General features: G+C 38.8%; 223 protein-coding genes, 6 tRNA genes, 5 pseudogenes and 1 riboswitch (2 of these 235 only partly in view). Of the genes and pseudogenes, 112 read left to right on the top strand and 122 right to left on the bottom strand.

Features of this window, described 5'->3' with window-relative positions:
• The 7 genes from uvrC to purA form a co-directional block, all read left to right on the top strand.
• Positions 1-1771, top strand: partial view of an excinuclease ABC subunit UvrC gene (gene uvrC, locus PTQ27_RS01440; RefSeq protein WP_273748383.1) — the 3' portion only. It extends 62 nt beyond the left edge of the window; 1771 of the gene's 1833 nt are visible here — the last part of the coding sequence; its start codon lies off the left edge, out of view; its stop codon occupies positions 1769-1771.
• A gap of 79 nt (positions 1772-1850) precedes the next feature.
• On the top strand, positions 1851-2471 hold the full coding sequence (locus PTQ27_RS01435) for a glutathione S-transferase (RefSeq protein WP_273748384.1): 621 nt from the start codon (positions 1851-1853) through the stop codon (positions 2469-2471).
• Between the two features lie 123 nt (positions 2472-2594).
• Positions 2595-3905, top strand: a complete 1311-nt coding sequence (locus PTQ27_RS01430) for a nucleobase:cation symporter-2 family protein (RefSeq protein WP_273748385.1) — start codon at positions 2595-2597, stop codon at positions 3903-3905.
• A gap of 126 nt (positions 3906-4031) precedes the next feature.
• Positions 4032-4361: a thioredoxin gene (trxA, locus tag PTQ27_RS01425; protein ID WP_273748386.1), complete on the top strand. Its 330-nt coding sequence runs from the start codon at positions 4032-4034 to the stop codon at positions 4359-4361.
• A gap of 174 nt (positions 4362-4535) precedes the next feature.
• Entirely contained in the window at positions 4536-5774 is a 1239-nt protein-coding gene (gene hflK, locus PTQ27_RS01420) for an FtsH protease activity modulator HflK (RefSeq protein ID WP_273748387.1), read from the top strand.
• A 2-nt stretch (positions 5775-5776) separates the two neighbouring features.
• Positions 5777-6664 (top strand): protease modulator HflC, encoded by an 888-nt coding sequence (gene hflC / locus PTQ27_RS01415; RefSeq protein ID WP_273748388.1) that lies wholly within the window; start codon positions 5777-5779, stop codon positions 6662-6664.
• Positions 6665-6838: 174 nt separating this feature from the next.
• Positions 6839-8137 (top strand): adenylosuccinate synthase, encoded by a 1299-nt coding sequence (gene purA, locus PTQ27_RS01410; RefSeq protein WP_273748389.1) that lies wholly within the window; start codon positions 6839-6841, stop codon positions 8135-8137.
• Positions 8138-8205: 68 nt separating this feature from the next.
• On the opposite strand, the gene hemA is transcribed toward purA, so the two are convergent.
• Positions 8206-9513: a glutamyl-tRNA reductase gene (hemA, locus tag PTQ27_RS01405; protein ID WP_273748390.1), complete on the bottom strand. Its 1308-nt coding sequence runs from the start codon at positions 9511-9513 to the stop codon at positions 8206-8208.
• Between the two features lie 266 nt (positions 9514-9779).
• Between hemA and relA the strand changes: the two genes are divergently transcribed.
• From relA to PTQ27_RS01390, 3 genes are all read left to right on the top strand, one after another.
• Entirely contained in the window at positions 9780-11981 is a 2202-nt protein-coding gene (relA, locus tag PTQ27_RS01400; RefSeq protein WP_273748391.1) for a GTP diphosphokinase, read from the top strand.
• A 76-nt stretch (positions 11982-12057) separates the two neighbouring features.
• The gene (ispC, locus tag PTQ27_RS01395) at positions 12058-13248 is read left to right on the top strand and encodes a 1-deoxy-D-xylulose-5-phosphate reductoisomerase (protein ID WP_273748392.1); all 1191 of its coding nucleotides are present in this window, start codon (positions 12058-12060) and stop codon (positions 13246-13248) included.
• Between the two features lie 199 nt (positions 13249-13447).
• A complete protein-coding gene (locus PTQ27_RS01390) occupies positions 13448-14839 on the top strand; it encodes a DASS family sodium-coupled anion symporter (RefSeq protein ID WP_273748393.1) in 1392 nt (463 codons plus the stop codon).
• 67 nt (positions 14840-14906) lie between these two features.
• Here PTQ27_RS01390 and PTQ27_RS01385 read toward each other — a convergent pair whose 3' ends face one another.
• Positions 14907-16046: a 5-methyltetrahydropteroyltriglutamate--homocysteine S-methyltransferase gene (locus PTQ27_RS01385; RefSeq protein WP_273748394.1), complete on the bottom strand. Its 1140-nt coding sequence runs from the start codon at positions 16044-16046 to the stop codon at positions 14907-14909.
• A gap of 184 nt (positions 16047-16230) precedes the next feature.
• Positions 16231-18801 carry an ATP-dependent chaperone ClpB gene (gene clpB / locus PTQ27_RS01380; RefSeq protein ID WP_273748395.1) on the bottom strand — a complete coding sequence of 857 codons (2571 nt, stop codon included), beginning with the start codon at positions 18799-18801 and terminating at the stop codon, positions 16231-16233.
• 265 nt (positions 18802-19066) lie between these two features.
• Between clpB and PTQ27_RS01375 the strand changes: the two genes are divergently transcribed.
• Positions 19067-19720 carry an OmpW/AlkL family protein gene (locus tag PTQ27_RS01375; RefSeq protein WP_273748396.1) on the top strand — a complete coding sequence of 218 codons (654 nt, stop codon included), beginning with the start codon at positions 19067-19069 and terminating at the stop codon, positions 19718-19720.
• Between the two features lie 61 nt (positions 19721-19781).
• Here the strand turns inward: PTQ27_RS01375 and murP are convergent, their stop codons facing one another.
• Together murP and PTQ27_RS01365 are read right to left on the bottom strand one after the other, a co-directional pair.
• Complete coding sequence (gene murP / locus PTQ27_RS01370) at positions 19782-21215, bottom strand: PTS N-acetylmuramic acid transporter subunit IIBC (RefSeq protein ID WP_273748397.1); 1434 nt, start codon at positions 21213-21215, stop codon at positions 19782-19784.
• Between the two features lie 99 nt (positions 21216-21314).
• A complete protein-coding gene (locus PTQ27_RS01365) occupies positions 21315-22808 on the bottom strand; it encodes a PTS transporter subunit EIIC (RefSeq protein ID WP_273748398.1) in 1494 nt (497 codons plus the stop codon).
• 188 nt (positions 22809-22996) lie between these two features.
• Between PTQ27_RS01365 and ilvD the strand changes: the two genes are divergently transcribed.
• Complete coding sequence (gene ilvD / locus PTQ27_RS01360) at positions 22997-24832, top strand: dihydroxy-acid dehydratase (protein ID WP_273748399.1); 1836 nt, start codon at positions 22997-22999, stop codon at positions 24830-24832.
• A gap of 58 nt (positions 24833-24890) precedes the next feature.
• Here ilvD and PTQ27_RS01355 read toward each other — a convergent pair whose 3' ends face one another.
• Both PTQ27_RS01355 and PTQ27_RS01350 read right to left on the bottom strand, forming a co-directional pair.
• Positions 24891-26180 carry an MFS transporter gene (locus PTQ27_RS01355; protein WP_273748400.1) on the bottom strand — a complete coding sequence of 430 codons (1290 nt, stop codon included), beginning with the start codon at positions 26178-26180 and terminating at the stop codon, positions 24891-24893.
• Positions 26181-26298: 118 nt separating this feature from the next.
• The gene (locus PTQ27_RS01350; protein WP_273748401.1) at positions 26299-27054 is read right to left on the bottom strand and encodes an alpha/beta hydrolase family protein; all 756 of its coding nucleotides are present in this window, start codon (positions 27052-27054) and stop codon (positions 26299-26301) included.
• 175 nt (positions 27055-27229) lie between these two features.
• Here PTQ27_RS01350 and PTQ27_RS01345 point away from each other — a divergent pair, with 175 nt between their 5' ends.
• From PTQ27_RS01345 to PTQ27_RS01335, 3 genes are all read left to right on the top strand, one after another.
• On the top strand, positions 27230-28093 hold the full coding sequence (locus tag PTQ27_RS01345; protein WP_273748402.1) for an EamA family transporter: 864 nt from the start codon (positions 27230-27232) through the stop codon (positions 28091-28093).
• A 120-nt stretch (positions 28094-28213) separates the two neighbouring features.
• Positions 28214-29776 (top strand): subtype B tannase, encoded by a 1563-nt coding sequence (locus tag PTQ27_RS01340; protein WP_273748403.1) that lies wholly within the window; start codon positions 28214-28216, stop codon positions 29774-29776.
• Positions 29777-29828: 52 nt separating this feature from the next.
• Complete coding sequence (locus PTQ27_RS01335; protein WP_273748404.1) at positions 29829-31670, top strand: ATP-binding protein; 1842 nt, start codon at positions 29829-29831, stop codon at positions 31668-31670.
• Between the two features lie 872 nt (positions 31671-32542).
• Here the strand turns inward: PTQ27_RS01335 and PTQ27_RS01330 are convergent.
• The 28 genes from PTQ27_RS01330 to PTQ27_RS01195 all read right to left on the bottom strand — a co-directional run bounded on the left by PTQ27_RS01330 (position 32543) and on the right by PTQ27_RS01195 (position 52915).
• On the bottom strand, positions 32543-34291 hold the full coding sequence (locus PTQ27_RS01330) for a DUF5906 domain-containing protein (protein ID WP_273748405.1): 1749 nt from the start codon (positions 34289-34291) through the stop codon (positions 32543-32545).
• Entirely contained in the window at positions 34284-34493 is a 210-nt protein-coding gene (locus PTQ27_RS01325; RefSeq protein WP_273748406.1) for a hypothetical protein, read from the bottom strand. The genes PTQ27_RS01330 and PTQ27_RS01325 overlap by 8 nt, the downstream gene beginning before the upstream one ends.
• A complete protein-coding gene (locus PTQ27_RS01320) occupies positions 34486-34746 on the bottom strand; it encodes a hypothetical protein (RefSeq protein ID WP_273748407.1) in 261 nt (86 codons plus the stop codon). The genes PTQ27_RS01325 and PTQ27_RS01320 overlap by 8 nt, the downstream gene beginning before the upstream one ends.
• Positions 34739-35329 carry an ash family protein gene (locus PTQ27_RS01315; RefSeq protein ID WP_273748408.1) on the bottom strand — a complete coding sequence of 197 codons (591 nt, stop codon included), beginning with the start codon at positions 35327-35329 and terminating at the stop codon, positions 34739-34741. Before PTQ27_RS01315 ends, PTQ27_RS01320 begins: the two co-directional genes overlap by 8 nt.
• Before the next feature lie 140 nt (positions 35330-35469).
• Positions 35470-35748: a terminase small subunit gene (locus PTQ27_RS01310; protein ID WP_273748409.1), complete on the bottom strand. Its 279-nt coding sequence runs from the start codon at positions 35746-35748 to the stop codon at positions 35470-35472.
• Between the two features lie 46 nt (positions 35749-35794).
• A complete protein-coding gene (locus PTQ27_RS01305) occupies positions 35795-36130 on the bottom strand; it encodes a PM1773 family protein (RefSeq protein ID WP_273748410.1) in 336 nt (111 codons plus the stop codon).
• A 22-nt stretch (positions 36131-36152) separates the two neighbouring features.
• A complete protein-coding gene (locus PTQ27_RS01300) occupies positions 36153-36446 on the bottom strand; it encodes a hypothetical protein (RefSeq protein WP_273748411.1) in 294 nt (97 codons plus the stop codon).
• Positions 36443-36868 (bottom strand): hypothetical protein, encoded by a 426-nt coding sequence (locus PTQ27_RS01295; protein WP_273748412.1) that lies wholly within the window; start codon positions 36866-36868, stop codon positions 36443-36445. The genes PTQ27_RS01300 and PTQ27_RS01295 overlap by 4 nt, the downstream gene beginning before the upstream one ends.
• Before the next feature lie 176 nt (positions 36869-37044).
• Positions 37045-37788: an antA/AntB antirepressor family protein gene (locus PTQ27_RS01290; protein ID WP_273748413.1), complete on the bottom strand. Its 744-nt coding sequence runs from the start codon at positions 37786-37788 to the stop codon at positions 37045-37047.
• 10 nt (positions 37789-37798) lie between these two features.
• Positions 37799-37987, bottom strand: a complete 189-nt coding sequence (locus PTQ27_RS01285; protein ID WP_273748414.1) for a helix-turn-helix transcriptional regulator — start codon at positions 37985-37987, stop codon at positions 37799-37801.
• Positions 37988-38160: 173 nt separating this feature from the next.
• A complete protein-coding gene (locus PTQ27_RS01280; RefSeq protein WP_273748415.1) occupies positions 38161-38988 on the bottom strand; it encodes a hypothetical protein in 828 nt (275 codons plus the stop codon).
• Positions 38989-39509: 521 nt separating this feature from the next.
• Positions 39510-40727 (bottom strand): tyrosine-type recombinase/integrase, encoded by a 1218-nt coding sequence (locus PTQ27_RS01275; RefSeq protein ID WP_273748416.1) that lies wholly within the window; start codon positions 40725-40727, stop codon positions 39510-39512.
• A 909-nt stretch (positions 40728-41636) separates the two neighbouring features.
• Entirely contained in the window at positions 41637-43835 is a 2199-nt protein-coding gene (locus tag PTQ27_RS01270; protein WP_273748417.1) for a DUF927 domain-containing protein, read from the bottom strand.
• 68 nt (positions 43836-43903) lie between these two features.
• Complete coding sequence (locus PTQ27_RS01265; protein ID WP_273748418.1) at positions 43904-44119, bottom strand: hypothetical protein; 216 nt, start codon at positions 44117-44119, stop codon at positions 43904-43906.
• Positions 44113-44793 carry a hypothetical protein gene (locus PTQ27_RS01260; protein WP_273748419.1) on the bottom strand — a complete coding sequence of 227 codons (681 nt, stop codon included), beginning with the start codon at positions 44791-44793 and terminating at the stop codon, positions 44113-44115. Before PTQ27_RS01260 ends, PTQ27_RS01265 begins: the two co-directional genes overlap by 7 nt.
• Positions 44786-44950, bottom strand: a complete 165-nt coding sequence (locus tag PTQ27_RS01255) for a hypothetical protein (RefSeq protein ID WP_273748420.1) — start codon at positions 44948-44950, stop codon at positions 44786-44788. The genes PTQ27_RS01260 and PTQ27_RS01255 overlap by 8 nt, the downstream gene beginning before the upstream one ends.
• Positions 44943-45533, bottom strand: a complete 591-nt coding sequence (locus PTQ27_RS01250) for a host cell division inhibitor Icd-like protein (RefSeq protein ID WP_273748421.1) — start codon at positions 45531-45533, stop codon at positions 44943-44945. Before PTQ27_RS01250 ends, PTQ27_RS01255 begins: the two co-directional genes overlap by 8 nt.
• A gap of 95 nt (positions 45534-45628) precedes the next feature.
• Complete coding sequence (locus PTQ27_RS01245) at positions 45629-46009, bottom strand: DnaJ-like cysteine-rich domain-containing protein (RefSeq protein ID WP_273748422.1); 381 nt, start codon at positions 46007-46009, stop codon at positions 45629-45631.
• A 3-nt stretch (positions 46010-46012) separates the two neighbouring features.
• The gene (locus PTQ27_RS01240; protein ID WP_273748423.1) at positions 46013-46213 is read right to left on the bottom strand and encodes a helix-turn-helix transcriptional regulator; all 201 of its coding nucleotides are present in this window, start codon (positions 46211-46213) and stop codon (positions 46013-46015) included.
• 134 nt (positions 46214-46347) lie between these two features.
• Entirely contained in the window at positions 46348-47232 is an 885-nt protein-coding gene (locus PTQ27_RS01235; RefSeq protein ID WP_273748424.1) for a hypothetical protein, read from the bottom strand.
• 115 nt (positions 47233-47347) lie between these two features.
• Positions 47348-47542 carry a hypothetical protein gene (locus PTQ27_RS01230; RefSeq protein ID WP_273748425.1) on the bottom strand — a complete coding sequence of 65 codons (195 nt, stop codon included), beginning with the start codon at positions 47540-47542 and terminating at the stop codon, positions 47348-47350.
• The gene (locus tag PTQ27_RS01225) at positions 47539-48486 is read right to left on the bottom strand and encodes a P2 family phage major capsid protein (RefSeq protein ID WP_273748426.1); all 948 of its coding nucleotides are present in this window, start codon (positions 48484-48486) and stop codon (positions 47539-47541) included. Before PTQ27_RS01225 ends, PTQ27_RS01230 begins: the two co-directional genes overlap by 4 nt.
• Positions 48487-48496: 10 nt before the next feature.
• Complete coding sequence (locus PTQ27_RS01220) at positions 48497-49156, bottom strand: hypothetical protein (RefSeq protein WP_273748427.1); 660 nt, start codon at positions 49154-49156, stop codon at positions 48497-48499.
• Between the two features lie 9 nt (positions 49157-49165).
• Positions 49166-49372 carry a helix-turn-helix transcriptional regulator gene (locus PTQ27_RS01215; protein WP_273748428.1) on the bottom strand — a complete coding sequence of 69 codons (207 nt, stop codon included), beginning with the start codon at positions 49370-49372 and terminating at the stop codon, positions 49166-49168.
• 817 nt (positions 49373-50189) lie between these two features.
• Positions 50190-51404 (bottom strand): tyrosine-type recombinase/integrase, encoded by a 1215-nt coding sequence (locus PTQ27_RS01210; RefSeq protein WP_273748429.1) that lies wholly within the window; start codon positions 51402-51404, stop codon positions 50190-50192.
• Between the two features lie 190 nt (positions 51405-51594).
• Positions 51595-51670: transfer RNA gene (locus PTQ27_RS01205), tRNA-Ile, on the bottom strand.
• 86 nt (positions 51671-51756) lie between these two features.
• Complete coding sequence (pgeF, locus tag PTQ27_RS01200) at positions 51757-52494, bottom strand: peptidoglycan editing factor PgeF (protein ID WP_273748430.1); 738 nt, start codon at positions 52492-52494, stop codon at positions 51757-51759.
• A 31-nt stretch (positions 52495-52525) separates the two neighbouring features.
• Positions 52526-52915 (bottom strand): RidA family protein, encoded by a 390-nt coding sequence (locus tag PTQ27_RS01195; RefSeq protein WP_273748431.1) that lies wholly within the window; start codon positions 52913-52915, stop codon positions 52526-52528.
• 81 nt (positions 52916-52996) lie between these two features.
• On the opposite strand from PTQ27_RS01195, the gene yejK reads away from it, so the two are divergent.
• The 3 genes from yejK to gdhA all read left to right on the top strand — a co-directional run bounded on the left by yejK (position 52997) and on the right by gdhA (position 55953).
• Positions 52997-53998 carry a nucleoid-associated protein YejK gene (gene yejK / locus PTQ27_RS01190; protein WP_273748432.1) on the top strand — a complete coding sequence of 334 codons (1002 nt, stop codon included), beginning with the start codon at positions 52997-52999 and terminating at the stop codon, positions 53996-53998.
• Between the two features lie 69 nt (positions 53999-54067).
• Positions 54068-54418: an outer membrane protein assembly factor BamE gene (gene bamE / locus PTQ27_RS01185; RefSeq protein WP_273748433.1), complete on the top strand. Its 351-nt coding sequence runs from the start codon at positions 54068-54070 to the stop codon at positions 54416-54418.
• A 194-nt stretch (positions 54419-54612) separates the two neighbouring features.
• On the top strand, positions 54613-55953 hold the full coding sequence (gdhA, locus tag PTQ27_RS01180) for an NADP-specific glutamate dehydrogenase (RefSeq protein WP_273748434.1): 1341 nt from the start codon (positions 54613-54615) through the stop codon (positions 55951-55953).
• Between the two features lie 60 nt (positions 55954-56013).
• Here the strand turns inward: gdhA and PTQ27_RS01175 are convergent, their stop codons facing one another.
• Both PTQ27_RS01175 and PTQ27_RS01170 read right to left on the bottom strand, forming a co-directional pair.
• The gene (locus tag PTQ27_RS01175; protein WP_273748435.1) at positions 56014-56568 is read right to left on the bottom strand and encodes a methylated-DNA--[protein]-cysteine S-methyltransferase; all 555 of its coding nucleotides are present in this window, start codon (positions 56566-56568) and stop codon (positions 56014-56016) included.
• 65 nt (positions 56569-56633) lie between these two features.
• A complete protein-coding gene (locus PTQ27_RS01170) occupies positions 56634-58115 on the bottom strand; it encodes an outer membrane protein transport protein (protein ID WP_273748436.1) in 1482 nt (493 codons plus the stop codon).
• 359 nt (positions 58116-58474) lie between these two features.
• On the opposite strand from PTQ27_RS01170, the gene iscR reads away from it, so the two are divergent.
• The 11 genes from iscR to PTQ27_RS01115 all read left to right on the top strand — a co-directional run bounded on the left by iscR (position 58475) and on the right by PTQ27_RS01115 (position 66307).
• Positions 58475-58927 (top strand): Fe-S cluster assembly transcriptional regulator IscR, encoded by a 453-nt coding sequence (gene iscR, locus PTQ27_RS01165; protein ID WP_273748437.1) that lies wholly within the window; start codon positions 58475-58477, stop codon positions 58925-58927.
• Positions 58928-58979: 52 nt separating this feature from the next.
• Complete coding sequence (locus PTQ27_RS01160) at positions 58980-60200, top strand: IscS subfamily cysteine desulfurase (RefSeq protein WP_273748438.1); 1221 nt, start codon at positions 58980-58982, stop codon at positions 60198-60200.
• Between the two features lie 115 nt (positions 60201-60315).
• Positions 60316-60699 (top strand): Fe-S cluster assembly scaffold IscU, encoded by a 384-nt coding sequence (gene iscU, locus PTQ27_RS01155; protein WP_273748439.1) that lies wholly within the window; start codon positions 60316-60318, stop codon positions 60697-60699.
• 171 nt (positions 60700-60870) lie between these two features.
• Entirely contained in the window at positions 60871-61194 is a 324-nt protein-coding gene (gene iscA, locus PTQ27_RS01150; RefSeq protein ID WP_273748440.1) for an iron-sulfur cluster assembly protein IscA, read from the top strand.
• A gap of 9 nt (positions 61195-61203) precedes the next feature.
• On the top strand, positions 61204-61725 hold the full coding sequence (gene hscB / locus PTQ27_RS01145; protein WP_273748441.1) for a Fe-S protein assembly co-chaperone HscB: 522 nt from the start codon (positions 61204-61206) through the stop codon (positions 61723-61725).
• 33 nt (positions 61726-61758) lie between these two features.
• A complete protein-coding gene (locus PTQ27_RS01140) occupies positions 61759-62391 on the top strand; it encodes a DUF2625 family protein (protein WP_273748442.1) in 633 nt (210 codons plus the stop codon).
• A 52-nt stretch (positions 62392-62443) separates the two neighbouring features.
• On the top strand, positions 62444-64297 hold the full coding sequence (hscA, locus tag PTQ27_RS01135) for a Fe-S protein assembly chaperone HscA (RefSeq protein ID WP_273748443.1): 1854 nt from the start codon (positions 62444-62446) through the stop codon (positions 64295-64297).
• 9 nt (positions 64298-64306) lie between these two features.
• Positions 64307-64672: an Imm51 family immunity protein gene (locus tag PTQ27_RS01130; RefSeq protein WP_273748444.1), complete on the top strand. Its 366-nt coding sequence runs from the start codon at positions 64307-64309 to the stop codon at positions 64670-64672.
• Between the two features lie 17 nt (positions 64673-64689).
• Positions 64690-65031, top strand: a complete 342-nt coding sequence (fdx, locus tag PTQ27_RS01125; RefSeq protein ID WP_273748445.1) for an ISC system 2Fe-2S type ferredoxin — start codon at positions 64690-64692, stop codon at positions 65029-65031.
• Positions 65031-65225: a Fe-S cluster assembly protein IscX gene (iscX, locus tag PTQ27_RS01120; protein ID WP_006248391.1), complete on the top strand. Its 195-nt coding sequence runs from the start codon at positions 65031-65033 to the stop codon at positions 65223-65225. Before fdx ends, iscX begins: the two co-directional genes overlap by 1 nt.
• Before the next feature lie 146 nt (positions 65226-65371).
• Positions 65372-66307, top strand: coding sequence for an SLAC1 family transporter (locus PTQ27_RS01115; RefSeq protein WP_273748446.1), 936 nt, complete (start codon positions 65372-65374; stop codon positions 66305-66307).
• A gap of 48 nt (positions 66308-66355) precedes the next feature.
• Here PTQ27_RS01115 and PTQ27_RS01110 read toward each other — a convergent pair whose 3' ends face one another.
• The 8 genes from PTQ27_RS01110 to proB all read right to left on the bottom strand — a co-directional run bounded on the left by PTQ27_RS01110 (position 66356) and on the right by proB (position 78457).
• A complete protein-coding gene (locus PTQ27_RS01110; RefSeq protein ID WP_273748447.1) occupies positions 66356-69082 on the bottom strand; it encodes a TonB-dependent receptor in 2727 nt (908 codons plus the stop codon).
• Positions 69083-69326: 244 nt separating this feature from the next.
• Positions 69327-72533 (bottom strand): carbamoyl-phosphate synthase large subunit, encoded by a 3207-nt coding sequence (gene carB / locus PTQ27_RS01105; RefSeq protein WP_273748448.1) that lies wholly within the window; start codon positions 72531-72533, stop codon positions 69327-69329.
• 291 nt (positions 72534-72824) lie between these two features.
• Positions 72825-73130: a GIY-YIG nuclease family protein gene (locus PTQ27_RS01100; RefSeq protein ID WP_273748449.1), complete on the bottom strand. Its 306-nt coding sequence runs from the start codon at positions 73128-73130 to the stop codon at positions 72825-72827.
• A 155-nt stretch (positions 73131-73285) separates the two neighbouring features.
• Positions 73286-74443: a glutamine-hydrolyzing carbamoyl-phosphate synthase small subunit gene (gene carA, locus PTQ27_RS01095; RefSeq protein WP_273748450.1), complete on the bottom strand. Its 1158-nt coding sequence runs from the start codon at positions 74441-74443 to the stop codon at positions 73286-73288.
• 208 nt (positions 74444-74651) lie between these two features.
• Positions 74652-75902 (bottom strand): multifunctional CCA addition/repair protein, encoded by a 1251-nt coding sequence (locus PTQ27_RS01090; RefSeq protein ID WP_273748451.1) that lies wholly within the window; start codon positions 75900-75902, stop codon positions 74652-74654.
• A gap of 64 nt (positions 75903-75966) precedes the next feature.
• Positions 75967-76599 (bottom strand): endonuclease III, encoded by a 633-nt coding sequence (nth, locus tag PTQ27_RS01085; protein WP_273748452.1) that lies wholly within the window; start codon positions 76597-76599, stop codon positions 75967-75969.
• A gap of 2 nt (positions 76600-76601) precedes the next feature.
• The gene (locus tag PTQ27_RS01080; RefSeq protein ID WP_273748453.1) at positions 76602-77366 is read right to left on the bottom strand and encodes a TSUP family transporter; all 765 of its coding nucleotides are present in this window, start codon (positions 77364-77366) and stop codon (positions 76602-76604) included.
• Positions 77366-78457: a glutamate 5-kinase gene (gene proB / locus PTQ27_RS01075; RefSeq protein WP_273748454.1), complete on the bottom strand. Its 1092-nt coding sequence runs from the start codon at positions 78455-78457 to the stop codon at positions 77366-77368. The genes PTQ27_RS01080 and proB overlap by 1 nt, the downstream gene beginning before the upstream one ends.
• A gap of 114 nt (positions 78458-78571) precedes the next feature.
• Between proB and folA the strand changes: the two genes are divergently transcribed.
• Both folA and PTQ27_RS01065 read left to right on the top strand, forming a co-directional pair.
• The gene (gene folA / locus PTQ27_RS01070) at positions 78572-79060 is read left to right on the top strand and encodes a type 3 dihydrofolate reductase (RefSeq protein ID WP_273748455.1); all 489 of its coding nucleotides are present in this window, start codon (positions 78572-78574) and stop codon (positions 79058-79060) included.
• A gap of 127 nt (positions 79061-79187) precedes the next feature.
• Positions 79188-79421 (top strand): YgjV family protein, encoded by a 234-nt coding sequence (locus tag PTQ27_RS01065; RefSeq protein ID WP_273748456.1) that lies wholly within the window; start codon positions 79188-79190, stop codon positions 79419-79421.
• Between the two features lie 47 nt (positions 79422-79468).
• On the opposite strand, the gene radA is transcribed toward PTQ27_RS01065, so the two are convergent.
• On the bottom strand, positions 79469-80848 hold the full coding sequence (gene radA / locus PTQ27_RS01060; RefSeq protein WP_273748457.1) for a DNA repair protein RadA: 1380 nt from the start codon (positions 80846-80848) through the stop codon (positions 79469-79471).
• A gap of 181 nt (positions 80849-81029) precedes the next feature.
• Between radA and ppdD the strand changes: the two genes are divergently transcribed.
• Genes ppdD through yacG form a run of 7 tightly spaced genes read left to right on the top strand, consistent with a single transcriptional unit; the run spans position 81030 to position 85763 of the window.
• A complete protein-coding gene (gene ppdD, locus PTQ27_RS01055) occupies positions 81030-81488 on the top strand; it encodes a prepilin peptidase-dependent pilin (RefSeq protein WP_273748458.1) in 459 nt (152 codons plus the stop codon).
• A gap of 18 nt (positions 81489-81506) precedes the next feature.
• A complete protein-coding gene (locus PTQ27_RS01050; RefSeq protein ID WP_273748459.1) occupies positions 81507-82901 on the top strand; it encodes a GspE/PulE family protein in 1395 nt (464 codons plus the stop codon).
• Entirely contained in the window at positions 82894-84090 is a 1197-nt protein-coding gene (locus PTQ27_RS01045) for a type II secretion system F family protein (protein ID WP_273748460.1), read from the top strand. The genes PTQ27_RS01050 and PTQ27_RS01045 overlap by 8 nt, the downstream gene beginning before the upstream one ends.
• A 2-nt stretch (positions 84091-84092) precedes the next feature.
• Positions 84093-84746, top strand: a complete 654-nt coding sequence (locus PTQ27_RS01040; RefSeq protein WP_273748461.1) for a prepilin peptidase — start codon at positions 84093-84095, stop codon at positions 84744-84746.
• A 34-nt stretch (positions 84747-84780) separates the two neighbouring features.
• Complete coding sequence (locus PTQ27_RS01035; RefSeq protein WP_273748462.1) at positions 84781-84948, top strand: hypothetical protein; 168 nt, start codon at positions 84781-84783, stop codon at positions 84946-84948.
• A gap of 8 nt (positions 84949-84956) precedes the next feature.
• A complete protein-coding gene (gene coaE / locus PTQ27_RS01030) occupies positions 84957-85568 on the top strand; it encodes a dephospho-CoA kinase (protein WP_273748463.1) in 612 nt (203 codons plus the stop codon).
• A gap of 9 nt (positions 85569-85577) precedes the next feature.
• The gene (yacG, locus tag PTQ27_RS01025) at positions 85578-85763 is read left to right on the top strand and encodes a DNA gyrase inhibitor YacG (RefSeq protein ID WP_273748464.1); all 186 of its coding nucleotides are present in this window, start codon (positions 85578-85580) and stop codon (positions 85761-85763) included.
• Here the strand turns inward: yacG and holA are convergent.
• From holA to gap, 5 genes are all read right to left on the bottom strand, one after another.
• Positions 85760-86785: a DNA polymerase III subunit delta gene (gene holA / locus PTQ27_RS01020; protein WP_273748465.1), complete on the bottom strand. Its 1026-nt coding sequence runs from the start codon at positions 86783-86785 to the stop codon at positions 85760-85762. The two genes, yacG and holA, sit on opposite strands and share 4 nt — an antisense overlap.
• A gap of 97 nt (positions 86786-86882) precedes the next feature.
• On the bottom strand, positions 86883-87377 hold the full coding sequence (locus tag PTQ27_RS01015; protein WP_273748466.1) for an LPS-assembly lipoprotein LptE: 495 nt from the start codon (positions 87375-87377) through the stop codon (positions 86883-86885).
• Positions 87378-87429: 52 nt separating this feature from the next.
• Positions 87430-90015, bottom strand: coding sequence for a leucine--tRNA ligase (gene leuS / locus PTQ27_RS01010; RefSeq protein ID WP_273748467.1), 2586 nt, complete (start codon positions 90013-90015; stop codon positions 87430-87432).
• A gap of 216 nt (positions 90016-90231) precedes the next feature.
• Positions 90232-91635: an asparagine--tRNA ligase gene (gene asnS, locus PTQ27_RS01005; protein ID WP_273748468.1), complete on the bottom strand. Its 1404-nt coding sequence runs from the start codon at positions 91633-91635 to the stop codon at positions 90232-90234.
• A gap of 549 nt (positions 91636-92184) precedes the next feature.
• Complete coding sequence (gene gap, locus PTQ27_RS01000; protein ID WP_273748469.1) at positions 92185-93204, bottom strand: type I glyceraldehyde-3-phosphate dehydrogenase; 1020 nt, start codon at positions 93202-93204, stop codon at positions 92185-92187.
• 223 nt (positions 93205-93427) lie between these two features.
• On the opposite strand from gap, the gene msrB reads away from it, so the two are divergent.
• Complete coding sequence (msrB, locus tag PTQ27_RS00995; protein WP_273748470.1) at positions 93428-93823, top strand: peptide-methionine (R)-S-oxide reductase MsrB; 396 nt, start codon at positions 93428-93430, stop codon at positions 93821-93823.
• Between the two features lie 77 nt (positions 93824-93900).
• Here the strand turns inward: msrB and leuB are convergent, their stop codons facing one another.
• Positions 93901-94983, bottom strand: a complete 1083-nt coding sequence (gene leuB / locus PTQ27_RS00990) for a 3-isopropylmalate dehydrogenase (protein WP_273748471.1) — start codon at positions 94981-94983, stop codon at positions 93901-93903.
• Between the two features lie 121 nt (positions 94984-95104).
• Between leuB and PTQ27_RS00985 the strand changes: the two genes are divergently transcribed.
• Positions 95105-95338 carry a YceK/YidQ family lipoprotein gene (locus tag PTQ27_RS00985; protein WP_273748472.1) on the top strand — a complete coding sequence of 78 codons (234 nt, stop codon included), beginning with the start codon at positions 95105-95107 and terminating at the stop codon, positions 95336-95338.
• 141 nt (positions 95339-95479) lie between these two features.
• Complete coding sequence (locus PTQ27_RS00980; protein ID WP_273748473.1) at positions 95480-96538, top strand: NAD(P)-dependent alcohol dehydrogenase; 1059 nt, start codon at positions 95480-95482, stop codon at positions 96536-96538.
• A gap of 46 nt (positions 96539-96584) precedes the next feature.
• Here PTQ27_RS00980 and PTQ27_RS00975 read toward each other — a convergent pair whose 3' ends face one another.
• The 4 genes and pseudogenes from PTQ27_RS00975 to PTQ27_RS00960 all read right to left on the bottom strand — a co-directional run bounded on the left by PTQ27_RS00975 (position 96585) and on the right by PTQ27_RS00960 (position 103719).
• Entirely contained in the window at positions 96585-99737 is a 3153-nt protein-coding gene (locus tag PTQ27_RS00975) for a type I restriction endonuclease subunit R (RefSeq protein ID WP_273748474.1), read from the bottom strand.
• A gap of 2 nt (positions 99738-99739) precedes the next feature.
• Positions 99740-100771, bottom strand: a complete 1032-nt coding sequence (locus PTQ27_RS00970) for an SIR2 family protein (RefSeq protein ID WP_273748475.1) — start codon at positions 100769-100771, stop codon at positions 99740-99742.
• Positions 100764-102089 carry a restriction endonuclease subunit S gene (locus tag PTQ27_RS00965; RefSeq protein WP_273748476.1) on the bottom strand — a complete coding sequence of 442 codons (1326 nt, stop codon included), beginning with the start codon at positions 102087-102089 and terminating at the stop codon, positions 100764-100766. Before PTQ27_RS00965 ends, PTQ27_RS00970 begins: the two co-directional genes overlap by 8 nt.
• Positions 102082-103719: pseudogene (locus PTQ27_RS00960) on the bottom strand (class I SAM-dependent DNA methyltransferase). Before PTQ27_RS00960 ends, PTQ27_RS00965 begins: the two are co-directional and overlap by 8 nt.
• Positions 103720-103923: 204 nt before the next feature.
• Between PTQ27_RS00960 and PTQ27_RS00955 the strand changes: the two are divergent.
• Positions 103924-105051 carry an MBL fold metallo-hydrolase gene (locus PTQ27_RS00955; protein ID WP_273748477.1) on the top strand — a complete coding sequence of 376 codons (1128 nt, stop codon included), beginning with the start codon at positions 103924-103926 and terminating at the stop codon, positions 105049-105051.
• Positions 105052-105071: 20 nt separating this feature from the next.
• On the top strand, positions 105072-105899 hold the full coding sequence (gene fghA / locus PTQ27_RS00950; RefSeq protein ID WP_273748478.1) for an S-formylglutathione hydrolase: 828 nt from the start codon (positions 105072-105074) through the stop codon (positions 105897-105899).
• A 73-nt stretch (positions 105900-105972) separates the two neighbouring features.
• Here fghA and PTQ27_RS00945 read toward each other — a convergent pair whose 3' ends face one another.
• Complete coding sequence (locus tag PTQ27_RS00945) at positions 105973-106656, bottom strand: 2,3-diphosphoglycerate-dependent phosphoglycerate mutase (RefSeq protein WP_273748479.1); 684 nt, start codon at positions 106654-106656, stop codon at positions 105973-105975.
• Between the two features lie 216 nt (positions 106657-106872).
• Here PTQ27_RS00945 and PTQ27_RS00940 point away from each other — a divergent pair, with 216 nt between their 5' ends.
• The 5 genes from PTQ27_RS00940 to serC all read left to right on the top strand — a co-directional run bounded on the left by PTQ27_RS00940 (position 106873) and on the right by serC (position 115979).
• Positions 106873-107976, top strand: a complete 1104-nt coding sequence (locus tag PTQ27_RS00940) for a peptidoglycan DD-metalloendopeptidase family protein (RefSeq protein ID WP_434802816.1) — start codon at positions 106873-106875, stop codon at positions 107974-107976.
• A complete protein-coding gene (locus tag PTQ27_RS00935) occupies positions 107977-108819 on the top strand; it encodes a divergent polysaccharide deacetylase family protein (RefSeq protein WP_273748480.1) in 843 nt (280 codons plus the stop codon).
• A 14-nt stretch (positions 108820-108833) separates the two neighbouring features.
• Positions 108834-110666: an autotransporter assembly complex protein TamA gene (gene tamA, locus PTQ27_RS00930; RefSeq protein WP_273748481.1), complete on the top strand. Its 1833-nt coding sequence runs from the start codon at positions 108834-108836 to the stop codon at positions 110664-110666.
• A gap of 79 nt (positions 110667-110745) precedes the next feature.
• Positions 110746-114855 carry an autotransporter assembly complex protein TamB gene (gene tamB / locus PTQ27_RS00925; protein ID WP_273749042.1) on the top strand — a complete coding sequence of 1370 codons (4110 nt, stop codon included), beginning with the start codon at positions 110746-110748 and terminating at the stop codon, positions 114853-114855.
• Between the two features lie 41 nt (positions 114856-114896).
• Positions 114897-115979 (top strand): 3-phosphoserine/phosphohydroxythreonine transaminase, encoded by a 1083-nt coding sequence (serC, locus tag PTQ27_RS00920; protein ID WP_273748482.1) that lies wholly within the window; start codon positions 114897-114899, stop codon positions 115977-115979.
• 40 nt (positions 115980-116019) lie between these two features.
• Here the strand turns inward: serC and PTQ27_RS00915 are convergent, their stop codons facing one another.
• Positions 116020-116997 carry a calcium/sodium antiporter gene (locus tag PTQ27_RS00915; protein WP_273748483.1) on the bottom strand — a complete coding sequence of 326 codons (978 nt, stop codon included), beginning with the start codon at positions 116995-116997 and terminating at the stop codon, positions 116020-116022.
• A gap of 125 nt (positions 116998-117122) precedes the next feature.
• Between PTQ27_RS00915 and glnD the strand changes: the two genes are divergently transcribed.
• Entirely contained in the window at positions 117123-119687 is a 2565-nt protein-coding gene (glnD, locus tag PTQ27_RS00910) for a bifunctional uridylyltransferase/uridylyl-removing protein GlnD (RefSeq protein ID WP_273748484.1), read from the top strand.
• Between the two features lie 48 nt (positions 119688-119735).
• Here glnD and PTQ27_RS00905 read toward each other — a convergent pair whose 3' ends face one another.
• On the bottom strand, positions 119736-120134 hold the full coding sequence (locus tag PTQ27_RS00905) for a Z-ring associated ZapG family protein (RefSeq protein ID WP_273748485.1): 399 nt from the start codon (positions 120132-120134) through the stop codon (positions 119736-119738).
• 293 nt (positions 120135-120427) lie between these two features.
• On the opposite strand from PTQ27_RS00905, the gene rplM reads away from it, so the two are divergent.
• The 8 genes and pseudogenes from rplM (at position 120428) to aroA (ending at position 128327) form a co-directional block, all read left to right on the top strand.
• The gene (gene rplM, locus PTQ27_RS00900) at positions 120428-120856 is read left to right on the top strand and encodes a 50S ribosomal protein L13 (protein WP_273748486.1); all 429 of its coding nucleotides are present in this window, start codon (positions 120428-120430) and stop codon (positions 120854-120856) included.
• 15 nt (positions 120857-120871) lie between these two features.
• On the top strand, positions 120872-121267 hold the full coding sequence (gene rpsI / locus PTQ27_RS00895; protein WP_273748487.1) for a 30S ribosomal protein S9: 396 nt from the start codon (positions 120872-120874) through the stop codon (positions 121265-121267).
• 204 nt (positions 121268-121471) lie between these two features.
• Positions 121472-122112 (top strand): annotated as a pseudogene (locus PTQ27_RS00890) (N-6 DNA methylase); the annotation flags it as partial.
• Entirely contained in the window at positions 122108-122935 is an 828-nt protein-coding gene (locus PTQ27_RS00885; RefSeq protein WP_273748488.1) for a restriction endonuclease subunit S, read from the top strand. The pseudogene PTQ27_RS00890 and the gene PTQ27_RS00885, both read left to right, overlap by 5 nt.
• A 109-nt stretch (positions 122936-123044) precedes the next feature.
• Positions 123045-123671, top strand: coding sequence for a 23S rRNA (uridine(2552)-2'-O)-methyltransferase RlmE (rlmE, locus tag PTQ27_RS00880; RefSeq protein ID WP_273748489.1), 627 nt, complete (start codon positions 123045-123047; stop codon positions 123669-123671).
• Positions 123672-123788: 117 nt separating this feature from the next.
• On the top strand, positions 123789-125735 hold the full coding sequence (gene ftsH, locus PTQ27_RS00875; protein WP_273748490.1) for an ATP-dependent zinc metalloprotease FtsH: 1947 nt from the start codon (positions 123789-123791) through the stop codon (positions 125733-125735).
• Positions 125736-125927: 192 nt separating this feature from the next.
• On the top strand, positions 125928-127022 hold the full coding sequence (hisC, locus tag PTQ27_RS00870) for a histidinol-phosphate transaminase (RefSeq protein WP_273748491.1): 1095 nt from the start codon (positions 125928-125930) through the stop codon (positions 127020-127022).
• Between the two features lie 9 nt (positions 127023-127031).
• The gene (gene aroA / locus PTQ27_RS00865) at positions 127032-128327 is read left to right on the top strand and encodes a 3-phosphoshikimate 1-carboxyvinyltransferase (protein WP_273748492.1); all 1296 of its coding nucleotides are present in this window, start codon (positions 127032-127034) and stop codon (positions 128325-128327) included.
• Positions 128328-128366: 39 nt separating this feature from the next.
• On the opposite strand, the gene PTQ27_RS00860 is transcribed toward aroA, so the two are convergent.
• From PTQ27_RS00860 to PTQ27_RS00830, 7 genes are all read right to left on the bottom strand, one after another.
• Positions 128367-128978: a TIGR04211 family SH3 domain-containing protein gene (locus tag PTQ27_RS00860; RefSeq protein ID WP_273748493.1), complete on the bottom strand. Its 612-nt coding sequence runs from the start codon at positions 128976-128978 to the stop codon at positions 128367-128369.
• Positions 128979-129034: 56 nt separating this feature from the next.
• Positions 129035-130303, bottom strand: coding sequence for an inorganic phosphate transporter (locus PTQ27_RS00855; protein WP_273748494.1), 1269 nt, complete (start codon positions 130301-130303; stop codon positions 129035-129037).
• 11 nt (positions 130304-130314) lie between these two features.
• Positions 130315-130995 carry a TIGR00153 family protein gene (locus tag PTQ27_RS00850; protein WP_273748495.1) on the bottom strand — a complete coding sequence of 227 codons (681 nt, stop codon included), beginning with the start codon at positions 130993-130995 and terminating at the stop codon, positions 130315-130317.
• Positions 130996-131185: 190 nt separating this feature from the next.
• Complete coding sequence (locus tag PTQ27_RS00845) at positions 131186-131944, bottom strand: iron ABC transporter ATP-binding protein (RefSeq protein WP_273748496.1); 759 nt, start codon at positions 131942-131944, stop codon at positions 131186-131188.
• A 3-nt stretch (positions 131945-131947) separates the two neighbouring features.
• On the bottom strand, positions 131948-132832 hold the full coding sequence (locus tag PTQ27_RS00840) for an iron chelate uptake ABC transporter family permease subunit (protein WP_273748497.1): 885 nt from the start codon (positions 132830-132832) through the stop codon (positions 131948-131950).
• Positions 132833-132884: 52 nt separating this feature from the next.
• Positions 132885-133853, bottom strand: a complete 969-nt coding sequence (locus tag PTQ27_RS00835) for an ABC transporter permease (protein WP_273748498.1) — start codon at positions 133851-133853, stop codon at positions 132885-132887.
• An 89-nt stretch (positions 133854-133942) separates the two neighbouring features.
• Positions 133943-134848 (bottom strand): siderophore ABC transporter substrate-binding protein, encoded by a 906-nt coding sequence (locus PTQ27_RS00830; protein WP_273748499.1) that lies wholly within the window; start codon positions 134846-134848, stop codon positions 133943-133945.
• 178 nt (positions 134849-135026) lie between these two features.
• On the opposite strand from PTQ27_RS00830, the gene PTQ27_RS00825 reads away from it, so the two are divergent.
• From PTQ27_RS00825 to nrdR, 3 genes are read left to right on the top strand one after another with little or no spacing between them, the layout of a single operon-like run.
• A complete protein-coding gene (locus PTQ27_RS00825; RefSeq protein WP_273748500.1) occupies positions 135027-136490 on the top strand; it encodes a replicative DNA helicase in 1464 nt (487 codons plus the stop codon).
• On the top strand, positions 136474-136776 hold the full coding sequence (locus PTQ27_RS00820) for a YcgL domain-containing protein (protein WP_434802812.1): 303 nt from the start codon (positions 136474-136476) through the stop codon (positions 136774-136776). Before PTQ27_RS00825 ends, PTQ27_RS00820 begins: the two co-directional genes overlap by 17 nt.
• Positions 136776-137225 (top strand): transcriptional regulator NrdR, encoded by a 450-nt coding sequence (gene nrdR, locus PTQ27_RS00815; RefSeq protein WP_273748502.1) that lies wholly within the window; start codon positions 136776-136778, stop codon positions 137223-137225. Before PTQ27_RS00820 ends, nrdR begins: the two co-directional genes overlap by 1 nt.
• A 151-nt stretch (positions 137226-137376) precedes the next feature.
• Here nrdR and PTQ27_RS00810 read toward each other — a convergent pair.
• The 28 genes and pseudogenes from PTQ27_RS00810 to PTQ27_RS00670 all read right to left on the bottom strand — a co-directional run bounded on the left by PTQ27_RS00810 (position 137377) and on the right by PTQ27_RS00670 (position 159826).
• A tRNA-OTHER gene (locus PTQ27_RS00810) sits at positions 137377-137447 on the bottom strand.
• Positions 137448-137562: 115 nt separating this feature from the next.
• Positions 137563-137811, bottom strand: a complete 249-nt coding sequence (locus tag PTQ27_RS00805) for a hypothetical protein (protein WP_273748503.1) — start codon at positions 137809-137811, stop codon at positions 137563-137565.
• A 3-nt stretch (positions 137812-137814) separates the two neighbouring features.
• The gene (locus PTQ27_RS00800; protein ID WP_273748504.1) at positions 137815-138591 is read right to left on the bottom strand and encodes a hypothetical protein; all 777 of its coding nucleotides are present in this window, start codon (positions 138589-138591) and stop codon (positions 137815-137817) included.
• A gap of 14 nt (positions 138592-138605) precedes the next feature.
• Positions 138606-140081 (bottom strand): sialate O-acetylesterase, encoded by a 1476-nt coding sequence (locus tag PTQ27_RS00795; RefSeq protein WP_273748505.1) that lies wholly within the window; start codon positions 140079-140081, stop codon positions 138606-138608.
• Positions 140066-140566: a hypothetical protein gene (locus PTQ27_RS00790; protein ID WP_273748506.1), complete on the bottom strand. Its 501-nt coding sequence runs from the start codon at positions 140564-140566 to the stop codon at positions 140066-140068. The genes PTQ27_RS00795 and PTQ27_RS00790 overlap by 16 nt, the downstream gene beginning before the upstream one ends.
• Before the next feature lie 41 nt (positions 140567-140607).
• Positions 140608-142650 (bottom strand): phage tail protein, encoded by a 2043-nt coding sequence (locus tag PTQ27_RS00785; RefSeq protein ID WP_273748507.1) that lies wholly within the window; start codon positions 142648-142650, stop codon positions 140608-140610.
• Between the two features lies 1 nt (position 142651).
• A pseudogene (locus PTQ27_RS11555) lies at positions 142652-143059 on the bottom strand (DUF6950 family protein).
• The gene (locus PTQ27_RS00770; protein ID WP_273748510.1) at positions 143059-143613 is read right to left on the bottom strand and encodes a hypothetical protein; all 555 of its coding nucleotides are present in this window, start codon (positions 143611-143613) and stop codon (positions 143059-143061) included. Before PTQ27_RS00770 ends, PTQ27_RS11555 begins: the two are co-directional and overlap by 1 nt.
• Positions 143613-144353, bottom strand: a complete 741-nt coding sequence (locus tag PTQ27_RS00765; RefSeq protein ID WP_273748511.1) for a hypothetical protein — start codon at positions 144351-144353, stop codon at positions 143613-143615. Before PTQ27_RS00765 ends, PTQ27_RS00770 begins: the two co-directional genes overlap by 1 nt.
• Positions 144353-147964: a phage tail tape measure protein gene (locus tag PTQ27_RS00760; RefSeq protein WP_273748512.1), complete on the bottom strand. Its 3612-nt coding sequence runs from the start codon at positions 147962-147964 to the stop codon at positions 144353-144355. The genes PTQ27_RS00765 and PTQ27_RS00760 overlap by 1 nt, the downstream gene beginning before the upstream one ends.
• A 55-nt stretch (positions 147965-148019) precedes the next feature.
• A complete protein-coding gene (locus PTQ27_RS00755) occupies positions 148020-148247 on the bottom strand; it encodes a hypothetical protein (protein ID WP_273748513.1) in 228 nt (75 codons plus the stop codon).
• A gap of 62 nt (positions 148248-148309) precedes the next feature.
• The gene (locus PTQ27_RS00750; protein WP_273748514.1) at positions 148310-148540 is read right to left on the bottom strand and encodes a phage tail assembly protein T; all 231 of its coding nucleotides are present in this window, start codon (positions 148538-148540) and stop codon (positions 148310-148312) included.
• Between the two features lie 44 nt (positions 148541-148584).
• Entirely contained in the window at positions 148585-148992 is a 408-nt protein-coding gene (locus PTQ27_RS00745) for a hypothetical protein (RefSeq protein WP_273748515.1), read from the bottom strand.
• 83 nt (positions 148993-149075) lie between these two features.
• A complete protein-coding gene (locus PTQ27_RS00740) occupies positions 149076-149717 on the bottom strand; it encodes a phage tail protein (RefSeq protein ID WP_273748516.1) in 642 nt (213 codons plus the stop codon).
• A 27-nt stretch (positions 149718-149744) separates the two neighbouring features.
• A complete protein-coding gene (gene gpU, locus PTQ27_RS00735; protein ID WP_273748517.1) occupies positions 149745-150140 on the bottom strand; it encodes a phage tail terminator protein in 396 nt (131 codons plus the stop codon).
• Positions 150137-150661 carry a phage tail protein gene (locus tag PTQ27_RS00730; protein ID WP_273748518.1) on the bottom strand — a complete coding sequence of 175 codons (525 nt, stop codon included), beginning with the start codon at positions 150659-150661 and terminating at the stop codon, positions 150137-150139. The genes gpU and PTQ27_RS00730 overlap by 4 nt, the downstream gene beginning before the upstream one ends.
• Before the next feature lie 3 nt (positions 150662-150664).
• A complete protein-coding gene (locus tag PTQ27_RS00725; RefSeq protein ID WP_273748519.1) occupies positions 150665-150967 on the bottom strand; it encodes a phage tail protein in 303 nt (100 codons plus the stop codon).
• Positions 150960-151283 (bottom strand): DUF2190 family protein, encoded by a 324-nt coding sequence (locus PTQ27_RS00720; protein ID WP_273748520.1) that lies wholly within the window; start codon positions 151281-151283, stop codon positions 150960-150962. The genes PTQ27_RS00725 and PTQ27_RS00720 overlap by 8 nt, the downstream gene beginning before the upstream one ends.
• A 67-nt stretch (positions 151284-151350) precedes the next feature.
• Positions 151351-153375, bottom strand: coding sequence for a ClpP-like prohead protease/major capsid protein fusion protein (locus tag PTQ27_RS00715; RefSeq protein WP_273748521.1), 2025 nt, complete (start codon positions 153373-153375; stop codon positions 151351-151353).
• Positions 153311-154831, bottom strand: coding sequence for a phage portal protein (locus tag PTQ27_RS00710; protein ID WP_273748522.1), 1521 nt, complete (start codon positions 154829-154831; stop codon positions 153311-153313). Before PTQ27_RS00710 ends, PTQ27_RS00715 begins: the two co-directional genes overlap by 65 nt.
• Positions 154831-155055: a hypothetical protein gene (locus PTQ27_RS00705; RefSeq protein WP_273748523.1), complete on the bottom strand. Its 225-nt coding sequence runs from the start codon at positions 155053-155055 to the stop codon at positions 154831-154833. The genes PTQ27_RS00710 and PTQ27_RS00705 overlap by 1 nt, the downstream gene beginning before the upstream one ends.
• Complete coding sequence (locus tag PTQ27_RS00700) at positions 155052-157163, bottom strand: phage terminase large subunit family protein (RefSeq protein WP_273748524.1); 2112 nt, start codon at positions 157161-157163, stop codon at positions 155052-155054. Before PTQ27_RS00700 ends, PTQ27_RS00705 begins: the two co-directional genes overlap by 4 nt.
• Entirely contained in the window at positions 157163-157642 is a 480-nt protein-coding gene (locus tag PTQ27_RS00695; RefSeq protein WP_273748525.1) for a DUF1441 family protein, read from the bottom strand. The genes PTQ27_RS00700 and PTQ27_RS00695 overlap by 1 nt, the downstream gene beginning before the upstream one ends.
• A gap of 147 nt (positions 157643-157789) precedes the next feature.
• The gene (locus PTQ27_RS00690) at positions 157790-158188 is read right to left on the bottom strand and encodes a hypothetical protein (RefSeq protein ID WP_273748526.1); all 399 of its coding nucleotides are present in this window, start codon (positions 158186-158188) and stop codon (positions 157790-157792) included.
• A gap of 141 nt (positions 158189-158329) precedes the next feature.
• Positions 158330-158563 (bottom strand): Rz1-like lysis system protein LysC, encoded by a 234-nt coding sequence (gene lysC, locus PTQ27_RS11550; RefSeq protein WP_434802811.1) that lies wholly within the window; start codon positions 158561-158563, stop codon positions 158330-158332.
• Entirely contained in the window at positions 158508-158858 is a 351-nt protein-coding gene (locus PTQ27_RS00680; RefSeq protein WP_273748528.1) for a DUF2570 family protein, read from the bottom strand. Before PTQ27_RS00680 ends, lysC (PTQ27_RS11550) begins: the two co-directional genes overlap by 56 nt.
• Positions 158859-159452 carry a glycoside hydrolase family 19 protein gene (locus PTQ27_RS00675; RefSeq protein ID WP_273748529.1) on the bottom strand — a complete coding sequence of 198 codons (594 nt, stop codon included), beginning with the start codon at positions 159450-159452 and terminating at the stop codon, positions 158859-158861.
• A gap of 14 nt (positions 159453-159466) precedes the next feature.
• On the bottom strand, positions 159467-159826 hold the full coding sequence (locus PTQ27_RS00670) for a phage holin, lambda family (protein WP_273748530.1): 360 nt from the start codon (positions 159824-159826) through the stop codon (positions 159467-159469).
• Between the two features lie 436 nt (positions 159827-160262).
• Between PTQ27_RS00670 and PTQ27_RS00665 the strand changes: the two genes are divergently transcribed.
• The gene (locus tag PTQ27_RS00665; protein ID WP_273748531.1) at positions 160263-160457 is read left to right on the top strand and encodes a hypothetical protein; all 195 of its coding nucleotides are present in this window, start codon (positions 160263-160265) and stop codon (positions 160455-160457) included.
• On the opposite strand, the gene PTQ27_RS00660 is transcribed toward PTQ27_RS00665, so the two are convergent.
• From PTQ27_RS00660 to PTQ27_RS00605, 12 genes are all read right to left on the bottom strand, one after another.
• Entirely contained in the window at positions 160425-160790 is a 366-nt protein-coding gene (locus PTQ27_RS00660) for an antiterminator Q family protein (protein WP_273748532.1), read from the bottom strand. The genes PTQ27_RS00665 and PTQ27_RS00660 overlap by 33 nt on opposite strands.
• On the bottom strand, positions 160784-161104 hold the full coding sequence (locus PTQ27_RS00655; protein ID WP_273748533.1) for a RusA family crossover junction endodeoxyribonuclease: 321 nt from the start codon (positions 161102-161104) through the stop codon (positions 160784-160786). The genes PTQ27_RS00660 and PTQ27_RS00655 overlap by 7 nt, the downstream gene beginning before the upstream one ends.
• Before the next feature lie 38 nt (positions 161105-161142).
• Positions 161143-161427: a DUF1364 domain-containing protein gene (locus PTQ27_RS00650; protein ID WP_273748534.1), complete on the bottom strand. Its 285-nt coding sequence runs from the start codon at positions 161425-161427 to the stop codon at positions 161143-161145.
• An 81-nt stretch (positions 161428-161508) separates the two neighbouring features.
• Complete coding sequence (locus PTQ27_RS00645) at positions 161509-161646, bottom strand: hypothetical protein (protein ID WP_273748535.1); 138 nt, start codon at positions 161644-161646, stop codon at positions 161509-161511.
• 53 nt (positions 161647-161699) lie between these two features.
• Entirely contained in the window at positions 161700-161909 is a 210-nt protein-coding gene (locus PTQ27_RS00640) for a hypothetical protein (protein WP_273748536.1), read from the bottom strand.
• A gap of 48 nt (positions 161910-161957) precedes the next feature.
• The gene (locus tag PTQ27_RS00635) at positions 161958-162410 is read right to left on the bottom strand and encodes a DUF1367 family protein (RefSeq protein WP_273748537.1); all 453 of its coding nucleotides are present in this window, start codon (positions 162408-162410) and stop codon (positions 161958-161960) included.
• Positions 162411-162669: 259 nt separating this feature from the next.
• Positions 162670-163200, bottom strand: coding sequence for a DNA N-6-adenine-methyltransferase (locus tag PTQ27_RS00630; RefSeq protein ID WP_273748539.1), 531 nt, complete (start codon positions 163198-163200; stop codon positions 162670-162672).
• The gene (locus PTQ27_RS00625; RefSeq protein ID WP_273748540.1) at positions 163197-163844 is read right to left on the bottom strand and encodes a replication protein P; all 648 of its coding nucleotides are present in this window, start codon (positions 163842-163844) and stop codon (positions 163197-163199) included. The genes PTQ27_RS00630 and PTQ27_RS00625 overlap by 4 nt, the downstream gene beginning before the upstream one ends.
• Positions 163844-163996 carry a hypothetical protein gene (locus tag PTQ27_RS00620; RefSeq protein ID WP_273748541.1) on the bottom strand — a complete coding sequence of 51 codons (153 nt, stop codon included), beginning with the start codon at positions 163994-163996 and terminating at the stop codon, positions 163844-163846. Before PTQ27_RS00620 ends, PTQ27_RS00625 begins: the two co-directional genes overlap by 1 nt.
• Positions 163947-164645 (bottom strand): phage replication initiator YdaU family protein, encoded by a 699-nt coding sequence (locus PTQ27_RS00615; protein ID WP_273748542.1) that lies wholly within the window; start codon positions 164643-164645, stop codon positions 163947-163949. Before PTQ27_RS00615 ends, PTQ27_RS00620 begins: the two co-directional genes overlap by 50 nt.
• Entirely contained in the window at positions 164642-164884 is a 243-nt protein-coding gene (locus PTQ27_RS00610) for a helix-turn-helix domain-containing protein (protein ID WP_273748543.1), read from the bottom strand. The genes PTQ27_RS00615 and PTQ27_RS00610 overlap by 4 nt, the downstream gene beginning before the upstream one ends.
• Before the next feature lie 46 nt (positions 164885-164930).
• The gene (locus PTQ27_RS00605) at positions 164931-165119 is read right to left on the bottom strand and encodes a Cro/CI family transcriptional regulator (protein ID WP_273748544.1); all 189 of its coding nucleotides are present in this window, start codon (positions 165117-165119) and stop codon (positions 164931-164933) included.
• A gap of 125 nt (positions 165120-165244) precedes the next feature.
• On the opposite strand from PTQ27_RS00605, the gene PTQ27_RS00600 reads away from it, so the two are divergent.
• Positions 165245-165901, top strand: a complete 657-nt coding sequence (locus tag PTQ27_RS00600) for a LexA family protein (RefSeq protein WP_273748545.1) — start codon at positions 165245-165247, stop codon at positions 165899-165901.
• Between the two features lie 84 nt (positions 165902-165985).
• Complete coding sequence (locus PTQ27_RS00595) at positions 165986-166813, top strand: DUF7946 domain-containing protein (RefSeq protein ID WP_273748546.1); 828 nt, start codon at positions 165986-165988, stop codon at positions 166811-166813.
• A gap of 210 nt (positions 166814-167023) precedes the next feature.
• Here the strand turns inward: PTQ27_RS00595 and PTQ27_RS00590 are convergent, their stop codons facing one another.
• The gene (locus PTQ27_RS00590; RefSeq protein ID WP_273748547.1) at positions 167024-167620 is read right to left on the bottom strand and encodes a type VI secretion system-associated protein TagO; all 597 of its coding nucleotides are present in this window, start codon (positions 167618-167620) and stop codon (positions 167024-167026) included.
• Positions 167621-168207: 587 nt separating this feature from the next.
• Here PTQ27_RS00590 and PTQ27_RS00585 point away from each other — a divergent pair.
• Positions 168208-168438: a hypothetical protein gene (locus PTQ27_RS00585; protein ID WP_273748548.1), complete on the top strand. Its 231-nt coding sequence runs from the start codon at positions 168208-168210 to the stop codon at positions 168436-168438.
• Here PTQ27_RS00585 and PTQ27_RS00580 read toward each other — a convergent pair.
• Positions 168407-168628 (bottom strand): hypothetical protein, encoded by a 222-nt coding sequence (locus PTQ27_RS00580; RefSeq protein ID WP_273748549.1) that lies wholly within the window; start codon positions 168626-168628, stop codon positions 168407-168409. The genes PTQ27_RS00585 and PTQ27_RS00580 overlap by 32 nt on opposite strands.
• A gap of 186 nt (positions 168629-168814) precedes the next feature.
• Here PTQ27_RS00580 and PTQ27_RS00575 point away from each other — a divergent pair, with 186 nt between their 5' ends.
• The 7 genes from PTQ27_RS00575 (at position 168815) to PTQ27_RS00545 (ending at position 172746) form a co-directional block, all read left to right on the top strand.
• Positions 168815-169000, top strand: a complete 186-nt coding sequence (locus PTQ27_RS00575) for a hypothetical protein (protein WP_273748550.1) — start codon at positions 168815-168817, stop codon at positions 168998-169000.
• Complete coding sequence (locus tag PTQ27_RS00570) at positions 168984-169181, top strand: hypothetical protein (protein ID WP_273748551.1); 198 nt, start codon at positions 168984-168986, stop codon at positions 169179-169181. The genes PTQ27_RS00575 and PTQ27_RS00570 overlap by 17 nt, the downstream gene beginning before the upstream one ends.
• 116 nt (positions 169182-169297) lie before the next feature.
• Positions 169298-169942, top strand: a complete 645-nt coding sequence (locus tag PTQ27_RS00565) for a ribonuclease H-like domain-containing protein (protein WP_273749043.1) — start codon at positions 169298-169300, stop codon at positions 169940-169942.
• A 5-nt stretch (positions 169943-169947) separates the two neighbouring features.
• Positions 169948-170841: an ATP-binding protein gene (locus tag PTQ27_RS00560; RefSeq protein WP_273748552.1), complete on the top strand. Its 894-nt coding sequence runs from the start codon at positions 169948-169950 to the stop codon at positions 170839-170841.
• A gap of 2 nt (positions 170842-170843) precedes the next feature.
• On the top strand, positions 170844-171302 hold the full coding sequence (gene ssb, locus PTQ27_RS00555; protein ID WP_273748553.1) for a single-stranded DNA-binding protein: 459 nt from the start codon (positions 170844-170846) through the stop codon (positions 171300-171302).
• 59 nt (positions 171303-171361) lie between these two features.
• Positions 171362-172189: an AP2/ERF family transcription factor gene (locus PTQ27_RS00550; protein WP_273748554.1), complete on the top strand. Its 828-nt coding sequence runs from the start codon at positions 171362-171364 to the stop codon at positions 172187-172189.
• A gap of 134 nt (positions 172190-172323) precedes the next feature.
• A complete protein-coding gene (locus tag PTQ27_RS00545; protein WP_273748555.1) occupies positions 172324-172746 on the top strand; it encodes a DUF6378 domain-containing protein in 423 nt (140 codons plus the stop codon).
• A gap of 80 nt (positions 172747-172826) precedes the next feature.
• Here the strand turns inward: PTQ27_RS00545 and cspE are convergent, their stop codons facing one another.
• Together cspE and PTQ27_RS00535 are read right to left on the bottom strand one after the other, a co-directional pair.
• On the bottom strand, positions 172827-173036 hold the full coding sequence (gene cspE, locus PTQ27_RS00540) for a transcription antiterminator/RNA stability regulator CspE (RefSeq protein ID WP_116631448.1): 210 nt from the start codon (positions 173034-173036) through the stop codon (positions 172827-172829).
• A gap of 339 nt (positions 173037-173375) precedes the next feature.
• Positions 173376-174074 carry a VIT1/CCC1 transporter family protein gene (locus PTQ27_RS00535; RefSeq protein ID WP_273748556.1) on the bottom strand — a complete coding sequence of 233 codons (699 nt, stop codon included), beginning with the start codon at positions 174072-174074 and terminating at the stop codon, positions 173376-173378.
• Between the two features lie 483 nt (positions 174075-174557).
• Between PTQ27_RS00535 and PTQ27_RS00530 the strand changes: the two genes are divergently transcribed.
• The 3 genes from PTQ27_RS00530 to PTQ27_RS00520 all read left to right on the top strand — a co-directional run bounded on the left by PTQ27_RS00530 (position 174558) and on the right by PTQ27_RS00520 (position 176782).
• The gene (locus PTQ27_RS00530) at positions 174558-175247 is read left to right on the top strand and encodes a P22AR C-terminal domain-containing protein (RefSeq protein WP_273748557.1); all 690 of its coding nucleotides are present in this window, start codon (positions 174558-174560) and stop codon (positions 175245-175247) included.
• A gap of 252 nt (positions 175248-175499) precedes the next feature.
• Positions 175500-175823 carry a helix-turn-helix domain-containing protein gene (locus tag PTQ27_RS00525; RefSeq protein WP_273748558.1) on the top strand — a complete coding sequence of 108 codons (324 nt, stop codon included), beginning with the start codon at positions 175500-175502 and terminating at the stop codon, positions 175821-175823.
• The gene (locus PTQ27_RS00520) at positions 175727-176782 is read left to right on the top strand and encodes a tyrosine-type recombinase/integrase (RefSeq protein ID WP_273748559.1); all 1056 of its coding nucleotides are present in this window, start codon (positions 175727-175729) and stop codon (positions 176780-176782) included. Before PTQ27_RS00525 ends, PTQ27_RS00520 begins: the two co-directional genes overlap by 97 nt.
• Before the next feature lie 31 nt (positions 176783-176813).
• Here the strand turns inward: PTQ27_RS00520 and PTQ27_RS00515 are convergent.
• Positions 176814-176890: transfer RNA gene (locus PTQ27_RS00515), tRNA-Arg, on the bottom strand.
• A gap of 24 nt (positions 176891-176914) precedes the next feature.
• A tRNA-Pro gene (locus PTQ27_RS00510) sits at positions 176915-176991 on the bottom strand.
• Positions 176992-177158: 167 nt separating this feature from the next.
• On the opposite strand from PTQ27_RS00510, the gene folD reads away from it, so the two are divergent.
• On the top strand, positions 177159-178019 hold the full coding sequence (gene folD, locus PTQ27_RS00505) for a bifunctional methylenetetrahydrofolate dehydrogenase/methenyltetrahydrofolate cyclohydrolase FolD (RefSeq protein WP_273748560.1): 861 nt from the start codon (positions 177159-177161) through the stop codon (positions 178017-178019).
• A gap of 114 nt (positions 178020-178133) precedes the next feature.
• Positions 178134-179585 (top strand): tRNA uracil 4-sulfurtransferase ThiI, encoded by a 1452-nt coding sequence (gene thiI, locus PTQ27_RS00500; protein ID WP_273748561.1) that lies wholly within the window; start codon positions 178134-178136, stop codon positions 179583-179585.
• Positions 179586-179874: 289 nt separating this feature from the next.
• On the opposite strand, the gene PTQ27_RS00495 is transcribed toward thiI, so the two are convergent.
• On the bottom strand, positions 179875-181815 hold the full coding sequence (locus PTQ27_RS00495; RefSeq protein ID WP_273748562.1) for an ABC transporter ATP-binding protein: 1941 nt from the start codon (positions 181813-181815) through the stop codon (positions 179875-179877).
• A gap of 280 nt (positions 181816-182095) precedes the next feature.
• On the opposite strand from PTQ27_RS00495, the gene rhlB reads away from it, so the two are divergent.
• From rhlB to tsf, 5 genes are all read left to right on the top strand, one after another.
• Positions 182096-183325 (top strand): ATP-dependent RNA helicase RhlB, encoded by a 1230-nt coding sequence (rhlB, locus tag PTQ27_RS00490; RefSeq protein WP_273748563.1) that lies wholly within the window; start codon positions 182096-182098, stop codon positions 183323-183325.
• A 70-nt stretch (positions 183326-183395) separates the two neighbouring features.
• Positions 183396-183701, top strand: a complete 306-nt coding sequence (locus PTQ27_RS00485; protein ID WP_273748564.1) for a hypothetical protein — start codon at positions 183396-183398, stop codon at positions 183699-183701.
• 34 nt (positions 183702-183735) lie between these two features.
• Positions 183736-185226: a helicase HerA-like C-terminal domain-containing protein gene (locus tag PTQ27_RS00480; protein WP_273748565.1), complete on the top strand. Its 1491-nt coding sequence runs from the start codon at positions 183736-183738 to the stop codon at positions 185224-185226.
• Between the two features lie 330 nt (positions 185227-185556).
• Entirely contained in the window at positions 185557-186276 is a 720-nt protein-coding gene (gene rpsB / locus PTQ27_RS00475) for a 30S ribosomal protein S2 (RefSeq protein ID WP_273748566.1), read from the top strand.
• 113 nt (positions 186277-186389) lie between these two features.
• Positions 186390-187241: a translation elongation factor Ts gene (gene tsf / locus PTQ27_RS00470; protein ID WP_273748567.1), complete on the top strand. Its 852-nt coding sequence runs from the start codon at positions 186390-186392 to the stop codon at positions 187239-187241.
• 69 nt (positions 187242-187310) lie between these two features.
• Here the strand turns inward: tsf and PTQ27_RS00465 are convergent, their stop codons facing one another.
• Positions 187311-187664 carry a VanZ family protein gene (locus PTQ27_RS00465; protein ID WP_273748568.1) on the bottom strand — a complete coding sequence of 118 codons (354 nt, stop codon included), beginning with the start codon at positions 187662-187664 and terminating at the stop codon, positions 187311-187313.
• A gap of 92 nt (positions 187665-187756) precedes the next feature.
• Positions 187757-189109, bottom strand: coding sequence for a lysine-sensitive aspartokinase 3 (lysC, locus tag PTQ27_RS00460; RefSeq protein WP_273748569.1), 1353 nt, complete (start codon positions 189107-189109; stop codon positions 187757-187759).
• A gap of 95 nt (positions 189110-189204) precedes the next feature.
• A riboswitch (Lysine riboswitch) is annotated at positions 189205-189391 on the bottom strand.
• A gap of 271 nt (positions 189392-189662) precedes the next feature.
• Between lysC (PTQ27_RS00460) and nagE the strand changes: the two genes are divergently transcribed.
• On the top strand, positions 189663-191114 hold the full coding sequence (gene nagE, locus PTQ27_RS00455) for an N-acetylglucosamine-specific PTS transporter subunit IIBC (RefSeq protein WP_273748570.1): 1452 nt from the start codon (positions 189663-189665) through the stop codon (positions 191112-191114).
• A 58-nt stretch (positions 191115-191172) separates the two neighbouring features.
• On the opposite strand, the gene PTQ27_RS00450 is transcribed toward nagE, so the two are convergent.
• Positions 191173-191502: a DUF496 family protein gene (locus PTQ27_RS00450; RefSeq protein WP_273748571.1), complete on the bottom strand. Its 330-nt coding sequence runs from the start codon at positions 191500-191502 to the stop codon at positions 191173-191175.
• 206 nt (positions 191503-191708) lie between these two features.
• On the opposite strand from PTQ27_RS00450, the gene ppx reads away from it, so the two are divergent.
• Positions 191709-193217 carry an exopolyphosphatase gene (gene ppx, locus PTQ27_RS00445; protein ID WP_273748572.1) on the top strand — a complete coding sequence of 503 codons (1509 nt, stop codon included), beginning with the start codon at positions 191709-191711 and terminating at the stop codon, positions 193215-193217.
• A 51-nt stretch (positions 193218-193268) separates the two neighbouring features.
• Here the strand turns inward: ppx and ispA are convergent, their stop codons facing one another.
• Together ispA and xseB are read right to left on the bottom strand one after the other, a co-directional pair.
• The gene (gene ispA, locus PTQ27_RS00440) at positions 193269-194162 is read right to left on the bottom strand and encodes a (2E,6E)-farnesyl diphosphate synthase (RefSeq protein ID WP_273748573.1); all 894 of its coding nucleotides are present in this window, start codon (positions 194160-194162) and stop codon (positions 193269-193271) included.
• Positions 194163-194166: 4 nt separating this feature from the next.
• A complete protein-coding gene (gene xseB / locus PTQ27_RS00435; RefSeq protein ID WP_273748574.1) occupies positions 194167-194397 on the bottom strand; it encodes an exodeoxyribonuclease VII small subunit in 231 nt (76 codons plus the stop codon).
• Between the two features lie 125 nt (positions 194398-194522).
• Between xseB and PTQ27_RS00430 the strand changes: the two genes are divergently transcribed.
• The 9 genes from PTQ27_RS00430 to gyrB all read left to right on the top strand — a co-directional run bounded on the left by PTQ27_RS00430 (position 194523) and on the right by gyrB (position 207237).
• Positions 194523-195311 (top strand): MOSC domain-containing protein, encoded by a 789-nt coding sequence (locus PTQ27_RS00430; protein ID WP_273748575.1) that lies wholly within the window; start codon positions 194523-194525, stop codon positions 195309-195311.
• 31 nt (positions 195312-195342) lie between these two features.
• Positions 195343-197289 (top strand): LTA synthase family protein, encoded by a 1947-nt coding sequence (locus tag PTQ27_RS00425; RefSeq protein ID WP_273748576.1) that lies wholly within the window; start codon positions 195343-195345, stop codon positions 197287-197289.
• A 122-nt stretch (positions 197290-197411) separates the two neighbouring features.
• On the top strand, positions 197412-199178 hold the full coding sequence (gene cydD / locus PTQ27_RS00420; RefSeq protein ID WP_273748577.1) for a heme ABC transporter permease/ATP-binding protein CydD: 1767 nt from the start codon (positions 197412-197414) through the stop codon (positions 199176-199178).
• Positions 199178-200845 (top strand): heme ABC transporter ATP-binding protein/permease CydC, encoded by a 1668-nt coding sequence (gene cydC / locus PTQ27_RS00415; RefSeq protein ID WP_273748578.1) that lies wholly within the window; start codon positions 199178-199180, stop codon positions 200843-200845. The genes cydD and cydC overlap by 1 nt, the downstream gene beginning before the upstream one ends.
• 61 nt (positions 200846-200906) lie before the next feature.
• The gene (hflD, locus tag PTQ27_RS00410) at positions 200907-201536 is read left to right on the top strand and encodes a high frequency lysogenization protein HflD (protein WP_273748579.1); all 630 of its coding nucleotides are present in this window, start codon (positions 200907-200909) and stop codon (positions 201534-201536) included.
• A 33-nt stretch (positions 201537-201569) separates the two neighbouring features.
• Complete coding sequence (purB, locus tag PTQ27_RS00405; RefSeq protein WP_273748580.1) at positions 201570-202937, top strand: adenylosuccinate lyase; 1368 nt, start codon at positions 201570-201572, stop codon at positions 202935-202937.
• A 68-nt stretch (positions 202938-203005) separates the two neighbouring features.
• Complete coding sequence (locus tag PTQ27_RS00400; protein ID WP_273748581.1) at positions 203006-203767, top strand: DeoR/GlpR family transcriptional regulator; 762 nt, start codon at positions 203006-203008, stop codon at positions 203765-203767.
• On the top strand, positions 203760-204635 hold the full coding sequence (gene ubiA, locus PTQ27_RS00395) for a 4-hydroxybenzoate octaprenyltransferase (RefSeq protein ID WP_273748582.1): 876 nt from the start codon (positions 203760-203762) through the stop codon (positions 204633-204635). The genes PTQ27_RS00400 and ubiA overlap by 8 nt, the downstream gene beginning before the upstream one ends.
• A gap of 169 nt (positions 204636-204804) precedes the next feature.
• A complete protein-coding gene (gene gyrB, locus PTQ27_RS00390; RefSeq protein ID WP_273748583.1) occupies positions 204805-207237 on the top strand; it encodes a DNA topoisomerase (ATP-hydrolyzing) subunit B in 2433 nt (810 codons plus the stop codon).
• A gap of 77 nt (positions 207238-207314) precedes the next feature.
• Here the strand turns inward: gyrB and PTQ27_RS00385 are convergent, their stop codons facing one another.
• Positions 207315-207764 carry a DUF5358 family protein gene (locus PTQ27_RS00385; protein WP_273748584.1) on the bottom strand — a complete coding sequence of 150 codons (450 nt, stop codon included), beginning with the start codon at positions 207762-207764 and terminating at the stop codon, positions 207315-207317.
• An 18-nt stretch (positions 207765-207782) separates the two neighbouring features.
• The gene (gene mltA, locus PTQ27_RS00380; RefSeq protein ID WP_273748585.1) at positions 207783-208889 is read right to left on the bottom strand and encodes a murein transglycosylase A; all 1107 of its coding nucleotides are present in this window, start codon (positions 208887-208889) and stop codon (positions 207783-207785) included.
• A gap of 213 nt (positions 208890-209102) precedes the next feature.
• Here mltA and PTQ27_RS00375 point away from each other — a divergent pair.
• From PTQ27_RS00375 to PTQ27_RS00330, 10 genes are all read left to right on the top strand, one after another.
• Positions 209103-209179, top strand: a tRNA-Met gene (locus PTQ27_RS00375).
• A 139-nt stretch (positions 209180-209318) separates the two neighbouring features.
• Positions 209319-210779, top strand: coding sequence for an exodeoxyribonuclease VII large subunit (gene xseA, locus PTQ27_RS00370; RefSeq protein ID WP_273748586.1), 1461 nt, complete (start codon positions 209319-209321; stop codon positions 210777-210779).
• Between the two features lie 278 nt (positions 210780-211057).
• A tRNA-Leu gene (locus PTQ27_RS00365) sits at positions 211058-211143 on the top strand.
• 303 nt (positions 211144-211446) lie between these two features.
• Positions 211447-212544, top strand: a complete 1098-nt coding sequence (locus tag PTQ27_RS00360; protein ID WP_273748587.1) for an SMP-30/gluconolactonase/LRE family protein — start codon at positions 211447-211449, stop codon at positions 212542-212544.
• A gap of 275 nt (positions 212545-212819) precedes the next feature.
• Complete coding sequence (locus tag PTQ27_RS00355) at positions 212820-213752, top strand: alpha/beta hydrolase (protein WP_273748588.1); 933 nt, start codon at positions 212820-212822, stop codon at positions 213750-213752.
• Complete coding sequence (locus PTQ27_RS00350) at positions 213728-214105, top strand: NAD(P)-binding domain-containing protein (protein WP_273748589.1); 378 nt, start codon at positions 213728-213730, stop codon at positions 214103-214105. The genes PTQ27_RS00355 and PTQ27_RS00350 overlap by 25 nt, the downstream gene beginning before the upstream one ends.
• 12 nt (positions 214106-214117) lie before the next feature.
• Positions 214118-214510, top strand: a complete 393-nt coding sequence (locus tag PTQ27_RS00345) for an NADPH-dependent F420 reductase (RefSeq protein WP_273748590.1) — start codon at positions 214118-214120, stop codon at positions 214508-214510.
• A 276-nt stretch (positions 214511-214786) separates the two neighbouring features.
• Positions 214787-217060 (top strand): excinuclease ABC subunit UvrA, encoded by a 2274-nt coding sequence (locus PTQ27_RS00340; RefSeq protein ID WP_273748591.1) that lies wholly within the window; start codon positions 214787-214789, stop codon positions 217058-217060.
• 114 nt (positions 217061-217174) lie between these two features.
• Positions 217175-217450: a hypothetical protein gene (locus PTQ27_RS00335; RefSeq protein ID WP_273748592.1), complete on the top strand. Its 276-nt coding sequence runs from the start codon at positions 217175-217177 to the stop codon at positions 217448-217450.
• A gap of 194 nt (positions 217451-217644) precedes the next feature.
• The gene (locus PTQ27_RS00330) at positions 217645-218640 is read left to right on the top strand and encodes a zinc-dependent alcohol dehydrogenase family protein (protein WP_273748593.1); all 996 of its coding nucleotides are present in this window, start codon (positions 217645-217647) and stop codon (positions 218638-218640) included.
• A 70-nt stretch (positions 218641-218710) separates the two neighbouring features.
• Here the strand turns inward: PTQ27_RS00330 and PTQ27_RS00325 are convergent, their stop codons facing one another.
• The gene (locus tag PTQ27_RS00325) at positions 218711-219049 is read right to left on the bottom strand and encodes a winged helix-turn-helix transcriptional regulator (protein ID WP_273748594.1); all 339 of its coding nucleotides are present in this window, start codon (positions 219047-219049) and stop codon (positions 218711-218713) included.
• Positions 219050-219162: 113 nt separating this feature from the next.
• Between PTQ27_RS00325 and PTQ27_RS00320 the strand changes: the two genes are divergently transcribed.
• The 3 genes and pseudogenes from PTQ27_RS00320 to PTQ27_RS00310 all read left to right on the top strand — a co-directional run bounded on the left by PTQ27_RS00320 (position 219163) and on the right by PTQ27_RS00310 (position 222030).
• Complete coding sequence (locus PTQ27_RS00320; RefSeq protein ID WP_273748595.1) at positions 219163-219846, top strand: DsbA family oxidoreductase; 684 nt, start codon at positions 219163-219165, stop codon at positions 219844-219846.
• A 10-nt stretch (positions 219847-219856) separates the two neighbouring features.
• Entirely contained in the window at positions 219857-220528 is a 672-nt protein-coding gene (locus tag PTQ27_RS00315; protein ID WP_273748596.1) for an alpha/beta hydrolase, read from the top strand.
• Between the two features lie 143 nt (positions 220529-220671).
• A pseudogene (locus PTQ27_RS00310) lies at positions 220672-222030 on the top strand (NtaA/DmoA family FMN-dependent monooxygenase).
• Between the two features lie 71 nt (positions 222031-222101).
• Here PTQ27_RS00310 and PTQ27_RS00305 read toward each other — a convergent pair.
• Positions 222102-222995: a LysR family transcriptional regulator gene (locus tag PTQ27_RS00305; protein WP_273748597.1), complete on the bottom strand. Its 894-nt coding sequence runs from the start codon at positions 222993-222995 to the stop codon at positions 222102-222104.
• An 88-nt stretch (positions 222996-223083) separates the two neighbouring features.
• On the opposite strand from PTQ27_RS00305, the gene PTQ27_RS00300 reads away from it, so the two are divergent.
• From PTQ27_RS00300 to PTQ27_RS00270, 7 genes and pseudogenes are all read left to right on the top strand, one after another.
• Positions 223084-224145, top strand: a complete 1062-nt coding sequence (locus PTQ27_RS00300) for an NADH:flavin oxidoreductase/NADH oxidase (protein ID WP_273748598.1) — start codon at positions 223084-223086, stop codon at positions 224143-224145.
• A 12-nt stretch (positions 224146-224157) separates the two neighbouring features.
• Positions 224158-224817, top strand: coding sequence for an NAD(P)H-dependent oxidoreductase (locus tag PTQ27_RS00295; protein WP_273748599.1), 660 nt, complete (start codon positions 224158-224160; stop codon positions 224815-224817).
• 190 nt (positions 224818-225007) lie between these two features.
• A complete protein-coding gene (gene recJ / locus PTQ27_RS00290) occupies positions 225008-226729 on the top strand; it encodes a single-stranded-DNA-specific exonuclease RecJ (protein WP_273748600.1) in 1722 nt (573 codons plus the stop codon).
• Positions 226730-226842: 113 nt separating this feature from the next.
• Positions 226843-227691: an OmpA family protein gene (locus PTQ27_RS00285; RefSeq protein ID WP_273748601.1), complete on the top strand. Its 849-nt coding sequence runs from the start codon at positions 226843-226845 to the stop codon at positions 227689-227691.
• A 96-nt stretch (positions 227692-227787) separates the two neighbouring features.
• A complete protein-coding gene (locus PTQ27_RS00280; RefSeq protein WP_273748602.1) occupies positions 227788-228606 on the top strand; it encodes a pyridoxal phosphatase in 819 nt (272 codons plus the stop codon).
• 4 nt (positions 228607-228610) lie between these two features.
• Positions 228611-230302 carry a nitrate/nitrite two-component system sensor histidine kinase NarQ gene (narQ, locus tag PTQ27_RS00275; protein WP_273748603.1) on the top strand — a complete coding sequence of 564 codons (1692 nt, stop codon included), beginning with the start codon at positions 228611-228613 and terminating at the stop codon, positions 230300-230302.
• Between the two features lie 45 nt (positions 230303-230347).
• Positions 230348-230686, top strand: a pseudogene (locus PTQ27_RS00270) (GNAT family N-acetyltransferase) (it continues 181 nt past the right edge of the window).

The following is a 230686-nucleotide window of genomic DNA, read 5'->3' as shown; positions in this document are numbered from 1 at the left end:
CGATAACAAAGGAGCGATTATTTACGTCGGTAAAGCGAAAGATTTGAAAAAACGCTTATCTAGCTATTTCCGTAGCCAACTTTCCAGCAAAAAAACCGAAGCATTGGTTGCGAATATTGCCAATATTGAAACCACTATTACCCATTCCGAAACAGAAGCCCTGTTACTTGAACATAATTATATTAAGGAAAATCAGCCAAAATATAATGTACTGTTGAGAGATGATAAATCTTACCCCTATATCTTACTGACTAAACATCAGCACCCTCGCTTAAGTGCTTTTCGGGGCAGTAAAAAAATTGCTGGCGAATATTTTGGGCCTTACCCTAATGTGAGTGCGGTGCGAGAAACCTTGAATCTGCTGCAAAAAATTTTCCCGATTCGCCAATGTGAAGATAGCTATTACAAAAACCGTTCCCGCCCTTGCTTGCAATACCAAATAGGGCGTTGCCTTGCCCCTTGTGTAGAGGGCTACTATTCCCAATCAGAATATGATCAGCAGGTCAATTTAGTTCGCCTTTTTTTGCAAGGAAAAGATCAGCAAGTAGTGGAATATTTGGTGCAAAAAATGGAAAAGGCGGCGGAAGATCTGGATTTTGAAGGGGCAGCTCGTTTTCGTGATCAAATTCAATCCGTTCGTGCGGTGCAAGAAAAGCAGTTTGTTTCTAATGAACGTTTAGATGATTTGGATATTCTTTCTATCGCCTATCAGCACGGCATTGCCTGCGTGCATATTCTTTTTGTTCGCCAAGGTAAGGTGTTAGGCAATCGTTCTTATTTCCCGAAAGTGCCGAATAATACCGATTTAACGGAGCTTGCCGATACCTTTGTCGGTCAGTTTTATTTACAGATGAATCAACACCGCACAATGCCGAATCAAATTGTGATCGACCATAAACTTAGTGAGGCGGAATCGCTAAGCGAGGTATTAAGTGAACAGGCAGGGCATAAAGTAACGATTTTAGATAAAGCGACCAGAGGGGAAAAACATCGCTATTTATCTTTAGCCAAAACCAATGCGATGGCAGCTTTAACCTTGCAATTAAAGCAGGATTCTCGTATTCAAAGCCGTTATCAAGCCTTGAGAGAAACGCTTAAAATGGCGGAAATTAAGCGAATGGAATGCTTTGATATTAGCCATACAATGGGCGATCAAACTGTTGCTTCTTGCGTGGTATTTGATGAAAACGGGCCGCTGAAATCTGATTATCGTCGTTTTAATATTGAAGGGATAACAGGGGGCGATGATTATGCTGCAATGGAGCAAGTGTTACTTAAACGCTATAACCGAGAGTTAGAGCCTGAAAAAATCCCTGATATTATTTTTATAGATGGCGGAAAAGGGCAGCTAAACCGGGCTTTAAATACCTTTGAATCCCTTAACGTCAGTTGGGATAAAGGCAAACCATTGCTGATTGGCGTGGCAAAAGGTGTGGAGCGTAAAGCAGGGCTAGAAACTTTAATTATCAGTAAATGGGATAAAGAAATCCATTTACCGCCAGACAGTCTTGCTCTGCACTTAATTCAGCATATTCGAGATGAATCGCATAATCACGCTATTCAAGGACATCGCAAAAAACGGCAAAAAGCCTTTACTGAAAGCGGTTTGGAGTCTATTGCAGGTGTAGGGGCAAAACGTCGCCAAGCATTACTTAAATATTTAGGCGGAATGCAAGGGGTAAAATCAGCAACGCTGGAAGAAATAGAATCTGTTCCCGGTATTTCTAAAGCCCTTGCAGAAGTGATTTTTGATACTTTAAATAATAGTTAAAAAAACAAGCGGTTGTTTTTTTGCAAAATTTTGCAAGAAAACGACCGCTATATGATTGAAATAAAAATGGGAGAACAGTATGAAACTTTGGTACTCAACCACTAGCCCTTTTGCCCGTAAAGCAATGGTAGTAATTAAACATCATCAATTAGAAGAAAAAATTGAAATGTTGCGTATAACAGCGTCAATGGATCCAAATTCGCCTCATAATAAGGATAATCCGCTTGGACGGATTCCTGCTTTACAACGTAATTGTGGACGCTGGCTTTTTGGCAGTCTTTTAATTAGTGAATATTTAGATCAAAAAGGCAACAACACTCCATTACTTCCTAAAGAAGGAAAAGCTCGTTGGAATATTCTTGCCTTACATAATTTAGCCGACGGCATTATGGAAAATACAATGCATACCTTATTGCAAGAGAGAATGCTCCGCCCTGAAAATGAATGGTGGTTAAGTCGCCACGAGCAATTAATGGCACGTAATATCAACTCATTTAATCAGTTAGAAGAAGCATTAAAAGAATTTGGAACAGAGTTGAATTTAGGCACTCTTAACGCTGTTGCTTTAATTGATTGGTGGACATTCCGTTTAGACAAATTAGGGTACGATCTTGCAAAAAATCAGCCCAATTTAACCGCTTGGGCGGAAGAAATGAATGCGAAATATCCTATTTTGAGAGAAACAATGCCTAAAGTATAAGCACTATATTTTATATAATTTTAAAATAAGCAAACACTACGCAATCGTTTGCTTATTTTTACTTAAGTCCGTATAATTCGCCTCAATTTTTATTTTATTATCATTTTTAAGTTTGAGGAACTTATGCAAAAATTGCTTTACCCTGTCGATTCCAAACCGCCTTTTGGGCTAACTTTACTGCTTGCCGCTCAGCATTTATTAGCAGCTCTTGGGGGCATTATTGCTGTTCCATTAGTTATTGGTAATGTATTACAACTGCCAACGGCAGACACTATTGTTTTAGTAAATGCGGCTCTTTTAGTTTCAGGTATTGTAACTATTATTCAGTGCCAAGGTATTGGGCCTATAGGCTTACGTTTGCCAAGTGTAATGGGAACGAGTTTTACCTTTGTGGCGGCAGCTCTTGCGATTGGTTTTAGTGAGCACGGTGTTGCGGGCATTATGGGAGCATCATTAGTGGGTTCGCTTGTGATGATTATCGGCAGTTTCTTTATGCCCTATGTGCGTAAACTTTTCCCACCGGTGGTAACAGGTGTAGTGGTTATGATGATCGGTTTAAGCTTAATTCCTGTTGCGGTGGACTGGTTTGCAGGTGGTCAGAGAGGTGATGCCCATTATGCCGATCCAGCTAATCTTGCAATGGCAACCTTCGTATTAGTATTAGTGGTTATTCTAGTGCAATGGGGGAAAGGGATTTTCTCAGCAGCAGCTATCGTAATTGGTATGATGGTCGGCTATGTGGTGGCATTAGCGTTAGGCTGGATTAATTTTGAAAATGTAAAAGCGGCCGATGCAATCGCTATTCCTCAACCTTTACATTTTGGTTTGGCTTTCCCAATTTCAGGTATTATTGGAATGAGTATTGCTTATCTTGTGACGATTGTAGAGTCAAGTGGTAATTTTTTAGCTTTAGGCAATGCGACTCAAACAGAAATCACTGGTAAACACTTGCGTGGCGGTGTGTTATGTGATGGTTTAGGTTCAGCCTTTGCGGCGATTATGTCCACCACACCATTCTCATCTTTCGCTCAAAATATCGGGGTAATTTCACTCACAGGGGTTGCAAGTCGTTATGTCGTTACGGTTATGGGGGGATTGCTTGTGTTAGCGGGCATTTTCCCTTGGTTAGGGGCATTAATTGTGTCTATTCCAACCCCTGTATTAGGTGGTGCGGGCTTAATGATGTTTGCGATGATTATTGCAGCAGGTATCCAAATGTTAGATAAAGTTGAACGTTCTAAACGTAATGGCTTAATTATTGCAATTTCGATTGGTTGTGGTTTAGCTGTTACGACTCGCCCAGAATTATTAGATAAATTACCAGCATTTGTGAAAGAAGTTTTTGGATCAGGCATTACCGTTGGTTCACTCTTCGCACTTATTTTAAATTTAATCTTGCCACAAGAATCGGACAAAGAAGGCAGCCACGAATAGTGATTGATGTAATTGGTAAATCTTTCTTGAAATTTACTTAATTAATCACTATCTTAATTGGCAACTGAATGCCTTAACTTGTCAGTTAGGGCATTTCTTTTTTCGTTTAAATTTAAGGACAATTTTATGAGCAATGTTATTCATACAACAGACGCAACATTTGAACAAGATGTTTTAAAATCAGATGTGCCTGTATTATTAGATTTTTGGGCACCTTGGTGTGGCCCTTGCCGTATGATCGGCCCTGTGCTTGATGATTTATCAGTAGATCCACAATTTGAAGGTAAAGTAAAAATTGCCAAAATGAACGTAGATGAAAACCCAACTGTGCCAACGCAATTTGGTGTACGTAGTATTCCATTTTTACTTTTATTCAAAAATGGTGAAGTAGTTGCACAACAAGTTGGTGCAATTCCACACGCACAAATGGCGGCATTTATTCAACAGGCACTATAATTTTTTGTAGGGTAAAATGGGGTGAATTTATCACCCTATTTTTTTGTAAAAAAATAATAAAAAAAGACCGCTTATTTAGCCAATAAACCTAGTCAAACGATTGGCAAATAGGTACAATCTCTAACTTGCATTTTATTGATTAGAATGTATTAGTCGATTTTTTTGGAGATATTTATGTCGTGGAATGAATCAGGTAATCAGCAAGACCCTTGGGGTAAGCCTGGTCAAAAAAGACCGGAACAAAAGCCTGAACAGCAAGACCCGCAAGGTCAAGGTTCTCAACAAGAGCCAACTAATAATCAACGAAATGAACAACAACCCCCAGATCTAGAGGCTGTATTTAATAGCTTATTGAAAAAAATGGGTGGTGGAAATGGATCTAATAATGGATCGAACAATCAAAACAATGCGAGTTTTGGCAAATTTTTACCGATTATTTTAGGACTTGCCGCAGTTGTTTGGGCAGGTTCTGGTTTCTATACCGTACAAGAAGCGGAGCGTGGAGTTGTTACTCGTCTTGGTAAATTAGATAGTATTGTATTACCTGGTTTAAACTGGAAACCAACTTTTATTGATTCTGTACAACGTGTGAATGTAGAACGTGTTTCTGAATTAAATACTAGCGGTTCAATGCTAACCCAAGATGAAAATATGGTACAGGTTGAAATGACCGTTCAGTACCGAGTAGAAGACCCTGCTAAATATCTATTTAATGTAAACAGCCCAGATGATAGCCTAAAACAAGCGACAGATAGTGCTTTACGTTATGTTATCGGCCATATGACGATGGATGAAATTCTAACAACAGGGCGTGCGACAGTACGTGAAAGAACCTGGAGTACATTGCGTGATATTATCAAAACTTACGATATGGGGTTATTGGTAACGGACGTAAACTTCCAATATGCTCGTCCGCCAGAAGATGTAAAAGCAGCATTTGATGATGCAATTAAAGCACAAGAAGACGAACAACGCTTAATTCGTGAAGCAGAAGCTTACGCAAGAGGAGAAGAGCCGATTGCTCGTGGTCAAGCTCAGCGTACTATTGAACAAGCAGAAGCTTATAAAGAAGCGGTAGTATTAAATGCAAAAGGGGAAGTGGATCGTTTAAGCAAACTTTTACCTGAGTATAAAGCATCACCAGAATTAACTCGTGAGCGTTTATATATTCAAACAATGGAAAAAGTGATGAAAAACACACCGAAAGTGGTAATGGATTCAGAGGGTAGTAACTTAAATGTGCTGCCTTTTGATAAATTAATGAATAATTCATCACAAGTGAACGTGAATCAAAATGCAGCACCTGCAAAAACAGTAGTGCAACAGCAACAAGGTGTTCAGCCGAATGTACAACAGGTTCAGCCACAAACTACGGAGCCTCAGCAGGAACCAACACGTAGAGGGAGATTTTAATAATGCGTAAATTACTATTGCCTGTAATTGCAGTGATTGCATTTATTGTTCTTCAATCTCTGACTATTGTGAATGAAGGTGAGCGTGGCATTATGCTACGTTTTAATAAAGTACATCGTGACAGTGATCAAAAAGTGGTGGTATATGAGCCAGGAATTCATTTTAAAGTACCATTTATTGATAACTTAAAAGTGTTAAGTGCTCGTATTCAAACGTTAGATGGTCAAGAAGATCGCTTTGTTACGGTGGAGAAGAAGGACTTACTTGTTGATTCTTATGTGAAATGGCGAATCAGCGATTTTGGTCAATTCTATACCTCAACAGGTGGCGATTACCAAAAAGCTGCAGATTTGTTACGTCGTAAAGTAAGTGACCGTCTGCGTTCAGAAATTGGTTCTCGTACCATTAAAGATATTGTTTCCGGTTCTCGTGGTGAATTAATGGCGGGGGCCCAAAAAGCATTAAATGCCGGGGAAGATGGTACAGAACGTTTAGGGATGGAAGTAGTTGATGTTCGTGTAAAACAGATCAACCTTCCAAATGAAGTTTCATCTTCTATTTACCAACGTATGCGTGCAGAACGTGATGCGGTTGCTCGTGAACACCGCTCACAAGGTAACGAAAAAGCTGAGATTATTCGTGCTGAAGTAGATAAGAAAGTTGTACTGATTTTGGCAAATGCAAATAGAACCGCACAAGAATTACGAGGTGAGGGCGATGCACAAGCTGCAAAACTTTATGCAGATGCCTTTGGTAATGAGCCGGAATTTTATAGCTTTGTGCGTAGCTTAAAAGCTTATGAAGATAGTTTTGCTGAAGGTCAAAATAATATGATGTTATTAAAACCAAATAGCGAATTCTTACGCTTTATGCAAGCACCTACAAAATAACTGTATCTAATAAAACCCGATCTTGTATCGGGTTTTTGATTTTCTATTTATTAAACTTGTTGCAAGCGGGTATTCTTTTTTAAAATTTTGCAAAAGAGTTTAAAAAATTGACCGCTTGTAATATGAGTCTATAATGAGTTGTGATTATTAATTTGAACTAAAGAGGCATTTCCTATGGGTAAAAGTGTTGCTATTCTTGGTGCTCAATGGGGCGACGAGGGTAAAGGTAAAATTGTTGATTTATTAACGGATCGTGTGAAATATGTGGTGCGTTATCAAGGCGGACATAATGCGGGCCATACCTTAATTATTAATGGTGAAAAAACCGTTCTTCGTCTTATTCCATCAGGTATTTTACGTGATAATGTAACTTGCTTAATTGGTAACGGTGTTGTGCTTTCGCCAGAGGCATTAATGAAAGAGATGGGCGAGTTAGAAGAGCGTGGCATTAATGTGCGTGAACGCTTAAAAATTTCTGAAGCTTGCCCATTAATCTTACCTTATCACGTTGCTATGGATCACGCTCGTGAAGCTGCTTTAGGTAAAAATAAAATCGGAACTACAGGTCGTGGTATTGGGCCGGCTTATGAAGATAAAGTTGCTCGTCGTGGTTTACGTGTAAGTGATTTATTCGACAAAGAACACTTTGCTGCAAAATTAAAAGATATTTTAGACTACTATAACTTCCAATTAGTGAATTATTACAAAGTGGAAGCGGTAGATTACCAAAAAACATTAGATGATGTTTTTGCTGTAGCTGATGTAATTACTGGTATGGTGGCAGATGTTACCACTTTATTACACGAAGCTCGTGAAAATGGCGACAATATCTTATTTGAAGGTGCTCAAGGCACGATGTTAGATATTGACCACGGTACTTACCCATTTGTAACCAGCTCAAACACAACTGCAGGTGGTGTGGCAACAGGTTCAGGTTATGGTCCTCGTCACTTAGACTATGTGTTAGGTATTATCAAAGCTTACTGCACTCGTGTAGGAAGTGGCCCATTCACAACAGAATTATTTGATGAAGTTGGAGCAGAAATTGCTCGTAAAGGTAACGAATTTGGTGCGGTAACTGGTCGTCCACGTCGTTGTGGTTGGTTTGATGCAGTAGCCGTTCGCCGTGCAGTACAAATTAACTCTATTTCAGGCTTCTGTATGACGAAATTAGATGTTTTAGATGGCTTTGAAGAGTTAAAAATCTGTACCGCTTATAAAATGCCTGATGGCAGAATTGTGGAATATGCACCACTTGCAGCAAAAGATTGGGAAGGTGTTGAGCCAATTTATGAAACAATGCCTGGCTGGTCGGAAAATACTTTCCGTGTAACAAAACGTGAAGAATTACCACAAGCAGCCTTAGATTACATTAAACGCATTGAAGAGTTAGTTGGTGTGCCAGTTGATATTCTTTCAACAGGCCCAGATCGTGTAGAAACAATGATTTTACGTGATCCGTTCGCAGCCTAAAAACTTAAGCCATTTAGCTTCTCAAGCTAAATGGCTTTTCTTTATTTATTAAGTTAGATAAAAGAAGCTTAAGAATCTAATTTCAATGCTTTAGAAAAACTCTGCAAGCCAGTTGAATTACCGCTTTTTGCCATAGATTGCAATGCTTGGGTTGGTGCGTGTAGTAACTGATTAGTTAATTTATAGCTTAATTCATTCAGCACTTTTTCACTTTCTTGACCTTGCTGAATCGCTTGTAATGCTTTTTCCAATAATTCTTGGCGGATTTGTTCTGCATCTTGACGGTAGCGTTTAATTAAATCGCTAGATTGCTGTTGTTTTAACCATTCAAAAAAGGCTTTGCTTTCCTCTTTGACAATTTCTGTCGCTTGTTTTGCAGCTTCTTCACGTTGTGCCATATTGCGTTGAATGATATTTTGTAGATCATCTACACTATAGGCATAAACTCCGTCTAATTCGCCAGCTTTTTCATCAATATCACGAGGAACCGCAATATCAATTAAGAGTAGTGGGGCAAACTGACGTTGTTTTTGAGCAATTTGTACCATCTCTTTGCTAATCAACATATCAGGACTGCCTGTTGAGCTAATGACCACATCAGCTTGATTTAAGCCTAATTGCAATGCACTCAGTGATAAAATTTGCATTGGGGTATCTAGTTTTTCCGCCAGCATTTCAGCTCGAATATGGGTACGGTTTGCCACCATAATATTTTTCGCCCCGTGCTGAATAAGATAACGAGCCACTAACTCAATGGTTTCTCCTGCTCCAACTAGCAAGAAACGCAACTTGCCAAAATTATCAAAAATTTGACGAGCTAAACCACAAGCAGCATAAGCAACTGAAACGGCTTGACTACCAATTTCTGTTTCTGAACGGACACGTTTTGCGGTTGCAAAGGTACGTTGGAATAAACGAGAAAGCTTAGTGGACATTGCCCCTTGGTGTTGCTGATAAAATTCCTCACTGTATTGGTAAGCTTGTTTAACTTGACCAAGAATTTGCGGTTCGCCCAAAATTAAAGAGTCTAACCCACTTGCCACTTTCATTAAGTGGTTTGCAGCGTCCATATTTTGTTTGAAATATAAGCATTCACGTAGTTCATTTTCATCAAGCTGATGAATATTGGCAAACCATTGGAAACATTTCTCCCGCCATTGAATATTTTCGGGATTATCTTCTTGAGGGGAGATATTCGGCTGGTGGAAATAAAGCTCTGTGCGGTTACAAGTGGAAAGTATAACAACGCTTTCAGCTAAGCCATCTTGCTGAATTTGTTCAAGGGCAAGTTCACGTTTGTTATCAACAAACGCAACTTTCTCCCTTAAACCTACAGAGGCTGTTTTATGATTGATACCTAAAGCTAAAATTGTCATTATTACCCACAAGCATAAAATGCGATTAAAATAAAAAACTGAAGCATTTTAATCAAGAGAGCGGACCTGTGCAAATGATTGTGCTGATAGGTTTGATTTATCACAAGGTAACTACCTCATAATGAGTAAATTTAAATCAAGTGTGAAGTGAAACTTATATAAAAAGTAAGCTTTTTTTTAAATTCCACGTATAATTGAACTTCATTTTGAGTCGGTTGCATCGCCGCAAGCGGTGTTATTTTCATAAAGTTTTACAAGGAGGCTTAATGGTAGCAATTCGTTATTCTCACCAACTTGATTCAAATAATTTTGAGTTATCGAGCTGGAGTACGAGTTTAAATATGTCGCCTGTGACTTTTGAACGCATTCAATACGCTTGGAACTATGCACAAGAACAACTCGATACAGACTATAGTTTAATGTGGTACGGCATTGAAATGGTGGAAGTTTTACACGGTTTAAATATGGATGATGATAGCCTTGTAGCCGCTTTACTGTTTCCGCTAGTTAAGCACAATATTATCGATCTTGTTCAATTAAAAGACGATTTTAGTAACCAAATCAAAAACTTGGTCAAAGGTGTACTCGAAATGGAGAATATTCGCCAATTAAGTGCGAATAATGCCTCTGATCTACAAATCGATAATATCCGCCGTATGTTGCTAGCAATGGTGGACGATTTCCGTTGTGTAGTCATTAAACTTGCCGAACGAATTGCTTATTTACGTGATGGTCATCACCATTCTGAAGAAGATACTGTATTAGCCGCCAAAGAGTGTTCGCATATTTATGCACCTCTGGCAAACCGCTTGGGTATTGGGCAACTTAAATGGGAGCTAGAAGATTATTGCTTCCGCATTTTACATCCAGTTTCTTACACTCAAATTGCAAAATTTGAGCTTGCCGAACGTCGTTTAGATCGAGAGCGTTATATTGCAAATTTCGTGGCAGATTTAACCGCTTGTTTAACGCCGGAAATTGAAAACGTGCAGATTTATGGTCGCCCGAAACATATCTACAGTATTTGGAAAAAAATGCAGAAAAAACGCTTGAAGTTCAATCAGCTTTTTGATATTCGAGCCGTTAGGGTCATTGTGCCGACACTGGAAGATTGCTACACCGCATTAGGGATTATCCATACCAAATATACTCATTTACCAGAGCATTTTGATGATTATATCGCTAATCCAAAACCAAATGGCTATCAATCAATTCATACGGTTGTTTTAGGTGAAGGTGATAAAACCATCGAAGTGCAAATTCGTACCCAAAAAATGCACGATGATGCAGAGCTTGGTGTGGCAGCTCACTGGAAATATAAAGAAGGGGCAACCGCAGGACGTTCAGGCTATGAAGAAAAAATTGTTTGGCTACGTAAATTACTTGAATGGCAAAATGATATTGCTGATTCGGGCGATGTGGTGGCTGAAATGCGAACACAAGTTTTTGATGATCGTGTTTATGTCTTTACCCCAAGAGGCGAGGTAATCGACTTACCACAAAAAGCCACCCCACTTGATTTTGCCTATGCGATTCATAGTGAAATCGGGCACCGTTGTATTGGGGCAAAAGTGGCTGGGCGAATTGTGCCATTCACTTACCATTTACAAATGGGCGATCAAGTTGAGATCATCACTCAAAAACAACCTAACCCAAGCCGAGATTGGTTAAACCCGAATGCAGGCTTTGTGAACACGGGCAAGGCTCGTTCAAAAATTATTGCCTGGTTTAAAAAATTAGACCGAGAAAAACATATTCCAATCGGTAAAGAAGCCTTAGAAGAAGAAATGGCAAAATATGGTTTTACCCTAAAACAAATTGAAGAATATGCTTTACCACGTTATAACCTAAAACAGTTTGATGATCTTTATGCCGGTATTGGCGGTGGCGATATTCGTTTGCACCAGCTAATGCACTATTTGCAATCAAAACTGATTAAGCCAACAGCTGAACAAGAAGATGAAGCAGTACTTAAGCAGGTTAATAAAAATATCAATAATCAAGCTAAACCAAGCAAAGGTTATGTGATTGTTGAAGGTGTGGGGAATTTGATGCACTCCATTGCCCGTTGTTGCCAACCGATACCGGGCGATGAAATTGTCGGCTATATTACCCAAGGGCGAGGCATCTCCATTCATCGTGCTGATTGTGAGCAATTATTTGAGCTACAAAGTATAAACCCTGAACGTGTTGTTGATGCCGACTGGGGAGAAGGCTATTCCGCAGGTTTAAGTCTGACTATTCGAGTGATTGCCAATGACCGCAATGGTTTATTGCGAGATGTCAGTGCGATTATGGCAAACGAAAAAGTGAACGTGCTTGGCGTTTCAAGCCGAACTGATGTCAAACGTAGTCTTGCTACCATTGATATGGAAATTCAGCTTAATAACGTTGAAATATTAAGTAAATTATTGGCTCGTATTGCACAATTAGATGATGTGATTGAGGCTAAACGTCTTGCAAGTTAAGTAACAAGCGGTCATTTTTAGGTAGTAAATTGCAAATAAAAAATGACCGCTTGCCAATTTTTAAAGAGAATAAATAATGAAAAAATTAGTGATTTTAGGTTCAACAGGTTCTATTGGTAAAAGCACTTTATCTGTTGTTGAACAAAATAAAACCGAATATGAAGTCTTTGCCTTAGTTGGCGGTAAAAATGTAGCCTTGATGCTAGAGCAATGCGAAAAATATCAACCAAAATTTGCCGCCCTTGATGATGAAAATGCCGCTCAACAGTTAAAATCCGCCCTTCTTAAACGAGGGGTAAAAACGGAGGTATTAGCAGGGCAGAAAGCAATTTGTGAACTTTCTGCACATTCAGAAGTGGATATGGTAATGGCGGCAATCGTTGGAGCGGCTGGCTTGTTACCCACACTTTCTGCGGTAAAAGCCGGTAAAAAAGTTTTATTGGCAAATAAAGAATCGTTAGTCACTTGTGGACAGATTTTTATTGATGAAGCTCGAAAATCAGGGGCGAAATTATTACCTGTTGATAGCGAACATAATGCGATTTTCCAATCTCTTCCGCCAGAAGCCCAGCAAAAAGTCGGTTTTTGTCCGCTTTCTGAATTAGGGGTAAGCAAAATTATTTTAACCGGCTCGGGTGGCCCTTTCCGCACCAAACCGCTTTCAGAATTTGATGCGATTACTCCAGCTCAAGCAGTTGCTCACCCAAATTGGTCAATGGGCAAAAAAATCTCGGTGGATTCTGCCACAATGATGAACAAAGGCTTGGAATACATTGAGGCTCGCTGGTTATTTAATGCTTCTGAAGATGAAATGGAAATTATTATTCATCCGCAGTCAATTATTCATTCAATGGTACGTTATATTGACGGTTCGGTTATTGCCCAAATGGGGAATCCGGATATGTGTACCCCGATTGCACATACAATGGCATATCCAAACCGTATTAACGCAGGTGTGCCGCCGTTAGATTTCTTTAAATTAAAAGAATTGACCTTTATTGAGCCGGATTTCGCTCGTTACCCAAACTTAAAATTAGCGATTGATGCTTTTGCCGAAGGGCAATACGCAACCACTGCAATGAATGCGGCGAATGAAATTGCAGTAGAAGCTTTCTTAAATGAACAAATTCGCTTTACCGATATTGTGAATGTAAACCGAACTGTCGTTGAAAACATCGCACCTATCCAAGTGCGAGAAATTGCCGATGTATTGCATATCGACAAACTTGCCAGAGAATTAGCAAAACAAGCCGTTATGCAACTTTAATCATAAAACATATTGCGAAAGATAAAAATCCACCTCTTTATAGCAGGTGGATTTTTTGTTTAAAAGTCAGTATTCCTTAATCATTTCTACCTAGATTTTGATTTATCTCATAAATTTTCTATATTTTTTGAATGGGGTGTTAAATATTAGTTAATATAATAAATTAATTATCGTTAAATGAAGTTTATAAGGATGTTAAATGACGAATTCTCCAGCCTTAAATAAAATTAGAAAAGATAGGCGTGATATGGCTATTTTCTTAGTGGATGTAGCACTTTTCTTTGCTTTATTAAAATGGCTTCCTTTTGAGCCAGAGCCAACTAAAGGTTTGGCATTACTTGCTTTTGTAGCAGTATTATGGCTAACAGAAGCAGTACACGTTACAGTAACTGCACTATTTGTACCTGTTTTAGCAATAGGGCTTGGATTAGTTACTTCAAAAGAAGCGTTAATTGCTTTTGCTGATCCGACTATCTTCTTGTTTTTTGGAGGGTTTGCTCTAGCAACTGCATTACATATTCAAAAATTAGATAAAATGATTGCCAACAAAATTATGGCATTAGCAAATGGAAAACTATTTGTTGCAGTGTTGTATTTATTTATTGTAACCGCTTTTTTATCAATGTGGATGAGTAATACTGCAACTGCAGCAATGATGTTACCACTTGCTTTAGGTATTTTAAGCAAAATGGATAAAGTGTCAGAACATAATACCTATACTTTTGTGCTACTTGGAATTGCCTATAGTGCTGGTATTGGTGGAATGGGGACATTAGTAGGTAGCCCTCCTAATGCGATTGTAGCTTCACAGCTACATCTGAGTTTTTCACAGTGGCTAATGTATGGCTTACCAATGATGCTATTATTGCTACCACTAGTGATTTTTATCTTATATTTAAACTTTAAACCTAAATTTAAAGGCGAATTTCAGTTTGAATTTGAACAAATAGGCTTGAATAAAAACCGTATTATTACGCTGATCATTTTTATATTCATTGCCTGTTGTTGGATTTTAGGTGGGAAGCTTAACCCTCTCTTATCTCAGTTTTTAGGATTAAAAACAAATATTGGCAGTTTCGATAGTATTATTGCACTTGCGGCATCATTACTACTTTGTGTTACGAAAGTAGTTAGTTGGAAACAAATTCAAGAAGGAACTGAGTGGGGTGTTCTATTCTTATTTGGCGGAGGTTTAACATTAAGTGCAGTGTTAAGCCATACGGGGGCAAGTCGCATTATGGCAGAGGGGATTGTCGCTCTTATTGAAGGAAAGCATTACTTTATTATCTGCTTAATTATTGCAGCGTTTATTGTGGTATTAACAGAATTTACCTCAAATACGGCGAGTGCAGCATTGCTTGTGCCAATTTTTATCTCTATTGCCGAAGCCTTGAATATGAACCCTCTTGGTTTTGCACTAATTATCGGTTTAGGTGCATCTTGTGCTTTTATGTTACCTGTAGGCACACCGCCAAATGCGATTATTTATGGAACAGGGCTTATTCGACAACGAGATATGCTGAAATCTTATAAAATGGATTTATTATGTATGCTAATAATTGCAACAGCAGGTTATTTGTTCTGGTTGTAGCAATGTAAATATAAAAATAGCCGAGCATTCAAAACTCGGCTATTTTTTATGAGTTATAAAGAGTTGATTAACCCCATACTTCCTCAGCAATTTCTTTAATTAAATCTAATTTTGCCCATTGTGCTTCTTCCGTTAAGATATTGCCTTCTTCTGTTGAGGCAAAACCGCACTGTGGTGATAAGCAAAGTTGATTAATCGGCACAATTTTTGCAGCTTCTTGAATACGAGCAATAATTGCATTTTTATCTTCTAAATCACCAAATTTAGAGGTAATTAAACCTAATACAACTTGCTGATCTTTAATATAACGTAGTGGCTCAAAACCGCCTGCACGTTCAGTATCATATTCTAAGAAGAAACCATCAACACGGCATTTACCAAATAATACTTCAGCAACAGGTGCATAACTGCCTTCTGAGAACCAAGATGAGCGGAAGTTACCACGGCAGATATGCATAGTAATAGACATATCAGCTGGTTTAGCATCGACAATACGATTTAATAATGCCACATATTTTTCTGCTAACTCATCTAAGTTAAAACCACGAGCCTCAAACTCTTTACGTTTATCTGCGGCACAGAATTGCCCCCAGCTTGTATCATCTAATTGCAGGTTACGTAAGCCCATTTCATAGAACTTATTCATTGCTTTGATATAAGCATTAGCAATATCATCATATAATTTTTGCTCGTCTTGATATTGCGGAAGAGGTTGATAATCTTCAGCACGCACACAGCAAATAATGTGTAACATATTTGGAGCTGGGATAGTGAATTTTGTTGGGTAATCGCCCGCTGCTTCTTTTAAAATTCGGTAAGCATCAACAAATGAGTGATTATCAGAGAAATCAATATTGCCCACAATTTTCACGGTTTGACCTTTTGGTTTATGTCCTGTGAAATTTACGTTAAAGATTTCAGTTTCTTGCCAATCCATACCATCTAATTCAGCTAAGAAATCTAAATGCCACCAAGCACGGCTAAATTCACCGTCAGATACAGCGTGTAAACCGTGCTTTTTTTGTAATTCAACTAATTTTTTAACTTCTTGACGAGTAACTTCCCGTAACTGTTCACGGCTGATTTTTTGTTGATTAAAATCTTCTCTTGCTTGCTTTAACGCATCAGTACGTAAAAAACTTCCCACCACATCATTGCGGTATGGTGCTTGGTTACGTGTAGTTGCTTCTGGAAATAACTGGCTCATTGAACACTCCTATTCAGTTTTATTATCAAAGTTTGATTTATCATAACAAAAACAGATAAAAAAAGCCCTTCATTAGATTATGAAAAATAATGAAGGGCAATATGAAAATTTTTACTACAAGCGGTTATTTTTGCTTTATTTTTTGCAAATGCAAAATTTTACAAAAATTTGACCGCTTGTAAGCTTATTGAATAGCAACAATACGATCGTTTTGATAATCTATTGTTACCGCTTTATTCGGTAGCAATTTACCACTTAAAATTTGCTGAGCAAGTGGGTTTTCTAGCTCTTGTTGGATTGCACGTTTAAGTGGGCGAGCCCCAAATAATGGGTCAAAGCCGGCTTTACCAATATGATCAAGTGCCGTATCTGTTACTGTTAATTCATAGCCACGTTCCGCTAAACGTTTGATTAAGCGTTGTAACTGAATTAAGGCAATCGAGCGAATATGTTCTTGACCAAGCGGGTGGAAGACCACAGTTTCATCAATACGGTTGATAAATTCTGGGCGGAAGTGTTGCCCCACCACAGACATTACCACCTCTTTCATTCCTGCGTAATCTAATTCAGGGTTTTCTTGAATCAGATGCGAGCCTAAGTTTGAGGTCATAATTACTACCGTATTACGGAAATCAACCGTTCTGCCTTGCCCATCGGTTAAACGCCCGTCGTCTAACACTTGCAATAGAATGTTAAACACATCAGGGTGGGCTTTTTCTACTTCATCTAATAACACCACAGAGTATGGGCGGCGGCGAACAGCCTCGGTTAAATAACCACCTTCTTCATAACCTACATAACCAGGAGGGGCGCCGACTAAGCGAGAAACACTGTGTTTTTCCATAAATTCCGACATATCAATGCGAACCATCGCATCTTCATCGTCAAATAAGAAATTTGCCAAGGTTTTACTTAATTCGGTTTTACCTACCCCTGTTGGGCCTAAGAATAAGAATGAACCAATCGGTTTATTCGGATCTGAAAGCCCAGCACGGCTACGGCGAATCGCATTGGCTACAGCCTCTACAGCCTCATTTTGCCCGATAACACGGCTATGTAGCACCTCTTCCATACGCAGCAGTTTTTCTTTTTCGCCTTCCATCATTTTCGCTACCGGAATGCCTGTTGCTTTTGAAAGCACTTCGGCAATTTCTTCTTCGGTTACTTTGGTGCGAAGTAAGTGGTTTTCGCCACCTTCCTCTTCACGTTTCACGGCATCTGCCAGCTCTTTTTCCAACTGTGGAATTTTGCCGTATTGTAATTCTGACATTTTCTCTAAATTACTTTCACGGCGAGCCTGATCCATTTCAATACGTGCATTTTCTAATTCTGTCTTAATATGTTGTGTGCCTAAAAGTGCCGATTTTTCCGCTTTCCACACTTCTTCTAATTCAGAATATTCACGCTCTTTCGCCGCCATTTCTTCATCTAATTTAGCTAAACGTTGGCGGCTTGCCTCATCTTCCTCTTTTTGCAACGCTTGACGTTCTAGTTTTAACTGAATAATACGACGTTCAAGTTTGTCTAACGGCTCGGGTTTTGAGTCGATTTCCATACGTAGGCTTGATGCTGCCTCATCAATTAAATCAATCGCTTTATCGGGTAATTGGCGATCAGAAATATAACGATGCGAAAGCGTTGCAGCAGCTACAATCGCAGGGTCTGTAATTTGCACGTGATGATGAATTTCATAACGCTCTTTTAACCCACGTAAAATCGCAATAGTGTCTTCGACCGTTGGTTCATCAACCAATACTTTTTGGAAACGACGCTCAAGAGCTGCATCTTTTTCAATATATTGACGATATTCATCAAGAGTTGTTGCCCCAACACAGTGCAATTCGCCACGGGCAAGACTTGGTTTTAATAGGTTGCCGGCGTCCATTGCACCGTCTGTTTTACCTGCCCCTACCATTGTGTGAATTTCATCAATAAAGAGAATAACTTGCCCTTCTTCTTTGGCTAATTCATTCAATACCGCTTTTAAGCGTTCTTCAAATTCTCCACGGTATTTTGCCCCTGCAATTAAGGCTCCCATATCAAGAGAGAGTACACGTTTATTTTTTAAACCTTCAGGCACTTCGCCATTGACAATTCGTTGTGCTAAACCTTCTACAATCGCAGTTTTACCTACACCCGGTTCCCCAATTAGCACAGGGTTGTTTTTTGTACGGCGTTGTAGCACCTGCACGGCACGGCGAATTTCTTCATCTCGCCCAATAACAGGGTCTAATTTTCCTGCTTTGGCACGCTCAGTTAAATCAATGGTATATTTTTGTAATGCTTGTCTGGTTTCTTCTGCATTTTGTGTGTTCACGGTGTCTCCTCCTCGAATTTGGCTGATTGCATTCGTAATGTTTTCTTTTGTTAAGCCAAATTTTTTCAATAATTTACCTAAATCGCCGCTATCTTCTACTGCTGCGAGTACAAACAATTCTGATGAAATAAAGCTATCGCCAAATTGTTGTGCTAGTTTGTCCGATTGGTTTAATAACCGAATTAACTGTTGCGAAATTTGAGTATTGCCACCTTGTACTTGTGGCAAGCGGTCTAAATTGTCTTGTAATTCACGAATAAAAGTTGGCACATTTACATTCAATGTTGTTAATAACGGGGCAACAGAGCCACCTTCTTGTTTTAACAAAGCATAAAGTAAGTGAGCTGGTTCGATATAGGCGTTATCTTTACCAACAGCAAGTGATTGCGATTCTGCTAATGCTTCTTGCAGTTTAGTAGTCATTTTTTCAAAATTCATATCTGCTCCAAAATCTGTTTAAATTAATCGAGATTGGGTAGTTATGGTAAATACCTCAACCCTCAACATAGTCATAAATAGTGCTTGTCAAGATATTTTCAAGTGAAAATGTGAAAAAGATCACAAAAATATATTAAATAACTCTTATTGGGTAATTTAATGTTAAAAATTTGATAAATATCAATTAAATTTTATTTCAATTCATTTACACTCCACTAAAGTTTACCTCGTTATGGGTATTCTAATTATTTTTGAGGATATGAATATGAAAAAAACAACATTAGCAATTATGTTAAGTGGTGCATTATTAGCTGGATCTGCAATGGCTCATCAAGCTGGTGATGTAATGTTCCGTGCAGGTGCCGTTCACGTTAAAGCCAATTCAAGTTCTACAACTAAAACCGCAGTTGATGTAGATTTGAAAGTGAAAAACAATACGCAATTAGGTTTAACGGCAACCTATATGTTAGCGGATAATGTAGGTATTGAGTTATTAGGTGCAACACCGTTCTCTCATAAAATTAACGCAAATGTACCAGCATTAGGAGCGGACTCGGATCTAGGGCGAGTAGTAAGTTTAAAACAATTACCACCAAGCCTTTATGCTCAATACTACTTCTTTGAACCAACGGCAAAAGTTAAACCTTATATTGGTGCTGGTTTAAACTACACTCGTTTTTATCATGCGAAATCTGTTGATTCGAAAGTAACAGATTTAAGTGTGAAAAAACACTCATTTGGACCAGTTGCTAATTTAGGGGTAGATGTAAAATTAACCGATAATATCTATTTCAATGCTGCAGCTTGGTACACACGTATTAAAACAACAGCGAAGTTCAAAGCATTGGATTTAGATCACGAAGTAAAAGTAAAACTTGATCCAGTGGTTTTATTTGCAGGCTTCGGGGTTAAATTTTAATTAATCTATACTTAAAAAAGCGTGTTAAATTCAAAGTTTAACACGCTTTTTTATGCTTTAATTAGCTTAAATCGACATCTTTTACGGCAAAGAAATAGGTTGTGATAAAGCCTACCACATAAGCTGTAGCTGTTCCGCAGAGGTAAATTGCAATTGCTGGGAAAATTCCGCTATTTGAGGTCATTAATGGAATTGCGAGTAAGCCAGAAGGCCCGAATACCGTATTTAATCCCATTGGGAAACCTAAATAAGCAATTAAGCCAATCACAAAACCGCCTGCTGCACCACCGATACAAGCCGTAATAAAAGGTTTCACTCTAGGTAAAGTTACCCCATAAATTAGAGGTTCTCCCACACCTAAAAAACCGGGGATAATTGCACCTTTGATTTGGTTGCGTAATGCTGAGCCTTTATTGGCTTTTACATAAAGGGCGATAGCCGCTCCCACTTGCCCCGCACCAGCCATTGCAAGAATAGGGAAAAGAGCATTGAAGCCTTGAGTTTCAACAAGAGCGAAATAAACAGGCACAAACCCTTGATGAATCCCAAACATTACAGCAATTAAGAATAACCCTGCTAATACCGCACTACCTAATGGATTACCGTTTAAATGCGAGAACAGCCAAGACATTCCATCAAATAATACAACGCCAATAGGCATAATAATTAAGAAAGTAAATACCCCCATAATGAGTAATGTTAAGGTGGAGGTTAGCACCATATCTAAATTATCAGGAATGAATTTGCGAACAAGTTGCTCGACTTTTGCACCGACTATAGCCGCAATCAGCACACCGATAATATTGCCTCTCGGATCAATTTCTAAGCCAAAAAATGTACCCATTCCAGAATAAATGCCTGCTTTAGCATCAGGGTTGTAACCTAAAATAAATAATGAGGCGAGAATTGCACCATTTACACCACTGCCGCCAAAGGCTTTTGCTGCGTTATAACCAATTAAAATACTTAAAAAGCTGAAAAGCCCTTTACTGAATACTTTCATATAATTGACAAGTTCTACAAGTATCGTATTTGGCGTTTCATTTCCCGTAATAAAAAGTTGTTGAAATAAGGTAGCAAAGCCAAGTAATAAACCAGCTGCAATAAAGCCTGGTATTAAAGGTGTGAATATAGTGGCAAATTTTGTTAAGAATTGCTGTATGGAGTTAGTTTGTTTAGCTTTTAATTGCTGTTTATTCTGTTTTGCAACTGTGGCTAAATCTTCCGATAGTGTTGGAGCATCTTTAAGAATTTGATTCATTAATTCTGCCGCTTTTGCCGCTTTGCCGGGTCCTAAAATAATTTGTAGCTGATCTTCTGCCTCAACAACGCCCAATACACCTGTAGTTGCTTTAATAGCATTGATATTTGCTATATGAGGATCTTGTAACGAAACCCGCAAACGAGTCATACAATTACCTGCTCGTATAATATTTGAAGAACCTCCTAAGTGTTGTAATAATTCACTAATTGTTTGTTTATTAATGGCTGACATAATAACCCCCTTAGTAAATTGAGTTTTATGCAAGCGGTCTGTTTTTTCGTAAAATTTGCAAAAATTTCCCTAAAACCGACCGCTTGTTTTAATCAAATGTTAGTCTTCTTTTCCTAAAATTTGATTCACTTCGCTTTTATAAAGTACGGCTTTAGCTCCGAATACGGCTTGTACGCCACCGCCGACTTCTAAAACATCAATCGCCCCTAATGCTTTTAAGCGAGCTTTATTTACCGCTTTGACATCTTTTACCGAAACACGTAATCGGGTAATGCAGGCATCTACATTTTCAATGTTTTCCGCATTGCCTAATGCTGAAATAATGTGATGAGCCGTTTCAGTTAAAGAGCTGGTTTCTTGCTCTACAACTTCTTCGGTTTCTTCTGCTCTTCCCGGTGTCATCACGTTGAATTTTTTAATTAGGAATAAGAACGAGAAGTAGTAAAGTGCTGCCCAAGGTAAGCCGACAAGCACAACACGTATCCAGTTTGTGTTTTCATTGCCTTGTAAGATACCGAAGAGTAAGAAATCTATAAATCCGCCAGAGAAAGTATTACCGATAGAGATATTCAGTAAATCTGCAATAAAGAATGAGACACCATCTAAGAAAGCGTGGAAGACATAAAGCCACGGTGCAACGAATAAGAACATAAATTCAATCGGCTCGGTAATGCCTGTGATAAATGATGTTAAAGCTGCCCCAAGGAATAAACCGCCAATCGCTCTACGGCGAACTTTTGGTACTGCGTGATACATTGCTAAACAAGCAGCGGGTAAGCCAAACATCATCGTATCAAAACGGCCGGCAAAGAAGCGAGTACCTTCAGTAAATAAGCCTTGGTGTGTTGGGGCTGCTAATTGAGCAAAGAATATTTTTTGTGCCCCAATAATTGTTTCGCCATTTACCACCTCGGTTCCGCCTAGTTCGGTGTACCAGAAAAGCGGGTAGATCATATGGTGTAAACCAACTGCACCGCTTAAACGCATTAAGAAGCCGTAGAAGAAGGTGCCGATTTCGCCCATTGAGCTAATCCCTTCGCCAGCAGACACTAACCAGTTTTGGAATGTTGGCCAAATTAAGAAGAATACCGCCCCAACAAAAATAGCGGCAAAAGCTGTAACAATCGGTACAAAGCGGGAGCCACCAAAGAAACCTAAAATTTGTGGCAGTTGAATATTATGGTATTTATTATGTAGTTTTACCGTAATTAAGCCCATAACTAATGAACCGATAACACCCGTATCAATTCCTTTAGTTTCAGGTGAGAAAAGAGGAATCAGGGCCGCTATTGTGCCTGTCATAATTAAATAACCAACCACCGCAGCTAAGGCTGCAACGCCTTTATCTCGTTTTGCTAGCCCAATGCCTAAACCAATACAGAGTAATAAAGCCAAATTGCCAAAAACGACAGAACCTGCCGCCGACATAATTTGGAAAATACCTTGCAAGGTTGGGTTATCTAAAATAGGGTAGGCTTGAACGGTTGCTTTATTTGATAATGCACCGCCTATCCCAAGTAGTAAACCTGCGGCAGGCAGAATAGCAATCGGCAACATAAAAGCTTTGCCGACTTGTTGAAGTTGCTTAAACATAATATTCTCCTTTAATTTATATTAATAATGAAAGCATACTGAAATTTATAGTTTTTCGATGTGATATAACTCACATTTTAGTAAATTTTTTCTTAAATTTGACCGCTTGTAAAAAAATTACCGATCGCTTTAAAATTCAAGTAGAATGGTTAAATTTAGCAAACACAACAAAAAACTTGGAGAAGATTATGCCTATTTTACGTTCAGCGACTTCAACACAAGGTCGTAATATGGCGGGGGCTCGTGCACTATGGCGTGCAACCGGAATGAAAGAAAACGACTTCGGTAAACCGATTATTGCGGTAGTGAACTCATTTACCCAATTCGTACCGGGACACGTCCATTTAAAAGATATGGGGCAACTGGTTGCTGCTGAAATTGAAAAAGCAGGCGGTGTAGCAAAAGAATTTAATACCATTGCGGTGGATGACGGTATCGCAATGGGGCACGGTGGTATGCTTTATTCTCTACCGAGCCGTGATTTAATTGCCGACAGCGTAGAGTATATGGTAAATGCTCACTGTGCAGATGCAATGGTTTGTATTTCAAACTGTGACAAAATTACCCCAGGAATGTTAATGGCAGCACTTCGCTTAAATATTCCAACTATTTTTGTTTCCGGTGGCCCGATGGAAGCGGGAAAAACTAAACTTTCCGACCAGCTTATTAAGCTAGACCTTGTTGATGCAATGGTACAAAGTGCAGATAAAAATGTTTCTGATGCAGATGTGGATGCAATTGAGCGTTCAGCGTGCCCAACTTGTGGTTCTTGCTCGGGAATGTTTACTGCTAACTCAATGAACTGCTTAACTGAAGCACTTGGCTTAAGCTTACCGGGCAATGGTTCTTGCCTTGCAACTCACGCAGACCGTAAACAGCTTTTCTTAAAAGCAGGTCGCCAAATTGTTGAGCTATGCAAAAAACATTATGAACAAGATGATTATTCTGTGTTACCGCGTTCAATCGCAACAAAAGATGCATTTGATAACGCAATGAGCCTTGATATTGCAATGGGCGGATCAACCAATACTGTATTACACCTACTTGCGGCTGCTCAAGAAGCAGAAGTCGATTTTACGATGGCAGATATTGACCGTTTATCTCGCAAAGTCCCTTGTTTAAGCAAAGTTGCACCAAATACCAATAAATACCATATGGAAGATGTACACCGTGCAGGTGGTATTATGGCAATTTTAGGTGAATTAGACCGTGCAGGACTTCTAAATAATCAAACCCGTACGGTATTAGGCACAAGCCTAGCAGAGCAAATTGCTAAATATGACATCGTATTAACGAAAGACGAAGAGATTCATAACTTCTTCCGTGCAGGGCCAGCTGGTATTCGCACCACACAAGCATTCTCACAAGATTGTCGTTGGGATAGTGTGGACGATGACCGTGAAAATGGTTGTATCCGTTCTAAACAATATGCTTATAGCCAAGATGGTGGCTTAGCAATGTTATCGGGTAATATTGCTTTAGACGGCTGTATTGTAAAAACGGCAGGTGTGGACGAAAGCATCTTAAAATTCACTGGTAAAGCCATTGTATTTGAAAGCCAAGAAGATGCTGTAGCAGGGATTTTAGGCGGTAAAGTGCAAGCTGGTCACGTTGTAGTAATTCGTTACGAAGGCCCTAAAGGTGGCCCAGGTATGCAAGAAATGCTTTATCCAACCAGCTACTTAAAATCAATGGGCTTAGGTAAAGCCTGTGCATTATTAACTGACGGACGTTTTTCAGGCGGTACATCAGGTCTTTCAATCGGACACGTTTCACCAGAAGCTGCCGCAGGCGGTTTAATCGGTGTAGTACAAGATGGTGATACGATTGAAATCGACATTCCAAATCGTAAAATCGAATTAGTCGTTCCAGAAGCCGAGCTTGTACAACGCCGAGCAGAACAAGATGCTAAAGGCTGGAAACCTGCAAACCGCCAACGTGAAGTTTCTTTTGCTTTAAAAGTGTTTGGGCACTTTGCAACATCAGCAGATAAAGGTGCGGTGAGAGATAAGTCTCTATTATAATTTAAGCAAAAATAAAGCCTCAATGTTTAATATTGAGGCTTTTTTGAACTTAATTAAATTACTTTTTCTGTTTCAGAAAATGCACTGTTATTGCAGCTATTAATAACACCACGGCTGCACCTAGGTAAAGTTCGTTTTTCTTCCAGCCGGCATCTAATAAAATACCTGCAAGTGTTGGAGAAACAATAGAACCTAATCGACCAACACCGATTGCAGTGCCCACACCTGTGCTACGGAAATCAGAGGCATAAAGGGTTGGGTTGATAGTATATAAGCCTGTAATACAGCCGTTAATTAATCCACCAACAATAATTGCTAACACAATCGCTAAACCAAGGCTACCTGAGAATACAAAAGCAACTACTGCGGTTGCAGAGAGAATACTGAAGGCTTGTAAAATGTGTTTGGCTGCCCAACGGCTCACTAAAAAGCCGAAAATAAGAGAACCGATTGTGCCACCAACAGAAATTGCCATACCAACAGTTTGGCTTTGTGCTTTGGGCATACCTGCTTCTTCTAATAATGCTGGTGTCCAAGAGCTAATAAAGTAGAATGATGCCGAAATTGCAATAAATGCTACCCAAATTAATAGCGTATTACGGCGATATTCGGGTTCAAATAAGCGGCTGATTGCAACTTTATGCTGGCTTTTTCTTTCAACTTCTGGTAATTCCCAGCCATTACCTAAGCCTAATTTTTCTGCAATTTGATTTAAGCGAGCTTTTGCATTAGCAGGACGTTTTGAAATTAAAAACTCAACTGATTCTGGTAATACGAAAAAAAGTAAGACAAATACCGCACCAGTAATGATTGCCCCAACTAAAAATACGGCTCGCCAGCCATAAATATCTTGTAGTAATACGGCAGACATACCGCCTAACATTGCGCCAATACCAAAACCGGATGCATAGATAGCAATGGCTAAACCACGCCATTTTTGGCTTGAATATTCACTAACAAGCACATTTGTACCAGTTAAAATAGCCGCAACACCTAAACCTGTAAGCACACGATATAAGCCAATTTCAAAGGCAGAACCCGCAAAATAGGTTAGTAGCATACCAAGTGTTGATAAGCCTGTACCAATTAAAAGTAGCGGACGACGACCAAATTTATCGGCAAGAGGCGAAAGAAATAGAGAGCCGATAGCCATACCGAATAATCCTGCGCTCATTAAGCTACCAATTTCGGCACCGTCTAAATTTAGTTCTTGGCGAATACTTTTGGCTGTAAAGGCAAGGGCCATTAAATCAAAACCATCAAGCATATTGAGTAAAACGGTAAGTCCAACGACTGTCCATTGAAATGAGGTCATTTTGTTGTGAGCAATTTTTTGACGAATATCCATAAGTCCCTCTAAATGTATAGTAAGTTATAGTGTTATAGAGTGAACTATATGGATTTCAATGATTGGAATCAAACTCAAAATTTACATAAAATTTATGAAAAAAATTCATAAATGTTGACTAGTTAGCTAAAAAAGTAACAATTTTTCCTATAGCAATATCCATTAATTTAGGGTTGGAAAAAGCGTGATCTGCCCCTTCGATAGCAAGTAGCTCAATAACGTTATTTTCCGCAAATTGTTGTGATGTTTGTAATGAAACCATCTCATCTTCTGTACCGTGCAAAATCAATATTTGATCAGCATAGTCTAGGTAATCATTTTGTGTAATATCATTTTGAGCCAGTTCATCAAAAAAGCTTTTATTGATTTTCATTTGGCGGTCAAAGCCAACTAAAACATCCTTCCCTTTCTCTAATTTATGACGTTCTTCCTCAGACAAACGGTTCATCAAGGAGTGATAAATTTTAATGGCAGGCGCACGCAAGGCGATTTTTTGGAAAGGGTTATGTTGTTCAGAAATATATTTAAGTACTAAATAGCCGCCAAAACTGGTGCCGTAAGCAGAGAGAGTTTTGGCATTGAGCGTATTGTGGGCATAATCAATCACAATTTGCAGATAAGTTAAACATTCTGCAACAGAGAGTTTTTTACGAGCGTCAGTGCCGTGGCAGGGGAAATCAAAGGCAAGTGCAGCAGACTTTTTATATTTTGATGTCAAACGTTCACCAAATTTTGTGTTGGATTTTAAATCTTTAGACGAGCCAAAACCGTGCAGAATGAGTACGACATTCTCAATATTATTCAAATCTTTTTCATAAAACAGTTTGCAACGAACGCTTAAACCTTGTGCATTAATATCAACTAATTTTTCCATTTTTAGCATACACCGAAAACAAATAATGAATGTAGTTTAGCATTTTTACGATACAAGTGGTCGGATCTCTCTTGTTTTTTGCAAATTTACAGAAAAATTTAACCGCTTGCTACTAGCGAAATGAATAACATCTTTATAGAATGTGCGTTCCATTTTTAAAAGGAGAAAATGAAAAATGTTACAACTTGTGTTAGCTATTTTATGTAGCGTAACAGTTGGTGTGCTGATTAAATTCGCACGCCAAAAAGGCATCAGAATCGATCAGAGTATTGCCGTAAACTATATCATCACAACGACTTTGACTTTTCTACTACTCAAGCCCGATTTTCAAGGGCAATCTATAACAGAGATTGTGGCGAATAATCCGTCTTCCTATATTTTTGTTATTTTAAGCATTACATTACCGACAATCTTCTTAGTACAAGCGAAAGCATTAGAGTTTGCAGGCATTATTAGAACCGATGCGGCACAGCGTTTATCGCTTTTCCTTCCTATTTTAGCGGCATTTACCATTTTTGGTGAGCAAGTTACCAATAATAAATTACTAGCACTTGCTTTGGCTTTTATTGCCCTAGGCTGTTTGCTATGGAAAGGCAATCAAGGTATGGAGAAAGGCGGTAAAATCGCTATTATTAGCCTTGCTCTTGTTTGGGTTGGCTACGGTGTGAATGATATTTTATTTAAACAGATGGCAAAAACGGGATCAGCTTTCCCAGTAACACTTGCGATTGCCTTTATTGGTGCAGGTTGCTTTATGTTTATCTACTTATTATTAAAACGTACACAATGGCACGTACCGAGTGTTTTAACTGGTTTATTATTGGGCGTTTTAAATTTCGGTAATATTTTATTTTACATCCAAGCTCACCAAGCAATGAAAGATGATCCAACTCTTGTTTTCACAGGGATGAACTTAGGGGTTATCTGTTTAGGTACTTTTATTGGGGCATTCTTCTTTAAAGAGAAAATTCATAAAGTGAATTATTTAGGTGTTGCCATTGCGATTATTGCGATAATTTGCTTGTTCTACTGGCGTTAATTTTATTTTATGGGCGAACATAATGTTCGCCCTAATTTTTATGCGAAAATAGTGTAAAATGTTGAATAAATTTAACCGCTTGCCAGTCTTATAAACACAATATTAATTTAGAGACAATCAATGAAACTTAACGCATTATCTACCATTGTCGCATTGGCCTTTACAGCTAATAGTGCTTTTGCTACACCGCCTGAAAAAACAGTAGAAGAACCCATTCCTTTTTTTAATAAAACCGAATCAGGCTATGATTTAGAATTTAAAGATCAGAACTACCGCTTAATTGAAACAGAAGTAAATGGCGAAAAAATTCAATTTAGAGCTTTTGAACGCATTGTTTATGTGCAGAACCCGGTTGATCCTGATTATCAAACTATTAATGTTTATGTGCCAGAAGCCTATTATAACAATGGAGAAATAAACGGTTATAAAGCAGAAACGGCACCGATTTTCTTCCCTAATTCGGTAGGTGGCTATATGCCAGCAAAAGCGGCAAGTTATGACAAAAAAAGACGTGATGGTTCGCCAAATGCTATTTTAGTTGCACTGTCTAAAGGTTATGTCGTGGCAAGTGTTGGGGCAAGAGGGCGTACATTGCAAAAAGAAGGGAAATACATTGGTAAAGCACCGGCTGTGATTGTCGATTTAAAATCAGCAGTGCGTTATCTACACGCAAATGATGAAAATATGCCAGGCGATGCAAATAAAATTATCTCTAATGGCACCAGTGCAGGTGGGGCTATTTCTGCATTATTGGGTGCATCTGCCGATCATTTTGATTATGAGCCTTATTTCAAAGAAATCGGTGCGTTAAAGGCAAGTGATAAGATTTTTGCGGTTTCTGCTTACTGCCCAATTACTAACCTAGAGAAAGCAGATATTGCTTATGAATGGGAATTCAATGGATTGAATGAATATAGCCGTATTGATATGAATAGACTAAATGCACAAAGTTATAATGATCGTTCATCGCCAATGCCAAAAATTGAGGGGGTATTGAGTGAAACAGAAATCAAACTTTCTAACAAATTGGCTGCTAAATTCCCTACTTATTTAAATAGTTTAAATTTAATAGATGAAAATGGTGAAAAATTAACACTCGATCCTCAAGGCAATGGCTCATTTAAAGATTATTTAGTGAATGTAGTAAAACGAGGAGCAAATCAAGCCTATAGCCAATTACCTGCAGAAAGTGAAGAGAAAAAAAGCTTTCAAGAGATAAATTGGTTATCTTTTGAAAATGATAAAATCACAGATTTAGATTGGTTTGGTTATATTTTTTCAGCAAAACGAATGAAATCGCCTACGGCATTTGATGCTTTATCTGCAAATTCAGGTGAAAATAGTTTGTTTGGATCTGAAACAGAAAACAACCGCCATTTCACCTTATTTTCAATGGAGAATTCCACTAATAAAGCGATTCAGTTAGCTTCTCCACAAATAGTGAAACAGATGAATGCGATGCATTATTTAGATAACCCAAATGCAGCAGAGCATTGGCGTATTCGAGTAGGATCTGCAGATAGAGATACCTCACACGCTATTTCTGCGATTCTTGCCGTTAAATTACAAATGACAGGTAAAAATGTAAATTATGAAATACCTTGGGGAATACCACACGCAGGCGATTATGATTTAGATGAGCTTTTTCAATGGGCTGATGAAATCGTAAAAGGTAAAAAATAGAGTAAAATAAAGCAGATCGATTGATCTGCTTTTTGTCTTTTTATGAGGTTTTATGCAAGTTAAAAAATTTAGTCAAAAATATGTAAGTTGGGTGCTAAGATTAGGACGTTTAAAAGCGTCAATTCTAGGCTTTTTTGTGGTTTCTATTTCTGCTATTTTGATTCAAAGTGGATTAACTTATCTATTTATTGGGCGGGTTGTTGTTAGTGATATTTTACGCTCTATTGCTTTTGGTTTAACCTCCGCTCCTTTTGTATTATATTTTTTCACCCTGTTAGTCGAAAAGTTAGAACGATCTCGCTTAAGATTAGAAAAAGTCGTTCAAGACTTGGAAGAGCTACGAGAACAAGATGCTTATCTTAATGCCAAATTAGAAAAAAATAATCGAGATAAAACTATTCTAATGGCAACCATTAGCCACGAATTACGTACACCACTCAATGGTATTATTGGGTTGAGTCAAATTTTGCTAGATGACGAACCAAATGAAAAACAGTACGAATATTTAAAAACCATTAATATGAGTGCGACTGCCTTAGGGCATATATTTGGCGATATTATCGATTTAGAAAAAATTGACAGTAGCCGAATTGAACTATTTAGAAAAGAAGTTGAATTTCAACAACTGATTAATGATATTGCTAACTTTGGGCATTTTATGGCGGGCGAGAAAAATATCCATTTTGAATTGAAATACCCACCAAATTTACCAAAATATATTTATATTGACCACGCACGTCTTAATCAGATCTTATGGAATTTAATGAGTAATGCCGTTAAATTTACTCCAACAAGCGGTCAGATTTTGTTAGAAATTTGCCAATTAGGGAAGGAGCAATATAGTTTTAGTATTACCGATTCGGGTATTGGAATTCCTGAAAAAGATCAACGCAAAATTTTTGATATGTTCTACCAAGCTGAAAATTCAAAAGAGAAAAAGGCTCAGGGTAGTGGAATTGGATTATCAGTTTCAAAACGTATTGCCAAATTAATGGGTGGCGATCTCGTGGTTGAAAGCCAAGAAAATCAAGGTTCAACCTTTACTTTAACGGTTCAAGCAGAATGTACGGAAACTAAGCCTACGCTCGATCTTCAAAAACACGCATTAAAAGTGCTATTAGTAGAAGATATTGAAATGAATGTGGTCGTTGCTCGAGCAATGCTAGAAAAAATCGGTTGTGATGTTGATGTAGCAATGAGTGGAGAGGAAACCTTCCAGCTTTTTGCTAAAAATAGTTATGACTTGATTTTATTAGATATTCAACTTCCTGATATTAGTGGCTTTGAGATTGCTCAAACGCTACGACATCGATATGAAAATGAAGAGATTGATTATTTGCCATTACTTATTGCTTTAACTGCAAATGTGATTCAAACCAAAGCAGACTATCAAGCTCAAGGAATGGATGATGTATTACGTAAACCGCTCTCTTTAGAGGAGCTGGCAACCTGTTTAAATTATTATTTTGACAGCGGATTTATGCAAGATAATGATGAAAAACAATCGCTTGTAGAGCAAAATACTACCTTATGTTATAACATTCAGATCTTAAATGAATTAATTGATGTAATGGGTAAAGAATCGGTATTAAAAAATATGGACTTATTTGCTCAGCTAATGCCAACTTATACTGAAAATCTACAAAAATACCTTAATGAGTGGGAGCTGACAGGTTCTGCTGAAAAGCGTAAACAAACCGCAGAAGAAGCTCATAAAATAAAAGGTGCATTAGCTTCTGTTGGCTTACATCAATTACAAGAAATTGCCCAATTAGCTCAATCAGATAACTTAGCAGAGTGGGAGAATCAGGTTAAAGATTGGACACAAACAATTATTTCTCGCTGGCAAGGGGATTTAGAATTGGCAAAAGAATTTGTTGCGAGAACAAGTTAAATCTTTAGTAAAGATATTTTATGTCTGTAGAAGATCAAGCCTAATCTTAATCTGCATTTTAAACGTTGGACTAAATAACCAACTAATTAAAGTGCAGATTTTTTTATGATTAGCCCTTAATTGTTCAAATAACAAGATCTAAAAAATGATAAAACTATTCACTCTCGTTTTTACAGCTGAGAACATTCAGAGTATTCTTGCTTTAATTCTAATTTTTTTGTTATAGGTTTAACTATTTAAAAAGAGCTACAAGCCTTGTAATATAAGACTCTATGATCCCTATTTTTCCCCATTTTCAAAATAGGGGTCATTTTAGGGATCATAAACGCTAAGATGCAATGCAACTAAAAGAGACAATAAGGGACTATAAAAGAACATAAGTTCTTGTTTTTATAGTAAATTTGAGACAATGTAAGACAATATGCAATGCTTAAATGGTCCCCTGCCGAGTTTGAATTGATCGCCGAAAGCCTTGATATTACTGAAAAGCTTTATCAGGAAGTGTCAATCGTACCCTTAAATATACCCTTAAAATGAAAAGTCACCCCTATTTTTGATTATTATTTATACAAATATCCGTGATGTTTGGCATTCTGTATTTCAGAGAAATTTTGCGTGTACTAAACTTTAATGAAATAGTTTTGAAAAAAATATCACTTTTATCACTTAAAAAGCGTTTGAGGATTGTGCCACAAGGCTTGAAGGCAAGTGATATTTAAGTGAAGTAAGTGATAAATGGTGTTTTTAAGTGATATTTTGAGGTTTAAAGACAATAAAAAAGCCGTCAATCTTTCAATCAACGGCTAATTTAGGTTTGTTTTGGTACAAAAAAGCCTAGCGTATTTCATCTAGGCTTTGAGTTTGGCGGTAGTCTATCCGTCTTGCCATTCGTTCATCGTTGCGTGATAGTTCTTAAAGAATACATTTAGCATTTTATTACCATCTCTTATACCCTCTACAATTTGAGCATTCTCGCCACTTGCTTTTAATGCTTCGGCAAACGCTCGCTTAAAGTGCTGAACACCTAGTGGTCTTTGTCCGATACAATCACAATAAAATAAATAGGCTTTATATAGGGCTTTGCTTTCGCTTAATGGTGTTCTAGCAGACCCCCATCGCATTTCTAATTTGCGGTTGTTGTCGATTTTAAAGTGTGAGGCAAAGCTAATTAAATGATTGCTGTCTCGTTGCATTTCTACCGCCTCGCCTTGCTGTTGATGTAATAGTAATACCTCTTTCGCCTGTTCAGGGGTTTGAAATGTAGTAAGCAGCTTTTTCACTATGCCGTAAATTTCGCCTTTTACCTTTTCAATAAAATCATCATCTCTTACGTCATCAGGAATTTTACGTCCAAAGTAAAAGGTTATTTTTCGTCTTAAGTGTCCGCTGTTTTGATTGCCATTTCTGCCGTCTGTAAAGGTTATAACGTTGTTTGTAGCATACATAAAGATAATTTTAGGGTAGTAGTCCACACCTTGTTTATAAAGCATTCTAACGCCAACTGCCTCGCCTCCTGTTGCTCGCTTTAAGCCGTCCGCATTTCCGCAGTAGTAAGGCTGTTCAGGCGATAATACTAACGACTTTCCAATAATTTTCGCTAGTTCCGTTTGCTCGTCAAATCCTGCTATATCTAAAATAGTGGTATTGCCTCGCCCGTTGATAACTTTTGCGATTTCGCCAAAGATTGATTTACCTGCTCCCGCCACACCTACAACTTCAAAATAGAATTGCCATTTATGGCGGTTGGTTAATACCGCATATAAAGCCCCTAGTAATGCGGTCTTTTTCAGTTTATTACCATTTGAGGCAAAGTCTAGCCATTGATTAAAATGCGGTGTATCGGTGCTTTCGGTGTGTAGTTCAAAGTCTTCTATCTCTCTTAAGTAGTCATCTTTTGTAATGGCGGTAAATTCGCCTGTTAGCTTGTTTAGTTTGCCATTTTGAAAGCCGATAAAATCAGGTGTGCCATCAGGCATTTGCGGAATTTTACGCTCAACCAATTTAGCAAGGCTAACTATTTTTCTATCTGAAAAATCAACCTCTATGCCCTCAAAAAATGCCATAATCAACCGTTCTAAATCTTCACTCCCTAACGCTTGCCAGTAAATGCCGTTGTATGCGTAGTTTGTGCCTAGATTGGTGTCTCTAGCCAGTTGCGGTTGCCATTCTAAAAACGCATATAAAAGTTCTTTCTGTGTTGGGTTATCCGATAGCTCTATTTCAGCTCCTCCGCCATTCTCTGCGATTTCTTTGCGTAGTCGTGCGATATAACGGCTAGTATTCTCCTCAAGCTGTAATGCTTCATCATAGAAAGCTACAGTATCAGCCGTTGAATGTTTGGCGAGGTTTTGACAAATAGACTGCTTGTTATTTTCCGTTAGCTCTCCAGCTCGATAGATTGATATAGTGCCGACATCTACCGCCAACTTTAAGCGGTCGATTTCTTGAAGTTGCTTATCGCCTAAAATAATAGGCTGATAATCTGATTCCGCTTTCGTCCATTCAAGTACGGTTTGCTGTTTGGTTTTATCCCACGCTGTCGAACCAGCAATAATATAAGCCTCGTAGGGTTTGCCTTTGGGTTGCTTGCTAACATTCGGGGCATTTTTGAGTCTAGTCATTTTGCCCCCCTTGTGAGTTGAATGTTAAATCCTCCATTTCACATAAAGCAGAATATAAAATGCCGTGAATACCTTCTAACGCTACAGATATATCTACACCGTCCATATCTTGAAGACGTGATTTCATCATCGCATTAAGTAAGCAAGTCGCCTGCCAGCATTTACTAATACCTTGATTGAATTGTTTTTGCTGATTAGTCATTTTCCACCTCCAATGATAAATAAACACCTTTTCTATTTTCTTGAGCTACTTTTAAGAAATGTTGAGCGGCTAAAATGGCGGTTTTAATTGTCTTTGTACTGGTAAAGAACTCGTCAGATTCGTTCCCCTCATTGTTTACATCATCATTCTGAATAAGGGTTAGAATGGCTTGAGCATAGGAAATAGACAAATCAATTTTACCCGCTTGTTCTTGGGTTAAAGCGATATGAGTTGGTGCTTTAGATTTACGCATATTGCACCCCCATTACGTTAGAAGTAGATACAATCGGATTGCGTAAACGTGCGATTAAAAGCGGTTTAGAATTGAATTTAACTTTTGATAATGCTTCGGCTTTGTTATTAGCTCGTACGGTAATTTTTAAGCGTTGTGAGCCTAGTAAGAGGAATTTGTAGATCATTGCTGATAGCTCCGTGTTTAATCTTTTAGGGGCTACCGCTAAACTTTCGAGGGTTTGGGCGGTAACGTGTAACGGGCTCGAAAACTGCGATACACGGAACACAGCAAAGGGCGAACCTTTCCCGCTACACGCTACCATTGATAGAAATGGGGTGTGTCCAAATTTGGGCAGACCACTTTCTTTAGGTGTGCGTGAGCTACGAACAAAAAAAGCACGGTTTAATGGCGTGCTACTGTTCGCCGTGTATAAATTATTCGAGTTTCGAGGCTCGGCAGTCGATTTTGCGACTACGGAGAGAGAATAGCCTAAAAGGGTTAAATCTGTAAACGCTTTTGTGTGAGAAATATTTTCAAGTTCATCTAATTTATGATGAATTGAATTGCTAAATGGTTTAAAATCTATAGCGTTTGGTTTCATATTTGTTCCTTATCCCTAGCTGTATATGGCTGGGGATTTTTATTTACTGTTTCGGTAAAGGTTTCCCTTTTTGGGTAATATTTCTTACCTGTTTTGGGTAATGTTGTCGGAAAAAAGTTGGGTTTTATAGGGGATCGTTTTTAATCTCTCTCACCCTCTAACCATTCCGCCACTAGTGAACCTCGCCTAAATCTTGGCAATGGTTTACCCTGTGCTTTACGCTCTATAATCAGCTCTTTCACTCGGGCAAATACTCGATAATCGTTCATCATACCGCTTGCCCTTGCTCGCATTGAATGCGGTTTCATTGTGCCTGTATTCACAGATTTATAAGCCTGTAAAATATTGCCCGTTTCAACGTAAGCGTGTGAAAAAGCCTCTTGCTTGGCGGTTAGTATTTCAGTTCGTACTCTTGGCATTTGGTTTACTCCTATATGAAGTTATAAGGGGTTATATAGCCATATACTACACATCAAAACGGCTTAAAATATGCTGTACTTGTTCTGCAGTAATGGCGGTTTCTCCACGTAAAGCAGATTTGGCATTTAGGTATTTGATAACCTTTTCGGCTGTATGGCGGTCGGGTAGTTGATAGCGGTAGTATTGCCCCTCGCCATTCTCGGTTTTTTCCCATTGTCGATTAAATTTAATGCCTAGTAGTTTCTCTGCAGTGTTGATATAGTTTCGCCCGCTTGTAAAGTTAAGATTGAATACGCCCTCCCGTTCGCTAAATCCCTCTGGATTGAGAATTAAATAACATAATGCTTTTTCTTCGTTGGTTTGTTTAAGTGTTGATGTCATATTTTAAATTTCCTCTAATTTATTATTTGAATTTCTTCATTCTCTCCGCCACTTTTAGCAGCTTATTGAGTTGTTTCTTTAATATGCCTAACGTAATTAAATCTGTTTCGGTTGGCATTTCTTCGCATTCCCGTTCTAGCTTTGCTATTCGATTTCCTAGCGTGATTAAAAGCTCTGGTAATGGGTAAGGCTCATTATCTGAAAAGAGGCTTAAAAACGTGAATAGAGGTGTTTCTATGCCTTTGTCGTTTTCTAGGTAATGCTTAATGGCTAACCGCATTAAAACGGGGTTTTTCTTGGCGGTAATGCACCTCATTTTTTCCCCTCTGTTGCAACTCGTTCTACTTCTTGGATAATGCTTTCAAATTGGCGGATTAGATAACGGCTTGAATGAATGGCTTGCTTAATCTCGACTTCACTCACATCATCAAGCGGTTGGTTTTTTCTGATTTTTTGTAAAATCTTCACACCTGCCGCCAATCGTGCGGCTAACGACTTACATTCTTTTGCGGTGTGTAGTTTGTGATGAAAACAATCGGGAAAATTGTTTTTACAGTTCTCTACACTATCCGCCAGTATTTTGAATTGTCGTGTTATTTGCGGATAAGGAACGATAGAAAGCGTTTTAGCATTTAGGGCTATAGTTGCTTTACTTTCGCCTTTATCTTCGCTCTGCGTGCGATTTATGGCGGTTTCTGTGCCTTTACGCTGTTTTAATTGTGTGATTGGGTTAGTCATTTGATTTGTTCCTTTTTATGGACTACAAGAATTAGCTAGTAAGCCGTTTAGTTGTGGTCATAAGACCATAGCTAGGTAGGCTCAAAATTGAACCCATCTGCTGCGATGCCACAACGGTTAAATAATCCGAAAAATTTTGGCGGTGTTTACCGACTTGTCTGTGGACATAACATAACTTACGGTAAGGTTACGGTAATGCTTGTTTCTAGCAGTCTGTGAGCAAGGGCGGTAAGCTGTTTTTTACGAGTGGAATAATCAACATCTAGCTCAAGCAATGCAGTATTCGTTTTCTCTAGCTCTGTAAGTAGTGATAGTTGTTCATCATTGAAATAATCCCTTACCTTTCCTTGTATGCCGTTAGCTTGTTTCCATTGCTTAATACTTCCGCCAATAACAAGGCTATTCAGTAGATTTTCTTCATTGATGAAGTATTTTGGTTGTGGTTGTTTACCTTGTCGGAACAAGTGCTTTTCTAGGGCTTTTTTCATTACGTGGTTGTAGTCAATGCTTGCTAGTCGTTCTTTCGTTTTCTGTAGGTTATTGCGATAAACATTCGGGGCATACTTCTTCAATGCTTTTTCAGCGTTGATGAAATGCTGGCGGATTGCTTGCCCGATTTCGTTTTTCTCCATTAAGCAAATATGCTTTGCGGTGTCGATTGAGAGAAAATAATCATTAGTCTTTTGCGGTCTTGCCATTGGGGAAAGCTCATTATTTGCGTTCCCCAGTTTTGGGGAGCTCAAATTCTGAACAACAATAAAATCTTGCTCCTCGATAAAATTCGCTCCGTTTAGACGGGATTTAATCCACGTTGAAAAATCTCTCCCCACTTGTAAGGCTTGATGTAGGTTTCGGGCATTTACCCCGTTAAATTTCCCTGTTTCCGTGATTTGTAGAATGTCGGTTAGTGTATTTCTCATTGTTTCCCCCTTATGCGTTGATGTACTCTTGAATATCAGCTAACCGCCAACGAGTAGAACGACCGCATTTCTTGGGTTGTGGAAATATTCCCTCCTTAACGTATTTATAAATCGTAGTAACTGAAAAGCCTGTTAATGCTCTAACATCTTGAACATCTAAAAGCTGTTTTTGGGGTAGGGTAGGGGTTTGCTGTTCCATAATCTTAAATCTCCGTTTGAATTATTACGTTTTTGAACGGGGTTATTGTGTTGGAACGTGTAGGAAACTTCATCGCAACCGAAAAAGATTTCTTTGTTGCGAAAATAATTGATTGATTTAATAAGAGTATTGAGAAATAAAAAGCCCCTATTGAATTTTTGGGGCGTTAGTAGTTAGTTGGATTTTAGTTTTTTGTTGGCGGTTAAAAAGTATTCTTCTATCATTCTTTTCTCTAAACCGTTAGCTTTTTCATCTCTGTTTTGCCGGTATAAAAGAATTTCATCAATGATATCCCCTTGTGTCCATTTCTTATTTTTTGATTTTGTTGCTCGTAACATTTCAGCAATCAAATAAAGGGCATTATCTAAAGATAATTTACTAGGTTCATCTTCTTCTAAACTATCTAAAAATTCATTGATATGCTCTGTCTGAATAACAAAGAAAGCACCCTCAATATCGGCAATTCCAGCACAAGGATAATCAAAACTATCTATTTCCCTTGTTGCTAAATCGCAAAAATTTTTATATAGCCTACTTTGCCTTTCTATTACCGTTCCATTGCTAGATAATACATAAAAGCCATTTAATTGAATTACATCAACGGCTGGTAAATCATTTTCTAGTTTCATCATAAATTCTAGATCTAGTTTTTCATTTCCAATAAGTTTTAACTCATATACTCCAGCTTCGAAATAGTAGATTTCAGACAAAATTTTAATATATTCTGTTTCACTGCATTTTTCATATTCACATAATTTAAATGGCTTGCCGTCTAGCCCGATAACTTCTGTGTATTGATTTGCCTTTTCTACGTCTGTTGTTACATCACAATTTTTTCCTTTCCAATCGTGAGGAAAGTTTACTGATATTCTCAATACCTTATCAATAGCAAGCTGTAACACATCAGCTGCAGTAACTTCATCTTCTAACTCTGTGGAAAGTCGTTTGGCGGTTTCTTCAAGCGTAAGCCATTTTTTTAATTTAAATAGTTTCTTTGCCATAAACGCCCCTTTGCGTTGCCCTTTACTGTGAGAACGTGGAAAGAGAAATAAAGGGCTTTCTCCTTTCGTTTTGGTAGCTACTCCGCCACTATCCACGTTAATTTGGATAAATCCGCATAGATACGAATGAATTTGTATATCTGCATTCTGCCAATTATTCAAATAAATTACAAATAATAAACTGTGTTTTATTACAGTAAATGAAATGGCGGTTTCTATTTGGATAAGCAGGGTTTAACACTCCTTTTTTATAGTGTCCGCAAAATCTGCATTTTCTCCCCCTATTTGTCTAAATTAAGTGATATTTAAGTGATAAAAGTGATATTCAAGTGATGTTTTTTTTGAAATATCACTTGATTTCAAGCCTTGATATATAAGGCTTTATCCTCTTTTAAGTGATAAAAGTGATTTTTTTCTAAAAGTTTGGCTGTAAAAAATAAATATATAAGAACGGTAATAAAAAAAGCCGTCAATCTTTCAATCAACGGCGTTATAAGTAGTCATATTTAGCAGCAAATTTGTTAAATACCAGTAGAGCAGCTTTCTATATAATCCGCCCATTGCTGCATCACATCTACACGCCGCTCTAAATAATCAGAACGGTTATAAGCCTTTCGGGTTTGGTCTTTGATAGTGTGAGCTAAACAAGCCTCTACTACATCATAATTGAGTAACAGCTCATTCAAATACGTTGAGGCAATAGACCGCATACCGTGAGATGTCAGAATGCCCGTATAACCTAATAAACCTATGGCTCTGTTGGCGGTTTGGCTGTTCATTGGTTGGTTAGGTTTCTTTTCGCTTTGAAAAACAAATGGGCTATGCCCTGTGATTTTTCGCATTCTTTCCAAAATTTCGACCGCTTGCCGTGAAAGGGGGATGATATGGAGGCGTTTCATCTTCATTCTTTCGGCTGGAATAGTCCACGTTTTCGCATCTAAATCAATTTCGCTCCATCGTGTTCCGCTTGCCTCTCGTGGGCGTGTCATTGTTAATAGCTGCCACTTAATCAACATCTTGGTTTGAAATGATAGGTCATAATCACGCAAGGCGACAAAAAATTGCAGCAGCTCTTTTGGGTGTATCGTTGGGTGATGTTTAGATTTGGCAACGCTAAAATTAGAGCCTACATTTTGGCATTTATTAAACTCGATAATATCCGCATTTACCGCAAAATTCATTACTTCATTAAGCAGTCTAACAGCTCGTTTAAGGGTATCACTCAAGCCTTTTTCTTTGGCAGGCTCTAAAGCACTAATAACAAGCTTTGGTGTGATGTTTGAAATAGGGTAGTCAGCAAGGCGTGGGAAAAGATATTTTTCAATAATTCCCCAATTCTTTTTGAGTGTTAAGGCTTGAATTTCCCCATTTTTTACACGGCTTTCACCCTTATCACGCCATTTAAGGGATACTTTATAAAAGGTATTTTCAGTTTCTGCCAGCATTTCAGCTTCTAATCTTTGGCGGTGTTCAAGTGGATCGATATTTTCCACCAGCAATGCTCGATATTCTTCCCTAATCGCTCTTGCTTGAGCTAAAGTGGTTTCGGGATAACTCCCTATACCTAAATCGCTCTCTTTACCTGTAATAGGCTTTTTATACCTAAACCGCCATAATTTAGAGCCGTTTTTCTTAACCAACAAAAATAGACCCTTACCATCCATTAGTTTGTAGTCTTTGGTTTGAGCTTTAGCGTTTTTGATTTGAGTATTGTTTAATTCGGTAGTAACTCTAGCCATAAAAATTTACCTAAAATCACATTGAGGTTTTTATCAAATAATATGGGTTTTAAGGGTATAAGTTCCGTACCCTTTTATGTTATACCCTTAAATGTACCCCTAAAATAAGGGGATGTAAACGAATGAATCCGAAAGAATATGAATGAAGAAATAAATTAAAAGCTAGTTATGTTTAGGATTATCAAGGGTTTTGCGTAAGATTACGAAAGAAAAAATAAGAGTGGATAATTCAGTTCCCTGCCGCATCTGAATTCACTTGTAACTTATTGATTTATAAGGATATAAAAAAGGCTTTCGTAAAATAGGGATCATTTTAGGGATCATATCAAATAAAGCCCTTTATTTTCGTTTATAAAGTAGTCTATTTTTATGCAGCTAGGGTAGTTTGTCTTTCTTGGTTGCATTCGTCTCATTATCAACAATTTTCCCATCTTTCAGCAAGGTGGGATTTTTTTCACGCTTTTGGGAAATTTGTATTTAAAACTACTGTATAAAATATTCTAATTTTTTACTTTTTTATATATATGTTCAAAAATACTGACCTCGTTGACCTCACTACTAAAAACAGGTTTTCAAGCCTTGATAAACAAGACTTTAACTGAGGTCAAAACTATTGACCTCAAGCTGACCTCACTACCCTTATTTTTTGACCTCAGAAAAAAATGATTTTTTTAATTTGACCTCAAAATAGGATTTTTTGACCTCAAAAATGATATTTTTGACCTCATTTTTAAGTTTTTGACCTCACTAATTTTCTATACTTTCCTTTATTTATAAGGCTTTAAGGCTATTTATATATAAATTGAGGTCAATGAGGTCAAAAAAAATTTAATCCTCTATAAAATTTAAATAATAAAGGCTAAAAAATAGCCGTTTTATACAGTGTATAAAACGGCTTTATATTTATGTTTAGGCTACTTGAAAAACTAAATAAGCGTATGATTGAGTCGGGTCTATGCCTCTTGGTATTTTCTTTTGATAGCTTCTAGGGTTATGCTCAAGTTCTGAATCTAAATAGCCTGCTTCGGATAATGCTCTGAATGCAACTTCTTTTGCTCTACCTCTGATTACCTCTTTAAACGTACCAGCGTAGATATAAAAATGCTCATTTTTATATTTACCTCCTTTTTTTGATAACTCCTTATGTTCAGCTGGGATTTTATAGCCTGCAATGGTTCGTGTAGGTGTTCGTTTTGTTGAATAGTCATTTGAGCTGATTTCTATAAAATCAGTGTGTCTTGCTTGCTGTAACCAGTCACTAAAGGCTTCTATGATATTGGTTTCTTCTTTGCTTTTTGTACCAAAGACTGCAATCCAGCTATTAAAGCTTTTTATTATTGCTTCTCTATTTTCTTCTTCGCTAAATCCTGTTAGGTTTCTAGCTAATTGTAAGGCGGTTTCTAATACAGTAAAGCTAGTTACTACTCTTTGTACTTGTCCGCTAGCTTCCTCTGGTGTCCTTTCTACCCATTGTTTTTTACAATCCTTGAATGTTTGAATAACTTGCTCTTTATTCTGAATAATGAAATTTATCCATTCACGTCCTAAAACGCCATAATTATTCATTGCTGAATCGTTTAAATGATCAGCGTGCTCTTTTCCATTTTTGAAATGATGAAGGTTTTTCGCTTCAACTATCGGAATATTTAATAGTCTGACTAATTGCCCTGCTTTTATTTGCGTTTTTGGGTTGTGTTTTTGGATAAAACTTTCTAAATCACTTTCGCCAGTTGAGAGTGCGGTAAGTTTCCAACGAGCGGTCTTTTGGTTACCGCCTGTTTTTTTTCCTCTGTCTCTACCTGTTTCATTAAAAAGAATGTAAGCAGCATTTTCTACATTTTCATAGTTTGCAGCCTGTCCGATTTCGTCCAGTGTTAAAAAATTATCGTTTCGGTTTTGGGCATTATTCATAATTGCTACATTTGTTTGATCCCATTTTTTATTCAATAAAAGGGGGTTTCCCCATATGCTATTCGCAATATTTAAAGAGGTGGTTTTACCTTTACTTGAATCATCATATAGGTGTACTCCAAAAGATTGAATATTAAGAATCCGTAAAAGGGGGCTAGCTAATGCGGTGGCTATAGCTAAAATTAAGCAGTGGTTCCCCTTTAAATATTGCCCTATTTCAGTTTGCCAACTCTCTAGCGTGCCTTTTGTACTATATGGATCCTCTCCATCATTATTTTTTAAAAAGAAAATCGGCTGTTCTATTTGTCCGATCATCTCCCCATTTGGTAATAAATAACCGTTGTTTTCCTCTTTCCATCCTGCTGTATCGGTTACTTTCCATTTTGTTGAGTGATTTCCACTATGGTGAAAATAATCGGCTAAATCGCTGGCATGCGTTTTTCGGGTAATTTTGAATCCATATCTTTCCATCATTTCCCATCCTGCATTTTTACCAAAAATAGGGAGAGGAATAGCCTCAGTGTGAGGTTTATTTGTTAACGGGTGGTTCCATTCAAAAATATAAAATGCTTCCTTGCTCTCGTTGTATCCTTCGCCTCTAAGCGTTAAAGGCTCACAAGTCCATTTTATTTTCTCTGAAATTACATCGCCATCTTTGTCTAATTTAGGAATAATATAGTAAATTCCTTTAATGCCGTTGACTTCCATTTCTTGAAAATAAGGCTCTTTTGGTTGTTGATTAGCCTCATTCTTCATTTGAAAATCAGCAATAATAGTTTTTACTGCCTCATCATTATCAGTTCGGATTTTCTCTATATAATGGCTCATATTTTCATTATTTTGTAATGCACAATCATATAAAACAGTGGTTTTTACGTTGGGGCTATTGCGTGCAATAGCGGTGCAAATTAGCGTTTTATGGTCTTCGGTTAATTCGCCTAGTTGAATAAGGCTTAATTGATTGCATTGGTTTGATGCGGGTGTTAATCGAACATTGGGTAATAGCCCTAGTTCTTTTTTGCCTACAAATACGGGCTTGTAATTAGGTTCTACTCGCATTGCTTCCATGGCAAGTTTTATGCCTGCTTCATTATAAGGTTCTGCTTCTGTGCCAACAAAAGCAATGATTTCATCAAATTTTCCTGCAGTTTGGGCTTTGGCATTACGGGCATATTGTGGTTTTTGATTTGGGTTCATTTTTTACTCTCGTCAATCGGTCTTTTATTGATGAACGGGCGGTAAATTCCGCCCGTTGTGATGTGATTTTATCGCTGTTTTCTGCGTGCCAGTTTTTGGCGTTTACGAGCTTGTTTTATGGCTTTATTAGCCTTTTTTCGTCTTTGTTGTGCGATAAATTCGGCATAGGTTGGAATATGTAAATTTTCCATTTCTTGCTGAATTTCTGAAAATGTTTCAGGGTCAGTATCTGCAAAAAATTCAATCTCTGTGCCATCTGGTAATTTAATGCGGTGTGTTAGCATAAATCCCCCTCATCAAAAATAATGTTTTCTAATTGGCTAAACTGTTCTGAAATATGCCTGTTATAGGCTTTATGCAATTCTATTAGCGTTTCTATTCCTGCGTTTAGTTCTAGCCCATCATTTGCCCTTTCTCTGATACAGTTATAAATAAATGGGATTTGCTCCGCTATTTGTAGATTGACTGAAAAATAGAAAGCGGCTTCTTGTTTATTTATTTCTAGGCTTTCGGCTTTTGAATTGGTTAAAAGCGTTTCTAAACCAGCTAAAGTCGTTAGCGGTGTTTTAGGGATTCTGCTTAAGTTTTCCGCCTTTTTTAGCTGATCTTTCAGTCGTGCGATTTGCTTTAGCTGTTCGTCTTGTTTATTGATTAAATCATCAAAATTTATGCCTAATTTTGAATAGTCTTTAAATTGTTGTTCAAGCTGCCTATTTTCTCTGATGGATTGCTCTTGCTTTTCAAAGTAACTATAAATTTTTTGGACTTCTTTAAAAAATGCCTCTTTTTCCGCTTCTGTGCCGTTGTTTTGTTCTAAGGCTTGCAAGCTCTCGGCAGTTTCTAAGAATGTATGATAGAAATTTAACGGTTTATCTCTTTCTATTTCGCTGAATCTGAACAAATTATCAATAATTTCTTGCCAGTTTCTTTGCGTAGTTTGTGCTGTTGTATTATTCATTTTCGCCCCCTTGTTCGTAGTCCATTAATAAAGCCAGAATAAATCGTTGTGCTGTGTTAAGTTCTGCTATGGCTTTGAACTCTTCATCATTGTCTAAAGCCTCTTCAGCTTGAACCATAAAATAGCGGATTTGTTCAATATCGGAATAATTAAGCATAAATCCCTCCTTTTGCTGTGCAAGCGGTTGGTTTTAGGCGAATTTTTGCAATAGGGTGGGCGAGTAGTAAGCGATAATCGGCGGAAAGCTGAAAACGGGCGTTTTGCTCGTTGTTTGCGATCACTCTTACAATTTCTTCTTGATAAATTTCGGAAGTGCGGTTTACGCACAAAAAGGAATAAGCAAAGGTATTCATTGCTGATAGCTCCGTTTGTTGATTTTTAGGGTCTATCGCTTCACTTTGCAGGGTGATTTGGCGATAGCGTGCAACGAGCTGCAAAACTGTTTCAAACGGAAAACAGCAAAGGGCGAAACCTTTCCCGCTACACGCTACCATAGAGGAACACGCCATTTTTAGGCGTTCTTTAGGTGTGCGTGAGCTACGAACAAAAAAAGCACGGTTTAAAGGCGTGCAACTGTTCGCCGTTTGAATATTCGAGTTTGCAGTCTCGGCTCTTGATTTTGCAAAAGCGTGGTTAGCATAAGGCGAACGATTGAAGGTTGTCAATAACAACGTGAAATTTTTTTGAAGTATAGCAGAATTTAAGTTATACTGTTTTTGATTTGGAAATAATTCTTTCATAAATCTTTTTACTCTCTATATTTAGTAAATAATTTTTGGTCATTCGTTAGGTTAGCTTGCTTTTCAGCGTGGAAAGCAAGCTTTTTTATACCTGTTCAATGTGTTTTAGAAAGGCTTGCTCGTAGTGCTACCCGTTCCGCTGGGGTTACTTTTTCGGGTGGTAATGCTTTCGGACCTGGTGCAAATAAATCTTGCTGTGAGCCTCTTAACTCTCTCAAGCGTTGAGCATTGTCTTTCCCTTGAATTTTGCCCTCTTTGATTAGCTCGTTTTCGGGTTTATCCCACTTGCTTGCATCTTCACAATCGATATAAACCGCTCGCTTAATATTGATGAGTTGCCCCACAAACTGGGCTTTAAGTTGCCCGCAATTTGGGCAATTTACTTGAGCTTGTACGCTTAATAACGTGGGGCGTTCGCTTTTTCTAATACGAGCAGAGCCACCACAAAAAGGGCATTTTATTTCTAATCCTGCCATAAATTAGTTTTTCTCCTGTGATTGCGGTTTGTCTAGAAAAGCCTTGATTTCGCTAAACTTCCAGCGGCTAGCATTGCCAATTTTGGTCGGTTTAGGGAAAATCCCTTGCTTAATTTGCCTATAAATTGTGGAACGGTTGAGCTTCAGCATTTCGCATACATCTCGGGCGGTTAAATAGGAATAGTCAGAAAAGTTAGATTGCATAAATCCCCCTTGTGATTGTTATTGCATAATCTTTGAATTGTCGTCTTTTAGTTGCATTGTCGGGGGAAAGTTTGAGGGATTTTATTTTGGAGGGTTTGGAAATTTCCAAAGTAGATTTGGAAATTTCCAATATTTTAGGCTTTTGAATACCAATTACTAAGAGTTACATAGGATGGGAATTTGAAATTTTTATCGGTTTCTATATTGGGGTTTTCTCGTCTAAATCTTTCAATTTTCTTTCCTAATTCTCCTGTATTAAGGGCATTTTTCGCTTCTTGCGGCGTGTCTATGCCATAATCCATATAAAGTAAGGCTCTAATAAAGTTGATTTGGTTTTCTTGTATGGTTTTAGAAAATTGCTTAAATTTATGTTCTGTTTTTTCTTGTTCTTCTTTGTAAGTATCAGATAAAACTTTTAGATATTTTTCAATCTCTCCACTAAAGAATAGTGATAAATCTTTTTCTAAAATGTAAAGATTATCTATTGAAACATTTAATTCTTCAGACGAGTCAAATTCAAACGGAGTTATTAATATTAATAAGCATTCATTTTTTGAATAATCCAATGGTGGCTTGAAATACTCTTTAAAATAATTTAAATCTAATCCTCGGTTTAGTATTCTTTCGATTTCTATATTTCCTTTTCTTTTAAAGTTTGCAGCTATAGCTATAAATCCATCAATTTGATCGCTATTATCTAATAGAATATTGTCAGCATTTTCTTCTATATTGTATTTAATCGTGCAGTATTCATCTTCTGTATCAATAATTTTATATCCCTCATCTTCATCATTAAATGGAAAGAAATGGGGGCAAGCATACTTTAATTTTACATTCCCTATAGTGCAAACATTTTTAATAGAACTATAATTTACGGTTGTATAAATTATAATTTTGCCTATTTGCCAATAATGTAATAAATCTTCTATTCCTAATTCCACCCCAGTTAGTTGCTTAATTCTTTTGGTTGCTTGTTCTAGCGTGTACCACTTTCTAGGTGGTAATTTATATTCATTCATTTTTTACTCTCTTTGATTTGGTTATTGTTTTTTATCAATGATAGCAATAATTTCAACGGGTGCAAGCGGTCGTTTTTAGTCGATAAAATGCAAAAAAGCCCTTTCGGGCTTTGGGTTAGTCATCTAAAAAATCTATAAATGCTCCTCGGCATTCGGGGCTTTCTTGCGGTTGGGGTTCGCCCTGTGCTGTAAAAATGCGATAGGCTTCTAACTCGTCAATTTCACTATCATTCAATAGATTTAGAATGAAATTGAGCTTATCGGCAAAGGGCATTTTCTCGGCTTGCTGAATATAATTCTCTAGGCTCATTCTTCGATTATTTCGATATTTTCAATCAAGCAACAAGCATTAAAATCTTCTACAATGTAGTCAATATTCAGAGAATAGAACGTCTGTACGCTGTCTTTTCGTGGTTCGTCAATCACTCTTCGGCGAATATTGTTTAAATGAACATATAGCGAAAGATTATCAAGCCTTGTAATTAAGATTGCATTGCTTGGAAAGTAAGGAATACTCACCGCTTTTAGTCCGCCTTTGGTCTTTTGGCATAGGGTAAGTAAATCGGCTAGGTTTTCGCTTAAATCAGTATGCTCAAACTGTATGATTTCTTCGCCAATAATATTACGTCCACAAATTGCGATCATATCTCCGCCTGTTGAATAAGCTGGGCTGATTTTGCTTAATCCTTGCTTAATTAGGGAGTTGATGTTCTTGAATGTTTGCCCTTCGCCTACGCTTGCCCCGTTGATTACCGCTTGCGGTTTCCCTTCTCGGATTTTCTGTAACCAGCCTTTTTTCACGTCTTGAGCCAGTGGGTTTAACTGTGGGTTTGAAGTGCTTGTACGGCTCACGCCTTGCCAGCCTAGCATTAAAAGCCCTCTTAATAGGTTATCATCGAGTAAGTGATTTAAACGTTCTTCCAGGCTGTTTTCAAGGTTGTAAGCGTCCATTTTTTCATAGCGAATATAGCTATCAATATTGACTTGCTCACAATCGTATTTTTGAGCTGGTGCAAGGGCGTGTTTAGGGCTACGTTCAGCTACATCTGTGTTTGTTGTGCCAGCAATCGGGGTAAATAATCCGATTGCTTCGCCTTGTGGATAGCGTGTTTGCACAAGGTTCAGCAATTTAAAAAGGCGGTTTTGTTTTAAGCGGTTAAGTAGTTTTGTTTGTTCTGCTGGGTTGTCATCAAATAAAACGATATTCCCTTGTGTATCTAATTTTAAAGCATTTGCAAAAGTAACTAAGCTCATTGTTTTTTCCTTACATTTCGTTAATTAAAGCAGATAAGCCTTTTGGCTTTTCCATTCGGTCTTCTTTTTGTTTGGCTAGGGGCGATTTGGGTGTAAAGCCCGTAAGCGTTGAAGAATAAAGTTTATATTCTTCTGAAATGTTGCCCTCTTTAGGCATTGCAGATTTAAATTTCTCTACTAAATGATGAAGAATTAAATCGCTTTGCGTGGCATTGCCTGTATATTGGGTTGGGTTTATCGTTCCGCTATGTTCTAAACAAGCCCATATTTCTGCTAATTTAGCTTGGTTTTCTTCCATAATTTCAGAAAATAGCTGTTCGGCTTGTTCAATAAAAATATGGCTTCTTATTCTTTTTGCTTCAGCTTGGATAGAAAACATTTCTTCTTTCTCATCATAAAGTTTATTTTCTAAGTCCACTAAAATAGCTTGGTAATATTCAATGCGTGCATCTAAACCGCTATTTTTATTTTTCAGCTCTACATATTCATCGGCGGAAAGTGTACCGACTTCGGCAAGTTTTTCTTTTTGGCGTGCGACAAATTCCGCTTTTTCATTTTTTAATGCTTCAAGAATATTCTTCGCTTTGTCTAACTCGGTTTGAATAGCTAAAACGGCTTTTTCTTGTTCGTGGAATTTGGCTTTTTGTTCATTAAATTTTTCAAGTTGCATAATTTGCCCTTACTGGTTGCGGTGTTGTTCAATTTTGCTGTTCATCCATTGCTGGATTTCACTTTCTAGCCATACTTTGCTATTTGCCCCAATACTGATACTTTCGGGAAAATCGCCTACTTTCATTTTGCGGTATATCTGCGTTTCTGAAAGAGTAGTTACGGCTGATACTTCATCAATTTTCATAAATCGCTGTTTCTGTGCGGTGTTCTCCATTTGTTTTTTTCTCCGTAAAAATTGCTCTGGCGTGCCTGTGCCTGCCAACGACTGACAGAATAAATGATTACCGTTTTTTTGCTATTTGTTCGGGGTGTGAAAGTGTGTTTAACATTTTGGGGCTTGTTTTATGTGAAATTGAGCATCTTCAAGCGGTCGTTTTTTACTGATTTTTGGCAAAATTTCAGTAGTTCTTACATTGCTCATTCATTGAATTTTGAGAAAAGGCGGTTTTGCGTGCGTAAAATTGCGTTTTTGTGCGTAAATTTGCGTAATAAAAATGGATATTTTGAGCTACTTTCACGCTATATAGGCTAAGGCTAGGGGGATTTTTGCATTTGCGTTCAATTCGCCATTTTTAGTTTGTGCGGGTGTGGTGGGGGATACGGCTCGCATTGAGGGCATAGCAGCCAGCAAGCGATTAATTAAAAATTTTGGTTTTAGTAAAATAAAACGAGTATAAGAAAAGCGGTCATTGACCGCTTATTGAAATTTGCTTTTGAAAAGGCTGAATAACAAATTAATAGGATAAGTTAATAAACTCAATACAATAAAAAGTATAGGAAGGATGCACAAAGCTGATATTAATAGAAATATAGTACCAGCAATTAATGCTCCGAAAAATGAGACAGTAAGGCTACTATCTCCCTTTAAAAAATAAGTAAAAAAGCCGAAAAACGAACAAATACCATAGAAAATATAAAACGGTAAATAATATCGTGATAGATAATCCATTTTAAAGCCTCCCAATATTTATTGAGTTTCATAATATGAACAACGCTTTATAAATTCAAGGAATTCTTTTACTTTTAGCCTTTTAACCTCTATTACATTGCTCTACAAAATCAGCCCATTCTTGCATAATCTCCCGTCTTCGGTCTAACCATCTTTTGCGGTGGTATGCACTCATTACGGTGTCTTTGTTTGTATGCGATAAACAAGCCTCTACAACCAGGGGCTCGGTTGTAAAGCGTTCGTGTAAATAAGTGCTGGCAACACTTCTTAAACCGTGAGCAACTAAAATGCCTTTGTATTTACCACTGTTTAAACGTTTGATTGCATTATTCACACTTTGGCTATTTGTCGGTTTATTTCTATTGGTTCTACTTGGGAAAATATGCTTACAATGCCCGCTATATTTTTTCATTTCCTCTAAAATTGCTAAGGCTTGTTTCGTTAAGGGAACAGAATGCGGATTTTTACCGCCTTTCATTCGTTCAGCCGGAATAGTCAGCGTTTTAGTTTCCCAATCAATATCGCTCCATTCTACAGCAGCAGCTTCAAACGGCCTAAGGATATTAAGAAGTTGCCATTCAACTAATAATTTTATTTGTGGTGTTCTGTTCGATTTCTGCAAGTCTTGCAAAAATTCAGCTAAATCTTCAGGCATTATAGCGGGTTGATGCGTTGTACTTACTGTTTTAAATGCTTTTTTTATTACGCTAATAGGATTAAAAGCAATTCGTCCGCATAAAACTGCATAATCTAAAATTTCTATTAAATTCCCTGCAATTCTATGTAATGTGTCAGGCATTATTCGCTCTAAATCAGTTAAGCGGTTAATCGTATCTGTTAAGGTAAAATCTTCTAGCGTATATCCATCAAAACGGGGGAATAAATGGTTCTCTAATCTCTGCAAGCATTTTTCCATTGTTTTAGGCTTGCATTTACCTTTTGATAGTTTCCAATCAGCCCATTTATGAGCAAAAGATTTTATAGTTTCCTGCTTTTGTTCCAGTTCCTTTTGTTGCTGGGCTAGATAATCAAAAGGGTCTAAGCCTTGCCTTACAATAGCGTTTAACTCGTCCCTTTTTTTCCTTGCATCAGCTAAGCTCATTTGCGGATAGCTTCCGATTCTATTTTTTGTGCTTCGCTTGCCTGTTTTCGGGTTGATATAGCTATAAATCCATACTTTTGCCTTTTTCTGTGCAAGGATAAATAGCCCGTTACTATCTGCGATAGGTTTTGAATTTGGGGAATATTTGAGGTTTTTAATAAAAATATCAGAAATAGTTTTTTTAGTTACAGTCATTTCGTCTAAGCCTTGTAATATATGGGTTTATAAGACTTTATGATCCCTATTTTTCCCCATTTTCAAAATAGGGATCATAAACGCTAAGATGCAATGCAACTAAAAGAGACAATAAGGGACTATAAAAGAACATAAGTTCTTGTTTTTATAGTAAATTTGAGACAATGTAAGACAATATGCAATTCTTAAATGGTCCCCCCTGCCGGACTTGAACCAGCGACCAAGCGATTATGAGTCGCCTGCTCTAACCACTGAGCTAAGGGGGGATAGAGATGAGTGGTTGCGATTATAGAGAAAAACCGAGTATTCGTCTAGTCAATTGCGATTACTCGGCTAATTATTAGTCGTAATATTATTCAGACCGCCAAATCAATGTTGCCATTCGTCCTGTTTGCTTATCTCTACGATAAGAGAAAAAACGTTCTTTTTCAGTATAAGTGCAATATTCTCCGCCTGAGATATTAACAATACCTAGCTTATTTAAGCGTTGTTTTGCAATTTGGTAAAGATTGCCTAAAAATTTACCGCTTGCAGAGCTGTCTTTAACAAAGGCATCTTTAGCTTGAGCATCAAAAGCACAGAATTGCTCAATCACTTCACTCCCTACCTGAAAAGCAGTTGGACCAATAGCAGGTCCTAGCCAAGCGGAAATTTGTGAAGGTTCGCATTCAAATTCCGCAACAGTTGCCTCTAACACACCATCGCATAGCCCACGCCAACCTGCGTGAGCAGCCGCGATTTCTTTACCATCTTGGCTGACGAATAATACCGGTAAACAGTCTGCTGTCATTACCAAGCAAACTTGATTAGGTTGATTGGTATAAACGGCATCTGCTTCAGGTACTACACCTTCATACGGAAGACGAATAACTTTTGTACTGTGAGTCTGTGTTAAAAATAGCGGTGCTTGTGGCAGATGAAAATTTTCCACTAATAATTCACGGTTTGTTGCTACAAATTCAGGGTTGTCATTTACGTGATCACCTAAATTAAAGCTATCAAAAGGAGGTTGGCTAACGCCCCCTGTTCTTACGGTCGTAAAAGCGTGAATATGTGGCGGTATATTCCAGTTTGGGCTGATTTTTTCCATTTGCAAAATATTTCCAAAAAATAACCGCTTGTTATTTACGTACTGCAATGGCTTCAATTTCTAAGCCAACATCTTTTGGTAAACGAGCGACTTCTACACAAGAACGAGCAGGGAATGAAGGGTGATTGTGTTCACGGAAGAAAGCTTCATATTCGGCATTCACAGTGGCAAAATCATTAAGGTCTTTAACAAAAACTGTTGTTTTGACAATATCGCCCACTGTTAAGCCTGCTTGCTCAAGAATAGCTTTTACATTATTCAGTGATTGCCGAGTTTGTTTCACAATATCTGTTGGTATTTCACCTGTTTGTGGATTTACCGGAATTTGCCCCGAGGTAAGCACCATATTACCTAAATCAACAGCTTGTACATATGGGCCGATTGCTGCTGGGGCATTTTCTGTATGAATAACTTTTGTCATCTTCTGTTCCTTTTCAATGAAAAATAAGTGAATTAATGATAATATCTTTTCTTATTATTTGGAATAAAGAGAATAGAATAAATGAGTATAAATGTTTCCGAAATCGTCTTACACCAATTACATAAAACAGAAGGTGAGAGCCCAGAATTAAACACTATTTTGCGTGAAAACTTATTGGATATTTCTGCAGAAGTGGATCAAATGATGTTGCAGTTACATCAAGCTTATCAAACAAAGGCAAAGGCTTATGGTATTTTTAAAGCTGAATCTGTTTTTGCCCAGCAACTGAATCGATTATTAGAAGAAGAGACTGATTTTCTGCCTTTTAGCCATAGCTGTGCCAAAATGTTGGCTTCTGAATTAATTAAATATCCGTTTGCTGAAGGTGGAACATTTATTCTTTGTCGTTATACTTTTTTAGCAACCGACTATTTGTTTATTGCTTTAATTGACAGTCGTAATTCAATGTTGGTAGATGACCAGCTAGAAGTAAAACGCACACAATATTTGGAAATTTCTCAATATGATATTGCGTGCCGTATCAATTTAACGGAGTTACAAATCAATTCGCAGTCAAACCGTTATTTAACCTTTGTGAAAGGCAGAGTAGGGCGAAGAATTGCTGATTTCTTTATGGATTTTTTAAGTGCGGAAGAAGGCTTTAATCCACAAGTACAAAACCAAACTTTATTGCAAGCAGTAAGTGATTATTGCGAACAAGGCGAATTATCGGCCCCACAAACCAGAGAAGTGAAAAAACAGGTTTTTGACTATTGTAAAGGTCAGATGAGTCAAGGAGAGGAGATTGCATTAAATGAAGTCTCGCAAGTAATGCCAATACTAAATGAAATGGAATTTGCTCAATTTACTCAAAATGAAGACTATGGATTAGAAGAGAATATTCCTCCGATGCGTAGCACCTTAAAAGCCCTAACAAAATATTCGGGTTCGGGCAAAGGGGTTACAATTAGTTTTAATGCGGAATTACTAGGCGAACGTTTAATTTGGGATGAACTAAATGATAGTTTAACAATCAAAGGATTACCGGCAAATTTACGTGATCAGCTTGAGCGTAATAAATAATGGAAAATTTTTATTAGTTTAGGTATTATTCTTACCATTACATTTTGTATCGTTAAAAGGTCAATATATATGAAAATGAAATCTCTTTTCGCAGCGATATTAGTCGCAATGAGTGTAACATCTTGCTCAACAGTTAAAAAAGTGGTTTATCGAATTGATGTGCCGCAAGGAAATTATTTAGAGCAAGAAAACATTGATCTATTACGTGTGGGAATGACACCAGAACAAGTCGAATATGTACTCGGCACCCCGATGCTAAAAAATATTTTTGAAACGCACCGTTGGGATTATGTGTTCATTAAACGTGAAGGGTATAATGAGCCAGAACAACGTAATGTATTTGTTTATTTTGATGCAAATGGTTTAGTTAGCAAAATTGATGATAGTAATGCAAACAATGAAATAAATCTTGAAAATTAATCATTAATTAACCTAGAAACCCACCTTTTAAAGTAAGGTGGGTTTCTTTTTTTTGTGTAAAAAATCGACATTTAAACTAAATTTTTCTTATTTTAATGATAAATTTTTCTAATATGCCTTTTCAATTTTATTAATGCTTGCTAGACTTATCTCAACTTAAATACACAACATCAAAATAAAATCAGGAGTCAGTAATGAGCGATTTAAACGCCCTTTTCCAAAAAATCAAACAACGTGATCCAAACCAAGCACCATTCCATCAAGCAGTTGAAGAAGTATTCGGCAGTCTTGCTCCATTTTTAGCGAAAAACCCAAAATATACGCAACAAGGTTTATTAGAACGTATTGTTGAGCCTGAGCGTGTAATTAGCTTTCGTGTAACGTGGGTAGATGATAAAGGCAACGTACAAGTAAATCGTGGCTACCGTGTTCAAATGAACTCTGCTATCGGCCCATACAAAGGTGGTATTCGTTTCCACCCAACTGTAGATTTAGGTGTATTAAAATTCTTAGCCTTTGAGCAAGTATTTAAAAATGCGTTAACAACATTGCCAATGGGTGGTGGTAAAGGTGGTTCTGATTTTGATCCTAAAGGGAAATCAGATGCGGAAGTAATGCGTTTTTGCCAAGCGTTTATGAGTGAATTATATCGTCATATTGGTGCAGATACCGATGTGCCAGCAGGCGATATTGGTGTTGGCGGCCGTGAAATCGGTTATATGTTTGGTCAATATAAAAAATTAAGTAATGAGTTTACTTCTGTATTAACTGGTAAAAGTTTAACTTGGGGCGGTAGTTTAATTCGCCCGGAAGCAACAGGTTATGGTGCAGTTTATTTTGCAGAATCTATGTTAGCCACTAAAGGCGAGTCTTTAGAAGGAAAACGTGTTGTTGTTTCAGGTTCTGGTAACGTAGCACAATACGCTTCAGAAAAAGTACTTCAAAAAGGTGGTAAAGTATTAACAGTTTCAGATTCTAACGGCTACGTATTATTCTCTGATTCAGGTATGACAGAAGAGCAATTACAAGCATTGTTAGAGCTTAAAAATGTACGTCGTGAGCGTTTATCTGTTTATGCTAAAGAGCAAGGTTTACAGTACTTTGAAGGTCAAAAACCTTGGGGTGTTGCTTGTGATATCGCATTACCTTGTGCAACTCAAAATGAGTTAGATACAGAAGATGCAAAAGAGCTAGTAAAAAATGGCTGTGTATGCGTAGCGGAAGGTGCAAATATGCCAACTACTTTAGGTGGTGTTGAAGTGTTTATCGGTGCAAAAATTCTTTATGCACCGGGCAAAGCTGCAAATGCGGGTGGTGTTGCAACTTCAGGTTTAGAGATGAGCCAAAATGCGATTCGCTTATCTTGGACTCGTGAAGAGGTGGATCAACGTTTATTCAACATTATGAAAGCAATTCACGAAAACTGTGTTGAAAATGGTACCGAAGCAGATGGCTTCGTAAACTATGTAAATGGTGCTAATATTGCAGGCTTCAAAAAAGTGGCAAATGCAATGCTAGAACAAGGTATTGTGTAATTAGCTAAATAAAAACATAAAGAGAAGCCTGAGTGATTTTTATCACTCAGGCTTGTTTTTTTACCATTTCTTTATTTTAGGCTTAACAAATTCAATGCCTTTATCTTGATATTCAATGCCTTCAAGCTGTAATAAATAGCGTTTATTTGGTAATCCACCACCAAAACCAGTTAAGGCTTGATTTTTACCTAATACTCTATGACAAGGCACTAAAATCGAGATCGGATTACGACCAACCGCACCGCCTACTGCTCGCATAGCACTTGGTTTGCCAAGCTGTTTGGCAATCTCGCCATAAGTCGTTGTTTTGCCATAAGGGATTTGACGTAAGATTTTCCAAACAGATTGTTGAAATGCAGTACCTTCTGGTGCTAGAAAATCTAAATGCTCAAAGGCAAGTTTTTCACCTGCAAAATAGCGGTCTAAAATTTCTTTTGTTTTGCAAAAAATTTCAAAAACTTGACCGCTTGTATTTGTTGCTTTTATAAAATTTTCTAATGATGTAGTTTGCTGCTCTTGCCCTAATTCAATATAAATTAAGCCCTTTTGCTTGGCTAATAAAAGTAATTGACCTAATGGGCTTTGGTAAAAATCGTAGTAAATTGGCGATTTCATTTTAAATTCCAATAAAAAAGACGTGTAAGTTAAGTTTACACGTCTTTGTTAGTTAATTCATTAAATTAGAATTTATAATTAACATTTAAACCGTAAAGGTTAGCTCTTGCTCTGCTTTTAAAAGTAGCCAGATTATCTTCATTAAAGGTTAATTTACTTCCACGTAAGTGAGAATAACCAATATCAACAGATAGGTTTGGAGTTGCTCTTACTGTTGCACCTAAAGAGTACCAGGTACGGTCAGTATCTGGAATTGAAATAGATGGATTTCTTACACTTGCACTTTCATCGTAGGCAATACCTGTGCGTAGAGTAAGCATTTCATTTAAATCATAAGATAAACCAAATGCGATACGTTGAGAGTCATTAAAGTTCTCTACTTTATGGAATAATAAGTTATCATTTTGACCGTAAGCATCTAAACTCTTGAAGCTACTCCAATTTGTGCGTTTGTAGCTATATTGAGCAGCTAATTTTTCAGTGAGTTTATGATAGCCTGAAACTTCCCAATAGGCTGGTAAACGCAATGTTAATGAACCATCGATTTCAGCACCGCCTGTTGTAGTGTTTACTACGTTTGGAATAGCAACTGCTACGGTATTTGAGTATTTTCCTTTAAATTTCAGGTTAATAGCAGAATGGTAGCTAATACCTAAGCGATTATTTTCATTGATTTCATAAAGTAAGCCAGCGTTCCAACCAAATCCCCATTTATCGCCTTTTAATTTATGAATTGTCGTATCTGTGTTGATCGAGGCTATGCCATTTACTAATAGTTGTAATTGATTAGATGTTGTAATAGTTTGAGATAAGCCATTAGCTTGTAAAAGTCCATTAACTTGAGTAAGTAATGCTGTTTTTTGTGTCTCAAGTGATGTATTTCCAGCTGCGATAGCTGTTTCTAGGTTTTTGAGATTTTGAATTGCATTATCAATTAAATCTTGATTGTTTGCTAATGCCTGTTTTGCTTCACTAAAGCGAGCCGCAATAGCACCTAAATAACGCTCTAATTCCGCTTTTGCATGAACAGCATTAATACCTGCACCAATACTAAATCCATATCCAAGATTGTAAGCACCGCTTAAATTTACATTTACAGCACTTAAATCAGTACGACCACCGAAGAAACCCGCACTATAGTTTGGGCTAAATTCAGATTTTAAGCCGTAATTTACATTTACACCGCCACCAATCGAAAAACGATCGTTAATTGGTGAAACAACATATAAATTTGGAATAATTGCATTTGGGACAATATTTTTATGTGATGCGTCACTACCAGTTGAATTTAATTTACCTTCAATGTTGATATCTGCATCTACAAAAATACCCCCAACAGACACTTCAGTTTGTTTAAATAAAGTCATTAATGCTGGGTTAGTGGCAACAACAGATGCATTATCTGCAACCGCAGCATTACCCGCATAAGCCATACCTAAGCCTGATGTTGAAACTTCAGCTAATTGGAAAGCTGCAGAATAAGCACCTGCTGAGGTTAATGTAACTAATGATGCAAGTAAGGTTTTTGAAAATTTATTCATATTCATAGGAAATCTCTTAAAATATTTAATTAAGATTGATAGTTGTAATTAGATATAAAAAATAGTTATTAAAAATATAACGGGCTGATTGTACGGAGCGAAATACACTCTATCAATTAAATTTTGTAAAAAAAACATCTGTTCCGATCAGTTAGCGAATAAATTGCGTAAATTCTCAGCGTGTTTTGACTTTTTTTGGCGTTTTTATGAAATTTTTCGTATAATTAGTGCTTATAGTTTTGTCATTTTTAATATATAAAACCTTTCACACTAATTAGTGTAAATGCTTGACTAAATTAGTGGGGTATATCAAAATTTAGCAACTTTTCCAGAACAAATTCTGGATAAAATCAACGGGGATATTTATGAAACTTACCTCAAAAGGTCGTTATGCTGTTACCGCTATTTTAGATATTGCTTTACACGGCAAATTAGAACCTGTGAGTTTGGCCGATATTTCAGATCGTCAAGCTATTTCTCTTTCCTATCTAGAGCAATTATTTGCACAGCTTCGTCGAGATGGTATTGTACAAAGTGTTAGAGGCCCGGGTGGTGGCTATCAATTAGGTAAAAAACCAGAAGATATTAGCGTAGGAATGATTATTTCAGCGGTAAACGAAAACATTGATGTAACCAGATGTAAAGGTAGTGGTAATTGTCGTAAAGATTCTCAATGTTTAACACACTCTTTGTGGGAGCGATTAGAGGATCAAATTGAGAAGTTTTTAGGCACAATTTCAGTTGCAGATTTAGCCGCTGAACATTCTGATCACGATTGTGAAAAAGAACATTGTCACGAACATCCTCATCACCACTAATTGCAAATTTTTTATTAAAAATAACCGCTTGGTTATTTAATCAGGAGTAACAATGAAATTACCAATTTATTTGGATTATGCTGCAACAACACCAATGGATGAGCGTGTTGCAAAAAAAATGATGGAATATATGACCAAAGATGGAATCTTTGGTAACCCTGCTTCTCGTTCTCACAAATTTGGTTGGGAAGCTGAAGAAGCGGTAGATGTTGCACGTAATCAAATCGCTGATCTTATTGGTGCAGATAGCCGTGAAATCGTATTTACATCGGGTGCGACAGAGTCAGACAACCTAGCAATTAAAGGTGCGGCACATTTCTACCAAACTAAAGGTAAACATATTATTACGGTTAAAACTGAGCATAAGGCTGTATTAGATACTTGCCGTCAGTTAGAACGTGAAGGTTTTGAAGTTACTTACTTAGACCCAGAAGAAGATGGCTTATTAGATTTAGCTAAATTAGAAGCAGCCATCCGTCCAGATACTATTTTAATTTCTGTAATGCACGTAAATAATGAAATGGGTGTCATCCAAGACATTAAAGCAATTGGTGAAATCTGCCGTGCGAAGAAAATTATTTTCCACGTAGATGCAACACAATCTGTGGGTAAAATCCCTGTGAATGTGCAAGAGTTAAAAGTGGATTTAATGTCATTCTCTAGCCACAAATTATACGGGCCTAAAGGTATCGGTGGTTTATATGTATGCCGTAAGCCTCGTGTACGTTTAGAAGCAATTATTCACGGTGGTGGTCACGAGCGTGGTATGCGTTCAGGTACATTACCTGTTCACCAAATTGTCGGTATGGGCGAAGCTTATCGTATTGCAAAAGAAGAGATGGCAACTGAAATGCCTCGCTTAAAAGCACTTCGTGATCGTTTATATAATGGCTTTAAAGATATTGAAGAAGTTTATGTAAATGGTTCAATGGAAGAAGGAAAGCGTGTAGATTCAAACTTAAACATTAGCTTTAACTTTGTTGAAGGTGAATCTTTAATGATGGCACTACGTGATATCGCAGTTTCATCTGGTTCAGCTTGTACCTCTGCAAGTTTAGAGCCTTCTTACGTATTACGTGCAATCGGCCGTGATGATGAATTAGCACATAGTTCAATTCGTTTCACTGTTGGTCGTTGGACAACTGAAGAAGAAATTGATCACACTATCGAAATCGTGAAAAAAGCGATTGTGAAATTACGTGAACTTTCTCCACTTTGGGAAATGTTTAAAGAAGGTGTAGATTTATCAAAAATTGAGTGGAATCACCACTAATTTGTGTGGGCGAATGTAATTCGCCCACACAAAACAGGATATGGCGTATTTACGTCAAAAATGAAAATTTAATGTAGGGGCGAATTATATTCGCCCAATACTCGAGGAATACAAAATGGCATATAGTGAAAAAGTAATCGACCATTACGAAAACCCACGTAACGTAGGGACTTTTGATAAAGAAGCTACAGATATTGGTACAGGTATGGTAGGAGCACCAGCTTGTGGCGATATTTTACGTTTACAAATTAAAGTAAATGATGACGGTATTATTGAGGATGCACGTTTTAAAGCATATGGTTGTGGTTCTGCAATCGCATCAAGCTCTTTAATTACTGAATGGGTAAAAGGTAAATCTTTAGATGAAGCGGGTGCAATTAAAAACAGCGACATCGCAGAAGAATTAGAATTACCACCGGTGAAAGTTCACTGTTCAATCTTGGCGGAAGATGCAATCAAAGCAGCGATTGCAGATTACAAAGAGAAAAACGGTAAATAATATAATCCAAACTTAAAGATTAAGGTGGGACTAATGTCCCACCATTTACATTTTTAGGTAAGTGAACTTCAAATAAAAACAACAAGCGGTCTAATTTTTCAAAAAATTTTCATTTAAAATAAGTATTTTTAGTGTAAGATTTTCTTGATTTAACAAATTAAAGGATAAATTATGGCAATAACATTAACAGAAGTAGCAGCAGATCGAGTTCGCACATTCCTTGAAAACCGTGGTAAAGGAATTGGTTTACGTTTAGGTGTTAAAACGTCAGGATGCTCAGGATTAGCTTATGTGCTTGAATTCGTTGATGTGTTAAATGAAGATGATCACGTATTTGAACAATTTGGGGTAAAAATCATTGTTGATGAAAAAAGCCTTGCTTACCTAGACGGTACCCAATTAGATTTTGTAAAAGAAGGCTTAAACGAAGGTTTTAAATATACCAACCCAAATGTGAAAAATGAATGTGGGTGTGGTGAAAGTTTTAATGTGTAAGGAAAGATAATGAATAATCCATTTACACTATTTGATCTCCCAGTTCAATTCCAAATCGATAACGCTCAGCTTTCAGAGCGTTATCTTGCATTACAAAAACAACTTCACCCTGATAACTTTGCCCATACTTCAAATGCTGAACAGCTTGCAGCGGTGCAAAAATCAGCAGATGTGAATGAAGCGTTAAATATCCTTAAAGATCCGATTTTACGAGCTGAAGCTATTATTGAAATTCACACAGGTGAATCTAAAAACCTTGAAGAAAAAAGTATGCGAGATGTTGAGTTTTTAATGCAACAACTTGAATGGCACGAGAAACTTGAGACAATAGAGCATCGTCAAGATGAAACTGAATTAACTGCTTTTTTAAAACAGATAAAAACAGAACAAAAAGCCGTACTTGAACAGCTTGAAAGCCAATTAAATGAACAAAAGTGGCAACAAGCAAATGCCTTAACGGATCGTTTACGCTATTTCAAAAAATTAATTATTCAAATTGAAAAAGTGGAAGAAAAGTTTTTTGATATGTAATACAAGCGGTTATTTTTTAAGGAAATTTTGCAAATGAAAAGTTTAGAAGAATTAGTAGATAAACAATCTGCTTGGTTGATTTTAAGAGATTGGTTTACACAAGCGACAAATCATTACGAAATTTTAGCAAGTTATCCTGAAGATGCTGGAAGTTGCTTGGTCGGTATGCAACTTTCTACCCGTTCTCCGCTTGGGGCAATAGCCTATGAAACGGGCGGTGTTTTTATTGATCACGGCTGGTTGCGTCTTTTAGGCTCGGGCAATGAAAAGTTACCACGTGGTCTATTTGATTGGAATTTTGGCAAAACCTTTAAACAATCTGGCGAGCAACCAAGCCACTTATTAATTGCAGATGATGCAATCGGTGGTTATTTTGCGATTAACGCTGGTGGGATTGGTTCAGAAATCGGTAAAGTTTATTATCACCACCCTAAAAATAAAAACTGGGAAAATACCAATTTAACGTATTCAGAATTTTTAGGTTGGGCATTGGCTGGTGATTTAGATAATTTTTATAAAGATTTACGTTGGGATAGCTGGCAAGCGGATATTGCAAAATTACAAGGACATCAAATTTTAGATATTAATAGCAAAATTGCCGTGCCAATCGAACGCCACTACCAAGGCGAATTTGCACCTGAAAATATGGGATATTCGGTGGCTTAAAGTTTAATTTCTTCCAAATGGAAGAGGATATATTTAGAGAGATAAAAATATAATGGCATTACTTCAAATTGCTGAACCCGGTCAAACAGCCGCTCCACATCAACATAGATTAGCGGTAGGAATTGACTTAGGGACAACAAATTCATTAGTTGCAACTGTACGTAGCGGGCAAGCACAAGTTTTATTAGATGCACAAGAACGTGCATTAGTACCCTCAGTGGTGCATTATGCAGAAAATCAAAAAATTGTAGGTGTAGAGGCTTTTGCGAAAGCATCTCTCGATCCGAAAAATACGGTAATTTCTGCAAAAAGACTAATCGGTCGCTCATTAAAAGATGTAGAGCAGCGTTATAGCAATTTGCCTTATCAATTTAGTGCAACAGAAAATGGTTTGCCATTAATTCAAACAGCACAGGGTAGTAAAAGCCCAGTTGAAGTTTCAGCTGATATTTTAAGCCATTTAGCACAATTTGCGGAACAACGTTTAGCTGGCGAATTATCGGGCGTTGTGATTACCGTACCGGCTTATTTTGACGATGCACAACGTCAAAGTACGAAAGATGCCGCTCGTTTAGCAGGCTTGAATGTTTTACGTTTATTAAATGAACCGACAGCGGCTGCGATTGCTTATGGCTTAGACAGCGGTCAAGAAGGTGTTATTGCTGTTTATGACTTAGGTGGCGGTACTTTTGACTTATCTATCTTACGCTTACGTAAAGGCATATTTGAAGTGCTTGCAACCGCAGGCGATACAGCTTTAGGTGGTGATGACTTTGACCATTTATTAGCAGATTGGATTGCAGAACAAGCAAATCATCAACCCAAAACGGCAGGTGAGCAGCGTGAATTATTAACTCTTGCTACTCAAACAAAAGTCGCTCTTTCGCAAGCGGTCGAAATTGAGATAAATTTTGCAAATTGGACAGGTACAGTTAGCCGTTTGCAATTTAATGAACTAATTCAACCGCTTGTAAAACGTTCTCTAATGACTTGTCGCCGAGCATTAAAAGATGCAGGGGTAGAATCGGAAGAAGTGCGTGAAGTAGTAATGGTTGGTGGTTCAACCCGAGTACCATTTGTGCGTGAACAAGTCGGGGAGTTTTTTGGAAAAACACCATTAACATCAATCGACCCAGATAAAGTAGTAGCGATTGGTGCTGCAGTGCAAGCAGATATTTTAGTGGGTAATAAGCCAGACTCTGATATGCTTTTATTAGACGTTGTGCCGCTATCCCTTGGTATTGAAACAATGGGCGGATTAGTAGAGAAAATTATTCCACGTAATACCACGATTCCTGTTGCTCGTGCGCAAGAATTTACCACCGCAAAAGATGGGCAAACCGCAATGACGGTTCACGTATTACAAGGTGAGCGTGAATTAGTGGAAGATTGTCGTTCTCTTGGACGTTTTACTCTACGTGGTATTCCTCCAATGGTAGCCGGTGCGGCGACTATTCGCGTTACCTACCAAGTTGATGCAGATGGTTTATTAAATGTAACCGCTATGGAAAAATCAACTAACGTTCAGGCTTCTATCCAAATTAAGCCTTCTTATGGTTTAACTGATGAAGAAGTTACGAAGATGATTAAATCTTCAATGGCAAATGCCCAAGAAGATATGCAGGCTCGTCAATTAGCAGAGCAAAGAGTAGAAGCTGATCGTGTTATTGATACAGTAATCTCTGCTTTACAAGAAGACGGTGCAGAAGTACTTAGCGTTGATGAATTTAAAGTGATCGAGGCCGAAATAGCTAAATTAATTGAACTGAAAAAAGGTGCTGATCGCACTGCGATTCAGCAAGGCATTAAAGATTTAGATATTGCGACTCAAGAGTTTGCCGCTCGCCGAATGAATTTATCAATTCAAAAAGCGTTAGCAGGTAAAAAAATGGATGAATTAGTATAAGGAGAAATAATGTCTGATTATGTAAAAACAGAACTCTCTGAAAAATTCAGAACCCTTTCTATAGAGCTTGATTTAGAAGATAACCGTCTGTTTGAATTAGGCGAGAGAATTAATGCTGAATATGAACCAGCCTATATGAACGGCTATAACTGGGCTGCATTTTTACGTGCTTATTTAAGTGTTTATCGTCCGAGCCTATTAGAGTTATTAGAAGAAGATCCGGAAGCAGGATGTTATTATGCGACTTATCCGCTTTCGGAAAAAAATAAAGAAAAAATCCGAGAATTGAAAAATATTATTGTCTATTTAGTGGAACACGAAGAAGAAATTTTAAATTTCATCGGCGAACATTTAGACAATATTGAATGGGATTAAATCAAAAGGAACTTAAAATGCCAAAAATTGTATTTCTTCCACACGAAGAGTTTTGTCCAGAAGGTATGGTAGTTGAAGCTAAACCGGGCGATAATTTATTAGAAGTCGCACACGATGCGGGTGTTGAAATTCATCACGCTTGTGATTGTTCTTGTGCTTGTACGACTTGCCACGTTGTTATTCGTGAAGGTTTTGATTCTTTAAATGACACATCGGATCAAGAAGAAGATATGCTGGATAAAGCTTGGGGTTTAGAGATGGACAGCCGTTTAAGTTGCCAATGCGTTGTTGGTGATGAAGACTTAGTTGTTGAAATTCCAAAATATAACTTAAACCACGCAAATGAGGCTGCACACTAATGAAATGGACTGATACGCGAATGATCGCAGAAAATCTGTATGATATGAACCCAGATTTAGACCCAACCACTGTTCGTTTTACTGATATGCATAAATGGATTTGTGAAATGGAAGATTTCGACGATGATCCAGAAGCATCAAACGAACATATTCTTGAAGCCATTTTAACAATCTGGTTAGAAGAGTACGAATAAACCGCAAAAACCTAAAGTGAAAGCTTTGGGTTTTTATTTTTTATAGCGACAAGCGGTTAGAAATTGTAAAATATTTACAATATTAATTTCCTCAAGTGTCAAAGCCTAAAGTAGCTCTGAGAACGAATTACAAATAATTTATTCCTATGAATTCATCAAAAAACTTTCCAATCACAACAGGTTTCTTTGCTATGCCATTAGGGCTAGGGGCTTTAAGTCTATCTTGGTTAAATGCAGAGAAAATTTATATTTATGCCCAACAAATTGGTAATGCAATAGGCTTAGTTTCTATTATTCTCTGGGCAACTTTAATTGGCTGTTATATTTATCGGGCTATTTTTTATTTTGAGCAGATTAAAGCGGAATTCCTTCATCCTGTACAGTGTTCTCTATTTTCTCTCGTTACAATGACAACGATGATAACAGGCGATATTTTGTACTTATGGGATATATCATTGGGTCAGCCATTGATTTTTCTAGGGGTAATTGTACATTTAATTTTTCTCATTCTAGTAATTGGTCGTTTATGGAATGGAACACAGTTTTTGCCAGATACGTTACACCCAGTACACTACCTACCTCCTATAGCCGCTTGCTTTACAATGGCAAGCTCATTTGGTCTAATAGGCTTAAATGATATTGGGTCTCTCTTTTTCGGCATCGGTATTCTTTCTTGGTTGGCTCACGAGCCTATAATGCTACAACGAATGAGACTAAGCCCTTTATTTCCTATTGCTCGTCCATCATTAGGTATTGTACTTGCTCCCTCTTTTGTTGGTTCGGCAGCTTATCTCGTCATTGGTGGGGAAGTTGATTTGTTTGTAAAAATGCTATGGGGATATGGGTTTGTTCAACTTTGTTTTGTATTACGGAATTTTAATTGGATTATAGAAAATGGATTTTCAATGAGTTTTTGGGCATTCTCATTTGGATTAGCCGCAATGGCACGAGGTGCGGTAGAAATTTATAAATTTGAGCCTTTATCAATGCTTGGGTTCGGAGCATTTATATTTGCTAACTTAGGCATTAGCTTATTAATTCTATTTAGCCTAAGATTATTAATTAATAAAAGAACTGAATGAAGGAGTGAAAAATAAGTGCGAGCCAAAATAGCTCGCACTTTTGTTTTATTAGAATTTCATATTAACCGCAAAGGTAAAATTACGTCCCATTTGTGGTACATAAGGTAAGAATGAATTGTGAATATAAACTTTTTCATTTAAGAGATTATCAGCTCTTAGTGAAAGAGTATAGTCAATCCCTTTAATCACTCGATTATAATCAATTCCCACATTTAGTAAGTTATACCCTTTCGTCACATTTTCAGTAATATAACGAGGTTGCATTTTTTGTGTATTGTCTGGATGATAGTAATAGATTGGTTTATCATTATCATCAAGTGTTAAGTTGCCATTTTCATCTCTCATTGCAGGTTTTATTGCAATAGTTGAAGTAGAAATTCTATCTTGTTTAAAGATACGACTATATTCTAAATTGACTAACCAATGCTCGCCAATCGCCCCTTGGTAACGAAACCCTAAACGCATAGGCGGTAATCTTGGAGAAATAGTCGATTTCCGTTCTAAGACATCATAATCTTCTTCACCTGGTGTTAATGTCCCATTTTTATAAACATTGATCGTTGTTGCACATTCATTGTCAGGGTTTATTGCTCCCCATTGCTCAGGGCTTTTATTACTACAAACCATTGAGCTTTCATCATCATAATACCCCTCTTCATCAACTGGCATCTCTTTGGTATCTTCATCAAAATACATCCATTTTGTATTTGAGGCGATAAGTTTACCTTTTACAGGCGATAGATTACCAATTTTGCCTCTTACTACATCACCAAAGAAGGTAATTTGATGATTATCTCCAACTGGGAATATTAGTTCGCCTTCTAAACCATAAAATTTTGCGGTAGTTTGGTTATAACGGCGGATATATAAATTCCCTTTTTTAGCAATATTTTCATTGAAGATATAGTTATCAAATTTACTATAATAGGCACTGGTTTTATAACCAAAATTCTCCCCATTATAGGCAAGCCCTAATTCGATATTATCTGATTTTTCTTTCTTCAAATCTTTGTTACCGTATTCAAAAGAGTTGGTCGCAAGATGCTTACCACTGTAATAAAGTTCCATTGGTGCCGGTAAACGTTCATTATGAGAATAAATCAAGTTAAGTTGATGGTTTTTAGCAAAATCCCATAAAAATGAAGTTGAATAGGATAATGCACTTTCTTTATAAGGTGTAAGGTCTGGGTGGCGAGGTGTTCTTGCCACAATAGCAGCACCTTCCTTATAACGTTCGAGTTTTTCTGCTAATAACTCGTGATTATAATCAATAGGTGTTTTTTGTCTTTCATAACGAATTGCACCTTCAAAAGTCACATTATTCTTTTTCAGCTTTTCAAGGGCAAATAAGCTGAAGTTTTTATTTGTATGTGGCACAAGTAGATTACGAGGATCCGCCCCTTTTGTGTTTCCATAGCTTGGTAGGTATGGTGTTAATGCACTTGATTTTTGGGTTTGGTATTGCCCACCGAACACACCTTTTAACTCGGCATTCCAAAATGAAATTGGCGAGTGGTAAAATTCAAGACGGCTATTAAAACCTTTATTTTTAAAAATAGCAGCTGCGTGTCCATAATCTCCTTGGGCCGTAAAACCTTCTTCAATTCCCGTTCTACGTTCAGGGTTACCAGGATCTTTTTCATCGTGGTAGTAATCAGCATAAGTAAGGCTGAGTTTTGCTTTTTCTAACCAAGATGTCGGATTATTGAGTTCACCTCGTAAATCATAGCGAGACATTTTCATATCTACCCAAGGCCCAGAATGGTTATGATTATGTTCAAAACCAAAAGGCTGATCGTGGCTATGTCCGTGATCTTCGCCGTGTTCAGTTAGACGACAACCATCAAAATGTGGGGTATCAACAATATCTTCATCATCCATTAAATGAGGGTAGGCATTCAGATAATAACGTCCTGCAACTGCCCGTTCAGGGTTATCAATCGCACTAATAAAATGTGCAGTACAGCTATCATAATTGTGGTTGTGTCCTGGTATTCCGTATTTATCTTTACGTTTACTATAAGAAGCTCCGATAAAACCTTTATCACCGATATAAGATAACCCGAAAGTACCAACCGTTGATTTATTATTACTATCAGGCAAGTAATTTAATACTTTATCTGACTTAAATTCTGGCACTTTATAATCATCGGCATTACGTTTTAGCCCTTCAATACGAGCCACAATATTATCGGTTAAGGCTAAGCTCACTCCAGAAGTAACAACTTTTTCTTTACTGCCCGTGTTATAGCGAATTAATGCTTCACCCTCGATTTTTTCTGTCAATAACCCCATAGGCATTTGGTTTGGAATACGGGCATCAACCACATTCACAACCCCAGCAGGTGAGGCGGTACTATATAATAGCGTGCTGGCACCTCTTACGAGTTCAACCTTATTAGCTAGTAGCGTATCTGTTGCAACAACGTGGTCTGGAGAAAGATTAGACATATCAATAACATCAGTACCATTTTGTAAGATTTTAACTCGTACACCATCTTGCCCACGAATAATTGGCTTACTTGCCCCACCACCAAATGGATTAGAGTGAACACCTAACTCGCCAGCTAAAGCATTGCCGAGTGTTGCAGATCGAGTTTTTAACTTCTCTTTATTTACAACATTGTCACTAATATTCGATTTTTGTTTCAAAATTGAATCAGCCAGCCCATCTTGAGCATTAACATTAATTTCATTGAGCTCAACTGTTTCCTCCGCCCAAGTAGGTAAGCTAAACAATGCAACTAAAGATAAGGTGATTGCATTCTTTTTCATTATGTCTCCTTTTATAAAAATAATTCTTGTTTTTAAAGGAGGCAATTATAACGCTAAATAACCATAAAAAAAAAGTGGATAAATTAAATATATTTATCTGATTACAGATTTATTTTTGTAAAAATAAAGAAAGAGAGGCATTTAAACCGGCAGGTTTGGTAATTTTAATGGGGCTGACATAGCCTCCGAAAAGAAAGGCATATCCTCCGATATGCCTTTCTTTTCTCTACTTAAACCCCAAGACTTAACCTAAATCTTGGTGCAGTTCCTGTACGGAATACACATCAAATTCGTTGATATGTTTCACACCGACGGAAACGGCATCTGCACCGGCAATGGTGGTGTAAACCGGGACACGTTGTTGTAGGGCAGTGCGACGGATTGAGTGACTATCAGCAATCACTTCTGGATCACCACTTACCGTATTGATTACTATCGCAATCTCATCGTTTTTAATTGCATCGACAATGTGCGGCCTGCCTTCACGCACTTTGTTGATCGTCTGCACGCCAATGCCGTTTTCACGCAGGAATTTCGCCGTGCCGAATGTGGCACATAAGCCGTAACCTTCGGCTTGGAAACGTTTCGCCACGTCAAGCAGGGCGGTTTTGTGTTCGTCCATTACCGACATAAACACTTTGCCCACTTTCGGAATACGTTCGCCTGCCCCTAGCTGGGCTTTGAAGAACGCTTCGGCAAAGGTTTCGCCCACACCCATTACTTCCCCTGTCGAACGCATTTCCGGCCCTAACACCGTATCTACGCCCGGGAATTTAATGAATGGGAAAACCGCCTCTTTCACAAAATATTTTTCAGGAATAACTTCGTTTAACGCATTCTGTTCTTTAAGCGAGATACCCGCCATCACACGGGCGGCGATTTTCGCTAATGGGCGTCCTGTGGCTTTGCTCACATAAGGCACGGTACGGCTGGCACGTGGATTGACTTCCAACACATACACCACATCGTTTTGCACCGCAAACTGCACGTTCATCAAGCCTTTTACCCCTAATGCGAACGCCATTTCTTTGGTTTGGCGGCGGATTTCGTCTTGAATTTCTTGGCTTAATGAATAGGGCGGTAATGAGCAGGCACTATCGCCGCTGTGAATACCGGCTTGCTCAACGTGTTGCATAATACCGCCAATCACCACATCTTCACCGTCGCAGATACAGTCCACATCGACTTCAATTGCATTGTTTAAGAAGTGGTCAAGCAAGATTGGGCTGTCGTTGGAAACCGATACCGCCTCACGCATATATTTGTTCAATTCTTCATCGTTATAGACGATCTGCATCGCACGTCCGCCCAATACATAAGACGGACGCACCACCAACGGATAGCCGACTTCATTAGCTAAGGCAACCGCCTCTTGGGCGTTGCGTGCGGTGCGGTTTGCCGGTTGTTTTAAGTTGAGATCGTGCAAGATTTTTTGGAAACGCTCACGGTCTTCCGCCGCATCAATGCTGTCCGCCGATGTACCGATAATGTTTACCCCGTTGTCGTGCAACGCATTCGCCAATTTCAACGGTGTTTGACCGCCATAATGCACAATCACGCCCCACGGCTGTTCGACACGGATCACTTCCAACACGTCTTCCAACGTTAATGGCTCAAAATACAAGCGGTCGGACGTATCAAAATCGGTAGAAACGGTCTCTGGGTTGCAGTTCACCATAATGGTTTCAAAACCGCTTTCACGCAACGCTAGGGCAGCGTGGACACAGCAGTAGTCAAATTCAATCCCTTGTCCGATACGGTTTGGCCCACCGCCTAAGATCATCACTTTTTTGCGGTCGGACGGGTTCGCCTCACACTCTTCTTCGTAGGTCGAATAGAGATAAGCAGTATCGGAAGCAAATTCCGCCGCACAGGTATCTACCCGTTTATACACCGGCAAGACGTTTAAGCTATGGCGATAATCACGCACCGCTTTTTCGCTGACTTTGGTCAGCTGGGCAATGCGTTTGTCAGAGAACCCTTTGCGTTTTAAACGGCGAATTTCCGCACCGTCTAAATCGCTTAATGATTTTTTCTCTAAGGCTAACTCTTCTTGGACTAAATCTTGGATTTGGATTAAGAACCACGGATCGATTTTGGAATAGTGATGCACTTCTTCCAAACTAAATCCGGCACCGAATGCGTCCGCCACATACAGAATACGGTTCGGGCCTGGGTTGGCAAGTTCACGACGGATTTTTTCCGGCTCTTCCGATAACAGGTTAAAACCGCAAATACCGGTTTCTAAGCCACGCAACGCTTTTTGTAAGCTCTCTTGGAATGTTCTTCCCATCGCCATCACTTCGCCCACCGATTTCATTTGAGTGGTTAAGCGGTCGTCTGCGTTGGCAAATTTCTCAAAGGCAAAGCGTGGAATTTTCGTGACTACATAGTCTAAGGTCGGCTCAAATGAGGCTGGGATTAAACCGCCGGTAATGTCGTTACGCAGTTCGTTTAAGGTATAGCCCACCGCCAATTTCGCCGCCACTTTGGCAATCGGGAAACCGGTCGCTTTACTTGCTAAGGCGGAAGAACGGCTGACACGAGGGTTCATTTCGATCACGATCATTTCGCCATTTTCAGGGTTGATCGCAAACTGTACGTTTGAACCGCCAGTATCTACCCCGATCTCACGTAATACCGCCAAAGAGGCGTTACGCATAATTTGGTATTCACGGTCGGTCAAGGTTTGAGCTGGTGCAACGGTAATGGAGTCGCCGGTATGCACGCCCATCGGATCGAAGTTTTCAATCGAACAGATGATAATGCAGTTGTCCGCTTTATCACGTACTACTTCCATTTCGTACTCTTTCCAGCCGAGTACCGACTGTTCAATCAACAATTCGTGGGTTGGCGAGGCTTCAAAACCACGCTCACAAATCGCCATAAATTCATCACGGTTATAAGCGATACCACCGCCTGAACCGCCCATTGTGAAAGACGGACGAATTAGGGTCGGAAAGCCGACTTGCTCTTGTGCCGATAACGCCTCTTCAAAGCTATGGCAAACAAAGGATTTCGGCGTATTTAAGCCGATTTTTTCCATTGCTTCTTTAAAACGTCCACGGTCTTCGGCTTTATCGATAGCATCTTCTGTCGCCCCGATAAGTTCGACATTATATTTTTTCAGTATGCCATTTTTAGAGAGAGCTAAGGCACAATTTAACGCAGTTTGCCCACCCATTGTCGGCAAAATCGCATCTGGACGCTCTTTTTCAATGATTTTCGCTACCGTTTGCCACTCAATCGGCTCAATGTAGGTAACGTCCGCCATATTCGGGTCGGTCATAATGGTTGCTGGGTTGGAATTAACCAGCACCACTTTATACCCCTCTTCACGCAACGCCTTACACGCCTGTGCACCGGAGTAGTCAAATTCACACGCCTGCCCAATCACAATCGGGCCTGCACCAATAATCAGGATCGTTTTTATATCTGTACGTTTTGGCATTTTTATTTTCTCTATGTAACTGATTTATATTTAACTGTTAATAAAGCCATCTCTGAGACGGTTGATGAACACGCTGAGACGATTGCTGAACCTGTCGAAGCAGATGATTGCTGAACACGCTGAGACGGTTGCTGAGCTTGTCGAAGCAGATGATTGCTGAACACGCTGAGACGGTTGCTGAGCTTGTCGAAGCAGATGATTGCTGAACACGCTGAGACGGTTGCTGAGCTTGTCGAAGCAGATGATTGCTGAACACGCTGAGACGGTTGCTGAGCTTGTCGAAGCATAGTCTCAGCAATTATCCTTCCCCCCATCATTCCCTTTAGATTTTGATAATTCAGGTAACATTTCATATCTATTAGAAATTAAGGCTTCTTTTTTAGCTCTACTCCAGCCTTGAACTTGCTTTTCTCTGTAAAAAGCAAGATCTATTCGTTCAAATTCTTCACAATAAACTAATTCAACAGGTAAGCGTTTTTGTGTATATTGGGCACCTTTACCTGATTGATGCTCATACAATCGAACTTCCAAATTCTTTGTACTTCCTGTGTAATAGCTACCATCAGAGCATTTTAAGATGTACATCCAACCTTTCATTTTTTAACCTTGTTGTGTTGAGACGATGCTTCGACAAGCTCAGCAACCGTCTCAGAGACTCAGCAACCGTCTGCTTCGACAAGCTTAGCAACCGGCCCAAGAAGACCTAACGGTCTCAGTATAAAAGCGTAATCAACGGCTCTTTACTTTTTCAATTATTTTCTGTTTCTCATATCCGCAATAAAACGGTCGAATAAATAGGCGACATCGTGTGGGCCTGGGCTGGCTTCTGGGTGACCTTGGAACGAAAACGCTGGGCGGTCGGTTAATTCTATCCCTTGTACGGTGCCGTCAAATAAAGAGCGGTGAGTGATACATACGTTTTCTGGCAGGCTTGCTTCGTCCACTTCAAAACCGTGGTTTTGGCTGGTAATCAACACTTTTTGACTGTCTAAATCTTGCACTGGGTGGTTTGCTCCGTGATGCCCGAATACCATTTTTTTGGTTTTACCGCCGGCTGCCAAGCCTAACAGTTGATGCCCTAAGCAAATGCCGAAAACAGGGATTTTGGTTTCAAGAATTTTTTGGATTGCGGTAATGGCATAATCACAAGGCTCAGGATCGCCCGGGCCATTAGAGAGAAATATACCGTCCGGATTCAATGCCAATACTTCATCAGCCGACGTTTTTGCCGGTACAACCGTAATGCGACAGCCACGTTCGGCAAGCATACGCAAAATGTTGGTTTTTACGCCGTAATCATAGGCAACAATGTTAAATTCCGGATTTTCGATTTGGTTAAACGGCTTGCCATTGTTGGTAACTGGTAAATGCCATTCACCCTCATTCCATTGGTAGGCTTGGGCACAAGTTACTTCTTGAGCTAAGTCTTTGCCTGCCATTGATCCGAAACTGTTTGCAAAATTTTTCGCTTTTTCGACCGCTTGCTCAACACTTTCATTTTCGGCTAATACATAAATACAACCCGCCTGAGCCCCTTTTTCACGTAAAAGACGGGTTAAACGGCGGGTATCAATATCCGCAATAGCGACAATTTTGTGTGAAACTAAGTAATCAGAAAGAGAGGAATTAGCACGGAAATTGCTATGAAGAAGAGGAAGATCTCGAATAATAAGCCCTGCGGCACAGATATTGTTGGATTCTACGTCTTCGTTATTTGTTCCAGTATTTCCAATATGTGGATAAGTTAAGGTAACGATTTGTTTGGTGTAGGAGGGATCGGTTAAGATTTCCTGATAGCCGGTCATTGCGGTATTAAATACCACTTCGCCGATAGTATGTCCTTGATAACCAATGGATTTTCCTTGAAAGGTTGATCCATCAGCAAGAACTAAAATTGCAGATTGAGACATTATTTACTCCTAAAAATGAATTGGGGTTGGTACTTACAAGTCGCCATTAACCTATACTAGAAGTAGGCGATAAATTCTAATACGGCAATCGTTTGCGTGCAACCAATATTTATAAAATACAACATATTGATTATTTATTCAATATTTTTGCATATAAATTCATTTTTAAGCATAAAAAATATACTTTTCCAAGGTGGTATATCAATCCTTAGCTTTTAGGTAAGGATAAAATCTGTTTTATTTCTTTAATTGCTTTCACTCTACGCTTATTAAGCTCTTCTCGAATCGCCTGTTTTTCAAAACCATCGGCAATTACTTGCTGAACATCAATTTCGATAGCGGCTTGGTAATAAGCTTTGGCTAATTCAGGTTGGGGATAATCTCTTTCCTCAAAACCTTTTCTGCCTCTTGCATCGGCTTCACAAGCAAGTAAGAAATCAAAAAAGCGTTTTGGTTTACGCCAAACATCAAGAGTATTAAATAATTTAATCACGGTTTCCGGGCGAAGCTCTGCCATTTTATGGCAATGGGTGTGATATTCAGCAACCAAAATCGCAAAATCTTTAACGTCTGTCGGGGCTTTTAAGCGATTAGCCAACTCACGAGTAGGTTTTATTCCTTTAACTTCGTGACCATAGTGATGGGGCAAAATATCTGTTGGAGTTAAGCCTTTTCCTAAGTCGTGGCAGAGAGCCGCAAAAAGTAAAGCGGTCGGATTTTCTGCTTTTTTTGCAAGTTTTTTGGCTTGTTCAATGACCATTAATGTATGAATGCCCGAATCAATTTCAGGGTGATGTTGAGCAGGTTGTGGCACACCGAATAAGCGATCTACTTCAGGAAAAAGCACCTTTAATGCACCGACTAAACGCAGAATATGGAAATAAATTTGCGGATTATCCGTTTCAAACGCTTTTTGTGTTTCGAGCCAAACACGTTCGCTGGTTAAGTTTTCAAGCTCGCCACTTTTAGTTATTTCTCGCATTAGCTTGAGAGTTTCAGGGGCAACTTTAAAGCCAAAAGCGTGAAAACGTGCGGCAAAACGAGCCACTCGCAGTACCCGTAGCGGATCTTCACTAAACGCAGGGGAAATATGACGGAGAACACGGTTTTTAAGATCGTCTGCACCCTTATAAGGGTCGTGCAATTTGCCTTGTTCATCTAGGGCGATTGCGTTAATGGTTAAATCACGGCGGATTAAATCTTGCTCAAGGGTAACAGTAGGCGAAAAATCGCAAATAAAGCCATTGTAGCCACTGCCATTTTTGCGTTCTTGGCGGGCGAGGGCATATTCTTCTTTCGTTCTCGGGTGAAGAAAGACAGGGAAATCCGCCCCAACTTGTTGAAAGCCTTGCGAAATTAACATTTCAGGTGTGGCACCAACTACTAAAAAATCTCTATCTTTAACAGGCAAGCCGAGTAGTTGATCTCGCACTGCACCGCCGACTAAATATATTTCCATTTGCAAAAAATTCCTAAAAAATAACTGCTTGAACCCTTTCTCTGTTTGGAGTGGTAAAAGTGTTTTAATCCGTTTTTTCTTTAAATTCGCATAAATCTTCAATAATGCAGGAACCACAACGGGGCTTACGAGCAATACAAGTATAGCGACCGTGTAAAATCAGCCAATGATGCACATCTACCTTAAATTCATCCGGCACTACTTTGAGTAATTTTTTCTCTACCTCAACCACATTTTTACCGGGGGCAAAATTAGTACGGTTAGAAACACGGAAGATATGAGTATCCACCGCAATAGTTGGGTGCCCGAATGCAGTATTCATTACCACATTAGCGGTTTTTCTGCCAACACCAGCAAGGGCTTCAAGGGCATCTCTGTCTTCTGGTACTTCGCCGTTGTGCTTTTCGATTAAATCACGGCAGGTTTTAATAATATTTTCCGCCTTGCTGTTATATAAACCAATGGTTTTAATATATTCTTTGAGTCCGTCTAACCCTAAATCCAAAATCGCTTGTGGGGTATTGGCAACAGGAAATAGTTTGTCTGTCGCTTTATTAACGCCCTTATCTGTTGCTTGAGCAGAAAGGATTACCGCAATCAGTAATTCAAACGGATTGCGGTAATTTAATTCGGTTGTAGGGTGCGGGTTCTCATTACGTAAGCGAGTGAGAATTTCAACACGTTTTGCTTTATTCATTTTTAATTAAAAATTCCTTGTTCATAGAGCATTTTGGCAACCATAATAAAAGACATTGTGACTAGCATTGGGCGAACCAATTTTTTGCCTTTAGTCATTACCATTTTAGCCCCTAATGTGCCACCAATAAATTGCCCAACCATCATAATTAAGCCGACTTTCCAAATAATTGCACCGCCAAGGGCAAAAAAGATTAACGAAGCAAAATTTGAGGCAAAGTTTAATATTTTTGCGTGGGCAACGGCTTTCGGTAAATTAAATCCAAGCAGTAAAATAAAGGCTACGGTAATAAATGAACCGGTGCCGGGTCCGAACATACCGTCATAAAAACCCAGTGCGACAGAAGCGGTAAAGGCAAACATCGGAAAGCTAATGCGTTGTCTACGGTCTTCATCGCCAACAGTGGGGCTAAATAAAAAATATAAGCCGATAATTAACACTAAAAAGGGTAGTAGCGTTTTTAAAAATTCCACATCAATGCTTTGCACAAAGATTGTCCCTGCGGCAGAGCCGATAAAGGTCATTATGACAAGCAGGGCGATCTCTTTTAGATTAACCGCTTTTTTACGAATAAAATAAAGTGATGAAGAAAAAGAGCCTCCACAGGCTTGTAATTTATTCGTGCCTAATGCCATTGCAGGGGGAATGCCAACCGACATTAAAGCTGGAATTGTGAGTAACCCACCTCCGCCAGCCATTGCATCAATAAAGCCTGCAAGCACTGCAACAGCAAATAAAATGGCTAAAATATCAGCTCCAAGTTCCATTAATACACCACCATTTCATCACTGTGAACGGCAACAGAGCCAAATTCATAACCTAACAAGGTTTCAATTTCTTTTGATTTTTTGCCCTTAATGCGAACCAAAGCCTCGCTACTGTAACGAGCAATTCCTAGAGCTAATGCTTTACCTTCTTGATTGAAAATTTTTACAACTTCTCCACGGGTAAATTCCCCTTTAATTTCAGATACGCCAACCGGCAATAATGATTTGTGCTGAAGAAGTGCTTTTTCTGCCCCTAAATCGACCACGATTTCGCCCACTTGAGGTGCTGCGAATAACCAACGTTTTCTGCCTTCCAAGCGGTCAGATTGCACTAAAAATTTACTACCGATTGCTTTGCCATTGGCTAAATCAACCAATACATTCGGGCGAGAACCTGAGGCAATAATGGTTTCCACACCTGAACGGGTGGCAATATCAGCAGCAGTTATTTTGGTACTCATTCCCCCTGTGCCTAGCCCTGTTGAACTACCACCTGCAATTTGGCGAATTTCCGGTGTGATTTTTTCCACCACAGAAAGTAATTCTGCATTAGGATTAGAACGCGGATCAGCACTAAATAGACCTTCTTGATCAGTTAATAAATAAAGTTGATCGGCTTGGGCAAGAATCGCTACTAGAGCGGATAAATTGTCGTTATCGCCAACCTTAAATTCTTCGGTAGCAACTGCATCATTTTCATTGATAACGGGAATGATTTTTTGAGCCAGTAGAGCATCAAGGGTATCACGAGCATTTAAAAAACGTTCACGATCGTCCAGATCCGCTCGGGTTAATAGCATCTGCCCGATGTGAATATCATAAATATCAAATAGATTCTCCCATACCCTAATCAGCTGGCTTTGCCCAACTGCCGCAAGCATCTGTTTTGAGGCTAAGGTTTTAGGCAGTTCAGGATGCCCTAAATAATCTCGCCCAGCTGCAGCAGCCCCTGAGGTAACAACAATAACTTTATGGTTTTTATGCAGTTCGGCAATCTGTTTGACTAACTCTAGCATATAAGGGCGGCTTAAACTTTTTGTGCCGTGTGTGAGAGTGCTTGTTCCAAATTTAATGACGATAGTTTTTGACATAAATTGATTCGCTTTAATCTAAAAATAATGTTGTCAAAATTATCATTTTTAAGGTTTAAAATCACGTTTAATTTGAGATAAAATCAAACTAAAAGATATAAAAAAGGAAACTTGATGGAAATTAGTATTGTTGTTGCCAGAACAAAGAATAAAGTAATTGGTAAAGATAACCAAATGCCGTGGCATTTACCTGTGGATTTAGCGTGGTTCCGCCAAAATACGGTTGGAAAACCGGTGATTATGGGGCGGAAAACCTATGAATCTATTGGCAGGCTATTACCAAAACGGCCGAATATTATTCTTTCTCGCTCAGGTTTTGAGATTGAAGGGGCATATTCAGCAAGATCGCTAGAACAAGCGGTCGAATTAGCGAAAAATTTTGCAAATACCGATGAAATAATGATTATTGGCGGTGGAGAACTTTTTAAACAAGTGATTCCAAAGGCAGATAAACTCTATTTAACCGAAATTCAAGCCGAGATTGAAGGGGATACTTTCTTTGAATTCGATGAAGAAAACTGGCAACTAAGTGAAGAAAAATGGTCAGAAATTGATGAAAACAACCCCTATCGTTGCCGTTTTATGATTTTAAAACGCCGTTAATGTTTAATTTATAAGCAATCAAAAATAAAAATGTGAACGCAAACCTTTGCTATTTCTAGGGCTAGATACAAATAAAAAAAGAATATTTAAAATAGAGAAAGTTAATTTTTTTATTTAAGGAGACCCTATGGATTACGTAGAGATTTTAGGTTATGTGGCAATGATTTTGGTGGCTTGTTCTTTTTTATTAAAAGATGTAATTAAACTACGTTTAGTCAATTCACTCGGTTGTGCCTGCTTTGTGGTTTACGGCTTATTGATTGGCTCTTTCCCTGTAACTGGGTTAAATACGTTAGTGGTTTGTATTAACCTTTATTATATTTTTAAAGGAAATAAGCCAGAAGCAGTGGCTCATTCATAATCTTTTAAAAGAACCTAGTACGTGGATAACGCACTAGGTTTTTTTATTTATAGATTATAAAGAATATCTAACGCATCACTTAATTTTTTTACCGTAAATACTTCCATTCCTTTAATCGGCTTTTTCGGTGCGTTACCGTGCGGAATAATTGCTCGTTTAAAGCCGTGTTTTGCTGCTTCACTAATACGCTCTTGCCCGCTAGTAACGGGGCGAATTTCGCCAGCTAACCCCACCTCGCCGAAAACCACTAAATCTTGTGGTAACGGGCGGTTTCTAAAGCTTGAAATTAGGGCTAAGATCAAGGCGAGATCGGCACTGGTTTCGGTTACTTTTACTCCACCAACCACATTCACAAATACATCTTGATCCGACATTTGTAGCCCACCGTGGCGGTGTAAAACGGCAAGTAAAAGCGATAAGCGGTTATGATCTAAACCTACTGCCACACGGCGAGGATTTGCGAGCATTGAGTGATCGACTAGGGCTTGAATCTCAACCAATAATGGACGAGTTCCTTCCCAAAGTACCATTACTGAGCTACCTGGTGTTTGTTCTTCACTACGGCTTAGGAATATGGCGGAAGGGTTTTTAACTTCACGCAATCCTTGTTCCGTCATTGCAAACACCCCTAATTCATTTACCGCACCAAAACGGTTTTTTTGGCTACGAAGAGTTCTAAAACGAGAATCCGATTCGCCCTCTAATAGTAATGAAGCATCAATAGCGTGTTCTAGCACTTTCGGGCCGGCTAATGTACCATCTTTAGTAACGTGACCGACCATAATAATCGCCACTTGGCGAGTTTTAGCGTAACGGGTTAAAAATGAGGCACATTCACGAACTTGAGAAACACTGCCTGGGGAAGATTGAATATCTGATAAATGCATAACCTGAATAGAGTCGATTACCATTATTTTAGGTTTTTCTTGGTCGGCAATATTACAGATATGCTCAACAGAAGTTTCGGATAGCATTTTTAAATTGTCAGTCGGTAATCCTAAACGGTTAGCACGCATTGCAACTTGTTGGAGCGATTCTTCGCCCGTAACATAAAGGGTTGGAATATGCTGTGCCAAACCACACATCACTTGCAGTAATAGGGTACTTTTCCCTGCCCCAGGGTGTCCACCAATTAAAATGGCGGAACCAGGAACTACACCACCACCAAGTACACGATCTAACTCATTAAAACCACTGCTAAAACGAGGCACTTCTTGCAAGCTAATATCAGAAAGTGTTTGCACTTTACCGGAAGTTTCGCCGGCATAACCACTAAAGCGGTCGGATTTTGTTGATTCTTTGCTAGAAATTAGCCGTACTTCACTAATGGTATTCCACGCTTTACATTCTCGGCATTGCCCCATCCAGCGTGAATATTCCGCACCACAATCATTACACACATAAGCAGTTTTCGGTGCTTTTGCCATTTTTTACCCTCAATATTTCATTTTGCGAAAATTCTAACAAAAAACTGTATGGATAAACAGAGGAAAATATTATTTTTTCGATCTGCGTCGAAAAATAAGTTTTTGCTTATCGCACAAGGTTTAAAAAATTTGCACACTATATTTGCCTATTTTTGAGGCACTTTTAAAATAAGGAATAAATATGCAAAAAATAATGTTTTTTCGACCGCTTCATAAAGCCTTTACCTTAATTGAATTGATGATTGTAATTGCGATTATTGCAATTTTGGCAACCATTGCGATTCCATCTTATAACTCCTATACCCAAAAAGCAGCGTTGTCTGAACTGTTGCAGGCTTCTGCCTCTTATAAATCGGATGTGGAACTCTGTATTTATAGCAGTAATGGTGTTGATAATTGTTCTGGAGGGACAAATGGTATTCAGGCAAATAAAACCGCAGGCAATGAAACGAAATATTTAAATACGGTAACGGTAACTAGCGGAGCAATTACGGTAACAGGTAAAGGTTCCCTTGAGAATTACAGTTATACTTTAACTCCGAAATTTGAAAAGGATACCTCTACAATCGGTTGGGTAACAACTTGTACTGGAGTAGATACAAGCTTGTTTCCAGCAAACTTCTGTTCAGCAACTAACTAAAAGTTCAGAGGAAACCCAATGCAATATTCAGTTACCGAGTTAAGTAGCCAACAACTTTTTGAAATTTCGGAACAACAATGGCAAAAGAATTGTGATGAAAAACATATTTTATTGCGATATTTGGCTGTACCGCTTAAAGAAAATGAAGAACGTTTATGGCTAGCGATTGATGATATGCAAAATCTCAATGCTTGTGAGATTTTCGCCTTTATCGCTCATAAGCAAATTGAGCCGGTATTGGTTTCCTCCGATGAATTAAAATTTTTGCTTAATGCACTTTCGCCAGAACAAAATAGTATCCATACCGAAATTTATGAAGAAAACGGAGCTTATCAGACGATAAATGATGCGGAGCATTTAGATAAAAATGATCCGATTATTCAGATTTTAGAAAACCTGTTTAAATTCTGTTTACAGAAAAATGCCTCAGATATTCATATCGAACCTCAAAAAGCGAATTTGTCAATTAGGCTAAGAATTGATGGGGTATTACATCTCTATAAAACCTTACCCCAGAGCCTTACAAGTCGCATTATTTCTCGCATTAAATTGCTGGCAAAATTGGATATTAGCGAAACTCGCTTACCACAAGATGGGCAGTTCCATTTTAAAACAATGCTTGCTGAAACATTAGATTTTCGGGTTTCAACATTACCTACTCATTTGGGCGAAAAAATTGTACTTAGACTGCAAAAAAATAAACCGACCAACTTTGATTTTCTGGATTTAGGCTTTAACGTAAACCAAAAAGAAAAGTTGATAGATGCTTTAAAACAACCACAAGGCTTAATTTTAGTAACAGGTCCAACAGGGAGTGGCAAAAGTATTACCTTATATAGTGCATTAAGCTATTTAAACAGTAGCGAAAAGCACATTTTAACGGCGGAAGACCCCGTTGAAATTGAGATCGGGGGCATTATTCAAACCCAAGTAAACCGAGGAATCAATTTAGATTTTAGCCAACTGTTACGCACTTTTTTACGGCAAGATCCTGACATTATTATGCTAGGCGAAATTCGAGATGAAGAGAGTGCCGAAATTGCTTTACGAGCAGCTCAAACAGGGCATTTAGTGCTTTCAACCTTGCATACCAATAATGCTCCCTCTGCCATTGAGCGACTTTTGCAATTAGGCATAAAAGAGTATGAGTTGAAAAATTCGTTACTTTTAGTGATTGCCCAACGGTTATTACGTCGATTGTGTGAAAAATGCGGTGGCAAAGGTTGTGAGCATTGTTACCAAGGTTACAAAGGCAGAATCGGGATCTATCAGCTATTTAGCCGATCTGCAAAAAGTTTTGAAAAAACGACCGCTTGCTTAGACTTTGAAACTTTAGCAGAAAGTGCAAAAGAAAAATTGGAGGAAGGAAAAACCGGTCAAGCTGAAATTTTAAGGGTATTGGGCAATGGTTAAAATTTATGAATACCACTGGCAGGCTTTAGATCGCTTTCAACAAAAACGGAAAGGCAAACAGTTAGCCAAAAGCCGTGAAGAATTTGAGCATTCCTTATTGGCGAAAGGCTATCAACAAATAAAAATTAGTCGAAATTTTGTTTTGCCCCAAAATCCGAAAACAGATGAAATCAACCAATTTTTATCCCAATTTGCTTTGTTGGTAAATTCCGCTATTCCACTGAAGCAAGCCTTTTCGATGATTTTGCAAAATTGCCGAAACATCAAACTTTATCAATGGTTAAGCGAGCTGATTAGCTTGATTGAAAGTGGTTACTCTTTTTCGCAATCGCTTGAAAAATTAAATCGTTATATTGCCAATCAAGAAATCCAACTGATTAAAATGGGCGAGCAAAGTGGCAGGCTTGGCATTATTCTAACTAATCTTGCCGAAAGCCGCATCAAGTCAGAAAAGTTGGCGAAAAAAGTGAAGAAGATTCTATTTTACCCTGTGATTGTGTTGGTAATTTCGCTTTCCCTTTCCTTAGGTTTATTGATTTTTATCGTCCCGCAATTTGCAGAGCTTTATGGTTCAAAAGAGAAAACCTTGCCTTTAATTACTGAAATTTTATTTTCACTCTCTCAATTTTTACAAGAGCAGGGGAGTACCTTGCTTATTGTGTTGTTACAAGCGGTTATTTTTCTGGTGATTTTTGCAAAAAAGACAAACTGGGTTACAAAGTTAAAAGTGAGAATATTAAGTTGGCTTCCTGTTTTTAACCGAATTTTAGCTCAATCTCGAATTGTCTTTTTTAGCCAAAATATCGCCTTAATGCTCAACGCCCATATTCGGCTAGATGTGGCGTTAAACGCTTTCTTATCTGAAAAAAGTAATGACCCGATTTTACAAAAAGAGATCCAATTTATGCTGGGTTTACTGCAAAAAGGTTATAAGTTTTCAGAAGGTATAAATCCAACGATTTTTGGCACAGAAGTGGTGCAGATGATTGATATTGGCGAACAAAGCGGAAACCTTGCCAAAATGTGCGAGCATATCAGCGAGATGTATCAGCAAAAACTAGATTACCAAATCGATATTCTCTCTCAATTATTAGAACCGATGCTAATGTTGCTGATGGGTATCATTGTCGGCACTATTATTGTTGGATTATATTTACCGATTTTTGATATGGGCTCACTAATGGAGTAGCAATGTTTGTACTAATTTCTATTGCTTTGGCATTTTGGTTTAAGTCGGAAATACCGAATTTTGCTCACCGCACCAATCAGCAAATTTACCAAGAGTATCATTCTTTAACTGCGAGTGAATTATCCAAATCTGCCTTTTTAGCACAATCACGCTTACAACCTAAACAGAGTAAATGGGCTAACCTGTTTTTTCTCTGCTTTCCTGCCATCGCCATATTTTCTGAAAGTGTAGGCATTGGGCTGATTTTTATTATTCTCTGTTATTTATCGGTATTAGATTATTGTTATTACCTAACGGATATTCGCTATATCGCCTTGATATTCTTGCTTGTTTTATGGGAGAACTTAAATAGTTTTCATAATGAAACTCTGTTACTCATTATTTTATTTTGCGTTGGAATCGGCGGAATTTCTCAATTTATCTTTAAAAAAGAAACCTTTGGCTCGGGCGATATGTTGTTGTTAATTGCCCTATCGCCTCTTTTTACAGTCGAAAAAATGCTACTGTTCGTTTTAGCTGCAAGTTTACTCGGCATTGGTTATTACCTGATTTATTGGCTTATTCAAAAACAAAAACTCGAAAAATTACCTTTTATTCCTTTTATTAGTGTGGCTATGTTAATTATAGTTATGCTTGAAAGGGGAAAGATTAGTTAATAAAATTAATATATTTTAATTTTGAGGAAAAAATATGCCGAAATTAACAACATTAGATGAACTGATTGCAAGTTTACCGCAAGAACAACAAGATAAGATTCATAAACTGTCAGAGCAGTTAATTTCTGAAATAGATTTAAAAAATATTGAATCTGAAGTGGGGCTTGCAGAGAAATTAGGTGTATTTGATATTGTAAATTAAGGATATTTATGGCTTATGTAATAGGCTTAACCGGCGGTATTGGCAGCGGTAAAACAACTATTGCCAATCTATTTGCGGAATTAGGTATGCCGGTTATTGATGCGGATATTGTCGCTCGCCAAGTGGTTGAAAAAGGCTCCCCATTATTGGAAAAAATTGCAGAACATTTTGGCTCACAAATTCTAACTTCTGAACAAGAACTAAACCGCACAGCATTACGCCAAATTGTTTTTAACAATGAAAGTGAAAAAATGTGGCTGAATAACTTACTTCATCCTGCGATTAGAGAAGAAATGTTAAAGCAGTTATCACAAGTTAAAGCTCCTTATGTTATCTGGGTTGTACCGCTTCTTATTGAGAATAAATTAACAGAATTTTGCGACCGTATTTTAGTGGTAGATGTGTTACCTGAAATTCAGCTAGAAAGAGCGAGCAAGCGAGATAAAAGCAAAATCGAAACCATTAAAAACATTATGGCTGCCCAAGTAAGCCGAGAAGAACGTTTAAGCTATGCAGATGATATTATTGAAAACAATCTCCCTCTTAAACAAGGTTTAGTAAACATTCAGAATCAGGTTAGAATGCTACATAAACAATATTTAGTATTAGCAGAAAAATAAAGGAAAGAAATGTCAGAAACTATCGTAAATTGCCCAACTTGTGAGAAAGAAGTGGTGTGGAGCAAAGAGAGTAAATATCGCCCGTTTTGTAGTGAGCGTTGTCAGCTGATTGATTTAGGCGATTGGGCGGCAGAAAAGCATACTATTGCCAGTGTGGAAGATGAAGTTTTTAGCAATGATTTAGAACAGTATTAAGCAAAGTTTGCGGAGAAACGTTCAAGCTCTTGCCAGACATCATCACTAAATTCTTGTTTAATTTTACGCTCTAATTCAGCGAGTTGCTGGATAAGGGCGTAAAGTTTTTTATAGCTAAGTCGCTGTACGACTTGGCTGTAAAACGGTCTGCGGTTTTGCCAGATTTTCAAGCGGTCAAATTCCGTGCGTAAATTACCAATAAATAATGGTTGGTTACTTGAAAGTAGAGATGTTGGGCTGCGGGTGATTTCAAGTAAAGTAACCAATTCTTTTTGCACAATTCTCAATAAAACTACCGCTTGCACATCTTCATTTTTCAGATGATGTAAAATGCGAATAGCTCGGGCAGTTTTCCCCTCAAATAAGGCATCAATCCATTGAAAAGGAGTAAATTGAGCTGAGTGTTCTACTACTTCTTTGGCTCGGGTAAGTGTGATATTGCCATCGGTAAAACGGAGCTGGAGCAGTTGCAACGCTTGTTTAAGAGCGAGTAAATTGCCTTCATAGCTATAGCAAAGTAATTGGTTTGCTTCCGGCTCAATTTGTAATTGCATTGCTTTAGCACGGTTGTTAAGCCATTGCGGTAGCTTGCTAATTTCAGGTGTTTGGCAGTTGATTTGCACAAGCTGAGGTTCAATTTGGTTAAACCAAGCCTGTTTTTCCACTGCTTTAGTAAATTTTGGCAAATGCAGTACAAAGAGTAAATCTGAATGGCTTAAGGCGAGAAGTTCTGCTAGATTTTTAAATTGTGCAGTAGTTGGGGAGTCCGGCAGATTTAGAATAATAATTTGGCGAGCAAAAAACAGCCCCATAGATTGAGCCGATTCAAACAGTTCTTCCCAGTTTGTGTCATTTTTCACATCAATTTCTTGCTTTTCATCAAAACCATTTAGGCGAGCCGTTTGGTTGATACTATCTTTAGCTTCATTCACTAATAAAAGATCGTTACCCGTTAATAAGTAAAAGGGCTGTAATCCTTTTTCTAACGAAAATTGAACTGCTTCAGGGAAGATTTTTTGCATATAGTGATTCTTCTAATATAAAGGAACCCCTCTTTAGTAAAGAGGGGCTAGGGGAGATTTAATGCCCCCAATAATTATTCCAAAGAGAGACTATTTTTTACTTAACTTGTGAAAGCTCTTTGTTTAAGCCTGCCATTTTTATAATTAGCTGGCGAGCAGCTTGTTCATACATATCTTTCATAATCATCTCTTTTTCTGCAGATTTTGCCAGTGCTGCACGAGAATCATCAAAGAATGTACGGTGTACAGAAACAGTTAGCGGATATTGCCCTTTATTCGGAATATCTGCAATAGCTTCTACATCTAAAGTTAAGATTTTTTCTGCCTCACGAGCCTGTTTAAATACAGATACAACTCTATTACTGCTTGATGTGGAAACTAAGCGTAATTTAGCTACATTATCTGCACGTGGAACCAATTTTACATCACTTAATTTAAGCTGATTACGTAAAATTCGAGACATTTCACTGTGTTGGTCTGCACTTTCAAATGTTAGCGTTCTGAGTGATTCAGGTAACACTTCATTATTTTTGAAATGCCAACCGCAAGCACTAAGAGCGAAAACAAAAAGTAGAGAGAATTTTTTTAACATTAGCGTTTCCTTATATTCCCCCTCTTTAATTAAAGAGGGGGTAGGGGGAGATTTAAGCTTTAACTACAAAGTTTAACATTTTAAATGGAATGTAGATTTCTTTTACGATTTGCTGACCGTCTAAGAATTTGGCTACATTGGCATCGGCTTTGGCTGCTGCTTTGACTTCATCTTCTGATAAGGTTGCTGGCACTGTTACTTTACCACGCACTTTACCGTTTACTTGCACTACAACTAGCTTTTCATCTTCAACCATTGCGGTTTCATCAGCCTCTACCCAAGGGGCGAAGTCGATAGTCTGTTCATTACCAAGAGCTTGCCATAATTCAAAGCAGATATGCGGAGTGATTGGGTAAAGCATACGTACTACTGCACTTAATGCTTCTGCCATTACCGCACGGTCTTGTTCGCTTTCAAGCGGTGCTTTCGTTAATTTATTCATTAACTCCATCACGGCTGCGATTGCGGTATTGAACGTTTGACGACGACCAATATCATCACTCACTTTCGCAATAGTTTTATGCACATCGCGGCGAAGTTCTTTTTGTGCTTTATTCAATGCGGCAACATCTAATGCAGTTGTTGCTGGGTTTTGTGCGTAGGCATAAACTAAATTCCACACACGGCCTAAGAAACGTTTTGCCCCTTCAACACCAGACTCCTGCCATTCAAGGGTCATTTCTGCAGGGGAGGCAAACATCATAAATAGACGAACCGTATCCGCACCGTATTTTTCTACCATTTCCTGTGGGTCGATACCGTTGTTTTTCGATTTCGACATTTTGGTCATACCGCTGTGAACAAGCTCACGGCCTTCAGGATCTGTCGCTTTAATAATGCGACCTTTTTCATCACGCTCAAGGGTTACGTCTGTCGGGCTAACCCAAATACGCTCGTTAGTCGGGCTGGTGTAGTAGAACGCATCAGCCAGTACCATACCTTGACATAACAATTTCGTTGCAGGTTCATCAGAGGTTAAGATGCCAGCATCACGTAATAATTTATGGAAGAAACGGAAGTAAAGTAAGTGCATTGTTGCGTGTTCAATACCACCGATATACTGATCCACCGGCAACCAGTAATTTGCTTCATCGGAATCTAACATTCCGTCAGCAAAGTTTGGTGTGGTATAACGAGCGTAATACCAAGAGGATTCCATAAATGTATCAAATGTATCGGTTTCACGCAGAGCTGGTTTGCCATTGTAAGTGGTTTTCGCCCATTCCGGATCTGCTTTAATTGGGCTTTTTACTCCGTCCATTACGACATCTTCCGGCAGAATAACCGGTAAATCTTTTAATGGCACAGTGACTACTTCGCCATCTTCAGTCGTCATCATCGGAATTGGGGCTCCCCAATAACGTTGGCGAGAAACACCCCAGTCACGCAAGCGGAAATTCACTTGACGTTTGCCCACATTCATTGCTTCTAATTTATCGGCAATGGCATTGAATGCAGCATCAAACTCTAAGCCGTCAAATTCTGCTGAGTTTACTAATTTACCGTGTTCGGTATAAGCGGCTTTTGAGAAATCCCATTCTGAACCGTCAAGCGGTTGAATTACAGGGTTAATTTGCAAATCGTATTTTTGAGCGAATTCAAAATCACGCTCATCGTGCGCAGGCACTGCCATTACCGCACCCGTACCGTAGTGCATTAACACAAAGTTCGCTACCCAAACTGGCACTTCTTTGCCTGTTAATGGGTGAATAGCAAATAAGCCTGTCGCTATTCCTTTTTTCTCCATTGTGGCAAGTTCTGCTTCTGCCACTTTGGTGTTTTTTGCTTCACGGATAAACTCAGCAAGTTCAGGGTTATTTTCTGCCGCTAATTCTGCTAATGGGTGAGCCGCTGCAACCGCTACATAGCTTACGCCAAAGAAAGTATCCGGACGGGTGGTGTAAACAGGTAATGTTGCGTTAGAACCTGCAATTTTAAAGGTAATTTCAACCCCTTCAGAACGACCGATCCAGTTGCGTTGCATCGTTTTTACTTGATCCGGCCATTGCGGTAAATCATCTAAGCAGTTTAATAATTCTTCTGCATAGTCAGTAATTTTGATAAACCATTGTGGGATTTCACGCTGTTCTACAGGCGTATCACAACGCCAGCAACAACCTTCGTGAACTTGCTCGTTTGCAAGCACGGTTTCATCGTTCGGGCACCAGTTTACGGTTGAAGTCTTTTTATACACTAAACCTTTGTTATAAAGTTCAGTAAAGAACCATTGTTCCCATTTGTAATATTCCGGACGGCAAGTTGTTACTTCACGATCCCAATCGTAAGAAAAGCCCAACATTTTAAGCTGACCTTTCATATATTCGATGTTTTCGTAAGTCCATTTTGCCGGAGCAGTATTATTTTTTACCGCAGCCCCTTCCGCCGGCAAGCCGAATGCGTCCCAGCCCATCGGTTGTAATACATTTTTACCAATCATACGTTGGTAGCGTGAAACTACATCGCCAATGGTGTAGTTACGCACGTGCCCCATATGCAGTTTGCCTGATGGGTAAGGCAACATTGAAAGACAATAATATTTTTCTTTAGATGTATCTTTGATTGCTTTGAAAACTTTATTTTCTGCCCAATAGTGCTGAACCTTTGGTTCAATCTCACTTGGGTTATATTGCTGTTGCATAAATTTTAACCTTAAATTTCATTGAAAAAATTGGTGAAATCATACCGCAAAAACGTATTTTTTTGAATGGTAAGCGGTCGAATTTACAAGGTTTTTTGCAAATTTTTATGAAAAGGATGTTAAGAAATAAATTAGTGTACAATTAGTAGTAAGAGAGGGGGTATATTCAAACCTCTAGAAAGCTCTAGAGGTTTGATGATACTTCGTTTTTACAAATTAGAAATTCGCATTGCGTGGTGCACGTGGGAATGGAATTACATCACGAATGTTTTGTAAGCCTGTTACGTACACGATTAAACGCTCAAAGCCTAAGCCAAAGCCAGAGTGCGGTACAGTACCGTATTTACGTAAGTCACGATACCACCAGTAATCTTCTGGGTTTAAGCCCATTTCAACCATACGAGCATCTAACACATCTAAACGCTCTTCACGTTGTGAACCACCGATGATCTCGCCGATTCCTGGGGCTAAAACGTCCATTGCAGCAACAGTTTTGCCGTCTTCATTTAAACGCATATAGAATGCTTTAATATCTTTCGGGTAGTTTTTCACAACAACTGGTGATTTGAAGTGTTCTTCAGCTAAGAAGCGTTCGTGTTCAGATGAAAGATCGATCCCCCAAGATACTGGGAATTCAAACTCTTTGCCTGATTTTAATAAAATCTCAATCGCATCGGTGTAATCTACTTGTGCAAATGGCGAATTGATAAAGTTTTCTAGGCGAGTAATGGCATCTTTATCAACGTGTTTTGCGAAGAATTGCATATCATCTTTACGCTCTTCAAGTACCGCACGGAAAACGTATTTCAACATATCTTCCGCTAATTTTGCATTATCGTTTAAATCTGCAAAGGCAACTTCAGGTTCCATCATCCAGAATTCGGCTAAATGGCGAGTAGTATTGGAATTTTCTGCACGGAATGTCGGGCCGAAAGTATAAACTTTGCTTAATGCACAAGCGTAAGTTTCTGCATTTAACTGACCAGATACGGTTAAGAAAGATTCTTTGCCAAAGAAGTCTTGGTTGAAATCGACTTTGCCACTTTCAGTACGAGGTAAGTTTTCTAAATCAAGCGTTGAAACACGGAACATCTCACCCGCACCTTCGGTGTCAGAAGCTGTAATAAGTGGAGTAGCAACCCAATAGAAACCTTGTTCGTGGAAGAAACGATGAATAGCTTGTGCTAAACAATGGCGAACACGGGCAACCGCACCGATTAAGTTTGTGCGAGGACGTAGGTGTGCAACTTCACGTAAATATTCAATAGAATGACGTTTTGCCGCCATTGGGTAAGTATCTGGATCTTCTACCCAACCAACAACTTCAACTTTGCTTGCTTGTAATTCAATAGCTTGACCTTCAGCTGGCGATTCCACTACTTTACCTGTTACTACAACAGAACAGCCTGTTGTTAAGCGTAAAACTTCATCTTGGTAATTTGCGACATCATTATTTACGATAGCTTGGATAGGATCAAAACACGAACCGTCATAGACAGCTAAAAAAGATAAACCTGCTTTTGAATCACGGCGGGTACGAACCCAACCACGAACTGCAACTTCTTCACCTACGGCAACTTTACCAGATAGGATTTCCGAAACTGTTGGAAACTTAGACATTTAATACCTCAAATTTTTCTTGTAAGCTTTTAAGAAAATAAACGTTCAATATTCTACAAGAAAATAACTAGAAATATAATAAATTTACGGAATTATTTAAAAAATAGTTGGTCAATATAAACATTGCAACAGTAAATCTTAATGTGCTTAGAACCTTCAAAAATTTTTTTAATTTTTTAATGAACTTTCGTTCATTTAGACAGTCTGAGTATATGTAACAAGATTTACGCAAGTTTTTTTCATATTTCCTTAGGTAAGACCTCCGCCCCTTTTCGCTGTTTTTGATTAGGGGCTTTTTTTTATCCTCTAGTTACTTTTCTTTAATATTTTCAATTAGTTATATTTTGTATTAACAAATAGTAGTTGAGTTTTTATTGGCCGTTATTTGTTTAAAAAAGAAAGATATAATATAAATTACGCCTAATTCACGCCTAAATTACGATAAATTTATAGCTTAAGAGAAAAACTACTTTTAAGTAAAAGAAAAAGGATTGAATCTAATAGTAAGATTCAATCCTTTAAAAATCAAAATAAAGTTTGAGGTTCTAATTAACCTTTATAGTTGTAAACGTGAGCAACTAAATCTAAAACTTTGTTTGAATAACCAACTTCGTTGTCGTACCAAGATACTAATTTAACGAATGTATCTGTTAATGCGATACCTGCAGCTGCATCAAATACAGAAGTTTCAGTTGCACCGTTGAAGTCTGTTGAAACTACAGCATCTTCTGTGTAACCTAAAACACCTTTTAATTCGCCGTTGAATGTTTTACCTTCAGCAGCGTCTTTGATAGCTTGTTTGATTTCTTCGTAAGTTGCTGGTTTTTCTAAATTAACAGTTAAATCAACAACAGATACGTTTGGTGTAGGAACACGGAATGCCATACCTGTTAATTTACCGTTTAATGCAGGTAATACTTTACCTACAGCTTTTGCAGCACCTGTTGATGAAGGGATGATGTTTTGTGAAGCACCACGACCACCACGCCAGTCTTTAGCTGATGGACCATCTACAGTTTTTTGAGTTGCAGTTGTTGCGTGAACTGTAGTCATTAAACCTTCTTTGATACCGAAAGTTTCGTGAACAACACGAGCTAATGGAGCTAAACAGTTTGTAGTACAAGAAGCGTTAGAAACGATGTCTTGACCTGCGTAAGCATTGAAGTTTACACCATTAACGAACATAGGAGTTGCATCTTTAGATGGGCCTGTTAAAACAACTTTTTTCGCACCTGCAGTGATGTGTTTGCGAGCAGTTGCATCGTCTAAGAATAAACCAGTTGCTTCAACTGCGATATCAACACCGATTTCATCCCATTTTAAGTTAGCTGGATCACGCTCAGCAGTTACACGGATTGCTTTACCGTTTACTACTAATTGACCATCTTTAACTTCAACAGTACCATTGAAACGGCCGTGAGTTGAATCGTATTTTAACATATACGCCATATAATCAACATCGATTAAGTCGTTGATACCTACTACTTCGATATCATCACGTTGTTGAGCTGCACGGAAAACGATACGACCGATACGACCGAAGCCGTTAATACCAATTTTAATTGCCATAGATTTTTCTACCTATATTAAAGTTAAACAAAATTTGTTCTTTATGTACATAATTAAAGATGTGACAATTATAACACATCTTTTTAGCTTACTGACAAGTCAAAAGAACGCTCTCAATATAACAGATATATTTTTTGTGATCTATGTCAAATTTTTAAATTTATAACGATTTTTGAGTAAAAAGCAGATACAATATTTTTGCTTTATGTGAGGAGAATAACCAATGATTAAACCTATTCAGGCATTAACAGACCAACAAGTTGATATTTTGATAAATCACGGTACTGAGCGTCCATTTACCGGTAAGCTTTTAAATGAAAACAGAGTGGGGACTTATCGTTGTGCGAGATGCCATAATGAATTATTCCGTTCAGATACTAAATTTGATGCAGGTTGTGGATGGCCAAGTTTTTATGAAACCATCTCGGAAACAGCTTTACGTTATTTAGATGATTATAGTTTAGGAATGCATCGTGTAGAAATTCGTTGTGGAAATTGCGATTCACATATGGGACACGTTTTTAATGATGGCCCCGCTCCAACAGGTTTACGCTTTTGTTTAAATTCCGTTGCATTGAATTTTAAATGGGATGAAACAGGCGAAGAAATTGATGGATAATCATTAAAATAAAACAAGCGGTTAAATAAAGAGGAAAATTTGCAAAAAATTTTCTAAATTTAACCGCTTGTTCGTTATTAAGCTAAAATATTTTTCGCAATCACATCACCCATTTCAGAAGTTGAAACAGGGGTGTTTTCATCTGCTAGATCTGCGGTGCGATAACCTTCTGCTAAGGCTTTTTGAATTGCTGCTTCAATCGTATCTGCCGCTTCGCCTAAATTGAAACTATAACGTAACATCATTGCAGCTGATAAGATCTGTGCAATCGGGTTTGCAATATTTTTACCTGCGATATCGGGTGCTGATCCACCTGCTGGCTCATATAAGCCGAAGCCTTTTTCGTTTAAGCTTGCAGAAGGCAACATCCCCATTGAACCTGTAATCATTGCTGCTTCATCTGAAATAATATCGCCAAAAATATTTGAACATAATAAAACATCAAAAGATTCTGGAGCTTTGATTAATTGCATAGTCGCATTATCAATATACATATGCTCTAAAGTTACTTCTGGGAATTCTTTTGCAACTTCTGTTACTGTTTCTCGCCATAAAATTGAGCTTTGTAATACATTTGCTTTATCAATAGAGGTTACGTGCTTTTTGCGTTTCATTGCCGATTCAAAAGCAACGCGTGCAATACGTTCAATTTCATATTTGTAATACACTTCTGTGTCAAATGCTCGGGTTTGAGCACCTTCACCATCTCGGCCTTTTGGCTGCCCAAAGTAAATACCGCCTGTTAATTCTCGTACAACTACCATATCAAAACCTTTTGCTGCGATATCTGCACGCAGTGGACAGAATTTTTCTAAGCCTTGATAAAGTGCCGCAGGGCGTAAGTTACAGAATAAAGAGAAATGTTTACGTAATGGTAATAATGAACCACGCTCTGGCTGTTCATCTGGCGGTAAATTTGTCCATTTAGGGCCACCAACCGAGCCAAAAAGAATCGCATCAGCTTCTTCACAACCTTTTAAAGTGTTTTCAGGTAATGCTTTGCCTTGAGCATCAATGGCCGCACCACCGATATTGTATTCATTAAAATTTAGTTTAAAGCCGAATTTTTGTTGAGTTGCTTCAAGCACTTTAATAGCTTGTGCCATTACTTCTGGGCCAATGCCATCTCCGGCTAACACTGCGATGTTGTAAGTTTGCATATAAAATCCTCTTAAAATAATAACTTATATGATTCTTTTACATTTTGCCTCAAAATTCCCTTTTTTAAAATGAAATTTTCAGGAAATAACGTAAAATAACAGAGTTTTTTGGGAGATTTTTATGCGATTTGGTTTTTATAGAATATTAGTAATGCTCTATATCTGTTTGAATTTAAGTGCTTGTGGAACAATGATAAGTCTAGTTGAGAAAGATTATAGCGTATATGCAGGGGTAACTAAAAATTTTTATGCAATACAAGAAGGGGGCATAATTGCTGTTCTTGCAGTAATTGATTTACCTCTTAGTTTTGTATTAGACACATTAATGTTACCTGTAACTTTAAGCCACGAATAATGCTATATTCTGATCTACTACCTTTATTTAGCTAAAGAATTATTATTTTAAATAATACCTACATATCATAATTATCAATTTTTCATAATAACTTAAACCTCTTATTATATTGATATAGTTGGTTATTTAGGAAAATATATTATGACTTATCCTGTAAAATCCTACGCAGCATTTAGTGCTACTACACCTCTTGCTCCACACCATTTCGAACGTCGTGAGTTACGTGAAGATGATGTGTTAATCGATATTCTTTATTGCGGTGTATGCCATTCTGATTTGCATACTGCTCGCAATGACTGGGGTTGGACCCATACTTACCCGATTGTACCGGGGCACGAAATTATTGGTCGTGTAACTAAAGTGGGTGCTAATGCTAAGAAATTCAAAATCGGCGATTTAGTCGGTGTTGGTTGTATGGTGGATTCTTGCCGTACCTGCTCACCTTGCCAACACGGTTTAGAGCAGTATTGCGAACACGGCAACACCGGCACTTACGGCAGCCTTGATCGTCATGATGGCACATTAACCCAAGGCGGTTATAGTACAGAGGTCGTGGTGAGCGAAGATTTTGTGCTGAAAGTATCGGAAAAATTGGATACCAAAGCCGTTGCACCATTACTGTGTGCTGGGATCACAACTTATTCGCCACTTCGCCACTGGAATGTAAAAGCTGGCTCAAAAGTGGGCGTTATCGGCTTAGGCGGACTAGGGCATATGGCAGTTAAACTTGCCAAAGCTATGGGGGCAGAAGTGACTTTATTTACACGTTCTGTCGGTAAATCTGATGATGCTTTCCGCTTGGGGGCAAGTAAAGTGGTGCTTTCAACCGATGAAGAACAAATGAAAGCGGTCGCAAATACCTTTGATGTAATTATAGACACCGTGCCTTATACTCACGATTTAAAACCGTACATCCCAACATTAGCATTAAATGGTACTTTAGTTTTAGTTGGCTTAGTTGGCGAGCTTGAGCAAACTATTAACACTGTACCGATGATTACAGGTCGCCGTAGTATTGCTGCCTCGGTGATTGGTGGCATTACTGAAACACAAGAAATGCTGGATTTCTGTGCCGAGCATAACATTGTGCCAGATGTAGAAATGATCGATATGCAAGACATCAACACCGCCTACGAGCGTATGCAAAAATCTGATGTGAAATATCGATTTGTGATTGATATGGCGAGTCTGAAAGCTTAAAAAGCAATAACAAGGCCCCACTTGTTTATAAGCAAGTGGGGCCTTGTTATGCAGCCACCAAATCCTCCGCAATCGCCTCCGCCTGCTGAATCACAAACTCAATCGCCTCTGCTTGCAAATCAGGCGGATATTTATAGCTTCTTAAAGCAATCCGAATCAGCGTCCGCATTTTGGCACGCACCGAATCTTTGTATTGCCAATCAATCGTTACCGATTTACGCAATTTGTCGGTGATGTCTTTGGCAAGTTTCATCAGCACCTCATCGCCCATTTCTCGTACCGCACTTTCGTTACGAACAAGGGCATCATAAAACGCCATTTCGGCAGGATTTAAGCCCAACTCTTCGCCCCGTTTTTGGCGTGCCTCAAACTCTTTGGCAAGGGAGATAAGCTCTTCGATGATTTCAAGTACCGATAAATTATGATTGTGGTATTGGTTCATCGCCTCTTTTAGGCGTTCTTCAAATTCCTTTTTGGTGGCAAGATTGACACCGCCTTTTTCTTTGAGTTCAGACGATAAAAACCGCTCCATCGCCAACAGCCATAAATCTTTGGTTGGGCTATTTTTAATGCTTTCTAAGAACTCATCAGACATCAGATTGATGTTGGGGCGGTCTTTTTTGAGTAAATCAAACAAATCTACCACGCCGTCTGAACTCACCGCTTTATTCATCAATAAGGCGAGTTGGAGTAGGCGGTCGTTGTCGCCTGTAGGCGTGCGTGTGGTGGTGCTGTTTTTGATGATGGTGGCTCGCACCGCATCATAAAACGCCAATTCCTGCTTATACGGCTCAACGTCTTTTAACGCACCGCACAAAGAAAAGCCTTTTTGGGCAAATCGCACCGCCTGCAAAAAAGCGTTTTTGCGTGGGGTTTTGTCTTGTTTGTCCGTATCATTATTTGGATTGACACGGTCTAACGCCAAAATGTGGTTGGCAGATGTCAAAATGGCGGTGAGCAGTTTTGGCGGTTCGGTGATTTTTAAAATCGCATTCACATCAACCGTTTTGCCGTCCACAGGTGTGGCAAATTGCCCACGAATGACCGTGATGTATTCCACCAGTTTATCCACCACCGCCCCAATGTCTCGCACTTGCTGGGTTTTACCGCTGGCGTTGGTGTACTGTTTGATTGCCTTTTCTAGCTCGTCAGTCAAGCCAACATAATCCACAATCAAACCACCATTTTCTGTGCTTTTGTTGCGAAACACACGGTTTACCCTTGCAATCGCCTGCATCAGATTATGACCGCTCATCGGCTTGTCTATGTACATTGTGTTACAGCACGGAGCATCAAAGCCTGTCAGCCACATATCACGCACAATCACGATTTTGAGCGGGTCGTCTGGGTCTTTAAAGCGTTTTTCTAGGGTCTTTTTGTCTTGGTTGTGGCGTTGCCACTCGGCAGGGTCGCTTGCTGTGCTGGTCATCACGATTTTTACCGCCCCTTTTTGCACATCGTCAGAATGCCAATCAGGACGCAAGGCGATGAGTTTGTCATACAATTTGACGCAAATCTCACGGCTCATCACCACAACCATCGCCTTGCCGTCTTGTTGCTCGGTGCGTTTTTCATAGTGGCTCACGATGTCTTCTGCCATTTGTTGTAAGCGACTGTCCACGCCGTGCAATTTTTCACGCAAGCGAAAGGTTGGGCTGTCTTCATCAAGCAACGCTTCGGCTTCTTGCACCGCATTGGCGAACTCGCTACTTTCGCCCAAGCTGATTTGGCGTGGCTCATAAATAATCGGCACGGTCGCACCGTCCGCCACTGCATCTTCAAAATCATAAATCGACACATATTTACCAAAGACTTCCTGCGTGTCCTTATCATCTAAGGCAATGGGCGTGCCAGTAAAGCCGATAAAAGACGCATTAGGCAAAGCACTTCTTAAATGCTTGGCATAGCCTTCTTTATATTGCCCTTTGTGGTCGATTTTTTGTTTAAAGCCGTATTGGGAGCGGTGGGCTTCATCGGTGATGACGATGATATTTTCTCGCTCGTTTAGGGTAGGGTGGGCAAGCTCACCGTCCAACAAGCCAAATTTTTGAATGGTGGTAAAAATCACCCCGCCTGCCGAACGGCTCGCCAATGCTTGACGCAGTTCGTCTCGTCCGTCTGCCTGAATGGGTGTTTGTTTGAGCAAATCTTTACCGCCACAAAAAGTCGCATACAGCTGACCGTCCAAATCGTTGCGGTCGGTAACGATAACAAGCGTTGGGTTTTTCAGCTCGGCACGGCTTAACACTTTGCCTGCATAAAACAGCATTGATAACGACTTGCCAGAGCCTTGCGTATGCCAAAACACGCCCACCTTGCGGTCGCCATTTTTGGCGGTGGCGTGCAAAGTGCAATCCACCGCTTCATTCACGCCATAAAACTGATGATACGCCCCAATCTTTTTAATCACACGGTTTTTGCTGTCTTTTTCATACACCACAAAATTTTGCACATAATCAAGCAAATCCTTAGGGGTCATTATCCCTGTGGTGAGACCTTCTAGTTCATTTTCAAAGGCAATCTGTCGGCTTTGGTCTTTTTCATCAATCACACGCCAAGGGGTAAAACGGTTAAAATCCGCCGTCAATGAGCCAATGCGAGCCACCACACCGTCTGAAATCACAAGGGCTTGATTAAACACGAACAAATCGCCAATTTCATCTTTATAAGTCTGCAACTGGGCGTATGCCTTGCCAATGTCGGCATTTTCTTTGAATGGATTTTTGAGTTCAAACACCACGAGCGGTAAGCCGTTTACATAGCCAATCACATCAGGAATCCGCTTGCCCTTGGTACCGTGAATGTCTAGCTGATTGACCACGCAAAAATCATTATTGGACGGTGTTTGAAAATCAATCAATCGCACCACGTCCGCCCGTTCTTCGCCGTCTTGTTGATAGGTGATTGACACGCCATTTTTTAGCCAGTCGTACGCCTGACGGTTACGTTCGGCAAGGTCGCCATTGTCGCTACGGCACACCAACCGCACCACGTTTTCAATTTCGTTGGCGGGTAGGTTGGGGTTGAGTTTGGCGATTGTCTGTGCCAATAGGGGCTTAAAAATCACATCAGATGTACGCTCTCGCCATTCGTGGGTATTGCCTGCCAAAATGGTTTTGCCGTACACATACCGCCAACCCAAAGATTGCAGGGTGTCGATGGCGTTTTGCTCGATGGTGTTTTCGTTGATGGTGAGCATACTTATCTGCCTTCTATTAATAACTCTAACAACGATTCTATGCATTCATCGTGATCATCGTTGTACCAAATAGGAAATATATTTGCTTTTGCCAGTTCTTGTTGTCTTGCTATTCTTTCTGAATCTGACATTTCCCCGACTGATAAAAAAGCATAATGCCTAGCTAAATTATCACTACCTTTTTCACAAACTATTTCTTGTAAAGTCTTAATTGTTCTATCGGTAGATAGACTACAACCTAAGAACAAAATAGATTTTGAAAATAATTGGGAAATGCAATTTGAAATTGTATTATTTTCACCATAATGTCTATTGTATTCGTTGGTTGTTAAAATCCTTTTGTTTCTGCTGGTATGTGAGCCATGCAGTTGCAAAAGAATCCTTTGACCAGAACTTAATAAACGAGGGAATTCTGTCGCATCAAGCCCTATGAGATAATGTGCAAAGCTACTTCCATTATTTTCATAGATTATTTTTAACAAACAATCATAATTTGTTGTAACAATAGATGTGTTTGGGAAAAATTCAGGCATTCTCTGAATAACACCATCAATATCATCTATATTAAAATTATTACCATAGGTATTATCTAATTGTTCTTGTAGATAAGTGGAAGAATCATCATCTAGCATTTGTGCTGCTTCTTCAAATTCGCCATTGTTTAGCAACTGGATAAAGGCATAAAAACTTGTTAAAGTTTCTTTTTGGACATTCTCCAAAAAGGTTCTCCAAGCGGGCAAACCAGTGGGTATTGATAGTCCTGCACCGATAAAAGGAATAATTTGATTTTGTTTAAAAATACTTTTTAATTTATTAAAACGAACTTTATTATTATAAAGTTCTAATAACTCTTCTCCTTTTTCTAACTTTCTTGATTTGTAATCATTTAACCATTCATTAAAAACATCATCGTATGCTGGTTTATCTAAGGTTGATAAAATCTGATCTCTTTCGAATTGAATACCTCTGATATCAATAATGCCTTCATCATTAAGCTCATTGATAAATTTTCTTTCTAAGTATGAGTTACTCATTTAGTAGCTCCCCACTTAATAATTTTGGCAAGAGTTCATCTCGGATTTTGACTAATTTTCTATTTTCTTCTCTGAGAAAATCAATTTTTTGATGAAACGAACTGACAATATTAGAGAAATGCTGGCATAAAACTTCATCATCAGGAACAATAATTTCTTTAATAATAAATTCCATATAATGCCGTCTGTATTCTTGAAATTTTTGCTTGTCTTTTATTGCCCAATAAACCCAATAAGTTGGCAAATTAAGACCTTTTAAAGCGATAACATTTTGATAAATTGAAAAAGGCTTGGTTGAAATTTGTGTAATACAGGTATGGTCGCCAAATATAAAAATGGGTTCTTTTAAGGTTGCTTTTTGACTTGGATTTTCATCAGTATATCCCATCAAAATATTTGCACCTTGTTCAAAAACAGGCGTTTCTCCAGTATCAGAAATATGTTCTTTTTTGAGTTTTTGTGAATTTTTTAATCTTTCTACAACTTCCCCAATCTTTTTAACTTCCCACCCCTTCGGCACTTCGCCAAATTCTGCATTTTCCACCAATTCACAAGGGAAATGCTCCGCCAATTGCCATAATTCATCATAATCTTGGGGATTGTCGGCTTGCAGTTGGGCAAGTTCATCAAGCGATTTTCCGCTAATCACGCCCATTGCTGATAAATTAGCGTCCGCCATACTACAGCCATTTGCCAAACAATCGGCTTTGGCACGCACAGGGTCAAAATCCACAAACCAGCTTTTAAAAATCGCTTGGGCGATTTGTTCTAGGGTTTGGTTGGTTTGTTGGTTTAGGTGGATTTTTTGGGATAATGAATCTAATATCTTTATGATTTTTAATTGTGTATCAATAGATGGAATGTTAATTTCCAATGACTTTAATCCAACTATAGTTAAGGCTTTTTGTGTTGAACCTATACTAATTTTTTCAATTTGTTTTTTGCCAACATTTGAGGAAATCCAATAAAATAAAAATTTAGAATTCAATTTATTGCTAAAATTTCTAAACCAAGTTAGATTTCCATCTTTAAAGTAGAATTTATCCGTATTCTTAACTAGATAAGGAATTCCCAGCGTTCCAACAGATGTAAGTAACATATCCCCTTGTTCGGGAGTGCCAAATTTATTTCTTATTTCTATATACTTTTCTTTAGAGATAAATAACTCAGTACTTATGCTGTTACCTTTATTTAATTCAATTATTTCTTTTGACCTAAAAAAAGAAATGCCAGAAGGTGTATAATCTGAACGCATAATCCGTTTACTTGATGTAATTTCAACCAATTCCCCCAACTTATAAACTTTCCAATCACTCATACCCCAACCCCTTTAAATTCGCCTGAATTTGTGCTTGTAATGCTTGCCCTTGTTGAAATTGCTCATTTAATAAAGCGGTTAAATTTTGCATTTTTTCAGCAAAAGGCACGCCGTCATCTTCGGTTTCTTCTGCTCCCACATATCGCCCTGCGGTGAGTACAAAATCATTGTTGGCGATTTCGTCCAGACTTGCCGAATAGCAAAAGGCAGGGATATTTTGGTAGTCTTGCTCTTTTTGCCAGTTGTGGTAGGTGGTGGCGATTTTGGCGATGTCATCGGCAGTAAAATCACGCAAGACACGGTCTTTCATATAGCCGATGTTGCGTGCGTCTATAAATAGCACTTCGCCTTTTTTGGCTTTGGCTTTATTCAAAATCCAAATACAGGCAGGGATTTGGGTGTTAGTAAATAGCTGATTGGGCAGGGCAATCATACATTCCACAAGGTCGGCTTGGACGATGTTTTGGCGGATTGTCCCTTCGTTATTGGTTTGGCTAGACATTGAGCCGTTGGCGAGCAATAACGCCATTTTACCTTTGGGCGATAGGTGGTAGAGCATATGTTGTAACCACGCAAAGTTGGCGTTGCCTTGTGGGGGCGTGCCGTATGCCCAGCGTGGGTCGCTTGCCAGACTTTCGCTCCACCATTCTTTCATATTAAAGGGCGGATTTGCCATCACCACGTCCATTTTTTTATCAATGTGCAAAGGATTGACGAGCGTGTCTTCGGGCTTGTCGCCAAAATCAAAAGGAATGCCACGAATCGCCATATTCATCACGGCAAGTTTGCGAGTGGTGGGGTTGGATTCTTGCCCATAAACGGAGATGGCGTTGCGGTTGCCTGCGTGGGCTTGGATAAAGCGGTCGGCTTGCACAAAGAATCCGCCACTACCCATTGCGGGGTCGTAAATCCGCCCTGAATAGGGTTCAAGCATTTCTACAATGAGCGTTACGATGGATTTTGGCGTGAAATATTGACCGCCTTTTTTGCCTTCAGCTAGGGCAAACTGCCCCAAAAAGTACTCATAAACGTGTCCTAAGATGTCTTTGGCTTGCAAATGCACAGGTTCGCCGTTGTACATTGGGCGGGTAAAATCGGTGCGTGAGAATAAGTCAATCAAGCCACGGAGCATTTCATCAGGCACGCCAAAAGTGGCAATGCGTTGCAATACGCCTTTGAGTTTGGGGTTTTCTTGTTCGATGGCTTCAAAGGCGTCATCAATCAGACGGCTGACACCTTTAAACGTACCGCCCCAAGGCAGATTGTCGCCAATGTTTAATTTACTGACTTCTTTTAGGTTGTCCTAGCGGGCTTGGGTAGGCACCCAAAAGATGTTTTCGGCGGTGTAATAATCCCGTTCTTCTAGTTCGGCAGACAGGATTTGTTCAAATTCGCTTGGCTCAAACAGAGATGGGTCAAGATAAATATCACTCTCGGGGTTGGCGATATTGGCTTTTAATTTGCCTTGAAAATCGGTGAACGTGTCGGAGATGTATTTTAAAAAGATAAAACCGAGAACGATGTGTTTATAGTTGGCAGCATCTAGGTTTTTGCGTAGGGTGTCGGCGGCTTTCCATAGGCTTTGGTCAAGTTCGTTTAGAAAGGCTTGGTTGTTGGTGTTGGGCATCATAATATTCCTTATGAACAATTGGTTTGATTATAGCATTTTAGGAATTATTTTAGAAAGAAGACCTTTTAAGTTATCATGAAAAATGATACCCACCCATAACCATTCTCAATTTCCCTTAATATCTAAAACCTTGTATAATATCCTTTTCAAACAAAACCATTAGGACAGCTCATTCCCTAATGGTTTATTTTATTTGCCAAACCGATGAAACCGACTGTTAAATACCCCATTTTAAAACACCTTCTAAAACTTACCCTTGCCATCTTTGGCATACTCACCCTTATCATCACTGTTTTAGGTATAATGCTCTATCACAATTTGGGTGATTTGCCTGATGAAAGCCGTTTTGCTCATTTGCCTTATTATCAAAATGGGCAATTTGTGAACCTTTATACCGATGATTTACCCTATTACCCCGAAAAAGCCACAGGGCAAGGCGGTTTTGTACGTTATGACGGTTATACCCCAAATGGGCGGTTGCCGATGGTGAATTTACATAAAAGTGATTTTGGTCAGCCTGAGAACTTTGCTTATTATTGGCTAGGACACGCCTCTGCGATTTTGGAGTTGGACGGTCAGCGGTTTTTGATCGATCCGGTGTTTGACAACGCCAATCCGCTCAATTTGCCGTTAATCGCACCCCGTTTTCAGGAAGCACCGATAGGTCGCAAAGATCTGCCACAGATTGATGTTGTGCTGATTTCCCACGATCACTATGATCATTTAGAAGCAACTACCATTCGCTATTTGGCGGATAAGGCAAAGCGTTTTATTGCCCCGCTGGGCGTGGGGGCAAGGCTACAATCGTGGGGCGTGTCGCCTGATAAAATCACCGAGTTAGGCTGGGGTGATAACACGATGATCGGCACAATTCAACTCACCGCCGAACCCACTCAGCACTATTCATCACGCTGGACGAATGACCGCAACAAAACGCTATGGGCGTCTTTTGTGTTTGAAGGATCTAAACGGCTGTATTGGAGTGGCGATACCGGTTATGCCCCACATTTTGCTGACATTGGTAAAAAATATGGTGAATTTGACCTTGCTTTTATGGAGATTGACGCTGCCAACGCAGGTTGGCCTAAAACCCATATGTTTGCTCATCAATCAGTACAAGCAAGCCTTGATTTGAATGCTAAAAAGATGGTTCCTATCCATTGGGGTGTATTTAGTTTAGGGCGTAATCCTTGGTATGAATCTATTGATAATGCAGTAAAAAGTGCAAATGAACATAATCTTGCAATTGATATTCTCAAAATGGGCGAAAAATACCAAGATGGCTTTGAAAATAATGCTTGGTGGCAAGATGAGGCATTAAGACAAAAGTAAATATTTGATAGGATAAATTTATGCAACAACTTGAAAACTACCGCTGTTTCAATGGTGAACAGCAAGTTTGGCAACATTCATCAGCAACGCTAAATTGCGAAATGAAATTCGCCATTTATCTGCCCGACACCATCAAAACGCAAAAATTGCCTGTGCTTTATTGGCTTTCAGGCTTAACTTGTACCGAGCAGAATTTCATTACTAAATCAGGCTTTCAGCGCTATGCCGATGAGCATAATCTGATTGTGGTTGCCCCTGATACTAGCCCTCGTGGAGAAAATGTAGCGAATGACGATGCCTATGATTTAGGGCAAGGTGCGGGGTTTTATCTGAATGCAACCCAATCCCCTTGGGCGGAACATTACCAAATATATGATTATATTGTGGATGAATTGCCGAAACTCATTCACGCCCATTTCCCAACCAATGGCAAGCAGTCGATTTTCGGGCATTCAATGGGCGGACACGGTGCATTAACCATTGCTTTTAAAAATCCCGAGCAATATCAAAGCATTTCTGCTTTTGCTCCGATTGTTGCCCCAACCCAAGTACCTTGGGGGCAAAAAGCCTTTTTTGCCTATTTAGGTGAAAATCAGACCGCTTGGCAAGATTACGACAGTGTGGCTTTGTTAGAAAAATATCGTCCAAACTTGCCGATTTTAATCGACCAGGGGAGTAAAGACAGCTTTTTGGAAGAGCAGTTAAAACCTGAAATTTTCTGTCAAACAGCAGATAAACTTGGTATAGCTTATCAATTCAATTTGCGAGAAGGCTATGATCACAGTTACTATTTCATCAGTAGTTTTATTGGCGAGCATATAGCTTTCCACTCACAATATTTGAAATAGCTAGTGAAAAGGCTCAAAACCTTAAATAGAGTTTTGAGCCTTTTTATATCAGTATAGGTATATTTAAAGTGAATTATAAATAACGTTTGCTGATTACTTTTAAATTGTCATCTAGTTCATACACTAAAGGCTGACCTGTTGGGATTTCTAAATCCATAATGTCAGCGTCTGAAATGCCTTCAATGTGTTTTGCTAAAGCACGTAATGAGTTACCGTGTGCAGTAACTAAAACACGTTTACCAGAGATTAATGCAGGGGCAATTTGATCTTCCCAGAACGGTAATACACGCTCTAAAGTGATTTTTAAGTTTTCTGCATTAGGAATTAAATCTTTTGGTAAGTTAGCATAACGACGGTCTTTATGTGCAGAGTTTGGATCTTGCGGATCTAAATCTGGAGGAGAAATATCATAAGAACGACGCCAAATGTGAACTTGCTCATCACCATATTTTTCAGCGGTTTCTTTTTTATCTAAACCTTGTAAAGCACCGTAGTGACGTTCGTTTAAACGCCAGTTTTTTACTTGTGGAATCCATAATTGGTCAGACTCTTCTAACACGATATTACAAGTTTTAATTGCACGAGTTAAAACAGATGTGAATGCAATATCAAACTCAAAGCCAGCTTCTTTTAATTTCTGACCTGCTGATTTTGCTTCTTCAATACCACGTTCTGTTAAATTAACATCACGCCAGCCTGTAAATAAATTTTTAGCATTCCATTCACTGAAACCGTGGCGGATAAATACTAATTGCATAATGACTCCTTAAGTTATGAGTTAAATTGAGGGATTTGAAATTATGCTATTTATAGCAAAATTCTACCTATTTTTAAATAGATAGTTAAATTCTTTCATTAAAAAGCTGATCTTAAGCAAATAACCGATTAGAATATAAGCTTATTGATGTTTTGAATAAAAGGTATATTGGTGAAACAACGTAATTCTTATTATTGGGCTTTATTATTAGGCGGTGTGCTTGGCATTTCTTCTGTGCCTTTTTCATATGCAAATAATTTAAATCAAATTCAGCAGAAAATTCAGCAACAAACATCAAAGATTAATGAGCAAAAACAAAAGCGTTCAGCTCTGCAAGCAACCTTAAAAACCCAAGAAATTGAGATGGGTAAGGTGCTTGATAGATTGCAAAAAACAGAAATGTCTTTAAGCGAGATCCGTCAAACAATTAAGAGAACAGAATCAGATATTGCTCGTCTTGAAAAACAAGAAAAGCAACAAAAAGAGAAATTAAAAGAGCAGTTAGATTCCGCTTATCGTTCCGGTGTGAATCCTTCGGTTTTAGAACGACTAATGTCTGAAAAAGCAAAAAATTCAGAAAGAATGACCGCTTATTACGAGCATATGAATAATATTCGAATTGACGCAATTCACGAAATTCGTAAAACACAAGCAGATTTAAGTGCCAGACGTGACGAATTAAAATCTCAGCAACAAAATCAACAGTCGCAATTAAATGAGCAAAAAAAGCAAGAAAGAGATTTAAAGAAAGTACAAAGCCAACGTGAAAGTACGTTACGTTCTATTGATAAAACCCTAGAAAAAGATGAAAGCCGTTTAGAGAATTTGCGTAATAACGAAATTGCTCTAAGGCAACAGCTTGAGAAAGCACAAAGAGAGGCTGCTCAGGCACAAAAACGTGAACAACAAGCTGCAAAATCAAGTCAGTCTAAAACCACAAAAGTGGATAATACACCGATTAGGGCTGGGCGATATACTATGCCAGTTTCGGGTAATGTGATTACCAAGTTTGGGAATAATTGGCACGGTGTAGTAATTGCTGCACCTGCTGGCACATCTGTAAAAGCGATGGCAAGTGGGCGGGTTATTATGTCTCAATGGTTAGCTGGTTATGGGCAGATGGTGGCGATCGATCACGGTAATGGCGATATTTCACTTTATGGTTATAATCAATCAATTTCTGTAAGCAAAGGAAGCCGAGTGAAAGGCGGACAAGTGATTGCAAAAGTTGGTAATTCAGGGGGGCAAAGTCGTCCTGCACTTTATTTCGGGGTAACTAGAAAAGGTACGCCAATAAACCCATTAACGTTGGTAAAATAGATGGTAAAAAAGATATGTAAGCGGTTATTTTTATTGATATTTTTGCAAATTTTTCTTCTTTTTTCACCGCTTGTTTATGCAGGAAAATTAGCAATCGTGATTGATGATATTGGGTATAAGGTAAAAGATGATAATGATATTTTTGCTTTGCCTAAAGAGGTAAGTGTTGCCATTATTCCTGTTGCACCTTATGCCAAAACGAGAGCAGCAGAAGCGTATTCACAAAAGCGAGATATACTGATTCACTTACCTATGGAGCCTAAATCAAAACAACCGATTGAAGCAGGTGGCATTAAAATAGGTGATAATGAAGAAAAAATTAGGAAACTTATTGAGGTCGCTCGTGGTCAAGTACCTTATGCGATAGGTTTGAATAACCATATGGGGAGTGGGGCAACATCAGATAGTTTCACAATGCTAAATTTAATGAAAGTATTGAAAGAAAACGGCCTCTTCTTTTTAGATAGTAAAACGATAGGTAGTAGTGTTGCTGCTAAAACGGCTCGTCAGCTAGGGGTTAATGCATTAGAACGTAATATTTTTTTAGATGATAGTGATAGACTTGAGGATGTTCAGCGACAATTTGCTTCAGCTATCACTTATGCACGAAGAAATGGGGTTGCTATTGTTATTGGTCACCCACGAAAAAATACTATTAGTGTGCTAAAACAACAATTAGCCCAACTCCCCAAAGATATAGAATTAGTCGGCATAGGTGCTTTATGGCGAAATGAAAAAGTGGTGCCAGAAAAACCATTTATTATGCTATTTGAGCAAGAACCAGCCCTAACCTCTGTACCACCTTATGAGAGCATTCCGCTTTTGCGTGGTATTCCAAAATAATAAAAAGGTCATCAATGAATACAAAACTGCATTTTTTAACGTTATGTTGTTTATCTGCCTTTGCCACTATGGCTCAAGCCGAAGAAACGAGTCGCCTTAGTGATGTTGATGGCGATAAAATAGCAGATTTAGAGCAAAAATTAACAGAGGAACCAGAAGAAGATAAGGTGGAGCCACTTGTTGATTTAGAAATAAAGGGTATTGATGATAAAGACGCTCAGAAAAATGTCAATTTATACTTAGCTCAACTTTCAAACGATTATGCAGATGGCTCAGAACGCCATAAATACCTTGTTGAAACAACGGCTGATAAAGCGTTAAGAGCATTAGGTTATTACAATACGCAATATCAATTTGTTCAACTTCCTCGCTCGGGCAAGAAGCCTTTGCTCGTATTAAATGCCCAGTTAGATAAAGAAACCGTAAAAATAGACGAAACGGATATTGTTTTACACGGCGATGCTAACTCGGATGAAACCTTTATACAGTTAGTTGAAAAAGCCCCTAAAAAAGGTTCTCGCCTTAACCATAAAACCTATGAAAATTTCAAAAGTGATATTGAAAGCATCGCATTTAGTAAAGGGTATTTTGATGGTACTTGGTTATATCATCGTTTAGAAGTTTATCCTTCCGATCATAAAGCGGATTGGCGGTTAGGCTACGATAGTGGCAGTCGTTATCACTATGGTGAAATTGGTTTTGATGGTAATCAAATTAAAGACGAATACTTACGTAATATATTAAAAATTGAATCTGGTGAACCTTATGTTGCAAATGATCTTTCTGTTTTGACTCAAGATTATTTATCAAGCAACTGGTTTTCTTCGGTAATGGTTGAGCCTCATTTAAATGAACAAGAAAAGCTAGTTGATCTAAATGTATTATTTCAACCAAAAAAGAAAAATGAGGTAGAAATCGGGCTTGGTTTTGAAACTGATGTTGGGCCTCGCTTGCAGTTAAATTGGAAAAAACCGTGGTTAAATGAACGAGGACACAGTATTGAGAGTAGAACCTATGTTTCTAAGCCCGAGCAGACGTTTGAATTTGGCTACAATATTCCGTTAAGACAAAATCCGCTACATTATTATTATCAAATTTCAGGTACGCTTGAAAATGAAGATCAAAATGATACAAAATCAACGGCGGCAACATTAGCTTTTCAACGCTTTTGGACCAGAGAAACCGGTTGGTCATTTTCGGCAGGGGTAAGGGCTCGTTATGATTCTTTTACTCAAGCAAATGATCGATATAAAACATTATTAATTTACCCTACCGCATCCTTAAACCGAACCCGAACAGATGGAAAACCTTATCCATTATGGGGGGATTCTCAAAAGCTTACCGTAAATTGGGGGGGTAAAGCGGTTGGATCAGATGTAAATTTTTATAGCTATAAAGTGTCTAGTTCTTGGGCAAGAACTTACTTTGATAACCACCGTTTTTATTTAAGAGCGGAACTCGGGTATATCAAAGCAAGTCAATTTGAGCGAATTCCTCCTTCTTTACGTTATTTTGCTGGTGGTGATATGAGCGTTCGAGGCTTTGGTTATAAAGATATTTCGCCTCGTAATCCTGAAAATGGGAAACGAGTCGGTGGCTCGCATTTAGCAACAGGTACAGTAGAATACCAATATCAAGTTTATCCTGATTGGTGGGCGGCAGTATTTTATGATACAGGCTTAGCGGCAAATAAATTTAAAGAGAAAGAACTACATTCTGGTACGGGGCTTGGTGTACGCTGGGCATCTCCGATTGGAGCCATTAAATTTGATGTTGCCACACCAATTCGCTCACCTGAGAGCAAGAAAGGTATTCAAGTTTATATTGGATTAGGCTCAGATCTTTAATTAAGTAACAAGTGGTAAATTTTTAGAAAAATATGACCGCTTGTATAATTTACATTGCTTTATTATTTGTACAATTATGATGAACGAAGAAAAAAAACAAACGACAGAAACAGAAATATCGTTAGAACAATCTGAACAGACAGAGAAGGCACCTAAAAAACAAAGAAAAACGGCTAAATTACGTGTTTTATGGTGTGGTTTAACTATTTTTTTGTTCACGCTATTATGTTTGATTTTATTTCTTTTTACAGGCTATGGGCAACGTAAAACGCTTGAATTAGTAGATAGATTTGTTGAACCACTACAAATTGGGCAAATAGAAGGGAGTATTCAAGAAGGTTTAACATTAACCGATGCTCAATTTATGATTGATGGTGTAAATGTACAGGTTGGAAAAGCAGAATTACATATAGGCTTTAATTGTTTGCTTGATTATGAAGTATGCTTGAATAACGTATCGCTAAAAGATACTTCTGTTGTGGTAGATACTACGCAATTCTCCCCAAGCGAAGAGAAAAAAGAAAGTGAACCATTTACCGAATTACGTTTACCGCTTGGTATTTCAGCTAAGAATATAGAGCTTGAGAATATTGATGTCAAAGTTGATGATATGGATATTCATCTTAATCATTTTCAAACCGCATTATCAGGCAAAGGGCGAACGATTACAATCAAGCCGACTACGCTAGACGGATTAGATCTTCTACTTGCTTTAAAATTAGAAGAAGAGGCTCAAGCGGTCGATTTTTCAGAAGAAAATGCAACATCAGAAACTTTAACACCAACTAATGCCCAAGATATTGCGGATAAAGTTGTAAAAGAAGCTGCAGTAAAAACTGGTGAGAAAGTGGCTGAGCGTTTTCAGGAATTACAAGGCAAAAATGTAGCACAAGCACAACAAGAAAATGATAAAGTTGATTGGGCGGCAATTCAAGCTCAATTAGAAAAACCATTCTTAGATAAACAATCTCGTATCAATTTACCGTTAGATCTTATTATTGAGAAAATTGATATTTCCAATGTAGCCCTCTCGCAAAAAGCAAAAGATGAGGCGGGTAATTTTATTGAGCCAATTTCGCTCTTAAATGTTGAATCATTACAATTTCAAGCTCAAGCAAAAGAACAGAAAGTGGAAGTAACACATTTAGATCTTAAAAGTGATCAAGGCGATTTAACGGCTACAGGTTCCTTATTATTAAAAGATGATTATCCACTAGAATGGCGATTAGAAGGCAATGAAGCCGTAAATGCGAATGTTAAGTTGCCATTCGATCACGCAAAGGCGACGCTTTCTGGCGAATTATATAATACAACAATGCTAACGCTAAAAACGGAAGGGGCGATTAATGCCGCTTTATCGGGGCAATTTGAGTTAGCGGAGCCTAAAATGCCGTTTGATCTCTCATTAGAAAGTGAGTCAATGAGCTATCCGTTTGCCCCTCAAAAAAATGAAGAGGTATTAAAGCTAGAAAATATTGATATTCAGCTAAAGGGTAATTTATTACAGTACAATACGAATATTAAAGTTAAAGCTCAGGGAATGGGCGTGCCTGCTAGCTCGGCAAACTTAGAAGGAAAAGGCGAGCTAACGCATTTTGAGTTTCAACAGCTAGAATTAAATACTCTCGAAGGTAAAGCAACACTAAGCGGATCTGTTGATTGGACAGAGGGGGTTGAATGGGATAGTCAGCTTACAGTAAATAATATCAATACGAAATCATTAGTGGCAGATTGGCCTGCAATCCTTTCAGGAACGTTAAATTCTAAAGGCTATGCGGGGCGAGGCGAATCGGGAACAGATTGGAAAGCTGATGTTTCAACTATTGATATTAACGGCTCTTTATTTCAAAAAAATCTCCAGCTAAAAGGAGAATTGACGGCGAATAATCAACAGCTTTTAAATGTTCCTGCATTATCACTTGTTTACGGCGAAAATAAAATTGATGTAAAAGGTATTTTAGGCGAAAAATCAGATTTTTATGCCGATATTAAGGCTCCAAATTTGCAAGGCCTTGTACCTAATTTAAAAGCCAATATTAATGGTAACGTAAAATTATCAGGTAAAGTTGTCGAACCAAACATTGATTTAGATTTAACCGCAGCTAATGTGAGTTACGATCAATTAAAACTACAGAATTTAACGGCAAAAGGTGTTATTACAACTGAAAAAAGTATTCAAGGTGATCTTGAATTAGGTCTTCGTCAATTCTCTTATAACGATATTAAAATTGATTCGGCAACCTTAATTGCAAAGGGAAATGAGGAAAACCATACCTTAAAACTGACTTCAAAAGGTAATCCGGTTGGGGCAGATTTGCAAATTTCTGGAAAATTTAACCGCTTGCAAGAAGTTTGGGAAGGGCAATTAAGCCAGGTTGCTATTCAATCTACCGACTTTGGTAAATTCCAAACAGATAAAGCAGTAAATGTGAAATATGATAATAAATCTATTAATGCAAATATTTCTGCACACTGTTGGCATAACCCTAAAATTAATTTGTGCTTCCCTTCTGCATTTAATGCAGGCGAAGAGGGGAAAGTTCCCTTTGATATTCGCAACTTTAATTTAGCTGTTTTACAACCCTATTTAGACAAAGATAGTCAAATTACAGGGATTGTGAATGCAAAAGGCGATGCGGCGTGGTTTAAAAACAAACAGCCGGAAGTGAATGTTGAATTGACCTCTAACTCGCTTAAATTTGTACAAAAAATGGAAGGAAGTAGAAACTTCCCATTAACCGTTTCGCCGTTAAAAATTCAATTAAAAATGGCAGATAATAATTTAACATTAAAATCTGATTTAAAGGTTGAAAATAATGGTAAGCTTTCCACAGATTTGGTAATGAGAGATCTAAATAATGCGAGAACCTTATCAGGCAATATCCATATAGATCAGCTAACATTACGACTAATTCGTCCTTTATTAGACAGAGGGGATTCTGTTGATGGAAATATCAATGCACGTTTAACGGTTGGTGGTTCTGTAACATCGCCTTTATTGAATGGGAATTTAAATTTAACTAACTTAAAAGTACGCTCAGTGACAATGCCATTTGATATTACTGGTGGTAATTTAGCAATGAATTTTCACGGAGCAACTTCAACCTTAACTGGCAGAGTTCAAACGAATAATCAAAGTGAACTGAAATTAGAGGGTGATGCCGATTGGCGAGATCTCAATGCGTGGAAAACAAGAGTTCACGCACAAGCAAATAGGTTTAGAGTGGATGTGCCAAATATAGCTAAAGTAGCTATTAGCCCAGATATTCAAGTGATAGCAACTCCAACACTATTAACATTAAGTGGTAATATTGATTTACCTTGGGCAAGAATCGAGGTGGAAGAATTACCCGAAAGTGCGGTAAGTGTGAGTGGTGATGAAGTGATTATGGACGGCTCAGCTAAGACAAAAGTGCCTTTTAATCAGCGAAATATTCCTGCTCAAACGTCAGGTGGAATGGCCATTAATGCGGATATAAAAATTAATATCGGTAATGATGTGAAGCTAAAAGCTTATGGCTTAAATAGTGATGTAAAAGGGTTACTTTCTGTACGACAAGGTAGGCAAGGCTTAGGGCTTTATGGGCAGGTACATTTAGAAAATGGCCGTTTTGCAGCATATGGGCAAGATCTCCTTATTCGTAAAGGTAATGTAAGTTTTGCAGGGTCGCCATCACAACCCACATTGGATATAGAAGCCATTAGAAACCCAGAAGCAATGGAAGATTCGACTATTACCGCTGGGGTTCGAGTAACAGGATTAGCCGATAATCCAAATGTTAAGGTTTTTTCTGATCCAGCAATGTCGCAAAATGAAGCACTTTCTTATATCTTAACCGGACGTTCACTTGAAACGAGTGGGGACGCAGGCTCAAGTAATGCGGTTGCTGCAGCCTTACTCAGTATGAGCTTGTCGAAAAGCAGTAAGCTAGTGGGAGATGTTGGTAGTACATTTGGATTAAAAGATCTTAGTGTAAGTACAGCAGGTATTGGCGATAATACAAAAGTTGAGGTTAGTGCAAGTCTTTCACCAAGATTTAGAGTGAAATATGGTGTCGGTATTTTTGCACCTTTAACTGAATTAACATTACGTTATAACTTAACTCCAAGACTTTATTTACAGTGGGTATCAAGTATTAATCAAGCGGTTGACTTAATGTACCGTTTTGAATTTGATGAATTATTCTAAAAGAGAATATAACAAATATTTTTAATACATAGAGGTGAAAAATGACAGAAGTATATAACTTTAGTGCAGGCCCAGCAATGATGCCTAAAGCCGTGTTAGAACAAGCACAAAAAGAATTACTAAATTGGCTAGACCAAGGCACGTCCGTAATGGAAGTTAGCCATCGTGGTAAATTATTTATGGAATTGGTTACGCAAGCCGAAGCCGATTTACGTAAGCTTTATAATATACCAGAGAATTACCACGTTTTATTTTTACAAGGCGGAGCAAGAGGACAATTCGCTGCAGTGCCAATGAATTTAAAGGGTAAAAAAGGAAAAGCACTTTATTTAAATTCAGGACATTGGTCTGCAACTGCCATAAAAGAAGCTCGTAATTTTATTGAAATTGATGAAATTAATATTTTAGATACTGAGCCACAACTAAAAGTGAATCGCTTAGATTTTAGCGATGTTGCAGATCAGTACGATTATGTTCATTACTGCACTAATGAAACGATTAGCGGTGTTGAAATTTTTGATATTCCAAATGTCGGCGATACCCCATTAATTGCAGATATGTCTTCTGATATTCTCTCTAGAGGAATTGATATTAGTAAATTTGGTATGATTTATGCAGGAGCCCAGAAAAATTTAGGCCCAGCAGGTATTACAATAGTGATTATTCATGATGATTTGCTTGGAAATGCACGCCAAGATACACCTTCTATTTGGAATTATGCTGTTCAACGTGATGCAGATTCTATGATTAATACTCCGCCAACATTTGCTTGGTATTTATGTTCATTGGTCTTTAAGCATCTATTAGCAGAAGGTGGAGTGAAAGCAACAGAAGAGAGAAACTTAGCAAAAGCAGCCTTATTATATGATTATTTAGATAGTTCTAAGTTCTACCACAATACCGTTGCAAAAGAAAATCGCTCTTTGATGAATGTTACTTTTACTACAGGGCAGGATGAGTTAAATGCAAAATTTGTTGCAGAAGCGACCGCTTGTGGCTTACAAGCCTTAAAAGGACATAAAGTTTTAGGTGGAATGCGAGCATCAATTTATAATGCAATGCCGATTGAAGGTGTACAAGCATTAATCAAATTTATGCAAGCCTTTGAACAACAAAACGCATAAAAACAAGCCCCAGCAAGTCTGGGGCTTTCTTTCGATGCTATTAAATAGCCGTTTTAAATAAATAGAGGTTATAACCAATATAAGCAGAAAATAATACAAGACCTTCTAAGCGATTAATTCGCCCGCCCTCAATTCTTCGTTTTATATTAATACCAAATAGGAATAATAAAAGGGTTAATCCTGACATTATCATAATATCACGAGAAAAAACTTCAGGTGCAACGCTCATTGGTTTAATAGCCCCGGCAATACCTACCACAGTTAATGTATTAAATAAGTTAGAACCAATAATATTTCCCAACGCTAAATCAACTTCGCCTTTTCGAGCTGCGGCAATAGATGATGCTAATTCGGGTAATGAGGTACCAATAGCAACAATGGTTAAGCCAATAACTAAGTCACTTACACCAAAGAATTTTGCTACTTCTATTGCTCCCCAAACGAGTAATTGTGAACTTGCCATTAACAGTAATAAGCCGATACCTAGCCACATTAATGATTTAGCTAAGCTCATTGGAGGGTGAGAATTTAATTCTGCATCAACATCAACCGCTAAAGCATCATTTTTATTACGCATTGCGATGGTAATAGTCCAACCCATATAAATAAAAAATACAGCAAGCAAAATGATAGCATCTAATCGAGTAACATCAGCATCGTAGAGTAAATATGCAGAAAGTAAAGTAACCGCTATTAGAATTGGAAATTCTTTTTTTAAGACTTCAGATGTTACTGTTAATGGTTTAATAATAGCAGTAAGGCCTAAAATAAGTGCAATATTAGTGATATTTGAACCATAGGCATTACCCAAGGCAATACCAGGTGAGCCACTTAAAGCCGAAGATGCCGAGACAATCATTTCAGGTGCGGAAGTACCAAAACCAATAACAATAATTCCGATTAATAGTGGTGCCATACCAAAATGACGAGCAGCTGAAGCTGCTCCATCTACAAATTTATCTGCACTCCAAACTAAAATGATTAAACCGCCAATAATGGCAGCTAAAGCAAAGGTCATAAATTATCCTTTTAAGAAAATTAGAGAGTATTTGAAGCCCTATATTATAGCGAGTCATAAAAAAATAAATATAGGCAAGCTCAAATAAATAGCCTATTATTTTGTAAATTTTTGGTGGTTAATGAATGATGAAAAATAGTGAAACTTTACAAAAGTGGTTGGCTGAATTTAATAAGCAAGAACATATCGCTTTTCAAACAGAAAATGTATTAGAACTCATTGCTAAACGTAGTCAATTTTATGATGAATTACTCTCTAAATTGTGGCAAGAATTTGGTTTATCGCAAAGAGAAGAGCTTGCCTTATTAGCAGTAGGTGGCTATGGGCGAAGAGAGATGTTCCCACTTTCTGATCTAGATATTCTGGTGTTGGTCAAAACACAATTAGACGACGAAACGCTCGAAATATTAAATACATTATTTAATTTACTTTGGGATAGCAAACTTCAATTAGGTGCGAGTATCCGTACGATTGAAGAGTGTATTGAAATAGGGAAAGCTGAAATTTCAGTTGCTACTAATATGTTTGAAGGACGTTTTTTATTAGGCAATCGAGATCTTTGGTTAAACCTTAAAGAAAAACTCTACCAACCTGACTTTTGGCATATTGAATCATTCTTTAAGGCGAAATTAGAAGAAAAAAATTTACGCTATGCTCGTTATCATAATACCAGTTATAACCTTGAACCTGATTTAAAACATAGTCCGGGCGGATTAAGAGATCTTAATTTGCTTTCTTGGATTATGCTTCGACACTATGGTGTTCATTCATTTTTAGAATTATTAAACCGAGATTTGCTTTATGCAGAAGAATATAATGAATTAATTGCTGCGCAAGCGGTACTTTTTCGTATGCGTTTTGCACTTCATCTACAGCTTAAACGTTACGATAACCGCCTAAGATTTGACAGACAATTACAGCTAAGTGAAATTTTAGGTTACCAAGGCGAAGGAAACTCTGCCGTTGAAATGATGATGCGAGATTATTTTCAAGCGACAAAATCTATTTCACAACTTAGCCAATTAATACTAAATAGTTTTGAGCAAACCTTTTTGGCTAATTTGCAAAAAACAGCAGAAAAACAACCGCTTGATCAGCATTTTTACCAGCAAAATCAAATGCTGGTAATTAATGATCCTAAAATATTCAAAAATGATCCAAGCACAATGTTGGACTTATTTTTCCATTTAACAAATTATCCAACCCTTGTTGCAAATGCCGACACCCTGCGTAATCTACGGTTATGCCTAAAACAACAAACGGAGCCTCTTTGCTATCAGCCAATTATGCGAGAAAAGTTTGTACAGCTATTTTCTCAGCCTAAAGTAATTCATCGGGCAATCATTCCTATGCATCAATTAGGTTTTTTAAAGGCTTATCTGCCACAATGGCAAGGCATTGAAGGATTAATGCAATTTGATTTATTCCATATTTATACGGTAGATGAGCATACTATTCGGGTAATGCAGAATTTAGAACATTTTACTGAAAGCCCTAAGAATGCTTTTTTTCCGCTATGTAATACATTATTTAATCAGTTAAAAGATAAACAGCTGCTTTATTTTGCCGCTCTTTTTCACGATATTGCTAAAGGTAGAGAAGGCGATCACGCAAAAGTGGGGGCGGAAGATATGCGAGAATTTGCACAGCTTCACCAATTTGCAACACCTCAAATAGATTATATGGTATATCTCGTTGAAGAACATTTAACAATGTCAATTACCGCACAAAGACGAGATATTCACGACCCCGAGGTTGTGAGTATTTTTGCAAAAAAAGTAAAAAATCAGACCGCTTTATCTGCACTACTTTGCTTAACCGTGGCAGATATTTGTGCCACTAGCGAAAGTTTATGGAATGATTGGAAACGCTCGCTATTTACCCAGCTTTATCAATTCACATTACAACAATTAAATGAAAGTTTAGATTATAAATCGGTGGCACAGGAACATCGTTTACAAGCATTGGAGCTAATGAAATTTGTGCTGTTAGCACCAGAAAGAAAAGTGCTAAATGATTTTTGGCAACCTTGCCCAGAAAGTTATTTTTTACGCAATAAGCCAACTCAATTAGTTTGGCACGCATTGAAATACGTAAAAAAACAAAAAGAGCCAATGGTTTTAGTGAGTAACGAATATGCACGAGGTGGAACGGAAATATTCATTTATTGTCAAGATCAAGCTCAGTTATTTGCTAAAATCGCACAAGTACTAAGTCGAAAAAAAATCAGTATCCACGATGCTCAAATTATAACAAGTGAAAACGGGTTTGTTTTTGATAGTTTTATTGTCACAGAAATTAATGGGACTAAGCTGACAACAGAACGCAGTGAACAAATTCAACAAGCATTAATAAAAATGCTAGAAGCAACACAAAAAACCGTTAAATTTGTAAAAAAACCGATTAAGCATTCATCATTTAAACGGAAGACAAGATTACGTTTTTTAGAAAATTCATCAGAGCAACAAACCGCATTTGAATTATTTACACTTGATAGAGAAGGCTTATTAGCCCAAATAGGCTATATTTTTAATCGACTCCATTTAAATTTAATTAATGCAAAAATTACAACTATTGGCGAAAGAGTAGAAGACTTCTTTGTTGTAAGCACATTAGAAGGAAGAGCATTATCAGAACAAGAGAAACAAATTTTAAAAGAGACTATAGTGATGGAGTTAGATAGTGAATAAAAAATACCCGCTTGCATTGAAAACAAGCGGGCATTTTTTTGAAAATATTTACGATTTTAGTAATCCCGAAGAACCTTCAGAATAGTCTCTCGGTTGATCTTCTTCTGTTTTTTCTTCAGATTGTACCGAAAGTTGAGCTTGCTGGAAAAGCTCAATATTTTTGGTTGCTTCAGGTAATAACTGCTCAGAACTTTGTGCTAAATGAGCATAAAGCTTTTTATAATCAGTGGCTAATGTTGAAAGTAATTGAGCTGATTGCTCAAAGTGTTGTTCAAGTTTTTGTTTTTGCTCATCAACTTGGGTTTTAGTCTCTTTTAATTCAGCCTCTAATTCGTGTTGTTTTTTTACTCCGCTATGAAATGCTCTAACTAGAGTGCTTCCAATTATAATTCCAATTATAAGTGCCGCACAAATAGCAGCCCAAATGTCCATAGACCATTGTTCCATTATACTCTCCTCGCTAATGTGGATTAATTTATCACTATTTTTAGCATTTCATTTTTTATTTGAAAAGCTCCAAATGATTAAAATGTGATATAGATTCAATTTTTGCGAATAAGTACAAAAAATATTAGATTTTTGAACGAAATATCTGTATAATTCTGCCACCCTGTTTTGCTTGGATTTTCCCGCCAAGTAAGTTTGGTCAGAATTGACTCGAAGGGGTCGGATTCTACCGTCATATAGGTAATTCCTTAATTGGAATTGGGTTATAAACTTTAAATTTTGGTATTTAATTAATGAAAACTTTTGTAGCAAAACCAGAAACAGTTAAACGTGACTGGTATGTAGTAGATGCGACAGGTAAAACTTTAGGTCGTTTAGCTACTGAATTAGCACGCCGTTTACGCGGTAAACATAAAGCTGAATATACTCCGCACGTAGATACAGGTGATTACATCATCGTTATCAATGCAGAGAAAGTAGCAGTAACTGGCAAAAAAGAAACTGATAAAATCTACTACTGGCACACTGGCTATGTAGGTGGTATCAAAGATGCAACCTTCAAAGAAATGATTGCACGTCGTCCAGAAGCAGTGATCGAGATCGCAGTAAAAGGTATGTTACCTAAAGGTCCTTTAGGTCGTGATATGTTCCGTAAATTAAAAGTTTACGCAGGTAACGAGCATAACCACGCTGCACAACAACCACAAGTTTTAGACATCTAATCACGGAGCAGAAAAATGACAGCAGCAAATCAAAACTACGGCACAGGTCGCCGCAAAAGCTCTTCAGCTCGTGTATTTATCAAACCGGGCAGTGGTAACATTACCATCAACCAACGTTCTTTAGACGTTTACTTCGGTCGTGAAACTTCACGTATGATCGTACGCCAGCCATTAGAATTAGTTGAGTTAACAGATAAATTAGACTTATACATCACTGTAACTGGTGGTGGTATTTCTGGTCAAGCAGGTGCGATCCGTCACGGTATCACACGTGCATTAATGGAATACGATGAAACTCTACGCCCAGCATTACGTGCTGCAGGCTTCGTTACACGTGATGCACGTCGCGTTGAACGTAAAAAAGTGGGTTTACACAAAGCACGTCGTCGTCCACAATATTCAAAACGTTAATTTTATTTTCGTTTTCAAAAGGCAGGATATTTTCCTGCCTTTTTTATATCATTTATATTTTACTTGACATTATTTTTGGAGAATACAATGCTGCCTTGCCTTGCCTTGCCTAAGCTAAAATTGCAAGCATTTTTTGCAAATTTTTCTAATTTTCTTACCGCTTGTTATTGCCTTGAACATTTCACTTTTAAAGAGGATGTGTAAATGTTAGCTTGGAAATTAGAAAATGATGTAAATGATTTTGTCCAAAAATCACTTGAGCAATTAGGCTTATGTAAACTCAAAGATTTCAATACAGAAAGTGCAATGTCAAATTATATGAAAATGGCATTGACTAGTGCATCTAAAACCCAAAAGAAAACTAATTTTGGCAAACCCGATTTTCACTGTGAAAAATATAGTGTTCCCGTCATTATTGAAAATAAACTTAATCTTAAAAAGCTTATTAATCAAACCAAAAATGAAATTAAATTCGATGAAAAATCAATCTCAAATTATGCAGTAAATGGGGTCCTTTACTATACTCGTGAAATGCTAGCATCTGGGAAATACCAAGATGTTATTGCGGTCGGGGTGGCAGGTGATAACCAAGAAAATGTACAGCTTCAAATCTATTATGTTTAGGTAGCAATGATAATGCATTTAAGAAAATGCCACATACTACCTTTGACTTTTTAGGGAGTAGTAAAGCATTTGATGAATTTTTAAATGAAGCACGTTTAACTGAGGCTGAAAAACATCAAATTTTGATTGATAGCCGAGAAAAATTACAATCATATGCTAAGAAGCTAAATGTGCTGATGAATAATCATAATATAACAGCTTCTCAAAGAGTGTTGTATGTATAATGAAATTATTGAAACTAAATTATTTTTTATTGCAGTCGTAAATAGTAGCCTTAAACAATTTACAGGTGGTTATGCTCATTATCCCACGCTTGAGAGCCTAAAGGGGTTAGATATTTATATTCCTCAGTACAATAATGGGCAAAATGCATACCAATTTATGAATGATTTTATAATGGCCTTGCAAGTAGAACCCATTGTTAATTTATATGAATATTTACAATTAAAAGGTTTAATAGATACCAAATTAAGTGAAAAAGAAAGGACAGCTATTGAACAATTAGAACAAGGAAAAGTGTCATTTGAATGGTTTGATGTGGTAGATATTTTTAATGTAAAAAATACATTTAATATTTTATCTAGAGATATAATTTCAGATAGTGGGAATACCCCTTATTTATCGGCAAGTAAAGAAAATAACGCAGTATCAACATATATTTCTTACGATCAGCGATTTTTAGATAAAGGTAACTGCATTTTTATAGGGGGAAAAACATTTGTTGTGACTTACCAAGCTCAAGATTTCTTTTCAAATGATAGCCATAACTTATGTTTACATTTAAAAAATAAAGAAATAGCAACTAAATTGATCCAGCTTTTTATGAAAACTTGTTTAGAAAAAGGGCTTGGACATAAATATTCTTGGGGAAACAGCATTAGTAGTAAAAAAATCCAATCAGATAAATTACTATTGCCTATCAAGGACAATATAATTGATTATCCATATATGGAAATACTAATGTCTGCCCTTCAAAAAGGTGTACTTAAAGAGGTAATGTTTTGGATTAAAACACAGTATGGTGATTTAAAAATTAATTTATAAAGTGTTAATTTTGCTAAAATTCTTGTTTCTAGTGGTATTAACTCTTGAATTCAAAAATTTAAGCCTTATTATAATCCATTGATTTTAAGTATAAAAATTAGAGAAAAAAATGGGTAGAAAACGTAGTGCAAGCTCTTCACGCTGGCTTGCAGAACATTTTAAAGATCAATTCGTTCAAAAAGCACATAAACAAAAATTACGTTCTCGTGCATATTTTAAGTTAGATGAAATCCAGAAAACAGACAAATTGTTTAAACCAGGAATGACCGTAGTAGATTTAGGTGCTGCCCCTGGTGGTTGGTCTCAGTATGTGGTTACGCAAATTGGTAGTAAAGGGAGAGTAATTGCTTGTGATATTTTGGATATGAATCCGATTGCAGGGGTTGATTTTTTGCAAGGGGATTTCCGTGAGGAAAGTGTTCTAAATGCCTTACTTGAGCGTGTAGGCGATGAAATGGTTGATGTGGTAATGTCTGATATGGCTCCAAATTTTAGCGGAATGCCCTCTGTAGATATTCCACGAGCAATGTATTTAGTTGAATTAGCATTGGATATGTGTCGTCAAGTTCTGGCACCAAAGGGTAGCTTTGTTGTCAAAGTATTCCAAGGCGAAGGCTTTGACGAATACCTACGAGAAATACGTTCAATGTTTAGTGTAGTTAAGGTGAGAAAACCAGAGGCATCACGAGATCGCTCAAGAGAAGTTTATATAGTCGCAACAGGTTATAAGGGCTAGAAATAAAACAAGCGGTTGTTTTTTGTTAAAAAATTGCAAAAAACTCAAGAAATTTAACCGCTTTTATAGTAACCTTGAATAGTTTTATTAAAAAATAGGGGATTAACCTTGAACGATATGGTTAAAAATATTTTACTTTGGGTTGTAGTTGCTATTGTAATGATGGCTGCTTATGAAGGCTTCAATTCAAATTTTGGCAGTGCTTCAAATACTGTTCCATATTCTACATTTTTAAATGATGTTAAAGAAAATCGTTTAAAAGGTGTAGATTTTAGACAAAATGAAGATACGATCTCTGTTACCAAAAATGATGGAGCAACCTATAAAACTGTAATGCCAATGTATGATCAATACTTAATGGCTGATTTGGCAAAAACGAATGCAGTTGTAACGGGGCAACCCGTTGAGCGTCGTGGATTGCTTTCACAAATCTTGATTTCGTGGTTCCCGATGTTGCTTTTAATTGGCTTTTATGTCTTTTATATGCGACAAATGCAAGGCGGTGGCGGTCGTGGTGCAATGGGCTTTGGTAAAAGTAAAGCCAAAATGCTGACAGCCGAAGAAGTCAAAACTCGCTTTAGCGATGTTGCAGGTTGCGATGAAGCCAAAGAAGAAGTTGGCGAAGTAGTAGAATTCTTACGTGATCCTTCTAAGTTCCAAAAATTAGGTGGTCGAATTCCAAAAGGGATTTTAATGGTTGGCCCTCCTGGTACAGGTAAAACATTATTGGCAAAAGCAATTGCGGGCGAAGCAAAAGTTCCTTTCTTTACAATGGCTGGTTCAGACTTCGTTGAGATGTTTGTCGGTGTAGGGGCTTCTCGTGTACGTGATTTATTTGAACAAGCAAAGAAAAATGCACCTTGTATCATCTTCATTGATGAAATTGATGCGGTTGGTCGTAAACGTGGTGGTGCAGGTTTCAGTGGTGGGCACGATGAGCGTGAACAAACCTTAAACCAAATGCTTGTTGAAATGGACGGTTTTGAAGGTTCTGAAGGTGTCATTATTATTGCAGCAACAAACCGTGCAGATGTACTTGATGATGCATTAACACGTCCTGGTCGTTTTGACCGTCAGGTAACGGTTGATTTACCAAATGTAAAAGGCCGTGAGCAAATTTTGAAAGTTCACTTGAAAAAAGTACCGCTTGCAGACGGTGTGGATCCAATGCAAATTGCACGTGGAACACCTGGTTACTCGGGTGCTCAATTAGCGAACCTAGTAAATGAAGCCGCTTTATTTGCAGCACGTAAAAATAAACGTGTAGTCACGATGGAAGATTTTGAAGAAGCTCGTGACAAAATTAATATGGGGCCAGAGCGTCGCTCAAATACGATGACAGAAAAAGAGATCATCAATACGGCTTATCACGAAGCTGGTCACGTAATTGTTGGTTATTTAATGCCTGAGCACGATCCTCTTAATAAAGTAACTATTGTACCTCGTGGGCAAGCATTAGGTTTTGCACAATTCTTACCAGAGGGGGACCGTGTAAGTGAAACCTTCACAAAATTAGAAAGCCAGCTTTCAACACTATTTGCAGGACGTATCGCAGAAGGTTTAATTTTCGGTGAAGATAAGATTACTACAGGGGCATCATCTGATATTCATCGAGCAACACAAATTGCTCGAGCAATGGTAACTCAATGGGGCTTCTCTCAAGAACTTGGGCCAATTTTCTATCAAAATGAAGATGGAATGGGTGCAATTAAGGGGGTGTCTGAAGAGTCACAAAAATTAATTGATGTGGAAATGCGTAAAATCATTGACCGCAACTATCAACGTGCGAAACAGACATTGGAAGAAAATATGGACATCTTACATGCAATGAAAGATGCTCTATTAAAATACGAAACATTAGATAGCAAGCAGATTGATGATTTAATGGCTCGTCGCCCAGTTGGAGAACCTTCAGGTTGGAGTGATACCCCAACTAAAGATGATGACAATGCTGTTCCACCTAGTGGTGAGCAAGCGGCAGATACGACATCAACTTTAGAAGATAAACCAAATAAAGATAATAATGTAGGTGATTCATTAGCTGATACGAAAGCTGATCACTAATTAAATTAAACCGAGAGTATGATGCTCTCGGTTTTTTTAGTATCTGAATTTATAGCAAGCGGTCTATTTCTATTACATTTTTACAAAATGTATCGTTTTCTTTCCAGTTGTAACATATTTTTTACTAGCTAAATTTACTATTCTCTACTACAATCCATTTACTATCTTTATAAGAATGAATAAGAGGATATTATGCAATTTCTTAACATCGCAAATGAAGGTGTAAAATCGTTAGCACCTTATCAAGCAGGCAAGCCTATTGAAGAATTAGAACGAGAATTAGGCATCAGTAATATTATCAAATTAGCCTCAAATGAAAATCCGTTTGATTTTCCAGAAAGTGCTAAACAAGCGATTATGAACCAATTAGATGATTTAACCCGTTATCCTGATGCAAACGGTTTTGAGCTAAAAGTGGCTATTTCTAAAAAATTTGGTTTGAATGCAAATCAAATTACTTTGGGTAATGGCTCAAACGATTTGTTAGAACTTTTTGCTCACACTTTCGCAAGTGATAAAGATGAAATTATTTATTCTCAATATGCGTTTATTGTTTATCCGCTTGTCACCAAGGCGATTAATGCAGTTGCCCGTGAAATTCCTGCTAAAAACTGGGGACACGATTTAGAGGCATTTTTAGCGGCTATTAACGAAAAAACAAAACTTATTTTTATTGCGAATCCGAATAACCCAACCGGTAATTTTTTAACAGAAGCTGAAATTGATGCATTTTTAGCAAAAGTACCAAGCCATATTCTTGTCGTATTAGATGAAGCTTATACTGAATTTACCGCTAAAGAGGAGAGAGTAGATTCATTTGGTTTATCAAATAAATATCCAAATCTAATCGTTTCTCGTTCACTTTCTAAAGCCTATGGTTTAGCAGGGCTTCGTATTGGTTATGCGGTATCTAATGCTGAGATTGCAGATTTACTAAACCGTGTTCGCCAACCTTTTAACTGTAATAGTTTGGCATTAGCTTCAGCTATTGCGGTTATGAATGATGATGAATTTGTCAAAAAAGTGGCAAAAAATAACCGCTTGGAAATGGCTCGTTACGAGGCATTCTGCCAAGCAAATGGTTTGGAGTATATTCCATCTAAAGGTAACTTTATTACGATTAATTTTAAACGTCCAGCGGCTGCAATTTATGATGCTTTATTACGTGAAGGGGTTATTGTTCGCCCTATCGCAGGCTATGGAATGCCGAATCATTTACGTATTAGTATCGGTTTACCTGCCGAAAACGATCGTTTCTTTGGTGCCTTATTAAAAGTTTTAGGATAGTTATATAAAATGGAAAAATTAGTTCTTAATCCGATTGCTCGTGTTGAAGGCGAGATCAATTTACCCGGTTCAAAAAGTCTTTCAAACCGTGCTTTATTATTAGCAGCCCTAGCAAAAGGGACAACACGAGTAACCAATTTATTAGATAGTGATGATATTCGCCATATGCTTAATGCGTTAAAGGCATTAGGGGTGCAATATACATTATCAGAAGATAAAACGGTTTGTACTGTGGAAGGCATTGGTGGTGCTTTTCAAGCTAAAAATGGTTTATCGTTATTTTTAGGCAATGCAGGTACGGCAATGCGTCCACTTGCAGCGGCGCTTTGTTTGAAAGGTTCTGATAACGCTCAAGTGCTTTTAACCGGCGAGCCTCGTATGAAAGAGCGGCCTATTAAGCATTTAGTGGATGCTTTACGCCAAGTTGGAGCAGAGGTTCAATATTTAGAGAATGAAGGCTATCCGCCACTTGCAATTAGTAATAGCGGGCTTAAAGGTGGAAAGGTTCAGATTGATGGTTCTATCTCTAGCCAGTTTTTAACGGCATTATTGATGTCTGCTCCATTAGCAGATGGCGATATGGAAATTGAAATTATTGGGGAGCTAGTTTCGAAGCCTTATATTGATATTACGCTGGCGATGATGAAAGATTTCGGTGTTGAGGTAGAAAATCAAAATTATCAAACTTTCTTCGTGAAAGGCAACCAAAGCTACATTTCGCCAAATACATACTTAGTAGAAGGTGATGCTTCATCTGCAAGCTATTTCTTAGCCGCGGGGGCAATTAAAGGAAAAGTAAAAGTAACGGGCATTGGTAAAAATTCAATTCAAGGTGACCGCTTGTTTGCTGATGTATTAGAAGCGATGGGGGCTAAAATTACTTGGGGAGAAGATTTTATCCAAGCAGAGCAATCTCAGTTAAAAGGCATTGATATGGATATGAATCATATTCCGGATGCTGCAATGACGATTGCAACAACAGCTCTGTTTGCTGAAGGCGAAACCGTTATTCGCAATATCTATAACTGGCGAGTGAAAGAAACGGATCGTTTAACGGCAATGGCAACAGAATTGCGAAAAGTAGGAGCTGAAGTGGAAGAGGGCGAAGATTTTATTCGCATTCAGCCGTTAGCGTTAGATAAATTCCAGCACGCAGAAATTGAAACCTATAACGATCACCGTGTGGCAATGTGCTTCTCTTTAGTGGCATTATCAGATACACCTGTGACGATATTAGATCCAAATTGCACGGCAAAGACATTCCCAACGTATTTTACTGAGTTAGAGAAATTATCAATTAGATAAAAAAATAAGGCTTCAATTTGAAATTGAAGCCTTTAATCTTTATGCCCAGCCACCGTTGTTACGTCGGCGACGAGGAATTAAGAATGGTATAATTAATCCAAGTAATAGACCTACACCAAGCACAGCACCACCATAAATAAACCATTGAATGACAATTTCACGTTTTTCTGAATCGTGCATTGTTTCTAAATCACGGTTTTTATTTTTTAGAATCTCCAATTCACGTTTTAGCTGAGCATTTTCAGCCACTAAATCACTGCTTTTTTGCACAGAGTCTTGTGTTCTGCGTTGCATTTCTGCAGTACGTTGTTGCCACTCAGCATCAACTTTACTTAAACGATTTGTTAAGTCTTGCACTTGTTGTTTTAACTGTGGAATCAACTCTTTAGGGCTTGCCGTATCACTTAATTCAGAATTTAATACCCAACCTTCACGATTACGACTATCTCTAATAAGACTATAACGTTCCCTTTTTTCTAAAACGGTAACCTTTTCACCTGCTTGTATAGCTCCAGAAATACGGTATTGATCACCTGCTCCTTTACGCATATATGTATTTAAATTTTCGGTAATGTAGGTATCTGCTGCAATAAGTGGAGTAGATATGCCGAGTAACACACAAGAAAGAATTACAGATGATAATTTTCGCATTATAAATATTCCTTTTTAAAAGAAAGAATGCAGTTTTACATTCTTTCTACATAAGATTAATGAAAGAGAGCACTTAGAATAAAATATATAATAATTGATAACATTGCTCCAGCAGGTAACGTAATTACCCAAGAGACAATAATATTACGAATTACTCCTAAATTAAGTGCCGCAATACCACGAGCAAAGCCAACACCTAAGACCGCACCAACTAATGTTTGTGTTGTTGAGATTGGTAAGCCAGTTCCTGATGCAATAACAACGGTAACAGCACAAGCAAATTGAGCAGCAAAACCACGGCTAGGGGTAAGTTCGGTAATACCAGTCCCGACTGTTGCCATTACCGATTTCCCCATAATAGCTAAACCAAACATCATACCTAAGGCACCTAATGGTAAGATCCAAGGAGCCATCATTGTTTTGCCTTCAATAATACCGCCACTGCGAACAATGGATTCAACTGCAGCTAAAGGACCGATAGCATTAGCAACATCGTTTGAACCGTGGGCAAAAGCCATTGCACAAGCAGTTAATAACATTAAGTTACTAAAGATTTTTTCAACACCAATAAATCCTTTACCTTCAGAGCGAACTTTCATTGTGAAGCGTTTGCTGCGGAAATAGAAGTAACCAAAGATAAATGCAATTAATGCAAATGCAAGAGAAACAACTAATGTTTGTAGTGTATTTAAATGTAAGCCAACGTGTTTTAAGCCTTTTGAAACGGTAACAATAACAAGGATAAAAATTGTAATTGCCATATACATCGGGCCATATTTTTTAGCTTGTTTGAAGGGTTGAGAGCGGTTAAAAATCAGTTTTTGTGAGTTAATAAAGATTAAATAAGCCACAACACCAGATAGAATAGGGGTAACAAACCAACTTCCGACAATTCCGCCTAATGCTCCCCATTGAATTGCTTCTGAGCCAATAGTGACCAATGCAAAACCGATTACAGCACCGATAATAGTGTGTGTCGCTGAAACAGGCCAACCCATTTTAGTTGCAATAATAAGCCAAAAGCCTGCTGCACACAGAGACGACATCATACCAAGAACAAGTACATCAGGGTGATTCGCAAACTCAGAAGGGTCAATAATACCACTTTTAATGGTGTCAGCTACCTCACCACCAGCAAGGTAAGCACCGGCAACTTCAAAGATCATTGCAATAATGATAGCTTGTTTTACGGTAATAGTGCCTGAACCAACAGAGGTCCCCATTGCATTAGAAACATCATTTGCCCCAATGCCAAATGCCATCATAAAACCTACAATAGCAGTAAAAATAACTAAAACCGAGCCATATTGATTAAGTAGTTCCATCAAAAATTCTCCTATGATTTTGCTAGCATTAATTCAATACGGGAGCCGATACGTTGTGCTTGGTCAGCCAAAATACTAATACGTTCAATACATTTATATAAGAACATCACATCAATCGGATTTAATGTTTTCTCTAATTCTAATAATGTATGACGTAAGGTAATTTGATACTGATCGGTATCATCTTCAATTTGATCAAGTTCGAGAATCATTTTATTTACGAAATCAAGCTCACGACCTCTAAAGCCAGTTTCTAGTAATTCGTCCATTTCATTTAAGACTTTGCGAACTTGGCGACAAGCATCAATACTACGAGAAAGAAATTTTTTAAACAGAGGTTGCATTTCAGCAGGAATGACTAATTTACGCCCAATAATGCGACCAGAAATATCTCTAGAGTAGTTAGCTAATTTATCTAATTGAGTAACTAACTCTAATAAATCTGTTCTTTCAACAGGCATAAATAAACCACGAGGAAGTTTTAAGCGAATTTCACGCTTAAGGGAGTCTGCTCGACGTTCTAAATCAACAATTTTTCCTCGAACATCAGCAGCCTTTTCCCAATTATTTTCAAAAGTGGCTTCAAAAAAAGGTTCTAGTAACTCACTGCATTCAGTCACTTTATTTGAGTGTTTTTGCAATGGTTTTAGTGGCGATTGAGCGAATAAACCTAAAATGTTATTCAGTGCCATAGAATATCTCCAAAGTGTTATAAAATGTACAAAGATTCCATTAAACGAAATCTCTCATATTTTACTTTATGTACTAGTAAAGATCACGAAATTAACGATGTTTTTTAAACAAGCGGTCAGATTTAGGCAGAAATTTACAGAAATATCAATACCATAGTACAACGATGGAGATTCTTTAGCTTATAAACCATTAAATATGGTGAATAACCAATGGTTTCCCTTGGCAATTTAGGACTTCAGCATCTAAATTAAATACGGATTTTAAATTTTCGGTAGTAATAATTTCTTTTGGTGAGCCAATCATTTGAATTTCACCATTTTTCATTGCGACAATCGTATCTGCATAAGCGGCAGCCATATTAATGTCGTGAACTACCATAATTGTTGTTAAAGCTCTTTCATCTGTTAATTTACGTAATAATCGCATTAACTCTCGAGCGTGAAACATATCTAAATTATTTAATGGCTCATCTAACAATACGTGTCCAGTTTGTTGGCAAAAAGTCATTGCAATTAATGCTCTTTGTCGTTGCCCTCCTGATAGTTCACTTAAAAAACGTTGGGCGAAATGGTCAAGATCAAAAAATTCTAAGGCTTCATCTACAATATTTTCATCTTTTAATGTAATTTTCCCCTGATGGTGAGGGTAGCGTCCGAACATTAATAAATCACGAACAGTAATTCGGCTATGGATAACATTATCTTGCGTTAAAATAGCCAATTCTTGTGCGATAGTTCGAGATGGAGTATGTGCAATATTATAGTCGTTTAAATGTATTTCGCCTTGTTGAATTTCTTTTAGGCGAGCAATGAGTGAGAGCAATGTTGATTTACCAGCTCCATTAGCTCCAACTAAGGCTGTGATACCGCCGTTTGGAATAGTTAAATTAATATTCTTTAAAATCGTTGTATTGTCGATTTTATATTGAAGATCTTTTACTGTTATCACTATTTATTCCTTATTTTTTCTTTTTAGCATTAGGTAGATAAATACTATACCGCCTACAAATTCAATTACGACGCTTAATACACCTTGCTGCTTCAATACTTGTTCAAAAATCGCTTGCCCTAGAATTAAGGTAATTGCAGAAATGAAAAAGACCATTGGAATACGCACACTATGTTGTACTACAGGGCTAATGGCATTAACAATGGCACAAACAAGCAAACCTAAGAATAGAATAGGGCCGACTAACGCAGTTGAGACGGATACTAACAATGCACAGCAAACAAGTAACTGGCAACAGAATTTAGTATAGTCTAAGCCGAGTCCAATAGCGGGATTTTGCCCAAGTAATAAAATATCTAACTTATGTCGTTGCAACCAAATCCAAACCGCAGATAAAATAGCGATAATGCTACCAATCCATAATAGAACTGGATTTGTTAAGTTAAAAGATGCAAAAGATGAACCTTGTGCAACAGCAAATTCTGTTGGATCAATCATTCTTTGTAATAAATTATTTAAACTTCTAAATAACACACCAAAAATAACCCCAATTAAAATCATACGAGTCAAATCAGAGCGATTTTTTGCTAAGGAGCTAAATAGCAATATAGAAGCACCTAGCATTAATAATGTTTCAAAGAAAAACTTCTTACTAGGATCAAGCTGAGTAAAACCTAAACCACCAAAGAAAAAGACTAAGGTGGTTTGCATTAATAAATATAGTGAATCAAAACCTAGGATACTCGGCGTTAAAATCGGGTTATGTGTTAGTGTCTGGAATAAAAGTGTAGAAACGCCGATTGTATAAGCGACCGTTAATAATAAAATTAGCTTTTTACCACGGAAAGGAATGATAAAATCCCAATTACCATTAGCGTTATAAGTCATAAAAAATAGACTTGTCGCAAGTAGCAATGATATTAACAAGAGTAAACGAGATTTAACCACGACTTTTCCCCTTAACACGTTTTCCTTTTAGTAATAAATAGAGGAAAATAATTGTTCCGACAATACCAAAAATAGTGGATATTGGTACCTCATATGGATTATTAATAATACGGCCTAAAATATCACAAACCAGCACAAGATTCGCACCTAATACAACAACGGTTGGCAAGTTTTTGCGTAATCTATCTCCTGCAATTTGAGAGACAATATTCGGCACAACTAAGCCAATAAAAGGAATCTGCCCAACGGTTACTACGACAATAGCGGTAATCATAGCGACAAGAATAAGAGCAAGCCAAGTCATCAGTTTATAATTAATACCTAAGCTAGTACAAATATTCTCTCCAAGCCCTGCAATAGTAAGCTGATCTGCTATAATATAAACAACGATGCCTAAAATTACCGTGATCCAAAGCAATTCATAGCGACCGGCCAAAATACCCGAAAAATCTCCAGAAAACCAAATGGCAAGCACTTGCAGACTATCGGTTTCATAAGCAATAAAAGTAGTAACAGCTTCAATAATATTACCAAATACAATACCAACTAAAGGTAGCATTAACTGTTGATGAGGCGGTAAATGACGAATAAGCAACATAAATACCCCCATTCCAATTAAGGCACTGACTGTTGCAATAGACATCTTTAAAATTAAAGCAGAAGCAGGAAAGAGTAGGCTAGCAAATAGAATACCAAGAGCAGCACTTTGACTTGCACCAATCATACTTGGCTCAATAAAGCGATTTTTTAGCACGATTTGCAGAACCATTCCTGCAATCGCAAGAGTTGCACCTACTAATAAAACAGCAATAGTTCTTGGCAGGCGGCTAATAAGAAGTAATTGAAGCTGCTCTGAAGAACTAAAAATCTCACTCCAATGGAAATCGGCTACACCCACACTAGCACTGATTGGAATGAGAAGTAATAATATGAAAAAATTAACTCTAAAAAAAGAAAACATAAAATATAAAAGTGACAAGCGGTTGAATTTACCTTAAAAATTACAAAATACTTTGCAAAAAATGAGTAAAATTCGACCGCTAATTAAAATTAATTATTTTTTTCAAATGCAGCTTTGATTGCACTTAAATCCATTTTAATTTGCTCATAACCACCTGGTGCGAGGTAAGAAGCACTGCTTAGATAAATTACATTTCCATTTTTCCAAGCTTTAGTTTGACGGACTAGCTCATTGTCTAATACTTGCTGAGCTGTTTTACCTTCTTCACCGATAGCAGCAATTCTATCTAATACAAACAACCAATCAGGATTTAGTTTTTGGATAAATTCAAATGAAACCGGTTGCCCGTGACCTGCAGTTTTAATACTAGCATCTGCCATTGGAATACCTAAACCTTCGTGGATCCAACTTAAACGATAACCTGAGCCAAATGCAGAAATTTTACCGCCATTAACCAGAATAATTAAACCATTACCTTTGTCTTTTACGGCTGCTTTTGTTTCTTCATATAAGGTATTGATTTCCGCTTTTAGCTTGTCAGCTTCTGCTTCTTTATTGAATAGTTTACCAAATGAATCAATACGTTGAATAGCACTGTCAATTAGCTTATCACCGTTATCTGTCATATCAATCGTTTTTGCAATACTACTCACATCATTAAATTTCTTAGCTGAACGAGTACCAACAATAATTAACTCAGGTTTTAGTGCATTTAATGCTTCTAAATTAGGTTCAAATAATGTACCAACATTTGCAGCTGCTTTATCAACCGTTGGTTTTAGATAAGGCAAGGTTTTTAATTCTGGTACACCATCAACAGTTACACCTAATGCTTGTAAAGTATCAAGACTACCGGTATCAAACACTGCAATTTTAGCAGGATTATCTGAAAGGGTTACATCACCACGAGCAGTTGGAATGGTTACATCTTTTGCAAATGCCGAAGATGTTAAAGTTGCTACTGCAGTTAATGTGAATAAAACTTTTTTAAACATTAAATACTCCCATTTAGTATTGCAAATAATTCTCAAAGATTTTAACCGAAATTAAAGCGATGTAAAGCAGAAAATACAAACAGGTTTAGATTTTGTTTAAAAAATGCAAATTTCAATTTAAACAAAATTCCGATAAACTATATCGCTAATAAATATGCACTCATTAGATGAGGAATGTATGGCAGAATTTAATTCATCTACTCAAGAAAAAACAAAAGATAAACAAATAGAGCAAATTAGTATTTCTCCTCACTCTATTGAGGCAGAACAGGCTGTGCTTGGTGGCATTATGCTAAGTAATGATCACTGGGATAACGTAGCCGAGCGACTTCAATCTCACGATTTTTATAATTATGCACATCGTACTATTTTTGAGCAGATGGCGGAATTGGTACGCAATAATATTCCTATTGATATTATTACCTTAGACCAAGCATTAAAAGATAAAGGCATTTTGCAAGATGTTGGCGGTTTTGCATATCTTGCTGAACTTTCACAAAATACGCCGAGTGCCGCCAATATTTTAGCTTATGCTGATATTGTAAGAGATCGTTCTGATTTACGTAGCGTGATTAGTGCGGGCAACCAAATTGCTGAAATGGGCTATAAAACAAAAGGGCGGAATTCGAAAGAAGTATTAGATGAAGCTGAGCGTATTGTTTTTGAAATTGCAGAAAAACGAAATAATGCAAATGAAGGCCCACAAAGAATTGATGATATTCTATTTAAAACTCTTGCTCGTATTGATACCTTATCCAAAAATCGCCATAACGGTGGTGTAACAGGTGTTTCAACAGGCTTTACCGATCTCAATAAAAAAACGGCTGGGCTACAGCCTTCCGATTTAATTATTGTTGCAGCACGTCCATCAATGGGGAAAACAACCTTTGCGATGAATTTATGTGAAAATGCTTCACTTGTGGATGATATTGATCCAAATGTTTTAGATGAGAATGGCAATCCAAGTAAAACACCGGCAAAACCAGTGCTGATTTTTAGTTTAGAGATGCCCGCAGACCAAATTATGATGCGTATGCTAGCCTCACTTTCTCGTGTAGATCAAACCAAGATCCGTACTGGTAACTTATCAGACGATGAAGATATGGCTAAAATTTCTACTACAATGGCAATTTTGCAAGAGAGAAATAATATCTACATTGATGACAGCTCTGGTTTAACACCAACAGAATTACGCTCTCGAGCTAGACGTGTTTACCGTGAAAATGGCGGCTTAAGTTTGATTATGGTGGATTATTTACAATTAATGCGAGCACCAGGATTTGCAGATAATAGAACCTTAGAAATTGCGGAAATTTCACGCTCATTAAAAGCTCTTGCAAAAGAATTGGAAGTTCCTGTTGTCGCCCTTTCGCAGCTTAATCGTAGTTTGGAACAACGTGCAGATAAACGTCCGGTAAACTCAGATTTACGTGAATCAGGCTCTATTGAGCAAGATGCAGATTTAATTATGTTTATTTATCGTGATGAAGTTTATAACGATAATTCAGAACTTAAAGGCATTGCTGAAATTATTATTGGTAAGCAACGTAATGGCCCGATTGGACGAGTTCGTTTAACCTTCCAAGGGCAATATTCAAGATTTGATAACTACAGTGGTGGGAGTTATGACGATGAGTACTAATCAAACAAAGTTATGTGCAATTTATCGCAGTAAGAAAAAAGAAGGAATGTATCTTTACGTACCTAAACGAGATCAGTTTGACAGAGTGCCTGAATCGCTACTTCAAATGTTTGGCAAACCAGAATTCTCAATGTTTTTCAATTTAACGGGAGATAAATCCCTTCTACGAGCCAAAAACGAAGAAGTCATACAGTTATTAGAAGAACAAGGTTATTACTTACAAATGCCACCACCGCCAGAAGATCTACTAAAAGATTTTTTAAATAGCACTAAAGGGGAAAAATAATGCGTTGCCCATTTTGTTCAACAGAAGAAACAAAGGTTGTGGACTCTCGTTTGGCAGCAAATGGCTATCAAATTCGCCGTCGTCGAGAATGTGTCAGTTGTAAAGAACGTTTTACAACCTTTGAATCTGCAGAATTAGTTGTGCCATATGTTATTAAAAATAATGGTAGCCGAGAGCCATTTGATGCAGAAAAACTCAGAACTGGCTTAAGACGAGCCTTAGATAAACGCCCTGTGAGTGCTGATGATGTAGAAAAGGCGATTAGCCAGATTATTATTCAATTACAAGCAATGGGAGAGCGAGAAGTACCAAGCCGACATATTGGTAATTTAGCAATGAATGCACTGAAACAATTAGACAAAGTTGCATATATCCGCTTCGCCTCTATTTATTTAAGCTTTAGCGATATTGAAGAATTTACCAAAGAAATTGAAAAATTAAGAGAATAATATAAAGCTAATGAAAAGAGCAAACTTTGTTCTTCTAGTGTATTAAGATAACCGCCTTAGAGGCGGTTTATTTTTCACCGATACTCTCAAAATACACTACGATTAAATCTCATTGTATAATATATAATTGATTGAATTTAAAAGAAATAAATGGCACGCCCTAAAGGATTCGAACCTTTGACCCACGCCTTAGAAGGGCGGTTAGTGGTTTATAAAAGGCGTTAGTTTTAGTTAATAAAAACAAGGACTTACAGAGATACCTCCACTAAATGAACTACCATCTTTTCACATATTTTTATATAAAATACCATATTTTACGGTACATTTACGGAACATATCATATATTTAATCCATCCTTTTTTTTCTCCTTCCCAAAATACCAACCGAACAACCTTACCACAATCCAAGCACACCACGCAAAAATAGGGCGACCTTGTAAAATTAAACATTCGCGCAATCTCTTGTCTGCTTCCGCTCGGTTTACTTTGCCATTTACGCCATAGTCACGATCGTGTTGATGACAGCACGAGTTGATATTTTTCGGGGCATTTTTCAGCCCCGTACAATAATTTTTCTTTACTGCCATAAATTACTCCCAGCTTGGAGTTCCGTATTTGCGGCGAGCATATTCAAAAAGCGTGTTTGTAAAGATTGGGTCTAATTCTAGATCAGCATCAAAAATCATCACGTGGCCAATATAACCATTCCAGTTAATAGCTTTATTTGGATTACCTGAATCAGCCCATTTACCAACATATAATGGGCTATCAACACAATCACGATTATCATGAGTAGTTTGATTAACTGCATTTGGAGTCCGTAAAGTTGTTTTTTCTAATAAAAAATCACTTACATTAATGATATTAAGAGGTTTTCCAATCAAATTACCTAAACTTAGACTAATCACACCGCTTGAGGATAAACCTGCATTATTAGTATAAACCCCAATATGAGGAGAAGTTTTAGGTGAGACTAAAATAGTATTCGATGGCGTAGTTGTTTTATGCTTCATCGCAAAAACAACAATAGTCATATTCTTCCAACTTGCCTGAAATAAATTATCCTCTGTTTCAAAGTGTGAAGAACCATCAAAGAAAGCTGATGGCATATTACCCAAAGCAAAATTATCAATCTTTGGAGCTGTTGCTAATGCAGCAGTTAAATTCCGAGCTTTGGTGGACTTGTCAGAAACTCGAGTAATTGATGTACCTGACATTAACATTGTTGATTTGTCGGAAAAATCCCAAAATCCCTGTAAATTTTTATGTTTTAAAATTTCAGCTTCAATAGCAGCTACATCACGATCTATTAACGCTGGTAATTTGCTATTTGAAAATACTGTATTTAGTCTTGTGATATTACCCATTTTAATAATCCTTTTTAGTTAATTGAAAGTTCAAAGGCAAAAGCCCAGTTATATAAGTTAAATTCTCCATCGATGGACATTGTTTTATCTGAATCTCTTAAATTTCCTCTTGCTCCCTCTGTTCTCCCTGACTTACCAAAAGTCCCATTATCAAAAGCATATGTTAGCGTTGCACCAATCGGAATATCGTTATCTGCTGTAATACGTACTTTATTTGAGTTTGGAATCAAATTTACGCTGGAAATATTAGCACTACCCCCGTTATAAATAGTAAAACCATAATTACCTGGATTAGTAACTAGAGTTGTATCTAGTACCAATGGCGGAACCGGAACATAAAACTCAACTTCTAATGTGCGAGCATCAACCTTGGTCAATTGCTTAGGGCGTGTACCTAACCATTCATTACCTTTATCAATGACTTCACGTTTAACTTTTGCGTAATACTCACCAAGATAATGTGTATCTTTACCTAAAATATGAGCATAATCTTTATAATTGAATTGATATTTAGGACAAACAAGAAAATGATAAGGGCTTTCTTCTGTTACTTTCAATTGTAAGAATGGGCTAGTAAATGTATGACGAGTTTCAGCGCTTTTTCTATAACCACTTACGCTTGAGGTTTGGCAAAGCAACATTACAGGCTTGTCTCTTTGTGAAGTAATCGAAGTAAGGTCTTGAGTGAAATCACTAAGCCATTGCTTTAAATTTTCATCATAGTTAGCATTACTAATATTTCCATCTCCTTCACCATGAATAACAAAAATGGCTCTGTAAGATGGTTTAATAGGAAAATTATTTACTGCCTTTGCACTCGCGGTAATTTTCTCATAAATACCAGTCGTTCCCCCTTTTTTGATACGTTCATATACTTGTCCGCCATATGCCGCACCGAAAATAACAATCGGTTTGTTATTTTGTGCAGTTTCTACTTTCGCAAAACCCGATGAAATGGTTTCATAAATTTGTTCTTGTAACTCAACAAGTCGAGTTCCTGCACTTCTGCTCTGATTAGGAATCGGCCCCGTTTCTATTGTAAAAGCATTCTCTGTTACATCTGTACTAATTGCACTATTAGCCCCGCCTTCTGCGAGCGATTGCCCTGTAATAACAAACCCATCAGAGATACTATTTTGAAATACTTGTTTTGTTTCGCCATCATTCCATTCGTACATTAACATCACACCACGACGTGGAGCTACATATCTTACGGAACTACCTGACATTTCACACGCCACTACATCACCACGATTTGTGACTTGAATATTCTCAGTCCCACGTTGTAAATAAACGTCATTATCTTTTAAATAACAAATACCGACATCCGTGATAATCCCAGCTGGGATATATTTAGCACCAGCATCAGTTGTCATTGACGAAAGTTTATAATTTTTATCAACCTCAGCATTTGAGTGTTCATTCGAAAAGATAACTTGTTGTCCCATCATAAAACTTTCTGATAATGCAGTGTTTACACCAACAAGCATACGATCTTGGGAATCCGTAACAGCCCATCCTGGATAATTAGTATTTCTTTGTTCAGCCGACGGTTGGAAAAAATCGCCACGTTCTGTAATACCAATAGCAATCTTATCTTTTTCATCTGTCCAAGCATGAGCAAGTGTTGTTTCGCCTTGCAACGCCCCCACATCCACAACAGAAGCAGCAACTTCGCTATATCTTCATTTAGCATAATTGCTTGTGCTTCTGCTTTATCAACCGACTTAACCCACTCGCCAGCTAATCGAATATAACGATCTCCTGTTGTTAGTTGTGCGATTGTTCCATCAGGTTTACTTTGGTCTAACTGCATTGAAGCATAATCCAAATAACCGACCGATCCGCTTTCAATATTGCCATCTAATTGAATAATCAACTTATTCAATTTATCAAAAGCAACTCGAGCCGAATCGCCTTTACCATCATTGGCGTGCTGCCCGATATTAACTAAATCTTTTTCTGCAATAGCCATAAAAAACTCCAAATAAAAAAGCACTCTTTCGAGTGCTTGATTTAAATAATTACCGAACCAGCAAAAATCTTATCTGATTCATTCCCTGATATATCAACTGATGAAATCCAGTAATATGATGATTGTTCGATTGTGTCAAGATAGGTGTTGTAACTCCCTTTCATTGATTTTATATTAACCAATAGTGTGGCTTGTTCAACATTATTAAGCTCACTCCTATAAATTACATTATGGCTGAAATCTATATTATTAGGTGATTTCCATCGTAATACTGCATCTTTATTTTGATTTGATACACTAAGGTAGGATGGTGGTTCTGGCGGGGTTGATACAGTTTTAATGTCAATTAAATCACTTATAACCCAGTCAGACTTAGAAAAAAATAAATTCGTTTGTACTTTAAATCTATACAAATAAGGAACATCCTCACTTGGTAGTTCTTGACTAAACTCTGTTTCGGATGTTGTGAAACTGCGGAAAGTTCGATAAGTTGTTTCATTCTTATCTCTTCTTTCTATGATCACTTTAAATGTGAAATTCAAGCGTGTATTCGGTGATCTAGTCCACCTGATAGATAAATAGGGTTTACCATATTTAGGCTCTCCGCTGATGACTAAATCAGTTACTGGAGATGGCTTACCATCGTCTGATTCAGGTTTTTTCGTACTTTCAATGATTTTTTCATCAGATAGATAATTCCAGTAATAGAATTCAGGTCGTTCAGAACTGAGCGTTAAATCAATACCACCACCTTCGGCAAAAGAGAATTCTGTTACTCGAAAGGCAGTTCCAACTTGGAAAATTTCAGGGATATTGAGTTCGACTACATCCCATAACCGAATAGGCAGAGCAGCCCAGTTACAGCTCAAACTGACAGTAATTGTATTATTCCCTTTCACGAGCTGAATTTTAGCCAACCGCTGGGCAATGGCCCCGTTGGTTGTGTAAGGTAACTTGATGTCCTGTTTAATCTCTTCGCCCTGATAACGTTTGATATAACTATTGTCCCGCTGTGGCGGGAAATCTGTTTCATTCCAGTTGTGAGATGGTTCAATATATGAGCCGGAAACAATATTGAATAGCTCATTTCGACTAGGCTTCATTCGTACAGTTGGAGCCTCTCGCAACATTTCTGTTGTGATAGTGAATGATGGGTAACTATAAGCTCCAGCATAAAAACGATATTTACCTTGTGAAAATACTAAATTCCCGTGACAAGACGACTGCATATCTTCAATAATTTTTGATGGTGCTGCCGACATATCAATTACACCGTCCAAGGTGTAACGTTTTACAAATCCAACTTTACCATTCACTTCATATCGATTGTCTTTGCTCGGGACTTCTTCATCACAAATATTTGCTGCTGTAATAAATGATTCAAAATCAATTAAATCATTTGGAACAGCTTTACCTTCTTTCGCTCGTAACCAGTCTAAAATACATAAAGCTGGGTTGTTTGAATGAACCATTTGCCTAATTCGTGGATCATAAACTGGACGCCCTTTTATGAGGAATGAAACATTAGGTACTCCATTCTGAAAAGTCTCAGGATCATATTTCAAACGTACGTAAGCATAAGCTACGCCGTTTAATGTATGATTCTCAGTCCATTCGTTTGGTTTTTTATTTACTAACCCTAACATTGCACTTTGTTCATTATGGCCTCTTCTATAGTACATTGAGACTAAACCATCAAACTTTGGATTATCGGTTTTATCATCATTTAACCAAAAAATAGGATCGATTTCGTGAATTCTGCCGTGAGATAAAGCAAGTACCATATCTAGATACTTATTATCCTTATCGGATACAGAAGCATATACTAATATTCCCCCTGCTCTTACTGTGCCATAAATAATACGCCGATTTGATGCAGCTTCTTTAATCGTCCGCTTTAAATCTTGCTGCGGTATGCTAGGAGCTTTAGCTTTGGTTAGTTTGCTACCTATTGTGGTAATAGTAAAAGCTGCGGCCATACCAAGAGCTGCAGCACCAATTCCACCAATTGCAGAGATAACTGCTGCAGATGTGGTAATGGCTGCTGCGGCAACTGAAGCTATTATAGGAACTACCATTGGCATATCAAACCTCCCAACATTTTAGCCATTTTTCACGCTCAACAATCACCGGGCCATTTTCACCCATTGCCATTGCTACGTTACCCACACAAATAGCCAATGCTTTACAATTAAAAGCAACATCATCACTTTTAATCATTAGCAGATCGCCTCGTTTGGCGAGGTCAGCTGATTTAGCTTGTTTATGCATTAAATACTCAGCCACACCTTCAATTCCACCAAGTTCTGCTAGCACAGATAAAGCCTATCGTAGTGAGTGGTAATGTGGTATTTCGGGTATGTCTCCTTGGCTGATTTCAACGACACAATTACGAGCGAATTGACAGCAATCCAATTTACCCAATAAAAAAGGCTGGTTGTGATGTTTTGCAATCACATTAACCAGCCTTTGTTCCCAATCAAACTTCCGCATTATCCACGCCCCCAAATAATTTCCATGTCGGCCACAGCCGACACAAATTCAAAGCCTTTATCATTTGGGTAGAGTGCGACTTGATCTTCATTCGTGAAACGCCTCACTTTCGCTCGTTGCCAATCAATAAACAGGCTTTCTACTGTTACTTCAATCTCAGTTGTTTTCCCAACTTTAAGCATCTGAGTGTCCATTCTGCCAACAAAAATGATGATCGGCTTACCAATTAATTGATGATTATTGTCTAAGAATCCCATCCATACTTTGGCTATTCGCCCCTGGATATCTTGTTTTAGTAGATAATCAGTCCGAACACTTGGAATCCCACTTAATGTGATTGTTACACCATAGCTTTTTTGCTCAGCACCTTCAGTTACCATGCTAATAGCACCGAGATCACCTGTACCTGTAAATGTATGCTCATCAATAACAATATCAAATGGCAAAAAAGATAAACGGACAATACCGTCAGGGTAGTCAAGCTCAACTGCCGAAAAAGGTCTTAGCCTATCTTTTCTGCTTTCTGTTTTAGCAACATCGTCTAAATCTCGCATTATTCAATCCTTATCGGTCTGGCCTGCACAGCCTCGATAGACACTTCACCTTTTTTATGTAACAACTCAGAAATACGTCCTTGCTCGTCATCGCTTAACATAAAAACTGCACTTGGTCGTGCAGTATGAATAGGGGCATTTTCAATCGGTGTATCTCGTAATGGTGGTTCAATCGAAATGCGAGCGAAGTTATCTCGGCTGACAAAACAATCATCAGTTACAATACCTAAATAACGATAACCATTGGTAAGATCAAACGATATATATTGCCCAGCTTTTAACACCAATTCTCCAAAAGATTTATCAGATGCAACTTTAAGTGTTGTTGGGTTTAATACCGATAATGCTCTTAATGGCGACACTCGATATTTATGTTCCGAGTCAGCCGTAATATCTAATGATGTCGAGAACCAATCATCTTCATCAGCTGTTACAGACAAATCAAAAATTCTAGGCGTTTCCGGCTCCCCAAAATCAGGAATGAACTTAGGGCAAAATTCAGCCGGGAAATAAAATCTCCCGGCAGAACCTCGAAGTTTGGCAATAAAGGCTCGGAAAATCCGCTTTTTATCCTCATTGTTTAAATAAAAATCCGCTCTAAATGTCCATACAGCCCCAGGCATTTCCTGAGTTTGTATAGTGTTTGAAAACGGATTCGTAAAGGTCGTTGTATGGGCCTTTAAGAAAAAACTCGCCGATTTTGGGCGAATGTTTTCAGGGAATTTAATAATTTTTGTCATTATGCAACTCCAAAATCTTTACCGAATTGACCGCCACGTCTAATTTGGTTTCGAATCTCGGCAATCGTGTCACGCTTATTCTGTTTGAGCAAATCAGAAATTCTTTGTTCCACGCCGTGATCTGCACCGCGTGCATCAATCGTGTAATGCTGAGTAACGTTGATACTTGATGACGGAGAAGATTTATTTGCTCCTGCCGGTAGAAGAGAAATACTTGGCACTCTAGGAACAGCAACACCGCCACCGCTAGAAAATCCACGTTTGCCGTAGTTAAGATGATTAAGGAAATCTAAACCTAGTCGAGCAGTAGCCTCTTTAGTGATAACGTATTCCCCGCGATGTACTAATCCTGCTGGAACGTATTTACCGCTATCACCTGTGTAACCACCTCGACTAAATCCACCTAACATCACTTTCGGCATACCAACTGACCCAATTAAACCACCTTGAGCTGCAGAAGATACCGGGATACCAAGAAAATTACCGAACGACGTGCCTCTAAGAGAGTTTTCAAGAGCCTTGAATAATGTCATCTTGATAATCATATTCGAAATATCACGAATGATTGATTCAGCCATAGATTTAAAATCCGCTTTACCGGTCATCACAAAATCAGTCATTGCATCTGCCATTCCGTTAAACGCATTTTCTGTAATATTGGCGACATTCGCTGCAACATTACTTACATCTGCTTCAATATTATTCCAACCTTGTTTAATTCCTTCTTCCCAGCTACCTCTAGCTTGTTCCGCTTGAGCCTGTATTTCTGCTCGGCGTTTTTTAAGTGCCTCAATTTCTTTCTCTAGTAAGGCAATATTCTCTTTAGACATACCGACCTTAAGACGTGCAGCCTCAAGATCTAATTCGTGGTTATACTGGATTAGCTCTTGCTCTTGGCGGGTTTTACCAAGCAAGGTTAATTCAAACTCCATTGCTTTGAGCTTTTCGCCGTTATTGTAGGAAAATTGAGAAATAGCGACTTGTTGCTGAGCGGAATCTAGCTGGCCGGCTAACTCTTTGAGCCTTGCGACACCTTCCTCACCATAGCCTTTGTATTTTTCGGCATTGATCGCAATATCTTCAGTCAGTTTACGGACTTCTTGATAGTCTGAGATTTGTCCAAAAACAGCAATGTCGGCGGCATTTGCTTTCAAGCCTGCCAAACGATTTGTCATCTCCGCCACTTGGTTTTGATAACTTTCCGCCGAGCGTTCGGCTTTGGTTTGCTTAGGTTTACTGCCTTTGCTACCGCCTGTTTTGATACTGCTTTCTTTTAGATTAGCTAATTGAGCCTCATAGGCTTTTTGATAATCTAGCCCGGTAAAATCTTGCCCTTCAAGATTAAGCTCCGCTTGTAGCTTATTGGCTTCATCAGTTTTGCCATCTCGTTTTAATTGGCTGATTTTGGTTTGTTTATTTAATCGGTCAATGTATTTTTGAGCCTTGTCAGATACAACTGCACCTTCGCCAATATTTAGCCCCATACCGGATAGATTAGCGACCATTACCGCTGCACGCATCGCCTCACCAGCAACACCGCCAAGAGCATTCGCAATATTGTTTGCTGCGATAACCATTTCAGGCGATTTGACAGTAAAGTTACCAATAGAGAGGTTTAATCCATCAATCTTGATTTGGCTATCATCAATATGTGGTAGGAGTTGAGCAAATTCATCTCTTAAATTAGCAATCGGGATATGGGCTTTTAACGCATCTTGTGCCTCTAAGCTAGAGTTCAAGGTTCTTTGAGCTTTTTCAGCATCTGCGGTCACTAATTTCAGATCTTCTTGTTTTTTCGCAAGCTCTTCCGCACTCATCGTAACACGCACCGTGCCAGCAAACGCATCCTCATAAACCGTAGCTCCTTGCTCAATTTCTCGTGTGAGTTCAGCTTGGCGTTGTTTCAGACTAGCTAATGCTGTTTCCTGCTCTTTGATTGAGCGAGACAATTTAACCATTTCAGCATCAGTTTGAGCTTTGGTCATTCTTTCAATGTTAGCCCTAACCGCATCCAAACCTTCAGCATAGCGAAGAGCCTCTTCTCTAGCTGCTTTTTGGCTTTCCAAAAATCCCCAAATGGCGGTGCCGGCTGTGGTAGCCACCATTGCAAGTGTCATTAATGGATTTGAAAGTGCCGCAGCTTTAAGTAAATTTAGCTCCACTCTTGCAGCAGCTAAAACACCATTCATCGCTCTTGTTGTCGTGGTGGTAGTTATCATACTCGCAGCCATTGAGCTTTGAGCAACTGCGTTTTCGGCGTAAGCCACTTTTAAAGCTTGTTTTGTTGCGATTTGCTGACGTTCAACAGTTATTTTTTGTTGCCCTAGAGCTATTTCTTTCTGGTCTAAGGCTTGCAGTTCAGCAGATAGTGCAAGTCTTTCAGTACGGCTTGCAGCTGCTTGAATTGCGACTGCAATCTCTTCGCGATCTTTCGTGATTTTTTGCTGTTTAACCGCGATAGCCTCTAATTCTGCGTTATTTTGGTTATAGGTCTGTAATGTTTGTTCAAGTTTTAAGGCAGTTTGTTGAGAAAGTACGGTCAATTCTTGCTGGCGAGTGACAATTGTTTGTTGGCGAGCCTGATTTTCTGAAATAATCGCTTTTTGATTTTCATAAATAGCAGCCCTTGCCTCAATAAATGGTCGTACACTCATATAGCTTTTTAAAATAACAAATGTACCACCGGCAAAAAGAGCAAATTTTGCAACAGTATCTAAATTAGCACTGAGAGCATCTAAAACTGCAACAGCTTTTCTTGATGCACCAACAGAATTATCCATCTCGCCAATCCATTTTTCAGCGGAGGTTGATAGGTTCTGCATTGCACCGCTTATTGTTGTTACCGTTTGGCTATATTGCTCATTTACATAACTCTCAGCTTTCTTTAAGCCTTCAATCATCTTTTCAGCAGACATTTCTCCATTGTCCACCATCGCTTTAAGTTCGGCTGTGGTAACACCAAGCCCTTTGGCAATTGCTTGCACCACAGACGGCGTTTGAGTCATCAGCGAGTTAAACTCTTGGGCTTTCATTTTGCCCATTAGCAAAGATTGACTAAATTGCACCAACGCATTTGATGCGGTTGCTGAAGTTGCACCAGAAATAGCCACCGATTTTGCAACAGTTTCTGTCAATTTTGCAACATCACCTTGAGAAATACCCAGCTGTTTAGCATTTTGAGCAAAGGTTTGATAAACAGATGATGTTGCTTGTGTGGATTGTGCCGTTTTAAGTGATATATCGTAAACCGCCGCCATTGCTCTAGCGTGCTGGGTTTCGCTTTCTGTTACTAATCTTAATTTATTGCCAAGTTCGGTATAGCTATTCGCATAACCAATCACTTTACTCGTGGGGAATTGCAATCGATTTGTAATTTGCCAAAAACGCTCTTTTGATACAGAACTGTTAAGATTATTTGCAGCTTGCTCAATATTTTTTAGATATTTTGTTGATCTATCAGCAAATTGACGTGCTTTTTGCTGTGCTTGCTCCATATTGACGATAAAATTACGAGCAAATTTCTTTGATTCAGCATCAGATTGAGTGAATCCGGATAGTAATTTAGAATTCTCTAAATCTAAAATAAGAGTTAATCTATTTGAACTACTCACAATTACTAGCTCCAATAAAAAAGCCCGCATAAAGCGGGCTATCGGTTATTTGTATTTAGATTTGATGATTTTTTCTCATATCTTCAGCTAATTCATTCATTTTACGATGGTATATTTCTGTATTTCGCCACCAATATTTATCGAGCAAATAGGCTGCTGGGAAAATCACTAAGATGGAAACTATCCACCAGTTTGGCATAGTAATAAAGAGGCAAGCGACCAAAAATACAATAATTGCAATTTTAATGGTACTAATCATAAAACGGTCGAGTGTTTCAAACATGATATTCTCCTTCTCTTTTACTAAATATATATTCAAGTAAAAGGAATTTCAAGCTGTTTTATTTATCGTTTTGCCAAATAATTTGCCACACCATCATCTTCCATATCTTCTGATTCGTGCGTCCTCTTAAAAAATGGCATAAACTCTGATAATTCGGGAGCTTTGCCTTTCGGATCACGATTTACCATTGCGGTTAAATGGGCAAGTTGTGCGGTGCGGTAATCTTCCCGCCAAAGCCCGAACGGTTGCTCTTGGTAGAAAAGCTGGTATTCAGCAAAGTGCCGCTCGGGCATTTGTTCGATTTCTTCGAGCGTTTTACCGAGTGCGAGCGAAAGGGTTAATTGGAACTTTCTTCGCTCGGTAAGTTTTTTGGTTCACCCGCCGCTACGGCTGTACTAAATGCTTCGAAAACACTACCATCTAGTTTGGAGATGGCAATTAAGTCATCTTCGCTTTCTGGGTTAAACAGATTATTACCATCTTCATCGCATAATCGAGTGGCAATTGCACGAGGCAATGAATATGGGTCATAAACATTGCGCAAAGTGGCTTGTAGCTCATCTTCATCTTCAAAATTTAGCTCAATACCTTGTGCCTGCGCCAACTGTATTAGATGCTGACGTTGCCCGAAAATTTGTTTATTGGTTTCACCGACTGTTAAATCACGTAGGAAATATTCTTCACCATTGATGTTAATTTTACGCAGAGCTGGTTTGTTTGATAATAATTTATCGCGGAGAGTCATGGAGTATTCCTTTTGTAAAATTCTGATCTAAAAAGACCGCTTGTTATTTCTACAAGCGGTCGAATTTTATGGATTTTTTGCAATTAAACTAACAAGTAGTCACGTTTGCTTGGCTTGATAGATACAGAGCCTTCGTATTTGCCCTTGACTTCACCGCTGAATCCATTGCCGGATTCGATAAAGCCTACACCGTAAGTTGTGCCGTGGTTATCCGGTAATTCCAGTTTATAGGCAAAGGTGGATTTGCTGAAAAACAGTTCGCGTAAGCGGGTTTGCATTTCTGTAGTTGGCTTGTGAAAAAAGCTCAATTTAATTGAGCCAAACTCAATTTCACCAGGCTCAGTTTCTGTGCCTTCCGAGCAAACCGTTGTGACATCTTCTGTATTTAATGTATCATCAGATTTTTCGATATGTTTAACCGCACAGAACTGCTCAGAAAACTGCACCAAAGCAGCTTTCGCTTTAGTGTAACTGGTCGGTAAGTCTTTACCAGTCCACTTCACTTCTTCGCATAGTTTTACCTGATCGGTTGTTACTGATAACACCGGGTAGATACCATCTAACTGACCGCAACCGGTAATTTCGATTGCATCACCTTTTTTATAACCAGAGGATGCAATTGTTAGAGTAGCAGTGTCTAAGTTGATTGCAGTAATTGCTTTTTGAGTGTCACGTCCAACACTAATTCTAAATTTCGAGCCTTGGACTTTTGTTGTTTTTGCCATTTTAAGTCTCCTATAGAGATTATTTGTTTAATACTCAACATCAAAAATTAATGTTGCTGTGTACCACGTACGCTGATTTTGATCCGACTCATACTGATACTGAGAGAGATTTACGGACTCCAAATGCTCAAATTCGGAATAATTGTCGATGATTTCCCGAATTTTTTCCGCCCACTCATCTAATTCATCTTCTGCATTCTCGACCGATTTCAAATGGATTGTAATGTTGAGATTGGCACTCCATTGATCATTACAAACAGTCATTTCTTGCAGACTGATGTCATCGAGAGAAACCGACACTGCAAGTTGCTGCTCCTCAATATCAATAAAAGTTGGCAGCCCGTTATAAAAATTCTCAATATCCGGTAATTTGGCCTGTAATAATTCAAGGACTTCTTTTCGGATTTTTGTGTGGATTTTCATAATTTCCCCGCAATTTGTTTAGCTAATTCAGCTTGCACTTTTTCGGGATAGTTTTTCAATTCCCGCTCAAATGCTTGTGTAAGTGGTTGGGATAACGGCACTTTTGCCACATCAATGCCGTAACGCTTACGACCTTGCCGGTACATAATGTGCGTTCGTCCGTTGGCAAGGCGTTGGCGGAAACCACGTTGTACAGTGTGTTTACCAACTCTAATACTGCCTTTGGAGGGAGACAGGCGGTTCGACTTTCGCTCTAGCACCCGAATCATCGGCATGTGTGAGCGATTAACCTTAATAGTGGCTTGCAGTCTTGACGGTGTGGGTTTTGCCGTCATTTTTGCTCTGCCTTTGATTGTCTTTTGATTTACGCCAATCTCTGCCGCCACCGATTTAACCGCCTTATTCATTGCCTGTCGCCCAACAGTACGGATTGCTTGAGCTGCTGCCTTGGGAATGGTTTGCTTAGCGATTTTTTTCAGAGAGGCTTGCAATTCTTTTAGACCGGTCACTTTAGAACCCATAACTTACTCCAATTGCAATACGATTAACTGATCGACAAAGTGATAGGATTTAACAAGATATTTCTTGCCGTTTCCGCTCACTCGGTCGTCCAATTTTGGTTTATAGCCACTTGCCCGGAATAGGGTCAAGGTTCGTTCCGTGCCGTGGATAGCTCGGTCATCGCTTGAGTGTAAGCCATTAAAAATCGCCGGTGCCTCATCGTATGTCGCAGGGTAGGGCTTACCGCCAATCAGCCATTCGCTCATCATTGTTGATTGAATGGTTTGATCGGCGGTTGCCATTGCCTGTTCAAACAAGCTAGGCATTGATTTTCACATCAACTGTTGCCGATGATGTGCCAGATGCTTGCCACGCAATACCTAAGCGTTTATTCGAGCCAGCTGTGATGGTGGCTCCATCGGTTTCAGACCAATACAACACAACACCTTGCTTGATATCGTCTGCTTGTTTCGCTTTCACCGTAAAAACACCGGTGGTTAAGCCGACTACCGCATCGTTTTTATCGGCATCAGTAACCGCAATCGCAATTAAATCTTCAGCAACCATAACATCGCCTGACTTGATAGCTTTGGTTGCGTTTAGACGTACAGTATTGCCGTCTTGGATATAGTTTTTTGCCATAACAATTTCCTTTTTTCGGATAATAAAAAACCGCACTTATAAGTGCGGTCGCTTGTTAGTGTTTTAATTATTGGTTGGTGACTTTCACCACGCCACGATAATCAATTACGTTCACGCCGGCATCAATGCGGACTTTGGTCGATACACCATCAACAGTAAATCCGTGTTGCTGCTCGATGTAAGGTGTATCAACACCATCAAGGTAAGATACCTCGATTGCCTCTTTATTGAGTAAATACCACGATTTAGCATCAGCAATCTGTAAGCGTGATGATTTAATCGGTGTCACAATATCACGGATCGGATTAATGATACCGCTATTGATATCCGCACCTTCAACACTTGCTGAGCCTAAAATTTGCTTAGCTTTAGTGTGTAATGAGGTCGGCAACAACATAAATTCAGGCTCAATAGATAATGGCTCGCCACGACTATTCACAAAGCCGTTCATTAATTGGATTGCCTTATCAATGTTTTCTACATTCAATGCAGCACCGGTTAAGCTATTTTTGTGTGTAGCATCAAACAGCTTTTTACCGTCTTGAGCGATTGCATTACCGGTAATTAGAGCAAATACTAATTTAGCGATAGTGGCTTTTGCAGCTGCACCCATTTTTTCAGGGATTTTGGTTAAAAGGTGCATATCATCATTGATAATTGCCTGGCGGGTAATGCTAAATAATTGACCGTAAGTTGCTAGTGCCACAGATGCACCTTCATCACCAATTGTGCCGTAGGTATATTCTTCGCCTTCACCTACTTCCGGCAGGTAGCCGAACTCACCTAAACCAACGCGTTTTGCCGGGCGGAAGTCCGTTAAAATACCACGTGATGTAAATTGCTCGTAATTTTCGGTCGCTGTTTCCCAACCTTTAAGTAGGGATTTGTGAGCAACATCAATCAAGATTTGACCAAAATCAGAGCTTGAGTGTGTAAAGGCTAAACCAACCATTTGCATTGGAGTTTGGCCAGCAATACCCACGCCACGATCAACCAATGAGGCACGAGCCAACTCACGCAAGGTCATTGCATTGTAAGCGTTGTCTCTTGCGTTAGTTTTGTCGGTATCTTGACCCGCACGAGCCATTAAGGACTGCTTCACGCTGTCGCCGACAATGTTGCCGTTACCGGCATGGATGTGGTTTTGCGGTACGCTTGGGGTGGTATTTTCGCCCAATTTGGCAAGGAGTTTGTCTTTGGCTTGCTCTGCGGTCATTGAGACATCTGCTAAGCAGTCTGCCATTAAACCGTCATATTGATTGCCGAAAGCGGCAAAGGTCGCTTTGATGGCAGCATTGCGTTGGGCTAATACAGCCATAGCATCAGGTTTTGCAGTATTTTGCGGATTTTCACTAACTTGTGGTGGAGTTTGTGGTTGTTCAGGTTTTGGATTTGCACCTGCATTGCCTTGTGGCACAAACAACATATTTTTAATTGTTTCAGGCATATTTGTATAGTCCTCTAGTTTTTTGGATTGGATACAAGCCATCGCCACAAGGGGATCGGCTAGTTTATCAGCGAAACCTTGCTCTACGCACTCTTTGCCTGTGAGCCAAGTTTCTTCTTTCAGCATTTCTGCTAAATCGGTTTCGGATTTACCGGTTTTGGAAACGTAAGCCATAATCAGCGTACTTTCGACTTTATCGAGCAAATCCGCATATTTCCGTATATCATCGGCATCACCGCCCTGAATGCCCCACGGTTTGTGGATCATCATCATAGAGTTTTCCGGCATAATGATTTCGTTTCCCGCCATTGCAATCACACTTGCCATAGATGCAGCAAGACCGTCAATATAGACGGTCTTGTTGGCAGGGTGATTTTTTAGCAAGTTGTAAATTGCAATGCGGTCAAACACATCACCACCGGGAGAGTGGATATGCAGATTGATTTGTTTTAAATTATTGCCAAGAGCTTTTAAGTCTTTGGCAAATTGTTGAGCGGTTACGCCCCAAAAGCCGATTTCGTCATAAATGCTGATCTCGGCGGTGTCGTTGGCGGCAGCTTTAATCGTAAACCACGACTGATTATTCGTCTTGGTTACTGCCGCTGCCATCGCCATCGGTGCTAGAATCATTTGGTTTTTTCTCATTAATAATTCCTTGTGTATTGGTTAAATCAGTATCAAATTTCAAGCCCTCACGAGCATTCTCTTTGATCTCTACAATCCGTTGCCGTTTGACTTCGGCAGGATTGTTACCACTGGCTCGTATTGCTTGCCCTTCAGTAGCCAAGCCGCCTTTGATACGCTCTTTCCAAGCGTTAGCCTCTTTGATTGGATCAATCCAGGGCATTACTGGGCCGGAATAAACCGCATTAAATAGCGAGTTTGGGTCAATATCAGGCGGGATTTTGAGCGCTTGTGAGGCTATAGCCATTTTTAGCCACTCCCGATAAATCGGGCGACTAATTGCCGCTACAAACGCATCTTGTAGCACCGCATAACCTTCAAAACTTTCTACCAGCTCTTGGCGCTGTGCGGAGTAAGTGCCGTTGTAGTCTCGGGCAATACTGGAATAACTGGAACGAGTACCTGCTGCAGTCGCTCTAAGCTGTCCATTGCGGAATGTTTCCAAATTCACATTCGGGCGGTTGGAGTTAATTAAACCAATATCTTCGCCCGGCTTTAAGTCGTCAATGACTGCACCAGGAGCAATATCAAACAAACGTTGGCCGTCTGATTGTTCTTCGTTATCGTACAAAGCCGCATCACCTTTTTTGATGTACATCGTCATCGCTGCCGCAATGCGTGCCGCCACTCGTTCGCTCTCTTCGTACTCTTTCAGATCCGCCAAGCGTACAATCACACCGTGTAACATACTCACGCCACGAATTTGATGTAGCCGTTTGCGAAAGGCAAGGTGCAACATATTTTCTGCCGGCACGGTTTTGATTTTGCCGTACATTGAGGTACTTTCTTGCGGGTTATCCAAATAGACTTGGTAAGCGGTCGGTTTCCGCCACGCATTCAGAAACACGCCTTGCACTAAGCCGTTTTTTGCCTCATCCGACTGCATAGGAACAAAATCCGGCTCTAATGCCTCTAGGGAAAATGCCACTTGTGACCCGTGTTCCAAGCCTGATACTTTGCCTTTTACTAGCTGAACAAAGACTTCGCCATCTCGTAGCCAAGTGCGAAGTAACATTCGCTCCAGTAGTGGGCGAGTGTATAAGCCCGTCACATCCGGTTTCACCGACCATTCCGCCCACAGCTTGCGGATTTGCCCCGCTAATTCTTCGTGGACATCACCAGCCATAGTGAGCGGTTGCGGTTCAATATGAATGCCTTTCGAGCCGATAACCCGCTCTTCCATTTTGTCCAAAATACCGATCACAATGTCATGATTCTGATCTAAAGCTCGGGCTTGTTCACGTAGGCTCACCGCACTTGTGCGAACGGTGGCATTTGCCCCTTTCCCTTCTCGTTGTGCTTTATGGGTTCTACTTGGTTGTGCCGCCTCATAAGCATTCAGCACATATCGGTTTCGGGAGCGATTTGCCGCCCATTTTGGAGAAAGGGCTGCAATGGTTTTTTCCAATAAATTCATCAGGTAAACCTCGCGTATTTAATTCTATGCTGTTTAGTGCGTTGCCCGCTTTGGGCAAGCTGTTCGTCCAGCATTTTTTGATAGCGATCACGCTGTTTGGTTAGTTCCGCCACTTGATAGGAAACCGACCGACCATTAAAGCTAACTTGGCTTTGGGCGGTTTCGATTTTTTCATCAAGAGTGCGGATTTTTTGTTTAAGCTCGTCAATGGTATAAAGGCTCATAGCCAGCCTCCTGTTTTTCTTCCGCCACCACTTAGCCAACTGCTTTTTGCTTTGGTCTGTTTGGTTTGTGGTTTTGCGGATTTTTCTTCAATTTCGACCGCTTGTTCAGCCGTTCTTGGCGTTTCCCGAATGATGTTAGGGTTGATGTCGGGCAGTTTTGCCCAGCTTGGCACATCGTTTTCATCGCCCCATTTGATTCGCTCGTAGCCTCGTAAAATTGCAATGGCGTGGGCATAGCAGAACAGGTCGAAGGCTTCGTTATTGCCTTTGCCCGGTTTCCGCCATTTACCGTCGGCTCCTCGCTCCTCGTAGGTCAATTCATTGAAAAACCATTCGCCTAGCCAGTCTGGGAAGTGAATATAGTTCGCTCCCACCGTATCACGTGATAGGGCGTTGTTGATTCGATCTTTGAGGTAATCGGTTTGGAGCAGGTACAACGGCACATCCCCCCGTGCGGAGGAATGTCTGTCGCTCCGTGAGGTGTTGTCGGGGTGCGTTTTGGTGATGAGCTTTTGTCGTTTGGTGCTGTCGCCTTTAACTAGATAGACCCGTTTCGCATAACCGTCTCGGCGACATTTTCGCCAAAATTGGTAGGCGTTGTCGGTTACGCCCTCTTCGCCACCACTGTCCACCGCCATTGCCAAAATCGGCATAAAGTCGTTCGGCTTATGAGCAAGGGCATAGCGCTTTTCGAGAACATCGGAGATCAGAATATGCCAATCTTCGGGAATACGAGGGTCGATTTTCTCAATCACACCATCGCCATCAGGTAGCGTGTGCGAGATGTTATAGCGGTCAATCAACCAGCGTTCGCCATTTTCACCGTAACCGACCATCTGCACCACAAATCGGCGATTTTTACCGCCCTGTACATCGACTGCCGCCACAATAAAGCGACATTGAGCTGGTACAGTTTTCTCTTCTACTTCTTCTCGGCGTTCCATCAACTCATCAGAACGGCGTTGTTCTAATGCAGATCGTGGTAAGTAAGGTAATCCCCAGTCGGTATTGGTTACCGCTTTGAGGGTTTCCTCGCTGCCGGTCATCTCATACTCGTGTTCAGCATTAAGCAACTTGTAGGTGAGTTGCGCCCACGTTTGGTAGGCTGCCGCAGGGCCTTCTAGCCAAAATGAGGCAATGCGTGATTTGCGACTTTCACCCGTAATTTGACCGCTTGCATCAATTTTCTGCCCCTCTTTAAGCCATACACCTTTAATGTTTAGCTCTCGTTTGAGTTCGGGAGCAATCAGCGTTTGACAATGAGGGCATTGCAAGCGTGCGTTTTCGCTGGCTTTGACAAAATCACTTTCCTCACGGTAGCCAACCATATTTGCCATTGACGGCTCGAAGTATTCCGAGCAGTCGGGGCATTGCCAGTAAAACCGACGGCGATCACCTCGATTATAGAGGCTTAAAATACCGGTAGTCGGTGGAGCCTCGTGGGTGCTTTTCGGGATATGTTTGAGATCAACAATATCTTTACCGGGCGAACTCTCCACCAAAGTCATTCCTGCTGACATAAAGGTGGTCGTCCGCTTTGAGGCAAGGGAGAAACCATCACCTTCACCGTCCACATCTTCGGGCCAGCGGTCGTAGTCAGTCAGAGCAACATATTTGTAGTCCGATGAAGAAAGCACATTGATAGACGGCCAGCCGATTTTGAGCAAGTTGCCCGCTCGGAAATACTTGTCGTGGACATTGTTATCGTTTTTGCGTGGGCTTAGCCGCTTGGCAATTTCGGGCGAACAGCGGAATGTGCGGTCAAGACGTTTTCGGCTATGTTCGCTGGCTTTCTCTTGGGTAAGTTGCACCAACAGGAAATCGGACGGATCGCAGATAATTGAGTAGGTTATCCAGCCGTCAATCAAGCCGATGGTTTTCCCCGTTCGTGCCGGCCCGACAAAAATCACCGCATCATATTCTCGGCTGTTGAGGCAGTCCATCGGTTCTAACATATAGGCGGCGGTGTGCTTATCCCATTTGACCGAGTTGCCTCCGCCAAGTGGTACACGCATATATTCCGCCACTGCGTCTGAAACTTTCATTCGGCGTGGAGCTTTGACCGCGTTCGCCATATCTCGGCGGATCTCTTTCGCACTGGCAAACATTAGTCATCTCCCTGTTCGGTGGTTGGTGCTTGTTGAATATGCAACGCCATTTGGTCTCGCACATCATCAATCACTTGCTGGACTCGGATCAAATCTTTTGGCTGCAATCCACAGTCACGCTCTAAAATATCAGGCAGCGTTTCAAGCGTTTGCACTACCGCTTTTGCCATTGCGCCCATTTCTAAAGCCACTTCACTTGCTGGTATCAGCTCGCCTGTTTTCTCCTCATATTTGAGACGTTCATTTTCCGACTGCCAAAATGCCTTTCGATCCATAGGGGAGAGGCTATCGACATCCGCCGTCATCTTTTCCGCCAACCCGGTGAGAATTAAATCACGCAACGCATAGAGCTTTAATTTGCTGTTACTGCCGATAGACGGCGTAAGCCCTGCCACTCGCTGAGAGACCGTCTGGCGGTGTAATCCGGTGAGTTCGGCAATCTGATTGATGTTAAGTTTTAGCTCAAATAAGTTGTCCATTTGCTCACATCCTAAAAATCAAAACCGCCTAAAAAAACGGCAACATCATCACAAGATGATGATGCCTAGAAACTCAAAAAACTGCCGAAAACCGCGCTGCCTCAACCCCGTGGAAAGGGTAGTCCCCTCGGGAGTACCTTTTACAAATTAACGGACAGCTGAACTTGCTCTTACCGAACTTAATTTAATACCTGTATCTGTCAGTACTTCCGCATAATCTGTTTCATAAATGAAAATAGACTGTAGCTCGCCAACCACGTTATCATCTGGAATTAATACTACCGCAACAGGCTCACCACTTACGCCATCAGAACGTACTGTGGTTGCAATCTGCTCAGGGCAAACTTCTTCTTGTCCATCTTCATCGGCATACACAGCAGGGAAGTGAAGAACGGTTTCAAATGGCTTGCCTTTATCTTTATCAAGTAAACCTTTCTCGGCTTGCTCGATGGCTGTTTGATAGCCTTCAGAACCTGCGTATGCGATGGTGGCTTGTTTAACTTGCGATAGCACAACCACCGAGCCTAATTTCAATTTAACAATCATAAATAATCCTTATGGAATAAATAGAACACATTGCTTAGTTATGATCTCGATATAACCAAAAGCATAACTAAGTAATGCGATACAATAAAAAAGGGAGCTGTTACGCTCCCGTATGTCATCATAGCGGCTCACTCCGCCAAGCTATTTAAACCCTTGCTTGGTCTGTGCCTGCCACTCTCTGATACGAGCAATCTGACTCGCACATAAGTCACGCTCTCCCATCACTTTGATGAGATACTCAACCGTATCGCCGTAGGTTTTACCGCTAAATTCCGTCCGCTCGCACGGCACAAGGTAAGCCGCCGGCGGATACAAATATTCAGTGCTTGTTATTGTTTTGCTGGTGCAGCCGCTTAAGGCTATCAGCAACGCCATTAGGCAAATCAGTCTTAGCACAACTGTCTTTGGCAAGGATTGATTTAATCTCATTTTGAGCAATCTCCACTTTGTTTCGCAGCTCATTTGCAATTTTTTGACTATTTTCGACCGCTTGTCGCTCTTGTTCGAGCGTATCTGCAAGTCGTTGATTGGCTTTTTGCTGCTGCTCAATGGTTTGGGCTTGTGCGTGATTCTCGGCTCTTAAGTTATCAATTTGTTTTGACTGGTGCCAAATCCAGCCACACAAGCCCAAAATCATTGCTGAGGCTGCTAGATAAATGTATTTAATCATTTAGTCCGCCATTAACTTTTGATAATAAGCTGTACGCTGAGCTAGACCGTGCGTTCCGCCATTAATCTTTTTGGTAACGGTCAAGATGTCACTAAATTCGGATAATCCACGGCTCACCCAATACCAAACAGCCACTTGCACTGTCAATGCTAGATTCTTGGTGATTTGGTCGGGATCGGTCACTAAACTTGGTAAGCCTTCCCATTTTGCAAAATCAATATAATTCGCCTTGCCGGTAATTTGAATTAGCCCACGACCACGATATTTCCAACCGTCGCCACTTCGCTCATTACCATTTCCCATTCGGTTAGCGTAAACACGGTTAGCAATGGCTTGTTTGTTTCTCGCATAAAGCACAACATTATGCGGAGCAAAGTATTTTGGGAATGTCCGTAACAGAGCAGTTGCAGAATAGTTAAGGTTTTCTTCAAATACACGATAACCGCCGCATTCCAATCCACATTGAGCCAAGAACATTGCTTGTTGTTCTTTCGTTTTGCAACCAGCCTTTTCGATATTTCGGGCGATTTCTGCATAAATCCCATTAGCTGCATTTGGAAATACTTGTTTGAATTTTCTTTCACTAATCACCATATATCCACCATTACTTATTCATCACGTTTTCTGCCAAAACTTACATCGTTCACTTCAATTTTTTTGCGAATTAAGGCAAATAAAAATTCACGGATTTTTTCAGCTCCCACAAACCCAATCATTCCACCTGCAAAGGTAGATAAACTTTCGCCAACCCCAAAGTGGGTTAATAAAGACATACAAGAAAGAGTTAATGCCCCACAAATTGCACCATCAAGAAATCGTTGGCGATAGGTGCTTTTTTGTTGTAAGAACCACGCCCTAAGCATAGACATAAAAAAAGCCATTACAAATCCTGTAATGGCATTATAATTTTGCTGAATGTATGCACTAATTACCAGCCATACATTCGGATCTTTATCCGGCATCTTCATACTCCACCCCGCTATCTCGGGGTAATAAAAAAGCCCCAAACATTTCTGCTCAGGGCTACAAATTCTTTTAAGTTCACCACCTATGCAATGAACCGCAACTTACCACAAATAATACACTTCAAGTTCGGACTTTGCAACAATTTTTAATCAAACAAATACAAAAAAGCCCATAATTTACAAAACTATGGGCTTTTTAATGAAAATTCACTTGCTTTATTCGGTATTCCGAACTATAATAATCTCACTTTCAACGGTTTGGGTTGAAAGTGAGTGTGAGGCTTAATCCTCACGCTTGAAGAAGGAACAAACGATGTTTAAGTACATTGTCCTAGTTATCTTCTTGTTAGTGTTAAGCTCCCCAGCCTACTAACTTGAAATAACTCGCTGGGGGCGAAAGCTCCCAGCTCTTCAAACATAATCATTTTAGGAATTTAGAATGAAATTGTCAACCAATGAATTAAAAGCGCTATCTGATGAAAGACGTGGCGTGAGAGCTAAATCTTATAAGCTGAGTTTTGAAACTATCGCTCTTATTGAGCAATTAGCCAAACAGCTAGAGATCCCACAAAATCAACTAATCAAATTAGCGGTTGAGAAATTACAGGAACAAACGAATCTCGCTGCCAACTAATACACCTTCCACAAATCGCTCAGCAAGCAACAATTCTGTATGATATGCTGTTTTGCTGAGTGATAATTTCTGCCAAATCTGTTTATTTTCAAAACCGGCAACATACTTGAGGAAAATTATATCAAACTGCAATTTGTTATCCACTTTCAGTTTCTGAATTTGTCTATCTGCTTTTTCTAAAGTGTCGTCATCTAATCGAGGTAAATAACGCTGTCTTGTCCTCTCTTGCGGAGATTCACGCATAAATGCTTGCATTGTTGGATAGCCTTTGCAGTCTGTAAACCGAACAAAACTACCCCATAAATTTAAAACGCCTTTAATATCAATTAACATTTAACTACCTCAACTATGATTTTTCCTACCTCTCCCCAAATCTTACTGACTCTACCGTCCCAGATTCGACAATCATCTTCAAAAATTGCATCAAGTAATGCTTTTTCTAGGTTGTCTTTATCAGGCTTCTGCTGATGGGGTTTACCATTCATTTCTGTTTTTTTCTTCTTGCTCCAGCTTTGCGGCATCGGGATAACAAAAGTAATGTGATAGCCGCTTTCAGGAAGAGAAACTTTATTAAGCCTCACTTCATCTTTGAATGCTCGATAACGCAATACTTCAGGACGCTGCTTCCATTTATCGCTTCGAGTCATTCTAGGCTTACCCATCGGGGTTATCAGATATTCCTTTCTCATAACTTACCCTCCCTACGCAAAATCGCTTGTGTTCTAAATACTCCTTCTGCGTGAGCCTGTCGCACATAATCCGCCTCTAAATTGCGTGTTCTGCGATCACATTCATCGTGACAAGAAGAACAAGCCCACGCCCCGAAAATATCATCAGGCTTCATTCCTACACCATTAATCCCTGCCATTCGATAGTGAGCCAACACAGTCGTTTCGGGGTTGAAATTACAAATTCCCGGCAATCTTACTTGGCACTCCCTACCTTTTGCCTCTTTGCGTAAATTAGCCATTCCAACCCTCACTATCTCTCTTATAAAACCACTCACCAGCACATACGCCAATAATGGCAAAAGTCATTAAAAATTCATTAATCATTCCTTACTCCCCTTATTCTTTTTTCTCTCATTCCATTTTTCTTGTTCTAATGCAGTTCGCTTTCCAATATAAAAAGCATTAATAAATAAACCGACAATGAAAATCCAATCCATTAAACTGTTACACTGGCTCATTTGTTATTCTCCTTAAATAAAACCCCCGAATTCGAGGGAATTAATAAACACCACTAAATCGGATTAAAATCGCTCTTAAAGTCATCAAGGCATTCTTGATATGTCCATTGACCAATAGCAATAAATTTACCGACTGCCACAAAGAATGCTAATGGATAAACCAATAAGTAACCGATATATCTAAGGGTAAGAATTGACAAAGAAATAAGCACCGCAATAATTCTGAATGGTACACTAAGCAAAAATCTCACTTTCTTTTTCATTTTAATTTCCTGTAATTACACCAAATTAAATAGGCGACTTCGCCTTAATTAAAAATACGAATACAAGCGGTTAATAATGTTTTCGTCTCTGGTATTGTTAAAAACGTGCTTAAGAGCTGCGTTAATTAATGCCTTATACACTTGCTCGAACTCGTCTTGCTCCATATTGGCGTATGATAGGCTTTTCGCTTCTATGTACACTCTGCCTTTCAAATCCCACGTTTGGGTATAAAACCCAGCCATTACGGTCAAATGCTTGCGAAATGTGTCAAATTGAGCCGTAGGGTCTTGGAACTCCCATTCGCTATGGCTACCGCTCCAACAATCAAAACAGAAATTGAAGAACGCAAACACCTTGCGATGAAATGCCGGATTACGCTGGCGTTTGATTTCGATTTCATACTGTTCGCCATTCTGAAACGATTTCAACCGCTCCGCCTCATCATCATTAAGCGGTGCAAGTAAACCGCCTGCGAGTTTAGTCATTTGGTATTTAGCCATTCTTTTTTCTCTGCAAATTCTCTGCACAAAACAACTTAATTTCTGCAAGTTTTCTGCATTCCATCTTTAATCGCTCTCCACTTCAGCCTTAGTAAAATACCCACAGGATTTCGTGCGATTTAGCGTACTGTCTCGGCTGATATGCGGGAACCGCCCCGTATAGTGTCCGTTGCAACGATACGGCTCATCTAAAAACCAACCCCATTCGTCATTAATGCTTAAATCTTCAAGCTCTCCGTTGCATTTGGGGCATTTAACATCAGCAAACATAACCACCAACCTTTTTAATAAAATCCAAACTTACCGACCGCTGCACAAAATCTTCCATTGTTGGGTCAAATACAACGACCATTTGCCCTTTGCTATTACCTTTGATTTCCTGCCCCGTGATAGGATGGATAAATGCAATTCGGCCGCCGACAATATCAATCACTTCATTTGCCACGTTGTGAATATGGTTTTGATACCATTGCGTTGATTTATCGTTATTCAGCAACATCACCACTAAATGACCGTTATCTCGTAAGCGTTTAGCCTGTTTGATAAATGGCGTCACGTCTGAGTAAGGGGGATTGACGAAAATTCCTGTTGCACCACCAAATTTTCGATCCAGAATCTCCACATCAAAATCCAAGAAGTTTTCGGCTAAACCACCTTGCCCGATATAATCGGGGCATAGTGCGTTTTGAGGATTCGCACAACCATCAACTTCGATCATATGAAAACGATAAAGCAACCAATTAAAAACATATTCAGGCGTTCGCCAAGTGTCTCTGTCAAAAACTGTCATTGTATCGCTCCTGCTCGTTTCTTTTCGTCTAAAATCCGCTGAATACGTGGATCTATTGGCACTTTCTTTTTCTCTTCAATCACTAGCTTTGGAGGCGGTATTTGTTCCCCACTCATAATCCGTTTTGCCATCTCTACTAACGCTTTTTCAGCTTGGTTGCGTAGTGTTTCATCTTTCCAACTATGCTTGCGGTTACGTTCGTAGAGGTCGGTTAAAAGCCAATATTCGGCGTTTGAACGAAACTTAAAATTATTGATTTCAGCAAATCCAAAAGCGGAAAAATGATTTAAACGCTTGAGTAATTGATCCACATCTGGCAAGCCTAATTCGTGATAGTCAATCACATTGCACCACTGGATAAATTTGCCGATACTTGGTACAAAATCATCGGTTTTGGCTCGTAAGCCTTTCATTCCTTGTCTAACTTGCTCAACGGTTCTAATACCGTTTTCTGCAAAGCCTAAAATCCATTGCTGCTTAGCCGTTGCGATTTGCTTTTCCGTCCAGTATTGGATACTTGGGCAACTGGCTGGCAACTGGTCGAAAATACGATCAACCAAGTTTTCAATCTCGCCCGACAATTTGCCATCCGGATTATTCGCCACCACAAGCGGTCGATTTTGTGCAGTATTTTGCAGATTCATCACAGCACCTCCGCCCACGCTTCCGGCGTATTCCATTCGGCTCGCATATTGTCTTTTGGTCGATGTTGCTTAGGTTGATCATCTTGCCATTTCCAATCTGCTTTAAACCCTGTCCAGCCATTTCCAATCTGCTTTAAACCCTGTCCAGCCACGTTCAATCGCAATTTCCACTGCCTTTTGAATCGGGATTTTGGCTTTATCAGCCTCTCGCTGATAGCCATTCAGTGCGGTTTCGGTAATAGGGGATTTTTTGGCTTTGCGGTGTACAATGAAGTCCTCCGCTAACTTGCCTGTGATACCGAATTGTTCAAGCAACACTAACACCGAAGATTTTTTCGTTTCGTGCGTGTGTGCGTTAATACCCGTAAGGGTATTATTTTTATTGTTTTTAATAGTGTCTTTTGTAGAGGTGCATTTTTTGTACCCGGTACTAGGTACATTTTTTGCTACTGGTTTTGTGGAATTTTTGCTACTAGGTACATTTTCTGCTACTGGTTCATTTTCAGTATTTTCAAACTCAAAATTCAGCATAAATTCCGTAATCTCACCTAAGTGTCTGAACGCAATAATTAAGCCTAATTCTTCCAATTCAGCCACTCCATTTTGAGCGGTACGTTTATCCTTAATACCACACTTTTCCATAAATTGAGCGATGGAGATGCGGTCTTTTTGTTTCTGCCAGCCTGTAGTTTGGCGTGTAATCAGTAAGTAGCATTTAATGCCAGCCCCTGACATATTTCTTAAAAATTCATCAACTACCGCATTTGGCACTTGAAATGAATTTGGGATAAAACGGCTCATTCTGCACACTCCATAAAATACTGTTTCACTTTCTTGCCACTTGGCACGGTAATAAACACGCTATGAATATCGTGGCCACGATCACGCAAATCTTTGATACGAGCCGATAAACGTAAGCATCCGAAGTTGTCTAACGCAGAAAGCGAGGTAATGCGACCGCCATTTTGAAGATGTGCCAAAATTTTTGCATTTTGGCTTTGACTTGATATTTCGTTTGGATTAATATTCACCCCACACATATAGGGAATCTCCTTAGTAATTAGCCACCGTTCCAGCGGTGGTTTTTTATTTGCTTTTGTTTCTATAAAGGGAATGTTTAACTTTTAATTTGCCTTCCGTAATCTCTTGTAATCGGTACGCATTTTTTTCAGGGATAATATCTCCCCATTGAGAAACAGCAGAAACACTAATCCCCAACACAGTGGCTACTTTTTCCAAAGCTCCAAAATGCTCAATCACATCATCTTTTTTCATATTTTCTTAATTCCTTCACATTTAAAAATTTAAGACTTCTTAAATATATATTTAAAGGAAACTTAAGTCAATAGATGTTAAGATAACTTAACAATGATTTTTTTTATTGACCTTGGGAGGTTAGTATGAGCATTCAGACTTTAGGTGATAGAATTAGAAGCCGTAGAAAAGAACTGAAATTGACACAAAAAGACCTAGCTACTGCATTGAAAGGCGTTTCACATGTTGCGGTATCTCAATGGGAAAGTAGTACTACCAAGCCAAATTCGGAGAATATTTTAGATTTATCTACAGTATTACAATGTGACATTAGCTGGCTTTTGCGTGGTAATGGCGAATCAAACGTTGTGCCGGCAAGCATTGGAATGATAAAAATCCCACTAATTAGCTATATCCAAGCCGGACAATGGACGGGTATTGATGATTTTCGTGAAAGCTGTGGCGATTATGAATATATCCTAACCGATCTTGAGGTGTCTGAAGATGCTTTTGCTCTAGAAATCAAAGGGGACTCGATGGAGCCTGATTTTATTGAAGGAGACCGAGTAATTATTGATCCTGATGTACAACCGCACGCCGGTGAGTTTGTGGCAGCAATTAATGGCGATTATGAAGCCACTTTCAAAAAATACCGTCCGTTAGAAGACTTAGACGAATACGGAAGACAACATTTTGAGCTTATCGCTCTTAATCCGGATTACCATAAATTATCAACGCTAAAGCAAGAAATCCGAATTATTGGAACAATGGTAGAGCATCGTATTTATCGTAGAAAGAGATAGGCCAGCAGTTGAATTTTATTGGGTAATGGCGAACAAATACATCGCCGCCATTATTAAGCCGCCGAGAGGTTAAAAGGAGTAACAATGTCTACAGAAATAACACGATTAACCCTTAGATTTGATGGGCTAGATGCAAAGGAACATCAGATCGATCTTTATAGCCTCGGCGAGGCACTACAAGGATTTGCCCGAATTATTTCAACTGCTGGTCATTTTTCAGTTACTCAAACCTACTCTAAAAGTTTTTCTATGCATAGCGTGAAAACTTATGCACAAGAAGTCAGAGCGAATTGCTTTTCGGTTGATATGGTATTAAACTGGGCTCAACAGAATCAGATATTATCCGGTTCATTCGGCATACTGCTTGCGGCGGTTATCCCTTATATTTTCCAGCGAAACAAGGCAAAAACAGAAGAAATGAAAATGTTGAAAGACTCGTTAGACAAGGCTATAGAGGCTTTGGGTAATCGAGATCAAGCTGTTATCGAAAGACTGGCTTCCACCATTGAAAAAATGGCGGAAGAGCTTCGCCCTGCAGCAAGACTTGCTGTTTCGCCAATCGGGGAAAGTTGTAAGACTATTTCAATCATTGATACACAGACCAAACAGTCTCTAGGCATAATTAATGAGTCAGACAAAGAATCGATTATGTCCTTGTCTGAAAATGAAATAACTGGGATTCAGGTATTTGATATACTGATTTCAGAGCTGGATAAAGTTAAAGCAACTTGTAAAGTAAACATCAATAACGCTGAGCAACGCACAAATGCGGTGATTTCAGATCCGCTATTTGGCAGTGCGGAGAATCCTTATTTACAAGCCTTTGCTCAAAACAAAGCAATCAAAGTAACCGGCAAAGCAACCATAAAAGACGGCGAAATCATCAAACTGACGATTATGGATATTCACTAAATTTTCTGCCCGCCATCAGCGGGCTTTTTCTTACCTCACTCCCAAATACACAAAATCCATTATCCCACTAATCAAATAACCGCCCTCGTGGCGGTTTTCTTTTGCCTCTCCGACATTGATGCCGGAAACATCAAAACAAGAGGTCTAATTTCACTAAAATTTTTCCAATAAAAAAGCTACGTTAAACGTAGCTTCTTATCTTATTACCGGCTAAAAATGCTTCCACTCTAAACCTTGTGTATCAAAAGTAAATTGCCCTTTGCCATAATTGTAAAAGCTCGCCTCTACAATTAATTTTTTCGACTTTTTCAGCTTATCTACAAAAGTTTTCATTGCTTTTGCATTTTCGATGAAAAGCGTATCATTGCTGCCGCCATCTGCCCCTACCATTCGATAACTTTCCAATTTACCATCATCAAACTTCACGGTAATTTTACAACTCTCAATCATACAGCCATTAAACTGTCCATGAATGCTGAAAATAACATCATTGCCATATTTAGGATCTTTGCGTAGCATTAAATTCAGTCCGGATGAATCATACGGAAAACCAAAATCTATTGTATTAGTCGATCTCACTCTAGCAAGATAAGTTGTGGCATTACGCAGTTCATCTTTCTCTTGCTCATATTCCCACTTAGATTTTTCAGCGGTCGTTTCTTCTTTACCGGCATCTTTTTTTACAAAGATACTATCGTAACATTCCAAGCGTTTTGTACTATCTTCAATCTTAGAACAACTTTCCCCGGTTTCATTAGCTAAAGCAAAAGCGGGTAAACAACATAAAGTCATCAGTAGTTTTTTCATATAACCTCCATAGAAATTCTTTCTCATTTTCTCAAAAGCGTGATTTCCGGTCTGTGATCAAGCTCGCAATCTCAATAATTATATTTTAATGGTTTAAAAAACAATCAATTAAGAAATCATAACTAATTGAAATTTAAGAAATCTTAAAAATATTTATTAAATAAACTTAAATTTTAATTGACTTGTAATTTAAGTTTTCTTAAACTTAATTCATCAAAACGAGCTACGGCTCAATGCTCTTTAAAAATTTGGTGCTTGTGCGAACGAATATTAACAACCTCGGACAGTTGTAAAGTAATACTTTATAACTTAGCAAGGTTGGTTAGACCCTGACAAGTAAACTTGGGCGACTTATTCAACAGAGGGAATAAGGCATAGGCAACACACTCGCAAGGTGTGGAGAGCTGAAAAGGCAACACTGGTATCAGTCCTAAGCAATCACGCTTATCTCAAGTTTGAGTAAGTACGGATACAAGCAGCACCCGACGGAATGGCAAAAGCCGGACGGGCGACGGCGTGGGCAGACACGCATTTATTCCAAAGCCTATTATGAGTGGGTTTTGGAATAATTTAAACACGAGGTAATTATGAAAAACAAAAATTTTGAAATTGCGAAATTTATTATTTTAAATGAGCAACTAGGAAGCCCTAAAGATTTGGAATTAAAGGTCGTAGAGAGTAGCCTGTCTGGCAGCGATAAAAATCGTATCAAACAGGCTATTTTAGAAAGTGTGGCAAGAAATACTGATTACCCACCTGACGAATTAGCGAAATTAGCTTGCAAAGCTATCTGTCTGATTGACTCTTATAAGCATTAATAATTGTTGGTAAATGAACCATATCATCTAATGCTTCAAAGCGTTTTGATAACGTTTCAACAAAATCTGCAATGCTATCAGCGGAGTCTTTATTTAGGTAAATAAATGGCAATCCTGTTGAAGCACTTGATGTTTTAGCAATATCTCTTGCTAAAAGTAAAGCAAGGGTATCTGCACTTGATTTTCTCATAATGTTCTCCTTGATTAAATTGTGGTCGCAGAGAACATTGTACTCCTCGATGTGGTCGCACACAAGAGGACTTGAGCCTTACAAGTATAAAGAAAGGTACTTATTCCAAAATACCCACAACTAGACGCAAGTCACTCCATTTGCCCACCGTAAAACGTGGGCTTTTTTACCCAAGAGGACAATCCTATGAACAAAATGAAACAACTTGCTCCGTTTGCCTTGCTAATTTTGATATTAGGCATTGTCGGACGAATGGATTACGAAGATCAAGTGCAGCTCGAAAGATACAAATGCGAACGAAATCAAGGCGTTTGGCAAGTGGAAAGCAGTGGCAACCAATACTGCGGAGGGAAATATGGCACGAAAAATTGATGCCGGTGTTGAGATTGTTGAGGTAGATAAACGATTTGTCGCCAAGTTTTATTATGACGGCAAATTACAGCACGAAACCTACCCACAATATAGCCGCCAAAACGCCATTATGTTGATTAACCGCAAAATTGAGCGGTTCAACGTTGGCAGAGATAAACCTATTAAACTCTACAAGGAATAACAATGCTTGACGTTGATAAGCAAAGCGAATGGGAAGACCCACGAACTGGCACAGCGTACACCACGCTACCAGCCAACACCGATTACTTAAACCACGCCAAAACAAGAGGGCAAACAATGAAAATTTACATCGACATCGAAACAATCCCAACTCAAAACGCCGATTTCCAAGCCTATGTAACGGAAACGCTGAAACCACCAGCAAATTACAAAAGTGAAGATACCATTGCGAAATGGTTTGAGCAGAACAAAGGCGAAGCGGTGGCGAAAACCGCACTAGACGGCACTTTTGGCGAAATTGCTGTAATTGGTGTAGCAATCAACGACGAACCGCCAGTGCTATTCTACCGTGAAGATTGGCAATCAGCAGACCGTGAAGCAGATATTTTGGCACGTTTTAACGACTTCCTGCGTGAAAAAGCGAATAAATGCAATACCGCTCCACAATTCATCGGGCATAACATTACTAAATTCGATGACCGCTTTATTTTCCAACGCTCGGTAATTAATGGTGTAAGACCTTATTACACCACCAGTCGCAATAATATCTACGACACAATGACAGAATGGGCTGGTTACGGCGGTACGGTGTCGCTCGACAAGCTGTGTAAAGTGCTAGACATTGAGCAAAAAGGCGAGATTGACGGCTCAAAAGTATGGCAATACGTCCAAGACGGCAAAATTGCCGAAGTAGCAGAATACTGTGCGAAAGATGTTGAGCGTGTCCGCCAAATCTACAAACGAATGACTTTTACGGAGTAATCACAATGCAATTCCAAAAAGCAGAACGCAAAAAATCCAAACTTCGCTTGGCTTTAACTGGTCCTAGCGGTTCGGGAAAAACTTACGGTGCATTACTTACAGCAAAAGGCATCGGCGGCAGAATTGCTGTGATCGACACAGAAAAAGGGAGTGCATCCCTTTATTCTGACATCGTCGATTTTGATGTATTAGAACTCTCCGCTCCTTACACACCTGAACGCTACCGCCAAGCGGTACAACTTGCCGTAAATAATGGCTTTAACGTGATTATTATCGACAGTATCACGCACGAGTGGTCGGGGGCTGGCGGTTGTTTAGAGTTAAACGACGAAATCGCCAAGGCAAAATTCAAAGGGAATACGTGGAGTGCGTGGAGTGAAACCAAAGCACGCCATCGTGCTTTAATTGATGATCTGCTTGCTTGCCCTGCTCACATCATTGTAACGATGCGAAGCAAAACTGAAACAGCCCAAGCGGAAGTAAACGGTCGCAAACAGGTTCAAAAGCTGGGAATGAAAGCGGAACAAAATGACGGTATTGAGTATGAATTTACTACCGTCTTGGATTTAATCCACGACGGTAATTTTGCTCAACCAAGCAAAGACCGTACAGGCTTATTTCCACCTAACGGCAATCCGTTCAAGCTATCTGTTGAAACAGGGCAAAAGCTCGTGGAATGGTTGGAAAGTGGGGTGGATTTTGAGCTGGAACTTTTGAAAAAAGCAGAAGCTCACAAAGATAAAATGCTTGAAAAGATTAACGAAGCAGATACCAATGATCGTATTGAAGAAATGCGTAAATATGTGGATGAAAAATTCGTTGAATATCCTCAACTGTTATCGGAGCTAATTCAAGCTATCGAAGTGCGTAAACTCAATATCAATAATCAAGAGGGCTAATTATGGCAGGTGTAAACAAAGCAATCATCGTCGGCAGATTAGGTAGCGATCCTGAAATGCGAACAATGCCAAACGGCGACTCAACCGCCAAAATCAGCGTAGCAACTTCGACCGAATGGACGGATAAAGTATCGGGCGAAAAAAAGCAAGCGACGGAGTGGCATAGCATTATCGCCTTTCGGAATTTAGCTGACATTATCGGCAAATACCTGAAAAAAGGTTCACAAGTCTATGTTGAAGGTAAGCTACGTACTCGCAAATGGCAAGCCCAAGACGGCACAGACCGCTGGACAACCGAAATCATCGCCGACCAGTTAAAAATGCTAGGTAGCCCGAACGGTGGTAACAGCAACAATAATTGGGCGACCGAGCCGCCAGGCAATCCACCGCCAAGCAATCCCTATAACCAAGTAATGACGGATTCAGAATCACGAGATTTTGATGATGATATTCCGTTCTGAAATCCATATAACTTGAGTTTTTGAAATTTAACGAAATTCAAAATTAAAGGGGTAATAGTATGAAATTATCTTCACGGGAGCGTAATTTTATTGGCAAAACTGGCTTTAAAGGCGTTCATTTTCTCCAGCATAAAGGGGTAAATAATCCTTGTTTTGAGGCTAGTGTAAAAGTAACAATAAATGGACGGCAGCATTGTATTTATTTAGGCCGGAGTAACTCAGCTCACGAATGTGCTGAAATCTACGATAGAGAAATAATAAAGATAAGAGGTAAATCAGCAATGACAAATAAAGGTTTAGGATTGTTTGACATCGGTGCATTAAATGATGCTGGGCTAAATGATCAGTATCTCTGTTGTATCGCTCTGTTATTTGTAGATTGGCTTTATAAACGTCCATCAAAGCGAGGAAGTTTTACCGAATTTGTTCGATTGCAAAATAAGGAGCTAAATCATCGCAAGTTTACATCACGAGAAATTGAGCAAATTCTGTTCCATCTAGAAAAAGTAGGAGGGATTAGTATTGCAAATAAAAAACAAGTGCCTCAACTTGCCATAGTGGCATATAAACACGGTTACAAACAAATTGCTGAGCATAAAGCTCAGCAAATCCAACAAAAAGAGGAAAATGCAATGAAAGATGCAAAAGATTTAACGGCTAAAACACCGGAAGAATTAGAATTATTAGCTAAACAGCTATTAGAAATGTCCGAGGTAAAGAAAAAAGAGATTGCCAGCGGTGATCAAATTCGAAAAACACTCAATCCGTTAATTTTGAATGTTTGTCAAGCTAAGGGGAAATATGACCGCCTATTAGAGCAAATGCTGGATGCATCAACTGAGCTTGATAACGCAGTAAAAGGACTAAAAGCAGCATTAAAATTTTAATAAAGTCTCGTAAGGAGCTTTTTTATTATCAAAAATCCGACAACCCTAGTTAGCTTATAAGTTTACTTGTAAGTTTTTGATGAAAATAGACCGCTTGTATTCAACCAAGCGGTTATTTTTTAGGAAGTTTAACAATGAAAACAATCCAAAATATTTTAGATGAACGTGAACAACAACACGGAAGTTATGATAGCTTTTGCGAAATCTACGGAGGTTTACGCAAAGTGAGCGATAAACACGTCGAAAAATTAACGTGGCAAAAGCAGGTATCAGTCGAGATGATGTTATTCAAAATTGCTAGAATCTTAAATGACGGTGCGAATTATGAAGACAACTATCAAGATATTGCAGGCTATGCAATCTTAGGGGGTGGAATTTATACTCGCCATTTATCAGATAATGTAAAAGCTTTACCCAAGCCATTAACAGATAGTATTTACCCCGAATCACATCTTGATAAAAACTCTATTTGGCGACTTGATTTGGAATTTGAAACAAAAGGGCAGGCTGTAGAGGTATTGGAGTTTTTAACTGGTAAAAGGATGGTAGAAAAATAGTAGGATAATCTGAGTATTACCTAAAATAAGGCAATAAAAACCCCCCTATAAAGGGGGCTAAGCAAACGTAAGCGTTATAACTAAATAACTGCTACATCTACTGCTGAAGGTCCACGTTGTGAGTCTTGTACATTGTACTCAACTTTATCGCCTTCATTTAAACTGCGATAGTTATTTCCCATAATGCCAGAGAAATGAACGAAAAGGTCTTTTCCACCATTTGACGGAGTGATGAAACCAAAACCTTTATCAGAGTTAAACCATTTTACTAAGCCATTTAATTTAGACATGTTGTCTTCCTTATTTTTTAAATTTTAAATTTGTGTGCTTGAATCAAGCGTTAATGCTAATAACGTGAACTTAAATCGAGATTGGTATTAAGAGAAACTTCAAGGAACAAATTTAGAACTTGTAAAGAGGAAGAACTGTAATAACTAACTTTTATTAAACTGCTGTCTAGCTGGAAAGCATTAGAACACGGTTATGACATTAACACAAGCTTTATTTCATCTTTTTTGTAAAAAATATAAAACACAGATAAACAGCCCTCTACAGAGAGCTTTTTATCAGGCATAAGAAAAATTTATGGGTAATAGGAGTATTTTATAACCCCAAAATAAAATTTTAAATTATGCAACGACTCCGAATGATTTTCCAATCATTCCTGTTACTGTTAAGGCAATAATTCCCCATATAACTACACGAATGATCGCTGGTTGTACTGGTGCTCCACCTAATTTTGCAGAAAGAAAACCGAGTAAGGCCAATCCTATTAGAGTACTTATACCAAGTGCCCACAATATCAGAGACTGAGGGAAAAGTAATATAACAATTAAAGGCAATGCTGCACCACCACAGAATGCTAATGCTGATGCACCCGCAGCTTCTAGAGCATTAGTTTCAATCACCTCACTGATACCAAGTTCATCTCGAGCATGCGCTGCAAGAGCATCATTTGCAGTCAGTTGCTCCGCAACTGCTCTAGCAGTTTTAGGATCTACACCACGATCTTGATAAATTTTTGTTAGCTCATCCAATTCTAACTCTGGATTTTTTTCAAGCTCATCTGCTTCTTTTTTTAAATCAGCTTGTTCTGTATCTGCCTGACTAGATACAGAAACATATTCGCCTGCTGCCATAGAAATAGCACCGCCAACTATTGCAGCGACGCCTGTAACTAATAATGTATGCCATTCTGGATTTGCAGCTGCTAATCCCATTAATAAACTAGCGACAGAAATCAACCCATCATTAGCACCAAGCACGCCAGCTCGAAGCCAATTGTTACGATTTGAATAATGTTGCTCAGTATGCCACGAATATCCCATTATTATAGTTATCCTTGATAGAAAGATGAATTAAAATAGGTGAGGATTATAATAGAAGCCTGATAAAAAAGAAACTCTTCTCTCAAGGAAAAGAAATATATTAGCGTGATACAATAGATATTTAATATATAACTAAAAACGCCCCCAAATCATTTTGCAATACGTTGATTTTATTTAGACTAAAATAAACTAAAATTAGTTCTTAAAAAGCATAAAAATAATATGTATTTGACAAAAGCCGCTAACACGGATTAAGATAACCGCACTACAAACTCATAGCGGTTATCCGCACCCGAAAGCATAGCGGTTTTTTTATGCCTAAAATTTACAAATCCTCAGATCTGAGGATTTCAATGTTCGGGTCTAGAGAGCCTAATACAATACCTCACGGAAATAAGCTCCGCTGTCTATGAGCAGTAGTTGAAGCCCGAACAACCCTACTAAGGTTGTTCGTAATAGAAACAAACTCATAGGGGCATAAAAATGTCAAATTTAACCATTCTCAACACGGCAATCCGCCAATACGAAAATCTATTCAGCTTAAACGATTTACACCAATTAAGCGGTAATGGTAAAAGTCATCAACCAAGTAATTTCACACGACTAGACACAACGCAAGATCTTGTTGCGGAAATTCAAAAAGACAGCCCAGCGATTATTCCAATAAAAGCCCTACGAGGCACACAAGGCGGAACATTTGCCTGTGAAGAAATCGCCCTAGCTTACGCAATGTGGATTTCCCCGAAATTCCATTTAGTCGTCCTACGGGCATTTATTGCAATGCACAAAGGCGAAGTAAAACAGCAACAACTGGCTTTGCCTGAACCAGAGAAAAAATACACGTTTGAGTTTACCGAAGATACTTGCTTACGCCTTGTAAGCATGTGGTTTGCGCTCTACAACAACCTAGAGCTATTAGGACAACTACACCAACCACTCAGCAATATCGGCTCACATTTTGGCTCAACCGCGTACACGCATTACACTGAATATCAAACTACACTTGGTGTAATGAAAAGTGTTCTTGAACCAATGACAAAAGATTTTAATCCTGATCCTTACCAAGAAGCGCATTACTACAAAGCGCTCAAAACGCTACGCGATTATCAATTAAAAGGCTTGGCAAGAATCGTCAAACACCCTACACCACCAACGCGTAAATACGAGTTGTAAAAGATCCATAAAAACCGACCGCTTGTGAAAAATCAAGTGGCGGTTTTCTGCACCCAAAATTTAAGGATTAGATGATGAAATACGCAAAAATCATTCTATTTTTAACCGCCTTTGCAGTTGCTGCCGACTACTTAGAGTTAGGCAATGACTGCGATGGCAAAATTTGTATGGCTCAACGCTAAAAGTAAATTTTTAAACAAAATCGACCGCTTGTAACTCAAGCGGTTTTTTATTATCTGGAGGAAGTAATGAATGGAACATCTCACTATTAATCAAGTGGCAGAAGAATTAAGTTGCCACCCAAATACAGTCCGCCAACACTTAGCCGATTGGGGGTTTTTTAAAATGGCAGGCTCGGAAGTTTGGCGGATCAACCGAGAAGATTTGGAAAGAGCCAAAAAGCGAGCCGGTATTGACCCAATAAGAAAACGATCTGATAATGGCCGAGGGTTATCTCTGTCGGTCGAGGAGAATAAAAAATGTCGATCTACAGACGAAAAGCAAACGGTCCGTGGTGGGTTGATATCACAACCCCAAACGGCAAGAGAATTAAGAGAAGCACTCGCACGCTTGTAAAACGTGAAGCTCAGCAGTATCACGATAAAATCAAGCAAGAAATGTGGGCAGAAGATAAACTCGAAGAAAAAAGAAAATATATCTTTGAAGATGCTTTGCTTCATTACGTTCGCTCTGCCGAAGAATTAAAGGACAAAGCCACTAAAAAGCGACACGCTGAATACTGGCTATCTAAATTCGCCGGTCGTGAACTCAGCTCTTTAACAGCTCAGGAGATTATTCTAAATATCCCGAAAAAGAATGCAAATACGAAAAAGCCTCTATCTCATAGTACGCAAAATAAGTATGTAAAATCTTTATCGAGAGTATTAAATATCGCTCATAAACTTGGTATGTTGGATGCAGTCCCACACATACCGAAAAAGAAAGAGCCGCCAATTCGTGTACGTTGGATCACCAAAGATCAGGCTAAACAGCTAATAGATAAATTAAGTTCAGACTGGATGAAATCTATCTGCAAGTTCGCCTTGATGACAGGAGCAAGACGTACAGAAATTTTAACAATGACTTGGGATAAGATAGATTTTGTGAGAAAGGTAGCAATCGTGACTAATGATGTCGCTAAATCAGGTAAGGCACGATCGCTATTACTGAATCAAGAGGCAATTAAGCTGCTTGAATCTATCCGCCACCGCCATTCTAAATATGTATTTGTTGGCAAGAACGGTAATCCTTTACAGGATATTAACCGAAAAGCATTTAATTTGGCTACAAAAAAATGCTTGCTATCGGATTTCCACTTTCATGACCTCCGTCACACTTGGGCGAGTTGGCACATTCAAGCAGGAACTCCACTTTTTACATTAAAAGAATTAGGTGGTTGGGAAACCTTAGAAATGGTTAAAAAATACGCCCATTTAAATGCAGATCACCTGCTAGAACACGCAAACAAGGTCGAAATTTACGGTACATTTACGGAACATTCGCAAAATGAACCAAAATTAAAACTGGTTGCGTAGTGTATAAGTGATTGAATTTAAAGGAATTTAATGGCACGCCCTAAAGGATTCGAACCTTTGACCCACGCCTTAGAAGGGCGTTGCTCTATCCAGCTGAGCTAAGGGCGCAGAGAAATTTGAAAATAGAAGAAGTGGTCGGCGAGATAGGATTTGAACCTACGACCCACTGGTCCCAAACCAGTTGCGCTACCAAGCTGCGCTACTCGCCGAAAGATGTAGTTGATTATAGATTTCTTTATGAAACAGTCAATCTTTTTTTACTTAAGATGAGTTTAAATGGTGGAACTTTATCCGCTACTTAAATTTAACTTATCAAAAAGCGAATTTTTTGCGAAAATAGCAAACGCTTTCGTAAAATAATTTTTTGGGAGGGAAAATGGCTGCACAAGTTATTTCTGGAAGTGCGATGGCATCGCAAATTAAGCTCGATATTAGTAAAAAAATAACCCAATATATAGAACAGGGAAAGCGTAAGCCTGGGCTTGCAGTTATTCTTGTCGGGGCGGATCCTGCATCTCAAGTGTATGTCGGCAGTAAACGTAAAAGTTGTGAGGAAATAGGCATTTATTCTAAATCTTATGATTTATCTGCTGATACAACGGAAAGCGAATTATTAGATTTAATTGAACAATTAAACCAAGATGAAAGTATTGATGGTATCTTAGTGCAATTACCTTTACCGAAACAGATTGATTCTACAAAAGTGATTGAAGCGATAGCACCCCATAAAGATGTAGATGGTTTTCATCCTTATAATGTTGGTCGATTGGCTCAACGTATCCCAACTTTACGTTCTTGCACACCTTATGGTGTAATGAAATTGCTAGAAAGTACTGGAATTAATTTATATGGTCAGCACGCAGTGATTGTTGGGGCATCGAATATTGTTGGTCGCCCAATGGCATTAGAATTGTTATTAGCAGGTTGTACGGTAACGGTAACTCATCGCTTTACTAAAGATTTAGAAAGCCATATTCGCCAAGCAGATCTTTTAGTTGTTGCGGTTGGCAAGCCAGAATTTATTCCTGGTGAATGGGTTAAAGATGGAGCGGTTGTGATAGATGTTGGCATTAATCGTGGAGCAGACGGCAAATTAAAAGGCGATGTAGAATATGCGGTGGCATCGCAAAAAGCGAGTTTTATTACACCAGTGCCAGGCGGTGTAGGGCCGATGACCGTTGCAATGTTAATGCAAAATACGCTACAAGCTTACGAACAGAATTTACAAGCGGTCTAATTTCTCTCTAAATTTGCAAATCCTCAACCTAGTTTGAGGATTTTCTTTTCTCTAGGCTTTTCGCCGATAAACCGCTAAAATAGCCCCTATTTTTAATCCCAAACATTAAGTAGTATGAAATTTATTATTAAACTTTTCCCTGAAATTATGATTAAAAGCGATTCTGTTCGTAAACGCTTTATCAAAATTTTAACCTCAAATATCCGCAATGTGCTTTTAAAAGAAACCGAAAATGTGTCTGTTGTTCGCCATTGGGATTTTATCGAAGTGCGAGCTAAGCTTGAAGAAGAGGCTCCGCTTGTTTTAGATTTACTTAAACGTACACCGGGCATTCATCATATTTTAGAAGTGGAAGAAACTCCTTTTACCGATATGCACGATATTTTTGAGCAAACTTATTCTGCGGTAAAAGATGAACTTGAAGGAAAAACTTTTAGCGTACGAGTTCGCCGTAAAGGTAAGCACGATTTCCGTTCATTAGATGTGGAGCGTTATGTTGGCGGTGGTTTAAATCAACGTATTGAAAGTGCAAAAGTAAAATTAACGCACCCAGATGTAACGGTAAGAATTGATATTGAACACGATAAAATGTTGCTGATTAAAGCTCGTCACGAAGGGTTAGGCGGTTATCCAATCGGTACTCAAGAAGACGTGCTTTCACTGATTTCAGGTGGATTTGATTCAGGTGTATCAAGCTATATGTTGATTCGCCGTGGTTCTCGAGTGCATTACTGTTTCTTTAATTTAGGTGGAGCTGCTCACGAAATTGGTGTAAAACAAATGGCTTACCATATTTGGAGCCGTTACAGCACTTCGCATAAAGTGCGTTTTATTGCAATTAATTTTGAAAATGTGGTCGGCGAAATTTTAGAAAAAGTCGATAACGGGCAAATGGGAGTTGTGTTAAAACGTATGATGGTACGTGCGGCAAGCAAAATCGCAGAACGTTTCGATATTCAAGCGATTGTAACCGGTGAAGCCTTGGGGCAAGTTTCTAGCCAAACACTGACTAATTTGCGTTTAATTGATAAAGCTTCTGATACTTTAGTTTTACGTCCGCTCATCACGCACGATAAAGAGCAAATTATTGCAATGGCAAAAGCGATTGGCACTGACGATATTGCAAAATCTATGCCGGAATTCTGTGGTGTGATCTCTAAAAATCCAACAGTAAAAGCGATTGAAAGTAAAATTTTAGAAGAAGAGGGAAATTTCAATTTCGATGTGCTTGAACAAGCGGTTCAAAATGCAAATTATTTAGACATTCGTGAAATTGCACAACAAACAGAACAAGAAGTTGTGTCTGTAGAAACCACCTCAGAACTTGCTGAAAACGATATTATTTTAGATATCCGTAGCCCTGAAGAAGTAGATGAAAAACCATTTAGTTTAGAAGGTGTAGCAGTTAAAGAACTACCGTTTTATAAACTTTCTAGCCAATTTGCGAGCCTTGATCAAAGTAAAACATATTTACTCTATTGCCAACGAGGAGTAATGAGCAAATTGCAGGCTCTTTATTTAAAAGAAAATGGCTACACAAATGTGAAGGTGTTTCGAGCAAAATAGTAGTTAATTGCCGAAGTGATAGTGGCCTAGTACGGTAGAGTTCGTAGCCCAGCACGGCATAGCCGTACAGGGTTAAGTATAAGTCAGCCTCGTTGAGGCTGATTTTTTTGAAGCTCTCGCCCTTAGGGAGAGAGACCGCTTATTGAAGCGTTTAGCGAAATAAGTAGAGAGAGTAATTGGGTAAGTTTGCAAATTTTGGCGGGAAATAGACCGCTTGTTTGGGTACGAGCGAGGACGCTCGCACCATCGGGGCTTGCACATCAAAGAGCTGTTTCAATGAATAGAAATATTATGCCGAAAGCATTTCTTCTAACTGTTCTTGTGCCTCTAGCCATTGCATTTCAATTTCTTCCACTTGCTTTTTAGCTTCAAGCTGCTTGGCAAGGGTTTCGGTCAGTTTGGCTTTGTTTTCCGCCTCGTAAATTTCACTGCTTGCCAGCATTTCTTCTAATTTAGTAAGTTTTTCGGTGGCTTTTTCTAGCTCTTTTTCAAGTTGAGTGATTTTTTTACGCAATGGGGCGGTTTGTTGGCGGAGCTCTGCCTCTAGCCGTTTTTGCTCTTTACGGTTTGCCGCACTGTTTTCGCTGTTTGTAGCCGGTGTGCAAGCGGTTGAATTTTCCGAACTTTTTGCAAGTACCGATTTGGGTTCATTTGCCAGTGCATTTTGTTCGTTTAGCCATTTTTGGTAGTCGTCTAAATCGCCTTTAAACTCTTCGACTTTGTGATTATGAACTAAATAAAATTCGTTTACCGTGCTACGTAGTAAATGGCGGTCGTGCGAAACCACAACTAAAGAGCCTTCATAATAAGTTAGGGCATCGGTAAGGGCTTGTCGCATTTCTAAATCTAAATGGTTGGTCGGCTCATCTAACAACAGCAAATTCGGGCGTTGCCACACAATAAGAGCAAGCACTAAGCGAGCCTTTTCTCCACCCGAGAAGGATTTTACCGCTTGGGTAACTTTGTCGCCTTTAAAATCAAAACCGCCTAAGTAGTTGCGTAATTCTTGCTCGGTTTTTTCTGGGGCAATTTTCTGCAAATGCCAAAGCGGGCTTTCATCAAAGCGTAGCGTATCGACCTGATGTTGTGCAAAATAACCTAGCTGAACACCTTTGGCGAGCTGGGTTTTACCACTTTGAGCTGGAATTTCACCTGCTAATAATTTAATCAGGGTCGATTTACCTGCTCCATTTCGCCCAAGCAAACCAATGCGAGAACCCGGCACAAGATTAAGTTTTACCGATTCCAATACGGTTTTTTCCCCATAGCCGGCACTCACTTTTTCCATCATCAACAATGGGCTAGGCAAGGCAAGCGGTGGGCGAAATTCAAATTCAAATGGGGAGTCGGCATAAGCTGGGGTGATAAGCTCCATTTTTTCCAACGCTTTAATTCGGCTTTGTGCCTGTTTCGCTTTTGTGGCTTTGGCTTTGAAGCGGTCGATAAAACTTTGCAAATGTGCCACTTTGCGTTGCTGTTGTTGGAAAGCCGCATTTTGTTGGGCAATTTTGGTCGCTCGCTGAATTTCAAAAGAGGTGTAGTTGCCGGTGTATTCGTTGAGTTTTTGATGTTCAATGTGAATCACACGGTCAATAATCGGATCTAGGAAATCACGATCGTGCGAAATTAACAACAATGTGCCACGATAATTAGTTAGCCAACGTTCGAGCCAAATTACCGCATCTAAATCTAAGTGGTTGGTTGGTTCATCTAATAATAGAAGATCGGAACGGCAAATCAGGGCTTGTGCCAAGTTAAGACGCATTCGCCAACCGCCCGAAAAAGATTTTACCGGCAGTTGTAATTGTTCGGTGCTAAAACCTAAACCGTTGAGCAGAGTTGAGGCTCGGGATTGAATTGTCCAAGCATCAATAGTGTCTAAATGAGCGTGAATAGTGGCAATTTGGTTGCCATCGTTTTGATGATTTGCCTCATCAAGCTGTGCCATTAGTTGTGTATATTCACGATCGCCTTGAATCACATAATCTAAAGCGGAAATATCTAACGCTGGAGTTTCTTGATTTACCCACGAAATCGCCCAATTTTTAGGGAGCGACACATCGCCCCCCTCAGGTTGTAGTTCATTTTTTAGCAATGCAAAAAGGGACGATTTCCCACACCCGTTTTTGCCGACTAATCCTACTTTCTGCCCTGTGTGAATGGTTGCTGAGCTGTTCTCAATCAGGACAGAATGCCCTCGTTTTAAAATTAAGTCTGTAAAAAAGATCATTGTAAGCGGTCTGTTTATGTTAAAATTTTGCATATTTTAACATAAAAACGAATAGGGAGCTTTGGCTTCCCAAGAAGAACAAAAATAACTAAATATTCGCTAGAAACTAGCTTAAACCAGGTTTAGGCTAGATTTTGTGGTTAATTGATAAAACGATGAATTTTAATTGAACATTAAAGTTTAAAAATTGTTAATATTTCTGCAATATGGTATTTTTTAACAGGTAAACAAACGTATGGCTACTATTAGCTAGATTATCTCATCACCGCAAGGAAAAATTATGTCAAACCATCTTACCGAACACCGCTTTATTGATTTTTCAATTCATTCAAGAGTATTAAATGCACTTGATAGTAAAGGTTTTGAATTTTGTACCCCTATTCAAGCAAAAACATTACCTATCACGCTATTGGGTAAAGATATTGCGGGGCAAGCTCAAACAGGAACCGGTAAAACATTGGCTTTTTTGGTTGCGACATTTCATTATTTATTAAGCAACGAAATCGAAACAAACAAAAATCAGCCGAGGGCATTAATTCTTGCTCCAACTCGTGAATTAGCAGTTCAAATTGCCGCAGATGCCCAACTATTTTTACAACATACCGATTTAAAATTAGCATTAGCGTATGGTGGAGATGGCTACGATAAACAATTACAAGAAATTGGAAAAGGTGTGGATCTGCTAGTAGGTACAACAGGGCGAGTGATTGATTATGTTAAGCAAGGTGTTATTAATTTAGATAAGATCCAAGTAATTGTGCTTGATGAAGCCGATCGAATGTTTGATCTTGGTTTTATTAAAGATATTCGTTATTTAATGCGTAAAGCACCAAAGCCACAAGAGCGTTTAACATTACTTTTCTCGGCAACGCTTTCTCCTCGTGTAAGAGAGTTGGCATATGAAGATATGCATAATGCAGAATATGTAGAAATTGAGCCGTTACAACGTACAGGGCATCGTATTAAAGAGGAATTATTCTACCCTTCTAATGAAGATAAAATGGCTCTATTGCTTACGTTGTTAGAAGAAGAGTGGCCAGATCGTTGTATGATTTTTGCAAATACCAAACATAAATGTGAAGAAATTTGGCAATATCTTTCGGCAGATGGTCACCGTGTAGGTATGCTAACAGGCGATATTCCTCAGAAAAAACGGTTATCTTTATTAGATAATTTTACTAAAGGCAATCTAGATATTTTAGTCGTAACCGATGTGGCGGCAAGAGGATTGCATATTCCAGATGTTACCCACGTGTTTAATTACGATTTACCCGATGATAAGGAAGATTATGTACACCGTATTGGCAGAACCGGCAGAGCAGGTGAAAGCGGTCACTCTATAAGTTTTGCTTGTGAGCGTTATGCCGTAAATTTACCTGCAATAGAAGAATATATCGGGCATCAGATTCCCGTAAGCCAATATAATAAAGAATCTTTATTAGCTTTACCGAAGATCAACCGAACACGTGGCAGAAATACTTTTGTTGTGAAAAAAAATAGTCGCCGTTAAAATATTAGTTTCATTTAAAAATATAAAAATACTCGGGGTTAGCGAGTGTTTTAGCGGTTATAGGATCAAAATGAAATTAATTAAATCGGCACTTATTTTTAGTGGGCTTTTGGTTATTGTGGGATGTTCATCATTGAATAATGGGCATCAAAAAAATATAGCTAATAACATTACCACTAAACGAATAAATACCACGCAATGTAAAGATAGTGATGATTGGTATTTAGATGGTTATCGGGTAGGAAAATCTTTCCGTTCGGAAAAACAAAAAATGCTCCAACAACGTAGTACATATTGTGGATATACATTGTCTCGCTTACCTTCAAAATATCGAAAAAACTGGGAACAAGGGTTTCGCATCGGTATAAAAGGGTAGTTTTTTATTTATAGAAGAAATTAGAGAATTAAATATGAATTTATACGAAATTGCTCAAACAGAATCAGGGCAAAAAATCTCATTAAATGCAAGAATGGCAAACCGACACGGTTTAGTTGCAGGTGCAACTGGTACAGGTAAAACGGTTACACTGCGTAAGCTTGCTGAAGCTTTTAGTGATGATGGTGTACCAGTTTTTTTAGTTGATGTAAAAGGCGACCTCTCAGGGCTTGTACAAGCGGGTAATTTTTCGGGAAGAATTGCAGAACGTATTGAAAAATTTAATTTAGGTGGCGAAGGGTATTTAAACGGTTACCCAGTATCGTTTTGGGACGTATTTGGCGAAACAGGTATTCCACTTCGTACCACCATTTCCGAAATGGGGCCAATGCTACTTGCTCGTTTACTAAATTTAAACGATACCCAAGAAGGCTTGCTAAATTTAGTTTTCCGTGTAGCAGATGACCAAGGATTGCTCCTTATCGATCTAAAAGATTTGCGTGCTTTACTAAAATTTGTGGCAGAAAATGCAAAAGAATTCCGAGTTGAATACGGAAACGTTTCAGCGGCAAGCGTTGGGGCAATTCAACGTGCATTATTAGCACTTGAAAATGAAGGAGCTGCGAATTTATTTGGAGAACCAGAATTAGATCTTCAAGATTGGATGCAAACACGTAATGGACGAGGTGTGATTAATATTCTTAATTCGGAAAAATTGATTAACTCTCCAAGAATGTATGGTGCATTTTTGCTCTGGTTTATGGCTGAATTATTTGAAAATTTACCAGAAGTCGGCGATCCAGATAAACCAAAATTTGTTTTATTCTTTGATGAAGCTCACTTGCTATTTGACGGTGCACCAAAAGTATTAGTCGATAAAATCGAACAAGTTGTTCGCTTAATTCGCTCTAAAGGGGTTGGTGTTTATTTTGTTACGCAAAACCCATTAGATTTACCAGATTCTGTACTCGGGCAATTAGGTAATCGTATTCAACACGCACTACGTGCTTTTACACCACGTGATCAAAAAGCAGTTAAATCAGCGGCAGAAACATTTCGTTCCAATAAAGACGTGAATGTGGTTGAAGCTATTACCCAGCTAGGTGTAGGTCAGGCATTAGTTTCTGTATTAGATGAAAAAGGTATGCCAACACCCGTTGAAATTGCTTATATTTATCCACCAAAAAGCCAATTAGCACCGCTTGAGGCAAGTGAACGAACAGCGTTAGTAAAACAGGATGATTTATATCATCACTACAGTCAATATGTAGATAATGAATCAGCATTTGAATTACTCAATGCTAAAGCTGAACAAGTGAAAGCAGAGCAGCAAGCTGCAGAAGAAGAGAATAATGGCTTCTTAGGTGGAATTATCTCATCTATCTTCGGCTCTAAAAAGAAAAAAGATCAGTCTGTGGCAGAACAAGTCGTTAGCCAGGTTGCACACTCGGTAGGTAGAAACTTACGTAATCAAGTTTCTAAACAGATTATGCGAGGCATTTTAGGGGCGATAAGTAAAAAATAGCCTAAATCGTAAATATACAAGCGGTCAGATTTTGTAATAAAATTACAAATCTGGCCGTTTTTTATATCAATATTTGCTATGAAAATAATTAGCTAAATTACATAAAAACTATTGGCAAAACTGCTTGTTTTTTGGCATAATATGTCCCGTTTTTTGTCGGTTTTTGGCAGAAAACATAAACATTTATTTTTAACACTAAAACACACACATATCACAAGCTAGAAATTGGGGTGTCTATAATAGTAGATCGGTTTTCTAGGATATGTGGAGGCTAAACCCCGTTTTGCCGTTCATAAGTGGCAAAACAAACAACTTTGAAGGAAAATTCTTATGGCACAAGTTTCTATGCGCGATATGCTTAACGCAGGCGTTCACTATGGTCACCAAACTCGTTACTGGAACCCAAAAATGAAACCATTCATCTTTGGTGCTCGTAATGGTGTTCATGTAATCAACTTAGAAAAAACTTTACCTTTATTCAACGAAGCATTAGCAGAATTAACTCGCATTGCAAGCAACAACGGTAAAGTATTATTTGTTGGTACAAAACGTGCAGCGTCAGATGCAGTTAAAGCAGCAGCAGTAGATAGCCAACAATTCTACGTAAACCACCGCTGGTTAGGTGGTATGCTAACTAACTGGAAAACAGTTCGTCAGTCAATCAAACGTTTAAAAGATTTAGAAGCTCAAACTCAAGACGGTACTTTTGACAAAATCACTAAAAAAGAAGCGTTAATGCGTACTCGTGAGTTAGAGAAATTAGAGTTAAGCTTAGGCGGTATCAAAGATATGAACGGCTTACCAGATGCAATTTTTGTAATTGGTGCAGACCACGAACATATCGCAATCAAAGAAGCAAACAACTTAGGTATTCCTGTATTTGCTATCGTTGATACTAACTCAACTCCAGATGGCGTTAATTACATCATCCCTGGTAACGACGATGCAACTCGTGCAATCCAACTTTACTTAGATTCAGCCGTTGCTGCAATCAAAGAAGGTCGTGGTGTTGAGACTGTTGAAGCTGAAGAAGTAGCTGCAGCAGAATAATCGTATCAGGCAAACGATAAGGCATAGCCCTTAATCATTTGATTATCATTTGAGAGCAGGGGTGAAAACCTCTGCTTTTATCGTATTAAAAATCATCTCAGAGGAATAGTAAAATGGCTGAAATTACAGCATCATTAGTTAAAGAACTTCGTGAACGTACTGGCGCAGGTATGATGGAATGTAAAAAAGCGTTAGTTGAAGCGAACGGTGATATCGAATTAGCAATCGACAATATGCGTAAATCTGGTCAAGCGAAAGCAGCTAAAAAAGCTGGTCGTGTTGCAGCTGAAGGTGTGATTCTAGCACGTGTAGCAGCAGGTTTCGGTGTATTAGTTGAAATGAACTGTGAAACTGACTTCGTAGCAAAAGATGCTGGCTTCGTAGGCTTAGCAAATGAAGTTGCAGATTTTGCAGCAGCAAACAAAGGTACAACAATCGAAGCATTACAAGCACAATTTGAAGAAAAACGTGCTGCATTAGTTGCTAAAATTGGTGAGAATATGAACATTCGTCGTGTTCAATACTTAGAGGGCGAAGTAATTGCACAATACTTACACGGTGCGAAAATCGGTGTATTAGTTGCAGGTGCAGGTTCAGAAGATGAACTTAAGAAAGTAGCAATGCACGTTGCAGCAAGCAAACCAGAATTCGTAAACCCAGAAGATGTTTCTGCTGAAGTTGTAGCAAAAGAGCGTGAAATCCAAATTGAAATTGCAGTGAACTCTGGTAAACCAAAAGAAATCGCTGAGAAAATGGTTGAAGGCCGTATGAAGAAATTCACTGGCGAAGTTTCATTAACAGGTCAGCCGTTTGTTATGGATCCTTCACAATCAGTAGGTGACTACTTAAAATCAGTAAATACTTCTGTGTCTAACTTCGTTCGTTTAGAAGTTGGCGAAGGTATCGAGAAAGTTGAAGAAGATTTCGCAGCAGAAGTTGCTAAAATCACAGGCGGTAACGCTTAATTTTAACTTTAATTGAAATTAAAACAGGTTTTAGTGCCTAATACTAAAAATGCTGATCGGTTTAGCTGATCAGCATTTTTTTGCTTTATAATATTTCATTACAAATAAAGCACACCCTGCACCAAGCATATCAGCTATCCCATCTAACCAAGAGCCTTCACGTGTTTGCGTAAAGTAGGTTTGGCCTAATTCGCTCCCAAAAGCATAAAGCAGGGCAAAAAGAAATAAACTAAAATAAGGTATGTAATTTCTGCTTTTTATAAAAGCGATTGCTAATAGTAAGATTTGCACAAAGAATAGAGCAAAATGGGCAACTTTATCGAAGTGGGGAAATAAAGGTAAGCTATTGCCAGCCTCACGGAAAATTAACCCATAAATGCCTAAAATAAACCATATTAGTGCTAAAAGAGTATATTTATTCATCTTTTTAATAGGGTGGAAGTTATCAAGTAAAAACAAGCGGCCTTTTTAGGTAAAGATTTTACTAAAAAAGACCGCTTGTACGAAGTTAAAGATTATTCAAATAATCCTAAGTGAAGAGAACGGACAATATCATCTGCTTCGTTGTTTTTAACTAAAGTACAAACGTTATTTGTGCTTGCTCCATAGCTAATTAAGCGGATATTGTAGTTTTCAATAGTATGGAATAATTTTTTCGCCACACCGGATTGAGTGTGTAAGTTGTTTCCAATAATGGCAACCAGTGCTAGATCATCTTCTACTTGAACATTGCAGTAAGCATTTAGTTCATCAAGTAACTCTGATGATAACATATTGGCTCCTGATGATGCTGATCCCGTTTTGTCTAAGGTTAAAGCAACGCTAACCTCTGATGTAGTAATCACATCAACGGAAATTTTATGTTTCGCTAAAATGGCGAATACATTTGCTAAGAACCCTTGTGCGTGAAGCATTGACAGGCTTGAAAGCGTTAATAGTGTTTGGTTACGACGTAATGCAATCGCACGGAAAGTCGGGCGAGGTTGAGGATCTCTTGTTACCCAAGTTCCCCCTTGCTCTGGTGCTTTGCTTGAACCAACATAAACAGGAATATTGCTACGCACAGCTGGTAATAATGTTGCAGGGTGTAAGACTTTTGCACCAAAGGTTGCCATTTCTGCCGCTTCGTTAAATGCCATTGTGTCAATACGTTGTGCATTTGGTACTACACGAGGGTCTGTAGTATAAATTCCTGGTACGTCTGTCCAAATTAAGACATCATTTGCCCCTAATACTTCAGCAAGTAGTGCCGCTGAATAGTCTGAACCACCACGGCCTAAAGTAGTGGTTTTGCCTTCATCATCTCGGCCGATAAAACCCTGAGTAATTGCAATTTTGCCTGATGCGATAAGTGGTTTAAGCACGTTATTAGATTGTTGTTGGGTTTTTTCATCATTTGGTGCTGCTTTTCCATAGTGGTTATTGGTTGCGACAACATCACGTACATCAACCCAAACAGCAGGGTGTCCACTTTCCACTAATAGCTGGGTAAAGATTTTGGTGGACATCATTTCACCGTGGCTGATTAATTCATCGCTTAATGCTGCAGAGGTTGCAAGGCTAGCTGATTCAGCGAGTGCAGCAATGTGGTCTAATAAATTATCAATTTCAGCTTTTACTGCGTCTTGATTTTGTAATTTTTCAATGATGTTATATTGAATTTGGCGAACAGCAGAAAGCACTTCGTCACGGTGTTCTTTTTCGCATCCGTTTGCTAACTCCACTAAATAGTTAGTAACACCTGCTGATGCAGAAAGCACAACAACACGAGTATTGGCATCTGCCATTACGATATTGGCAGAAGAAGTCATTGCTTCAAAATTTGCAACACTTGTACCACCAAATTTAGCCACAGAAAGATGAGACATAATAAAATTTCCTTAAAACAAAATAGATAAATGTTGTGTTAGGGGATATTCGGAAAGGAAATTTGAGTAGATTATACGGTTTGATAGTAGAACCAATTAATCAGAGCACTCCATTTAATATGTTTTATATTAAATGACAGCTGATAGGATTCAACCTGCTCAGCCGATGTTAATTCCAGTCTAGTGAATTCACACCTCGGCAATCACTCCCATCACTTAATTTTCAAACGGCCCTAGTTGCCTCAAATTAAGTTGCCTGAGTGTTGCACCTCTCCTGCAATGGTAGAACATTGCTATTTTTCAATGATTGAAAAACCTGCATAGAAATACTCTTTTATCTAAAGTTTGTCAATTAATATTTATATCATTGCTAACAATAGCGGTATTTATAATTAAAAACTGAGCGTTTTATAGGATATTAAACTCATTGAAGTAAATCTCCTAAAAATATTTTGAAATGGATCACAAAACCAAAATTATTTTGTTGTTCTTATGATTATTTTTCCTTATGCTTTTTATACTCATTATGAGGTAGTTTTTATTGGAGGCTATTATGAGTATTTTAAATTATTTACAAAAAATAGGGCGAGCTTTAATGGTGCCGGTTGCAGCATTACCAGCAGCGGCTTTATTAATGGGGGTTGGATATTGGATTGATCCAGACGGTTGGGGAGCCAATAGCCAACTGGCAGCATTATTGATTCGTTCTGGTGCTGCAATTATTGATAATATGGCCATTTTATTTGCGGTTGGTGTTGCATTTGGAATGTCTAAAGAAAAAGATGGGGCTGCTGCGTTGTCAGGGCTTGTTGGTTATTTGGTTATTACAACCTTACTTTCTCCTGCAGCGGTAGCACAACTCAAAGGCATAGCAGCAGATCAAGTGCCTGCGGCATTTGGTAAAATTAACAATCAATTTATCGGTATTTTAGTTGGGGTAATCTCAGCAGAGCTTTACAATCGCTTCTATCAAGTGGAATTGCCAAAAGCTCTATCCTTCTTTAGTGGTAAGCGTTTAGTCCCAATCATTGTTTCAATTATAATGATTGTTGTTGCCTTCATCTTATTATATGTATGGCCTGTTATTTTTGGTTCATTAGTATCATTTGGTGAATCTATTAAAGATATGGGGTCTGTAGGGGCTGGTATTTATGCATTCTTTAACCGTTTACTCATTCCAGTTGGATTGCATCACGCTTTAAATTCAGTCTTCTGGTTTGATGTGGCAGGTATCAATGATATTCCTAATTTCTTAGGTGGTGCAAAATCACTTGCTGAAGGTAAAGCCGTTATTGGTGTTACGGGTATGTACCAAGCAGGTTTCTTCCCTGTAATGATGTTTGGTTTACCTGCTGCGGCTTTAGCTATTTACCATAGTGCTAAACCAGCGAAAAAAGTACAAGTTGCTTCAATTATGTTTGCAGCTGCACTTGCTTCTTTCTTTACAGGAATTACTGAGCCACTCGAATTTGCTTTTATGTTTGTTGCTCCTGTGCTTTATGTTGTACACGCATTATTAACTGGTCTTTCTGTTTATATTGCTGCATCAATGCAGTGGATAGCAGGTTTTGGTTTTAGTGCGGGTTTAGTGGACTTGGTACTTTCAACAAGAAATCCTCTCGCTGTTCAGTGGTATATGTTATTGGTTCAAGGCTTAGTTTTTGCGGTTATTTACTATGTATTATTCCGTATCGTTATTCGTGCCTTTAACTTAAAAACACCTGGGCGAGAAGAAGAGGCTGATACTCAAACATTAAATACGACCTCTCATAGTGAACGTGCGGCACATTTTATTGCTGCATTGGGCGGTAAAGAAAATATTGTGAATATTGATGCCTGCATTACACGTTTACGCTTAACATTGTTGGATGTTTCTAAAGCAAATGATGTGGAATTAAAATCACTAGGTTCAAAAGGAAATATCAAATTAGGCGAAAATGGTTTCCAAGTGATTCTTGGAACAGAAGCTGAGTTTGTTGCAGATGCAATGAAGAAATTAGTTTGATAGATAAACAAGCGGTCATATTTTTGTAAAATTTTACAGAAAGATGACCGCTAAATTTTTATGATTTTTTATTTACTGGTGCGTGTTTGTGTGCAACCATTTTTTGACGAATTTCACGGCGTTGTTTTGAAAGCTCCGCATTACGAATCATATAATCATCAACACGGTTTTCATAGTCATCACGCATATTGGCAATAATTGCTCGTACTTGCTCAATAGACATTTCATCAGTAATGTATTGGGTTAAATTATCTAATAACAATACACGTTTTTGGTTGTCTCGGATTTTACGATCATTATCGGCAGTTTCACGATGTAATTTATTTTTTAAACGATACAGATGCACATATTCCAACATATCGTGGAATGATTTATTGACTTCAGACATAGAAATCCCTCTAGGTTAAGTTTAATGAAAGATGAATAAGTAAATCCTAGTCTTTTTCCATTCGTTCGTCAAAAAGTTTTATTGAATTTTATGATTTAAACCAATTATATGAAATAAAGTTAATTTTTTGTTGTAGATATAGTGATTAGCAAGGCTTAAAAATGTTAATATCAGTAATTATTAGTGATTAAACACAGGGATTTTTTATGTCACCTCCAAATACTGCTCCTCGAGAATTTGCAGCGATTGATTTAGGCTCGAACAGTTTCCATATGATCGTCGCCCGTATTGTGAATGGCTCAATCCAAGTTCTTTCTCGTCTTAAACGTCGAGTAAGATTAGCTGATGGACTTGATGAAAATTTAGTGTTAAGTCAGGAAGCGATTGATAGAGGTGTTGCTTGTCTTGGTTTGTTTGCTAAACGTTTACAAGGCTTTTCAACGGAAAATGTAAAAGTTGTTGGTACTTACACGTTACGCCGAGCTATTAATAATCAAGATTTTCTAGAACAAGCAAAAGCGGTATTCCCTTATCCTATTTCTATTATTTCAGGGCAAGAAGAAGCAAAGCTGATCTATTCGGGAGTAAGTCATACTCAGCCAGAAAAAGGGCGGAAATTAGTCGTTGATATTGGCGGTGGCTCAACAGAAATAACCATTGGTGATAATTTTACCCCGATTCGAGCTGAAAGTCGTCATATGGGATGTGTGAGTTTTGCTAAACGGTTTTTCCCAAATGGAGAATTGACCGTAGAGCGTTTTGATAGTGCCTATCAACTTGCTATGGAAAAAATGGAAGATTTGATGTGGGAGTATAAAGATCTTGGCTGGGAACACGTTTTAGGTTCTTCAGGTACAATCAAAACGGTTCATCAAGTATTATTAGCAAACGGCTATCGTGACGGCTTAATTACGGAGCCTCGTTTACAGAAAATTATTGATATTTGCCTAGAATTTAAATCACTAAATGATATTAAATTGCGAGGTTTGCTAGAAGAACGAGCAGATGTATTAGTGCCTGGCTTAGCAATCTTGCTAGCATTATTCCATACTTTTAGAATGAATGTTTTACGTTATTCTAATGGTGCATTACGAGAAGGGGTAATGTATGGCTTGGAGAAAAGTTTCCAAGTAGGAGATATTCGTCAACGCACAGCAGAAGCGTTAGCAGAACAATTTGACTTAGACCAACAGCAAGCTAATCGAGTAGAACGAACCGCTCTGATTTTATTTGATCAAATTAAGAGTTGGCGAAATCGTCGTCAAATTTCAGATTTACGTTCAATGCTTAAATGGGCAAGTTTGTTACACGAGATAGGCATTGTTGTAAATCATAATAATGTTCATCGCCATTCTGCATATTTAATTTCAAATCGAGATTTGCCGGGGTTTGATTTTGAACAGCAAACATTACTTTCTGTATTAATGCGTTATCATTTAAAACATTTTAAACGTTCGGATATTCGTAGCATTAATCGTTATCAATGCCGAGATGTACTCACATTAGTGCGAGTATTTCGATTGGCAGTGTTGCTAAATCGCTCTCGTCAGGCAAGTGTCGAACCAACTCAATTAATGCTAACGATTGATAAAAATCATTGGTACTTAAAGTTTGATCCAGATTTTTTAACCCAAAATCCGTTGGTTTTAGCTGATCTGGAAGAAGAACAAAAAATATTATCCTTAACCGATCTTGTTCTTTCAATTTCTTCGTGATTAACCGTAGAGATGTCTTATTTTATAAGCTAATTGCCAATACCAAGGCAATTAGCTTTCTCTATTTACAATAAATTCAGCCAATTCTTTTAGTGCCGTGCTATCAAAAGGTAGCTCATTAAGTGCATCTAATGCGGTTTGGTAAAGCATTTGCGCTTTTTGTTTTGCCCCTTCTAGGCCAAGCAATTTAGGATAAGTGCTTTTATTGTGATTTTCATCAGAACCGACCGTCTTTCCGATTTTATCTGTTTCACCTACCACATCTAAAATATCATCTTGCACTTGGAAAGCTAAACCAATAGCTTTGGCATAACGCTCAAGCGGTTGTTTTATTGCTAAATTTTGCGAATGTTCAGAAAGATGAAAACCCATCATAACAGAAGATAAAATCAATGCTCCAGTTTTATTGCGATGAATTAATTCTAAAGTTTCTAAGCTAACCGCTTTATTTTCTGAAAGTAAATCTAAACTTTGCCCTAAGCACATTCCGCTTACGCCAGCCGCTTGCGAAAGTTCTCGCACTTGAGCCACTTTTTCTTTATCAGTTAAGGTAGCGTCGTTTGCGATTAACTCAAAGGCAAAGCTTTGTAAGGCATCACCGGCAAGAATAGCAGTTGCTTCATCAAAGGCGATATGGCAGGTTGGTTTGCCACGGCGTAATTCATCATCATCCATTGCCGGTAAATCATCGTGAACAAGGGAATAAGCGTGAATAGATTCCATAGCCGCCGCACTGTGATCTAATTTTTCAAGTGCAACACCCAACATTCTACCAGTTGCATAAACTAAAAAAGGACGAACTCGTTTGCCACCTAATAGCACTGCATAAGCCATTGCTTCCATTAAAGGCGAGCCAAAGGTTTCGTTTGATTGTAATTTATCAGAAAGGAAATGATTAACACGTTGTTGTAAAGTTGTGAGATCTGATGCTAATTCATAAGACATTTTGTTATTCTCTTTCATAATCAGCTAATTCGGCAGTTTCATTTTTATTTAATAGAATTTGAATGCGTTGTTCTGCTTTTTGTAAACGTTCTTGCCCTTGTTGCACTAATTTAATTGCGGTTTCAAACTCATTTAATGCATCTTCTAAAGGAAGATCGCCTGCTTCTAAATGGGTAACAATCGCTTCTAATTCTTTTAATGTATTCTCAAAATCTTGTGTTGGTTTTTTTGCCATTTTCATTTCCTATTTACTGAAATAAAGTTGCTCAAGTTTACCGATGTATCAAGGGATTTGCAAATTCCTTTTACTTTTTAACCGCTTGCAGTTATTGTACTTCCTTATTTAAAGAGGAGGTTTCTATGCAAGTAACAGAATTAAATATTTACCCAATAAAATCGACTTTAGGCACTCAAGTCTCACAAGCCTTTGTTGAGCCCAAAGGGTTGAATTTTGATCGTGAATTTATGATTACAGAACCAAACGGCAAATTTATTACCGCCCGCAAAGATCAAGAATTATATCGTTTAACCGCTTTTCCGATTACAACAGGAATTGTGATTACTCACACAAGCGGTCAGAAATGCGTTGCACTTTACCAAGATTTTATTGAAGAAAGCAGCAGTGAGGTTTGGGGAACAAGCTTTAATGCTAAAGTTGCAGCAACTTCGGTTAATCAGTGGCTAAGTGAAGTTTTAGGCAGAGAAGTCCAACTGCGTTGGTTAGGTGAAAAAAGCCAACGCCAAGTGGCTAACTTTGCGGATCACCCAATGAGTTTTGCTGATAGCAACCCAGTAACATTGATGTCACAAAAATCATTAGCACAAGTACAACAGTGGTCGCCTATTCCATTAGAAATGGCACGTTTTCGCCCAAATATCGTCATTGATGGCGAAGTTGCTTTTGAAGAAGAACAGTGGGAACAAATTCAAATCGGCGAAGTCTTATTTACCAAATCCGAGTTATGTACTCGCTGTGTACTCATCACTCGAGATTTAAAAACCTTGGAATTAGACCCCAAAGCAGAACCATTTAGAACGTTAAAGCAAAAACATTCAAATGAAAAAGGTAAGCCGGTTTTCGGTATTCACCTTGTGCCACAAAATAGCGGCATTATTCGCCTAGGCGATATAATTACAATAAAAAAATAAACAAATAAAAATTTATATAAAAGGAGAAAAAATGGAGCAACGCAGCCAAGCAAGAACTGTGTTATTCCCTATTGTGCTGTTTGTAGGGATTAATTTACTCATATTATCTTTAGCCCGCTTAGGTTTAGCTTTTTGGCAAGCCGAGCGGGTATCTGAAGCGAATGGTTGGTTGCCGTTAATATTACAAGGCATTCGTATTGATATTTCCTCTCTTTGTTGGCTATTTGGTTTGCCTGCACTATTTAGCGTGATTTTCTTCCACGCAAATCTCATTGGCTCAATTTGGCGAAAAATACTCAGAATATGGCTAACTATTGGCAGTAGTTTTATTCTATTTATGGAAGTTGCCACTCCAAACTTTATCGAAACTTTCGATCTTCGCCCTAATCGCTTATTTATTGAATATTTAGTACACCCGAAAGAAGTGTTTACCATGCTTATTAATGGGCATTTGGCAAGTGTGATTTCAGGTTTGTTGGCTTTAGCTATTTCAGTTTTGGCTTATTGGAAATTATCAGGCTGGGCAACTAAAAATCTTACATTTCCTAGCTGGAAAATGCGCTCATTACTTGCATTATTAGTAGTGGCGGTCGTTTTTGTTGGTGGGCGTTCAAGTTTTGCGCACCGTGGCATTAACCCGGCGATGGTGGCATTTTCAGATGACCCACTAGTCAATTCTTTAGTGCTAAATTCAGGTTACTCTGTGCTTTATGCGGTGCAACAATTAAAAGATGAAGATAAATCTTCCGAGCAATATGGCAATATGTCGGCAGATGAAATGCTGAATATTGTTAAGCAAGCACGCAATCGCCCAAGTGAAGATTATATTTCAGCGGAAATTCCGACTTTAACTCACAATAAAGCTAGCTATCAAGGCAAGCCTAAAAATATTGTAATTGTGTTAGAAGAGAGCTTAGGAGCACAATTTGTTGGTTCTCTAGGTGGCAAACCTCTTACCCCTAATTTAGATAAATTAGCTCAAGAAGGTTGGTATTTTACTAATCTCTATGCCACCGGCACACGTTCGGTAAGAGGAATTGAGGCAGTAACAACAGGTTTTACTCCAACGCCTGCAAGAGCAGTGGTTAAATTGACCAAAAGCCAAACTAACTTTTTCAGCATTGCAGAATTATTGAAACGTCAAGGCTACCATACTTCATTTATTTATGGCGGCGAGAAACATTTCGATAATATGGCAAGCTTCTTTTATGGCAATGGTTTCCAACAAATTATTGATGAAAAAGAGTACAAAAATCCAAAATTTACGGCAACTTGGGGCGTAAGTGATGAGGATTTATTTGATAAAGCTAATGAAACCTTTAATGAATTGCATAAACAAGGAAAGCCGTTTTTTAGCCTAGTGTTTAGTTCAAGTAATCACGACCCATTTGAATTCCCTGATGGCAAAATAGAGCTTTATGAACAACCTAAACAAACACGACATAATGCCGCAAAATATGCTGATTATGCTTTAGGTTATTTCTTTGAACTCGCAAAAAAATCAGGTTATTGGAAAGATACGGTGTTTTTAGTAATTGCTGATCACGATTCTCGTGCAGAAGGCAATGAATTAGTCCCTATTCAGCATTTCCATATTCCAGCATTATTGCTAGGCGAGAATATTCAAGCGAAAGTAGATAACAGACTAGTCAGCCAAATCGATATGCCAACCACCTTGCTTTCAGTGGCTGGAATAAGTGGCGAATACCCAATGATTGGTTACGATCTCACACAAAATATCGACCCAAATCGTGCTTTTATGCAATATGATGCAACCCAAGCAATGATGAAAGGTAACGATGTGGTAGTGCTTCGCCCTAATTTACCAATAGCCGGTTTTATGTATGATAAGCAAAGTGATGACTTAATACCGAAACAACAGTCCGAAGCTTTTAAAAAAGAGGCTCTTGCTCACGCACTACTTGGTAGTTATTTATATAAAAATAAATTGTATCACTTACCTGTAGCCAAAAAGTAATAGATTTAAATTGAATTAAAAAAGGTTGGGAATGTAGAAACATTCACAACCTTTTCATTTTTGTAGTAGAATGGTCGCTTTAATTTACAAGCGGTTAAATTTCATCACACTTTTGCAAAATTATGGAAAAACAACGCCAACACGAACTACAGAAATGGCTTAGAGGTCAGCAAAAAGTAATTAAAAAATATATGCACCTTAATGTGCTTTTAGGCACAATGAGTAGTATATTGATGATAGGGCAGATGTGGTTGCTTGCAACAATGCTACAAAAAATGATTGTAGAAAAACAAAGCCCGAATATGTTTTTAGGTGAGATAGGCTTGTTATTCCTCTGTTTTGCACTGAGAGCCATTCTAATTTTCTTACGTGAACGAGTCGGCTTTAAAGCAGGAGAAACCTTACGTTTACATCTTCGCCAGCAAATTATTGATAAAATGGAAGATGTTGGTCCAATGGTTATTCAACAAAAACTAGCGGGTAGTTGGGCAACTTTAATGCTTGAGCAAGTTGAGAACCTGCATAATTTCTATGCTCGCTACCTTCCACAACAATTTCTTTCACTTATTATTCCGTTGGTGATTCTCTGTTTTGTATTCCCGATTAACTGGGCAGCAGGCTTAATTTTATTGGCAACAATGCCATTATTGCCGCTTTTTATGATATTAGCAGGTATCAAAGCGGTCGAGGCAAACCAACGAAATATCGGCATTCTTTCCCGTATCAGTGGGCAGTTCTTAGATAAATTAAAAGGCTTAGAAACGATTCGCCTTTTCGGACAAGCTAAAAAACAGACAGAGCAAATTTATCAAAGCACAGAAGATTTCAGAACAAGTACGATGGATGTACTAAAAATGGCATTTCTGTCCTCTGCTGTTTTAGAATTTTTTACTGCAGTTTCTGTTGCAGTAATGGCGGTTTATTTTGGCTTTATTTATTTAGGTGAATTGAATTTTGGCTATTACGGCACAGGTGTAACCTTGTTTGTGGGCTTTTTCTGTTTGATGATGGCTCCTGAGTTTTATCAGCCAATGCGAGAGCTAGGTGTTTATTACCATGATAAAGCAGCTGCTATTGGTGCTGCCGATAGTATTGAAACCTTCTTAAATGAAGAGGTAAACATCCAACCACATAATTTGCAAAAATCTTACCAAAATCAACCGCTTGTCATTCAAGCAAAAGAGTGCGTGATTTTATCGCCACAAGGTAAACCGCTTACTCAAGCGTTAAATTTTAATATTAATGCTCATCAGCATATCGCCTTAGTTGGTCAAAGTGGGGCGGGTAAAACCTCTTTAATGAATATGTTGCTTGGTTTCTTACCTTATCAAGGCTCAGTGACTATTAATGGTGTAGAGTTAAGAGAACTTAACTTAAGCCAGTGGCGAGCAAAATTGGCTTGGGTAGGGCAGAATCCTCAGCTGATTCGTGGCAGTTTAAAAGAGAATATTTTACTCGGCAACCCAAATGCGAACGAAGAGGAATTAGCCAATGCTTTAACCTTATCAAAAGCCTATGAATTTGTGTCTCGTTTAGGGTTAGAGCATCAAGTGCAAGATAGCAATATCGGTATTTCAGGCGGGCAAGCTCAGCGTATTGCGATTGCTAGAGCATTGTTACGACCTTACCAACTGTTATTATTAGATGAGCCGACGGCAAGCCTAGATATGGATTCAGAGCAACAAGTGCTAACGGCCTTACATCACTTAAGTCGTCAGCAAACTACGTTAATGATCACCCATCGAGTAGAAGATTTAGCCCAATGTGATGAAATTTGGGTAATGAAACAAGGGCAAATTATTCAACAAGGCAGTTTTGCCGAGTTAGAACATACAGGCTTTTTTGCTGAATTATTAAATAATGAACTTATTCCACAGGGAGAATTATAATGAAATCACTTTTTCCATTCCTTTCTCTCTATAGCACTCACTGGGGGCGTTTATTATTAGGTATTGTGCTAGCGATTATGGGGCTTTCTGCCAGCATTGGTTTATTAACCTTATCTGGCTGGTTTCTGTCTGCTTCTTTTTTAGCGGGTTCAGTGATTACCTTTAACTTTTTCTACCCATCGTCAGGGGTGCGAGGGTTAGCCATCGCTCGAACAGCCTCTCGCTATTTTGAGAAATTAGTTACACACGATGCAACCTTCCGAGTACTTGCAAATTTACGAGTTACGGTATTTAAAAAGTTAATTCCGCTTAGCCCAAGTGGACTAAACCGTTTTAGAAACAGTGAGTTACTAAACCGCTTAGTAGCGGATGTAGATACGCTAGATACCCTTTATTTGAATTTAATATCGCCTTTTATCAGTGCGGTGATGATTATTATATTTATGGCATTTGGGTTGTCGTTTGTATCTGTGCCATTAATGTTGATTATTTGTGGCTCCTTGTTCGCCTTATTGCTAATTATTCCAGCAGTGTTTTACCGTTTAGGCTTGAAATTAGGGCGAAATGCAATACAAAACCGAGCAAATTATCGTAGCCAATTTATTGAATGGGTACAGCTTAATGCAGAGTTTTTACTGTTCGGCACCTTAAATCAGGCAAGTGAAAAATTACAACAGACCGAACGACAATGGCTAAATGCACAAAGCAAAGAAAGCAAACTAACAGGTTTATCAAATGCGGTTTTAATGTTCTCTAATGGTATTTTAGCTTGTGTAGTGATCTATCTCGTTTCAACCGCTATCAATGTACCAAGTGCTGAGTACCCAGAAGCTTTAATTGCGTTAGTGGTTTTCTGTGTAATGGCAAGCAATGAAATTTTAACACCAATCGGCATTGCCTTTTTGCATTTAGGGCAAGTGATTACTGCAGCTGAACGCTTAAATGAAATTACGGAACAAAAACCGACAGTTGAATTTAATGGTTCGGCAGATTGGCAAAATTTAAGCCAAAATCAACCGCTTGTTCGTTTTGAAAATGTTGATTTCAGTTATTTAGCGGGTGAGCAACAAGTACTTAAACAACTCTCTTTTGACGTCTTAAAAGGGCAAAAAGTGGCCATTTTAGGTAAAACAGGCAGTGGAAAATCAACCATTTTTCAGCTACTTAACCGTAATTATGAACCGACAAGCGGTCAAATTTGGTTGAATAATTGCAAAATTGAAGATTTCGCAGAAAATACGCTACGCTCAAAATTAGCTACACTTAGCCAACGAGTGCATATTTTTAGCCAAACTTTAAAAGATAACTTGTTGATGGGAAATGCTCTAGCCTCTGATGAGCAAATGTTAGATGTTGTTCAAAAAGTTGGGCTTGGCTACTTGCTTGAAAGCGAAGGCTTAAAATTATGGTTAGGCGAAGGTGGCAGACCGCTTTCAGGGGGCGAGCAACGTCGGTTAGGCTTAGCAAGATTGCTATTAAGTTCGGCAGAATTAGTGCTATTAGACGAACCAACCGAAGGTTTAGACCGAGAAACAGAACAACAAATTCTAAACTTAATTTTTACCCATTGTGCTGAACGTACTTTATTGATGATTACCCATCGCCAAAGTGGGCTTGAAAAATTTGATAAAGTGTATCGCATAGATAGCGGAAGGTTATTAAATTAGCATTCAAAAAAACAGGAAAAAATGCTATATTCCCCCTAAAATTTACAAGGTTTAATAAAAAATGGCTGATTATCACAATATTACGATTGCTTATGCGGGCGTTTGCCAAGCAGCAACTTTAGTTCAACAATTTGCTCATAAAGGAACGGCAGATAGAGAAGCTTTTGGGCATTCTTTGCGTAGTTTATTAGTGACTCAGCCTGAATCGACTTTAAGTGTTTTTGGTGATGATTTATCGCATTTAAGTCTAGGGCTTGAAACGGCATTATCTCAAACCGGTGGCGGAAATGGCAAACTAGATACCGAAGTGGGTCGTTATTGGATTAGCTTATTAGCACTTAGTCAGAAATTAGATAAAAATGCTGAAGCGAAACAACAGCTTGCACAACGCTTACAACAGCTAGAACGCCAATTACCGCTTTATGAAGGCAATATTTTATCAGATCAAATGATTGCGAATATGGCAGCTATTTATAGCGATATTATTAGTCCGCTAGGCTCAAAAATTCACGTAGTCGGGATGCAAGATTATCTTGCTCGTCCGGATATCCAACATAAAATTCGTGCTTCATTACTTGCAGGTATTCGTGCAGGTATTCTCTGGCAACAGGTCGGAGGCAGCCGTTGGCAATTTTTATTCTCTCGCAAGAAAATTTTCAACCAAGCACAACAGTTTTATAAAACGCTTTAACCAAACATTAATTCATTTGGAGAATTTCAAACAATGGAACTTACCGCTTTAACCGCTTTATCCCCAATCGATGGTCGTTATCAAGACAAAGCTGCTGCTTTACGACCAATTTTTAGTGAATTCGGCTTATTAAAATTCCGTGTAACTGTTGAGGTTCGCTGGTTACAAAAATTGGCTTCTCACGCACAAATTAACGAAGTTCCAGCTTTTTCAGAAAAAGCAAACGATTACCTTAATCAAATTGTTGCAAATTTCTCGGTGGAAGATGCTGAACGCATTAAAACGATTGAGCGTACAACTAACCACGATGTAAAAGCGGTGGAATATTTCTTAAAAGAAAAATGTGAGGCTTTACCGGAATTACAAGCGGTCAATGAATTTATCCATTTTGCCTGTACCTCTGAAGATATTAACAATACTTCTCACGCTTTAATGCTTAAAACCGCCCGTGAAGAAGTGTTATTACCTGAATGGAAAAAAGTGATTGATGCTGTTGTTGATTTAGCAAAACGTTATCAGCATATTCCATTACTTTCTCGTACGCACGGTCAGCCGGCAAGCCCAACAACTATCGGTAAAGAAATGGCAAATGTGGCTTACCGTTTACAGCGTCAGTACAAACAGTTAGAAAATTTAGAGATTTTAGCTAAAATCAATGGTGCAGTAGGGAACTACAACGCCCATTTATCTGCTTATCCGGATATTGATTGGCACACATTCAGCCAAGAATTTGTGGAATCGTTAGGGGTAACTTGGAACCCGTACACAACGCAAATTGAACCGCACGATTATATTGCAGAATTCTTTGATTGCGTTGCTCGTTTTAATACCATTATCATTGATTTTGACCGTGATATGTGGGGCTATATTGCGTTAAACCATTTCAAACAACGTACTATTGCAGGCGAAATTGGCTCAAGTACAATGCCACATAAAGTGAATCCGATTGACTTTGAAAACTCAGAAGGGAATTTAGGTTTAGCCAATGCGGTAATGGCTCACCTAGGGCAAAAATTGCCAATCTCTCGCTGGCAGCGTGATTTAACCGACTCAACCGTATTACGCAACTTAGGTGTTGGGCTAGGTTATGCGTTAATTGCTTACGCTTCGACTCTAAAAGGCATTAGCAAGTTAGAGGTAAACGAACAGCATTTACGTGATGAGCTTAACCAAAACTGGGAAGTATTAGCGGAGCCGATTCAAACGGTAATGCGTCGTTATGGCATTGAAAAACCATACGAAAAATTAAAAGAATTAACTCGTGGTAAACGGGTTGATGAAACGGCTATGCGAGAATTTATTGAAAAACTGGAGATTCCAGAAAATGAAAAAGCTCGCTTAAAAGAGATGACTCCTGCAAGTTATATCGGTTATGCAGTAGAGTTAGTAGATAAATTGTAAAATTTAGGGCAAATTAGACCGCTTACAAGCGGTCTTTTTCCGTATTAATTTTGCAAAAAGGAAAGTATATGAAACAGGCAAATAGACATAAAAAAATTCTAGCCTTAGTTAATCAGCTTGGCTATGTAAGCACAGAGCAGTTAGTTGCTGAATTAAATGTTAGCCCGCAGACCATTCGCCGAGATCTGAATGATATGGCGGAAAATAATTTAATTCTTCGTCATCACGGCGGGGCAGCAGCACCCTCAAATACAGAAAACAGCGATTACATTCATCGTAAACAATTCTTTTCGCAAGAAAAAAATGCGATTGCACATCAAGTGGCAAAATTAATTCCAAATGGAGCCTCGGTTTTCTTAGATATTGGTACAACTTCTGAAGCGGTGGCATTTGCTTTGCTTTCACATAAACATCTGAAAGTAGTAACGAATAATCTTAATGCTGCCCATATTTTGTTGCAAAATCCAGATTGTCAAGTAACCGTTGCGGGGGGGAGTTTAAGGGGAGATGGCGGAATTATTGGGGAAGAAACCGTACGTTTTATTAATCAATTCCGCTTAGATTTTGGTATTTTAGGCATTAGTGCGGTGGAGCTAGATGGCTCTATGCTCGATTATGATTATCACGAAGTACAAGTAAAACGAGCATTAATGGAATGCTCTCGACAAGTGGTTTTAGTGACCGATCACTCAAAATTTACCCGAAATGCGATTGTACGTTTAGGAAATGTTAAAGAAGTAAATTATTTGTTTACAGATACATATTTACCGTTAGAATTACAAAATCATTTAAGCCTATCAGATGTAGTAGTTAAAATTTGTAATGAATAAGGAAAAAATCTTTTCTAAAGAAAAATGGATTGCATACGCACAATTAATGCGATTTGATAAGCCCATTGGCACCTTGCTATTATTGCACCCGACCCTTTGGGCATTATTTGTCGCAGCTCAAGGAATGCCGCCTATTCCTGTTTTGGTTATCTTTATTTTAGGGGTAATTATTATGCGAGCGGCAGGTTGTGTTATCAACGATTATGCAGATCGAGAAATAGATGGGCAAGTGAAACGTACTTCATCACGTCCGCTTGCAACGGGTAGGGTATCAACGATAGAAGCAAAAGTAATTTTTTTTGTGTTGCTAGGTTTTGCTTTTTTGCTTGATTTAATGCTCAATCAATATGCGTTTCTACTTTCATTTATTGCGGTATTCCTTGCCGTTATTTACCCTTTTATGAAACGTTTTACTCATTTACCTCAAGTGATATTAGGAATGGCATTTGGTTGGTCTATTCCAATGGCATTTGGGGCGGTAAATGAAGCGTTACCGCTTGAATGCTGGTTGCTGTTTTTTGCAAATCTTGCTTGGACGGTCGCTTATGATACCCAATATGCAATGGTCGATCGTGATGATGATCTGCGAATCGGTGTGAAATCAACTGCTATTTTATTTGCTCAATATGACAATAAAATCATCGCTTTATTGCAGTTTATTACCTTGATTTTATTGGTATTATTAGGCATTGTTCAAAATTACCATATCGGCTATTTTGTTGTGCTAGCATTAAGTGCAACACTATTTATTTACCAATGTTGGTTAACTAAAAAAAGAGAACGAAGTGAATGCTTTAAGGCATTTTTAAATAACCACTATTTTGGCTTAGGCGTATTTATTGCCATTTTAGTCGGTATTTATGCTTAAATAACCTCTCTTATATTCTTCTTACAAGCGGTCAAAACTTCAGGAAATTTTGCAAATTTCTGATTAAATTTTACCGCTTGTTTCTCAATACTTTTCCGCATTTTTCTGCTATAATTACCGTAATTTTAAGGCTTTTAGCCTTTTTCATTTTTTAATAGTAGGAATAACAATGTCTGAACAAATTCAACCAAAAAATTATGATTCTTCAAGTATTAAAGTATTACGTGGCTTAGATGCCGTACGTAAACGTCCGGGAATGTATATTGGCGACACAGATGATGGTACAGGCTTACATCATATGGTGTTTGAAGTGGTTGATAATGCTATCGATGAAGCGTTAGCAGGACATTGTAAAGATATTATCGTTACTATTCATTCAGATAATTCGGTTTCAGTACAAGATGATGGTCGTGGTATTCCGGTTGGTATTCACCCAGAAGAAGGCGTTTCGGCGGCTGAAGTAATTATGACCGTATTACACGCTGGCGGTAAATTTGATGATAACTCTTATAAAGTATCGGGCGGTTTGCACGGTGTAGGTGTTTCTGTAGTAAATGCACTTTCATCAAAATTACAATTAACGATTCGTCGTGAAGGGCACGTTCACGAGCAATTCTATAGCTTAGGCGAGCCAGATGCTCCTCTCTCAGTTATCGGTAATACCGATAAAACAGGAACCAGCGTGCGTTTCTGGCCAAGTTTAGAAATTTTCAAAAATAAAACCGAATTTGAATATAAAATCCTTTCAAAACGCTTACGTGAGCTTTCTTTCTTAAACTCTGGTGTTTCTATCAAATTAGTTGATGAGCGTGACGGCAAAGAAGAGTATTTCCACTATGAAGGTGGTATCCGTGCTTATGTGGAATACTTAAACGAAGGTAAAACCCATATTCACAATACCCCATTCTATCTTTCAACCGAGAAAGACGGTATCGGGGTGGAAATTTCTCTGCAATGGAATGATAGCTATAACGAAAATGTTTACTGTTTTACCAACAATATTCCGCAACGTGATGGTGGTACGCACTTAGCCGGTTTCCGTGGGGCTTTAACCCGAGCGTTAAAAAACTATATGGATAACAGCGGTGTATTGAAAAAAGCCGATGCCAATATTGATGCTTCAGGCGATGACGCTCGTGAAGGCTTAGTTGCGGTGATTTCGGTAAAAGTACCAGATCCAAAATTCTCATCACAAACCAAAGATAAATTAGTTTCATCAGAAGTACGTGGTGCGGTAGAAAGCTCAATGAATGAAGCTCTAACAGAGTATTTAGCTGAAAACCCAGATGATGCAAAAAATATCGTCACTAAAATTGTTGATGCCGCTCGTGCTCGTGAAGCAGCTCGTAAAGCCCGTGAAATGACTCGCCGTAAAGGTGCGTTAGATTTAGGTGGTTTACCAGGAAAATTAGCAGACTGCCAAGAAAAAGATCCTGCATTATCAGAGCTTTACTTAGTGGAGGGGGACTCTGCGGGGGGCTCGGCAAAACAAGGTCGCGATCGTAAAAACCAAGCGATTTTGCCGTTAAAAGGTAAAATCTTAAACGTAGAAAAAGCTCGTTTTGACAAAATGCTGTCTTCTCAAGAAGTTGCAACCCTAATCACTGCATTAGGCACAGGTATTGGGCGAGATGACTATAATTTGGAAAAATTACGCTATCACAAAATCATTATTATGACCGATGCGGATGTGGACGGTGCACATATTCGTACCCTTTTATTAACCTTCTTCTATCGCCAAATGCCGGAGTTAATTGAGAACGGTTATATCTATATTGCTCAACCACCGCTTTATAAAGTAAAAAAAGGTAAGCAAGAGCGTTATATCCAAGATAACGATGAAATGTCGCAATATGAAATTGATATCGCATTAGAAGGTGCTGGTTTATACGTGAGTGACGATGCCCCTGCATTAAGTGGTGTGGCATTAGAAAACCTTATTTCACAGTACAATAACGTGCAAAAACTGATTGATCGTTTAAGCCGCCGTTATCCTGAGTTACTGCTAAATGAGCTTATTTACACTAAAGCATTATCAGCAGAATTTGCAAAAAATGAAGAAAATATTACCGCTTGGAATACACAATTTGTTGCCAAACTAATGGAAAAAGAAACTGGCGGAAGTTTCTATCGTGCAAATACGTTCTTTAACGAAGAACGTCAAATCTATGAACCGGAAATTATTGTTACCACACACGGTATGGATACCACTTACCGCTTAGATTATAACTTTATCAGCAGTAATGAATATGCTCGCATTGTAGCATTAGGCAATGAATTAAATGATTTATTATCAGACTCAGCCTATGTGGTACGTGGTGAACGTCGTCAAAACGTTTCAACCTTTGCTGAAGCATTAGAGTGGTTGGTGCGTGAGTCTCGTAAAGGTCTGACCGTGCAACGCTATAAAGGATTAGGCGAGATGAACCCAGAGCAGTTATGGGAAACCACTATGGACCCAGTTGCACGTAAAATGTTACAAGTAAACATTACCGATGCGATTGCAGCAGATAAACTATTCAGCACCTTAATGGGCGATGAAGTTGAACCAAGACGTGATTTTATTGAAACGAATGCACTATATGCACAGTTAGATATCTAATCGACAAAATAAAAAATGGGGTAAAGTCTAATTTAAAACTTTACCCCATTTTGTTTTTCTGTATAAGAAATTGGCGGTTACCTATATACCTTCGGTAGCGTATTTTGTACTCGCTGATAAATCTCTTTATATCTAGGTTTAAATGCCTCACATCTTTCTTTATCAACATTTGCCTTCTGATGATTTAATTTTTGATGTAGCGAATAAAAATAATTCATAGAGGATTCATCGGTTAGCATTATTTGAGAATTCTCTTCACCTAATAATTCTTTAAGTATTTGACGCTCAAAATACTGCATAGTTAGGTTTTCAGTTACACTCCAGCTATCATAAATTTTTTTATAATCTGGTTTAGCTAAATCAGGGTAAATACATTGCTCAATATTATTGAGTTGGCGAATTAAGATCTTCATATCTATTTCTGAAATCTTATATTGAGGTTCGCTTAAAGCGGTCGAATTTTCTGGATTACTTGCAAAAGCACAAGAGGTTCCAAAAAAGAGAATAATGGAAGCTTTTTTCAACATATTTACCTACTTTATCGATTAATTTAAGACCCAGACACGTCCGTAGTGTTTTAGCAACCCTGCTGTATGGCCTGCTTTATCGCCAATACCTTGATATAAATCGAAATGATGTCCTTTAACTGCACCACCAACATCAAGAGCAATCATTAAACGCATTTGATGCTTTCCAGTCCACTTGCCTTTATGATCAATAAGAGGCATTTCGACTAATAAAACACTACCAGAAGGCACAATAGTTCTATCTGAAGCAACAGAAGCTAATGGTACTAATGGTACACCCGCAGAGCCTTTTACGTCAAAAGTAGGATCTTCACGGAAGTAAACATAGGATTGGTTTCTTTCCAATAAGCCTTGTAAACGAGATGGATTATGAGCTGCCCACTGTCTAATAGCTTGAATAGACATTTTTTCTTTTGGAATTTCCCCATCTTCAACTAATAAACGTCCGATACTGGTATAACCGTAGCCATTTTTATTACCATAAGCAAAGTGACGAAGTTGCCCATTAACTTTCATAAACCCAGAACCTTGAACTTCCATTAAGAAGTTATCTAGCATTGAGTTGGAATAAGCTAGCTCTAATCCACGGCCATTTAACGCACCGGCATAAATTTCTGCTCGAGAATATTTGCGATTACCTTGTGGAATACCATAAACTGGGTGCTGAAATTCTCCTCGGCGAGTGCTACTTGCCTCTATTACAGGGATATAATAACCTGTCATTAATACATTTTGATAACCATCATCGCCACGCATTAACCGAGTATTAATACCATATTTTGCAAGATCATTAATATTTCCACCAGAGGCGATCCAATTACTCACTTTACCATAAGCAAGAGCGTGTGTATTTGCTAGGCGACTATAAGCTCGGACATTTGATAGTTGTTGTAAAAAATCACGTTGATTAACAGGTGCAGCATTTAAGCTTAAACGTCCGCTTTGAAAATGTGAACCGTAAGGCATAAATTGACGGCCACTATATTTTGCACCGAATTTTGCTTTTTCTGCTTCGCTAGAACTAGATTTACTTTTAGGGTCACTTGATGAACAGCTAACTAGAAGAGTAGTAGCAAGGCTAATTGCTGTTACTGCTAGTGCTTTTTTATATGCTTTCCAACTCATTGTAAAATCCTTGTATCAATAATCAATAAAATGTAAAAAGAACTACGAAGAATAACAAAAATAGTACTAAAATAAAACAAGAATATATTATGCTTATTTTTGCATCATTATTTGGTTTTTATACTGTTTTTGTTTTAATTTAAACCAATTAAACTAAAATCTTATAATTTTTCTTGATATAATACTGAATTACGTTATTATGAACACATCAGACGCGGGGTGGAGCAGCTTGGTAGCTCGTCGGGCTCATAACCCGAAGGTCGTTGGTTCAAATCCAGCCCCCGCAACCAAATTTCAAGCCTCGATTTTATCGAGGCTTTATTTTTGTAAAAAATAAGTCAAAAATAACCCCTTGTTACCTTTCTTTACTTTCACTCTTAGGTTTTTATCGTTACACTAATTGAAAATCCTTCAAACCGAATAAAGACTATGAGCAATATTTTAACTGTCACTCAACTAAACTATTCTGTTCGCCATTTATTAGAAATGGAGTTAAGCCAGATTTGGCTAACTGGCGAAATTTCTAATTTTAGCCAACCTGTGTCAGGGCATTGGTATCTCACTTTAAAAGATGACAAAGCCCAAGTGCGAGCAGCAATGTTTAGAATGAAAAATGCAAGAGTAAATTTTCGCCCACAAAATGGAATGCAAGTGCTTGTTAGAGCAAGTGTAACTTTATATGAACCAAGAGGTGACTATCAGCTGATTATAGAAAGTATGCAACCAGCTGGAGAAGGACTTTTACAGCAACAATTTGAACAACTTAAAGCCAAGCTAGCGGCTCAAGGATTATTCAATCAAGAACATAAAAAAAATATTCCTACCTTTGTTAAGAAAGTAGGAGTTATTACCTCTTCTAGTGGAGCGGCTTTACAAGACATTCTCAACATCTTGCAACGGCGAGATCCGAGTTTATCTGTGATTATTTACCCAACCTTAGTACAAGGCAAAGAAGCAACGCAAGATATCGCAAATACGATTGCTTTAGCAAATGCTCGTAATGAGTGCGATGTGCTTATTCTCGGGCGAGGTGGCGGTTCGTTAGAAGATCTCTGGTGTTTTAATGAAGAACTTGTAGCGTATGCTATTTACCATTCCGATATTCCTATAATTAGTGCAGTAGGCCACGAAACAGATGTGACGATTGCAGATTTTGTTGCAGCTCTTCGAGCTCCAACCCCTTCAGCAGCGGCAGAATTAATAAGCCGAGATCAAAAGGAGTTAGCTCGCCAATTAGAACACCAATTTGCCAAGGTTAATTTAGCTTTTGATCGTGTTTGGAATGAAAAAGCGGGTTTCTTTAAACAGCTAATATTAAGGTTAAATGCACAACATCCTACCCGACAAATTCAAATAAAACAGCAACAACTTCTACATATTGAATACAGGCTTGAACAAGCTCTATTTAGACTATTGTTTAACAAACAACAGACGATAAAAGAGCTTAATTTCCGTTTAGCAAACCAACATCCACAAAAACAGATTGAGCGACAGCAACAAAAATTACTACAAGTTGAACAACGTTTAAATTTGCAAATAAATCAGCTATTTATCAAAAAGCAACAACGGTGGAAAAGCTTCACGCAACGCTTTGAGCGAAATCCTTTACCTTATCAATTAAAGGAACAGCAAAATTTCTTCGCAAAATTAGCCCAACGTTTAGCATATGCAATAGAAAAGAAACAATCTTTAGAAAATCAACGTTTTCAAGCACTTTGCACAAAGTTAGATGGATTAAGCCCGTTGAAGATACTTACTCGAGGCTATTCAATTACACAAACTGAAGATGGAAAAATGCTTACCTCAACAGATAATTTAAAACAAGGAGAGAAGATTACAACACAACTAAAAACAGGAAAAATAATAAGTCAAGTAGTGGATTTTTTGTAGGGGAAATTTTGAACGCCCCGAATTTTGAAAATTAACTATATGAAAATCAGAGGGTTAAATATTTATACATAGGGTTGTTCACTTAGTTATCCACAGTTGATGTGAATAACTATTTTTGTAAAGATGAATCGAATGCCGATTTTTAAATCAACTGATTTTTATCGTGATTTTTACGCTTGCACAAGCGGTGATATTTTTCTATAATTTCGCAAAATTCAAACTGAGATATAAGACATAACTGTTCTATATCTGCATTGATATTTTTTACATTTCACTTTGCCTGAGTGACGAAATTGGTAGACGTAGCGGATTCAAAATCCGCCGGTGAATAACCGTGTCGGTTCGAGTCCGACCTTAGGCACCACAACCCTATTGTATATTGTCTTTTATTGTTGCATTTCTAGTATAACACATTGTTTTATAAGTCTTTTTTAACCTTATATTGTCTATTTTAGTTGCTTATTGTCGCACGTTTGGTGATTCCCTTATAGTGGTTATTTTTTGCCTAGGGAGCATCATTGAAATATAAACCGTTCAAACTTCAATCATTAAATGCAGACCGATTATTTTCAAAAATGAAAACAAGAGTCTCATAAATCGCTATTCTGCTATTACTTTTGAAATATTATAATTTCCCTCATATTCTTTATATATATGGAGATTATTTATGAAAACGTTTAAATACTCTTTAAGTGCTTTAACCTTAGGTATAGTCACTTTATTTACTACTGCTTGTACACCAATTAATTCAGATATGTCAGTAGCAAATAGCAATATTACAACAACCCGAATAGTAGAAAACTTGAACTATATTACTAATATACAAAATCCAGAAGATTTAGTGCAAATTCCCAATACTAAATGGCTGATTGCTAGTGGTATGACTTACAACAGCGGATTATATTTAGTTGATAGTGAAACTAAGACAGCTAAGCGTCTAATAGCCCCTAAAGCTATTGCTCCATCAGCTAAATTCCCAAATAGTGAACCGCAACCTCATGCTGATGAAATGCAAATTCACGGTATTAGTATTCGTGAAGTTGGTAAAGATAAATTTTATTTATATGCAGTTAATCATAATGGGTTTGATAAAAAAATCACACGAGAAACGATTGAGATTTTTGAGATAGATAATACAACAGCTGAGCCAGTTTTAACGTGGCTTGGCAATGTACGTATGCCTAAAGATACTATAGGACGAGATTACGTTGGAAATGCGGTAGTCTCGGGAGTAGACAGTTCAATCTATGTAACAGTGATGATGCACCCAGAACATAATTTAGATGATATGTTTGCGGGTAAAACAACAGGAGCGATCTACCGTTGGACACCTACGACAAGCAAATTTGAAAAGCTACAAGGCACTGAACTAAATGGTAACAATGGCATTGAGTTATCTAAAGACGAGAAGTTTATTTATGTTGCTCATATGCAAGGTTTAAGTAAGTTTACCAATACTAACCCAGCTAAAAAAGTTGCCACAACACATTTGGATTATGGTGTAGCAGACAATTTGCATTGGGCTGGGAATGAGCTTATTACAGCAGGTTCTATGGTAAAAACCTGTGATAAAGGGCTAACTTTTGATTGCTTAAAAGATTTTCACGTTACTAAAATTAACCCTGATAATTTGACGTTAAATCCTGTGTTTAAAGGTAAATACAATCAAGAGTTTAGTGGTGTTTCAACCGTATTAGCAGTAGGAAATACTTATTACTTAGGTTCATTCTATCGGGATAAAATGGCATATTTTGAAGAAAAATAAATAGACTAAACAGCTTGAAATATAAGCGATTTATTTTTAGAAAACCGTTTATTACTATCGAACAGTAGTGTTTGTTAGTAATGAACTGTTTTGCTTTTTATGGAGTTTAAGTTATTAATTAATGCAAAAATTTATTCCTTACTTTTTTTGCAAAAATGTCTTGAAAAACGACCGCTTTTTCCTAAATCTAAAAAACATCTTTCCAAAAATCGCTATTCTTTATTTATTTCTAAAAACCTATAATTTCTCCATTCACTTTTAACGGAGAAAATTCAATGAAAAACAGATTTAAAACTAGCCTGATTGCACTTGCATTGGCATTCACTATCAATCCACAAACTTTTGCTCAAAATACACCAAGTGAAGCTACAAAACAAAATATTGCAACGCAACAAATTCAAACCATCCGCACCCAAGACGGTCTGAATTTACACCTGCAAAAAGACATTCCGCACACCAAGCCCAAAGCCATTGTCGTGATTTCGCACGGTTTGGCGAGTCATTCGGGCGTGTTTGGCGATTTTGCCAAAACGATGAATGCAGACGACATCGGCGTGTACCGCTTTGACCACCGTGGACACGGCAAATCGGACGGACGAGACAGCATTCACATAGGCAGCTATTTTGAAATGGTGGAAGATTTGCGTCTGGTCGTACAAAAAGCCAAAGCCGAATACCCAAATACGCCCATTTTTGTACTGGGACACAGCATGGGCGGACACATCTCGGCACTGTACGGCACCAAATACCCTGATGACGTAAACGGCTTTATTTTGGCGGCAGGCGTGCTTCGTTATCATCAGATGAATTTTGGCTACCTGCCACGCCCAGAGCCAAAAGACAGTTTTGTGAGTGGGGCGGTTTCTTTAACCACGCTCAATATCCCATTTGAAGGTGTTGGCTTGTCGCTTGACAATGATCCATTGATGCTTGAAAAATTCTCGGTCTCTTTCCCCAACGGCTTTAAAGAAGGGCTTGCATACTTAAAAGACCATAGTCGTCAATTTACCGCCCCTGTGATGCTGATTAGCGGTAATAAAGATGTGTTTGTCTCGCCACAAGATGCCATTGATTTTTACAATGAAACCAAATCAGGCGATAAAAGTTTGGTATTGTACCCCAATTTTGGGCATTTACTCATGCTTGAAAAAGGCGGACAAAAAATCAATGATGACGTGGCAGAGTGGATTGGCGAGCGGGTGAAGTAAGGGCAGAAATGATGAATATTGCGGTCATTGGTATCGGGCAAATTGGCGGTACAATTGCCCAAAAACTTGCTCACGCAGGGCATAACGTCTCTATCGCCAACTCAAAAGGCGTGGACGGCGTGCGTGATTTTGCCGACAAAATTGGAGCAAATGCGTGCGATTTGGACACGGTGGGCGTGGGGGCTGATGTGCTGATTTTGTCGGTGCTAACGCCTGCTGTTGCCGATTTGCCAAAATCGCTGTGGCAAGGTTTATCGCCTGATTGCGTGGTGGTGGACACCGCCAATTATTATCCAGAATTTCGGGATAGACCGATTGACAAGATTGATAACGGCATGGCGGAGAGTGTGTGAGTTAGCCGTATTGTGGGGCGAGATGTGGTAAAAGCGTTTAATATGCTACTTGCCCATTCGCTTGCCAATCTTGGCAAGCCTGACAAAAAAGACCGCCTAGCCATGTGGGTAGCGGGCAATGATGAGCGTGCCAAAGGGCAGGTTATGACGCTGGTGGAGCAATGTGGATTTGAACCGCTTGACGGTGGCGATTTGGCAGGTTCGTGGCGACAACAACCCAATTCAGCAGGGTATTGCTATGATTATACCGCTGATGAATTATGCCAAAGCCGTGCCAAGTCCGCCCAAACGCCCACCAGCGTCCGCCAAAACCGTGCCTATGCCATCGCCGAATTACCCAAAATGACAGGGGGCGACTTTTCGCATGAGAATGTGATTCGGGCAAATCGGATTTTGAATGTGTAGTTTTAAGCACCGTTTATCATGGGATAAGCGGTGTTTTTCTTTTCAGTCTATCAGGAGACAAAATCCCCAAAAAAGAAATCTTTGCCAAGGAAAAACGTATACCAATGATTGCAGTCAATGGGCTATTGATTTTTACAACAAAACAAATTCGATGGATAAAAGCCTACGCAAACTGAAGAACGCCGTCTGAAAATGTTCCAAAGGCGTTCCTGTTTACAATCGGTTTTAAAAGTTTAAAATGTTACAAAACAACCGCTTTTTCGGAGATTTTACCTTATGCCGAACGCCATCAAAATCACCAATGCCTTTGAAAACAACCTCAAACACGTCAGCGTATCCGTTCCCAAAAATGAGCTGGTGGTGTTTTGCGGGGTGTCGGGGTCGGGCAAAAGTTCGCTGGTGTTTGATGTGCTGGCGGTGGAGAGCGAGCGGCAATGGCAGGCATCCTATCCGATGTATATCCGCAATAAAATGCCGCATTACGAACGCCCGAAAGTGGAGCGGATAGAAAGTCTGCCCCCTGCGATTGTGATCGACCAAAAACCGTTGGGCGGCAACAGCCGTTCCACCGTCGGTACGGCGAGCGACATCGCCCCATTGTTACGCCTGCTCTTTTCCCGTGCGGGCGAGCCGTCCGCCGGTGGTTCTATGGCGTATTCGCCCAACCACCCGTTGGGCATGTGTTCTGAATGTACGGGCTTGGGCGAGCGGTTGGCATTGGATGAAAACCTGCTGTTTGATACGGATTTATCGCTCAAAGACGGCGGTATTCGCTTCAGCCAGTTTCAGGCGGGCTGGCAAAGCCTGCTGTATTTTTCGCACCCAGGCTTGGACATTGACAAAAAATTAACCGATTTTTCGCCCGAAGAATGGCGGCTTTTAAAATACGGCGGTGATAATCCTGTCAAAATAGAAATCCGTTCCAATAATACGGGGCGAGTGGATAAGGTGGACTACGAAGGTGTGGTTCCCCGTTTCCGCCGTCTGTATTTAAGCCGCGACATCGGTAAATTAAAGGTGAATCTGCAAGACGAAATCCGCTCTTTTGTATCGCAATGCACCTGTGAGCATTGCGGCGGTTCGGGGCTGAACCCGCAGGCGTTGTCGTCCCGAATCAACGGTTTGAACATTCTGCAAATGCAGGCGATGTCGGTGGCGGAACTTTCGGCGGTGCTGCAAAATATCGCTCATCCGCTCGGCACGCAGTTAGCACGGCAAATGCTGGCACAGATTGAGCGGATGGTGCAGGTGGGTATCGGCTATCTTGCCCTTGACCGCAAAACCGATACGCTTTCCGGCGGTGAAGCCCAAAGGCTCAAACTCGTCCGCCATTTGGGGAGTAGTCTAAGCAATATCAGCTATATTTTTGATGAGCCTACCGCAGGGCTACATCCTTTCGACGCCGAGCGGATCGGACGCTTACTATTGGAACTCAAAGCCAAACAAAACAATGTGCTGATTGTGGAACACCACCGCCAAATGATTGAACTTGCCGATACCGTGATTGAACTTGGCACGGGGGCAGGTGCAAACGGCGGGAAAATTATTTTTGCAGGTAGCCTGAACGGTTTGAAAAACGCCGATACGCCCACCGCTGAAATGTTACGCCACCGCATTGCAATCAACGCCGCTCCTTTGCCTTTTACCGACTGTTTTGAAATAAAAAACGCCTGTCTGCATAATCTCAAAAACATCAGCGTATCAATTCCCAAAGGCGTTTTAACCGCCGTTACCGGCGTGGCAGGTTCGGGCAAAAGCACGCTGGCGTGCGTGGAACTGGCAAGCCGTTATCCTGCGGTGGTGATTGACCAAAAACCGATTGGCACCTCCATCCGTTCTACGCCTGCAACCTACACCGGCATTATGGACGAAATCCGCAAACTGTTCGCCAAAGCGGGCGGCGTATCGGCATCAATGTTTAGTTTTAACAGCCCGAAAAGCAAAAACGGCGGAGCGTGCGAAGCCTGCGGCGGCAAGGGCGAAATCGCCTACGATATGGCATTTGCCGATGCGGTAGTGGAAGTGTGCGAGCAGTGCAACGGTAAGCGTTACAACGACACCGCGTTATCCTACCGTTATCAGGATAAAAATATTATGGAAGTGATGCGTTTGACGCTGTCGGAAGCGTATGAATTTTTTGACAATAAAAAAATCCGCACCGCACTTGGAATGTTGATGGATGTCGGCTTGGGCTATCTGACGCTCGGACAACCGACTTCCACGCTGTCAGGCGGCGAAGTGCAACGCATAAAACTCGCCGGCGCATTAAACCAAACAGGCAAACTGTTTATCTTGGACGAACCAAGCACAGGCTTACACAATCAAGATTGCGAAAAACTGCTGGAATTATTGCGAAAACTGGTTGCAAACGGTAACAGCGTAGTAATGGTAGAACACCGTCCGGAACTCATCGCCCAAGCCGATTGGGTGATTGATATGGGCGAGGGTGGTGGTTCAGACGGCGGCGAAGTGCTGTTTAGCGGAACGGTGGCGGATTTGCTGGATTGCAAGCGGTCGAAAACGGCGGAGTTTTTGCGGAAAATGAGTTAACGTCAGTCTGAAATCTTTTCATTTTAAAAAATTATATTACTATAAATTGCCATTCTTGTTTTAAAAATAGAAACCTATACTCTCAGCCCATACTTTGTTATGGAGAGAAACAAAATGACTGGTTATTTAGACAACTCAAACAAATCAAACCAAACCAGCCCATTACAAAGGCAAGCATTATCAAGTCAAAGGGGCATTGCTTATTCCTGCCACACCGCAGGGGCGACAGACGGCTTTTCGCTTGCCCCAGACAGCCAAAAAGGCGTGCAGGATTTTGTGGAAAAAGTTGTGCCGATTTTGCAGGAGCGTGGTGTGTTTCATCAAGATTATGAAGGGGATACGCTAAGGGAGCATTTGGGCGTGCCTTATCAGTATGGGGTAAGGAAATAAGGGGTAAAATAAAAAAACACCGTTTGTAAATTGCAAGCGGTGTTTTTTTATTGGAACTTTGGAAAATGATTTTTCAGGCTGTCTGAAAATATATATTTCCATATTTGAAAATCATCTTCCCATAAATCGCCATTCTTATCCTAATTTCAATACATTAAAATATGTCCGTTCCATTTCATAAATAAGGTAAAAAAATGACCAAACAAATCCAATTTACCAAAACAGGTTCGCCTGATGTCTTGCAAATCGTTGATGTGGCAGTTCCTGCACCAAAAGAAAATGAAGTACAAATCCAAATCCAAATCCAAGCCATAGGCTTAAACCGTGCCGAAATGATGTACCGAGAAGGGGCGTATGTGATTGACCCTGTATTCCCTGCGACTTTGGGTTATGAAGGGGCAGGCGTGGTTGTGGCTATTGGCGAGGGTGTGAACGAAGTTGCCATTGGCGATAAGGTCAGCATTATTCCGTCTTTTATGTTTACCGAATACGGCACTTACGGCGAGATTGTTAATATGCCCAAACACGCAGTCGTCAAGCACCCTGACAATCTGACAATGGAACAAGCGTCCGCCAGTTGGATGGCGTTTGTTACCGCTTATGGCGGACTGATTGAGTTTGGCAAAATGCAAAAAGGCGATGTGGTGGTGCTGGGCGGTGCAACCAGTTCGGTTGGTTTAGCCAGTATCCAAATCGCCAAAATGCAAGGGGCAACCGTGATTGCCTTATCTCGCACCCACGCCAAAGGCGATGTGCTTTTGGAAAAAGGAGCGGATTTTGTGATTGCCACAAGCGAAGACGATGTAACCGCCCAACTTCTTAAAATCATAAATGGCAAAGGCGTGAATGTGGTGTTTGACCCTGTGGGCGGGCAAGAAGCGTCCAAAATTTTTCACGCAATGGCACAAGACGGTCGCTACATCATTTATGGGGCGTTAAGCCACGATGATATTGCCGTACCAGTCTTTCCGATTTTGGGTAAGCATTTGACCGTGCGAGGTTATGAACTCTTTGAAATTACCACCGTACCTGAAAAATTGGCAATGGCGAAACAATTTGTCTATGACGGCTTGGCAAACGGTCAATTACGCCCTGAAATTGACAAAATCTTTGCCTTTGATGAAATGGTTAAAGCCCACGAATATATGGCAAGCAATCAGCAGATTGGGAAGATTGTGGTGAAGGTTTGATTGTTTTAAGGTAAATATGCCGTCTGAAAATTGATTTCAGACGGCGTTTTTGTTTTCAGGCTGGCTGAAACTAGCGATACTGCTCACCCCATTCGCATAAATTATCCAAAATCGGCATTAAAGATAATCCCTTATCCGATAAGCTGTATTCCACTTTGGGCGGGATTTGGGGGTATTCGGTGCGGATAATCAGTCCGTCATTTTCAAGCTCTTTTAGCGACTGGCTCAATGTTTTGACCGAAATTTTGCCGATTTTGCGTTGTAATTCATTAAATCGCATATTGGGCGGATTCAGATAAAGCCAAAACAAAATCACCATTTTGTATTTACCACCAATGAGCGATAAAGCATAGCCAAAGCCTGTTTCATCAAGCGAGCTGATGTTTTGGTAATGGGGTGCGTTGAGCATTGACACTTTCCTTTGGGTTAGTATGTTACCAAAAGTCCTGTATTGAACTTTAAAATTGTGCTGAATTATAATACACGCACTTTCTTTTTTAAACTGTCAATCGGAGTATTTTTATGAAAATCCAAATTTGGTCAGACTATGCTTGCCCCTATTGCTATATCGGCAAACGCCATTTAGAACAAGCCCTTGAACAATTCGCCCACAAGGACGAGGTTGAGATTGAGTTTAAAGCCTTTGAACTGTACCCCCATGCAGGCAAAACGGCAGTCAATACCACCCAACAACGCATTGAGAAAAAATACGGCAAAACCCCAGAAGGGGCAAAACAGATGATTGCCCATATTGAAACAATGGGCGAGCGGGCAGGGCTTAATATGAACTATGCTGATGTCAAAAACACAAATACCTTTGACGCTCACCGCCTGTATCAGTGGGCAAAATCACAAGGCAAGGGCAGTGCGATGAACGAGCGTTTAATGCAAGCCTATTTTAGCGATAATTTAGAGCTTGCCAATCACGACAATTTGGCACGCTTTGCCTCTGATGTCGGCTTAAATGGCGATGAAGCCAAAAAAATGCTTGCAAGTGATGACTTTATCCAAGCGGTCAAAGATGATGAAGTGGAGGCTCAAAGCGTGGGCGTGCAAGGCGTGCCGTTTTTTGTGTTTGACGGCAAAACCGCCACATCAGGGGCAATGCCTGTGAGCAGTCTTTTGGGGTTGTTAAACCAAGTTTATGACGACAATCAAGCGGACAATCTGACTGGGGCAAGCTGTGGCATTGACGGCTGTGAATAAGGGGGTAACAATGGCAATGCTAGATTTTACACCGTCCGCTAAACCCATTGTCTTGGGCAATAAAAATGCCGATAAGGTGTTGATTTTAATGCACGGATTGACGCTTTCAGGCAGGCAGTTTGCACCGATTGGCGAGTTTTTGCTCGCTCATTTGGGGCAAAATTGGCAAATTGTGTTGCCCACTGCCCCTAGCCAAAGCGTAACTTGGCTGGGCGGTCAAATGACAACGGCTTGGTTTGATTTGCCCAAAGGCAGGTTTGATCAAAACCAAGACGAAACAGGGCTAAACCAAGCCAAAACCTACCTTCACCGCCTGATTGATAAACTCGTGCAAACAGGCGTAAATCCCAGCCATATCGTGCTTGGCGGATTTTCACAAGGCGGGGCGTTGGCGTTGTTGTCGGCTTTGACTTATCCCAAAAAGCTTGGCGGTGCGGTGTGTTTGTCCGGCTATCTGCCGATTGCCGATACATTGGGCGGATTTTTGCAACGCCCTGATAAACCGCCGATGTGGATAGCCCACGGCACACACGATATGCCAATCCCTATTGAGTTGGCAGAGCGTTCGGCACAACTTTTAAAAGAGGCAGGCTGTGATGTGGAGCTAAAAGTTTATCCGATTGGGCATAGCATTGATGAAGATGAGTTGAATGATGTGGCGAAGTGGCTGGGTAGGCATTGATAAAGACACCGTCCAAATGGACGGTGTCTTTAATTTTGCAAAACATCCTTCCAAATCCAAAAACCACTTTCTCAAAAATCGCCATTCTGTTTCTAAAAATAAAACCCCATAATAATCCCACACTTTTTAAACAGAGAAATAAAATGGCTGATTATTTAGACAATTCCAACAAACAAATCAAACTCGCCCTGCAACTGGTTTCAGGCTATGGCGGAGAGTTCCAGTCGTGGCGACTTGCCGACAGTAATGAGCGTGCCTATACCGACATTGATTTTTATGTCCAAATGGCAAAAACGGCTGAAAAAGGCAAAATCCACACGCTTTTTATCGCCGATACGCCGTCTTTTAGTGGGGCGGGCGGTGGCTCGGACATTTCTACCCGTTCGCCTACCTTTCCGCTTGAACCTATGGTGATGCTCTCTGCCGTTGCCTATGCCACACAAAAAATCGGCATGGTGGCGACTTTTTCCACGACTTACAATCTGCCCTACAATTTGGCTCGTCAATTAAAAACGCTGGACACATTAAGCAAAGGGCGTGTCGGCTGGAATGCGGTAACCACAGGCACACGAGAGACCGCCTACAATTTTGGCGACAAGCCCCTGCCTGACACCACCACACGCTACGAAATGGCACACGAAATGGTGGAAGCGGTGCAAACTTTGTGGGGCGGTTTTGGAGAAAATGCCTACATCACGGACAAAGCCACAGGCGTGTTTGCCGACATGAGCCAAATCAAACCTGCCCATTACAAAGGCAAGCATTATTAAGTCAAAGGGGCGTTACCTATTCCTGCGACACCACAGGGGCAACCGCCAATTTTTCAGGCAGGCCCAAGCCCAGAAGGGGTAGAACTGGCAGGACGTTTTGCCAGTGGCGTGTATGCCAATCCGTTTACGATTGATGAAGCACGAGCCTACCGCAATGTGCTAAAACAAAGTGCCATACAGCACGGCAGAGATGCTGATGACATCAATATGTTTAGCGGATTTATGTTCACGATTGGCGACACGTATGAAGAAGCGTTGGCTCGCCGAATGAAGCTCATTGATTTTATGAGCGATGAGGATTTTTATGGGCAAATTCGCTATTTGTCGGCGATGATTGGCGTGAATTTGCATGGTTTGGATTTGAATGAGCCTTTGCCAAAACATTTGCAAAATCAGGCGACACCGCACCCACACGCCCCCCGTTCGCCACGAGCGGTGGAGCTTATCAAGCAAGGCATGCTGCCCAAAGAAGCTCTTGCTAATGGCGTGATTAACTACCACCCTGTGGTGGTCGGCACGGCAAAAGATGTGGCAGATTTTATGGAAAAATGGTTTAAGGTAGGGGCGACAGACGGCTTTTCGCTTGCTCCAGACAGCCAAAAAGGTGTGCAAGATTTTGTAGAAAAAGTCGTGCCGATTTTGCAGGAGCGTGGGATTTATCATACTGATTATGAAGGTTCAACTTTGCGAGAGCATTTGGGTGTGCCGTATCAGTACGGCGTGAGAGGGTAGTTTTAAATTTATAAGCGGTCGTTTTTTCTGAAGAATTTGCAAAATTGTTTGGAAAAATGACCGCTTTATTATTATCTTACCACTTCCAACAATACTTTTCTCAACCATTGGTGGGCCATATCTTGCTCGGTGCGTTCGTGCCAGGTCATCATCATTGTAAATCCTTCCACATCAATAGGCGGTTGTTGCAAACAGACATTGGGTAAGGTTTGAGCAAGATGTTTTGGTAGAACTGCTACTAAATCAGAATCTTGCAATAACTGAGGCAGTAGAGAAATGTGATTAACCGACACCATTACTTTGCGTTTTCGCCCTAGTTTTTGCAGAGCAATATCGGTCGCTCCGCTAAATTCACCACCGTTATAAGAGAGCATCGCAAAGGGGAGTTCGCAGAATTGATCGATCGAGAGTTTTTTCTTTGCCATTGGGTGAGTTTTGCTCATTGCACAAACATAAGGCTCATCATACAAAATTGTTTGAGGCATATCGTCACTAATATGTTGCTGGCTAACCAATGCTAAATCAATCTTATTTTTTTCAAATAGCGTTTTAATATTTTGCCCTTGCACTGGTACTAAGGCGACTTGTATTTTAGGGGCTAATCTACGCAAGCGTAAAATTAACGGTAGGGCGATAATCTGCTGTACATAATCCATTGCCGCAATGCGTAAGGTCATTTTTAATTGTTCGGGTTCAAGAATTGGTGGTTGGAGCATTGAGCCGATTTCCTGCAACACTTTACGAGCCGTCTGTCCTAATTGTAATGCTCTATCAGTCGGTTGCATTCCGTGTTGTACACGCACAAATAAAGGGTCGTTAAAGCTTTCTCGCAAGCGGTTTAAAATCCCGCTCATCGCAGGCTGAGTAACAGATAAACGGTGAGCTGCACGGCTAACATTGCATTCGTCTAATAAGATGACAAAGGCTTTCAGCAGATTAAAATCTAATGTTCTTATATCACTCATTTTTATACCTTAATATCACAATAATCAATTTGAATTAATAATAGCATTTTCTTATTATTTCGCCACTTTATATTTTGGAGAAAATAAAATGGCGAAATTTAGAAAACTACTCACTCCATTTAAGATTAAAAATCTTGAACTCAAAAACCGCATTGTTATGCCGCCGATGTGTCAATATTCTGCGACCAACGGTGTGCCGAACGATTGGCATTTTGTGCATTACACTAGCCGAGCTATCGGTGGTGTGGGCTTGATTATTGTTGAAATGACTAATGTTGCCTCAAACGGTCGTATCACCCCAAATTGTTTGGGATTGTGGAATGACGAACAGCAACAAGCATTCAAAAAATTAGTCGATAGCGTTCACGCCCAAGGGGCGAAAATCGGTGTGCAAATTGCTCACGCAGGTCGTAAAGCTCAAGATGAGCCAAATGCTGTTGCTCCAAGCGCTATTCACTATGGCGAATTAGACTATGCAGGGCAAAATCTGGTTACTCCTAGAGAATTGACAACCGATGAAGTCAAAGAATTGGTGCAAGCATTCCAAAATTCTGTAAAAAGAGCGGTGGAAGTTGGTTTCGATACGATTGAAATCTACGCTGCTCACGGTTATTTAATTCATCAATTCTATTCGCCAAAATCGAATAAACGCAGTGATGAATACGGCAAAGATCCAATGTTATTCGGTGAGCAAGTTATTCAGGCTGCTCGTGCGGTAATGCCTGCCGATATGCCGTTAATTGTACGAATTTCTGCCCAAGAATATGGCGAAAATGGTTTTGACAGCGATTATGGTGTGCAAGTGGCAAAACGCTTTGCCGATGCAGGGGCGGATGTGCTGGATGTCAGCGGTGGTGGCGATGGCGTGTTACACGCAGGTAATCACCCAGAATTTTATGCCGGCTATCAAGTTGATTTAGCTCGTAAAGTGAAACAAGCAACTGGTAAACCTGTAATTGCAGTCGGAATGTTGGATAACGCGGCCGTTGCCGATCACGTTTTAGGGGTGAATGATGCCGATTTAATCGCAGTTGGGCGTGCTTTATTGCGTGATCCTTACTGGGTGCTGAATGCACAATATCATCAAAATAATGCTGACAGTGGCGAAATGCAGTTCGTGCCAAGCCAATATCAGCGTGGGTTTATGTAACGGAGAAATTAAATGAAATTTTTTAACAAAGACGATGTTTTAAACGCTTTTCACTATCGTGCGTCCACTCGTTCGTATGACGGTAGTAAAAAAATCCCTACCGATGATTTTAACTATATTTTAGAATTGGGGCGTTTAAGCCCGAGTTCTGTGGGTTCTGAGCCGTGGCAATTTATCGTGTTGCAAAACCCAGAATTGCGTCAAGCAATCAAACCTTATTGCTGGGGCATTCCAACAATGGAAACATCTAGTCATATCGTAGTGATTTTGGCGAAGAAAAATGCTTGTTATAACACGGAATTTATGGCGGAATCAATGCGTCGCCGTGGTGTAACCGAAGAACAGATGGAAGTAACCATCAACAAATACCGTGAGTTCCAAGAAAACGACAGCAAAGTGTTGGAAAGCGAGCGTTCATTGTTCGATTGGTGTAGCAAGCAAACCTATATCGCCCTTGGCAATATGATGACAGGTGCGGCGTTAATCGGTGTGGATTCTTGCCCGATTGAAGGTTTTGATTACGAAAAAGTAAATCAAATCCTTGCCGATGCAGGGTTATTTGACCTAAACGAGTGGGGTATTTCAGTAATGTGTACCTTTGGTTATCGTGATAAAGAGATTCGCAAAAAACTTCGCAAAGACTTCGATGAAGTCGTGAAATTTGTAGAGTAATGCTAGAAATTGATGATTCTATTTTATTCTAAATATTAGTTATCCTCTTAATTTAAGGGTTGTTGCCAATTTATTGGTACAGCCCTTTTTTAGTAGCAGTTGTTTTTTGTCCTCGGCCAGATTCGTTAATATATGCATTTAATTTTGTTATACTATTAGTAGTTATTAATAGAAGAAAAAGAATATTACTGTGGAAAAATTAATTAAACGTCGCCCATTATTAACTGCGGATATATTATCGCCAAATCCGCTATTAAATCGTATCTACCAAAGTCGTGGAATAAAAAATGCTCAAGAATTAGAACATACATTACAACATTTACATCGCCCTCAGCAACTTGCCAATATTGAGCAAGCGGTTGATTTATTAATAGAAGCCTATAATAAAAAAAGTAGAATAGTGATTGTTGGGGATTTTGATGCTGATGGAGCAACCAGTACCTCACTTGCTATTATCGCATTGCGTCAATTAGGTTTTACGCAGGTTGATTATTTGATTCCAGACCGTTTTTCACAGGGCTATGGGTTAAGCATAGCTGTCGCTGAAATGGTATTAGCTAAAGGAGCAGATTTAGTTTTAACTGTAGATAATGGTATTTCTTCCTTTGATGGTATTGCATTATTAAAAAGCCAAAATATTAATGTTTTGGTTACGGATCATCATTTACCTGCTGAGACACTTCCTATTGCAGATGCAATGGTTAATCCTAATTTATCGCTTTGTACTTTTCCGTCAAAATCGTTAGCTGGTGTAGGTGTCATTTTTTATGTAATGATGGCATTACGTTCTCGTATGCGAGAGCAAGGATATTTTAATAATAAAGTAGAACCTAATTTTGCGGAGTTGTTAGATCTTGTGGCACTTGGAACTGTCGCTGATGTAGTGCCATTAGATCAAAATAATCGAATTTTAGTACATCAAGGTTTACAACGCATTCGCAGTGGGCATTGTCGAGTTGGTATAAGAGCATTAGCGGAAGTAGGAAAAAGGGAGTTATCGACATTACAAGCAGCCGATTTAGGCTTTGCAATAGCCCCTAGACTTAATGCGGCAGGGCGACTAGAAAATATGGCATTAGGTGTAGAATTACTGACTTGTGATAGTATGGAAACTGCACGAAAGCTCGCTTTTGAGTTAGATTCCCTTAACCAAACTCGTAAAGAGTTTGAGCAAGAAATGAAAACAGAAGCCTTGGCTATCTGTGCTAAATTACCCGCACTTGCACAATCAGAACAGGCACACGGAATTGTATTATACCAAGCAGATTGGCATCAAGGTGTGATAGGTATTTTGGCATCTCGTATTAAAGATCAATTTAATCGCCCTGTGATAGCCTTTGCACAAGAAAGTGAAGAGAGTGAATACTTAAAGGGATCTGCACGTTCTATTTCTGGGGTGCATATGCGAGATTTATTAGAGCATATTGATACACAATATCCTGATCTTATTACCAAATTTGGTGGGCACGCAATGGCGGCGGGCTTAACAATTCATCAATCCAAATTGGATTCCTTTAAGCAGATTTTTGATCGCAGTATTGATGAAATATTGGAACCGGAGCAACTTCAAGGTGTTATTTATACAGATGGTGAGCTTTCTGCTCAAGAATTTAATTTAGAAAGTGCGGATATTTTACGTAATGCAGGGCCTTGGGGGCAACATTTCCCTGAACCTAGTTTTGAAGGGGAGTTTAAAATTCTGCAACAAAGATTATTAGCAGGTAAACATCTAAAATTAATGTTGGAATCAGAAAACAAACAGTTACTTGATGCGATTTGGTTTAATGTGGATGTTCGTTCTTTTCCTGATTTATCGGTTAAAAAAGCAAAATTAGTCTATAAATTAGATATAAATGAGTTTAGAGGAAATCGATCTTTACAGCTAAAAGTCGAATATTTGAGTTATATTTAGCAAAACTTTACACTAATTTACAGAACTTGGGGAATTAATGGTGTAAAATGAGCAGGGATACAGCTTATATTGTAGTTGTTAAATTGGTCAATTAATTTAAAAAGGGTATTGAAATGGAAAAAACAGTAATTTTCCGTGGTTTATTACTATCAGCAGTCGCATTAACTGTTGCTGCTTGTGGTAACTTAAGTAAAGTAAGTGATGAGGGAACAACTGAAAATCCAGTATTCCCAAGAATCTCTGAATCTAAATTTAACCACGATGGTTCCCAATTTGGTTCTTGGCCAAATTGGGAAAATGTTCGTCAAATTGAAAAAGGGATGAACAAGGATCAGCTATATAATCTAATCGGACGTCCTCATTTTTCAGAAGGCTTATTCGGTGTTCGTGAATGGGATTATGCGTTTAACTATCGTGAAAATGGTATTCATAAAATTTGTAAATTTAAAATTTTATTTGATAAAAATATGAATGCACAAAGCTTCTTCTGGTATCCAAATGGTTGTAATGGTAACTCATCATTCAACTTAACAGGTGATTTCTTATTTGACTTTGATAAAGATACATTAACTGCGAAAGGTAAAGAAGTTGTTGATAATGTTGCAGCACAATTAAAAGCATCTAAAGCACAACAAGTTAAAGTAGCGGGTTATACAGACCGTTTAGGTTCAGTGGAATATAACTTAGATTTATCACAACGCCGTTCTAACACAGTGAAAGCTCGTTTAATTCAGCAAGGTGTGAATGCTCAAATTGAAGCGGTTGGTTATGGTAAAGCAAATCAAGTGAAAGCTTGTGATGGTGAAACTGGTCAAGCATTAAGAGATTGTTTACGTCCTAACCGTCGTGTAGAAATTTCTGCAAATGGTGGTGTGCTAAAACAAAATGAAAGTGGCAATGTGGCAGGTCCGAACGGCCCAGCTCCACTTTATGAAACACCAGCATATAATAGCGGTAAATAATTTCTAGTTTTTACTAACTTAGAGTAGAATATAAAGGCAGCCTTTTAGGTTGCCTTTTCTTTTATCTTATTAAATTTTGCTTCACAGGAGAATGTTATGACCTACCAAGCGGTTGCTTTTGATTTAGACGGCACATTACTTTCATCAAATGCTACGATCTTAGAATCGAGCAAACAAGCTATTCAAAAGATAAGAGAAAAAGGCATAAAGGTATATTTTGTAACGGGTAGACATCACACTGCAGTTCGCCCTTATTACGCTGAAATAGATTTAGACACTCCGGTAATTTGTTGTAATGGTACTTATGTTTACGATTTCAAAAATGAAAAAATTTTGACAGGAAATCCATTATCGCCTGAATTAGCATTAAATCTCATTACTCAAGCTCAATCAGAGGGGATTCATACGGCAGTTTATTTTAAAGACGCAATGACTTACGAAGAGCTAAACCCGCATTTCGCAAAATTCCAAAACTGGGTGCAATCTTGCCCTGAATCCGTTCGCCCTGATGTGCACCAAGTCGAGAGTTTTCAGCAAGAAATTGAAAAAGGCATTACCGTTTGGAAAGTGCTAATTAGTGATCCTGATTTAAATAAAATGCAAAAATTTGTGGAAAAACTACCGCTTGATAAAGTAAGCCCTGAATGGTCTTGGGTGGATCGGGTAGATATTACTAGTGTAGGTAATACGAAAGGTTCAAGACTAGTAGAATTACTAAAAATGGAAGGTATTGAACCACAAAATGTAATTGCATTCGGCGATAATTTTAATGATATTTCAATGTTAGAAACGGTTGGTTTAGGTATTGCAATGGGCGGTTCTGAACAAGAAGTTCGACAAAAAGCGAAGAAGACAATCGGCTCAAATAACGAAGACAGTATTGCTTACGAACTAAAAGCTCAATTTAATCTTTAATATTATGATTAAACCAAAAGATTCGATTGCCAGACGTATTGGGCTTTATTTCTTAATAATGATTGTGTTTGCCTCAATTATTAGTGGCATTTCACTTGGCATTATGTGGAGTAACAAATCTGATGCCAGCTTAATTAATGTGTCTGGCTCACTACGTATGCAAAGTTATCGTTTATTATCTGAAATGGATAGTAAACGAGAGGTATTGCCAGAGCGACTGCTAGAGTATCACCGTACTTTGCATTCCGTTGAGTTAAGCTCATTAAAAGATAGTTTTTTATTACCGAGTAATGTTGTGCAAAGCTATCAACAGTTGTTGAAAGATTGGTATGCAATGCAATCTTATCTTAATGATGGAGACCGAGAAAGCTATGTTGCACATATTGATGGCTATGTACAACAGGTTGATGATTTTGTTTTTCGACTACAAGAATTTGCCGAATTAAAATTAAAGATTGCAACTGGGGTAATAGCTGTTTCAATGTTATTGATTATTGCCCTTGCTTATTTCGGAGTTTGGTACACTCGTAAAAATATTATTATCCCACTTAAACAATTAGTTAAGGCTAGTATTCAGGTTCAAAATAAAGATTTTGATCACATCAAGTTAGCTGTTACAGAACGAAATGAATTAGGCGTGCTTTCAGAAACTTTTACGGGTATGTCTAATGAACTATTGAAATTTTACACTTCCCTTGAGGAAAAAGTACAAGATAAAACACGTCGTTTATTGGCGGTAAACCGTTCATTATTAGTGTTATATCAATGCTCTCAACTACTAACAGCAAAACCTATTGATAAAGATGTGTTACATCAAGTGCTTAAAACAATAGCCGATAATGAACACTTACACGGTATTGAATTGCAAGTATATGGTGCAGACTATTGGAATGTGCTTATTGATGATAACGAAGATGTTGCTTGGAATAGCAGTGAAATTGCTATTGAAAATGAAAAAATAGGCAAATTACGCTGGAAAGCTTCTCTTGTTTGCCCAGATGAAAGGGTGATCCAGAATGTCTCAGAAATGATTGGGCGAAGTTTATATGTTGTGCAAGTACAAAAACAACAACAGCAACTCGTGCTAATGGAAGAAAGGGCTATCATTGCTCGTGAATTGCACGACTCATTGGCACAATCACTCACTTTCTTTAAAATTCAAGTAAGTCTTTTGAAATTAGCCAAAACAGATGAAAAACGAAATGAAATCTTAGCGGTATTTGAAAAAGCATTAAACGATGCCTATAGTCAGCTCAGAGAACTGCTGACAACCTTTAGGCTAACTATTCAAGAGGCAAATTTACAACAAGCCCTTGAAAAAACGCTAGAGAATTTAAGGCCTAAAACCACAGCACAAATTCGCTTAAGTTGTAAATTACCTTCACATATGTTTAATGCACAACAACAAGTACACGTTTTACAAATTGTTCGAGAGGCAGTCATTAATGCGATTAAACATTCAGAAGCGACGGAAATAAACGTAATTGCAAAAACTAACGATGATGGCGAACACTGTTTGATCATTCAAGACAATGGAAAAGGCCTACCAGCTAATACCCAATTAGAAGGCCATTATGGATTAACGATTATGCAAGAACGAGCAGCAGAGTTAAAAGCTGATTTTGCTATCCAAAATAGCGAAAACGGCGGTGTAAAAGTACAGGTTGTATTACCGAATATGATAAGCAAGCGGTAGTTTTTTTACAAAATTTTGCAAAGAAGATTATTCAAGGATATAACAATGCAGATCCGAAAAACAGTAGAAGCGGATTTTAAAGCGATATTAGCGATATATAATCAAGCAATTCCCACCCATCAAATTACAGCAGATTTGAAGTTGGCAACAACAGAAAACCGTAGAAAATGGTTTGACTTTCATTTGAATAGCAAACAATACCCATTATGGACGGTAGAAGATGAAACAGGCATTGCAGGTTGGTTTAGTTTCTCACCTTTTTATGAACGATCAGCATTTATCCATACGGCTGAAATTAGCATTTATTTAGATGCAAAAGCAAAGGGGAAAGGCTACGGTTCAAAAATTATTGAATTTATGCAAGCAGAGATGCTCAATCATAAT

Origin of the sequence: Mannheimia cairinae, assembly GCF_028649535.1 — a bacterium.
GTDB lineage: Bacteria > Pseudomonadota > Gammaproteobacteria > Enterobacterales > Pasteurellaceae > Mannheimia > Mannheimia cairinae.
The sequence above is the reverse complement of the archived record's forward strand: the minus strand, read 5'-3'. Positions and strand labels throughout refer to the sequence as shown.

Coding starts and splice junctions, on each gene's coding strand:
- PTQ27_RS00985 (WP_273748472.1), top strand. CDS start 95,105: ATGCGATTTGGTTTTTATAGAATATTAGTAATGCTCTATATCTGTTTG.
- PTQ27_RS00485 (WP_273748564.1), top strand. CDS start 183,396: ATGAAATTAATTAAATCGGCACTTATTTTTAGTGGGCTTTTGGTTATT.
- coaE (WP_273748463.1), top strand. CDS start 84,957: ATGGCTTATGTAATAGGCTTAACCGGCGGTATTGGCAGCGGTAAAACA.
- radA (WP_273748457.1), bottom strand. CDS start 80,848: ATGGCAAAAGCACCGAAAACTGCTTATGTGTGTAATGATTGTGGTGCG.
- yacG (WP_273748464.1), top strand. CDS start 85,578: ATGTCAGAAACTATCGTAAATTGCCCAACTTGTGAGAAAGAAGTGGTG.
- rlmE (WP_273748489.1), top strand. CDS start 123,045: ATGGGTAGAAAACGTAGTGCAAGCTCTTCACGCTGGCTTGCAGAACAT.
- PTQ27_RS01310 (WP_273748409.1), bottom strand. CDS start 35,748: ATGCCAAGAGTACGAACTGAAATACTAACCGCCAAGCAAGAGGCTTTT.
- PTQ27_RS01305 (WP_273748410.1), bottom strand. CDS start 36,130: ATGACATCAACACTTAAACAAACCAACGAAGAAAAAGCATTATGTTAT.
- tamB (WP_273749042.1), top strand. CDS start 110,746: ATGAACGAAGAAAAAAAACAAACGACAGAAACAGAAATATCGTTAGAA.
- nth (WP_273748452.1), bottom strand. CDS start 76,599: ATGAATAAAGCAAAACGTGTTGAAATTCTCACTCGCTTACGTAATGAG.
- PTQ27_RS00835 (WP_273748498.1), bottom strand. CDS start 133,853: ATGTTTTCTTTTTTTAGAGTTAATTTTTTCATATTATTACTTCTCATT.
- PTQ27_RS01290 (WP_273748413.1), bottom strand. CDS start 37,788: ATGAGAAATACACTAACCGACATTCTACAAATCACGGAAACAGGGAAA.
- PTQ27_RS01315 (WP_273748408.1), bottom strand. CDS start 35,329: ATGAAACCAAACGCTATAGATTTTAAACCATTTAGCAATTCAATTCAT.
- serC (WP_273748482.1), top strand. CDS start 114,897: ATGACAGAAGTATATAACTTTAGTGCAGGCCCAGCAATGATGCCTAAA.
- PTQ27_RS00360 (WP_273748587.1), top strand. CDS start 211,447: ATGAAAACGTTTAAATACTCTTTAAGTGCTTTAACCTTAGGTATAGTC.
- PTQ27_RS00975 (WP_273748474.1), bottom strand. CDS start 99,737: ATGCTCACCATCAACGAAAACACCATCGAGCAAAACGCCATCGACACC.
- purA (WP_273748389.1), top strand. CDS start 6,839: ATGGGTAAAAGTGTTGCTATTCTTGGTGCTCAATGGGGCGACGAGGGT.
- PTQ27_RS01015 (WP_273748466.1), bottom strand. CDS start 87,377: ATGTTAAAAAAATTCTCTCTACTTTTTGTTTTCGCTCTTAGTGCTTGC.
- relA (WP_273748391.1), top strand. CDS start 9,780: ATGGTAGCAATTCGTTATTCTCACCAACTTGATTCAAATAATTTTGAG.
- lysC (WP_273748569.1), bottom strand. CDS start 189,109: ATGTCTCATCTTTCTGTGGCTAAATTTGGTGGTACAAGTGTTGCAAAT.
- fdx (WP_273748445.1), top strand. CDS start 64,690: ATGCCAAAAATTGTATTTCTTCCACACGAAGAGTTTTGTCCAGAAGGT.
- PTQ27_RS00330 (WP_273748593.1), top strand. CDS start 217,645: ATGACCAAACAAATCCAATTTACCAAAACAGGTTCGCCTGATGTCTTG.
- PTQ27_RS00425 (WP_273748576.1), top strand. CDS start 195,343: ATGGAGCAACGCAGCCAAGCAAGAACTGTGTTATTCCCTATTGTGCTG.
- PTQ27_RS00590 (WP_273748547.1), bottom strand. CDS start 167,620: ATGAAAAAACTACTGATGACTTTATGTTGTTTACCCGCTTTTGCTTTA.
- cydD (WP_273748577.1), top strand. CDS start 197,412: ATGGAAAAACAACGCCAACACGAACTACAGAAATGGCTTAGAGGTCAG.
- ppdD (WP_273748458.1), top strand. CDS start 81,030: ATGCAAAAAATAATGTTTTTTCGACCGCTTCATAAAGCCTTTACCTTA.
- hisC (WP_273748491.1), top strand. CDS start 125,928: ATGCAATTTCTTAACATCGCAAATGAAGGTGTAAAATCGTTAGCACCT.
- PTQ27_RS00785 (WP_273748507.1), bottom strand. CDS start 142,650: ATGCCAATGGTAGTTCCTATAATAGCTTCAGTTGCCGCAGCAGCCATT.
- PTQ27_RS00545 (WP_273748555.1), top strand. CDS start 172,324: ATGAAAACAATCCAAAATATTTTAGATGAACGTGAACAACAACACGGA.
- PTQ27_RS00530 (WP_273748557.1), top strand. CDS start 174,558: ATGTCAAATTTAACCATTCTCAACACGGCAATCCGCCAATACGAAAAT.
- PTQ27_RS00325 (WP_273748594.1), bottom strand. CDS start 219,049: ATGCTCAACGCACCCCATTACCAAAACATCAGCTCGCTTGATGAAACA.
- PTQ27_RS01255 (WP_273748420.1), bottom strand. CDS start 44,950: ATGCTTAATTATTCCGATATTGAACAAATCCGCTATTTTATGGTTCAA.
- PTQ27_RS01330 (WP_273748405.1), bottom strand. CDS start 34,291: ATGACTAGACTCAAAAATGCCCCGAATGTTAGCAAGCAACCCAAAGGC.
- PTQ27_RS00300 (WP_273748598.1), top strand. CDS start 223,084: ATGGCGAAATTTAGAAAACTACTCACTCCATTTAAGATTAAAAATCTT.
- PTQ27_RS00635 (WP_273748537.1), bottom strand. CDS start 162,410: ATGGCTAAATACCAAATGACTAAACTCGCAGGCGGTTTACTTGCACCG.
- fghA (WP_273748478.1), top strand. CDS start 105,072: ATGCAACAACTTGAAAACTACCGCTGTTTCAATGGTGAACAGCAAGTT.
- PTQ27_RS00765 (WP_273748511.1), bottom strand. CDS start 144,353: ATGACAAAAATTATTAAATTCCCTGAAAACATTCGCCCAAAATCGGCG.
- PTQ27_RS01320 (WP_273748407.1), bottom strand. CDS start 34,746: ATGCGTAAATCTAAAGCACCAACTCATATCGCTTTAACCCAAGAACAA.
- PTQ27_RS00285 (WP_273748601.1), top strand. CDS start 226,843: ATGGAAAAAACAGTAATTTTCCGTGGTTTATTACTATCAGCAGTCGCA.
- carA (WP_273748450.1), bottom strand. CDS start 74,443: ATGTCTCAATCTGCAATTTTAGTTCTTGCTGATGGATCAACCTTTCAA.
- PTQ27_RS01195 (WP_273748431.1), bottom strand. CDS start 52,915: ATGACAAAAGTTATTCATACAGAAAATGCCCCAGCAGCAATCGGCCCA.
- PTQ27_RS00820 (WP_434802812.1), top strand. CDS start 136,474: ATGACGATGAGTACTAATCAAACAAAGTTATGTGCAATTTATCGCAGT.
- PTQ27_RS00495 (WP_273748562.1), bottom strand. CDS start 181,815: ATGATCTTTTTTACAGACTTAATTTTAAAACGAGGGCATTCTGTCCTG.
- PTQ27_RS01275 (WP_273748416.1), bottom strand. CDS start 40,727: ATGGCTAGAGTTACTACCGAATTAAACAATACTCAAATCAAAAACGCT.
- PTQ27_RS01345 (WP_273748402.1), top strand. CDS start 27,230: ATGTTACAACTTGTGTTAGCTATTTTATGTAGCGTAACAGTTGGTGTG.
- hscB (WP_273748441.1), top strand. CDS start 61,204: ATGAATAATCCATTTACACTATTTGATCTCCCAGTTCAATTCCAAATC.
- tamA (WP_273748481.1), top strand. CDS start 108,834: ATGAATACAAAACTGCATTTTTTAACGTTATGTTGTTTATCTGCCTTT.
- ppx (WP_273748572.1), top strand. CDS start 191,709: ATGTCACCTCCAAATACTGCTCCTCGAGAATTTGCAGCGATTGATTTA.
- gpU (WP_273748517.1), bottom strand. CDS start 150,140: ATGAAAATCCACACAAAAATCCGAAAAGAAGTCCTTGAATTATTACAG.
- PTQ27_RS00570 (WP_273748551.1), top strand. CDS start 168,984: ATGGCACGAAAAATTGATGCCGGTGTTGAGATTGTTGAGGTAGATAAA.
- PTQ27_RS01110 (WP_273748447.1), bottom strand. CDS start 69,082: ATGAAAAAGAATGCAATCACCTTATCTTTAGTTGCATTGTTTAGCTTA.
- PTQ27_RS00955 (WP_273748477.1), top strand. CDS start 103,924: ATGAAACCGACTGTTAAATACCCCATTTTAAAACACCTTCTAAAACTT.
- PTQ27_RS01385 (WP_273748394.1), bottom strand. CDS start 16,046: ATGAGCCAGTTATTTCCAGAAGCAACTACACGTAACCAAGCACCATAC.
- PTQ27_RS00670 (WP_273748530.1), bottom strand. CDS start 159,826: ATGAAGATGCCGGATAAAGATCCGAATGTATGGCTGGTAATTAGTGCA.
- PTQ27_RS00630 (WP_273748539.1), bottom strand. CDS start 163,200: ATGACAGTTTTTGACAGAGACACTTGGCGAACGCCTGAATATGTTTTT.
- PTQ27_RS00340 (WP_273748591.1), top strand. CDS start 214,787: ATGCCGAACGCCATCAAAATCACCAATGCCTTTGAAAACAACCTCAAA.
- PTQ27_RS00295 (WP_273748599.1), top strand. CDS start 224,158: ATGAAATTTTTTAACAAAGACGATGTTTTAAACGCTTTTCACTATCGT.
- PTQ27_RS00850 (WP_273748495.1), bottom strand. CDS start 130,995: ATGGCACTGAATAACATTTTAGGTTTATTCGCTCAATCGCCACTAAAA.
- narQ (WP_273748603.1), top strand. CDS start 228,611: ATGATTAAACCAAAAGATTCGATTGCCAGACGTATTGGGCTTTATTTC.
- xseA (WP_273748586.1), top strand. CDS start 209,319: ATGAGCAATATTTTAACTGTCACTCAACTAAACTATTCTGTTCGCCAT.
- mltA (WP_273748585.1), bottom strand. CDS start 208,889: ATGAGTTGGAAAGCATATAAAAAAGCACTAGCAGTAACAGCAATTAGC.
- PTQ27_RS01100 (WP_273748449.1), bottom strand. CDS start 73,130: ATGAAAGGTTGGATGTACATCTTAAAATGCTCTGATGGTAGCTATTAC.
- PTQ27_RS00355 (WP_273748588.1), top strand. CDS start 212,820: ATGAAAAACAGATTTAAAACTAGCCTGATTGCACTTGCATTGGCATTC.
- PTQ27_RS01350 (WP_273748401.1), bottom strand. CDS start 27,054: ATGGAAAAATTAGTTGATATTAATGCACAAGGTTTAAGCGTTCGTTGC.
- PTQ27_RS01340 (WP_273748403.1), top strand. CDS start 28,214: ATGAAACTTAACGCATTATCTACCATTGTCGCATTGGCCTTTACAGCT.
- PTQ27_RS01140 (WP_273748442.1), top strand. CDS start 61,759: ATGAAAAGTTTAGAAGAATTAGTAGATAAACAATCTGCTTGGTTGATT.
- PTQ27_RS01270 (WP_273748417.1), bottom strand. CDS start 43,835: ATGAACCCAAATCAAAAACCACAATATGCCCGTAATGCCAAAGCCCAA.
- PTQ27_RS00795 (WP_273748505.1), bottom strand. CDS start 140,081: ATGCTTGTTGGTGTAAACACTGCATTATCAGAAAGTTTTATGATGGGA.
- PTQ27_RS01160 (WP_273748438.1), top strand. CDS start 58,980: ATGAAATTACCAATTTATTTGGATTATGCTGCAACAACACCAATGGAT.
- hemA (WP_273748390.1), bottom strand. CDS start 9,513: ATGACAATTTTAGCTTTAGGTATCAATCATAAAACAGCCTCTGTAGGT.
- PTQ27_RS01035 (WP_273748462.1), top strand. CDS start 84,781: ATGCCGAAATTAACAACATTAGATGAACTGATTGCAAGTTTACCGCAA.
- pgeF (WP_273748430.1), bottom strand. CDS start 52,494: ATGGAAAAAATCAGCCCAAACTGGAATATACCGCCACATATTCACGCT.
- PTQ27_RS00825 (WP_273748500.1), top strand. CDS start 135,027: ATGGCAGAATTTAATTCATCTACTCAAGAAAAAACAAAAGATAAACAA.
- lysC (WP_434802811.1), bottom strand. CDS start 158,563: ATGGCGTTGCTGATAGCCTTAAGCGGCTGCACCAGCAAAACAATAACA.
- PTQ27_RS00450 (WP_273748571.1), bottom strand. CDS start 191,502: ATGTCTGAAGTCAATAAATCATTCCACGATATGTTGGAATATGTGCAT.
- PTQ27_RS00790 (WP_273748506.1), bottom strand. CDS start 140,566: ATGGCTATTGCAGAAAAAGATTTAGTTAATATCGGGCAGCACGCCAAT.
- PTQ27_RS00580 (WP_273748549.1), bottom strand. CDS start 168,628: ATGAGAAAATCAAGTGCAGATACCCTTGCTTTACTTTTAGCAAGAGAT.
- PTQ27_RS00640 (WP_273748536.1), bottom strand. CDS start 161,909: ATGAAAAAGAAAGTGAGATTTTTGCTTAGTGTACCATTCAGAATTATT.
- iscX (WP_006248391.1), top strand. CDS start 65,031: ATGAAATGGACTGATACGCGAATGATCGCAGAAAATCTGTATGATATG.
- PTQ27_RS01230 (WP_273748425.1), bottom strand. CDS start 47,542: ATGAGCCTAGAGAATTATATTCAGCAAGCCGAGAAAATGCCCTTTGCC.
- PTQ27_RS00885 (WP_273748488.1), top strand. CDS start 122,108: ATGTATAATGAAATTATTGAAACTAAATTATTTTTTATTGCAGTCGTA.
- PTQ27_RS00535 (WP_273748556.1), bottom strand. CDS start 174,074: ATGGGATATTCGTGGCATACTGAGCAACATTATTCAAATCGTAACAAT.
- carB (WP_273748448.1), bottom strand. CDS start 72,533: ATGCCAAAACGTACAGATATAAAAACGATCCTGATTATTGGTGCAGGC.
- PTQ27_RS00610 (WP_273748543.1), bottom strand. CDS start 164,884: ATGTGTGGGGTGAATATTAATCCAAACGAAATATCAAGTCAAAGCCAA.
- PTQ27_RS01250 (WP_273748421.1), bottom strand. CDS start 45,533: ATGAAAGAATTATTTCCAAATCAAAAACAGTATAACTTAAATTCTGCT.
- PTQ27_RS00585 (WP_273748548.1), top strand. CDS start 168,208: ATGAAAAACAAAAATTTTGAAATTGCGAAATTTATTATTTTAAATGAG.
- PTQ27_RS00615 (WP_273748542.1), bottom strand. CDS start 164,645: ATGAGCCGTTTTATCCCAAATTCATTTCAAGTGCCAAATGCGGTAGTT.
- msrB (WP_273748470.1), top strand. CDS start 93,428: ATGATTAAACCTATTCAGGCATTAACAGACCAACAAGTTGATATTTTG.
- PTQ27_RS01040 (WP_273748461.1), top strand. CDS start 84,093: ATGTTTGTACTAATTTCTATTGCTTTGGCATTTTGGTTTAAGTCGGAA.
- hflC (WP_273748388.1), top strand. CDS start 5,777: ATGCGTAAATTACTATTGCCTGTAATTGCAGTGATTGCATTTATTGTT.
- PTQ27_RS00770 (WP_273748510.1), bottom strand. CDS start 143,613: ATGCGAGATTTAGACGATGTTGCTAAAACAGAAAGCAGAAAAGATAGG.
- aroA (WP_273748492.1), top strand. CDS start 127,032: ATGGAAAAATTAGTTCTTAATCCGATTGCTCGTGTTGAAGGCGAGATC.
- murP (WP_273748397.1), bottom strand. CDS start 21,215: ATGTCAGCCATTAATAAACAAACAATTAGTGAATTATTACAACACTTA.
- PTQ27_RS00660 (WP_273748532.1), bottom strand. CDS start 160,790: ATGTTAATTGATATTAAAGGCGTTTTAAATTTATGGGGTAGTTTTGTT.
- PTQ27_RS00750 (WP_273748514.1), bottom strand. CDS start 148,540: ATGCCCGAGCGGCACTTTGCTGAATACCAGCTTTTCTACCAAGAGCAA.
- PTQ27_RS00745 (WP_273748515.1), bottom strand. CDS start 148,992: ATGACTCTCCGCGATAAATTATTATCAAACAAACCAGCTCTGCGTAAA.
- proB (WP_273748454.1), bottom strand. CDS start 78,457: ATGTCAAAAACTATCGTCATTAAATTTGGAACAAGCACTCTCACACAC.
- PTQ27_RS00710 (WP_273748522.1), bottom strand. CDS start 154,831: ATGAATTTATTGGAAAAAACCATTGCAGCCCTTTCTCCAAAATGGGCG.
- PTQ27_RS00665 (WP_273748531.1), top strand. CDS start 160,263: ATGAAATTGTCAACCAATGAATTAAAAGCGCTATCTGATGAAAGACGT.
- PTQ27_RS00840 (WP_273748497.1), bottom strand. CDS start 132,832: ATGACTTATAACGCTAATGGTAATTGGGATTTTATCATTCCTTTCCGT.
- PTQ27_RS01130 (WP_273748444.1), top strand. CDS start 64,307: ATGTCTGATTATGTAAAAACAGAACTCTCTGAAAAATTCAGAACCCTT.
- hflK (WP_273748387.1), top strand. CDS start 4,536: ATGTCGTGGAATGAATCAGGTAATCAGCAAGACCCTTGGGGTAAGCCT.
- PTQ27_RS00650 (WP_273748534.1), bottom strand. CDS start 161,427: ATGGCTAATTTACGCAAAGAGGCAAAAGGTAGGGAGTGCCAAGTAAGA.
- PTQ27_RS00525 (WP_273748558.1), top strand. CDS start 175,500: ATGGAACATCTCACTATTAATCAAGTGGCAGAAGAATTAAGTTGCCAC.
- PTQ27_RS01435 (WP_273748384.1), top strand. CDS start 1,851: ATGAAACTTTGGTACTCAACCACTAGCCCTTTTGCCCGTAAAGCAATG.
- purB (WP_273748580.1), top strand. CDS start 201,570: ATGGAACTTACCGCTTTAACCGCTTTATCCCCAATCGATGGTCGTTAT.
- PTQ27_RS01365 (WP_273748398.1), bottom strand. CDS start 22,808: ATGTTTAAGCAACTTCAACAAGTCGGCAAAGCTTTTATGTTGCCGATT.
- PTQ27_RS00305 (WP_273748597.1), bottom strand. CDS start 222,995: ATGAGTGATATAAGAACATTAGATTTTAATCTGCTGAAAGCCTTTGTC.
- PTQ27_RS01090 (WP_273748451.1), bottom strand. CDS start 75,902: ATGGAAATATATTTAGTCGGCGGTGCAGTGCGAGATCAACTACTCGGC.
- PTQ27_RS00705 (WP_273748523.1), bottom strand. CDS start 155,055: ATGAGCCTTTATACCATTGACGAGCTTAAACAAAAAATCCGCACTCTT.
- PTQ27_RS01235 (WP_273748424.1), bottom strand. CDS start 47,232: ATGAATGAATATAAATTACCACCTAGAAAGTGGTACACGCTAGAACAA.
- asnS (WP_273748468.1), bottom strand. CDS start 91,635: ATGTCTAAGTTTCCAACAGTTTCGGAAATCCTATCTGGTAAAGTTGCC.
- PTQ27_RS00655 (WP_273748533.1), bottom strand. CDS start 161,104: ATGACTCGAAGCGATAAATGGAAGCAGCGTCCTGAAGTATTGCGTTAT.
- nagE (WP_273748570.1), top strand. CDS start 189,663: ATGAGTATTTTAAATTATTTACAAAAAATAGGGCGAGCTTTAATGGTG.
- iscU (WP_273748439.1), top strand. CDS start 60,316: ATGGCATATAGTGAAAAAGTAATCGACCATTACGAAAACCCACGTAAC.
- PTQ27_RS00720 (WP_273748520.1), bottom strand. CDS start 151,283: ATGGCAAAAAACTATATCCAAGACGGCAATACTGTACGTCTAAACGCA.
- PTQ27_RS01215 (WP_273748428.1), bottom strand. CDS start 49,372: ATGGAGAACACCGCACAGAAACAGCGATTTATGAAAATTGATGAAGTA.
- PTQ27_RS01355 (WP_273748400.1), bottom strand. CDS start 26,180: ATGGATATTCGTCAAAAAATTGCTCACAACAAAATGACCTCATTTCAA.
- leuS (WP_273748467.1), bottom strand. CDS start 90,015: ATGCAACAGCAATATAACCCAAGTGAGATTGAACCAAAGGTTCAGCAC.
- PTQ27_RS00980 (WP_273748473.1), top strand. CDS start 95,480: ATGACTTATCCTGTAAAATCCTACGCAGCATTTAGTGCTACTACACCT.
- PTQ27_RS00800 (WP_273748504.1), bottom strand. CDS start 138,591: ATGGGTAATATCACAAGACTAAATACAGTATTTTCAAATAGCAAATTA.
- PTQ27_RS01050 (WP_273748459.1), top strand. CDS start 81,507: ATGCAATATTCAGTTACCGAGTTAAGTAGCCAACAACTTTTTGAAATT.
- ispA (WP_273748573.1), bottom strand. CDS start 194,162: ATGTCTTATGAATTAGCATCAGATCTCACAACTTTACAACAACGTGTT.
- PTQ27_RS00915 (WP_273748483.1), bottom strand. CDS start 116,997: ATGACCTTTGCTTTAGCTGCCATTATTGGCGGTTTAATCATTTTAGTT.
- trxA (WP_273748386.1), top strand. CDS start 4,032: ATGAGCAATGTTATTCATACAACAGACGCAACATTTGAACAAGATGTT.
- PTQ27_RS01300 (WP_273748411.1), bottom strand. CDS start 36,446: ATGAGGTGCATTACCGCCAAGAAAAACCCCGTTTTAATGCGGTTAGCC.
- PTQ27_RS00320 (WP_273748595.1), top strand. CDS start 219,163: ATGAAAATCCAAATTTGGTCAGACTATGCTTGCCCCTATTGCTATATC.
- PTQ27_RS00480 (WP_273748565.1), top strand. CDS start 183,736: ATGAATTTATACGAAATTGCTCAAACAGAATCAGGGCAAAAAATCTCA.
- iscA (WP_273748440.1), top strand. CDS start 60,871: ATGGCAATAACATTAACAGAAGTAGCAGCAGATCGAGTTCGCACATTC.
- PTQ27_RS00550 (WP_273748554.1), top strand. CDS start 171,362: ATGAAATTATCTTCACGGGAGCGTAATTTTATTGGCAAAACTGGCTTT.
- PTQ27_RS01265 (WP_273748418.1), bottom strand. CDS start 44,119: ATGCTAACACACCGCATTAAATTACCAGATGGCACAGAGATTGAATTT.
- PTQ27_RS00970 (WP_273748475.1), bottom strand. CDS start 100,771: ATGAGTAACTCATACTTAGAAAGAAAATTTATCAATGAGCTTAATGAT.
- PTQ27_RS00600 (WP_273748545.1), top strand. CDS start 165,245: ATGAGCATTCAGACTTTAGGTGATAGAATTAGAAGCCGTAGAAAAGAA.
- xseB (WP_273748574.1), bottom strand. CDS start 194,397: ATGGCAAAAAAACCAACACAAGATTTTGAGAATACATTAAAAGAATTA.
- PTQ27_RS00430 (WP_273748575.1), top strand. CDS start 194,523: ATGCAAGTAACAGAATTAAATATTTACCCAATAAAATCGACTTTAGGC.
- yejK (WP_273748432.1), top strand. CDS start 52,997: ATGAGTATAAATGTTTCCGAAATCGTCTTACACCAATTACATAAAACA.
- PTQ27_RS01390 (WP_273748393.1), top strand. CDS start 13,448: ATGACGAATTCTCCAGCCTTAAATAAAATTAGAAAAGATAGGCGTGAT.
- PTQ27_RS00700 (WP_273748524.1), bottom strand. CDS start 157,163: ATGTTTGCCAGTGCGAAAGAGATCCGCCGAGATATGGCGAACGCGGTC.
- rpsB (WP_273748566.1), top strand. CDS start 185,557: ATGGCACAAGTTTCTATGCGCGATATGCTTAACGCAGGCGTTCACTAT.
- thiI (WP_273748561.1), top strand. CDS start 178,134: ATGAAATTTATTATTAAACTTTTCCCTGAAATTATGATTAAAAGCGAT.
- cspE (WP_116631448.1), bottom strand. CDS start 173,036: ATGTCTAAATTAAATGGCTTAGTAAAATGGTTTAACTCTGATAAAGGT.
- PTQ27_RS00400 (WP_273748581.1), top strand. CDS start 203,006: ATGAAACAGGCAAATAGACATAAAAAAATTCTAGCCTTAGTTAATCAG.
- ilvD (WP_273748399.1), top strand. CDS start 22,997: ATGCCTATTTTACGTTCAGCGACTTCAACACAAGGTCGTAATATGGCG.
- PTQ27_RS01240 (WP_273748423.1), bottom strand. CDS start 46,213: ATGCAATCTAACTTTTCTGACTATTCCTATTTAACCGCCCGAGATGTA.
- PTQ27_RS01260 (WP_273748419.1), bottom strand. CDS start 44,793: ATGAATAATACAACAGCACAAACTACGCAAAGAAACTGGCAAGAAATT.
- cydC (WP_273748578.1), top strand. CDS start 199,178: ATGAAATCACTTTTTCCATTCCTTTCTCTCTATAGCACTCACTGGGGG.
- PTQ27_RS01285 (WP_273748414.1), bottom strand. CDS start 37,987: ATGGAACAGCAAACCCCTACCCTACCCCAAAAACAGCTTTTAGATGTT.
- PTQ27_RS01080 (WP_273748453.1), bottom strand. CDS start 77,366: ATGGAACTTGGAGCTGATATTTTAGCCATTTTATTTGCTGTTGCAGTG.
- PTQ27_RS00855 (WP_273748494.1), bottom strand. CDS start 130,303: ATGGAACTACTTAATCAATATGGCTCGGTTTTAGTTATTTTTACTGCT.
- nrdR (WP_273748502.1), top strand. CDS start 136,776: ATGCGTTGCCCATTTTGTTCAACAGAAGAAACAAAGGTTGTGGACTCT.
- holA (WP_273748465.1), bottom strand. CDS start 86,785: ATGCAAAAAATCTTCCCTGAAGCAGTTCAATTTTCGTTAGAAAAAGGA.
- PTQ27_RS01220 (WP_273748427.1), bottom strand. CDS start 49,156: ATGCAACTTGAAAAATTTAATGAACAAAAAGCCAAATTCCACGAACAA.
- tsf (WP_273748567.1), top strand. CDS start 186,390: ATGGCTGAAATTACAGCATCATTAGTTAAAGAACTTCGTGAACGTACT.
- PTQ27_RS00560 (WP_273748552.1), top strand. CDS start 169,948: ATGCAATTCCAAAAAGCAGAACGCAAAAAATCCAAACTTCGCTTGGCT.
- PTQ27_RS01335 (WP_273748404.1), top strand. CDS start 29,829: ATGCAAGTTAAAAAATTTAGTCAAAAATATGTAAGTTGGGTGCTAAGA.
- clpB (WP_273748395.1), bottom strand. CDS start 18,801: ATGAATTTTGAAAAAATGACTACTAAACTGCAAGAAGCATTAGCAGAA.
- bamE (WP_273748433.1), top strand. CDS start 54,068: ATGAAAATGAAATCTCTTTTCGCAGCGATATTAGTCGCAATGAGTGTA.
- PTQ27_RS01280 (WP_273748415.1), bottom strand. CDS start 38,988: ATGGCAAAGAAACTATTTAAATTAAAAAAATGGCTTACGCTTGAAGAA.
- PTQ27_RS00715 (WP_273748521.1), bottom strand. CDS start 153,375: ATGAGAAAAAACCAAATGATTCTAGCACCGATGGCGATGGCAGCGGCA.
- PTQ27_RS00335 (WP_273748592.1), top strand. CDS start 217,175: ATGACTGGTTATTTAGACAACTCAAACAAATCAAACCAAACCAGCCCA.
- PTQ27_RS00520 (WP_273748559.1), top strand. CDS start 175,727: ATGTCGATCTACAGACGAAAAGCAAACGGTCCGTGGTGGGTTGATATC.
- PTQ27_RS00965 (WP_273748476.1), bottom strand. CDS start 102,089: ATGAGTGATTGGAAAGTTTATAAGTTGGGGGAATTGGTTGAAATTACA.
- rpsI (WP_273748487.1), top strand. CDS start 120,872: ATGACAGCAGCAAATCAAAACTACGGCACAGGTCGCCGCAAAAGCTCT.
- folA (WP_273748455.1), top strand. CDS start 78,572: ATGGAAATTAGTATTGTTGTTGCCAGAACAAAGAATAAAGTAATTGGT.
- ubiA (WP_273748582.1), top strand. CDS start 203,760: ATGAATAAGGAAAAAATCTTTTCTAAAGAAAAATGGATTGCATACGCA.
- PTQ27_RS01065 (WP_273748456.1), top strand. CDS start 79,188: ATGGATTACGTAGAGATTTTAGGTTATGTGGCAATGATTTTGGTGGCT.
- PTQ27_RS00905 (WP_273748485.1), bottom strand. CDS start 120,134: ATGGAACAATGGTCTATGGACATTTGGGCTGCTATTTGTGCGGCACTT.
- rhlB (WP_273748563.1), top strand. CDS start 182,096: ATGTCAAACCATCTTACCGAACACCGCTTTATTGATTTTTCAATTCAT.
- rplM (WP_273748486.1), top strand. CDS start 120,428: ATGAAAACTTTTGTAGCAAAACCAGAAACAGTTAAACGTGACTGGTAT.
- iscR (WP_273748437.1), top strand. CDS start 58,475: ATGAAACTTACCTCAAAAGGTCGTTATGCTGTTACCGCTATTTTAGAT.
- PTQ27_RS01045 (WP_273748460.1), top strand. CDS start 82,894: ATGGTTAAAATTTATGAATACCACTGGCAGGCTTTAGATCGCTTTCAA.
- PTQ27_RS00675 (WP_273748529.1), bottom strand. CDS start 159,452: ATGGTGATTAGTGAAAGAAAATTCAAACAAGTATTTCCAAATGCAGCT.
- PTQ27_RS01295 (WP_273748412.1), bottom strand. CDS start 36,868: ATGACTAACCCAATCACACAATTAAAACAGCGTAAAGGCACAGAAACC.
- PTQ27_RS00595 (WP_273748546.1), top strand. CDS start 165,986: ATGTCTACAGAAATAACACGATTAACCCTTAGATTTGATGGGCTAGAT.
- PTQ27_RS00730 (WP_273748518.1), bottom strand. CDS start 150,661: ATGGGTTCTAAAGTGACCGGTCTAAAAGAATTGCAAGCCTCTCTGAAA.
- PTQ27_RS00625 (WP_273748540.1), bottom strand. CDS start 163,844: ATGAATCTGCAAAATACTGCACAAAATCGACCGCTTGTGGTGGCGAAT.
- PTQ27_RS00565 (WP_273749043.1), top strand. CDS start 169,298: ATGAAAATTTACATCGACATCGAAACAATCCCAACTCAAAACGCCGAT.
- gdhA (WP_273748434.1), top strand. CDS start 54,613: ATGAGCGATTTAAACGCCCTTTTCCAAAAAATCAAACAACGTGATCCA.
- PTQ27_RS00605 (WP_273748544.1), bottom strand. CDS start 165,119: ATGAAAAAAGATGATGTGATTGAGCATTTTGGAGCTTTGGAAAAAGTA.
- PTQ27_RS01225 (WP_273748426.1), bottom strand. CDS start 48,486: ATGAGCTTAGTTACTTTTGCAAATGCTTTAAAATTAGATACACAAGGG.
- PTQ27_RS00385 (WP_273748584.1), bottom strand. CDS start 207,764: ATGTTGAAAAAAGCTTCCATTATTCTCTTTTTTGGAACCTCTTGTGCT.
- hflD (WP_273748579.1), top strand. CDS start 200,907: ATGGCTGATTATCACAATATTACGATTGCTTATGCGGGCGTTTGCCAA.
- PTQ27_RS01375 (WP_273748396.1), top strand. CDS start 19,067: ATGAAAAAAACAACATTAGCAATTATGTTAAGTGGTGCATTATTAGCT.
- PTQ27_RS00690 (WP_273748526.1), bottom strand. CDS start 158,188: ATGATTGTTAAATTGAAATTAGGCTCGGTGGTTGTGCTATCGCAAGTT.
- PTQ27_RS01170 (WP_273748436.1), bottom strand. CDS start 58,115: ATGAATATGAATAAATTTTCAAAAACCTTACTTGCATCATTAGTTACA.
- PTQ27_RS01245 (WP_273748422.1), bottom strand. CDS start 46,009: ATGGCAGGATTAGAAATAAAATGCCCTTTTTGTGGTGGCTCTGCTCGT.
- folD (WP_273748560.1), top strand. CDS start 177,159: ATGGCTGCACAAGTTATTTCTGGAAGTGCGATGGCATCGCAAATTAAG.
- PTQ27_RS00945 (WP_273748479.1), bottom strand. CDS start 106,656: ATGCAATTAGTATTTATCCGCCACGGTTTCAGTGAATGGAATGCTAAA.
- PTQ27_RS01430 (WP_273748385.1), top strand. CDS start 2,595: ATGCAAAAATTGCTTTACCCTGTCGATTCCAAACCGCCTTTTGGGCTA.
- PTQ27_RS01115 (WP_273748446.1), top strand. CDS start 65,372: ATGAATTCATCAAAAAACTTTCCAATCACAACAGGTTTCTTTGCTATG.
- PTQ27_RS00830 (WP_273748499.1), bottom strand. CDS start 134,848: ATGTTTAAAAAAGTTTTATTCACATTAACTGCAGTAGCAACTTTAACA.
- PTQ27_RS00680 (WP_273748528.1), bottom strand. CDS start 158,858: ATGATTAAATACATTTATCTAGCAGCCTCAGCAATGATTTTGGGCTTG.
- leuB (WP_273748471.1), bottom strand. CDS start 94,983: ATGCAAACTTACAACATCGCAGTGTTAGCCGGAGATGGCATTGGCCCA.
- ispC (WP_273748392.1), top strand. CDS start 12,058: ATGAAAAAATTAGTGATTTTAGGTTCAACAGGTTCTATTGGTAAAAGC.
- ssb (WP_273748553.1), top strand. CDS start 170,844: ATGGCAGGTGTAAACAAAGCAATCATCGTCGGCAGATTAGGTAGCGAT.
- PTQ27_RS00315 (WP_273748596.1), top strand. CDS start 219,857: ATGGCAATGCTAGATTTTACACCGTCCGCTAAACCCATTGTCTTGGGC.
- hscA (WP_273748443.1), top strand. CDS start 62,444: ATGGCATTACTTCAAATTGCTGAACCCGGTCAAACAGCCGCTCCACAT.
- PTQ27_RS00575 (WP_273748550.1), top strand. CDS start 168,815: ATGAACAAAATGAAACAACTTGCTCCGTTTGCCTTGCTAATTTTGATA.
- PTQ27_RS00740 (WP_273748516.1), bottom strand. CDS start 149,717: ATGGCAAAAACAACAAAAGTCCAAGGCTCGAAATTTAGAATTAGTGTT.
- PTQ27_RS01325 (WP_273748406.1), bottom strand. CDS start 34,493: ATGACTAATCAGCAAAAACAATTCAATCAAGGTATTAGTAAATGCTGG.
- PTQ27_RS00935 (WP_273748480.1), top strand. CDS start 107,977: ATGGTAAAAAAGATATGTAAGCGGTTATTTTTATTGATATTTTTGCAA.
- gyrB (WP_273748583.1), top strand. CDS start 204,805: ATGTCTGAACAAATTCAACCAAAAAATTATGATTCTTCAAGTATTAAA.
- PTQ27_RS00280 (WP_273748602.1), top strand. CDS start 227,788: ATGACCTACCAAGCGGTTGCTTTTGATTTAGACGGCACATTACTTTCA.
- PTQ27_RS00805 (WP_273748503.1), bottom strand. CDS start 137,811: ATGGCAGTAAAGAAAAATTATTGTACGGGGCTGAAAAATGCCCCGAAA.
- ftsH (WP_273748490.1), top strand. CDS start 123,789: ATGGTTAAAAATATTTTACTTTGGGTTGTAGTTGCTATTGTAATGATG.
- PTQ27_RS01210 (WP_273748429.1), bottom strand. CDS start 51,404: ATGACTGTAACTAAAAAAACTATTTCTGATATTTTTATTAAAAACCTC.
- glnD (WP_273748484.1), top strand. CDS start 117,123: ATGATGAAAAATAGTGAAACTTTACAAAAGTGGTTGGCTGAATTTAAT.
- PTQ27_RS00725 (WP_273748519.1), bottom strand. CDS start 150,967: ATGCCTAGCTTGTTTGAACAGGCAATGGCAACCGCCGATCAAACCATT.
- PTQ27_RS00860 (WP_273748493.1), bottom strand. CDS start 128,978: ATGCGAAAATTATCATCTGTAATTCTTTCTTGTGTGTTACTCGGCATA.
- PTQ27_RS00465 (WP_273748568.1), bottom strand. CDS start 187,664: ATGAATAAATATACTCTTTTAGCACTAATATGGTTTATTTTAGGCATT.
- gap (WP_273748469.1), bottom strand. CDS start 93,204: ATGGCAATTAAAATTGGTATTAACGGCTTCGGTCGTATCGGTCGTATC.
- PTQ27_RS00695 (WP_273748525.1), bottom strand. CDS start 157,642: ATGGACAACTTATTTGAGCTAAAACTTAACATCAATCAGATTGCCGAA.
- PTQ27_RS00645 (WP_273748535.1), bottom strand. CDS start 161,646: ATGAGCCAGTGTAACAGTTTAATGGATTGGATTTTCATTGTCGGTTTA.
- PTQ27_RS00755 (WP_273748513.1), bottom strand. CDS start 148,247: ATGTTTGAAACACTCGACCGTTTTATGATTAGTACCATTAAAATTGCA.
- PTQ27_RS01175 (WP_273748435.1), bottom strand. CDS start 56,568: ATGAAATCGCCAATTTACTACGATTTTTACCAAAGCCCATTAGGTCAA.